At 65.3% G+C, this 228,436-nt stretch carries 213 protein-coding genes and 5 pseudogenes (1 of these 218 only partly in view); 110 read left to right on the top strand and 108 right to left on the bottom strand.

Features of this window, described 5'->3' with window-relative positions:
- The 5 genes from HAV18_RS12095 to HAV18_RS12075 form a co-directional block, all read left to right on the top strand.
- A protein-coding gene (locus HAV18_RS12095; RefSeq protein ID WP_166955830.1) for a beta-galactosidase crosses the window boundary here: on the top strand, positions 1–730 show its 3' portion. 1,256 nt of this gene lie to the left of the window's left edge; the window shows 730 of its 1,986 coding nt (coding positions 1,257–1,986); its start codon lies beyond the left edge, outside the window; the stop codon is at positions 728–730.
- Between the two features lie 67 nt (positions 731–797).
- The gene (locus HAV18_RS12090; protein WP_166955828.1) at positions 798–2,057 is read left to right on the top strand and encodes an ABC transporter substrate-binding protein; all 1,260 of its coding nucleotides are present in this window, start codon (positions 798–800) and stop codon (positions 2,055–2,057) included.
- A gap of 70 nt (positions 2,058–2,127) precedes the next feature.
- The gene (locus tag HAV18_RS12085) at positions 2,128–3,087 is read left to right on the top strand and encodes a carbohydrate ABC transporter permease (protein WP_166955826.1); all 960 of its coding nucleotides are present in this window, start codon (positions 2,128–2,130) and stop codon (positions 3,085–3,087) included.
- A gap of 26 nt (positions 3,088–3,113) precedes the next feature.
- A complete protein-coding gene (locus HAV18_RS12080) occupies positions 3,114–3,965 on the top strand; it encodes a carbohydrate ABC transporter permease (protein ID WP_166955825.1) in 852 nt (283 codons plus the stop codon).
- A 327-nt stretch (positions 3,966–4,292) separates the two neighbouring features.
- Entirely contained in the window at positions 4,293–4,928 is a 636-nt protein-coding gene (locus tag HAV18_RS12075; RefSeq protein ID WP_166955823.1) for an HNH endonuclease, read from the top strand.
- Between the two features lie 42 nt (positions 4,929–4,970).
- On the opposite strand, the gene HAV18_RS12070 is transcribed toward HAV18_RS12075, so the two are convergent.
- From HAV18_RS12070 to glcC, 3 genes and pseudogenes are all read right to left on the bottom strand, one after another.
- Positions 4,971–5,351: a nucleotide pyrophosphohydrolase gene (locus tag HAV18_RS12070; protein ID WP_166955822.1), complete on the bottom strand. Its 381-nt coding sequence runs from the start codon at positions 5,349–5,351 to the stop codon at positions 4,971–4,973.
- 343 nt (positions 5,352–5,694) lie between these two features.
- Positions 5,695–6,144 (bottom strand): annotated as a pseudogene (locus tag HAV18_RS12065) (DUF6306 domain-containing protein); the annotation flags it as partial.
- A 272-nt stretch (positions 6,145–6,416) separates the two neighbouring features.
- On the bottom strand, positions 6,417–7,187 hold the full coding sequence (glcC, locus tag HAV18_RS12060) for a transcriptional regulator GlcC (protein WP_166955819.1): 771 nt from the start codon (positions 7,185–7,187) through the stop codon (positions 6,417–6,419).
- A 219-nt stretch (positions 7,188–7,406) separates the two neighbouring features.
- Between glcC and glcD the strand changes: the two genes are divergently transcribed.
- The 8 genes from glcD to HAV18_RS12020 all read left to right on the top strand — a co-directional run bounded on the left by glcD (position 7,407) and on the right by HAV18_RS12020 (position 18,229).
- Entirely contained in the window at positions 7,407–8,906 is a 1,500-nt protein-coding gene (gene glcD, locus HAV18_RS12055; protein WP_166955818.1) for a glycolate oxidase subunit GlcD, read from the top strand.
- On the top strand, positions 8,906–9,982 hold the full coding sequence (gene glcE / locus HAV18_RS12050; protein WP_166955817.1) for a glycolate oxidase subunit GlcE: 1,077 nt from the start codon (positions 8,906–8,908) through the stop codon (positions 9,980–9,982). The genes glcD and glcE overlap by 1 nt, the downstream gene beginning before the upstream one ends.
- Before the next feature lie 24 nt (positions 9,983–10,006).
- Entirely contained in the window at positions 10,007–11,227 is a 1,221-nt protein-coding gene (glcF, locus tag HAV18_RS12045) for a glycolate oxidase subunit GlcF (RefSeq protein WP_166955816.1), read from the top strand.
- Positions 11,228–11,247: 20 nt separating this feature from the next.
- Positions 11,248–11,652 carry a heme-binding protein gene (locus HAV18_RS12040; RefSeq protein ID WP_166955815.1) on the top strand — a complete coding sequence of 135 codons (405 nt, stop codon included), beginning with the start codon at positions 11,248–11,250 and terminating at the stop codon, positions 11,650–11,652.
- Positions 11,653–11,696: 44 nt separating this feature from the next.
- Entirely contained in the window at positions 11,697–13,871 is a 2,175-nt protein-coding gene (locus HAV18_RS12035; RefSeq protein ID WP_166955814.1) for a malate synthase G, read from the top strand.
- Positions 13,872–14,463: 592 nt separating this feature from the next.
- Positions 14,464–16,026, top strand: coding sequence for a sensor domain-containing diguanylate cyclase (locus HAV18_RS12030; protein WP_166955813.1), 1,563 nt, complete (start codon positions 14,464–14,466; stop codon positions 16,024–16,026).
- A gap of 147 nt (positions 16,027–16,173) precedes the next feature.
- Complete coding sequence (locus HAV18_RS12025) at positions 16,174–17,556, top strand: cache domain-containing protein (protein WP_166955812.1); 1,383 nt, start codon at positions 16,174–16,176, stop codon at positions 17,554–17,556.
- Between the two features lie 28 nt (positions 17,557–17,584).
- Positions 17,585–18,229, top strand: coding sequence for a response regulator transcription factor (locus HAV18_RS12020; RefSeq protein ID WP_166955811.1), 645 nt, complete (start codon positions 17,585–17,587; stop codon positions 18,227–18,229).
- A gap of 54 nt (positions 18,230–18,283) precedes the next feature.
- On the opposite strand, the gene HAV18_RS12015 is transcribed toward HAV18_RS12020, so the two are convergent.
- Positions 18,284–19,804 carry an MFS transporter gene (locus tag HAV18_RS12015; protein ID WP_166955810.1) on the bottom strand — a complete coding sequence of 507 codons (1,521 nt, stop codon included), beginning with the start codon at positions 19,802–19,804 and terminating at the stop codon, positions 18,284–18,286.
- A 144-nt stretch (positions 19,805–19,948) separates the two neighbouring features.
- Here HAV18_RS12015 and HAV18_RS12010 point away from each other — a divergent pair, with 144 nt between their 5' ends.
- Positions 19,949–20,590 carry a TetR/AcrR family transcriptional regulator gene (locus tag HAV18_RS12010; protein WP_166955809.1) on the top strand — a complete coding sequence of 214 codons (642 nt, stop codon included), beginning with the start codon at positions 19,949–19,951 and terminating at the stop codon, positions 20,588–20,590.
- A gap of 96 nt (positions 20,591–20,686) precedes the next feature.
- Here the strand turns inward: HAV18_RS12010 and HAV18_RS12005 are convergent, their stop codons facing one another.
- Positions 20,687–21,283 carry a phospholipid-binding protein MlaC gene (locus tag HAV18_RS12005; protein ID WP_166955807.1) on the bottom strand — a complete coding sequence of 199 codons (597 nt, stop codon included), beginning with the start codon at positions 21,281–21,283 and terminating at the stop codon, positions 20,687–20,689.
- Between the two features lie 323 nt (positions 21,284–21,606).
- On the opposite strand from HAV18_RS12005, the gene HAV18_RS12000 reads away from it, so the two are divergent.
- Both HAV18_RS12000 and HAV18_RS11995 read left to right on the top strand, forming a co-directional pair.
- Positions 21,607–24,240 (top strand): MMPL family transporter, encoded by a 2,634-nt coding sequence (locus HAV18_RS12000; RefSeq protein ID WP_166955806.1) that lies wholly within the window; start codon positions 21,607–21,609, stop codon positions 24,238–24,240.
- Complete coding sequence (locus HAV18_RS11995) at positions 24,233–25,222, top strand: VacJ family lipoprotein (protein ID WP_166955804.1); 990 nt, start codon at positions 24,233–24,235, stop codon at positions 25,220–25,222. The genes HAV18_RS12000 and HAV18_RS11995 overlap by 8 nt, the downstream gene beginning before the upstream one ends.
- Positions 25,223–25,336: 114 nt before the next feature.
- Here the strand turns inward: HAV18_RS11995 and HAV18_RS11990 are convergent, their stop codons facing one another.
- The 5 genes from HAV18_RS11990 to HAV18_RS11970 all read right to left on the bottom strand — a co-directional run bounded on the left by HAV18_RS11990 (position 25,337) and on the right by HAV18_RS11970 (position 30,737).
- Positions 25,337–25,993, bottom strand: a complete 657-nt coding sequence (locus tag HAV18_RS11990) for a phosphorylase (RefSeq protein ID WP_208101943.1) — start codon at positions 25,991–25,993, stop codon at positions 25,337–25,339.
- Between the two features lie 51 nt (positions 25,994–26,044).
- The gene (gene shc / locus HAV18_RS11985) at positions 26,045–28,018 is read right to left on the bottom strand and encodes a squalene--hopene cyclase (protein ID WP_166955801.1); all 1,974 of its coding nucleotides are present in this window, start codon (positions 28,016–28,018) and stop codon (positions 26,045–26,047) included.
- An 11-nt stretch (positions 28,019–28,029) separates the two neighbouring features.
- Complete coding sequence (hpnE, locus tag HAV18_RS11980; protein WP_166955800.1) at positions 28,030–29,283, bottom strand: hydroxysqualene dehydroxylase HpnE; 1,254 nt, start codon at positions 29,281–29,283, stop codon at positions 28,030–28,032.
- A gap of 13 nt (positions 29,284–29,296) precedes the next feature.
- On the bottom strand, positions 29,297–30,145 hold the full coding sequence (gene hpnD, locus HAV18_RS11975) for a presqualene diphosphate synthase HpnD (RefSeq protein WP_166955799.1): 849 nt from the start codon (positions 30,143–30,145) through the stop codon (positions 29,297–29,299).
- A gap of 259 nt (positions 30,146–30,404) precedes the next feature.
- The gene (locus HAV18_RS11970) at positions 30,405–30,737 is read right to left on the bottom strand and encodes a hypothetical protein (protein ID WP_027790205.1); all 333 of its coding nucleotides are present in this window, start codon (positions 30,735–30,737) and stop codon (positions 30,405–30,407) included.
- A gap of 175 nt (positions 30,738–30,912) precedes the next feature.
- Here HAV18_RS11970 and HAV18_RS11965 point away from each other — a divergent pair, with 175 nt between their 5' ends.
- The gene (locus tag HAV18_RS11965; protein WP_166955797.1) at positions 30,913–31,797 is read left to right on the top strand and encodes an alpha/beta fold hydrolase; all 885 of its coding nucleotides are present in this window, start codon (positions 30,913–30,915) and stop codon (positions 31,795–31,797) included.
- A gap of 51 nt (positions 31,798–31,848) precedes the next feature.
- On the opposite strand, the gene HAV18_RS11960 is transcribed toward HAV18_RS11965, so the two are convergent.
- The 3 genes from HAV18_RS11960 to HAV18_RS11950 are packed head-to-tail and all read right to left on the bottom strand — an operon-like array spanning position 31,849 to position 33,771.
- Positions 31,849–32,787, bottom strand: coding sequence for a GGDEF domain-containing protein (locus tag HAV18_RS11960; protein WP_166955795.1), 939 nt, complete (start codon positions 32,785–32,787; stop codon positions 31,849–31,851).
- Positions 32,784–33,410 carry a chemotaxis protein CheC gene (locus HAV18_RS11955; RefSeq protein ID WP_166955784.1) on the bottom strand — a complete coding sequence of 209 codons (627 nt, stop codon included), beginning with the start codon at positions 33,408–33,410 and terminating at the stop codon, positions 32,784–32,786. Before HAV18_RS11955 ends, HAV18_RS11960 begins: the two co-directional genes overlap by 4 nt.
- A complete protein-coding gene (locus tag HAV18_RS11950) occupies positions 33,403–33,771 on the bottom strand; it encodes a response regulator (protein ID WP_021161390.1) in 369 nt (122 codons plus the stop codon). The genes HAV18_RS11955 and HAV18_RS11950 overlap by 8 nt, the downstream gene beginning before the upstream one ends.
- 470 nt (positions 33,772–34,241) lie before the next feature.
- Here HAV18_RS11950 and HAV18_RS11945 point away from each other — a divergent pair, with 470 nt between their 5' ends.
- Entirely contained in the window at positions 34,242–36,500 is a 2,259-nt protein-coding gene (locus HAV18_RS11945) for a hybrid sensor histidine kinase/response regulator (protein ID WP_166955782.1), read from the top strand.
- A 45-nt stretch (positions 36,501–36,545) separates the two neighbouring features.
- Here HAV18_RS11945 and HAV18_RS11940 read toward each other — a convergent pair whose 3' ends face one another.
- Entirely contained in the window at positions 36,546–37,100 is a 555-nt protein-coding gene (locus HAV18_RS11940) for an NADPH-dependent FMN reductase (RefSeq protein ID WP_011353625.1), read from the bottom strand.
- A 367-nt stretch (positions 37,101–37,467) separates the two neighbouring features.
- Between HAV18_RS11940 and HAV18_RS11935 the strand changes: the two genes are divergently transcribed.
- Both HAV18_RS11935 and HAV18_RS11930 read left to right on the top strand, forming a co-directional pair.
- Positions 37,468–38,067 (top strand): RNA polymerase factor sigma-70, encoded by a 600-nt coding sequence (locus tag HAV18_RS11935; protein ID WP_166955779.1) that lies wholly within the window; start codon positions 37,468–37,470, stop codon positions 38,065–38,067.
- On the top strand, positions 38,045–38,260 hold the full coding sequence (locus HAV18_RS11930) for a zf-HC2 domain-containing protein (RefSeq protein WP_166955777.1): 216 nt from the start codon (positions 38,045–38,047) through the stop codon (positions 38,258–38,260). Before HAV18_RS11935 ends, HAV18_RS11930 begins: the two co-directional genes overlap by 23 nt.
- A 136-nt stretch (positions 38,261–38,396) precedes the next feature.
- Here the strand turns inward: HAV18_RS11930 and arsC are convergent, their stop codons facing one another.
- Both arsC and HAV18_RS39635 read right to left on the bottom strand, forming a co-directional pair.
- The gene (gene arsC / locus HAV18_RS11925; protein ID WP_166956772.1) at positions 38,397–38,753 is read right to left on the bottom strand and encodes an arsenate reductase (glutaredoxin); all 357 of its coding nucleotides are present in this window, start codon (positions 38,751–38,753) and stop codon (positions 38,397–38,399) included.
- Between the two features lie 303 nt (positions 38,754–39,056).
- A pseudogene (locus tag HAV18_RS39635) lies at positions 39,057–39,284 on the bottom strand (hypothetical protein); the annotation flags it as partial.
- A 533-nt stretch (positions 39,285–39,817) separates the two neighbouring features.
- On the opposite strand from HAV18_RS39635, the gene parA reads away from it, so the two are divergent.
- Positions 39,818–40,480, top strand: coding sequence for a ParA family partition ATPase (parA, locus tag HAV18_RS11915; RefSeq protein ID WP_166955774.1), 663 nt, complete (start codon positions 39,818–39,820; stop codon positions 40,478–40,480).
- Positions 40,481–40,503: 23 nt separating this feature from the next.
- Complete coding sequence (locus HAV18_RS11910) at positions 40,504–41,565, top strand: ParB/RepB/Spo0J family partition protein (protein ID WP_166955771.1); 1,062 nt, start codon at positions 40,504–40,506, stop codon at positions 41,563–41,565.
- A gap of 90 nt (positions 41,566–41,655) precedes the next feature.
- Here the strand turns inward: HAV18_RS11910 and HAV18_RS11905 are convergent, their stop codons facing one another.
- Positions 41,656–43,023 carry a replication initiation protein gene (locus HAV18_RS11905; protein ID WP_166955768.1) on the bottom strand — a complete coding sequence of 456 codons (1,368 nt, stop codon included), beginning with the start codon at positions 43,021–43,023 and terminating at the stop codon, positions 41,656–41,658.
- Between the two features lie 1,821 nt (positions 43,024–44,844).
- Between HAV18_RS11905 and HAV18_RS11900 the strand changes: the two genes are divergently transcribed.
- Complete coding sequence (locus tag HAV18_RS11900; RefSeq protein ID WP_166955767.1) at positions 44,845–46,026, top strand: DNA-binding protein; 1,182 nt, start codon at positions 44,845–44,847, stop codon at positions 46,024–46,026.
- A gap of 136 nt (positions 46,027–46,162) precedes the next feature.
- Here the strand turns inward: HAV18_RS11900 and HAV18_RS11895 are convergent, their stop codons facing one another.
- The 3 genes from HAV18_RS11895 to HAV18_RS11885 form a co-directional block, all read right to left on the bottom strand.
- Positions 46,163–47,188 (bottom strand): tyrosine-type recombinase/integrase, encoded by a 1,026-nt coding sequence (locus tag HAV18_RS11895; RefSeq protein ID WP_166955766.1) that lies wholly within the window; start codon positions 47,186–47,188, stop codon positions 46,163–46,165.
- A 102-nt stretch (positions 47,189–47,290) separates the two neighbouring features.
- The gene (locus tag HAV18_RS11890) at positions 47,291–47,668 is read right to left on the bottom strand and encodes a DUF2471 family protein (protein ID WP_166955765.1); all 378 of its coding nucleotides are present in this window, start codon (positions 47,666–47,668) and stop codon (positions 47,291–47,293) included.
- Positions 47,669–47,808: 140 nt separating this feature from the next.
- Positions 47,809–48,420: a helix-turn-helix domain-containing protein gene (locus tag HAV18_RS11885; RefSeq protein WP_021163719.1), complete on the bottom strand. Its 612-nt coding sequence runs from the start codon at positions 48,418–48,420 to the stop codon at positions 47,809–47,811.
- Positions 48,421–48,581: 161 nt separating this feature from the next.
- Between HAV18_RS11885 and HAV18_RS11880 the strand changes: the two genes are divergently transcribed.
- Both HAV18_RS11880 and tdh read left to right on the top strand, forming a co-directional pair.
- Positions 48,582–49,781, top strand: a complete 1,200-nt coding sequence (locus HAV18_RS11880; protein WP_166955764.1) for a glycine C-acetyltransferase — start codon at positions 48,582–48,584, stop codon at positions 49,779–49,781.
- A 13-nt stretch (positions 49,782–49,794) separates the two neighbouring features.
- Complete coding sequence (gene tdh / locus HAV18_RS11875) at positions 49,795–50,823, top strand: L-threonine 3-dehydrogenase (protein ID WP_047902093.1); 1,029 nt, start codon at positions 49,795–49,797, stop codon at positions 50,821–50,823.
- 427 nt (positions 50,824–51,250) lie between these two features.
- Here the strand turns inward: tdh and HAV18_RS11870 are convergent, their stop codons facing one another.
- Together HAV18_RS11870 and HAV18_RS11865 are read right to left on the bottom strand one after the other, a co-directional pair.
- Entirely contained in the window at positions 51,251–51,667 is a 417-nt protein-coding gene (locus HAV18_RS11870) for a hypothetical protein (protein WP_347814749.1), read from the bottom strand.
- Entirely contained in the window at positions 51,664–52,302 is a 639-nt protein-coding gene (locus HAV18_RS11865; protein WP_166955763.1) for a GNAT family N-acetyltransferase, read from the bottom strand. The genes HAV18_RS11870 and HAV18_RS11865 overlap by 4 nt, the downstream gene beginning before the upstream one ends.
- Positions 52,303–52,483: 181 nt before the next feature.
- Between HAV18_RS11865 and HAV18_RS11860 the strand changes: the two genes are divergently transcribed.
- Positions 52,484–53,089 (top strand): TetR/AcrR family transcriptional regulator, encoded by a 606-nt coding sequence (locus tag HAV18_RS11860; RefSeq protein ID WP_166955761.1) that lies wholly within the window; start codon positions 52,484–52,486, stop codon positions 53,087–53,089.
- Positions 53,090–53,152: 63 nt separating this feature from the next.
- Positions 53,153–53,632 carry a nuclear transport factor 2 family protein gene (locus tag HAV18_RS11855; protein ID WP_166955760.1) on the top strand — a complete coding sequence of 160 codons (480 nt, stop codon included), beginning with the start codon at positions 53,153–53,155 and terminating at the stop codon, positions 53,630–53,632.
- Between the two features lie 491 nt (positions 53,633–54,123).
- Here HAV18_RS11855 and HAV18_RS11850 read toward each other — a convergent pair whose 3' ends face one another.
- A complete protein-coding gene (locus HAV18_RS11850; protein ID WP_166955759.1) occupies positions 54,124–55,209 on the bottom strand; it encodes a tartrate dehydrogenase in 1,086 nt (361 codons plus the stop codon).
- A gap of 117 nt (positions 55,210–55,326) precedes the next feature.
- Between HAV18_RS11850 and HAV18_RS11845 the strand changes: the two genes are divergently transcribed.
- Positions 55,327–56,250: a LysR substrate-binding domain-containing protein gene (locus HAV18_RS11845; protein WP_166955758.1), complete on the top strand. Its 924-nt coding sequence runs from the start codon at positions 55,327–55,329 to the stop codon at positions 56,248–56,250.
- A gap of 160 nt (positions 56,251–56,410) precedes the next feature.
- Here the strand turns inward: HAV18_RS11845 and argC are convergent, their stop codons facing one another.
- Complete coding sequence (gene argC, locus HAV18_RS11840) at positions 56,411–57,349, bottom strand: N-acetyl-gamma-glutamyl-phosphate reductase (protein WP_166955757.1); 939 nt, start codon at positions 57,347–57,349, stop codon at positions 56,411–56,413.
- 120 nt (positions 57,350–57,469) lie between these two features.
- Here argC and HAV18_RS11835 point away from each other — a divergent pair, with 120 nt between their 5' ends.
- Positions 57,470–58,354 carry a LysR family transcriptional regulator gene (locus tag HAV18_RS11835; RefSeq protein ID WP_166955756.1) on the top strand — a complete coding sequence of 295 codons (885 nt, stop codon included), beginning with the start codon at positions 57,470–57,472 and terminating at the stop codon, positions 58,352–58,354.
- Positions 58,355–58,429: 75 nt separating this feature from the next.
- On the opposite strand, the gene HAV18_RS11830 is transcribed toward HAV18_RS11835, so the two are convergent.
- From HAV18_RS11830 to HAV18_RS11815, 4 genes are read right to left on the bottom strand one after another with little or no spacing between them, the layout of a single operon-like run.
- Positions 58,430–58,894 carry a hypothetical protein gene (locus tag HAV18_RS11830; protein ID WP_069250367.1) on the bottom strand — a complete coding sequence of 155 codons (465 nt, stop codon included), beginning with the start codon at positions 58,892–58,894 and terminating at the stop codon, positions 58,430–58,432.
- Positions 58,895–58,954: 60 nt separating this feature from the next.
- A complete protein-coding gene (locus HAV18_RS11825) occupies positions 58,955–60,172 on the bottom strand; it encodes a patatin-like phospholipase family protein (protein WP_166955755.1) in 1,218 nt (405 codons plus the stop codon).
- On the bottom strand, positions 60,169–60,954 hold the full coding sequence (locus tag HAV18_RS11820; protein ID WP_166955754.1) for a 3-hydroxybutyrate dehydrogenase: 786 nt from the start codon (positions 60,952–60,954) through the stop codon (positions 60,169–60,171). Before HAV18_RS11820 ends, HAV18_RS11825 begins: the two co-directional genes overlap by 4 nt.
- 52 nt (positions 60,955–61,006) lie before the next feature.
- Positions 61,007–61,747, bottom strand: coding sequence for an acetoacetate decarboxylase (locus tag HAV18_RS11815; protein WP_166955753.1), 741 nt, complete (start codon positions 61,745–61,747; stop codon positions 61,007–61,009).
- A 445-nt stretch (positions 61,748–62,192) separates the two neighbouring features.
- Between HAV18_RS11815 and HAV18_RS11810 the strand changes: the two genes are divergently transcribed.
- Positions 62,193–62,774, top strand: a complete 582-nt coding sequence (locus HAV18_RS11810) for an undecaprenyl-diphosphatase (RefSeq protein ID WP_166955751.1) — start codon at positions 62,193–62,195, stop codon at positions 62,772–62,774.
- Positions 62,775–62,800: 26 nt separating this feature from the next.
- On the opposite strand, the gene HAV18_RS11805 is transcribed toward HAV18_RS11810, so the two are convergent.
- From HAV18_RS11805 to HAV18_RS11780, 6 genes are all read right to left on the bottom strand, one after another.
- A complete protein-coding gene (locus tag HAV18_RS11805; RefSeq protein ID WP_166955750.1) occupies positions 62,801–63,025 on the bottom strand; it encodes a hypothetical protein in 225 nt (74 codons plus the stop codon).
- A 167-nt stretch (positions 63,026–63,192) separates the two neighbouring features.
- Positions 63,193–64,014: a siderophore-interacting protein gene (locus tag HAV18_RS11800; protein ID WP_166955749.1), complete on the bottom strand. Its 822-nt coding sequence runs from the start codon at positions 64,012–64,014 to the stop codon at positions 63,193–63,195.
- Positions 64,015–64,052: 38 nt separating this feature from the next.
- The gene (locus tag HAV18_RS11795; RefSeq protein ID WP_166955747.1) at positions 64,053–64,766 is read right to left on the bottom strand and encodes a PadR family transcriptional regulator; all 714 of its coding nucleotides are present in this window, start codon (positions 64,764–64,766) and stop codon (positions 64,053–64,055) included.
- A gap of 515 nt (positions 64,767–65,281) precedes the next feature.
- Entirely contained in the window at positions 65,282–65,932 is a 651-nt protein-coding gene (locus tag HAV18_RS11790; RefSeq protein WP_166955745.1) for an alpha-ketoglutarate-dependent dioxygenase AlkB, read from the bottom strand.
- Between the two features lie 68 nt (positions 65,933–66,000).
- Positions 66,001–67,512, bottom strand: coding sequence for a DNA-3-methyladenine glycosylase 2 family protein (locus HAV18_RS11785; RefSeq protein ID WP_166955743.1), 1,512 nt, complete (start codon positions 67,510–67,512; stop codon positions 66,001–66,003).
- A 198-nt stretch (positions 67,513–67,710) separates the two neighbouring features.
- Positions 67,711–68,160 carry an ester cyclase gene (locus HAV18_RS11780; RefSeq protein ID WP_166955741.1) on the bottom strand — a complete coding sequence of 150 codons (450 nt, stop codon included), beginning with the start codon at positions 68,158–68,160 and terminating at the stop codon, positions 67,711–67,713.
- Between the two features lie 303 nt (positions 68,161–68,463).
- Between HAV18_RS11780 and HAV18_RS11775 the strand changes: the two genes are divergently transcribed.
- The 16 genes from HAV18_RS11775 (at position 68,464) to HAV18_RS11705 (ending at position 84,489) form a co-directional block, all read left to right on the top strand.
- Positions 68,464–68,952, top strand: coding sequence for an adenylyltransferase/cytidyltransferase family protein (locus tag HAV18_RS11775; protein WP_166955739.1), 489 nt, complete (start codon positions 68,464–68,466; stop codon positions 68,950–68,952).
- A 95-nt stretch (positions 68,953–69,047) separates the two neighbouring features.
- Positions 69,048–69,623 carry a hypothetical protein gene (locus tag HAV18_RS11770; protein ID WP_166955737.1) on the top strand — a complete coding sequence of 192 codons (576 nt, stop codon included), beginning with the start codon at positions 69,048–69,050 and terminating at the stop codon, positions 69,621–69,623.
- 617 nt (positions 69,624–70,240) lie between these two features.
- On the top strand, positions 70,241–70,474 hold the full coding sequence (locus tag HAV18_RS11765; RefSeq protein WP_166955735.1) for a hypothetical protein: 234 nt from the start codon (positions 70,241–70,243) through the stop codon (positions 70,472–70,474).
- A gap of 38 nt (positions 70,475–70,512) precedes the next feature.
- Complete coding sequence (locus HAV18_RS11760) at positions 70,513–71,148, top strand: DNA-3-methyladenine glycosylase (protein WP_166955733.1); 636 nt, start codon at positions 70,513–70,515, stop codon at positions 71,146–71,148.
- 94 nt (positions 71,149–71,242) lie between these two features.
- Positions 71,243–72,307, top strand: coding sequence for a bifunctional DNA-binding transcriptional regulator/O6-methylguanine-DNA methyltransferase Ada (ada, locus tag HAV18_RS11755; RefSeq protein ID WP_166955731.1), 1,065 nt, complete (start codon positions 71,243–71,245; stop codon positions 72,305–72,307).
- A gap of 35 nt (positions 72,308–72,342) precedes the next feature.
- Positions 72,343–73,050: a 2OG-Fe(II) oxygenase gene (locus HAV18_RS11750; RefSeq protein WP_166955729.1), complete on the top strand. Its 708-nt coding sequence runs from the start codon at positions 72,343–72,345 to the stop codon at positions 73,048–73,050.
- Positions 73,051–73,070: 20 nt separating this feature from the next.
- Complete coding sequence (locus HAV18_RS11745) at positions 73,071–73,376, top strand: Ada metal-binding domain-containing protein (protein ID WP_166955727.1); 306 nt, start codon at positions 73,071–73,073, stop codon at positions 73,374–73,376.
- Complete coding sequence (locus HAV18_RS11740; protein ID WP_166955725.1) at positions 73,373–74,146, top strand: 2OG-Fe(II) oxygenase; 774 nt, start codon at positions 73,373–73,375, stop codon at positions 74,144–74,146. Before HAV18_RS11745 ends, HAV18_RS11740 begins: the two co-directional genes overlap by 4 nt.
- A gap of 40 nt (positions 74,147–74,186) precedes the next feature.
- Positions 74,187–74,432 (top strand): adenylyltransferase/cytidyltransferase family protein, encoded by a 246-nt coding sequence (locus tag HAV18_RS11735; RefSeq protein ID WP_166955722.1) that lies wholly within the window; start codon positions 74,187–74,189, stop codon positions 74,430–74,432.
- A gap of 80 nt (positions 74,433–74,512) precedes the next feature.
- A complete protein-coding gene (locus HAV18_RS11730; protein WP_166955720.1) occupies positions 74,513–75,064 on the top strand; it encodes a methylated-DNA--[protein]-cysteine S-methyltransferase in 552 nt (183 codons plus the stop codon).
- A 545-nt stretch (positions 75,065–75,609) separates the two neighbouring features.
- Positions 75,610–75,849: a hypothetical protein gene (locus HAV18_RS39630; RefSeq protein ID WP_208101907.1), complete on the top strand. Its 240-nt coding sequence runs from the start codon at positions 75,610–75,612 to the stop codon at positions 75,847–75,849.
- 513 nt (positions 75,850–76,362) lie between these two features.
- Entirely contained in the window at positions 76,363–77,364 is a 1,002-nt protein-coding gene (locus HAV18_RS11725) for an FHA domain-containing protein (RefSeq protein WP_166955717.1), read from the top strand.
- Positions 77,361–81,404 (top strand): TOMM system kinase/cyclase fusion protein, encoded by a 4,044-nt coding sequence (locus HAV18_RS11720; protein WP_166955714.1) that lies wholly within the window; start codon positions 77,361–77,363, stop codon positions 81,402–81,404. The genes HAV18_RS11725 and HAV18_RS11720 overlap by 4 nt, the downstream gene beginning before the upstream one ends.
- A gap of 33 nt (positions 81,405–81,437) precedes the next feature.
- On the top strand, positions 81,438–81,782 hold the full coding sequence (locus tag HAV18_RS11715) for a BMA_0021/BMA_0022 family TOMM bacteriocin (protein WP_166955705.1): 345 nt from the start codon (positions 81,438–81,440) through the stop codon (positions 81,780–81,782).
- 15 nt (positions 81,783–81,797) lie between these two features.
- Complete coding sequence (locus HAV18_RS11710; protein WP_166955702.1) at positions 81,798–82,160, top strand: BMA_0021/BMA_0022 family TOMM bacteriocin; 363 nt, start codon at positions 81,798–81,800, stop codon at positions 82,158–82,160.
- A gap of 91 nt (positions 82,161–82,251) precedes the next feature.
- Positions 82,252–84,489: a TOMM precursor leader peptide-binding protein gene (locus HAV18_RS11705; protein ID WP_166955699.1), complete on the top strand. Its 2,238-nt coding sequence runs from the start codon at positions 82,252–82,254 to the stop codon at positions 84,487–84,489.
- A 40-nt stretch (positions 84,490–84,529) separates the two neighbouring features.
- Here the strand turns inward: HAV18_RS11705 and HAV18_RS11700 are convergent, their stop codons facing one another.
- Together HAV18_RS11700 and HAV18_RS11695 are read right to left on the bottom strand one after the other, a co-directional pair.
- Complete coding sequence (locus tag HAV18_RS11700) at positions 84,530–85,069, bottom strand: cytochrome b (protein ID WP_166955696.1); 540 nt, start codon at positions 85,067–85,069, stop codon at positions 84,530–84,532.
- A gap of 190 nt (positions 85,070–85,259) precedes the next feature.
- Entirely contained in the window at positions 85,260–86,210 is a 951-nt protein-coding gene (locus HAV18_RS11695) for a helix-turn-helix domain-containing protein (protein WP_166955694.1), read from the bottom strand.
- A gap of 427 nt (positions 86,211–86,637) precedes the next feature.
- Between HAV18_RS11695 and HAV18_RS11690 the strand changes: the two genes are divergently transcribed.
- A complete protein-coding gene (locus tag HAV18_RS11690) occupies positions 86,638–88,236 on the top strand; it encodes a GMC family oxidoreductase (protein WP_166955693.1) in 1,599 nt (532 codons plus the stop codon).
- 38 nt (positions 88,237–88,274) lie between these two features.
- Positions 88,275–89,765: an aldehyde dehydrogenase family protein gene (locus tag HAV18_RS11685; protein WP_166955691.1), complete on the top strand. Its 1,491-nt coding sequence runs from the start codon at positions 88,275–88,277 to the stop codon at positions 89,763–89,765.
- Between the two features lie 110 nt (positions 89,766–89,875).
- Here HAV18_RS11685 and HAV18_RS11680 read toward each other — a convergent pair whose 3' ends face one another.
- The 5 genes from HAV18_RS11680 to HAV18_RS11660 form a co-directional block, all read right to left on the bottom strand.
- Positions 89,876–90,967 carry a porin gene (locus HAV18_RS11680; RefSeq protein WP_166955689.1) on the bottom strand — a complete coding sequence of 364 codons (1,092 nt, stop codon included), beginning with the start codon at positions 90,965–90,967 and terminating at the stop codon, positions 89,876–89,878.
- A gap of 177 nt (positions 90,968–91,144) precedes the next feature.
- Positions 91,145–91,867, bottom strand: coding sequence for an SDR family NAD(P)-dependent oxidoreductase (locus HAV18_RS11675; protein ID WP_166955687.1), 723 nt, complete (start codon positions 91,865–91,867; stop codon positions 91,145–91,147).
- The gene (locus tag HAV18_RS11670; RefSeq protein ID WP_166955685.1) at positions 91,845–92,966 is read right to left on the bottom strand and encodes a 2,3-butanediol dehydrogenase; all 1,122 of its coding nucleotides are present in this window, start codon (positions 92,964–92,966) and stop codon (positions 91,845–91,847) included. The genes HAV18_RS11675 and HAV18_RS11670 overlap by 23 nt, the downstream gene beginning before the upstream one ends.
- 1 nt (position 92,967) lies before the next feature.
- Positions 92,968–94,272 (bottom strand): MFS transporter, encoded by a 1,305-nt coding sequence (locus HAV18_RS11665; protein ID WP_166955683.1) that lies wholly within the window; start codon positions 94,270–94,272, stop codon positions 92,968–92,970.
- An 18-nt stretch (positions 94,273–94,290) separates the two neighbouring features.
- Positions 94,291–94,824 carry a 2,4'-dihydroxyacetophenone dioxygenase family protein gene (locus HAV18_RS11660; RefSeq protein WP_166955681.1) on the bottom strand — a complete coding sequence of 178 codons (534 nt, stop codon included), beginning with the start codon at positions 94,822–94,824 and terminating at the stop codon, positions 94,291–94,293.
- A 184-nt stretch (positions 94,825–95,008) separates the two neighbouring features.
- Between HAV18_RS11660 and HAV18_RS11655 the strand changes: the two genes are divergently transcribed.
- The gene (locus tag HAV18_RS11655; protein ID WP_166955680.1) at positions 95,009–95,989 is read left to right on the top strand and encodes a helix-turn-helix domain-containing protein; all 981 of its coding nucleotides are present in this window, start codon (positions 95,009–95,011) and stop codon (positions 95,987–95,989) included.
- 95 nt (positions 95,990–96,084) lie between these two features.
- On the opposite strand, the gene HAV18_RS11650 is transcribed toward HAV18_RS11655, so the two are convergent.
- From HAV18_RS11650 to HAV18_RS11630, 5 genes are all read right to left on the bottom strand, one after another.
- Complete coding sequence (locus HAV18_RS11650; RefSeq protein ID WP_166955679.1) at positions 96,085–97,650, bottom strand: GMC family oxidoreductase; 1,566 nt, start codon at positions 97,648–97,650, stop codon at positions 96,085–96,087.
- 145 nt (positions 97,651–97,795) lie between these two features.
- Complete coding sequence (locus HAV18_RS11645; RefSeq protein WP_166955678.1) at positions 97,796–98,776, bottom strand: helix-turn-helix domain-containing protein; 981 nt, start codon at positions 98,774–98,776, stop codon at positions 97,796–97,798.
- A gap of 234 nt (positions 98,777–99,010) precedes the next feature.
- Positions 99,011–99,799: a hypothetical protein gene (locus HAV18_RS11640; protein ID WP_166955677.1), complete on the bottom strand. Its 789-nt coding sequence runs from the start codon at positions 99,797–99,799 to the stop codon at positions 99,011–99,013.
- A gap of 220 nt (positions 99,800–100,019) precedes the next feature.
- On the bottom strand, positions 100,020–100,967 hold the full coding sequence (locus tag HAV18_RS11635) for an aldo/keto reductase (RefSeq protein ID WP_166955676.1): 948 nt from the start codon (positions 100,965–100,967) through the stop codon (positions 100,020–100,022).
- A 385-nt stretch (positions 100,968–101,352) separates the two neighbouring features.
- On the bottom strand, positions 101,353–101,973 hold the full coding sequence (locus HAV18_RS11630; RefSeq protein WP_166955675.1) for a LysE/ArgO family amino acid transporter: 621 nt from the start codon (positions 101,971–101,973) through the stop codon (positions 101,353–101,355).
- 110 nt (positions 101,974–102,083) lie between these two features.
- Between HAV18_RS11630 and HAV18_RS11625 the strand changes: the two genes are divergently transcribed.
- Positions 102,084–102,977: a LysR family transcriptional regulator ArgP gene (locus HAV18_RS11625; RefSeq protein WP_166955674.1), complete on the top strand. Its 894-nt coding sequence runs from the start codon at positions 102,084–102,086 to the stop codon at positions 102,975–102,977.
- A gap of 51 nt (positions 102,978–103,028) precedes the next feature.
- On the opposite strand, the gene fnr is transcribed toward HAV18_RS11625, so the two are convergent.
- Both fnr and HAV18_RS11615 read right to left on the bottom strand, forming a co-directional pair.
- Complete coding sequence (gene fnr / locus HAV18_RS11620) at positions 103,029–103,775, bottom strand: fumarate/nitrate reduction transcriptional regulator Fnr (protein WP_166955673.1); 747 nt, start codon at positions 103,773–103,775, stop codon at positions 103,029–103,031.
- A gap of 104 nt (positions 103,776–103,879) precedes the next feature.
- The gene (locus HAV18_RS11615) at positions 103,880–104,347 is read right to left on the bottom strand and encodes a universal stress protein (protein WP_166955672.1); all 468 of its coding nucleotides are present in this window, start codon (positions 104,345–104,347) and stop codon (positions 103,880–103,882) included.
- A gap of 294 nt (positions 104,348–104,641) precedes the next feature.
- Between HAV18_RS11615 and HAV18_RS11610 the strand changes: the two genes are divergently transcribed.
- Complete coding sequence (locus HAV18_RS11610) at positions 104,642–104,950, top strand: hypothetical protein (RefSeq protein ID WP_166955671.1); 309 nt, start codon at positions 104,642–104,644, stop codon at positions 104,948–104,950.
- 156 nt (positions 104,951–105,106) lie between these two features.
- Here HAV18_RS11610 and HAV18_RS11605 read toward each other — a convergent pair whose 3' ends face one another.
- Complete coding sequence (locus tag HAV18_RS11605) at positions 105,107–105,517, bottom strand: DUF3005 domain-containing protein (RefSeq protein ID WP_166955670.1); 411 nt, start codon at positions 105,515–105,517, stop codon at positions 105,107–105,109.
- A gap of 279 nt (positions 105,518–105,796) precedes the next feature.
- Here HAV18_RS11605 and HAV18_RS11600 point away from each other — a divergent pair, with 279 nt between their 5' ends.
- Entirely contained in the window at positions 105,797–106,030 is a 234-nt protein-coding gene (locus tag HAV18_RS11600) for a hypothetical protein (RefSeq protein WP_011356723.1), read from the top strand.
- A gap of 137 nt (positions 106,031–106,167) precedes the next feature.
- A complete protein-coding gene (gene epsC, locus HAV18_RS11595) occupies positions 106,168–107,088 on the top strand; it encodes a serine O-acetyltransferase EpsC (RefSeq protein WP_166955669.1) in 921 nt (306 codons plus the stop codon).
- 38 nt (positions 107,089–107,126) lie between these two features.
- Here epsC and HAV18_RS11590 read toward each other — a convergent pair whose 3' ends face one another.
- The 3 genes from HAV18_RS11590 to HAV18_RS11580 form a co-directional block, all read right to left on the bottom strand.
- Positions 107,127–107,930, bottom strand: a complete 804-nt coding sequence (locus HAV18_RS11590) for an SDR family oxidoreductase (protein ID WP_166955668.1) — start codon at positions 107,928–107,930, stop codon at positions 107,127–107,129.
- Positions 107,930–108,562: a GTP cyclohydrolase I FolE gene (gene folE, locus HAV18_RS11585; RefSeq protein WP_059523505.1), complete on the bottom strand. Its 633-nt coding sequence runs from the start codon at positions 108,560–108,562 to the stop codon at positions 107,930–107,932. Before folE ends, HAV18_RS11590 begins: the two co-directional genes overlap by 1 nt.
- Positions 108,563–108,651: 89 nt before the next feature.
- Complete coding sequence (locus tag HAV18_RS11580) at positions 108,652–109,578, bottom strand: LysR family transcriptional regulator (protein WP_048250695.1); 927 nt, start codon at positions 109,576–109,578, stop codon at positions 108,652–108,654.
- Positions 109,579–109,694: 116 nt separating this feature from the next.
- Here HAV18_RS11580 and pobA point away from each other — a divergent pair, with 116 nt between their 5' ends.
- The 7 genes from pobA to HAV18_RS11545 all read left to right on the top strand — a co-directional run bounded on the left by pobA (position 109,695) and on the right by HAV18_RS11545 (position 116,793).
- The gene (gene pobA / locus HAV18_RS11575) at positions 109,695–110,927 is read left to right on the top strand and encodes a 4-hydroxybenzoate 3-monooxygenase (protein WP_166955667.1); all 1,233 of its coding nucleotides are present in this window, start codon (positions 109,695–109,697) and stop codon (positions 110,925–110,927) included.
- Between the two features lie 142 nt (positions 110,928–111,069).
- The gene (locus HAV18_RS11570; protein WP_166955666.1) at positions 111,070–111,786 is read left to right on the top strand and encodes a 3-oxoacid CoA-transferase subunit A; all 717 of its coding nucleotides are present in this window, start codon (positions 111,070–111,072) and stop codon (positions 111,784–111,786) included.
- 15 nt (positions 111,787–111,801) lie between these two features.
- Positions 111,802–112,458 (top strand): CoA transferase subunit B, encoded by a 657-nt coding sequence (locus HAV18_RS11565; RefSeq protein WP_124456744.1) that lies wholly within the window; start codon positions 111,802–111,804, stop codon positions 112,456–112,458.
- Between the two features lie 88 nt (positions 112,459–112,546).
- A complete protein-coding gene (locus HAV18_RS11560; RefSeq protein WP_166955665.1) occupies positions 112,547–113,905 on the top strand; it encodes a 3-carboxy-cis,cis-muconate cycloisomerase in 1,359 nt (452 codons plus the stop codon).
- A gap of 14 nt (positions 113,906–113,919) precedes the next feature.
- Positions 113,920–114,705 (top strand): 3-oxoadipate enol-lactonase, encoded by a 786-nt coding sequence (gene pcaD, locus HAV18_RS11555; protein ID WP_166955663.1) that lies wholly within the window; start codon positions 113,920–113,922, stop codon positions 114,703–114,705.
- 10 nt (positions 114,706–114,715) lie between these two features.
- On the top strand, positions 114,716–115,102 hold the full coding sequence (gene pcaC, locus HAV18_RS11550) for a 4-carboxymuconolactone decarboxylase (RefSeq protein WP_166955661.1): 387 nt from the start codon (positions 114,716–114,718) through the stop codon (positions 115,100–115,102).
- 332 nt (positions 115,103–115,434) lie between these two features.
- Entirely contained in the window at positions 115,435–116,793 is a 1,359-nt protein-coding gene (locus HAV18_RS11545) for an MFS transporter (RefSeq protein WP_166955659.1), read from the top strand.
- 60 nt (positions 116,794–116,853) lie between these two features.
- Here HAV18_RS11545 and HAV18_RS11540 read toward each other — a convergent pair whose 3' ends face one another.
- Positions 116,854–117,102, bottom strand: a complete 249-nt coding sequence (locus HAV18_RS11540) for a hypothetical protein (protein ID WP_166955657.1) — start codon at positions 117,100–117,102, stop codon at positions 116,854–116,856.
- Between the two features lie 107 nt (positions 117,103–117,209).
- The gene (locus tag HAV18_RS11535) at positions 117,210–117,827 is read right to left on the bottom strand and encodes a LysE family translocator (RefSeq protein WP_166955655.1); all 618 of its coding nucleotides are present in this window, start codon (positions 117,825–117,827) and stop codon (positions 117,210–117,212) included.
- A 269-nt stretch (positions 117,828–118,096) separates the two neighbouring features.
- On the opposite strand from HAV18_RS11535, the gene HAV18_RS11530 reads away from it, so the two are divergent.
- The 7 genes and pseudogenes from HAV18_RS11530 (at position 118,097) to HAV18_RS11505 (ending at position 122,069) form a co-directional block, all read left to right on the top strand.
- A complete protein-coding gene (locus HAV18_RS11530; protein ID WP_166955653.1) occupies positions 118,097–118,273 on the top strand; it encodes a hypothetical protein in 177 nt (58 codons plus the stop codon).
- 363 nt (positions 118,274–118,636) lie between these two features.
- Positions 118,637–118,822 (top strand): hypothetical protein, encoded by a 186-nt coding sequence (locus tag HAV18_RS11525; RefSeq protein ID WP_166955651.1) that lies wholly within the window; start codon positions 118,637–118,639, stop codon positions 118,820–118,822.
- Positions 118,823–119,089 carry a DUF1488 domain-containing protein gene (locus HAV18_RS11520; protein WP_166955649.1) on the top strand — a complete coding sequence of 89 codons (267 nt, stop codon included), beginning with the start codon at positions 118,823–118,825 and terminating at the stop codon, positions 119,087–119,089.
- An 89-nt stretch (positions 119,090–119,178) separates the two neighbouring features.
- Positions 119,179–120,780: a SagB/ThcOx family dehydrogenase gene (locus tag HAV18_RS11515; protein WP_166955647.1), complete on the top strand. Its 1,602-nt coding sequence runs from the start codon at positions 119,179–119,181 to the stop codon at positions 120,778–120,780.
- A 414-nt stretch (positions 120,781–121,194) separates the two neighbouring features.
- Positions 121,195–121,398 carry a hypothetical protein gene (locus HAV18_RS40370; protein ID WP_407062425.1) on the top strand — a complete coding sequence of 68 codons (204 nt, stop codon included), beginning with the start codon at positions 121,195–121,197 and terminating at the stop codon, positions 121,396–121,398.
- Positions 121,301–121,606: pseudogene (locus HAV18_RS11510) on the top strand (Crp/Fnr family transcriptional regulator); the annotation flags it as partial. The gene HAV18_RS40370 and the pseudogene HAV18_RS11510, both read left to right, overlap by 98 nt.
- 259 nt (positions 121,607–121,865) lie before the next feature.
- A complete protein-coding gene (locus HAV18_RS11505) occupies positions 121,866–122,069 on the top strand; it encodes a hypothetical protein (protein WP_166955645.1) in 204 nt (67 codons plus the stop codon).
- Positions 122,070–122,264: 195 nt separating this feature from the next.
- Here HAV18_RS11505 and HAV18_RS11500 read toward each other — a convergent pair whose 3' ends face one another.
- Positions 122,265–122,687 carry a type II toxin-antitoxin system HicB family antitoxin gene (locus HAV18_RS11500; RefSeq protein WP_166955643.1) on the bottom strand — a complete coding sequence of 141 codons (423 nt, stop codon included), beginning with the start codon at positions 122,685–122,687 and terminating at the stop codon, positions 122,265–122,267.
- 271 nt (positions 122,688–122,958) lie between these two features.
- Between HAV18_RS11500 and HAV18_RS11495 the strand changes: the two genes are divergently transcribed.
- On the top strand, positions 122,959–123,831 hold the full coding sequence (locus tag HAV18_RS11495; protein WP_166955641.1) for a slipin family protein: 873 nt from the start codon (positions 122,959–122,961) through the stop codon (positions 123,829–123,831).
- Positions 123,832–123,889: 58 nt separating this feature from the next.
- A pseudogene (locus HAV18_RS39855) lies at positions 123,890–124,078 on the top strand (acyl-CoA desaturase); the annotation flags it as partial.
- 280 nt (positions 124,079–124,358) lie between these two features.
- On the opposite strand, the gene HAV18_RS11485 reads toward HAV18_RS39855, so the two are convergent.
- From HAV18_RS11485 to HAV18_RS11455, 8 genes and pseudogenes are all read right to left on the bottom strand, one after another.
- Positions 124,359–124,538 (bottom strand): hypothetical protein, encoded by a 180-nt coding sequence (locus HAV18_RS11485; protein WP_166955639.1) that lies wholly within the window; start codon positions 124,536–124,538, stop codon positions 124,359–124,361.
- Positions 124,539–125,149: 611 nt separating this feature from the next.
- Positions 125,150–125,434, bottom strand: coding sequence for a hypothetical protein (locus tag HAV18_RS40260; protein ID WP_347814748.1), 285 nt, complete (start codon positions 125,432–125,434; stop codon positions 125,150–125,152).
- Positions 125,435–125,643: 209 nt separating this feature from the next.
- Entirely contained in the window at positions 125,644–125,931 is a 288-nt protein-coding gene (locus HAV18_RS11480) for a hypothetical protein (protein ID WP_166955636.1), read from the bottom strand.
- Between the two features lie 48 nt (positions 125,932–125,979).
- Positions 125,980–126,156, bottom strand: a complete 177-nt coding sequence (locus tag HAV18_RS39850; RefSeq protein WP_243771606.1) for a hypothetical protein — start codon at positions 126,154–126,156, stop codon at positions 125,980–125,982.
- A 159-nt stretch (positions 126,157–126,315) separates the two neighbouring features.
- Positions 126,316–126,513, bottom strand: coding sequence for a hypothetical protein (locus tag HAV18_RS11470; protein WP_166955631.1), 198 nt, complete (start codon positions 126,511–126,513; stop codon positions 126,316–126,318).
- A gap of 360 nt (positions 126,514–126,873) precedes the next feature.
- Positions 126,874–127,150: pseudogene (locus tag HAV18_RS11465) on the bottom strand (IS30 family transposase); the annotation flags it as partial.
- A 46-nt stretch (positions 127,151–127,196) separates the two neighbouring features.
- A complete protein-coding gene (locus HAV18_RS11460) occupies positions 127,197–127,436 on the bottom strand; it encodes a hypothetical protein (RefSeq protein ID WP_166955629.1) in 240 nt (79 codons plus the stop codon).
- Positions 127,437–127,504: 68 nt separating this feature from the next.
- Positions 127,505–127,744 (bottom strand): hypothetical protein, encoded by a 240-nt coding sequence (locus HAV18_RS11455; RefSeq protein WP_166955626.1) that lies wholly within the window; start codon positions 127,742–127,744, stop codon positions 127,505–127,507.
- 727 nt (positions 127,745–128,471) lie between these two features.
- Between HAV18_RS11455 and HAV18_RS11450 the strand changes: the two genes are divergently transcribed.
- The 3 genes from HAV18_RS11450 (at position 128,472) to HAV18_RS11440 (ending at position 129,868) form a co-directional block, all read left to right on the top strand.
- On the top strand, positions 128,472–128,675 hold the full coding sequence (locus HAV18_RS11450; RefSeq protein ID WP_166955623.1) for a cold-shock protein: 204 nt from the start codon (positions 128,472–128,474) through the stop codon (positions 128,673–128,675).
- 569 nt (positions 128,676–129,244) lie between these two features.
- The gene (gene infA, locus HAV18_RS11445; RefSeq protein ID WP_166955621.1) at positions 129,245–129,511 is read left to right on the top strand and encodes a translation initiation factor IF-1; all 267 of its coding nucleotides are present in this window, start codon (positions 129,245–129,247) and stop codon (positions 129,509–129,511) included.
- 72 nt (positions 129,512–129,583) lie between these two features.
- A complete protein-coding gene (locus HAV18_RS11440) occupies positions 129,584–129,868 on the top strand; it encodes a hypothetical protein (protein WP_166955618.1) in 285 nt (94 codons plus the stop codon).
- Between the two features lie 260 nt (positions 129,869–130,128).
- Here HAV18_RS11440 and HAV18_RS11435 read toward each other — a convergent pair whose 3' ends face one another.
- The 5 genes from HAV18_RS11435 to HAV18_RS11415 form a co-directional block, all read right to left on the bottom strand.
- The gene (locus HAV18_RS11435) at positions 130,129–130,377 is read right to left on the bottom strand and encodes a hypothetical protein (protein ID WP_243771605.1); all 249 of its coding nucleotides are present in this window, start codon (positions 130,375–130,377) and stop codon (positions 130,129–130,131) included.
- 128 nt (positions 130,378–130,505) lie between these two features.
- Positions 130,506–130,661, bottom strand: coding sequence for a hypothetical protein (locus HAV18_RS11430; RefSeq protein WP_166955615.1), 156 nt, complete (start codon positions 130,659–130,661; stop codon positions 130,506–130,508).
- A gap of 658 nt (positions 130,662–131,319) precedes the next feature.
- Positions 131,320–131,718: a hypothetical protein gene (locus HAV18_RS11425; protein WP_166955612.1), complete on the bottom strand. Its 399-nt coding sequence runs from the start codon at positions 131,716–131,718 to the stop codon at positions 131,320–131,322.
- 100 nt (positions 131,719–131,818) lie between these two features.
- Positions 131,819–132,607, bottom strand: coding sequence for a lysozyme inhibitor LprI family protein (locus HAV18_RS11420; protein WP_166955610.1), 789 nt, complete (start codon positions 132,605–132,607; stop codon positions 131,819–131,821).
- Between the two features lie 127 nt (positions 132,608–132,734).
- Positions 132,735–133,196, bottom strand: coding sequence for a nuclear transport factor 2 family protein (locus tag HAV18_RS11415; RefSeq protein WP_166955608.1), 462 nt, complete (start codon positions 133,194–133,196; stop codon positions 132,735–132,737).
- Between the two features lie 144 nt (positions 133,197–133,340).
- Here HAV18_RS11415 and HAV18_RS11410 point away from each other — a divergent pair, with 144 nt between their 5' ends.
- From HAV18_RS11410 to HAV18_RS11360, 11 genes are all read left to right on the top strand, one after another.
- Positions 133,341–133,883: a MarR family transcriptional regulator gene (locus HAV18_RS11410; protein WP_347814747.1), complete on the top strand. Its 543-nt coding sequence runs from the start codon at positions 133,341–133,343 to the stop codon at positions 133,881–133,883.
- A 347-nt stretch (positions 133,884–134,230) separates the two neighbouring features.
- Positions 134,231–135,403, top strand: a complete 1,173-nt coding sequence (locus HAV18_RS11405) for an MFS transporter (protein WP_166955606.1) — start codon at positions 134,231–134,233, stop codon at positions 135,401–135,403.
- Positions 135,404–135,431: 28 nt separating this feature from the next.
- Complete coding sequence (locus HAV18_RS11400) at positions 135,432–136,016, top strand: hypothetical protein (protein ID WP_208101905.1); 585 nt, start codon at positions 135,432–135,434, stop codon at positions 136,014–136,016.
- 52 nt (positions 136,017–136,068) lie between these two features.
- Positions 136,069–136,890 carry an AfsA-related hotdog domain-containing protein gene (locus HAV18_RS11395; RefSeq protein WP_166955604.1) on the top strand — a complete coding sequence of 274 codons (822 nt, stop codon included), beginning with the start codon at positions 136,069–136,071 and terminating at the stop codon, positions 136,888–136,890.
- A 59-nt stretch (positions 136,891–136,949) separates the two neighbouring features.
- Positions 136,950–137,624 carry an HAD family phosphatase gene (locus HAV18_RS11390; RefSeq protein ID WP_166955602.1) on the top strand — a complete coding sequence of 225 codons (675 nt, stop codon included), beginning with the start codon at positions 136,950–136,952 and terminating at the stop codon, positions 137,622–137,624.
- Between the two features lie 11 nt (positions 137,625–137,635).
- On the top strand, positions 137,636–138,154 hold the full coding sequence (locus tag HAV18_RS11385) for a DUF2165 family protein (protein ID WP_166955600.1): 519 nt from the start codon (positions 137,636–137,638) through the stop codon (positions 138,152–138,154).
- Between the two features lie 10 nt (positions 138,155–138,164).
- Positions 138,165–138,641 (top strand): MarR family winged helix-turn-helix transcriptional regulator, encoded by a 477-nt coding sequence (locus HAV18_RS11380; protein WP_166955598.1) that lies wholly within the window; start codon positions 138,165–138,167, stop codon positions 138,639–138,641.
- A 61-nt stretch (positions 138,642–138,702) separates the two neighbouring features.
- Positions 138,703–140,154 (top strand): efflux transporter outer membrane subunit, encoded by a 1,452-nt coding sequence (locus HAV18_RS11375; protein ID WP_166955596.1) that lies wholly within the window; start codon positions 138,703–138,705, stop codon positions 140,152–140,154.
- A gap of 42 nt (positions 140,155–140,196) precedes the next feature.
- Positions 140,197–141,372 (top strand): HlyD family efflux transporter periplasmic adaptor subunit, encoded by a 1,176-nt coding sequence (locus HAV18_RS11370; RefSeq protein ID WP_166955594.1) that lies wholly within the window; start codon positions 140,197–140,199, stop codon positions 141,370–141,372.
- Between the two features lie 17 nt (positions 141,373–141,389).
- Positions 141,390–142,943 (top strand): DHA2 family efflux MFS transporter permease subunit, encoded by a 1,554-nt coding sequence (locus HAV18_RS11365; RefSeq protein ID WP_166955592.1) that lies wholly within the window; start codon positions 141,390–141,392, stop codon positions 142,941–142,943.
- A 68-nt stretch (positions 142,944–143,011) separates the two neighbouring features.
- Positions 143,012–144,100: a hypothetical protein gene (locus HAV18_RS11360; protein WP_166955591.1), complete on the top strand. Its 1,089-nt coding sequence runs from the start codon at positions 143,012–143,014 to the stop codon at positions 144,098–144,100.
- A 102-nt stretch (positions 144,101–144,202) separates the two neighbouring features.
- On the opposite strand, the gene HAV18_RS11355 is transcribed toward HAV18_RS11360, so the two are convergent.
- A complete protein-coding gene (locus HAV18_RS11355; protein WP_166955589.1) occupies positions 144,203–144,700 on the bottom strand; it encodes a hypothetical protein in 498 nt (165 codons plus the stop codon).
- 133 nt (positions 144,701–144,833) lie between these two features.
- Positions 144,834–145,439 carry a TetR/AcrR family transcriptional regulator gene (locus HAV18_RS11350; RefSeq protein ID WP_166955588.1) on the bottom strand — a complete coding sequence of 202 codons (606 nt, stop codon included), beginning with the start codon at positions 145,437–145,439 and terminating at the stop codon, positions 144,834–144,836.
- Positions 145,440–145,549: 110 nt separating this feature from the next.
- Between HAV18_RS11350 and HAV18_RS11345 the strand changes: the two genes are divergently transcribed.
- The 4 genes from HAV18_RS11345 to HAV18_RS11330 all read left to right on the top strand — a co-directional run bounded on the left by HAV18_RS11345 (position 145,550) and on the right by HAV18_RS11330 (position 150,063).
- On the top strand, positions 145,550–146,605 hold the full coding sequence (locus tag HAV18_RS11345; RefSeq protein WP_166955587.1) for a sugar phosphate isomerase/epimerase: 1,056 nt from the start codon (positions 145,550–145,552) through the stop codon (positions 146,603–146,605).
- A gap of 32 nt (positions 146,606–146,637) precedes the next feature.
- On the top strand, positions 146,638–147,522 hold the full coding sequence (locus HAV18_RS11340) for an alpha/beta fold hydrolase (protein WP_166955586.1): 885 nt from the start codon (positions 146,638–146,640) through the stop codon (positions 147,520–147,522).
- Between the two features lie 2 nt (positions 147,523–147,524).
- Positions 147,525–148,463 carry an alpha/beta hydrolase gene (locus HAV18_RS11335; RefSeq protein WP_166955585.1) on the top strand — a complete coding sequence of 313 codons (939 nt, stop codon included), beginning with the start codon at positions 147,525–147,527 and terminating at the stop codon, positions 148,461–148,463.
- A gap of 343 nt (positions 148,464–148,806) precedes the next feature.
- A complete protein-coding gene (locus HAV18_RS11330) occupies positions 148,807–150,063 on the top strand; it encodes an MFS transporter (RefSeq protein WP_166955584.1) in 1,257 nt (418 codons plus the stop codon).
- Positions 150,064–150,090: 27 nt separating this feature from the next.
- Here the strand turns inward: HAV18_RS11330 and HAV18_RS11325 are convergent, their stop codons facing one another.
- From HAV18_RS11325 to HAV18_RS11315, 3 genes are read right to left on the bottom strand one after another with little or no spacing between them, the layout of a single operon-like run.
- Entirely contained in the window at positions 150,091–150,825 is a 735-nt protein-coding gene (locus HAV18_RS11325) for a polysaccharide deacetylase family protein (protein ID WP_166955583.1), read from the bottom strand.
- Between the two features lie 23 nt (positions 150,826–150,848).
- On the bottom strand, positions 150,849–151,415 hold the full coding sequence (locus HAV18_RS11320; RefSeq protein ID WP_243771604.1) for a hypothetical protein: 567 nt from the start codon (positions 151,413–151,415) through the stop codon (positions 150,849–150,851).
- A complete protein-coding gene (locus HAV18_RS11315) occupies positions 151,415–152,560 on the bottom strand; it encodes a glycosyltransferase family 4 protein (RefSeq protein ID WP_166956760.1) in 1,146 nt (381 codons plus the stop codon). Before HAV18_RS11315 ends, HAV18_RS11320 begins: the two co-directional genes overlap by 1 nt.
- Before the next feature lie 721 nt (positions 152,561–153,281).
- On the opposite strand from HAV18_RS11315, the gene HAV18_RS11310 reads away from it, so the two are divergent.
- The 3 genes from HAV18_RS11310 (at position 153,282) to HAV18_RS11300 (ending at position 158,248) form a co-directional block, all read left to right on the top strand.
- Positions 153,282–154,592, top strand: coding sequence for a dicarboxylate/amino acid:cation symporter (locus HAV18_RS11310; RefSeq protein ID WP_166955582.1), 1,311 nt, complete (start codon positions 153,282–153,284; stop codon positions 154,590–154,592).
- 539 nt (positions 154,593–155,131) lie between these two features.
- Positions 155,132–157,066, top strand: coding sequence for an SMP-30/gluconolactonase/LRE family protein (locus HAV18_RS11305; protein WP_166955581.1), 1,935 nt, complete (start codon positions 155,132–155,134; stop codon positions 157,064–157,066).
- 345 nt (positions 157,067–157,411) lie between these two features.
- A complete protein-coding gene (locus tag HAV18_RS11300) occupies positions 157,412–158,248 on the top strand; it encodes a peptidyl-prolyl cis-trans isomerase (RefSeq protein WP_166955580.1) in 837 nt (278 codons plus the stop codon).
- 25 nt (positions 158,249–158,273) lie between these two features.
- Here HAV18_RS11300 and HAV18_RS11295 read toward each other — a convergent pair whose 3' ends face one another.
- Positions 158,274–158,711 (bottom strand): N-acetyltransferase, encoded by a 438-nt coding sequence (locus tag HAV18_RS11295; RefSeq protein WP_166955579.1) that lies wholly within the window; start codon positions 158,709–158,711, stop codon positions 158,274–158,276.
- A 121-nt stretch (positions 158,712–158,832) separates the two neighbouring features.
- Entirely contained in the window at positions 158,833–159,738 is a 906-nt protein-coding gene (locus HAV18_RS11290) for a LysR substrate-binding domain-containing protein (protein WP_166955577.1), read from the bottom strand.
- Positions 159,739–159,897: 159 nt separating this feature from the next.
- On the opposite strand from HAV18_RS11290, the gene HAV18_RS11285 reads away from it, so the two are divergent.
- From HAV18_RS11285 to HAV18_RS11270, 4 genes are all read left to right on the top strand, one after another.
- Entirely contained in the window at positions 159,898–160,398 is a 501-nt protein-coding gene (locus HAV18_RS11285) for a lipocalin-like domain-containing protein (RefSeq protein ID WP_166955576.1), read from the top strand.
- Positions 160,399–160,684: 286 nt separating this feature from the next.
- A complete protein-coding gene (locus HAV18_RS11280) occupies positions 160,685–161,977 on the top strand; it encodes an MASE1 domain-containing protein (protein WP_166955575.1) in 1,293 nt (430 codons plus the stop codon).
- Between the two features lie 13 nt (positions 161,978–161,990).
- The gene (locus HAV18_RS11275) at positions 161,991–162,806 is read left to right on the top strand and encodes a carboxylesterase (RefSeq protein WP_166955573.1); all 816 of its coding nucleotides are present in this window, start codon (positions 161,991–161,993) and stop codon (positions 162,804–162,806) included.
- A gap of 63 nt (positions 162,807–162,869) precedes the next feature.
- Positions 162,870–163,184, top strand: a complete 315-nt coding sequence (locus tag HAV18_RS11270; RefSeq protein WP_166955572.1) for a hypothetical protein — start codon at positions 162,870–162,872, stop codon at positions 163,182–163,184.
- A 47-nt stretch (positions 163,185–163,231) separates the two neighbouring features.
- On the opposite strand, the gene HAV18_RS11265 is transcribed toward HAV18_RS11270, so the two are convergent.
- The 8 genes from HAV18_RS11265 to HAV18_RS11230 form a co-directional block, all read right to left on the bottom strand.
- Positions 163,232–163,519 carry a barstar family protein gene (locus tag HAV18_RS11265; RefSeq protein WP_166955571.1) on the bottom strand — a complete coding sequence of 96 codons (288 nt, stop codon included), beginning with the start codon at positions 163,517–163,519 and terminating at the stop codon, positions 163,232–163,234.
- Positions 163,519–164,601, bottom strand: coding sequence for a MerR family transcriptional regulator (locus HAV18_RS11260; RefSeq protein ID WP_166955569.1), 1,083 nt, complete (start codon positions 164,599–164,601; stop codon positions 163,519–163,521). Before HAV18_RS11260 ends, HAV18_RS11265 begins: the two co-directional genes overlap by 1 nt.
- Positions 164,602–164,965: 364 nt before the next feature.
- The gene (locus HAV18_RS11255; protein ID WP_166955555.1) at positions 164,966–165,925 is read right to left on the bottom strand and encodes an amidohydrolase; all 960 of its coding nucleotides are present in this window, start codon (positions 165,923–165,925) and stop codon (positions 164,966–164,968) included.
- A gap of 1 nt (position 165,926) precedes the next feature.
- Positions 165,927–166,874 carry a YncE family protein gene (locus HAV18_RS11250; RefSeq protein ID WP_166955554.1) on the bottom strand — a complete coding sequence of 316 codons (948 nt, stop codon included), beginning with the start codon at positions 166,872–166,874 and terminating at the stop codon, positions 165,927–165,929.
- A gap of 43 nt (positions 166,875–166,917) precedes the next feature.
- Positions 166,918–168,210, bottom strand: coding sequence for an MFS transporter (locus tag HAV18_RS11245; RefSeq protein ID WP_166955552.1), 1,293 nt, complete (start codon positions 168,208–168,210; stop codon positions 166,918–166,920).
- A gap of 137 nt (positions 168,211–168,347) precedes the next feature.
- Positions 168,348–169,265 carry a dihydrodipicolinate synthase family protein gene (locus tag HAV18_RS11240; protein ID WP_166955550.1) on the bottom strand — a complete coding sequence of 306 codons (918 nt, stop codon included), beginning with the start codon at positions 169,263–169,265 and terminating at the stop codon, positions 168,348–168,350.
- A gap of 8 nt (positions 169,266–169,273) precedes the next feature.
- Complete coding sequence (locus HAV18_RS11235) at positions 169,274–170,446, bottom strand: L-rhamnonate dehydratase (protein ID WP_166955548.1); 1,173 nt, start codon at positions 170,444–170,446, stop codon at positions 169,274–169,276.
- 76 nt (positions 170,447–170,522) lie between these two features.
- A complete protein-coding gene (locus HAV18_RS11230; protein WP_166955546.1) occupies positions 170,523–171,578 on the bottom strand; it encodes a 4-hydroxythreonine-4-phosphate dehydrogenase PdxA in 1,056 nt (351 codons plus the stop codon).
- Positions 171,579–171,693: 115 nt separating this feature from the next.
- On the opposite strand from HAV18_RS11230, the gene HAV18_RS11225 reads away from it, so the two are divergent.
- Together HAV18_RS11225 and HAV18_RS11220 are read left to right on the top strand one after the other, a co-directional pair.
- On the top strand, positions 171,694–172,641 hold the full coding sequence (locus HAV18_RS11225) for a LysR family transcriptional regulator (RefSeq protein ID WP_166955544.1): 948 nt from the start codon (positions 171,694–171,696) through the stop codon (positions 172,639–172,641).
- Positions 172,625–172,855 carry a hypothetical protein gene (locus tag HAV18_RS11220; protein ID WP_166955542.1) on the top strand — a complete coding sequence of 77 codons (231 nt, stop codon included), beginning with the start codon at positions 172,625–172,627 and terminating at the stop codon, positions 172,853–172,855. The genes HAV18_RS11225 and HAV18_RS11220 overlap by 17 nt, the downstream gene beginning before the upstream one ends.
- Positions 172,856–172,956: 101 nt before the next feature.
- Here the strand turns inward: HAV18_RS11220 and HAV18_RS11215 are convergent, their stop codons facing one another.
- On the bottom strand, positions 172,957–174,234 hold the full coding sequence (locus HAV18_RS11215; protein ID WP_166955540.1) for an MFS transporter: 1,278 nt from the start codon (positions 174,232–174,234) through the stop codon (positions 172,957–172,959).
- A 193-nt stretch (positions 174,235–174,427) separates the two neighbouring features.
- Here HAV18_RS11215 and HAV18_RS11210 point away from each other — a divergent pair, with 193 nt between their 5' ends.
- Complete coding sequence (locus HAV18_RS11210) at positions 174,428–175,114, top strand: hypothetical protein (RefSeq protein WP_166955538.1); 687 nt, start codon at positions 174,428–174,430, stop codon at positions 175,112–175,114.
- A gap of 30 nt (positions 175,115–175,144) precedes the next feature.
- Here HAV18_RS11210 and HAV18_RS11205 read toward each other — a convergent pair whose 3' ends face one another.
- From HAV18_RS11205 to HAV18_RS11195, 3 genes are all read right to left on the bottom strand, one after another.
- Positions 175,145–176,230 carry an ATP-binding protein gene (locus HAV18_RS11205; protein ID WP_166955536.1) on the bottom strand — a complete coding sequence of 362 codons (1,086 nt, stop codon included), beginning with the start codon at positions 176,228–176,230 and terminating at the stop codon, positions 175,145–175,147.
- A gap of 2 nt (positions 176,231–176,232) precedes the next feature.
- Positions 176,233–176,970 carry a response regulator gene (locus HAV18_RS11200; protein WP_407062418.1) on the bottom strand — a complete coding sequence of 246 codons (738 nt, stop codon included), beginning with the start codon at positions 176,968–176,970 and terminating at the stop codon, positions 176,233–176,235.
- Positions 176,971–177,149: 179 nt separating this feature from the next.
- Complete coding sequence (locus HAV18_RS11195; RefSeq protein ID WP_166955535.1) at positions 177,150–177,596, bottom strand: PaaI family thioesterase; 447 nt, start codon at positions 177,594–177,596, stop codon at positions 177,150–177,152.
- Positions 177,597–177,724: 128 nt separating this feature from the next.
- Between HAV18_RS11195 and HAV18_RS11190 the strand changes: the two genes are divergently transcribed.
- The 7 genes from HAV18_RS11190 to HAV18_RS11160 all read left to right on the top strand — a co-directional run bounded on the left by HAV18_RS11190 (position 177,725) and on the right by HAV18_RS11160 (position 183,919).
- Positions 177,725–178,225 (top strand): GNAT family N-acetyltransferase, encoded by a 501-nt coding sequence (locus tag HAV18_RS11190; RefSeq protein WP_166955533.1) that lies wholly within the window; start codon positions 177,725–177,727, stop codon positions 178,223–178,225.
- Positions 178,226–178,358: 133 nt separating this feature from the next.
- Positions 178,359–179,033, top strand: coding sequence for a histidine phosphatase family protein (locus HAV18_RS11185; protein WP_166955531.1), 675 nt, complete (start codon positions 178,359–178,361; stop codon positions 179,031–179,033).
- Between the two features lie 20 nt (positions 179,034–179,053).
- Positions 179,054–180,085: a phosphotransferase gene (locus tag HAV18_RS11180; RefSeq protein ID WP_166955529.1), complete on the top strand. Its 1,032-nt coding sequence runs from the start codon at positions 179,054–179,056 to the stop codon at positions 180,083–180,085.
- Positions 180,086–180,128: 43 nt separating this feature from the next.
- The gene (locus HAV18_RS11175; RefSeq protein ID WP_166955526.1) at positions 180,129–180,893 is read left to right on the top strand and encodes an SDR family oxidoreductase; all 765 of its coding nucleotides are present in this window, start codon (positions 180,129–180,131) and stop codon (positions 180,891–180,893) included.
- Positions 180,894–180,900: 7 nt separating this feature from the next.
- Entirely contained in the window at positions 180,901–181,659 is a 759-nt protein-coding gene (locus HAV18_RS11170; RefSeq protein WP_166955524.1) for an SDR family NAD(P)-dependent oxidoreductase, read from the top strand.
- Between the two features lie 33 nt (positions 181,660–181,692).
- A complete protein-coding gene (locus HAV18_RS11165; protein ID WP_166955522.1) occupies positions 181,693–182,937 on the top strand; it encodes an acyl-CoA dehydrogenase family protein in 1,245 nt (414 codons plus the stop codon).
- A gap of 76 nt (positions 182,938–183,013) precedes the next feature.
- Positions 183,014–183,919 carry a LysR family transcriptional regulator gene (locus HAV18_RS11160; RefSeq protein ID WP_166955520.1) on the top strand — a complete coding sequence of 302 codons (906 nt, stop codon included), beginning with the start codon at positions 183,014–183,016 and terminating at the stop codon, positions 183,917–183,919.
- A gap of 330 nt (positions 183,920–184,249) precedes the next feature.
- On the opposite strand, the gene HAV18_RS11155 is transcribed toward HAV18_RS11160, so the two are convergent.
- A complete protein-coding gene (locus HAV18_RS11155; protein ID WP_166955518.1) occupies positions 184,250–191,989 on the bottom strand; it encodes a CHC2 zinc finger domain-containing protein in 7,740 nt (2,579 codons plus the stop codon).
- Between the two features lie 768 nt (positions 191,990–192,757).
- Here HAV18_RS11155 and HAV18_RS11150 point away from each other — a divergent pair.
- Positions 192,758–193,450, top strand: coding sequence for a hypothetical protein (locus HAV18_RS11150; protein ID WP_166955516.1), 693 nt, complete (start codon positions 192,758–192,760; stop codon positions 193,448–193,450).
- Positions 193,451–193,914: 464 nt separating this feature from the next.
- Here the strand turns inward: HAV18_RS11150 and HAV18_RS11145 are convergent, their stop codons facing one another.
- The 4 genes from HAV18_RS11145 to HAV18_RS11130 all read right to left on the bottom strand — a co-directional run bounded on the left by HAV18_RS11145 (position 193,915) and on the right by HAV18_RS11130 (position 200,509).
- On the bottom strand, positions 193,915–196,962 hold the full coding sequence (locus tag HAV18_RS11145) for an FAD-binding and (Fe-S)-binding domain-containing protein (RefSeq protein ID WP_166955514.1): 3,048 nt from the start codon (positions 196,960–196,962) through the stop codon (positions 193,915–193,917).
- A 40-nt stretch (positions 196,963–197,002) separates the two neighbouring features.
- On the bottom strand, positions 197,003–197,764 hold the full coding sequence (locus HAV18_RS11140) for a 2-keto-4-pentenoate hydratase (RefSeq protein ID WP_166955512.1): 762 nt from the start codon (positions 197,762–197,764) through the stop codon (positions 197,003–197,005).
- A 51-nt stretch (positions 197,765–197,815) separates the two neighbouring features.
- Positions 197,816–199,090 carry an MFS transporter gene (locus HAV18_RS11135; protein ID WP_166955510.1) on the bottom strand — a complete coding sequence of 425 codons (1,275 nt, stop codon included), beginning with the start codon at positions 199,088–199,090 and terminating at the stop codon, positions 197,816–197,818.
- A gap of 198 nt (positions 199,091–199,288) precedes the next feature.
- Entirely contained in the window at positions 199,289–200,509 is a 1,221-nt protein-coding gene (locus HAV18_RS11130) for an alanine--glyoxylate aminotransferase family protein (protein ID WP_166955508.1), read from the bottom strand.
- 183 nt (positions 200,510–200,692) lie between these two features.
- On the opposite strand from HAV18_RS11130, the gene HAV18_RS11125 reads away from it, so the two are divergent.
- Positions 200,693–201,397, top strand: a complete 705-nt coding sequence (locus HAV18_RS11125; RefSeq protein ID WP_166955506.1) for a GntR family transcriptional regulator — start codon at positions 200,693–200,695, stop codon at positions 201,395–201,397.
- Between the two features lie 264 nt (positions 201,398–201,661).
- On the opposite strand, the gene HAV18_RS11120 is transcribed toward HAV18_RS11125, so the two are convergent.
- From HAV18_RS11120 to HAV18_RS11090, 7 genes are all read right to left on the bottom strand, one after another.
- Positions 201,662–202,759, bottom strand: a complete 1,098-nt coding sequence (locus HAV18_RS11120; RefSeq protein ID WP_166955504.1) for a porin — start codon at positions 202,757–202,759, stop codon at positions 201,662–201,664.
- Positions 202,760–202,872: 113 nt separating this feature from the next.
- On the bottom strand, positions 202,873–203,973 hold the full coding sequence (locus HAV18_RS11115; RefSeq protein ID WP_166955502.1) for a porin: 1,101 nt from the start codon (positions 203,971–203,973) through the stop codon (positions 202,873–202,875).
- A gap of 189 nt (positions 203,974–204,162) precedes the next feature.
- Positions 204,163–205,797, bottom strand: coding sequence for a histidine ammonia-lyase (hutH, locus tag HAV18_RS11110; RefSeq protein WP_166955500.1), 1,635 nt, complete (start codon positions 205,795–205,797; stop codon positions 204,163–204,165).
- 17 nt (positions 205,798–205,814) lie between these two features.
- Positions 205,815–207,137: an MFS transporter gene (locus HAV18_RS11105; protein ID WP_166955498.1), complete on the bottom strand. Its 1,323-nt coding sequence runs from the start codon at positions 207,135–207,137 to the stop codon at positions 205,815–205,817.
- 36 nt (positions 207,138–207,173) lie between these two features.
- Positions 207,174–208,814 (bottom strand): urocanate hydratase, encoded by a 1,641-nt coding sequence (locus tag HAV18_RS11100; RefSeq protein WP_166955496.1) that lies wholly within the window; start codon positions 208,812–208,814, stop codon positions 207,174–207,176.
- Positions 208,815–208,829: 15 nt separating this feature from the next.
- Positions 208,830–209,921, bottom strand: a complete 1,092-nt coding sequence (locus HAV18_RS11095) for a DUF917 domain-containing protein (RefSeq protein WP_166955494.1) — start codon at positions 209,919–209,921, stop codon at positions 208,830–208,832.
- A gap of 260 nt (positions 209,922–210,181) precedes the next feature.
- Positions 210,182–211,072 carry a LysR family transcriptional regulator gene (locus tag HAV18_RS11090; RefSeq protein ID WP_166955492.1) on the bottom strand — a complete coding sequence of 297 codons (891 nt, stop codon included), beginning with the start codon at positions 211,070–211,072 and terminating at the stop codon, positions 210,182–210,184.
- 99 nt (positions 211,073–211,171) lie between these two features.
- Between HAV18_RS11090 and HAV18_RS11085 the strand changes: the two genes are divergently transcribed.
- On the top strand, positions 211,172–212,557 hold the full coding sequence (locus HAV18_RS11085) for a dihydroorotase family protein (RefSeq protein WP_166955490.1): 1,386 nt from the start codon (positions 211,172–211,174) through the stop codon (positions 212,555–212,557).
- A complete protein-coding gene (locus tag HAV18_RS11080; protein WP_166955488.1) occupies positions 212,554–213,831 on the top strand; it encodes a Zn-dependent hydrolase in 1,278 nt (425 codons plus the stop codon). Before HAV18_RS11085 ends, HAV18_RS11080 begins: the two co-directional genes overlap by 4 nt.
- Positions 213,832–213,863: 32 nt before the next feature.
- Here HAV18_RS11080 and HAV18_RS11075 read toward each other — a convergent pair whose 3' ends face one another.
- The 5 genes from HAV18_RS11075 to HAV18_RS11055 all read right to left on the bottom strand — a co-directional run bounded on the left by HAV18_RS11075 (position 213,864) and on the right by HAV18_RS11055 (position 220,206).
- Positions 213,864–214,886, bottom strand: a complete 1,023-nt coding sequence (locus tag HAV18_RS11075; protein ID WP_166955486.1) for an AraC family transcriptional regulator — start codon at positions 214,884–214,886, stop codon at positions 213,864–213,866.
- A gap of 100 nt (positions 214,887–214,986) precedes the next feature.
- Positions 214,987–216,183, bottom strand: coding sequence for a porin (locus HAV18_RS11070; protein ID WP_166955484.1), 1,197 nt, complete (start codon positions 216,181–216,183; stop codon positions 214,987–214,989).
- Between the two features lie 144 nt (positions 216,184–216,327).
- Positions 216,328–217,512, bottom strand: coding sequence for an MFS transporter (locus HAV18_RS11065; RefSeq protein WP_166955482.1), 1,185 nt, complete (start codon positions 217,510–217,512; stop codon positions 216,328–216,330).
- Entirely contained in the window at positions 217,509–218,915 is a 1,407-nt protein-coding gene (locus tag HAV18_RS11060) for a D-arabinono-1,4-lactone oxidase (protein ID WP_166955480.1), read from the bottom strand. The genes HAV18_RS11065 and HAV18_RS11060 overlap by 4 nt, the downstream gene beginning before the upstream one ends.
- 64 nt (positions 218,916–218,979) lie before the next feature.
- Positions 218,980–220,206 (bottom strand): amino acid deaminase/aldolase, encoded by a 1,227-nt coding sequence (locus tag HAV18_RS11055; protein WP_166955478.1) that lies wholly within the window; start codon positions 220,204–220,206, stop codon positions 218,980–218,982.
- Between the two features lie 430 nt (positions 220,207–220,636).
- Here HAV18_RS11055 and plcR point away from each other — a divergent pair, with 430 nt between their 5' ends.
- On the top strand, positions 220,637–221,350 hold the full coding sequence (plcR, locus tag HAV18_RS11050) for a phospholipase C accessory protein PlcR (protein ID WP_166955476.1): 714 nt from the start codon (positions 220,637–220,639) through the stop codon (positions 221,348–221,350).
- A 66-nt stretch (positions 221,351–221,416) separates the two neighbouring features.
- Positions 221,417–222,793, top strand: a complete 1,377-nt coding sequence (locus tag HAV18_RS11045; protein WP_166955474.1) for a pectin acetylesterase-family hydrolase — start codon at positions 221,417–221,419, stop codon at positions 222,791–222,793.
- A 108-nt stretch (positions 222,794–222,901) separates the two neighbouring features.
- Here HAV18_RS11045 and HAV18_RS11040 read toward each other — a convergent pair whose 3' ends face one another.
- From HAV18_RS11040 to HAV18_RS11025, 4 genes are all read right to left on the bottom strand, one after another.
- Entirely contained in the window at positions 222,902–223,225 is a 324-nt protein-coding gene (locus HAV18_RS11040) for a DUF4148 domain-containing protein (RefSeq protein ID WP_166955472.1), read from the bottom strand.
- Between the two features lie 275 nt (positions 223,226–223,500).
- A complete protein-coding gene (locus HAV18_RS11035; protein ID WP_166955470.1) occupies positions 223,501–224,604 on the bottom strand; it encodes a J domain-containing protein in 1,104 nt (367 codons plus the stop codon).
- A gap of 87 nt (positions 224,605–224,691) precedes the next feature.
- Positions 224,692–227,076: a DNA polymerase II gene (locus HAV18_RS11030; protein ID WP_166955468.1), complete on the bottom strand. Its 2,385-nt coding sequence runs from the start codon at positions 227,074–227,076 to the stop codon at positions 224,692–224,694.
- 335 nt (positions 227,077–227,411) lie between these two features.
- The gene (locus tag HAV18_RS11025) at positions 227,412–228,392 is read right to left on the bottom strand and encodes a LysR family transcriptional regulator (RefSeq protein ID WP_166955466.1); all 981 of its coding nucleotides are present in this window, start codon (positions 228,390–228,392) and stop codon (positions 227,412–227,414) included.
- Positions 228,393–228,436: the final 44 nt, after the last annotated feature.

The raw sequence follows: 228,436 nt of genomic DNA, 5'->3' as shown, positions 1-228,436 counted from the left end.
AGTGCAGCCGCAGGGCGCCGATTTCCACTATCCGCGCTTCGCATTCGAGTACTACTCGGCGCTGCGCTCGCTCGGCCTCGACGTCGACATCGTTTCAGCGCACGCGCCGCTCGACGGCTACCGTCTCGTCGTCGTGCCGCCATTGCCGATCGTGCCGGACGATTTCGCGGCACGGCTCGCCGCATCGGGCGCGCATGCCGTGTTCGGGCCGCGCACCGGCTCGAAGACCGTCGACCTGCAGATCCCGCCGACGCTGCCACCCGGCCCGCTCGTATCGATCCTGCCGGTGCGCGTGTGGCGCGTCGAATCGCTGCGGCCGAACGTGACCGAGCGGATCAACGGCACGCTGCACGATGGCGCGCCGCTCGCGGGCGATGCGCGCCATTGGCGCGACTTCGTCGAGTTGCACGACGACACGCACAGCGTCGTGCGTGCGCGCTTCGCCGACGGTCACCCTGCCTGCGTCTCGCACGGCACGCTGCACTACTGGGCCGCGCTGTTCGACGACGCGACCACTGCGCAACTGTTCGCCGAGGTCGCGGCCGAAGCGGGCCTCGCGCCAACGCCGCTCGGCGACGGCGTGCGCGTGAGCCGGCGCGGCGGCCTGACCTACGTATTCAACTATGGCGACACACCGTACACGATCGACGCAGTACCGCCGTCCGCGTTCGTGCTCGGTAGTGCGCAAGTCGGGCCGCAAGACGTGGCCGTGTATCGAAGCCGTTCGTAGCAACCGCCACCGGCGCCCCGACGCGCCGGTCACGCACAACGACAATCAGCACAGGACTGGAGACGCCATGACACTTCGCCCCCTTCGTGCCGCCACGCGGCTCGCTGCAGCCACCGCCGTCGCGCTCGCGTCGCTCGGCATGACCGCGCCCGCCGACGCCGGCACGCTGACGATCAACATCGCGTTCAAGGGCGCGAGCCAGCGCGCGGTCTGGCAATCGACGCTCGATGCATTCCACAAGGCCCATCCCGACATCGACGTGAAGGCGACCTTTGTCGACGAGGAAGCGTACAAGGTGCAGCTCCCCGCGTGGCTGACGACCGTCGCGCCGGACGTCGTGAACTGGCACGCCGGGGAACGGATGGCCTACTACGCGAAGCGCGGGCTGTTCGAGGACCTGAGCGGCGACTGGGCGAAGAACGGCTGGGGCGCGATGTATGCGTCGACGCGCGACGCATCGTCGTACAACGGCAAACAGTACGCGGCGCCGACCGTCTACTACTCGTGGGGGCTGTTCTACCGCAAGGACCTGTTCCGCAAGGTCGGCATCGCAGACGAGCCGAAGACCTGGGACCAGTTTCTCGACGCGTGCAAGAAGCTGAAGGCGGCCGGCATCACGCCGGTCGCGATCGGCGGCCGCGACGCGTGGACGCTCGCGGGCTGGTTCGACTATCTCGACCTGCGCCTGAACGGCAACGCGTTCCACCAGCAACTGATGGCCGGCGACGTGCCGTACACCGACCCGCGCGTGAAGAGGGTCTACACGACATGGAAATCGCTGATCGACGCGGGCTACTTCATCGACAACGCGCTGTCCTACGATCTCGACGGCGCACAGCCGTTCCTGTTCCAGGGCAAGGCGGCAATGATGCTGATGGGCACCTTCATCGCGGCGGGTTTCCCGCCGAACGTGAAGCAGGAAATGGGCTACTACCGCTTCCCGATCATCGACCCGAAGGTGCCGACCGCCGAGGATGGCCCGGTCGAATCGCTGCATATCCCGACGAAGGCGAAGAACAAGGCCGACGCGCACACGTTCCTCGCGTTCGTCGAAACACCCGAGATGGGCGCGAAGCTCGCGGAAGGCCTCGGTTCGCTGTCGGCCAACAGCAAATCGCCCGAGCCGGCCGATCCGGTCTCGCGCATCGGCTTCCGGATCCTCGCCGACACGAAGGGCGGCGTCGCGCAGTTCTATGACCGCGACATGACGAAGGAAATGGCCGACGAGGGGATGAAGGGCATGCAGCAGTTCGTCGCGAATCCCGCGCAGCTCGATGCGGTGCTCGCGCAACTCGAACAGACCCGCAAGCGGATCTACAAGAAGTAACGCCGTGACCCGCGCGGCGGTTCTCCGCCGCTGCGGCTGTCCCATCGTTCGCTCGTTCAGGAGCCTTGCCGTGTCCAGTCCGATTTTGTCCCGACATCTCGAACCGCCCGCCGGGCCTCCGGGATCGCCGCCCCCTCTGACGCCCGCCGCTGTCGCATTGCCCGCGCGCCGCCCGTCGCCCGCCGTGCGGCGGCAACGGCGTGCCGCGGGGCTCTTTCTCGCGCCGGCCTGCGCAATGGTTGCCGTCTATGTGATCTGGCCGATCCTGTCGACGCTGTGGCTGAGCCTGTACAACTGGGACGGGATGACCGAGCGCACGTTTGTCGGTCTCGCGAACTATGCGGAGCTGCTGCATGCGCCGACGTTCTACACCGCGCTGCGCAACAACGTGACCTGGCTCGCGCTCTTCATGCTCGCGCCGCCGCTCGGGCTCGCGCTCGCGCTGTACCTGAACCAGGCGGTCGGCGGCATCCGGCTCGTGAAGTCGCTGTTCTTCGCGCCGTTCGTGCTGTCCGGCGTCGTCGTCGGCCTGATCTTCTCGTGGTTCTACGATCCGACGTTCGGGCTGCTCGCGCTGATTGCCGGGCACGGCATCCCGGTGCTCGGCGACGCGCGCTATGCGACGTTCGGCATCGTGTTCGCCGCGCTGTGGCCGCAAACCGCGTACTGCATGATCCTGTACCTCACCGGCCTCACGTCGCTCAACCCGGAGCAGATCGAAGCCGCACGCATGGAAGGCGCGCGCGGCTTCGCACTGCTGTGGCACGTGGTGCTGCCGCAACTGCGGCCGACCACCTTCATGGCGATCGTCGTCACGGTGATCGGTGCGCTGCGCAGCTTCGACCTGATCTCGGTGATGACGAGCGGCGGCCCGTTCGAGAGCTCGACCGTGCTTGCGTATTACATGTACGACCAGGCGATCAAGTACTACCGGCTCGGCTACTCCGCGTCGATTGCGGTCGTGCTGTTCGCGATCATGCTCGTCTACATCGTGTTCCAGTTGCGCCGCCTGCTGCGCAACGAGCAGTGACCTGACCTTCCGGGGATGCCTTCATCATGTTTCCGACACCCGTTACCCAATGGAAGCCGGTATCGCGCCGGCTGTACAAGCTGTCGTTGCCCGTCGCGCTCGTGATCTGGCTGCTGCCGATGATCGCCGTATTCGTCACGTCGGTGCGCTCGACCGAGGAACTGGTCGAAGGCCACTACTGGAGCTGGCCGCGGCACTTCTCGATGATCGAGAACTATCGCGACGCGCTGACGACGTCGCCGATGCTGCATTACTTCTGGAACAGCGTGCAGATCACGGTGCCGTCTGTTGTCGGTTCGATCGCGTTGGCGGCGATGGCCGGCTTCGCGCTCGCGACCTACAAGTTTCGCGGTAGTACGGCGCTGTTCGGAACGTTCGTCGCGGGTAATTTCGTGCCGGTGCAGGTGTTGATGATTCCGGTGCGGGACTTGTCGCTCAGGCTCGGCGTGTTCAATACCGTCGAGGCGTTGATCCTGTTTCATGTCGCGTTCCAGACGGGGTTCTGCACGCTGTTCCTGCGCAACTTCATCAAGCAGTTGCCGTTCGAGCTGATCGAGGCGGCTCGGATCGAAGGGGCGGGGGAATGGACGGTGTTCTGGCGGATCGTGTTGCCGTTGATCCGGCCGGCGTTGGCGGCTCTGGCGATTCTTGTTTTTACGTTCGTGTGGAACGACTACTTCTGGGCGCTGTGTCTCACGCAAGGGGATGAAACGGCACCGATCACGGCGGGCGTTGCCGCGTTGAAGGGGCAATGGACGACGTCGTGGAATCTCGTGTCGGCGGGGTCGATTCTTGCCGCGCTACCGTCTGTCGCGATGTTCTTCGCGATGCAGAAGCATTTCGTGGCGGGGCTGACGTTTGGTGCGACCAAGGGCTGAACGCGCGCCCTCGCGTATTCGTATCTCCCCCTCCGCATCGTGAGGTTGCCCGCTTCGGCGGGCTTTTTTTTGGGGGGCTGTCGAATTCGGATCACCTAAGAAGTGCAGAACAATTCCGGTGTCTTGCGTTAGAGGTTCAAGCTGGGTCGACCGTGGTCGACGACGATAGACAAAAAATCGGTCAAGTGCACGCGCCCTCGAGCTAGATTGACATCGCCAATCTCGAGAAACGTGGCTGGACGTGGACAAGGGATATAAAACGACAAATAACGTGTGCCATGTTAAATTGCAGCCCATCCATAACAAATTAACAGGTTTAAAAATTAAATGGCAACGTGGCCCGAGGACATAGCACTCGCACTAGAACAACTTGGCGGCATTGCCCCACTTGCCGAAATCTACGAGCAGGTTGCGACTATACGACCCAAGCCACATCCGGCGGATCTTGGAGCCTCCGTTCGAGGGGCTATTGAGCGAAACTCCTCTGATTCAACGGTTTTTTCTGGAAATGACTTATTCTTTTCCGTTCACGGAATCGGCGGTGGGGTGTGGGGACTACGGTCTTTTGAAAAACCCACACCACTGGCGTCCGACATCGATTCGCTTGGGAACGAGACACCTCAAAGACAGCACCAAAAAACATATCGCATCCTTCGAGATACCGCACTAGCTCGCCAGATAAAGCTTCTGCATAAGAACAAGTGCCAGATATGCGGGGAATCCATCAAACTTCCCAATGGCGAGTTTTACTCCGAAGCCCACCACATACAACCCCTCGGAAATCCACACAAGGGACCAGATACATCAGAAAATATTCTTGTTCTTTGCCCCAATCACCACGTAATGCTTGATTATGGCGTCATCGCAATTGATTCATCAAAATTAACCCTTCATCGCAAACACAAGATTGGAGCAACCTACATCACCTATCACAATGAAGTAATTATGAAACCCACCAATTAACCATAAAAATAAATACCCAGACGACTCGATCCACATACAAAATCACTTTTCGCGATCTTTATATTCAGAGTATTTTCGCGAGTCGCCTCGTACTTTTTCAGCAGGATATTTTTCTCGATTGAGCTTCATCTTTTCGAGCACAGCCTGAAAAAGATCGACATCCATCTTGTCCGCGAGACGAACCAGGTATACCAATACGTCAGCCATCTCGTGACGAATTGCTGTCAGGTTAGCCTCACTCAGTTCGGCTTTTTCGCCCGAAACCAGCCATTGAAATGGTTCTAGCAACTCACTTGCCTCTATGCTGAGAGCCGTCGCCAGATTCTTTGGGGTGTGAAATTTGTCCCAATCACGCTCATCGACAAACTGACGAACGAGTTCACGCAACTCCGCCAGATCACTCCGCAACTCGGATTTTTCCATATAACCGATCCCTCCTGCACATCCAGAATTACTGATGCCACCGATGGCATATAGACACAAGGCATTCGACTCGCACCAATCTTCCTTGGAATCTGAAATCACATATTAATAAAAATCCTATATGAATTGAATACCCTTACCGGGGATCAATTGAATCAACGAAAATCCAATCTTGTCCAGGCACCCAGAATCATACGAATGTTTACCCGTCAGAAAGGTGATCGCAACAACCGTTGCACGATCCGAAGCTGTCGCTACCGGCAAATCTGGCGAGATAGCAACGTGCGGGCAAGAGGCGACATCGACGGAAATCCACGATGGACGTTTCTCGAGATCACCGTCGCTACGCCGCTCCCGACTCGGCACCACCGCCCTTGATCCGCAACTGCACGTCCACCGCCCCGATATTCTTCTCATGCGACACGAGCATCTGCGTAAGCGCGTGATGCATATCCGGCTGCGCAAGCGTCGGCAGCAATGCCTGCAGCTTGCGCACGACCCAGTGCTGGCCACGATTCAAGAACGCGAGCCGCTCCGCCAGATCGTCGATCGCCATCGCCTTTTCGTAGAACGCACCCGTCGCATGCGTCGGCGTCGCACCAAGCGAACGAATCGCATCGACCAGCACCGCACACCAGTGCGCCTCATCCTGCCGAATACCGGCCACGAGCCGATGAAGTTCGGGATCGTCGATTTCCGCCGCCGTCTCCGACGCCACCCGCGCGCCGGCACGCTCGGCTTCCAGCAGTTCGTTCAGCAACGCGAGCAGCGCATCGCGTTGCGCATCGGCGGGATCGTCCGCCGCTTTGACGGGGCGGGCGGAGTGCCCGTCGTCGTGGGTCCGGTTCGACATGCGATGTCCTCCGTTTCGGGAAGGGTGGCGCACCGGTTCGTCCGGCGTGGTTCCGTCAGGCACCGCTCACGCGACAGCGCCACGCATCATGTCGAACGACAGCGGGCCACACGAAGAATGGCTCACAGTCTGACATAGCCATGTGACATGCGTTGCCAGACGGCCCACCGCGTGTGACACGCGTCAACACATGCAGCAACGCGCAGCCGCGATCACGTCCACCCTTCAAGCCGCAACGTCGACCGCACGAGCCGCTGCTCCTCCTGCTCGATCTCCCTCAGATATTCGACGCACTGGCGAATATGCTCGCTCGCCGCCTTGCGCGCCTGCTCGGGCAGCCGCCCCGTCACCGCGTTATAAAGCCGCGCATGCTGACGATCGATCTGCTTCTTCAACGGCTCGCGGTGATAGAGGTTGTTCACCGACGCGAACACCGAACTCAGCAGCAGATCCGTCAGCGACTGCAACGTATTCACGAGCACGGGGTTGTGCGACGCCTCGCAAATCGCGAGATGAAATGCGTGATCGAGCTTCGCGCGCGCAGCCGGGTCGAGATCCTGCGCATCGGCCGCGGTCATCTCGTCATAGCGCCGCTTGATCAGGATGAAATCAGCCGGCGTACCGCGCAGCGCCGCGAGCCGCGCGGCCTCCGTCTCGAGCATCCCGCGCACCTCGAACAGGTCGTACAGCGTGCGCGGCTGCGAGCCGAGCAGATGCATCATCGGCGAGACTTCGCGCTGCGGGGTCAGGCTCGCGACGAACGAACCCTTGCCGTGCGTCGTCTCGATGATCCCGCGCGCACGCAGCAACTTCATCCCTTCGCGCACGGCGGTGCGCGACACGCCGAGCTTCTCGGTCAGCCGCCGTTCGGACGGCAATGCCTGGCCCGCCTTCAGCACGCCGTCGACGATCAGCTGCTCGATGCGCTCGGCGACGACGTCGGCCACGTTCCGCGCCGAGCCCGCCTGTTCGTGCATTTCCATACTGGTATGACCACTTCGGGAGAATATCGGCGATTTTCCCACAAACCCTTGTCACCATTCAGTTTTACGGCAATCGAGACAGCCACCTTCTGGCGTCCCGACAAAAACTGGTATGACCACATTCGCCACGTCTGGACACGCGCGCGCCGCCCGCCAAGAATCCATCCCTTCCGGCGTGCCGCGCCTCGCGCAGCCGCCTGCATGGTGGAGACAACCCCGATGAGTTTCACCTACGACGAACGGATCGACGGCCCGCTGGCGACCGTCGGCCGCGACACACTCGTCGCCGCACTGCACGCGGCGACGCCCGGCCTCGACGTGCTGCACGAACCCGAGGCACTCAAGCCGTTCGAATGCGACGGCCTCGCCGCGTACCGCACGGTGCCGCTCGCGGTCGTGCTGCCCGACACGGTCGAGCAGGTGCGTGCGGTGCTGCGCGTCGCCGCCGCGCTCGGCGTGCCGGTGGTCGCGCGCGGCGCGGGCACGGGGCTGTCGGGCGGCGCGATGCCGCTCGAAAAGGGCCTCCTGCTCGTGATGGCGAAGTTCAACCGGATTCTCGACATCGACCCCGATGCCGGCATCGCGCGCGTGCAGCCCGGCGTGCGCAACCTCGCGATCTCGCAGGCCGCTGCACCCTACGGCCTCTACTACGCACCCGATCCGTCGTCGCAGATCGCATGCTCGATCGGAGGCAACGTCGCCGAAAACGCGGGCGGCGTGCACTGCCTCAAATACGGGCTCACGGTGCACAACATCCTGAAGGTCGAGATCCTGACGATCGACGGCGATACGCTCACGCTCGGCGCCGACGCGCTCGACGCACCCGGCTTCGACCTGCTCGCGTTGTTCACCGGCTCGGAAGGGATGCTCGGCATCGTCACGGAAGTGACCGTGAAGCTGCTGCCGAAGCCGCCGAGCGTGAAGGTGCTGATGGCGAGCTTCGACGACGTCGCCGAAGCCGGTGCCGCCGTCGCGCGGATCATCGGCGCGGGCGTGATCCCCGGCGGCCTCGAGATGATGGACAACCTCGCGATCCGCGCGGCCGAGGATTTCATCCACGCGGGCTATCCGGTCGACGCACAGGCGATCCTGCTGTGCGAACTCGACGGCTCGCCGACCGATGTCGACGAGGATGCCGAACGCGTCGCCGCATTGCTGCGCGACGCGGGCGCAACCGAGATCCGCGTCGCGCGCGACGAAGCCGAGCGCCAGCGTTTCTGGGCCGGCCGCAAGAACGCGTTCCCCGCGGTCGGCCGCATGTCGCCCGACTACTACTGCATGGACGGCACGATCCCGCGCCGCGAGCTGCCGCGCGTGCTCGAAGGCATCGCCGCGCTGTCCGCCCAATACGGGCTGCCGGTTGCGAACGTGTTCCACGCGGGCGACGGCAACATGCACCCGCTGATCCTGTTCGACGCGAACCGGCCCGGCGAACTCGACCGCGCGGAAGCGCTGGGCGGAAAGATCCTCGAGCTGTGCGTCGCGGCGGGCGGCAGCATCACCGGCGAGCACGGCGTCGGGCGCGAGAAGATCAACCAGATGTGCGTGCAGTTCAACGCCGACGAAATCACGTTCTTCCACGCGGTGAAGGCCGCGTTCGATCCGCAGGGCCTGCTCAATCCCGGCAAGAACATCCCGACGCTGCATCGCTGCGCCGAATTCGGCGCGATGCACGTCCATCACGGCAAGCTGCCGTTTCCCGAACTGGAGCGCTTCTGATGCGACGCGACATCGAATCGATCGACGACAGCGCGGCGCTCGTCGCCCAGGTCGACGCGGCCATCCACGACCGCCAGCCGCTGCACATCCGCGGCGCCGGCACGAAGGCATTCCTCGGTCGCCCCGTCGAAGGCCGCACGCTCGACGTGCGCACGCATCGCGGCGTCGTGTCGTACGACCCGACCGAACTCGTCGTCACCGCGCGCGCGGGCACGCCGCTCGCCGATCTCGAAGCGATGCTCAATGCGGCCGGCCAGATGCTGCCGTGCGAGCCGCCGTCGTTCGGCGGCGCGGCCACGGTCGGCGGGATGTTCGCGGCGGCGCTGTCGGGCCCGCGCCGCCCGTGGGCCGGCGCGGTGCGCGACTTCGTGCTCGGCTGCCGCGTGATCACCGGCCACGCGAAACACCTGCGCTTCGGTGGCGAGGTGATGAAGAACGTCGCGGGCTACGACGTGTCGCGGTTGCTCGCGGGCAGCTTCGGCTGTCTCGGCGTCGTGACCGAGGTATCGCTGAAGGTGCTGCCGAAGCCGCGTGCGACGTGCGATCTCGCGTTGCCGCTCGCCGCGGACGAAGCCGTGCAGCGTGTCGCCACTTGGCGGCGCGCGGGGCTGCCGCTCGCGGGCGCATGCCACGCGGACGGCGTGCTGCGCGTGCGGATCGAAGGCGGCGAGGGCTCGGTGAAGGCCGCGCGCGACACGATCGGCGGCGAGCGCATGGACGATCGCGACGACGCGTTCTGGGCACGGCTGCGCGACCTTGCGCTGCCATTCTTCGACGACCCGCGCCCGCTGTGGCGCGTGTCGGTGCCGGCCGCCGCGCCGCTCGACGCACTGCCCGGCGCGCTGCTTGCCGACTGGGGCGGCGCACAGCGCTGGCTGAAGAGCGACGCCGCGCCGGCAGACGTGCAGCGGTTCGCCGCGCAATGGGGCGGCCACGCGACCTGCTTCACGCCGGGCACGACGCGCGAGCCGTTCCAGCCGCTGCCGCCTGCGCTGTTGCGCGTGCACCGACAGCTCAAGGCGCAGCTCGACCCGCATGCGATTTTCAATCCCGGCCGGCTCTACGCCGATTTCTGACGCGAACCCGATCCCGACCCGCCGATGCAAACCAATCTCAGCGAAGCAAGCAAGGCCCTCGCCCGGGCCGACGAAGCGGAAGCGATCCTGCGCGCGTGCGTGCACTGCGGCTTCTGCAATGCGACCTGCCCGACCTACCAGGTGCTCGGCAACGAGCTCGACGGGCCGCGCGGCCGCATCTACCTGATCAAGCAACTGCTCGAAGGCGAGCCGTGCGGCGAACGCACGCAGCGGCATCTCGACCGCTGCCTGACGTGCCGCAACTGCGAGACGACCTGCCCGTCCGGCGTGCGCTATCACACGCTGCTCGACATCGGCCGCGTGGAAGCCGAGAAGCGGGCACAACGGCCCGCGCGCGAACGCCTGCTGCGCGCGGGGCTGCGTCACGTCGTGCCGCGCCCGGCGACGTTCGCCGCGTTGCTGAAGGCCGGCCGCACACTGCGCCCGCTGCTGCCCGGCGCACTGCGGGACAAGATCCCGGCCGCCGCCCCCGCGGCCGCACCGCGCCCAGCTGTGCGCCACGCGCGACGCGTGCTGATGCTCGAGGGCTGCGTGCAGCCGTCGTTGTCGCCGAACACCAATGCCGCCGCCGCGCGGGTGCTCGACCGGCTCGGCATCAGCGTGAGCCCGGCGCGCGAAGCCGGCTGCTGCGGCGCGACCGAGTATCACCTGAACGCACAGGATGCCGGCCTCGCCCGCGCACGCCGCAACATCGACGCATGGTGGCCCGCGATCGAGGCCGGTGCGGAAGCGATCGTGCTGACGGCGAGCGGCTGCGGCGCGTTCGTCAAGGAATACGGCGACCTGCTGCGCTCCGACCCCGTCTACGCGGAGAAAGCGCGGCGCGTCAGCGCGCTCGCGCGTGATCTCGCCGAGGTGCTCGCGGCCGAGCCGCTCGACGCGCTGGCCGGTTCGACGCCACGCCGCGTCGCGGTGCATTGCCCGTGCACGCTGCAGCACGCGCAGCGCCTCGGCGGTGCGGTCGAACGCATCCTGACGCGGCTCGGCTTCGATCTGACGAATGTCGCCGACGGCCACCTGTGCTGCGGCTCGGCCGGCACGTATTCGCTGACGCAGCCCGAACTCGCGACGACACTGCGCGACAACAAACTCGACGCGCTCGAAGCCGAGCGGCCGGACCTGATTGTCACGGCCAACGTCGGCTGCCAGACTCACCTGAACGGCGCGGGCCGCACGGCCGTGCGCCACTGGATCGAGCTCGTCGACAACCATCTCGTGAACTGACCTGATTCCGGAGAAATGCCATGCAGACGAAACCCGAACTCGAACTCGCCGATGCCGACCGCATGCTCGCCGCCGCCCGCGCGGAAGCGGAGCGCCACGGCTGGGCCGTATCGATCGCCGTCGTCGATGACGGCGGCCACCTGCTCGCGTTTGCACGCCTGGACGGCGCATCGCCGGCCAGCGCGACCATCTCGCAGGACAAGGCGCGCGCGGCGGCGCTCGGCCGGCGCGAGACGAAGGCGTATGAGGATATGATCAACGGTGGCCGCACCGCGTTTCTCAGCGTGCCGCTGACGGGGTTGCTCGAAGGCGGCGTGCCGGTCACGGTCGGCGGCCGGATCGCGGGCGCGATCGGCGTGTCTGGCGTAAAGTCCGAGCAGGACGCGCAGATCGCCCGCGCCGGCACACAAAGCGTCGTGGCATAGCCAGCCAAGCCGCGCGCGCGCATTTTTCCCCGGGAGGATTAACGATGATCGACCAAGCAGGACTGCAAGTCGCGCCAGCGCTGAGCCAGTTCATTGAAAACGAAGCGTTGCCGGGCACCGGCATCGACAAGGCCGCGTTCTGGAGCGGTTTCTCGGCCCTGGTGCACGACCTGGCGCCGCGCAACCGCGAGCTGCTCGCGGAACGCGACCGCCTGCAGCAGGAACTCGACACCTGGCACCGCGCGCACCCCGGCCCCGTGCGCGACCACGCCGCGTACCGCGCGTTCCTCGAACAAATCGGCTACCTCGTACCGGTCCCGTCGAACGTCGCGGCAGCCACCGCGAACGTCGACAGCGAGATCGCCACGCAGGCCGGCCCGCAGCTCGTCGTGCCGCTGTCGAACGCACGCTATGCGCTGAACGCCGCGAATGCCCGCTGGGGCAGCCTGTACGACGCGCTGTACGGCACCGATGCATTGCCCGAAGACGGCGGCGCCGAACGCACCGCGACCTACAACCCGACGCGCGGCCAGCGCGTGATCGACTACGCGCGCAACGTGCTCGACAACGCCGCGCCGCTCGCGAGCGGCTCGCACCGCGACGCGCTGCGCTACCGCGTGCAGGACGGCCAGCTCGCCATCGAAACCGCGAAGGGGATCGTGGGCCTCGCGCAACCGGCACTGTTCGTCGGCTACCAGGGCGCGGCCGACGCGCCGTCCGCGATCCTGCTCAAGCACAACGGCCTGCACCTCGAGATCCAGATCGACGCATCGACGCCGATCGGCCGCGCCGATCTCGCGAACGTGAAGGACGTCGTGCTCGAAGCCGCGGTCAGCACGATCATCGACTGCGAGGATTCGGTCGCGGCGGTGGACGCCGACGACAAGGTCCAGCTCTACCGCAACTGGCTCGGCCTGATGCAGGGCACGCTGGTCGAGGAAGTCGCGAAGGGCGGCAAGACCTTCACGCGCCGCCTGAACGCCGACCGCGAGTACACCACGCCCGACGGCGGCACGCTGTCGCTGCACGGCCGCTCGCTGCTGTTCGTGCGCAACGTCGGCCACCTGATGACCAACGGCGCGGTGCTCGACCGCGACGGCAACGAGATTCCGGAAGGGATCCTCGACGGCGTCGTCACGGTGCTGTGCTCGCTGCACGACCTGAAGGCGAAGCGCAACTCGCGCACGGGCTCGATCTACATCGTGAAGCCGAAGATGCACGGCCCGGTCGAAGTCGCGTTCGCCGATACGCTGTTCGCGCGCATCGAGGATCTGTACAACCTGCCGCGCAACACGCTGAAGATGGGCATCATGGACGAGGAGCGCCGCACCAGCGTGAACCTCGCCGCGTGTATCGCCGCAGCCGCCGCGCGCGTCGCGTTCATCAACACCGGCTTCCTCGACCGCACCGGCGACGAGATGCACACCGCGATGGAAGCGGGCCCGATGATCCGCAAGGGCGACATGAAATCGTCGGCGTGGATCCAGTCGTACGAGCGCAACAACGTGCTCGCGGGCCTGTCGGCCGGCCTGCGCGGCCGCGCGCAGATCGGCAAGGGCATGTGGGCGATGCCGGACCTGATGCACGCGATGCTCGAGCAGAAGATCGCGCATCCGCGCGCCGGTGCGAACACCGCCTGGGTGCCGTCGCCGACCGCCGCGACGCTGCATGCGCTGCACTACCACCTCGTCGACGTGCAGGCCGTCCAGCAGGCACTCGAGAAGACGCCGTACGCGAGCGAACGCGACACGCTGCTCGAAGGCCTGCTGACGGTGCCGGTCGTCGAGCGCGCCGAGTGGAGCGAGGCCGAGATCCTGAGCGAAGTCGAGAACAACGCGCAGGGCATCCTCGGCTACGTCGTGCGCTGGGTCGAACAGGGCGTAGGCTGCTCGAAGGTACCCGACATCCACGACGTCGGCCTGATGGAAGACCGCGCGACGCTGCGCATTTCGAGCCAGCACATTGCGAACTGGCTGCGCCACGGCGTGATCACCGAGGCGTTCGTGCTCGACGTGTTCAAGCGGATGGCGCGCGTCGTCGACCAGCAGAACGCCGGCGACCCGAACTATCGCCCGATGGCGCCCGGCTACGACCAGTCGACCGCGTTCAAGGCCGCGTGCGCGCTCGCGCTGCAGGGCACGTCGCAGCCGAGCGGCTATACCGAGCCGCTGCTGCACCGGTTCCGGCTCGCGTTCAAGGCGCAACAGCACGGCGGATAAGCAGGGGCGTGCTGCGGGTTTCCGGCATGCCGGAAGCCCGTATGCCGGGAGCCCGTATGCCGGAAGCCCGTACGCCTGCTTCACGAAACGGGCGGCCGCAACGGCCGCCCGTTTTCATTTTCGCGTTCGTCCGGTTGTTGAAACGAATAATCGGCACATATCGCATGCCTTCATTTTTTTCGCTCGCCGACCGTTAACCCGATGGAACCGGCAGCCGCGCGCCACGGTTTCGCCGTTCATGCCGCAAAGCCTTGCGCTATAACGCTCTGCCCGATATTCGCAAGCCCGGGAATTCACTGTAATTTGATCGGGATCAACAGACCGCAACATTTTCCGCGCGCGTGGACGCGCGCGTTATACTCCGTTGAATTCGCGCTGCCCGATTCGTCAGATCGTCGAATCGGCGCAGATGTCACCAGTGAATGCTTGATTTACTGGTATATCTGTCCGCGATTGCCGAAAATCGGCGCCCATTTTCTCCGCCGGAGCAGGAAGGCGTCGGAATGGCCGCGTGACGGATCGCCGCCGGCACGCCATACGAACAATCGCATCGGCCCGCCGCCCGGCGGCAATGCCCATCGATCCACGGACCATGGCAGAAACCGACTACGCAATGCCCAGCGAATCCGGCCTGACGAGCCGTGTCGCCGCTCATCTGCGCCGGTTCCTGCTGCCGCACCTGATCTTCTATACCGGGCTGCTGATCGCGCTGCTGCTGCTGTCCCTGTGCGCAATCGTGCTGTACGAAGGCCGCATCGACGCGCGCGACCGCTCCGCCGCGATGCAGCAAAATCTCGCGCTGATGGCGTCGTGGGACATCGAGCGCAACATCGAGATCTATTCGCTGTCGCTGCAGGCCGTCGTCGAAGGCGAGAACGACTCCGAGGTCGTCAGGCTGCCGATGCCGCTGCGCCGCCAGGTGCTGTTCGACCGTGCGACGACGGCCAAGTACCTCGGCGGCATCTACGTGCTCGACGCGAAGGGCGACATCGCGGTCGACGGCAAGAGCGACGTGCCGCGCAAGGCCAATTTCGGCAACGAGCCGTACTTCACGGTGCACCGCGACCACCCCGACATCGGCCTGTACGTCAGCCCCCCGTATCATTCGCGGTTGCGCGGCGGCTCGCCGAGCATCGCGCTCAGCCGGCGCATCACGAAACCCGACGGCTCGTTCGGCGGCGTCGCCGTGATGTCGATCCGGCTCGAATATTTCCAGAACCTGTTCTCGCGGCTGTCGCTCGGCGATCGCGGCTCGATCGCGTTGATCAACACGGATGGCAAGATGCTCGCGCGCGAGCCGTACGACCCGAAGATCGTCGGCCGCGACATCAGCCGGGCCAGCACGTTCCGGCGGTTCATGACCGCCAGCGAAGGCAGCTTCGCCGATACCGCGTCGATCGACGGCGTGCGGCGCCTGTACGTGTTCCGCCACCTCGAGCAACTGCCGCTCATCATCATGGTCGCACGCTCGGAAGCGGATACCTACGCCGCGTGGTACGACCGTGCGATTCCGATCGGCTCCGCGATGGCCGCGCTCGCGATCGGCTTCGTCGGCCTGTCGCTGCTGCTCGACGTGCAGCTGCGCAAGCGCCACCGCGCGGAAACCGAACTGCAGGCGCTCGCGCGCACCGACGGCCTCACGGGCCTCGACAACCGCCGCATGCTCGACGTCACGCTCGCGCGCGAATGGCGCCGGGCCGCGCGCTCGCAGCACGCGCTGTCGCTGCTGTTCATCGACGTCGATTACTTCAAGCGCTACAACGACACGCAAGGGCACCAGGCCGGCGACGACGCGCTCGCCGCGGTCGGCCACTGCATCGCCGGCTGCCTGCGCCGCCCGGCCGATTACGCGGCGCGCTACGGCGGCGAGGAATTCGTCGTCGTGCTGCCCGACGTCAGCACGGACGGCGCGGTGTTGATCGCCGAGACGATCCGCACCGGTATCCTCGATCTCGGCATCCGGCACGACGCCGGCACGTCGGGCCGCCTGACGGTGAGCATCGGCGTGACGACGAGCTATCCCGAACACGACGACGACATGCAGGCCGCGCTGAAGCTGGCCGACGACGCGCTGTATCGCGCGAAGGAAGGCGGGCGCAACCGCATCGTCGTGCACGCGGCCGCCTCCGGCGGCCTCGCGGCGCGGCAGGCCTGAACGGGCAGCCGCCGGGCGACGGCAGGGCGGCCGCCGGGCCGCCGTCGCCGCCCATGCGCAAAATCGCCGACAATGTCGCCTCGACACGCCGCCGCACGGCTGCTTCGCCCGGCCGCCCGCGCGGGCACGCGGCCGCTTCGCACCACCATGAGACTCAAGGCAAAGATCTTCCTTCTGGCCATCGTGCCGTTCCTGCTCGCGATCGCCGGCATCGGCTTCGGCGTGCGCCAGCAGGCGACGTCCCTCGCGCGCACGCAGCACGCGACGATCCAGGCCGCGTACCTGTCGAGCAAGGAAGTCGAGCTGAAGCACTACGTCGAGCTCGCGACGAGCGCGATCATGCCGCTCTACGACGCGAGCGGCCGCAACGCGCGCGACGACGCGCTGCTGCGCACGCAGGCGCTTGCGATGCTGCAGAAGATGGACTTCGGCCCCGACGGGTATTTCTTCGTGTACGACCTGCACGGCAATTCGCTGATGCATCCGCGCGAGCCCGAGCGTGTCGGCCACAACTACTGGTCGATGCGTGACCCGCAGGGCGCGCTGACGATCCAGAAGCTGATCGGCGCGGCGTCGAGCGGCGGCGGCTACGTGCGCTACGCATGGCAGCGGCCGTCGACGGGCCGCGTCGCGCCGAAGCTAGGCTACGTCATCGCGCTCGAACGCTGGGGCTGGATGGTCGGCACCGGCATCTATCTCGACGATGTCGACACCGCGCTGCAGCGCATCGACGCGCGCGCGTCCGCGAACATCGAGCGCACGATGAGCTGGCTCACCGCGATCGCGCTCACGGGGGCGGCCGCCATCGCCGTGTGCGCGCTGGTGCTGAACGTCAGCGAGTCGCGCAGTGCCGACGCGAAGCTCAAGCTGCTCGCGCAGCGCGTCGTCGAATCGCAGGAGCAGGAACGAGCGCGGCTGTCACGCGAGCTGCACGATGGGATCAGCCAGATGATGGTGTCCGCGAAGCTGATGCTCGAATCCGCGCTCGCGCGCTTCGAACGCGGTACCGCGCGCATGCCCGAGGCCGAGCAGGCGCTGACGTCGGGCGTCGTGCGGCTCGGCGACACGCTGCGTGAAGTGCGGCGCATCTCGCATGCGCTGCGTCCCGCGATGCTCGACGATCTCGGCCTCGCGGCGGCACTCGAGCAGCTGGTGCGCGAGCTCGGCGCCGAAAGCGGCATCGACATCGGTTATACGCAGGTTGCGCATAGCGGCACCCGGCCGCTGCCCGCGGCGGTCAACACCGCGCTGTTCCGGATCGCACAGGAAGCGCTCAGCAACATCGTGCATCATGCGCAGGCATCGCGCGCGGCCGTCACGCTCGACGTCGGCGGGCACTCCGTCACGCTGACCATCGCCGACAACGGCTGCGGCTTCGACGCCGAACGCTCGCAGGCCGACGCGCGCCGCGGCATCGGCCTGCGCAACATGCGCGAGCGCCTCGACGCGCTCGGCGGCATGCTGACGATCACGTCGCAGGTCGGCCACACGATCGTCGCCGCGCGTGTGCCGCTGCCCGGCGCCGCCTGACGCCCCCATCACCGGAGACCTTTTGCCCATGAGCGCCCCCGACACCGCCCGGCCCGTCGCCCGACTGCTGCTCGTCGACGATCACCCGCTCGTGCGCGACGGCTTGCGGATGCGGCTCGAAGCGGCCGACCTGTCCGTGGTCGGCGAAGCCGGCAACGCCGACGAGGCGCTCGCGCTCGCCGCGTCGCTCGAACCCGATCTCGCGCTGATGGACATCGGAATGAACGGAATGAACGGCATCACGCTCGCAGGCGTGTTCCACGAACGCTTTCCGGGCATCCGCGTGCTGATGCTGTCGATGCACGACAACGTCGAATACGTGACGCAGGCCGTGCGGGCCGGCGCGAGCGGCTACCTGCTGAAGGATTCGCCCGCGAGCGAGATCGTGCGCGCGATCGGCACGGTGCTGGCCGGCCAGACGTTCTTCAGCGAAGGGCTCGCCGCGCGGATGATCCACGCGAGCGCGAACACGTCGCCGCTCGACCGGCTCACGCCGCGCGAACGCGACATCCTCGACACACTGGCGCAAGGGCTGTCGAGCAAGCAGATCGCGCAGCAGACGGGGCTATCGGTGCGTACGGTGGAAACGCATCGGCTCAACCTGAAACGCAAGCTCGAGATCGAAGGGCAGGCCGAGCTGATCAAGTTCGCGGTCGAGCATCGGCGAAGGTAGGCACACCCGACGCAGCAATTCGCTGCGAAAGGCGCGGCCGGCCCGCACGCCACGTCATTCCGGCTGTGAAGACGTCACGCACGCCGCCGCGCGTTCCGATCGCTTCTTCGTTTCACGCTGCATCATCAGCATTGCCGCGACCCAGATACATAGGATTCCAGAACACGAAACCGCGATCGAAAACCCGTACGCCATCGCATCCCGATACGCGCCGAGCAGCGCCGGCTGCCCCGCCGCGAATACATGCTCCATCACCGCCTGCCGTGCCAGCTTATCCGCCTGCGGGCTGCCAGCCGCTTGCATCGCGGCCGTCATCCGGTGTACCGCCCCGACGCTCATCATGCTGCCGAGCACGGCGATGCCCATGCTCATCCCGGTCTGGCGCAACGCGTTCATCGTCGCCGACGCCATGCCCGCGCGTTCGGCCGGCGCCATTTCCATCACGCTCATGCCGGTCGCGGGCACCGCGAGCCCCATGCCGACCCCGAGCACCGCCAGCGCGATGCCGACCGGCACATACGGCGTTCCCGCACCGAAGCCTGCCATGACCGCGAGCATCCCGCCGATCAGACCGTAGCCGGCCACCATCAGCGCGTGCAACGGAATGCGCGCCGCGATGCGCCCGAACAGCGTCGACGTGAGCGCCGTCATCACGAACTGCGGCATCAGTTGCCAGCCGGCCGCGGCAGGCGTGCGCCCCTGCGCCTGCTGCAGGAACAGCGACAGGAAGAACAGGCTGCTGTACCCCGAGAACCCGAGCACGAACGACGCGAGATTGGCGCGCACCAGCCGCCGGTCGCGAAACAGCCAGACCGGCAGCAGCGGCCGCTCGACGCGCGCTTCGACCCGCACGAACACGACGAACGCCACCGCGGCGCCCACCAGCGGCGCGAACACCTTCACGTTCGCCACGCCGGCTTCGCCGATGCCGATCAGCCCGTACGTGAGCAACCCCAGCCAGACCACGCTCAGCGCCTGTCCGAGCGGATCGAACGCCGCATGCTGCGGATGCCGACGCTCCGGAATGCCCCACGCGCCGAGCAGCACGGTCACGATGCCGATCGGCACGTTGACGAGGAAGATGTTCTGCCATCCGCCATGCTCGACGAGCAGGCCGCCCACCAGCGGCCCGAGGATCAGCGCGAGCGCGCTGAACGCGGACCATCCGCCGATCGCGCGGGCGCGCTCGCGCGCATCGGGAAACGCATGTGTGAGGATCGGCATCGCGCCCGGTATCAGCAATGCGCCGGCGAGCCCCTGGATCGCGCGCCCGACGAGCAGCGGCCCGAGCCGGCTCGCGCATGCGCAGACCACCGATCCGGCCGTGAACAGGATCACGCTGGCGAGCCAGACGCGCTTGTGCCCGTAGCGATCGCCGAGCGGCCCGGCCGACAGCATGAACGCGGACAGCGCGAGCGCATACGCGTTGACGACCCACTGAAGGCCGCCGATGTCGGTATCGAGCGCCGTCTGCAGCGTCGGCAACGCGACGTTGACGATGCTGATGTCGAGCGTGGCGAGAAAGGTGCCGAGACAGGCGGCCAGGACAAGTGCGGCGCGACGGTAGCGAGGCATGGCGGTCGGCCCTTCACGGGCACAAAGATGAGAATGGTTCTCATCATATATATCGACTGACCGTCGGTCAATGAATTGCGTTGGCCGTGAACGGAGCGCTGGCCTAAACTGCGGGCTTTGCACGAACGGGCGTCGAGCCGCGCGATGACGGACAGGACAAAAGCAGGGACCACGACAGTGAAAGACGACGCGCCGGCGGGCAAGTTGCCGCGCACGAAGCCGGCGGAAGTACGACTCGAGGAACTGATGGCCGCGGCCGAGACGCTGTTCCTCGCGCAGGGCGTGGAAGCGACGACCATCAGCGAGATCGTCGAGCACGCGCAGGTCGCGAAAGGCACGTTCTATCACTACTTCGAATCGAAATCCGACATGCTCGCCGCGCTCGCGCAGCGCTACACGGCGTCGTTCCTCGACCGGCTGCAGCACGCGGTGGACGCGTGCGACGCCGACGACTGGCTCGCGCGCCTGCGCGCGTGGATCCGCACCAGCATCGAAACCTACGCCGCGACCTTCCGCACGCACGATATCGTCTACGCGAATCACCATCACCACGATCGCACGAATGCCGACAAGAACGCGATCCTCGAGCAGCTCGGCGCGATTCTCGACGGCGGCGCACGGGCCGGCACGTGGCGGCTCGCACACCCGCAGGTCACCGCGCTGCTGATCTATGCGGGCGTGCACGGCGCGACCGATCACATCATCGCGGCGCCGGAAACGGATCGCGCCGCGTTCGTCGATGCGGTGGTCGACGATTGCCTGCGGATGCTCGGCGTCGGCGCATGAAGCATCGCAGGTGGGCGCCGCACGCGCGGCCCGCAACAAAAAAGGGCGCCCGAGGGCGCCCTTCATGCATCCGGATTCCGAACCGCGCAGCGGCCGTCAATTCGTCCGCGAATTGTGCTTCTGCAGATACGCGATCAGGCCATCGATCCCGCCCGATGCGAGCTGGCTCTTGAACTGGCCCTGGTAGACCTGGATCAGCCACGCGCCCGACATGTCGATGTCGTAGATCTTCCAGTCGTTGCCGACCTTGCCGAGACGATAGCCGACCGACTGGCTGTCGCCCGGCGTCGAGACCGTCGACTGCACGAGCGCGTCGGCACCCGACGCGCCGCCGGCCTTGAACGAGAACTTCGCGTCCTGGCTGCCGAGCTGCGCGAGCGACGCGGCGTAGGTGCGCGTCATCAGCAGCTTGAACTGCTTGTACAGCTCCTGCTGCTGTTGCGGCGTGGCCTGCTTCCACGCATCGCCGACCGCGATGCGGGTCGTGCGCTCGAAGTTGGTCGCGGGCAGGAAGCGCTGCTCGACGACCTGCGTGACCTTCGCCATATCACCGCCGCGTGCGGCCGGATCGGCCTTCATCGCGGTGACGGTGCCCTCGACCGCATTGCGGACGATATCGACCGGCGCACTCTGCGCGAAAGCGGAAACCGACACGGCGGCCGCCGCGACGAAAGCAAACAGATGACGTTTCATACGAATATCGCTCGATGAGAAAAAACGACCGGTTCATTGCACCGGCCGACGATGCAAAGTATACCGGGCCTGACGCCTCGGTGTGCCGCCGTGACCGACTGTTACCTTTCAGGTTCCTTTGTCACAGGCGTGCAGCGGCGCGAAAAAGCAGCGCGGCGCCGATTATGTAAATATCCCCTTACCAACCGGCTGGCCATCGATATCGATTCCGCCGTCGCGAACAAATCTCCTTCCCTCCCTGAAACCCCCAACGTCACGACCGCCGCCACGCTGCGCCGGTATACTTGACTACTTTGCCCTTGCCAGCCGCTCCCCACCGCCACATGGTGACATCTCTCATCGTCCGACTCGTTGCATGGTCGGTGCGCCGCCCCGTCTGGGTCGTCGTCCTGTCGCTCGTCATCGCCGCGCTCAGCGGCGTCTACGTTGCGCAACATTTCAAGATCAACACCGACATCAGCAAGCTCGTCGATGCGGAACCGCAATGGGCGGCGCTCGGCCAGGCCGTCGACAACGCGTTCCCGCAACGCAACGGCACGATCCTCGCGGTCGTCGAGGCGCCTGCGCCCGAGTTCGCGAACGCCGCCGCGCATGCGCTGACCGAAGCGCTGCAGAAGGATGCCGAAGCCGGCCGCATCGGCCAGGTCGCCGAGCCCGGCGGCGGGCCGTTCTTCGAGCACAACGGGCTGCTGTTCCTGTCGCCGCAGGAGGTCACGGATACCACGTCGCAGCTCGCGAGCGCACGCCCGCTCGTCAACGAACTCGCGAAGAATCCGAGCCTCACCGGGCTCGCGACCACACTCTCCACCACGCTCGGCCAGCCGCTCCTGACCGGCCAGGTGAAACTGCCCACGATGGCGAAGCTGCTCGCACGCAGCGCCGCGACGGTCGACGACGTGCTGGCCGGCAAGCCGGCCGCATTCTCGTGGCGCGCGCTGGTCGACAGCGATGCCGCGCGGCAGCCCGCGCGCGCGTTCGTCACCGTGCAGCCCGTGGTCAACTACGGCGCACTGAAGGCCGGCGCGGAAACCAGCCAGGTGATCCGCGACGCGGCTCGTTCGATCGATCTCGAGAAGCGCTACGGCGCGGCCGTACGCCTGACCGGTGAGCAGCCGCTCGCCGACGACGAATTCGCGTCGGTCGAAGACGGCGCGGCGCTCAACGGCGTCTTCACGCTGCTCGCCGTGCTCGTCATCCTGTGGCTGGCGCTGCGCTCGAAGCGGATGATCGGCTCGGTGCTCGTCACGCTGTTCGTCGGCCTCGTCGTGACCGCCGCGCTCGGCCTCGCGATGGTCGGCTCGCTGAACATGATCTCGGTCGCGTTCATGGTGCTGTTCGTCGGCCTCGGCGTCGACTTCTCGATCCAGTACGGCGTGAAGTACCGCGAGGAGCGCTTCCGCGATCCGCGCATCGATCACGCGCTGATCGGCGCCGCGCACTCGATGGGCATGCCGCTCGCGCTGGCCACCGCGGCCGTCGCGGCGAGCTTCTTCTCGTTCATTCCCACCGCCTATCGCGGCGTGTCCGAACTCGGACTCATCGCGGGCGTCGGGATGTTCGTCGCGCTGCTCACGACGCTCACGCTGCTGCCGGCGCTGCTGCGCCTGTTCGCGCCGCCGGGCGAATCGAAGACGCCGGGCTTCCCGTGGCTCGCGCCGGTCGACGACTACCTCGATCGCCATCGCAAGCCGATCCTGATCGGCACGCTCGTGGTCGTGGTCGGCGCGCTGCCGCTGCTCGCGTTCCTGCGCTTCGACTTCAACCCGCTGCACCTGAAGGATCCGAACAGCGAATCGATGGCGACCCTGCTCGCGCTGAAGGATTCCCCCGAAGCCGCCGTCAACGACGTCACGCTGCTCGCGCCGTCGCTCGCGGAGGCCGACGCGGCCGCGAAGCGCCTCGACGCGCTGCCTGAAGTCGGCCGCACGACCACGCTGTCGACCTTCATCCCTGCCGACCAGCCGGCCAAGCGCGCAGCGATCGCCGCGGCCGCGAGCGAACTGCTGCCCGCGCTGACGCAACCGGCCGCGCCGCCCGCGACCGACGCGCAGCGCGTCGCCGCGCTCAAGCGGCTGTCGGACCTGCTGAGCTACGCGGCCGAAGATCACCCGGGCCCGGGCGCGGCCGCCGCGCAGCACCTGTCCGCGTCGCTCGCGAAGCTCGCCGCAGCAGACGCCGCGACGCGCGACCGCGCCGAGCGTGCGTTCTCCGATACGCTGCGCATCGCGCTCAACCAGCTCGCGTCGCTGCTGCAGCCGCAGGACATCACGCGCGAATCGCTGCCGCCGCAGCTCGTGCGCGACTGGGTCGCGCCGGACGGCCATGCGCTCGTGCAGATTTCGCCGAAGGTGCCGAAGGGCGTCGACCCGAACGACGACACGATGCTGCGCCGCTTCGCGAAGACCGTGAAGGCCGCGGAGCCGGGCACGACCGGCGGGCCGATCTCGATCCTGCATTCGGCCGACACGATCATCAACGCGTTCCTGCATGCGGCACTGTGGTCGATCATCTCGATCACGATCCTGCTGTGGGTCACGCTGCGCCGCTTCGGCGACGTGCTGCGCACGCTGGTGCCGCTGCTCGTGTCGGGCGTCGTGACGCTCGAACTGTGCGTCGTGCTCGGCATGCCGCTCAACTTCGCGAACATCATCGCGCTGCCGCTGATGCTCGGCGTCGGCGTCGCGTTCAAGGTGTATTTCGTGATGGCGTGGCGCGCGGGGCAAACCGGGTTGCTGCACTCGAGCCTCACGCATGCCGTCCTGTTCAGCGCCGCGACGACGGCGACCGCATTCGGCAGCCTGTGGCTGTCGCACCACCCGGGCACGTCGAGCATGGGCAAGCTGCTCGCACTGGCCCTGACCTGCACGCTGATCGGCGCCGTGGTGTTCCAGCCCGTCCTGATGGGCAAACCGCGCGTCAAACGCGCCAAGAACCAATCGCAAGGAATCAATGAATAAGGTGCGAATCATTGCGGCGACCGTTGCCGCCAGCGCAGTGCTGGCCGGCTGCGCGACGGGACCGAACCGCAACCCCAACGACCCGCTCGAGCCGATGAACCGGACGATGTACAAGATCAACGACGCCGTCGATTCGAACATCGCCCAGCCGATCGCGAAGGGTTACCAGAAGATCACGCCGACACCGGTACGCACCGCGATCAGCAACTTCTTCTCGAACCTCGGCGATCTCGGCAACATGGCGAACAACCTGCTGCAGTTGCGCATCACCGATGCGACGCAGGATCTGATGCGCGTGACGATGAACTCGCTGTTCGGCGTCGCCGGCCTGATCGACATCGCGACGCCGGCCGGGCTACCGAAGCATCACCAGGATTTCGGCCTGACGCTCGCACGCTGGGGCGTGCCGTCCGGCCCGTATCTCGTGCTGCCGGTGTTCGGGCCGAGCACGTTCCGCGACGGCGTCGGCCGCGCGGTGGACGTGCGCTTCAACCTGCTGAACTACATCGAGCCGGCCGCGCGCAACCCGATGTACATCGCGCAGTTCATCAGCGCGCGTTCGGATCTGCTCGGCGCGACCGACCTGCTGAAGCAGGCCGCGCTCGATCCGTATTCGTTCGTGCGCGACGCGTACCTGCAGCAGCGCAAGTCGCTGACGTATCGCAGCCAGTCGGCGACGCTGCCGACTTACAACGAACCGGGTGAATCGGGCGCTGTGCCGGCCGCGACGCCTGCCGTGCCGGGGTTGCCGAACTACGAGGACCCGGGTGAATCGGGCGGCGCATCGGGTACCGCCCCGAACAACGCACCGGCCGCGCCGGGGTTGCCGCAGTACGACGATCCGGGTGCGGAGAACGCGATGCCGGCGAGCGCGCCTGCTGCTGCACCGGCTGCGGCATCGGCCGCAATGCCGGCGTCGTCCGGTTCGGCGACCGTGCCGGCCACACCGGCGGCACCTGCAAGCAGTCCGGCCGCGCAGTAACGCCGCAACGGCGGCCGCGCAAAGACGAAGAGCGCTGCATCATGCAGCGCTCTTTTTTTGTCCGTACGAAACGGGGAAACCGAGAAGAGGGGAGAAAGTCGCGGCGAACGCCGCTCAAACGATCCGCATCGCGCCCGCACGCTCGAACGCGTGCCGTGCCTGGATCAGCGTCGTGCGCGCCGCGCGCGCGTCGCTTGCAACCTGCAGCAGCGGGCCGAGCTGAGACGGCTGCTTCAGCAGTTCACGCAGGATCGGCAGGATCGCCGTGCTGCCGTCGTCGCGCAGGCCGGCCGTCGCCGCGCGCGGCAGCGTGCGCCACGCCGGATCGACGATCGCGCGGCACACCGCGAACGGCACACCGCGCGCGGCCGCGAAAGCCGCCGCGATATGCGACTCCATGTCGACGGCGAGCGCGCCCTTCGCGCGATGCAGCGACGTCTTTTCCTGTTCGCTGACGACCGGTGCGCTCACGGCTACGATCGTGCCGCGCGTGACGCGCGCCCACACCGGCGTGTCGTGCAGCGCGGCGACGAGCCGCGTGCTCCAGCGCGTATCGGTCTCGACGCGGCCGAACGGCCCGTCGATCGCGTTCGCGATCACGAGCGCGCCGGGCGCCAGGTCGGGCGCGAGCCCGCCCGCCGTGCCGAAGCTCACGATGCCCGCGCAACCGCGCGCGGTCGCCTCGGTCAGCGCGCGTTCGAGCCGGTCGGCCCGCGCGGCAAAGACGGCTTCGACGCCGTCGCCGCGCGCGATGCGCGCCTCGAACGCCATCCCCGTCACGGCGATGACGGGCAGCGTGCCGGTGGATTGGGACGCCACGCGTTACAGCCCGACCGTGACGCGCGTCGTGTTGTCGCGCTTCAGGTTGCGATAGCGCGCGAGCGCCCATAGCGGGAAGAACTTGCGATAGCCGTGGTAGCGCAGGTAGAACACGCGCGGGAAGCCCGTCGCCGTGAAGCGCGTCTCGTCCCACAAACCTTCTTCGTTCTGGTTGGCGATCAGGTAGTCGACACCGCGCGCGACCGCCGGGTTGTTCACCTCGCCGGCCGCCATCAGGCCAAGCAGCGCCCAGGCCGTCTGCGACGCCGTGCTCGGTGCCTGTTCGAAGCCGCGATAGTTCAGCTTGTAGCTGTCGCCGTCCTCGCCCCAGCCGCCGTCCTTGTTCTGGATCGACAGCAGCCACTGCGCGCCGCGCTTCACGCGCGGATCGTCCGGCGTCAGGCCGGCCGCGTTCAGCGAGCACAGTGCCGTCCACGTGCCGTACACGTAGTTCATCCCCCAGCGGCCATACCAGCTGCCGTCCGGTTCCTGCTCCTTGAGGATGTAGTCGAGCGCGCGGCGCGCCGGCTCGCTGTTCAGCGGCGTCTCGCCAAGCTGCGCCAGCATCGACAGGCAGCGGCCCGACACGTCGGCCGTCGGCGGATCGAGCAGCGCGCCGTGATCCGAGAACGGGATGTTGTTCAGGTAGTACTGCGTGTTTTCCGGTTCGAACGCGCCCCAGCCGCCGTCGCTGCTCTGCATCCCGACAACCCACTCGCGCGCCCGCGCGATCGAATCGCGATACGCGTCGTTCTGCCTGAGTGTCTGCGCGCGAGCCATCGCCACCGCAACCACCGCCGTATCGTCGACGTCCGGGTAGTGCGCGTTCGCGTACTGGAATGCCCAGCCGCCGGGCCGAACGTGCGGGCGGCGCGAGATCCAGTCGCCGCGCACGTCGAGGATCTGCAGCGGGCGCAGCCATTCGAGGCCGCGCAGCACGGCTTCCTCGGCACGTGCGTCGCCCGTTTCGAGCAGCGCATTCGCGGCGAGCGACGTGTCCCACACCGGCGACAGGCACGGCTGGCAATACGCTTCGTCGTCGTGCACCACGAGCAGCTTCTCGATCGACTTGCGCGCGATCGCGCGGTTCGGATGATCTTCCGCGTAGCCGAGCACGTCGTACATCATCACCGCGTTGGCCATCGCCGGATAGATCGCGCCGAGGCCGTCTTCGCCATTCAGGCGCTCGTCGACGAACGAGACGGCCTGGCGGATCGCGCGTTCGCGCGTGTAGTTCGGGAACAGGCCGTCGACCGCGCGCAGCGCATGGTCGACCACGCGGAAGAACGCGAACCAGCCGGCGCTCTGGTGGCCCTGGCGCGGCAGCAGCCCGGCGTTGACGGGCGGATCGATGAACAGCTCGTCGATGCGCACGCCGCGCGGGTTCTTCGCGATCGGGCGCTTCGCGTTCAGCACGAGCAGCGGCACGATCACGGTGCGCGCCCAGTACGACACCTTCGACAGGTGGAACGGGAACCACTGCGGCAGCAGCATGATCTCGACCGGCATCATCGGCACCGCGCGCCACGGAATCGCGCCGTACAGCGCGAGCTGGATGCGCGTGAACACGTTCGACATCTCCGCGCCGCCCATCGCGTGGATGGCACGGCGCGCACGCTGCATGTGCTCGGCGTTCTCGTCGTCGCCGATCACCTTCAGCGCGAAATACGCCTTCACGCTCGCGCTGACGTTCGGCGCGCCGTCGGTGAACAGCGGCCAGCCGCCGTCGGCCTGCTGGATGCGGCGCAGATACTTGCCGATCTTCTGTTCGAGCTCGAGGTTCGGCGTCTCGCCGAGATAGTGGACGAGCAGCACGTATTCGGCGGGAATCGTCGAATCGGCTTCGAGTTCGTAGACCCAGTGTCCGTCCGCTTGCTGTGCGGCCAGCAGCGCGTCGGTCGCACGCGCGACGGCCGCGTCGACGCCGGCCGGCACGGTGCCGGCGGACAAGGTAGCCATTTCGGTGAGATCGTTCATCGGTCCCTCTCTTATTGTGTCTGGAGCACGTCCGCGGCCAGCTGGCCGGAGCGGATCGCGCCCTCGATCGTGGCGGGCAAGCCGGTGGCAATCCAGTCGCCCGCCAGTACAAGATTGGTCCAGCGCGTACGCACGGCCGGACGCTTCATTTCCTGCGACGGCACCGCCGCAAAGCCCGCGCGCGGCTCGACGACGAGCTGCCACGCGGGGATGGTTTCCGGGTTCGCGCCGGTCACGCGCGCGACGTCTTCCCAGATGCGCCGCGCGAGCGTGTCGCGCGGTGTGTCGAGCCAGCGCCCCGCGTCGCGGATCGTCGCCGCGAGCTGGCCGCCGCCGGTGCGCACCGCATCGACGACACCGTTCACGACGGCCGTCTGCAGCGGCGTACCGGCCGGCGTCTCGACCGCGAAATACGCGGTCACGACCGCGCTGAACGTGTCGGGCGCGGTGAGCTCGGGCACGAGCGGCTGCGCGACTTCGGGCGGCACGGCCAGCACGACGGCGTCGCCCGGTGCGAGATCGATCCGCTCGCCGCCGACCGAGACCGCATCGACCGCATTGCCGTGCGCGCCGAATTCGAACGCGTCAAGCCGCGAATTCAGCCGGATCTGCGCGCCGCCGTGCTGCAGCATCCGCAGCGCCGGTTCGACGAATGCGCTGCCGAGGCCATGACGCGCGACGAGCGGACGGCAGCCGGGGCCGCCCGCGGCAAACGTGCCGTACAGCGCCGCGCGCGCGAGTTCGGCGCTCGCATGGCGCGGCTCGACGTTCAGCACACCGAGGAAATATGGCCGCAGCCAACGTTCCCACAGCATGCCGTCGCATCGCATCGTCTGTGCGAGTGAGCGGCCCATGCGCGCGAACACGAGCGGGGCGAGCGCGAGGTAGTCGAGCGGCGTCGTGCCCGGCGCACGCGACGCGGCATCGAACAGCCACGACGGCCAGCGCCCGTCGCCGAAGCGCAGCGTCCAGCGCTGCTGCGACGCGACGTCGACGGCCGGGAATTCAGGCAGCGCGGGCCCCGCGAGCTGGTCGGCCGCACCGATCGCGCGCAGGTAGCGCTGCGTCGCGGGCTGTCCCGCAAACACCGTATGCAGCCCGCTGTCGAGCGTCGTGTTCAGCGTCCCGTCGAACCAGGAGCGGCAGCGGCCGCCCGCATGCGCGTGCGCGTCGTGCAGCACGATGCGTCGCCCGCGGCGTTGCAGCTCGACCGCGGCCGACAGGCCGGCAAGGCCGGCGCCGATCACGTGGACGGTCCTGGGCATCGACTCGGTCGACTCAGAACAGCGCGTAGCGCGCGGCGATCATCAGCATGCGCGCTTTCGGCTTGCGCAGCGGCGCGCGCGGGAAGGCAAAGCCACGTGCGATCGCGGCTTCGAGAATGCAGCGATACGCGCCCGACATGATGCGCGGCGCCTTCACCTGCGCACGCGGACAGGTATCCATCACCGCGTCGGCCTGGCGGAAATGCTCGAGCGCGCGCTCGACGAGCGTCGCGCACACGCGCGGCAGCGCCGGATCGCGAACGATCGTCGCCGGGTCGGCGATCGCGATGCCTTCGCGCGCGAGCAGCTCGCGCGGCAGGTAGCATCGGTTGATCGCCGCATCGTCGTCGATGTCGCGCAGGATGTTGGTCAGTTGCAGCGCGCGGCCGAGGTGATGCGACAGCTTGATCCCTTCGGCTTCAGGCATCCCGAAAATCCTCACCGACAGCCGGCCGGCCGCGCTCGCCACGCGATCGCAGAAGAGGTCGAGCGTCGGTTCGTCGGGCGCGCAGATGTCTTCGACCGCATCCATCGCCATCCCGTCGATCATCGCGTGGAAATCGTCGCGCTGCAGGTTGAATGCGCGAATCTCGCGGTCGAGCGCGGCCAGGTGGCGCGGCGGGCGGCCGGCGAAGCACGCGTCGATGTCGGCGCGCCAGCGATCGAGGCCCTCGGTGCGCTCGGCGCGCGGCAGGTCGCTGTCGGCGATGTCGTCGACCGCACGGCAGAACGCGTAGACCTGGAACATCGCGTCGCGCTGCGTCGCCGGCAGGATGCGCATCGCGAGATAGAAAGAACTGCCCGATGTGACGGCAGCGGCGTCGGTTTCTTGTTCGTCCACGACGGAATGGGAAACGGCCAAGACGAGCTCCACGGAGACACCCACGCGGGGCGATTGAAGAAGCCATGCCCGGCTGGGATGGTCAGGGTGTCAAATGCGTGCGAGATATGCGAACGATCGACGCAGACAGGCACAAGTTACCGGCCGGAAGCCGGAATTGGGCGAAAGTATAGCAATCTTTGAAGTTCGATGGCGGACACGCGCCGCGTGCGGCGGCATGCCGGAAGCCGTTGGCCGGCAAGCGCGGCCGGCCCGCGCGGGAACCGGCGCCGACGGTGCGTCAGCCGTAGACGATGTCGCGCTGCAGGTCGAGCGCGATGAGCCCCATTTCGCGGGTGAGCTGCAGCATCGAGCGGCGTTCGAGGCGCGAGCCCATGAAGCTCGTCACGTGGCCGTCAGGCTCCGCGGTAAACTGGAAGACCGCGCCGCCCGTGCCGAACCACGCACCCGGCACATCGGGCGATTCCTGCCAGTCGATCTGCGCGAACACGCGCGCGATGCCCGCGCGTATCAGGTCGCCCGGGCCGATCGGCGGCGCGATGTCGCCCAGGTCGTCGAGCGAATAGGGGCCGGGTTTGTTCGGCTTCCGGTAGAAGAGATAGTCGACGTTCATGGGGCGCAACCGCGAGCAAAGCAACAAATTAGCGTGCTTCGGGATAAATTCAAATCAGATCCGGACGAAATGTGGCCTGTACGAGACAAGAGGGACAGATCGAATCCGGCGCGTCTGGGCGCACGCGGGTTCGTCTAAGATGACACCTTTCTCAAAATCTGAAGACCCGGACACCATGGAGACGAACGCAAGCGCCACCCCGCAGTCCGATCATCCCGTTTTCGTGCTCGTGCACGGCGCCTGGCACGGTGCGTGGTGCTACGCGCACGTCGCGGCCGCGCTGGCCGCGCGCGGCCATCTGTCGATCGCGCGTGACCTGCCCGCGCACGGCATCAATGCCCGCTTTCCCGCATCCTACTTCGCCCGCCCGCTCGACAAGGATGCGTTCGGCGCCGAGCCGTCGCCAGTCGCGAACACGACGCTCGACGATTACGCGACGCAGGTCATGCAGGCGGTCGACGACGCGTACGCGCTCGGCCACGGCAAAGTCGTGCTCGTCGGGCACAGCATGGGCGGCCTCGCGATCACGGCGGCCGCCGAACGCGCGCCGGACAAGATCGCGAAGATCGTCTATCTCGCGGCCTTCATGCCCGCGTCGGGTGTGCCGGGCCTCGACTACGTGCGCGCGCCGGAGAACAAGGGGGAAATGCTCGGCCCGCTGATGCTGGCGAGTCCGCGCGTCGCCGGTGCGCTGCGCATCGATCCGCGCAGCGGTGACGCTGCGTATCGCGAGCTCGCGAAGCGCGCGCTGTACGACGACGTGCCGCAGGCCGACTTCGAGGCCGTCGCGAACCTGATGACCTGCGACGTGCCGGCCGCGCCGTTCGCGACCGCGATCCCGACGACGCCCGCGCGCTGGGGCGCGATCGACCGCCACTACATCAAGTGCCTGCAGGATCGCGTGATCCTGCCCGCGCTGCAGCAGCGCTTCATCGACGAAGCCGACGCGTTCGCGCCAGGCAACCCGACCCACGTGCACCAGCTCGACAGCAGCCATTCGCCGTTCATGTCGCAGCCGGCCGTACTGGCCGGCGTGCTGGCCGACATCGCGAAAAGCTGAGCGCGGCACGCGCCGGGCGCATCCGCGCCGCGCGCAGCGGGGCAGGTGCGCCTACGTGTAGGCGACCGAGCGGTCGCGCCCGAGCCGCTTCGCGCGGTAGAGCGCGGCATCGGCCTCGTTGACGAGCACGTCGCAAGTCGGCGCGCCCGTCTTCGCACACGCGCCGCCGACGCTCGCCGTCACCGGCACACTGACGCCCTCGGCATCGACCGGCACGCTGCCGATCGCGTCGCGCACCTTGTCGGCCACGAGCATCGCCTCGTCGAGATCCGTGCACGGCAGCAGCAGCGCGAATTCCTCGCCACCGAAGCGACCGAACGTATCCTGCGCGCGCACGATCGACGCGACGCGGCGCGCCGTCTCGCGCAGCACGGCGTCGCCGGCCGCATGGCCGAAGCGGTCGTTGATCGTCTTGAAGTGGTCGAGGTCGAACAGCAGCACCGACATGTCGCCGCCGTAGCGCTGCCAGCGCGCGAATTCGTCGCCGAGCCGCGCCTCGAAGAAGCGCCGGTTCGCAATGCCGGTCAGGCCGTCGCGATTCGCATGTTCGCGCAGCTTCGCGACCGCTTCCTCGCGCTCACGCTGCATCACGCTCACGTGCGTGACGTCCGAGATCGTCACGCACACGGCTTCGACGTCACGGCCGCGCGTGAGCGGCATGAACGTGCAGTCCTGCTGCATGTAGTCGACGCCGCCCGTGATCGGCCGGTCGTGCTCGAAGCGGAACAGATAGGGCCGCTGCTCCCACGAGCTGAACGCGAAGCTGCCGAGCTGGAACACGCTCTCGAGCTTGCGCGACAGCCACGCGCGCGGCAGGTCCGGAAAGCAGTCGAACAGGTTGCGGCCGATCACGTCCGCGGCCGGGATGCCGCTGTGGTCCTGCATGAAGCGATTCCACATCAGCACGGTCATCGCGCGGTCGAGCACGAACAGGCCGAAGCCCACCCGCTCGATCACGAGATCGCTCAGCGACGGGGTGGCGGCCGTCATAGCGCGGACAGCAACGCGTCGAGCGCGTCGCCCATCAGCCGGATCGAATCCTCGGCCATCAGCATCACGAAGTGGGCCCGGAACGCGTGGTCCTCGAGCCCGAAGTTCACCTCGAGCAGCAATGCCACGCTCCATGCCAGCTCGGTCGGCTGGAATACGTCGTCGAACGACACGTTCGCGCCGAGCAGTCCCGGCGGAAAGAACACGGGCTTGCGGCCGAGCTCGTCGAGGATCGATGCGACGCAGGCACCCATCAGCACGTTCGCGACGTCGAACACGACTTCGTCGGGTGTCGCCATCCCGCCGTACACGCCGTCGCCGAACGTGCGGTCGACGACCGACATGAGCCGCGCGATGCCCGCCGTACGGCACAGCACGATCGCCTCGCCCTTGATGTCGGAACGAAAGCCCTGGCGCACGGCGGTCACGTTGTCGTGGATGCCCGTCATCTCGCGCAGCGCGTCGCCCGCGTCGGACGCTTTCACGACCCGCACGCGCGGCACCGACAGTTCGATGAAGCGCCCGAGCAACAACGCGAGCCGAGCGGCGGCGCGGCCCATTGCGAGGTTGGCGATCTCCTGCAACGCGTCGCGTTGCTCCGCCGTGAACACCGAGTCAGGCATACAACCCATACTCCTTGAGAATGGGCAGCAATGCCTCCGACGTCACGGGCTTGGCAACGAATGCGATCGCGCCCAATTCGCGCACGCGTGCTTGCGCCTGCGGCTGGATATCGGCGGATACCACGATCACGAACGTGTTCAGGTCTTCGTGGCGCAGTGTCTCCAGGACCTGATATCCGCTCATGTCGGGCATCGTCAGGTCCAGAAACATTACGGAAGCTTTGCCGTCACGATAGAGCGCCAAGGCCTCTCGACCATTCGCGGCATACGCGACATCGACGTCCCAGCCTCCCGGCAGCGCCTTTGTCAGAAGTTTGCGAGCGAGCAGCGAATCGTCGGCAATTACAATCGGCAAAGGCATGGGCGAAGCGGTATACGGAATGGTCTCTCTCGCGTTAACGACCGCGCGGCGCGCTTCTTGAGGCGCCAATGCGTTCGGGCGCGGGCAACCGCCTTGCAACCGCGCGCGGGCGCCGCGACGCGGGTGCGCGCGACGCACCGCGCGGCGAATGCCGGCGGGCGCAGATATCTGTCATAGGGAAAGCAAGGCGCGATTCTCGGAGTAAACCGGAGGCGATGCAACTCGCCATATTCACCATTTCGGACAGAATCGATCCGAACACGCGCCATTCTGAAAACAGGCGCGACCATTTTCGAGATAAGCACGCAAAATTTTTCCTTGTGTACGTTTGCGCTGCCGGATTCGTCGCGTTTTCAATCTGACAATTTCCCCCTGTCGGAATCGACAGGATTGCGTGCGTCCGGGGCCGCGCGGCGGGCCGTCGCAACTCGTTTATGATGGCAGGCACCTCTGCCTCACCCGCTTCCTCGATGACGTCCGACCGGCCCGCCGATTCCCACGCTCCCGCCTCCCCACCCGCCGACGACTGGCAGGACGACGGCAACTACGCGTCCGGTGCGCCCGAGCACGATTTCGCGGTGCGCCGCGTGACGCTGATCGTGCTGCTCGTCGCGGCGATCGTGCTGCCCTGCATCTACGTCGTGGTGATGGCATACAACGACCTGAAGACGCGCGAGGCCGGCGCGAGCGACGTGACGATGCGCACCGTGCGGGTTGCCGAGGAGCACGCGCTCAAGGTGTTCGACCTGAGCGAGACGCTCGATGCGCGCATCGTCGATCTCGTGCAGGACATGGACGACGCGACCGTGCGCAACCGGGAGTCCGACATCCATGAAGCGCTGAACACGATCGGCGGCGGCTATCCGCAGGTGGCTGCCGTGTCGATCTTCGGCGCGAGCGGGATGCTGCTCGCGAACAGCCTCTACTATCCGGCGCCCTATGCGTCGATCGCGAACCGCGACGACTTCGCCGGCATTCGCGACGGCAAGGTGATCGAACACATCTCGCGGCTGATGATGGGGCCGCTCAAGCTCGAGAACATTCCGGTGTTCAACACGGGCGTTGCACGACGCCATAGCGACGGTTCGTTCGCCGGGATGGTGTCGATCGCGCTGAAGTCGTCGTATTTCAACGCGTTCTACCGCGACCTGCTCGGCGGCGCCAGCACGCCGATGACGATGGCGCTCGCGCGCTCGGACGGCGCGGTGATCGCGTCGTATCCGCCGCCGCCGGCACTCGCGCATACCGATCGCGCCGTCACGTTCGGCGACGCGCGCAACGATCCGCGCGCCGGTGTCGTGCGGGTGCGCCACGACGGCGCAAGCAGCGAGATCGTCGCGTATCGCCAGGTCGGCAGCTATCCCGTCTATGTGACGTGTGCGTACCGCACGTCGGCGATCTGGCATGAATGGTACGAACACCTGAGCGTGCTGTTCCTCTCGATGTTCGCGCCGTCGGTCGCGCTGTGGTCCGTGATCTGGCTGTCACTCAAGCGGCTGAAGGCGGAAGAGGAGGCGTGGGACCGCTGGCAGGCCGAAGCGTCGATGCGGCGCTCGATCGAATCGGCGTACCGGCAGTCGCGCAAGATGCAGGCGCTCGGCAATCTCGTCGGCAGCGTCGCGCACGACTTCAACAACCTGCTGATGATCATCTCGAGCAACGTGCAGATCGTACGGCGGCGCGGGGTCCAGCATCTCGACAAGGAGCTCGGCGCAATCGAGCGCGCACTGAAGAACGGGCAGTCGCTCACGCGCCAGCTGCTCGGTGTCGCACGCAAGCAGCCGCTGCACAACGAGACGATCGACGTCGGGCAGTGGGTCGGCACGTGCCGCGAACTGCTGAAGACGTCGCTCGGTTCGAAATCGTCGCTGGTCGTCGCGATCGAGCCCGGTGTGTGGCCGATCCGCGTCGACGTCGCGGAGCTCGAGCTCGCGGTGATCAACCTCGCGGTCAACGCGCGCGACGCGATGGCGGCCGGCGGCCGCTTCACGGTCGGCGCGCGCAACGTGACGCTGCGTCGCGAGGACGGCTTTCCGCTGACCGGCGATTTCGTGCAGATCTCGCTCGACGATACCGGTTCGGGCATGGCGCCCGACGTGCTCGCACGCGCGTTCGAGCCGCTGTTCACGACGAAGGCGCAGGGGATGGGGACAGGGCTCGGCCTGCCGCAGGTATTCGCGTTCTGCGAACGCTCGGGCGGCCTCGCGACGATCGACAGCGCGGTCGGCGCCGGCACGTCGGTGCGCCTCTACCTGCCGCGCGCGAGCGCCGAGGATGTCGTCGCGCGGCCGCCGGCGATCGCGCTCGACACGGGTACGAGCGCGCTCGCCGGCCTGCACGTGCTGCTCGTCGAGGACAACGGCGAAGTCGCGGCCGGCACCGAAGCGCTGCTGTCGCTGCTCGGGCACCGCGTGACCTACGCGCCCACCGCCGACGACGCGTTGCGCCTGATCGAAGGCGCAGCCGCGAACGACGCGTTCGACCTCGTGATTTCGGATATCCACATGCCGGGCCACCTGAACGGCATCGACCTCGCCGAAGCAGTCGAGAAGCGGCCGGAGAAGCTGCCCGTGATTCTCGTCACGGGTTACGCGGAGGAGCTCGACCGCACGCGCACCGTCAATGTCCGCGTGCTGTCGAAGCCGTTCGACATTGCGCTGCTCGACGAGATCCTGCTGGGCATCCGCGAAGCGCGCGACGCACGGCACGCGCGACACGCCGGCACGTGACCCGCTGCGTGCGGGCCGGCGCCGGCGGCATGAACGGGGCGGCGCTCAGGCCGACTTCAGCAAGCGCACCCAGCCCGTGTAGCGATCGACGAAGCCCTGCAGGAACTTGCGGGTATCTTCGCTCACGATCTGGCCCTGATCGTCGATGCGCGCCGGATCGTGCTTGATGAACATCTCGGGCTGCCCGAGCGTCTTCACGTCGAGGTACGCGAGCACGTTGCGCAGGTGCTGCTGCGCGAGCGCGGTGCCCGTCGCGCCCGGCGACGTACCGAGCACCGCGCCCGGCTTGCCCGACCACGAGTTGGAACCCCACGGCCGCGAGCCCCAGTCGAGCGCATTCTTTAGCACGCCCGGAATCGAGCGGTTGTACTCGGGCGTGAAGAACAGCAGCGCATCGGCGGCTTCGATCGACTGCTTGAAGCGCTTCGCGACTTCCGGGAAATCCGCGTCGTAGTCCTGGCTGTACAGCGGCAGTTCGCCGATCTCGACGAACTCGAACGAGAAATCGGCGGGCGCGAGCGAGATCACGGCGTGCGCGAGCGCACGGTTCCACGAAGCGCGACGCAGGCTGCCGACGACCACAGCGATGCGATAGGACATGGCATTCTCCTTCCGGTGAGTGAGGAATCGGATCGATTGCTTCCGAACAAGCGACAAAGGTCTGTTTATAGGCAAGCCAGCCCGCGAACCGCCCCACGGGGCCGTCCGGCCGACTTTCCACAAGGTTTTCCACAGAAATTGTGGATAACTCGGCCGTTATGTTCTGACGTTACAAACTGCCCGCCGCGTGTCGTGGTCGACACGCGACACAGGGTTCGGCAAGCATAGCGCAGCGTGTCGACCGGTTTCGTGAATTCGCGACGGAACATGCATTGCGGGCCGGCACCGCGCCCAGTAAGCTGCTCGCACCGCGACGTGCCCGCTCGGTGGCGCACGCGCAATTGACTCGAGACACCGCAACCCAGACATGCCGTCCGCATACGACGACCCCGCCTATCTCGCGCAACTGCGGCGCGACCTGCTGCGCTTCGCGCGACTCCAGCTCCGCGACGCCGACGCGGCCGAAGACGCCGTGCAGGAAGCGCTCGCCGCCGCGTGGTCGCATGCAGGCGATTTCGCCGGGCTGTCGGCCCACAAGACCTGGGTGTTCGGTATCCTGCGCAACAAGCTGATCGACGTGCTGCGCGCGCGGCAGCGCACGGTGAGCCTGTCGGCGCTCGATGCCGAGCTCGACGGCGAATCGGTGCTCGATCGCGAGCTGTTCAAGGAAAACGGGCACTGGGCCGCGCATGCGAAGCCGCGACCGTGGCCGCGCCCCGAAACGCTGTTGCAACAGCAGCAGTTCTGGGCGCTGTTCCAGGCCTGCCTCGATCACCTGCCCGAGCAGATCGGGCGCGTGTTCATGATGCGCGAATTCCTCGACGTCGAAATTACGGACATCTGCAGCGAATTGACGCTGACGACGAATCATTGCAGCGTGCTGCTGTATCGGGCGCGCACGCGCCTGCGAACCTGCCTGAGCGAAAAAGGACTGACGACCGAAGATGCTGCCGGGGAAATGTACTGACGTGACGCGACTGCTGTCGGATGCGCTCGACCGGCATCTGACCCTGCACGAGCGCCTGCAGGTGCGCATACACCTGCCGACCTGCAGTGGCTGCAGGACCTATCGCAGCCAGATTGCGCTGCTGCGGACGGCCGCGAAAGCAGCGGCGGGGAGGGGGCCGGACGACGACGGGGCGTCGTCCGGGGAAGGCTAGGCCCGGCTCGCGTGAGTGCGATCGCACTCACGTTACGCAACGGGCGTTGGCGGCATGCTGCCCGGCGATCGTGCAGGCGTCGATTGCCCGTGCTTGTGCCGGGCTGATGCAGTCAGAAAAATACGGCGGGCAAGAATTATTCGAACAGCGCCTGCACCGATTCGGGTGGCCGGCCGATGGCTGCCTTGCCGCGATAAACGACGATGGGCCGCTGCAGCAGAATCGGATGAGCGGCAATCGCCGCGTAAGCCTCCGCATCGGTCAGATCGGCGCGGGCCAGATCCAGCGTCTTGTACGGTTCCTCACCATCGCGCAGCATGTCTCGAACCGAGCGGCCAAGCTGCCGGTGCAGCGTTTCCAGCTCCTCGGCCGTCGGCGGCGTCTTCAGGTACTCGACCACATTCAACGGCGTGCCGGTGGTATTCAGCGACTCGACCAACGCAAGCGTCTCGCGCGACTTCGAGCATCGGGGGTTGTGGTAGATCGTGATCATCATTCAAGCCTGGTGGGTAGAGCCCTGTATTGTAGCCAGTCGGCATCGGGTGTCTGGGGGTGGTTGGCGCGGGATCGCGAGCGGGTTGGCCGCTTCACCGAGGCAGGTGGGTGAGGCAGTGCGATGGACCGTGAGAGGGGAGTGCTGTTCGGGATGCGCTTCAAGGAGTTGATGTGTTTATGCGCATAAAGGCGAGCGGCTTTCTGTCGCGGGATGGCGAATAAAGGGGCCGCGCGCCAGATCGATACGATGAGGGTTTTGGGCCGCAAGGGATGCGGGCAGGTACATCGTAGGTCGGTTGGTTTATGCGCATAAAGCGCGATTGCCAGGTGAGGTAGCTCTCGATTCGCGACGCGGCAATTGCGGACACGCCCTCACGTGGATGCGATTGCTGCGTCGATATGCTCGCTGCTCGATCGCCGCGCACTGGATTCCGGAGCAGTCGGGACGTGATCCTTCGCCGCTCGCCGCTCGCCGCTCGCCATCGCCATCGCCATCGCCATCGCCATCGCCATCGCCATCGCCATCGCCATCGCCATCGCCATCGCCATCGCCATCGCCATCGCCATCGCCATCGCCATCGCCATCGGCCGCAGTTTATGCGTATAAACATGGCGCCCAGGCAGCGCGTTGCGTCGACGTACACGGGGTCAGTGGCACGCCTCAACGCAGCATTCCCGGCCACGACTTACCGCTCATAACCCACTCAGAAGTGCCGGCCTCCCGTCGCACGATCGACCGCCTCGGTTTCCGCGGAGTTTATGCGCACAAACTCCCCGGCGCTCAGGCAAGACTGCCTCATCGAACGAAAGGGCAGCGCACCACGATCCGACGGCAACTCGCTATTCACACCGACGATGCCACACCCGATAACTCCCCCCGAGTCGCTCATCGACGTTGCAGGCATCCGCTACACCATCCCGGTCGAGCCACCAGCCATCGCTGGTTCGTTTATGCGCATAAACCGATAGCCCGAATGGCTAATGCGTAGTTGTCGAACGACAATTTCATTGAAATTCAAATATCGTCCTGTAGAATTCCAACGACCAAAATAGGAGTGAAAATTGGCCGCGGAAATCATTGCAGTCACTCAACAAAAAGGTGGCGTCGGCAAAAGCACGATTGCCATGCACCTCGGTGCCGCGTTCCATGAAAAAGGGAAGCGCGTCCTCGTCGTCGACGCAGATCGTCAAAACACGCTGGTTCACTGGTCGAGCGCATCCGGCGACAGCGACACCGGCATTCCGTTTCCGGTCGTCAACCTGGCCGAAGCCGACGGCCAGATCCATCGCGAGATCAAGAAGTTCATCAACGACTACGACATCATCGTCGTGGACTGCCCGCCGTCGATCACCGAGAAGGTATCCGGCGTCGTCCTGCTGGCCGCATCGATTGCCGTGATTCCGACGTCGTCGTCGCCAGCCGATTATTGGTCGAGCGTCGGGCTGGTCAAACTGATCCAGCAGGCGCAGGTCATGAACGAAGACCTCCGCGCAGTCTTCCTGCTGAACAAGACCGAAGAGAAGCGCATGCTGACCCGCGAGCTCAAGCGCGCGCTCGAGGAACTCGGCTTCCCGTTGCTGAAAACGCAGATCCCGACCCGGGAGGCGTACAAGCAGGCGATGGCGCTCGGTCAGACCGTACTGCAGATGAACGATCGTGGCGGCAAGCTGGCTGCCGCAGAAATTCGCGCATGCGCCGACGAAATCGTCGCCATGCTGCCCTGACTTTATGCGCACAAAGGAGTCACATGAAACCCTCCCAATTTGCCAAAGGATTCCAAGCGCGCCCGGATATCACGACGAGCGAGAAGCGCACGGCACTCGATCGACTCAATGCGATCGACGGCATCGTCAAGTCCGAGACGCCCACTCCGGCGCCGACCAAATCCGCGAAGAAAGACATCGCGCCGCCGCCCGCTCCCGAGCTCACGCTCGATCCGTCGATCGATGAATCTGCGCAATATCGTGCGTGGCGTCTCGAGAACCGCTATGCACCGGGGCAGGTGATCGAGCTGTCGCTGAAGGCGATCAAGCATAGCCCGTTCAATCCGCGGCACTTCTATCTGAAATCGTCGATTGCCGAGCTCGCGGTCAACCTCGCGAAGCAAGGGCAGCAGCAGGCGATCCACGTGATTCCGGATTACGACAACCCGGGCACGTATTTCGTCAGCGACGGCGGCCGCCGCGTGCGGGCACTGAAGGAAGCCAACAAGGAATCGGTCAAGTCGATCGTGATCGACATTCCGATCGGCATCCAGAGCTACAAGCTCGGCTACGATCTCAACGTCCAGCGCGATTCGCAGACGGTGTTCGACAACGCCGTCGTGTGGCGCCGCTTCCTCGACGACAAGCATTTCCAGAGCCAGAAGGAGCTCTCCGAGCACCTTGGCCTCGACGAATCGACGGTGGCCGTCGCGCTGTCGATCGGCAAGCTGCCGGAAGCGATCATGCACGAAATGGTCGCGCGCCCCGATCGCTTCGGTTCGAACATGGCGTATCAGGTCGGCCGCTATCACAACGCTCGCGGCACTGAGGCCACGCTGCGGCTGATCAACAAGATCGTGTCGGACGATCTCAGCACTCGCCAGGTGTCGGACATAGTCAAGGGCCGCGTCGCGGCGCAGGAAACGCCGAAGGCTGCAGGTCGTCAGCGCTATGCGCAGCGTCTCGAGATCAAGCTCGGCGGCAAGTCGGTCGGCGACCTGAAATCGTATGGCGAAGATCGCATCGAATTGCGCCTGCGCGGTCTCCCGAAGGACAAGCGCGACGCGATCCTCGAGCAACTCGAGCGGATGCTGTTGTCGGAGTGACGGAAACGGCCGGCAGGGCCTGGTGAGGACACCGGGCCCGCCAACTGAGGGCGGGGCCGGCGGCGGCCCGTCAGCGGGCCTGAGCGGGCCTCAGGCGGCCCGCGATTGATTCAGCGTGAACGACAGCAGGTCGCCGTCCGTCGGCTCGCCCCAGGTCTTCTGGGCCAGCCAGTCGAAAAAGGCGGTCTCGGCCAGCTTGGAATCGAGGCCGCGCTTGCGCCAGTCATCGCGCAGATGGGTGCCCATCGTCGGCAGCGCCTCCGACTCGAACGACTCGCGCGCCACGTCGCGCTCGGCGTCACCCTGCTCTTCGTACAGCACCTTCGCTTCCTTGCGGCGAAACGCTGCGAACTCGCTCAGCAGGCGTGCCTTCAGGTCGTCCGGTTGGGCCGCTGCAAGCTTCGCAGTCGGCGTGCCGGCAGGCAGCGCGTCGACCGACTCGACCGGCGGCGCATAACCCTTCTTCAGCGCATCCTTGAACAACGCCGGCGCGCTGCGCACCGGCGGCAGCGTCGTGCTGCGCATCCGCTGCTCGGTCATCTGCAGCGCAGCACGAATGCGATTCTCTTCGCTGTCCGCATAGAGCGTCTGCGCTTCCTTCAGCGGGATCCCGAGCTTCACCATCCGGTCGACCAGCGTGCTGTCGAACACGTTCGGGTGTTCGTCGAGCGCCAGCATCGGCTGCTTGCGCTCGGTCACGCGGAACTGGATCTCCGCAACCCGGCGCCCTTCACGGTGTTCGATCAGCTCGACGAAGATGTTGGTGACCGCGTTGACTTCCGCGATCGCGGGACGCAGATAGTCGCGCTTGAAGTACTTGTACTCGCGCTTCGCTTCGTCGCCGGCTTCCGTGTCGGGCGTGCCCGACAGGATCGGCCGCCACCATTCCCACGGCTCACGCATCGTCAGGTGGCTCGGGTTCGTCAGGTAGCGCACGCAGATCTCGTACAGCGCGAGACCGGCGCTGCTACGCAGCTGGCTCTGGAACTGCAGGCTCAGGCGCGCGTACTGGACCGGGTCGAGCAGCTTTTTCTTGATCTTCGGCGCGAACGAGAATTCGACCCACACACGGCGGGTCGCCGGATCCTCGAGAATTTCGGCGTCGGCGATCAGCGTCGAGATCCCCCACTTGCGGCCCGGCTTCTGGCTCGACGTCCCCGTGCTCCATTCGACCTGCACCGACACCATGCGGCGCAGGTGTTCCTTCACCAGCGCGGTGTCGTTCGAATCGAAGGCGGAGTTGGCGACGATGTCCGACAGCAGCGCACGATACGTATCGCCCGAGTCGTCGGCCTGCTGCGCCACGGCCAGCAGGACATTGAACAGCTTGCGAGTGAGGAGCGTGATCTTGCCGCTCTTCGGCTGAATTGCGATCGCCTCGACGGCCTTGCGCAATTCGGCTGAACTGGCACTCACCACATCCACATCGGTTTTCTTGGCGCGCTTCGTCGTGGCCATACGTCGGGTCGGAGGAGAAGTTTTCCGGAAGGATAGCGCCTGCGGTGATGTGCGTCCAGAACGACATGCTCACCATAGCGGGTGAAGTGCGCGTGCAAAACGGCACTCACCCCAGGCGCTCCCGAAAACCCTCACCAGTCCGGATTTGCAGCGTTCCGGACTCGTCCAGACGTGCTGCGGGATGCGCCGATTCACAGAATTTCACCTGTGCGCGACACGTGCGAAGTGTGCTCCCGTATCGGCTCACCTTTCGATTTGTCGTAATTTTACGACTGCGCCGCCGTGAGTTCGGCACAGGGTTGCGATCCCACCTCACCGCGCTTCCCGATCGGCCCGCTTCGGCCTGTATGCATGTACAGGCGGGACTCACCGGGTGATCGTGATCGGCTCCGCCATCCCGGAAGGCGCCAGCGAAACCGGCCCGCACGACCCGATCGAGCGAGCTTTGTCGGCCCGGGCGCGCATTGTACAGCGCACAAACCGTATCGGGTCCCGAAAATACTCACCTTGAGCACAGCGTCTCTATTCGCCCGGATGCCGACGAATCCCCGGCTCACGCGGGATTTGCTACCCAAGCCTCCCGAAAACGCTCACCTTACCGAAAAATCGCTGTGCCTCCACTGCCACGGAAATGGCTCCCGAAAAACCTCACCGTAACTGCCGCGGTATCAAAAACCCCAATGCCTTCCGATACTTATGCGCAGAAGGCATCTGGCTGTGCGCCGCTGACATCCCCCGAAAAACCTCACCTTTCGACCGAAAACCTTCATACGACAACCCTATGTCACCCCCCGAAAAATCTCACCTGTGCCAAAAAGTGGCACAGCAAAAACGAGATTTCTTCCAGTCCTGGCGGGCTTTTCGGCGAATTCGGCTGCTCACAGGTCCCGCAAAACCTCACCTTTGACCATTTTTCGGGCAAATTCCATTCCCGGAAAGGCTCACCTGTGGCCGGAATCACCGCCTGTGATTCATGCCCCGAAAAAGCTCACCTCAGCGGGATCCGGGCAGGAAAACCCGCATTTCCCTCCCGAAAAACCTCACCTTTAGGGCATCACAGGCCCCCGAGAGCACTTTTGCTGTGCAAAATGGCGTCCGCTTCCCGGAAATCCTCACACCAAACTCCCGCGGAGTCCCGTGAAACCTCACCTTTCACAAAAACTGCCTAAAAGATGGGCAGAATCGGGGCACAAAGAAGGTCCCGCAAGTTCTCACCTATGTCTGCACAGGCAGAAAACTGTGCAGTCAGGCACAGCGCGGGTTCTGTGGCTGTGAGGCCCCGAAAAACCTCACCTTTGGGAAATCTCGTGTTTCACTGTGATCCCGAATCCGCTCACGACCTTTCCTGCAACGGCTCACGCAGCTCCCTGAACCCCATCACTTCAGCTCCCGCAGAAGATCACCTTGGCTCCCGTAAAACTTCACCTTGTCGGCCGGAAAGCCTTGCAGCATAAGGCTGTGCCGTGGCGTTAACGTTTTTAACTAAGGGTTCAAGGGTGTTTACTTCTAATACTCTCAAGACATGGGCCGAAGAGTTTTCCACAGACACCCCAACCCCTGAACACCCACAGGCAATCGGATCCACCGTCATGTGAAACAAATGCCGAAATTCTGGATCTGCTGGAAAACGCTTGTACGACAAGGACTTGGCTGACTTTCTTCGCTTTGTTTCACGGAATCCTGAACCACAGTCGTCCAGATTCGCTCACAGGCCCGATTTCTGTGCAAAGCGACGTAAATTCACAACGTTGAGCGGAAGAAGGTATTAATAAGTACGTATTTCGTTATGATCGCAACACTTCAATGTCTGTGAGCACAGCGATGACCCTCGACGAAATACGCCAAGCCATTCGGGACGAACTGGAATCGCTGCGCGCAAACGGTGCCCGACGGCAGGAATTGTCGCTGCATGCGTGCAAACGGCTGTTCTTCGATCTCGGCATCCGGCCGTCGGCTGCCAACGTCCGCGATCTCACCCAGACCGGCAGCGCAAGCGACATCCCGAAAGACATCGATCATTTCTGGGAGCGCATTCGCTCCGCTTCCAAGGTGAGGCTCGACGGTGCAGCAATCCCGAAAGCCGTCGAGGAAAAAGCCGGTGCGTTGTTGGGGGCACTGTATGAAGAAGCGTTGAAAGCCGCGCGAGACAGTCTCGACGGCGATCGCGAACAGGTTCGCGCCGGCGTTGCGGACGCAGAACAGCGGTTGCGCGACGCAACCGTCCGCCAGGAAACGCTCGAAGGCGCGCTCGCGCGTGGCGAAGCGAAAAACGAGCAATTGCAGGCTCGCGTGACCGAACTGGAAGTCCAGCTTGCGTCGCAAACGACGCATGGTTCGGCAAGCGAAGCGACGTTACTCACCACAGTCGCTCGACTGGAGAAGGAACTGGCTGCGGCAGCCGGCCGTGTCGAAGCCGAGCAGGCGCAGAACGCCACGCTGCGCGACCGTATCGATGCACTGCAAGCCGAACTGCAGCAGCGCACCGAGCACTACGCGCAGCAAATCAAGGACGCGGTGGCCGAAGCCGAACGCCGCGTCAAGCCCATGCTGGTCGAGCTGGATGCGCTCCGCAGCACGGCGTCGACCTATCAGAGCGGTTTGCGCGACGTCCAGCGCAAGGAATTCGATTTCCTGCAGCAGTTGAGTTCGGCCAAGGCGCGCGCCGACCGGCTCGAGGAACAGTTGCGCAGCCAGGGCGATGAACTGGAACGTGCGACGCGCGATGTGAGTTCGCTGCGCGCGAGCCGCGGAATGGATCCGGAAATCGCCGCGCTGATCCGCCGCCTGGCCGATGCCGGACAACTCGATGCGGAGGCGTTTGCCGCGATCGGCACCTCACTGGATCAAGAGATTCCGGTGCCGGCCCATTGCCCGCATTGCGACGGCGAGCCCGAACTGTCGCACGGAAAAGAGGGTTTCGAAGTGGCCTGCCCCGAGTGCGAGCATGCTTCGGGCCCATGGCCATCCCGATTCGAAGCCGTCGCCCGCTTTGCGCACACGTGACGCAAGGATCGGTCGCACCGCACAGGTGAGACGATCCGGGGAGCTTGAGGTGAGGTTTTTCGGGAGCTGTGAAACGGTGAGGCAACGCCACACAAGGCTGCTCACGGATCGCGTCGCGTGAGCAGCCGTTTGGGGATCAGTGAGTTTCGTCGATGCCGGATGCGTCACCGTCACCGTTGCTGTCGGCCAGACCGTCGCGCCAGTTTTTCCATGCGCGATGCAGGCGATTCGACGAGATGGGCCGCATGAAGCCCAGCCATTTGCCGACCCGTTCGGGCGGCACATCGTGTTCGAACAGCTCGGCCGCGTAGGTATTGCGCAGTGTTTGCGGGCTCGCGCGCGCAGTGCGTGACGACGTGAGCCCGGCGGATTCGACGATCGCGTCGATGGCGCGCAGCATCGTCGCCTTGTGCATCGGCCGCCCGGCGTGGGATGCGGGGAACACGAGTTCACCCGGAATGTCCTGACGCTTGCGTTCGGTGAGCCACGCTTCGAGCAGCGCGATCGCGAACGATGCCAGGTGGGTTTCGCGTGCGAAATCAGGATGTGTCGATTCGATCTGCAGCGATGTTCCAGCCGTATTGATGCAACTAATCGTGAGTACGCGAGCTTCACCGGTCTTGATGCCGGCACCGAGAAACACGGCGACGAGCGCACGGTCGCGCCGTTCTTTCCAATAAGCGGAACCGGATACACCAATCGGCGAAAACAGGTACGCGAGCAACGTTGCTCGCTCGGTTGGCGTGAGGAAACCGGTAGGTTCGTTGTCGCGCGCCTTGCGCCAGTTCGCTTCGCCATCCTGAGCAATGAACCGGGCCGGGTTGGTCGATGCGTATTCGGTACGCCGGATGTGGTCGAGCACGCGCTCGATCAGCCGCAGATAGCGCATCCGCTGGGTTTTCCGGATCGGGAGCTCGCCGACGAAATTCGCGATGGCTGCGGTATCGACCGTTGCCAGATTCTTCTGGTGCGTACGCAGCCAAGTGAGAAACGCGCCCCATTGCGCGCGATAGACGTCGGCCGATGAACGGCGATAGTCCTGCATGGCGAGCCACGCATCGAATGCGGCTTCGGGCGAGACGATCCAGTCGGACGCGCCGCGGTCGAACAGATCCGTTTCCTCCGGGCGTGCTGGGGTGTCGGGAGAGGCGGGAAGGGACATGTGATTTATTCCGTTAGTTGCGTATATCGTAGCCCTTTCCGCAACGTCTCGGGCAGCAAGAGGCGGGACAAGGCCGCCACGCGCGGTGGCCGGGGCGGGCAGTCAGTCGCCCCACGCCTTGGACGGGCGAAGAGCACGTTCGCGAGGCGCGGTGTCGTTCGAGGTTGACGCCGCTTCGTATGCGAGAACCGCGAACGAAAATACGGCGGGCAGCGCGTTCGAGCGCCCGAAGTCGATCGGATCGTCCGTTTCGGGAAACGTCATGTCCGACGGCCGTTCGAACAATTGACGCATGCCGGCCTCGTGCCGGCTGGCAAAGCCGAGATCGGCGAGCGCCTCGGCTTCGATGGCGTGCAGCAGGCGCCACGTCAGCGGGACGCGCTGGCGGATATAGCGCCCGGCAATATGGCGAACGATCAGCTCGAGGTCGTGCGCGGCAGCCTTGAAGCTGAGCGCGGCCAAATCTTGTTCTTCTGTCATTGCAGGCTCCTGTCGACCGGGCGGGCGCCTCGGTGCGCCGGCTCCGGCCCATGCATGGCGGAATGTCCGTATACTGTACAAACATACAGTGTTTTCCGCAACTGGCCTGCAATCGGCCCTTTGGCCAGCTATCCGCGCCGTCAGCGGTGTATCACGATGAGCAGTGCCCGCGCCTCGGCCTTGCCGGGATTGCGGATCGCGTGCGGCTCGTCGGCCGGGTAGCGCGCGGTGTCGCCTACCTTCAGGCGCCGGCTTGCCGCCGCGGCTTCGATTTCCATCGCGCCCTGCAGCACGGTGAGGTGCTCGCGCGTGCCGGGCTCGTGGGCGTTCGATATCAGCGCGCCGCCGCCCGGCAGCGTCAGCTCGTACCACTCGAACTTGCCGGCGAGGTCGATCGGGCCCCACACGCGCAACTGGTACCGGCCGTCGTGACCGGCGAGCGTCGGAATGTCGTGCGGGCCGTCGACGCGGATGGTCTCGGGCGCTTTCGGCTGCGAGAACAGCTCGTCGAGCGTGATGCCGAGCGCGTTCGTCAGCCGCCACGCCACGGCGATCGTCGGGTTGGCCTTGTCGCGTTCGATCTCGGAGAGCATCGATTTCGATACGCCGGCCGCGCGCGACAGGTCGTCGAGTGTCAGCTTGCGTTCGTTGCGCAGCCGCTGGATCTGCTCGCCGACACGCGGCGGCGTGGCGGCCGGCGGTTGCGGTGCGGCGCTGGCAGGCGTGCGCCGCGAACCGGAGGAACTTGCCATTTGGATTCCGTTCGCTTAGAGTTGTTCGGTATTTCGAATTCTAGTTCGGAATATCGGATAAATGCGGTCAACCGAACGACCGACTATAACAGTAGCAGGCCGTTGCGCCGCCGCCACGAGCGGTGCGTTGCGGAATGCGAAACCCTGTCAGGAGCTTTGCGATGCGTGATGCCTTTCTCGCCCAGGTGCGCGGGACGCTGGACCAGATTCGCGCGGACGGTTTTTACAAGACCGAGCGCGAGATCGCGAGTCCCCAGGCGGCGGCCGTGCGGCTCGCCGGCGGTGCCGGCGTGCTCAATTTCTGCGCGAACAACTATCTGGGCCTGGCGAACGATCCGCGCCTGATCGATGCGGCGAAGGCCGGCCTCGGCGAGGACGGCTTCGGCATGGCATCGGTGCGCTTCATCTGCGGCACGCAAACCGTGCACAAGCAACTGGAAAGCGCGGTGGCCGCGTTTCTCGGCACCGAGGACAGCATCCTCTATTCGAGCTGCTTCGACGCGAACGGCGGGCTGTTCGAGACGCTGCTCGACGAAAACGACGCGATAATCAGCGACGAGCTGAACCACGCGAGCATCATCGACGGCATCCGCCTCTGCAAGGCGAAGCGTTTCCGCTACAAGAACAACGACCTGGCCGACCTCGAGGCGAAGCTGAAGGAAGCCGACGCAGCGGGCGCGCGCCACAAGCTGATCGCGACCGACGGCGTGTTCTCGATGGACGGCATCATCGCCGACCTGAAAGGCATCTGCGATCTCGCCGATCGCTACGGCGCGCTCGTGATGGTCGACGATTCGCATGCGGTCGGCTTCATCGGCACGCACGGCCGCGGCACGCCCGAGCACTGCGGCGTCGAAGGCCGCGTCGACATCATCACGGGTACGCTCGGCAAGGCGCTCGGCGGCGCATCGGGCGGCTATGTTGCCGCGCGTCGCGAAGTCGTCGAGCTGCTGCGCCAGCGCTCGCGCCCGTATCTCTTCTCGAACACGCTTACGCCGAGCATCGCCGCGGCATCGCTGAAGGTGCTGGAACTGCTCGGCAGCGACGAAGGCGCGAAGCTGCGCGAGCGCGTGCGCGAGAACGGCGCGCGGTTCCGCAAGCAGATGACCGAAGCCGGCTTCACGCTCGTGCCGGGCGCGCACCCGATCATCCCGGTGATGCTCGGCGATGCGCAGCTCGCGACGAACATGGCCGACAAGCTGCTCGACGAAGGCGTCTACGTGATCGGCTTCTCGTTCCCCGTCGTGCCGCGCGGCCGCGCGCGCATCCGCACGCAGATGAGCGCCGCGCATACGCCTGAACAGATCGACCAGACGGTCGCCGCGTTCGTACGCGTCGGCAAGTCGCTCGGCGTGATCTGACGGAGGCGCGACCATGAAAGCACTGGCAAAACTCGAACGCGGCCCCGGCCTCACGCTCACGCGCGTGAAGCGTCCAGAAGTCGGCCACAACGACGTGCTGATCAAGATCCGCCGCACGGCGATCTGCGGCACCGACATCCATATCTGGAAGTGGGACGACTGGGCGCAGAAGACGATTCCCGTACCGATGCACGTCGGTCACGAATATGTCGGCGAGATCGTCGAGATGGGGCAGGAAGTGCGCGGCTTCGCGATCGGCGATCGCGTGTCCGGCGAAGGCCATATCACGTGCGGTTTCTGCCGCAACTGTCGCGCGGGGCGCCGGCATCTGTGCCGCAACACGGTTGGCGTTGGCGTGAACCGCGAAGGCGCGTTCGCCGAGTATCTGGCGATTCCGGCATTCAACGCGTTCAAGATCCCGCCCGAGATCTCCGACGATCTCGCGTCGATCTTCGATCCGTTCGGCAACGCGACGCACACGGCGCTGTCGTTCAACCTCGTCGGCGAGGACGTCCTGATCACCGGCGCGGGCCCGATCGGCATCATGGCCGTCGCGATCGCGAAGCACGTCGGCGCGCGCAACGTCGTGATCACCGACATCAACGACTACCGGCTGGAACTCGCGCGCAAGATGGGCGCGACGCGTGCGGTCAACGTCGCACGCGAATCGCTGCGCGACGTGATGGCCGACCTGCACATGACTGAAGGCTTCGACGTCGGCCTCGAAATGTCGGGCGTGCCGAGCGCGTTCACGAGCATGCTCGAGGCAATGAACCACGGCGGCAAGGTCGCGCTGCTCGGCATTCCGCCGGCGCAGACGGCGATCGACTGGAACCAGGTGATCTTCAAGGGGCTCGAGATCAAGGGCATCTACGGCCGCGAGATGTTCGAGACCTGGTACAAGATGGTCGCGATGCTGCAGAGCGGCCTCGACCTGTCGCCGATCATCACGCATCGCTTCGCGGCCGACGATTACGAGAAAGGCTTCGCTGCGATGCTGTCAGGCGAGAGCGGCAAGGTGATTCTCGACTGGACGGCCTGAGTGCCGCGGGGCAGTGCGGCGTGTTCGCCGCCTGCCCCGCTTTCGTTTACGTCTGCGTTTTCGAGGCCGAAACGCGCGAATCCGGGCTCAAGGTGAGATTATTCGGGAGCTGTGTTTGCGTGCCGAATCGCGACACGATCGCACATCGGTGACCTGCAATCGCACGTTCACTTCACCTGTCGGCAGTCGCCTCGGTTCCCGTCGTCCCGCCATCACGCCGTCCCACCGTCTTGCCATCCCGCCGCCTGACACCTGCTCCTCCTCTTCCAGGCACTTCCCTGCTTACATTGCCACGTGATCATTCGCGATGCGCCCCATGCGATGCCGTGCCGAACCGTGGCATCAACCGTGAGCCCACGCGCCTCGTTGCGACTCACCCATGCGTGAAGCGATCGACATCATTCGACGTCGCTCGGTGCGCAGACGGCTACTTGATCCGCTCACCGTTCAACCCTCGTGGGTCGAGTTGAAGACTCAACACGACGAGCCAGCGCTTCGGACACTGCGGCGCAACGTCGACCGGGCCGCCGTGCGAACCGGGCGCGATGACGAACCCGTGTTGCGCCGCGTATTGATACGCGCGCAACGCATCCGCTTGCAGCCAGAAGCTGACGAGCGCGCAGGTCACGAAACGGAACAGCAGCACTGCTGCGGCGTCCGGCGCGAAGCCGGCCACGACCAGCAGGCTTTCGAACGCGAATGCCAACGCGTGCGCGATCGCGATCGTGAGGACCGTCAGCTTCAACACGCCGCGCAGCCGCAGCGCCGCGCGCACGCGTGCCTGCCGGACGGCGAGCCGGGTGTGATCGTCGCCGCCTTCGCGTTTCGGCATATCGTGTTTCACGAGGCGGCACCGGCATGTCGAGCAACGTCGATCTGCGTCGAATCGCCGGCAACGATGCGGCCGTTCATGACGCTGACGGATTTGCACAGGATCGTGCTGTCGTAGTTGTGTCCCGGAAAGCGCATCACGTCGACCGGTTGAAATCCCTCGCGACGATAGAAATCGATGAGCCGGACCGCCGCGTACGGTGCGTCGAGCGCCAGGTGTGTCGCGCCGCACGCGGCGGCCCGCCGTTGCGCGAATGCGAGCAGCGAACGGCCGATGCCGCGATCCTGCCAGACGGGATCGACGGCCAGCTGGCCGAGCGTCGCGACGTGCCGGCTGCGATAAGGATCGCAGCGGGAATCGGGATCGTGCGAACGCATCGTCATCGTCGCGACCAGGTGCGCGTTGCCGAGCGCAACGAAGCACTCGCCGGTGAGCACGCGTTCGCGTGTCGCCGAAGCTGGCTGATCGACGCACGGGCAGTTGAAGCCCAGTGCGCCGAGCGGTGCGAAGGCGCGATGCAGCAGCGCGGTCAACGTGTCGTACGAATCGTTGCGCGGGTCGAAGCGCCGCACCACGACGCGGCCATCGAGCCGCTTGGCATAAGCCGCATAGGCGCGCGCGGGGCGCGCGGTTTCCGGTCGCTGCATGATGTCCTTTCGCCCAGACAGGGTGCCCGAAGTGTAGTGAGCGTCGCGCGTCCGCTTCAAGAAAAAATGTCGTAAACGCGGCGGCCGCGTCCCGCGGCCAGGTCGCGATTCAGCCCTCTCGTCGACAGGGCTTTTTCATGCAGGTGTTGACGATGGAGAACGATCGTTCTACCGTAAACCCATGAACACACATCACGACCCTTCCGGCGAACCGGGCGTTCGCGACCGGCTGCTCGATGCAGCCGAAGCGCTGATCTACTCGGGCGGCATCCATGCAACCGGTGTCGATGCGATCGTCAAGCGATCCGGCGCGGCGCGAAAGAGCTTTTATTCGCATTTCGAATCGAAAGAGGCGCTGGTGGTGGCCGCGCTCGAACGTCGCGACGAGCGCTGGATGCGCTGGTTCGTCGACGCCACGCTGGCGCGCGGCAAGGCACCGCGCGTGCAGTTGCTCGGCATGTTCGAGGTGCTGCGCGACTGGTTCGGGCAGCCCGACTTTCACGGCTGCGCGTTCCTGAACGCATCGGGCGAGATTCCCGATGCCGACGATCCCGTGCGCGTCGTCGCACGCGCGCACAAGGCGCGCTTGCTGGCGTTCGTGCGTGAGCGGTTCGATGCGTATGCCGATGAAACCGGCATTGAGCGCCGCGGGCTCGCACGCATCGCGCGTCAGTGGCTCGTGCTGATCGACGGCGCAATCGGCGTGGCGCTCGTCAGCGGCGATGCAAACGCCGCGCGCGATGCGCGCGCGACGGCCGAACTGCTGCTCGACGCGGTATCACGATAGTCGACGCAGCGAATCCGAACCGGCCGCGGTCGTCCGTGGCCAGAACCTGAACAGGAGCAATCCATGTCCGCATCCCCCGAAGTCCGTCCGCCCGTTCCGCCCTTCACGCTCGAAACGGCGCGCCAGAAGGTGCGCGCCGCCGAGGACGGGTGGAACACGCGCGACCCGCAGCGCGTGTCGCTCGCCTATACGCCGCAAAGCCGATGGCGCAACCGTGCGGAATTCGTGACCGGCCGCGACGCAATCGTCGGGCTGCTGCAGCGCAAGTGGACGCGCGAGCTCGACTACCGGCTGATCAAGGAGTTGTGGGCGTTCGACGGCAATCGCATTGCGGTGCGCTTTGCATACGAATGGCACGACGACGCCGGCAACTGGTTCCGTTCGTACGGCAACGAAAACTGGGAGTTCGACGAAAACGGCCTGATGGCGCATCGTCACGCGAGCATCAACGACCTGCCGATTCGCGAGCAGGACCGTCTCTATCACTGGCCGCTCGGTCGTCGTCCGGACGATCATCCCGGGCTGTCCGATCTCGGGCTGTGACGCGCACGTCGACTCGATGGATCGTCGAACGCATTGCCGGGCTTCAACGGTGAGGAAATTCGGGAGTCGATGCGCTGAAGGTGAGATTTTTCGGGACCAGGTGAAATGTCGCGTCGGACTGTGTGCTTCGAGCCGTTCGACGCGGCATCGTACCGGGCAACGCGGACGCGCCATACGCATCGGGATCTCGTGATGCGCGTATCGGTATGCAACGGTGTGCTTCACCGCGTGATGCATCTCACCGATCGATCGGGGCCGGCGGTGGGTTGACGATCGGTGTGCTCGCGCGTGACGTGCAACTCACCGATCGTGTCGACGTCGACGACGGATCGCGCGAGCCGTGCGCGTTGCGATGCGGCGTTGCTCACCGCTCGATTTCACCAGGCACGCGCAGGAATTCGCACGCGTGCGCCAACGCATGGCGTGCTGCACACCGCACCCCGATTCGTGCCGACACTGCCCGGCGCGTGCGATTGCGCCGGGCGTGATCGTCAGCCCGCGATTCGCGCGGCGATCGCCTCGCCCACTTCCTGCGTCCCCGCGTTGCCGCCGAGATCGCGCGTATACGGCCCCGTGCGCAGCACGTCCTCGATCGCGGCGACGATCGCATCGTGCGCTTCGCGTTCGCGGCCTGCGCCGTTGCCGAGGAAGTCGAGCATCAAGGCCGCCGACCAGATCATCGCGACCGGATTCGCGATGTATTGCCCCGCGATGTCGGGCGCGGAGCCGTGCACGGGCTCGAACAGCGACGGAAACGTGCGGTCGGGGTTCAGGTTGGCCGATGGCGCGATGCCGATCGTGCCCGTACAGGCGGGCCCGAGATCCGACAGGATGTCGCCGAACAGGTTCGACGCAACGACGACGTCGAAGCGGTCCGGCTGCAGCACGAAACGCGCGCACAGGATGTCGATGTGCTGCTTGTCGACGGCGATGTCGGGATAGCGTTCGGCCATCTCGGCCGCGCGCGCGTCCCACCACGGCATGCTGATCGCGATGCCGTTGCTCTTCGTCGCGACGGTGAGGCGCTTCGCGCGCCGCTGCGCGAGGTCGAACGCGAATTTCAGCACGCGCTCGGTGCCGTGACGCGTGAAGATCGACTGCTGCATGACGATCTCGCGATCGGTGCCTTCGAACATCGTGCCGCCGACCGACGAATACTCGCCCTCGGTGTTCTCGCGCACGATCATGAAGTCGATGTCGCCCGCGCGGCGGCCGGCGAGCGGCGACGGCACACCGTCGAACAGGCGCGCGGGCCGCAGGTTGATGTACTGGTCGAACTCGCGGCGGAATTTCAGCAGCGAGCCCCACAGCGAAATGTGATCGGGCACCGTCGCGGGCCAGCCGACCGCGCCGAACAGGATCGCGTCCATGCCCGACAACTGCGCCTTCCAGTCGTCCGGCATCATCTTGCCGTGCTGCGTGTAGTAGTCGCAGCTCGCCCAGTCGATCTGGACGAAGTCGAAGCGGATCCCGAAGCGCGCGGTCACGGCATCGAGTGCGCGCAGGCCCTCGGGCATCACTTCACGGCCGATGCCGTCGCCGGGGATCACGGCAATTCTGTAGGTCCTGTCGGTCATGCAAAGCTCCTTGGCTGGTGGGCCGGCCGCGGGGAGAGGCAGCGGCGCGTCACGTCATTCTATTTATTTCCATCCGGATTAAAATCGCGCGAAAGGTAAATCGACTTTCCACGAATCGTGAACAAATCGCCGAATCTCGACGACCTGCGCGTGTTCAGCCTGGTCGTCCGCCTGACCAGCTTCAGCGCGGCCGCCGAGCAGCTCGCGGTGTCGCCCGCCTATGTCAGCAAGCGCATCGCGTTGCTCGAGGCGCAGCTCGGCACGCGCCTGCTGCATCGCTCGACACGCCGCGTGACGGTCACGGAAGCCGGCGAACGCGTGTTCGCGCGCGCCGAGAAGATCCTCGACGACGTCGATCATCTCGTCGAGGACGTCTCGACCACGCGCACGGTGCCGCGCGGCACGCTGCGCATTTCGAGCAGCTTCGGCTTCGGCCGGCACATCGTCGCGCCGGCGCTGCTCGACTTCACCGCGCGCTATCCGCAACTGAACGTGCGGCTCGATCTGTTCGACCGGCTCGTCGACGTCGTGGGCGAAGGCTACGACCTCGACGTGCGCATTGGCGACGAGATCGCCGATCACCTGATCGCGCGCCGCCTCGCCGCGAATTACCGCGTGCTGTGTGCATCGCCCGACTATCTCGCACGGCGCGGGTCACCGCGCTCGCTCGCGGATCTCGCGTCGCACGACTGTCTTGCCATCAAGGAGCGCGATCACCCGTTCGGCGTGTGGCGGCTGAACGTGCGCGGCGAAACGGCCACGGTGAAGGTCGGCGGCGCGCTGTCGACGAACCATGGCGAGGTGGCCGTGCAATGGGCGCTGGCCGGGCGCGGCATCGTGTTGCGTTCGATCTGGGAAGCCGCGCCGCTGATCGAACGCGGTGCGCTGTGTCGCGTGCTGCCGGACGCGATCCAGCCCGCGAACATCTGGGCCGTGTATCCGGAACGCGTCGCGGCGTCGGCGAAAGTGCGCGTATGCGTGGATTTTCTGGTGGAAGCGCTGGCCGGTTTGAATGCCGCAGCGGGCGACGAGACGGCCTGAAACCGGCTAAAGGTGAGCTTTTACGGGGGGGCATGTGCGCAACATCGGCAGGCCCCGTTTCCGGCTCGCAACCGCGTCGCGAGCCGGTCGCGTCGAACAGGCACCAACGCATCGCGGTCGCGATGTGCCGGGCCGGCCGACGCTGGTGCCCGCACGCGGCTTACGCCGCTTTTGCCGCGCCGAGCATCAGGTCGAGATTCTGCACCGCTGCGCCGGATGCCCCTTTGCCGAGATTATCGAACACGGCGGACAGCAGCACCTGGTCGTTGTCGGCATTGACGAACACGCCGAGCCGCATGTCATTGGTGCCGTTCAGCGCTTGCGGATCGAGATGCGTGATCGTTTGCGTCTCGGCGAGCGGGGTGACGTCGACGTGACGTGCGCCGGCGTAATGGTGCGCGAGACACGCATGCAGCTGCTCACCGGTCACGCCGGCAGGGAGCAGGCGCAACTCGATCGGCACGGTGAGCACGATGCCTTGCCGATAGGCACCGTACGCTGGCACGAACATTGGGCGGTGCGCAAGACCGGCATGCAGCTGGATCTCGGGCGGATGCTTGTGCGCGAGGGCGAGGCCGTAGATCTGCAGCGGTTTCGCGTGTGAAGCACCGTCCGACTCGAATGCGTCGACGGCAGCCCGCCCGCCGCCCGAGTAGCCGGAGACGGCATGAATGCTCACCGGGTAGTCGCGCGGCAGCAGGCCGGCCTGTTGCAGCGGCCGCAGCAGCCCGATCGCGCCGGTCGGGTAGCAGCCCGGATTGGTGACACGCCGTGCGTGCGCAATCACCTGTGCGTGCCCGTCGGCCATCTCCGGAAAGCCGTAGACCCATTCCGGCTGCGTGCGATGGGCCGAACTCGCGTCGATCACGCGTACCGCCGGATTCCGGATGAAGCCGACCGCTTCGCGCGCGGCCGCGTCGGGCAGGCACAGGATCGCGATGTCGGCTGCGTTGATCGCTTCGGCGCGCCGCACGGGATCCTTGCGCTCGGCCTCCGGCAGCGTGACGAGCTGCAGGTCGTCACGCCCGCGCAGGCGTTCGTGGATCAGCAATCCGGTCGTGCCTTGATCGCCGTCGATGTAGACAGTGGGCTGGCTCATGGTGGTCGCGTTCCTTCGATTCGGTCGTCGGGAAAGCCGTATCGTCCGCCGAACGCCTAGAATAGGAAAAGTTGAATTTACTGACCGCCAGATTCAGTTTTCTTGAACGAGAGGTAGGGAATGCGTGAGATCAGCCTGGACCGCCTGCGCACGCTGGTCGCAATCGCGGACCAAGGGTCCTTTGTCGCCGCAGCGCAACTGCTTCACCTTGCGCCACCGACCGTCAGCCTTCACGTTGCCGAGCTGGAAAGCCGCATCGGCGCGCCGCTGCTGTCCCGTACGCGCGGAAACGTGCGGCCGTCGCCCATCGGTGAGGTGCTGGTCGAGCGGGCGCGCCGCCTGCTGGCCGAGGTCGAGTCCACGTTGGACGATGTGCAGCGCCAGGTGCAGGGGTTGACCGGACGCGTACGCCTCGGTGCATCGACCGGGGCGATCGCGCACCTGTTGCCGCAGGCGGTGGCCCGGTTGCGCGAGCAGCATCCGGACATCGACGTGCAGATCGCGGTGCTCACGTCGCACGACACGCTGGCGCGCATTGCGCAGGGCACGCTCGATATCGGACTGGTGGCGCTGCCGCAGACAGCGGTTGCAGGACTATCGATCCGCGCGTGGCGGCGTGATCCGGTGATGGCGTTTCTGCCGGCCGACTGGCCGCTTCCGGCGCGCGTCACGCCCGGCTATCTGGCCGCCCGCCCGCTGATTCTCAACGATGCAACCACCCGCCTGTCACGGCTCACGACGGAATGGTTCGCGCTCGGCGGCCACCGGCCGGAGCCGCGGATCGAACTCAACTACAACGATGCGATCAAGAGCCTGGTCGCCGCGGGTTACGGCGCGACGCTGCTGCCGCACGAGGCGGGTGCCCCGCTACCCGATGCACGCATCGTCATGCGGGCGTTGCGCCCGGCGTTGTGGCGTGAACTGGGTATCGCCCATCGGGCGGGGCCGGTCGAGCGGGCGACACAGCACGTGCTCGATGCGTTGTGGGCGCTGAAGGCGCGATAGTGCGCCGGCATGCGGGAACGTCGGTGCGACCGGTCGTTCGTGCCGGCCGCATCTGCACATCCGCCGCATGGCGCTTTAAAGCCGGTTGTCCTTCGCGAGCGTCAGCACGCGCGCCCAGCGTTGCGCATCGCGCTTGTCCATCATCGGCAGCTTCCATTCGCTGCGCACGGCATCGCGCACGCGCACGACGAGATGCCAGCGGCCGCCGATCGGCGCGGCCTGGCAGCCGTCGAGCTGCGACAGCGTATAGCGGCCGTCCGCGCCGTCGTGCGACAGCCACAGCAGCCCCTGCGTCGCGGACACGCGCAGCTCGCCCCACGCGCGATGCACGACGTGGGTCCAGCCTTCTTCCTTTGTATTCGGCGCGATGTCGCGGCGGCGCTTGATCCACCAGGCGACCAGCGCGATCAGGATCGCGGCGGCGAGCACGGCGGCCGCGATCGCGACCGGCTGGCCGAACTGCGCGGCGATGACGTGAAACAGGTGAACCGCGCCCCATCCGGCAGCGATGAGCGCGAACAGTGCAATGAAAATCGGCATGTCTGATCGGAGAAGAGGACGGACCGGCGCATGCATCGCGCCGATCCGTCGCGCACGGCATTACCGTTTGCGGTGAATGTCGTGCGTCACGAAGCCCGAGTCGTTGTTGGGCAGCGCAAGGCCGTCCTTGACTGCGAGCGTCTTGCGGATGTCGTCGAGACCCGCGGACCAGTGGTCACGCATCGTCGACAGACCGAACTGATAGTCCTTGTAGTGATGCTCGTACGCCTTCTGCTGGTAGATCAGGTGCTGGATGTTGTACTTCTTGCTGGACGACATCGCATCGGCCTCGACGCACCAGGGATCCGCCTTGCGCTGTTCTTCCGGCACCTGCTCGAGCACGTGGCGCAGCACGTTGCGATAGCGCTGTTCGCGCTGCAGCGTGTCGGTCACGAAACGTGTACGGCTCGAATACTGCACGTCCTTCGTGCGCTCGGCGACGTCGGCCATCGTCCGCGGCAGCGGCCCGCGCGCGCTCCACAGGTCGACCTGGAACGCGAGCGTGTCGCGGCGCGGCCGTGCGCGGAGCACCTCCATCAGCGGCGTGTTCGACACGACACCGCCGTCCCAGTAGTACTCGCCGTCGATTTCGACCGGCGGGAACGCGGGCGGCAGCGCGCCGGACGCCATGAAATGCTCGGGCGCGAGACGGATGCGCGAGTTGTCGAAGTACACGAAGTTGCCGGTGCCGACGTTGACCGCGCCGACCGACACGCGCGTTTCGCCCGAATTGATCCGGTCGAAATCGCACAGCTTCAGCAGCGTCGCGCGCAATTGCGACGTGTCGTACCAGCTGATTTTCTCCGGGTGATCCGACACGCCCGGCAGCGGCGGCGGGAAACGCGGCACGAAGAAGCCCTGCTGGCCCTGCATCATCGCGCTCGCGGCCTGCGACGCGGTGAAGAACGTGCGGACCTGGTCGATGCTGTTGAACAGCGCGAACTCGAATGCGGCCGGAACCGTCGGGAAGAACGCCGGCTTGCAGATCGTTTCCCAGAACTCGCGCAGCCGCTCGACGCGATGCTCGGGCGCATTGCCCGCGATCAGCGCGGTGTTGAGCGCGCCGATCGAGATGCCCGCGATCCAGTCGAGCGGAACGCCCGCTTCGTGCAGCCCTTCGAACACGCCGGCCTGATACGCGCCGAGCGCGCCCCCGCCTTGCAGGACGAGCGCGATCGTTTCGTACGGCAGCGTGCGCGCGGGGGCCGGTGCGCCGGCTTCGTGATGCAGGTCCGCCGCATCGACGGCCTGCTTTTCGGTGCGGGCGTGCGGCTTCATTGCATGAACCAGCCGTGGCTGACGATGAACGACTGGCCCGTGAGCGCGGCGCTCGGGAATGCTGACAGGAACAGCACCGTCTGCGCGACGTCCTGAACGGTCGTGAACACACCGTCGACCGTATTGCCGAGCATCACCTTCTTCACGACTTCGTCTTCGCTGATCCCGAGCTCCTTCGCCTGCTCCGGAATCTGCTTGTCCACCAGCGGCGTGCGCACGAAACCCGGACACACGACGTGCGAGCGCACGTTGTGCTTCGCGCCTTCCTTCGCCAGCACGCGCGCCAGGCCGAGCAGCCCGTGCTTGGCCGTCACGTATGCCGACTTCAGCGGCGACGCTTCGTGCGAATGCACCGAACCCATGTAGATCACCACACCGCCGCGATCGTCCTTGTACATGTGCTTGAGCGCGGCCTTGGTCGTCAGGAACGCGCCGTCGACGTGGATCGCCTGCATCTTCTTCCAGTCGGAGAACGAGTAGTTCTCGATCGGGTTGACGATCTGGATGCCCGCGTTCGACACGAGGATGTCGACCGAGCCGAACGTTTCGGCCACCTTGTCGATGCCGCTGTTCACGGCTTCCTCGTTCGTCACGTCCATTGCGACGCCGATCGCCTTGCCACCCGCCTTGACGATCTCGTCGGCAACGGCGTTCGCGCCGTCCTGGTTCAGGTCGGCGATCGCGACGGCCGCGCCCGCCTTCGCGAGCTCGAGTGCGATTTCCTTGCCGATGCCGCTCGCAGCGCCCGTGACGACTGCGGTCTTGCCATTCAGGTTGCTCATGTTCGAATTCCCGTGGTGAAAGGATTGACAGGGAGAAAGGACTGCGGACGTGTTACTGAGCCAGGTAATCGTAGACGACTTCGCCGAGGCCCAGTGTCAAATCTGCGACCAGGTGGCGGGCTTCGACGATTTCGAGCACGGGCAAATCGGCTACCGGCGCGAGTGCGTGCGGCGCCAGCTCGAGCGATGCGGGGCCCGTCCACGCGCCCTTCATCTTGATGTCCTGCATGTAGTAGCGCACCAGTTCGCACACGCGCGCGGTGCCGTCGACGTGCGGGATGATCTTCAGCAGGAAATTGGGACCGGCGAGACGCTTCGTCTGCTCGTCGATGTCGAGTTCCTTGTGCTTGTAGCCCATCGTGCCGGTCGCGACGCGCACCTTGCCGTAGTCGAGCGTGCCGAGCAGGTGGTCGGTGTTCACGTGCAGCGTGGGCGACGCGAGCTTCTTCGGGAAGCCCCACAGTTCGCGGCCGCCGGCGATCGGCGGGTGATCGTCGAGATACATCGCGAGCGTATAGCCGCCCGGCTGGCCGTCGTATTCGACGGGAATCACCTGGCCGCTTTCGGTGTAATCGCCGAAGCCGGTCGAATCGGCCATGCGAATGAATTCGTAATGAACGAGCGGCTCGGTAACCTGCAGCGGCTCGGGGACGATTTCGCGGAGACGGTCCGGATCGGTGCGATACGTGATGATCAGGAACTCACGATCGACGAAACGGTAAGGGCCCATCGGGAAGGCAGGGCTGGTCAACGGCATCGCAAACGCTTTCGATCGGACATCGCTGGGTTTCATGCGGACTCCTTGTTGTTGATCGCTTCGTGGGTGAGTGCTCGTAAGCTCGTAATCCTATGCCTGTGCGTTGCCGTTGTGCGATGCCGCATTTGGAATTAATTGTTGCCGATTTCGTAGAATTCGCGGCGTAAATATTGAGATGAATGACGCAAACGGTCTGGACGGCACCCGGCGTCCCGATGTTCGCACGCGTCGATGACGTCACGATGTGAAAAAGGTGAGTCTTTACGGGACGTCAGGTGAGCCTTTCCGGGAAACGGTCGCGCGGGAATATGACAATTGTGTGAACTTGTGCTGCGGTGCAGGCTCCAAGTGCGTTCGCCGCGGCGGCCTTCGCCGCGTGCGGCCGCCGCATTAAGCATCGCTTAAGCGGCTGCGCCCTAGCATCGTTCGTATCAGGCCGGGCAACCGGCCGACTTTTTTTACGCCCCACGCAACCGGATTCATGCAGACCCTCAATCTCACCCTCTTTTCCGCCATCAACGCCGGGGTTGCGCCGCAGCCGGGCGTCGCCCGCCTCGCCATCTTCGCCGCCGACTGGCTCGTCTATGCGTTGCCCGCGATGCTGCTGCTGACCTGGATCTTCGGTGCGCGCCCGACGCGGCGCCAGGCGATCGAAGCCGGCGTCGGCGTGTGCGTGGCGCTCGCGCTCGCGCAGGTCATCGGACATTTCTGGTTCTCGCCGCGCCCGTTCATGGCCGGCGTCGGCACGCAACTGATTCCGCACGCGCCGGACAGCTCGTTTCCGAGCGATCACATGACATTCGCGTGGAGCATGGCAGCCGGGCTGATGCTCGGCGGCACGACCCGGCTCACCGGGGGCGTGATGGCCGCGATGGCCGCGGCGATTGCATGGGGACGTATCTATGCGGGCGTGCACTGGCCGTTCGACATGGCGGGCGGCGTGCTGGTCGGCACGGCCGGCGCGCTGGCCGCGCACCTGTACGGACAACGCGTGATCGCGCTGCTCGAACGGCTCGGCGATTCGGTGCATGCAGTCGTGATGGGGCGCCGGCACGCGCCGTGAGCGGCAGGAGATCGGGCAGGACGCCGTCAGCCGGGTGTCTTGGCCGATTCAGCCGATGCGGACGGCCCACCGCCCGCGTCGTGCAGTTCGGGGGTATCGGCCGGGTGTTGCGCGGCGTCGCGGTCGAGTGCGCTTTCCTTCAGGATCGCGCACATCGCGACGAACAGCGCGAGTACCACCGCGGCCAGGCCGCAATAGCCGGCGATCTTCAGGTTGCGAACGAAAGGCGAAGCGTGGCTTTCTTTTGTCATGACCGGGCGCTCCTGGGCGGGCTGCGGCGGCTGTCGCCCGACAGCGGCGTCGCACCCACAGATATATACCAGCCGCGATAGCGGTGCCAAGCCCGCTGGTGCGCCGACGCCACGATTGTGTCGGCCGCCGGTCAACCGGGTACCCCTTGGCCGGGTACCCGCCTCCTTCAGTCTTCCAGCGTTTCGTGCACGGCCGCCGCGCCGCGCTTCCAGTAGGCCGCCGCGCGGATGCGCGATTTGTCGACGCCGCGCTCGCCGGTCAGGTGCTGGCGTACCGCGCGCATCGACAGCGCTTCGCCCGCCGCCCACACGTAGCCGTCGCCTGACGGCGGCAGCGGCAGGTCGCGCACGGCATTCAGCAGCAGGTCGCCGTCCGCCGCGTCGGCTTCGGCGCGGAAGCGCCAGATTTCATGCACGTCGGCGTGCGTGTCGAACGCGATCTGTGCGGTGCGATCCGCGACTTCCAGCACGACGGCCACGCGCGCACCGGCCGGCAATTCCTCTAGACGCCGCGCGACCGCCGGCAGCGCCGTATCGTCGCCGATCAGCAGGTGCCAGTCGAAACCGGTCGGGATGACGAACGAACCGCGCGGGCCGCCGATGCCGAGCCATTGGCCGACGCGTGCCTGTGCGGCCCACTGCGACGCAGGGCCCGGGTGGTTCAGCACGAATTCCAGATCGAGCTCGCGGGCGGCGCGGTCGAAGCGGCGCGGCGTGAAGTCGCGCGCGACCGGCTTCGGTTCGCCTTCCGGAAACTCGGGACCGTTCGCGCCGAGCGTCGGCATCGCGGGCCGTTCTGCGCCGGGCGGCGGGAAAAATACCTTCACGTGATCGTCGAACGACGCGGATTCGAAATCCGCGAGATCGGGGCCGCCGAGCGTGACGCGCAGCAGGTGCGGCGTCACGGCGTGCACGCGCAGGACCTGCAGCAAGCGGAACTTGAGGGTGTGGCGCACGCGGGTGACGGTGCGCTCGGATGTGTTCTGCATCAATCCGTTCTCCTGGGGTTTTGACGGGGCGGCGCGGATTACGCGCCGGTGACGCCTTCGATTTCGGCCGTCGCGCGGCGCATGATGGCCGCGATGCGGCGCTGTTCGTCGGGGCCGGCGGCGCTCTTGTGCAGCAGCGCGCGCTTGAGCGCGACGCGTGCCTCGACGAACTCCGGCAGCCAGCCTGCTTGCGCTTCGTCCTGCGTTTCGTTGCCTGCCGATTCCCCGGCGAACGCACGGCGCATGAACTCCATCTTGCGTGCGAGGTGCGTGAGGCGTGCGAACAGCGTGTCGACCCGTTCGCGTTGGGCGTCGAGATGCGCGCGGCCGGCGTCGGTCAGTGCATAGCGCTTGCGGTTGCCTTCCGCCTGCGACGCGACGAAGCCGACTTCTTCGAGATACGTGAGCGCCGGATACACCATGCCGGGGCTCGGGCTGTAGAAACCGTTCGAACGCGTGTCGAGCGCCTTGATCAGCTCGTAGCCGTGGCTCGGCTGCTCGGCGACGAGCGCCAGCAACAGGAGTTGGAGATCGTCGGAGCTGAACTGGCGGCCGCGGGGCATGCCGTCGTCACCGAAATCGCCAAAGCCGCCGCGCCCGCCACGGCCACCGAACGGGCCGCCGCCACCAAACGGATCGTGGCCGCGACGGTGACGGCCGATCGCGTACCAGAGGCCGGCGAACCAGTCAGGGCGGGCATGCGCACCATGACCGTCGCATCGGGCATGGCCGCGGGAAGGGTTGTGTCGCATGATCGTGTCCTATATGTCGAAAAACATATCTAAAGATATATATCGAAAGATAGGTCGTCAAGGGGATTTATTGGGGTTGGATGATGGGTGGGGGTGGGGGAGGCTGGCAAAAAAGTGACCTCTTTTGCGTCACTTGATAGGGTCTATTGAGTCGCGCGGTTCAATAGCAATGCGGCTTCAGCTTGAAATCTCCGTCGCAGATGGTCGGGCTAGAAGTACGACGATTCCTGCCGGTCGAATTTGCAACTAGCGGGCAGCGCGCGATCGATGATCCGCCGATTTACGCAAGTGCGAGGTGCTGCCCAGCATGATTAAGAGAACGGATCAATCGCTACCACGCTTGCAGGGATCTATAAGAGCTTGTCGTTATTATTGAAAAGTAAGGATGTCGAAATTTGAGGAGATGAATATCGATACGGATGGTATTCATGTCGAGACGTCGTGATCGACGGCCTGCCAGATGCGTCATACCTCCCGATCGCGCCAGTGTCGCCAGGTCTCGACAACTTCGTCTGCTAATCCCGCACGCCCTGCGCGGAGCTCATGAAGTTGACGCTGATCCGTGCACCCTCGATTTCCGGTTCCTTGGGCACACAGTGCACCCAGTCCTGCTGGGCGCGCCCGCCCATCACCACCAAGTCTCCGGACGACGGTTTAAAGGCGACGGAGCGGCCGCCCTTGATCGGCTTGATCAAAAACCGGCGGGTCGTGCCGAGCGTCAGGACGGGGACGATGCAGTTCAGCTTCCGGCAGGAGCCGTGGTCGCGGTGCCAGCCTGTACTGTCTTGCCCGTTGCGATAGAGGTTCATCCACAGGCCGTCGTATTCCACACCGTAGTGACGCGATAGCGCACGGACGGCCTGCAACACGCGCGCGTCGGGCACATCGGCAACATGCTTGTAGACCGCCGTCATGCGTGGTTCGCGGAACACCTTGTTGAACATGCGTCGATCGTGCTCGAGCCACGGGACGCTGTTGCGCAACTGCTCGTAGAGCAGCGAAGCCCCCGATATCCATCCGGGCACGATCTCGATCCAGGAATGCGCGTCGAGATCGAAACGCCTTGCCGATCGAAAAGACTCGTCCATCGAGAATTCGGCGTCACTGCTTCCGAACAGGTCGCTCTGAGCAGGTACCGTGCCCAGGATCCGTGTGATTGAATTCATCGTGCAAATTGATCGCTTCCGGTGGTGACGAGTCACGCGACGCGGAAAGGTGTTGATACGAGTCGCATTCAGGCCGAAGCACTGTGATTCATCGCATGCCAGGCACGTAGCACGGAATAGCCGCGCCACGGTCGCCATTTCTCGGCGGCTTGTGCTGCGGCACGGGCGCTACCCACACCCAGGGCCTTTTGCAACGCGACGTCGCCGGCAGGAAAGGCGTCGGGCCAACGCAGCGCGCGCATGGCGATGTACTGCGCCGTCCAGTCGCCGATACCCGGCAGTGCGCACAATTCAGCGCAAGTCGCCGCGACGTCTACGCCAGGATGCAAAGCGATGCGCCCCTCCAGCACGGCGCGCGCCAGCGCATGCAGCGCGGTCTGACGTTGTCGCGTGATGCCCAGCTGGCCGAGCTCGTCGCCAGTGGCAGCGGCCAGGGCAGCAGGCGTGGGAAAGAGACGATCCAGGCCAGCGACAGGCGTTTCGACCGGATCGCCAAAGGCGGCAACCAGACGCGCGCCCAGGGTACGTGCAGCAGCTACGGTGACCTGCTGACCCAACACGGCGCGCACCGCCAGCTCGAAGCCGTCCAGTGTGCCCGGCACGCGCAAGCCTTCGCCCAACGGGAAGGCGGCGTGCAGCGCCGCGTGGATGGCGATCGGGTCGGCGTCCAGATCGAACGCGGCGCGCACACGGTTGATCAGCGCCGGCAGGGCGGCGGCCAATGAATCGCTGATCGTCAGCACGGCCTGCGCGCGATCTTCGTCGAAGCGAGCGCGCAACCAGCCGCTGCGAGCCTGCGGGCCTTGCGAAAGCCGTAACGTTCGTGTGTACTCCAGGCCCGCGACCTGCTCCACGCCAGGCAACGCACGCAGGCGCAAAAAGCCCACCATCGCCTCCACGTCATAGGGAGGCCGCCAGCCCAATCGCACGCTCACGCCTTGCCCATCCGATGCGGATTTGGCCCGGCGCAAGGCGCTGGGATTCAGGCCGTAGTGGCGCGAGAATGCATCGTTGAAGCGTCGCACGCTGGAAAAGCCGCTGGACGCCGCGACCTGGCTCATCGGCAATCGGGTATCGGCAATCAGCTGCTTGGCCGCCAACAGCCGGCGTGTTTGAAGATACTGGAGCGGCGAGACACCAAAATGTGCGTCGAAAATGCGGCGCAAATGGCGGTCGCTCACGCCCAACCTCTGCGCAATGCGCGGCATCAAACCGCCGCTCGACTGCCCGAAGGTCGGGAGTGCGGAGTTCATGTGCCGCCATGCGTCGGGTTCATCCATCAACCTTGCCGCCTGCAGCGCCAGGATGCGCGAAGCGTCCTCCGTGCTCCAGGAGGCCGCACGCGGGGCCAATTCGGGGCGGCAACGCAAGCAAGGCCTGAAACCGGCCGCTTCGGCTTCTGCCGCATGACGGTAGAAGCGGAGGTTCTCGCGACGCGGTGTCTTCACACGACATACCGGACGACAGTAGATGCCGGTGCTGGTGACGGCCGCAAAAAAAGAGCCGTCGAAGCGCGCGTCGTGCGCCTTCAGCGCCAGGTAGCAGGCGTCGCTGTCGGGGGTGTCGATGGGGGTAGGCATGGGTGACATCGTATATCCTGGGCGCCCACGAAGTGCGCCATTTTCGGACATGTGGTCTGTTGGCTCCGCGCCAACAAGCACCCAGCATCTCAAGCTTCCGGGATTTGCGCCGGAAGAAAAACGGACCGGCCTCAGCCGATCCGTGTTCAGGTCTTGTCGCCGACGGGCGATCCGTGATGGTTCGGACCGTGCGTTCACTTACGCTTTCTTGATCAGCTCGAGTTGCGTCAGCGCCGCCACGCCGTCGTCGAGGCCGAGTTCTTCGACGATCAGACCGTCCTTCAGGCGAAGAACCGTGGTCCCGGTGAAGTGCATACGACGGCCGGTCGCTGCAGGCAGGGACCCGATCAGGAAGTCGCTGAAAGCCGGGCCGGTATGCGTGCCGCCACCTTCCCACTGACCGACCACGTAGTCGCCTTCGGCGATCAGGTCCGTGACACCCCAGAAATTGAGATCCGGGAAGGCGGCACGGAAGTCGGTCATGAATGCCTTGATGTCTTCGCGGCCGCGACGCGGTTCATGCAACGAGTACTTCAGCAGCATGTCCGGCGCAGCGATCTCGTCGACGATACCGAGGTCGCATTTCTCGCCCCAGAAATTCGTGAACCAGCGGCCGACGACTGCCTTGTTATCGTCTTCCTTCGACATGTTCGACTCCTTGATGATCCTGGTTGATGGAGAGACGGAGGTGCTCCGCTCGGAACGAACAATAGCGATCCGGCCTGCGCGCTTCTACTCGTTTCTTGTGGTGAAATTCAAGAAGTCCTCATCTTTTTACAGACCCTGATCCGTGCGAATCTGAAAGCAAGAAACGGAGCGAAGAAACGATCGAAAAGAGATATCGTTTTCGTCGATGAGACAAATCGCGCGAATGGCGGACGTAGCTGTCAAGCGTCCGATGGGCGCCAGGGGACTGCCCTGAATGATCGTCTCGCGCGCGGTGAGGACGAGATGAAAATAGTCGGGTATCTCGCAGACGTATTCGATCTGTTTCACGTTGGGCATCTCAACGTGCTCGGTTACGCACGCGACCGTTGTGACTATCTGAACGTCCGTTTAGCGACAGACGACTCATTTCGTCAAAGCACCGGCATCAAGCCGGTGATTCTGTTTGCGGAACGAATCGAGATCGTGCGCAGCATTCGCTTTGTCGATCGAGCCGTTGCGGATACCGGAGCCGCCAGTCTTGATACCTGGCGCAATCTGCACTTCAGACGCCTGTTCATCGGCCATGACTCGTCCAGTTCGTTGGCGACGGCGACGCAAACCTTGAAGCTTCCGCTCGACAAGTATGGTGTCGACGTGTTCTGTCTGCCGCCACGCTCCTGCACGACAAGCGCCGGGTTGCGAGACACGATCGAAAACATCAATCGGCTCGCGGGCGATCACGCTTTCGATATCGATCCACAGTCGTTGCGAATCCGCCGGGCGCTTCAATAGAGCGCGGCATCAATGGTGAACAGTGCGCCCTTTGTCAGATTCGTCAGGTGGATTGGCAGTGGCTACTCATTTGTAAGGACCACAAACAAAACGCGATGGAAATTGATGCTCGATTCGCCACCGGCTGCGATGGTGCTGTCTGCGACCCCGATATGGTCCTGCGCGTGCTGTACGCGCGGGCTCAGATTTCGACGCCGAGGAATGAAGTTCGAATGGACAGGCTGGTAGCGGGATCGCTGGACCTGGACGACCATGAAACTCTCTTGCTGGAAGCGTTGGCCGGCGGAACGTGTGTTCGAACGATGAGAACGCCGGCGCACTTTTTCACCGTCTTGAAGCAGGCGATCAGCGAGCTGAGACTGTCGCGACTGTTCTGTTCCAGCAGCCAGGGGGAATTCCATCGGAGTATTTGCCCTGCCGCCTATGACGAGCGATCCGGGGAACATCACCCGGCAGAAATGGCCGAGTGGCGGGCCGCTTTTCGCGCAATGGCGCCGGAACAACAAATGATGGCGGCAACGATCGTGTGGATGTACCGGTCCGGAGCAGATTCCATTTGGTTACGGCGGGTGCCATGCACGTGGCTGGCGCAGGAAGCGTTGCGCTATATGCGCGACGCCGGTTGCCTGGCGATCTGGATCAGGTTGATCGCGAGATTTCCCGGCTGGTGAACCGGGGCGCCTTGCGCGAGTTCTACAGCAAGAAATGGAGTTCGGCTCGGGGCCGTCATCGGTAAATTCAGTGCATTCCGTTTCCGGACAAGCGCCATGAAAACGCGTCCGATCGTCACGTTCAAATACAACTTCCGCGCGCCCGGGATTCGAATCGATCGGGTTTTGGTCGCCAACGGTCGACACGGGATCTGCGCGATTTTCCGAGACGTTCGTGGAAGCGGCAATGCGAATACAGGCTGAGAAGATAGAGGCGGATTGAGGAAAGCCGTGTCTTGGAGTAACCGCCATGCTGGTCAACATCATCGGAGCGGGCGCTTGCGCAGAAGGATCGCTTCTGCCATCACCGCGGCATCCGGCCTCAATTGCCCCGCGCGTGGCGTGCACACGGAGGTTGTGATGCCCATGAGTGACGGAAACTCGCGAGTCGATTCTCTGGAGACGTCCAGTGTTGACGAGCTGGCCCTGCAGCGCGCAGTTGAATCGCATTGTCAGTCGCTCGTTGACGCTGGAATGGCATTCTGGCGAATCAACAGCGACGGACAGACGGAGTTGCAGATGGCCAGTGGCGAAGCCTACCTGTTTGGGGATGGCGGTGTCACCCGCTGCAGATGATCGTGTCGAACGAACCCGACAACCCGGGCCGGTACCGAAACGCTCGTGCTTCGCGCTTTAAGGGCATTCATGCGATCGTACGTTTCTTTCTGAATCGGGTCGAAGATCCGATGGCTGAAATGTCGCTCGTCACGGCCATACGCCTCGCCCGGCGCATGCGCAGCCTCATCGAACGCGTCGATTGCTCAAACACGAAGATGGCCGTCTCTGCGGCCGCAAATACGCTCCGATCGTAACGGAACCTTGCAAGTAACGAACTCCGAAGAACACAGAAATGACAACCTCCTCTCCTTCATCGAAGGTCTATGAAGAAGCTGTGCGATTCTTGTCGGAAGTCGATGCCGACTGGGCACGCCATATCGCCGACATCGGTCCATGCCGACATGAACCCAAACCGGCACGTGAGCCCTACGAAGCACTGGTGCGCGCGATCGCCTATCAGCAACTGCATGCGAAGGCGGGAGACGCAATTCTGGCCCGGCTGCTGGCTCTTTACCCCGAAAGTACCTTTCCGACGCCCGAACAACTGCTCGATACCGATCCCGCTAAGCAGCGCGCCTGCGGGTTCTCCGCTACCAAGCTGGAAACCATTCGTGGCATCGCGCAGGCAAGGATCGACGGCGTGGTACCCACCAGAAATGAGGCACAGGACCTTTCCGACGACGAAATCGTCGACCGCTTGATCACGTTGCGCGGTGTCGGGAAGTGGACTGTCGAGATGTTCCTGATCTACACGATGTCTCGACTGGACATCCTGCCCGTGAATGATTTTGGCGTGCGCGAAGGCTACCGGCGCCTGAAGGGGCTGGAAAAGACCCCGACGCCTCGCGAAATGGACGCGGTCGGTCAGACGTTGCGCCCATGGCGAACGGTTGCCGCGTGGTACTTGTGGCGCTTGCCTGCCCGATAAAGTTTGTCCGCAAGAATCGGAGTTCTTGCGATTGAATTCGCGCCTATCCTTGGATCGTGAACAAATTTTCCGGGCAACTGCAATGGAATCGACCATGTCGACGATGGACGCTTACACGACGGATGACGAACGTTGGGAAGCGGTGCGTACACGAGATCGTCGCGCTGACGAATGTTTCGTGTATGCGGTGAAAACAACCGGTGTCTATTGCCGGCCGAGCTCGTCGGCTCGCCTTCCCAAACGCACCAACGTCGAGTTTTTCGCGACGGCATCGGCGGCCGAAGCGGCGGGGTACCGGTTGAGTCTCCGGGCCCGCAGCGATCAGTCCAGCGCGGAAGCTGCACGTATCGACGCAGTGGCGAAGGTTTGCAGGTTGATCGACGAAGCCGAGACGCCACCGAAGCTCGAGGAACTGGCCGCGCACGTGGGCATGAGCCCGTTCCATATCCATCGCCTTTTCAAGGCGGAAACCGGATTGACGCCCAAAGCCTATGCGTCGGCCTCAAGGGCTCGAAAGCTGCGTTCGAAATTGAACGGATCCGGGGCGTCGGTGACGAGCGCGATCTATGACGCAGGCTTCAACTCGAACAGCCGCTTCTATGAGCATTCCGACCAGCTGCTCGGCATGCGCGCTCGCGACTTTCGAGCGGGGGGCACCGGTACGGTCATTCGGTTCGCTGTCGGCCAATGCACCCTCGGTGCGATCCTCGTTGCCCAAAGCGAGCGGGGTATCTGCGCGATCCTGCTTGGCGATGATCCTGACGCGCTCGTGCGGAATCTCCAGGACCAGTTTCCGAAAGCGCAGTTCGTCGGTGGCGATGCCGGGTTCGAGGCGTTGATCGCACAGGTCGTCGGGTTCATAGAGGCCCCGTCCATCGGCCTGAACTTGCCGCTGGACGTTCGTGGCACGGCCTTTCAGGAGCGCGTGTGGCAGGCGCTGCGCGACATTCCGCCGGGAGTCACCGTGAGCTATGCGGAGATCGCTCAGCGTATCGGGGCGCCGAAGGCGACACGTGCCGTCGCGCAGGCCTGTGGCGCAAACCATATCGCTGTCGCGATCCCGTGCCACCGCGTCGTACGACAGGACGGCGATATCTCCGGATACCGATGGGGCGTCGATCGCAAACGCGAACTCCTGCGACGCGAAGCCAAGTCGTGAGCGCGCCGAATCCAACCCGCAACGTGACTTTCGACATGACTGAATCTTCCATCGGATGCGACGCTCCGGACTGGGTCGGCATCGGCGCTCAACTCGATGCCGAGGGATACGCACTGCTACCCGGCGCGTTTGACCGGGCCGAGGCCCGTGCGCTTGCACGCCAGATCATGGCGGACGGTGCAGGACCCTGGGTGTCGCTCGATTCGCTCGAACTCGGGCGCGGCGAGATTGTTCGCTTCGGTGGGCAACTGCCAGAGCCGCTGGCGTCCTGGCGTGCGTCGTTGTATCGAGACCTCGCACCCATCGCCAATCGCTGGAACGAGACGCTGGATGTCGAGTATCGATATCCGTTGGAACTGGACGCTTTCCTGCAACGCAACCGTGACGCGGGGCAAAGCCAACCGCTGTCCCATCTGAGCCGGTACAGGGCCGGCGATTATCTGGCCCTGCATCAGAGCAGCGATGGCGCGCACGTCTTTCCGATGCAGGTTGTCGTGCTGCTCAGTGAAGCCGGCGAAGACTTCACGGGCGGCGAGTTTGTGCTCACCGAGCAGCGTCCTCGGATGCAGTCTCGCCCGATGGTTTTGCCGCTCGCGCCAGGCGATGCCGCGATCATCAGTACGGCACAGCGGCCCTTCAGGGGAAGCAGGGGCTACTACCGCGTCAATCTCAAGCATGCGATCAGTCGCGTTCGCGACGGTGAGCGGCTCGGCATCGAGCTGTCGTTTCACAACGCCCCGTGACTGCATGGAAGACATCGACCATGACGCAACCACGGCACTTCAAACTTGTCGGCCGGGACGGCAGACCGTATGACAGCGTCGCGCCGGGCACGCTTGGCGGGCATCGACGCAATCGCATCTACGGCCGGCTCGATTGCCGGTCCGCGCTGCAGGCGATCGCGCGCGGGGGATACGTCAAGCACCGTGTGTTCTTTCAAGACGAGGACACCGCTGTCGCGGCCGGTTATCGTCCGTGCGCAGTCTGTCTGCCCGGAAAATACGCGGCATGGAAGGTGGCCGCGGCGTTACGTTCGAACAGCACACACACCAAGGAGCTGCGCTCATGACCAGACAGGCGACGCTGTTGTTCGACACCGATCGTGCGGAGGTCGACGGGGAACCGGTAGACGCCTCGGTCGAAGCGAGAATCGCAGCGATCGATTGGGCGGCATTCGAGCGCGACTTGACGCGCGATGGCTACGCGGTACTTCCGAAATTGCTCGCACCCTCGCTCTGCGGCGAGGTAGCGGCCTACTATCCCCAGGACGAACGCTTTCGCAGCCGGATTGTGATGGAGCGATACGCGTTCGGTCGAGGCGAGTACAAGTATTTCGCACGACCGCTGCCGGATATCGTCGGGCAACTACGTGAATCGCTTTATTCACGCCTCGCGCCCATTGCAAACCGCTGGCATGGCTTGATGCGGATTGACTTCAGGTTTCCTGCCACGCTTTCGGCATTCCACGCCGTGTGCCGTAACGCGGGGCAGACCCGGCCGACGCCGCTGCTTCTGCGGTATCGAGAGAACGACTATTGCTGCCTGCACCAGGATTTGTACGGCGAGTTCGTGTTCCCGTTGCAGGCGATCTTCCTGCTCGACGAGCCTGGGCGCGATTTCGACGGCGGTGAGCTCGTGTTGACCGAAAGCGATCCGAAGAAGCCGGGCCGGGCCGAGGTTGTGCCGCTTCGGCAGGGCGACGCGGTCGTGCTTGCAGTGAACCATCGGCCGGTAAAGTCGTCACGGGGATTCTATCGAGCGGGGCTCCGACACGGCGTGAGCCGGCTGCGCCGCGGCGAGCGGCGTACGCTCGGCGTCATTTTCCACGACGCGAAGTAGCGTCGGATGGCGGTGGTTCCTTCCTTGCGGGGCTCGGATCATGTATCGCATCGGCTACACGCCTGGCGCGTTCGATCTCTTCCATATCGGTTATCTCGATCTGTTGCGAAAGGCCCGGGAGCAATACGAACTCCTGATTGCGGGGGGCACCGCCGACGAGGCATTGATCGAGCATAAAGGCGTGACACCGACGATGCCGCTTGCCGAGCGCCTGGACAGTGGTTCGGATTTGACGGGTGATACACCATTCATAACGTACCGGGGAATCCTGGAGCAGGGGATTTGAGCGCAAGAGACGGAGTGCGATCGCGGCGTGTCGCATCTACAGTAGATACACCGTTTCCTACTTTCCGCCCGGAGCGAATCATGCAGCTTTTTCAGAGTCGTCTCGAGACCCCGATGGGTGCCATGTTGCTTGTCACGGATCGACAGGACACGATTCACGCGCTCGAATTTACGAGCCACGTTGCGCACCTGTATCGCGGTTTGAGCGAGCGTTATGGCGTGTCGGAACTTGCGAGCCGTTCGGTCCCGGAATCGATCTCCAGTGCCTTCGAAGAATATTTTGCAGGCGAGCTTTCAGCGATCAACGCGTTATCGACCGCAACTGCCGGGACTGATCTGCAGCAGCGCGTGTGGCACGCACTGAGGTCCGTCCCGCCGGGCACGACAACGACGTACGGGAAGCTCGCGAAGGCGCTGGGCTTTGATGATCCCCGTGCGGCGATCGACGTCGGAGCAGCCAATGCAGCCAATCCTGTCGCGATCGTGGTGCCGTGCCATCGCGTGATTGCGAGCAACGGCGACCTGAAGGGTTATGCGTGGGGCGTCCACCGGAAGCGCTGGCTTCTCGGGCACGAGAAGGTTACGGCATTCGCCGGTCGGGTTCCGTATGCGATGTCGCTTCCCGGGTTCTGAGATTATTCGGATTGCGTAACACCATGGACACGCTGGATTGAACTGAAGGACGTGAATGGCGAGCCTCTGGGCTTCGCGTTCACCTTCACCATCGATACGTCCGCGCCTCAGTACGCAGGCGATCTCGACCAGCAGGCCGTGGCCCACCGATTGGCCAAGCGTCCGGAGGATTGGGTCGTTCAAGCGACTATCTGTTCCGGACATGCCAGGGCTTGCGTTCCAATGGCCTTCGCGATGCAGCGCTCGAACATCTGGCGTCGCTGGTACGGATTGCGCATGAAGACGACGGCGCAGCGGGCTCGCGTTTGCCGGCGTATCGAGGATCGGCGACACACTCGCGCCGTTGTCGGTCGCGCCGATTCGATCCGCAGGCGGCGATGCGATTACGGGGCTCAATCCAGTGCAAGCCTTTGAGCTTTATGAAGGTGTGGAGCGCCTTCCGTTCAAAGATCAATTTTTATGCGAATTCTGTAGGGAAAAGTCACCTTTTCTGCTGATTCTTTGAGGGAAGGTTCGCAGAGAAGATGATCGGGTGATTGATTTGCATGGATCGTAGCAGCCCCGTTTTTTTTAACCGGCAGCTTGCGGCGGCGATTGCGGTCGACGCGTTCCGTCGACCTCGCTGCGGGCCGATCGAGACGATCGTATGGCTGGATGGTCGGTGCCTTGCCGGCTTCCGCAACCGTTGCCGGCAATCGATCGCGACGCAGCGGCGTGCCGGTACCTACCCGCTTGCCGATGACCCCCGCGAGACATTGGCAGTGACCCCCTTAATTCCGCAGTAATTCATGTAATGCAATCTACCAAAACATCGAAGTTCATTATTTAAATATTCGAAACTATTTAAATAATTTTCTTTTAATCAAACAAAACTTCCGCGCTGGCAAAGGTATTTAAATCCGTGCTGTCATCCAATGTGACTGTTTCTTCCTGACGCAAGCCTGTCAGGGCTCACGAGGCGATTAAGATTTTCGACCCTTTATATGAAAACTGAAAATTCTCCGAAAATGTAAAGCATTGCAATATCAAAGCGGGAGTTGAGCATTTCGATTGCGATGAGTGATTTTATTTGGCAGGATTTTCATCAAGTTGCTCGATTTAAAGAAAACAATACAGTCGGCCATTCAATTGGCCGAAATAACAAGTGCCGGATGAGCAACGATTCGAAAGGAAGCTGACGAAGAAACTGGTAACGAGGCGGCGAACGGGCAACATCGTTCGCGATCATCGACGCAATCGTTTGCCCGGGCGTCGATGCGTCACTCGAGCGATCCGGGCCAATCCGATACGGGGCAGCCATGGCGATACTCAAGAACGATTCATCCGGCGAAGCGTGCCTGCTCCGCGCGTATCACGTGTTCGGCCGCGATGCCGCGCGCTGCGATACGGTCGTCCCGGATGCGTCGGTGTCCCGTGTTCATGCCCATATCCGCTGGATCGGCGGGCTGTGGGAGCTCCACGATCACAGCAGCAACGGCACGTCGCTTTCCGGCGTGCCGTTACGCCACGGCGAGCACGCGGTGCTGCAGCCAGGCGACGTGATCCGGTTCGGCAGGGCAGGCATCGCGCCGTGGCGCGTCGATGCGCTCGACGATCCGGCCGATACGCTGTGGCCGATACGAGGCGCCGCGCATCCGATCGTGCTCGCGCCGCGCCAGATCCTGGCCGCACGTGCCGCGCAGTCGGTCACGATCGTCCGGTCGCCGGCCGGCGAATGGCTGTGCGACGACACGTTGCCGCCGCGCGCGCTCCATGACGGCGATGAAGTATCGACCGGCGACGTCACGTGGCGCCTGGCACTCGCGCGCAATGGTTCGACGATGATGCTCGCCGCGCCCGCCGATCCGGCCGTGCCGGCACAACTGCTCGAATTCCTCGTCAGTCGGGACGAAGAGCACGTGCGCATGCTGCTGCATGTTCGCGGGGGCGTGGTCGACCTCGGCGAGCGCGCCCACCACTACAGTCTCGTCACACTCGCCCGTGCGCGCGCGGCCGGCATGCAGGCCGGCTACGACGCCGCCACGCAAGGCTGGATCGAACTCGATCGGCTGGCGCGCATGCTCGGCATCGATACGTCCCATGTCAACGTGCAGATTCACCGCGCCCGCAGCCAGTTCGCGGCCTTGCCGGGGCTCGGTGCGAGCCAGCTCGTCGAGCGCCGGCGCGGCAGCGTCAGGTTCGGCGATTTCCCGTTCCGCGTCATACGCGGCGAGCATCTCGAATGCCAGTCGGTGCCGCCAGCCCAGCCGCGTATCGGCATGCGTCGTCCGGCGCCGGACCCGGTAGTCCATTGCTCGTGAGCACGCGAGAGCCGGCCGTGTTGCCGACCGTGCCCCGCGCGCCCGTCGTGCCGGAAGCGCTTGAACCTCGGCAGCCCGCCGCACCGTTTGCGGAACTTGCCGGCAAGTGGCATTACCGGCTCGGCTCGTTGCTCGGCGAAGGCGGCAATGGCGTGGTGTTTCGCGCGACCTGCGACGAAACGGGACAAGCCGTCGCGATCAAGCTGATGCGCGATGACGCCGCGCGCACCGCGCTGGAGCGCGCGCGCCGGCGTGCGCGCTTTCAGCGCGAGACGAGCCTGTGCGAGGCACTGCGGCACCCGAACATCGTGGCCTTGCTGGACAAGGGGGAAGCGCCCGACGGCCGGCTGTTCGCGGTATTCGAGCTGGTGCAGGGCCGGACCTTGCGTGACCGGCTCGTAGCGGAGGGGCCGCTGTCGGCCGTCGACACGGGCCGGTTGATGACGGAGGTGCTCGACGCGCTCGCGGCCGCGCATCGGCGGGGCATCGTGCATCGGGACCTGAAGCCGCAGAACATCGTGATCACGATGGCCGATGACGGGCCGCACGCGAAGCTCCTCGATTTCGGCATCGGTGTGTTCCTGCCCGGCGCGGAAGACGTCGGTCGCCAGACCTTGACGCTGGCGACCGAGGTGCTTGGCTCGGCGTCCTATTGCGCGCCCGAACAATTGCGCAACGAGCCGCCGACGCCCAGAAGCGATCTGTATGCGTGGGGCCTGGTCGTGCTCGAATGCCTGACGGGCGATGTCGTCATGCGCGGCGCGAGCGTGGCCGACATTCTCTATCAGCAGCTCAGCCCGGTGAATGTCGCGTTCCCGCCGTCGATCGCGTCGCATCCGCTCGGCGCGGTATTGCGGCGCGCGCTGAGCAAGAATCCGGAGCAGCGCGCCGCGTCGGCCGACGAACTCGCTGAGCCGTTCCGCGCGCTCAACTTCGCGGCGCTCGTCGGCCAGTTCGATGCCGGCCGCGCAAGCGGGCAGACGCGTCCGAGCCCGTTCGCGCCCTACATCGAGACGATCGCAACGGTCGGCGGGTACCGTCAGATCACCACGCTGTGCTGTTGTGTGACGATCACCGGAGAGGGGCGGCGACGCCACGCCGGAATCGATCACGACGACTTGCTCGACGGCTACGAGGAGCAATGGCAGACGAAGTGTGCGGACCTCGCCGTCGGTTATGGCGCACAGGTCGACGCACGGCTCGGCGACACGCTGCTGTTCCATTTCGGCCTGCAAGGCGACATCGACCGGCCGGCAAGGCGCGCGGCGCGCGCGGCACTCGACATGGTGCGGATGGCCGAGCGCGCACGGCTGCCGGTGCCGGCGGCGGCCGGCGGCGACGCCGGTGACGCAAGCTGGCGCGTCGAAGTGGCCGCCGCGATACACGTCGGGCAGGTGCTCGCACGTGCGTCGCGCATGTCGGGCGTATCGACGCCCGCCGCGGCTGCGCGGCTGCTGCGGCTTGCCGGGCCCGGGCAGATTCTGATCAGTGACGATGCGCGGCTTGCGCTCGAACGGCATGCGGACTATCGGCCGACCTCGTTGCGGCTCGCGCGGGCGGGCCTCGAGCCGCGGCCGGTTCACGAATTGCTCGGCGAGCGGCGCGCCGATACGCCGTTCGATTCGCTCGACGCCGGCATGCGGGCACCGATGGTCGGCCGCGCGCGCGAACTCGACGCGCTCTTGCGCGCGTGGCAGGAGACGCTCGCACGGCATCGCCGCGCAATGCGCGGCGCGCCTGCGCCGCACGGTATGGCGCGGCTCGTGGTCGGCGGCGCGGGAATCGGCAAGTCGCGCCTCGTGCACGAGTTGTGCGAGGCTGTCCGGATCCAGGGTTACGCCTGCGCGTATTGCGGGTGCCTGCCCGAGCGGGAGAATCACGCGCTGTTTCCGATCCTGCGATTCATCGCCGCGCGCTGGCATATCGACGCCGACAGCCCGGCCGGTCTCGCGCTCGCGGCGATCGACACCATGATCGCGCCGCTCGAATGCGATCACACGGCGGCCCGTGCCGCACTCGCGGCCTGGCTGGGGGTGCCCTGCGACGGGCGGGGGCTCCTGTGGTCGAGTGCACGCGAACAACACGCGTTGTTCGACGTCCTCGAGCAACTGATCGTGTCGCTCGGCAATGGCGCTCCGGTGCTGATCGTCGTCGAGGACGTCCAGTGGATCGATCGCTCGACCGAGGACTTTCTTGCGTACCTGCAGCGCTCGCCGCGCGCAGCGGCGCTCGGCATCGTGTTCACGTCGCGCCCCGACAAGCTCGGGCGCTGGCGCGGTGCAACCGAACGCCTGGCGCTGCGCCGCCTGCCGCGCGACGACGCGCAGCGCCTGATGTCGGCGTGTCTGGGACAGGGCGAGCTCGATCCGGCCTGGCTCGACCAGCTCGCCCGGCGCACGGCGGGCATCCCGCTGTTCATCGAAGCCGTCGCGCGCGAGCTGACGATGAACGGCGCGGACGGCTCGCTTGCCGAGCTGCGGGCAACGGACCCTTATCCGCTTCCGCTCAGCCTGGGCGGCATGCTCGGACTCGCGTTCGACCGGATCGACGACGCGCGCGACACCGTGCAGCTTGCCGCGACCATCGGGCTCGACGTGGATGCGCAATTGCTCGCCGACGCATCGCCGCACGATCGGGCCACGCTCGACGTGCATCTGCGGCTGCTGCTCGAAGAGCGCATCGTGTACGCGCAACATCGGCGCGATCGCGTGTTCTATTCGTTCCGCCACGCGTTGGTTCGCGATGCGGCGTATGAGTCGATGCCGCCCGCCGTGCGGCGCGGCAACCACGCACGCGTTGGCCGCGCGCTGGCCGCGCAAGCCGATCGCGGCGCCGGTGCGCATGCGTTCGGGGTCGCGGAGCACTTCGCGCGCGCGGGTGCCGTTGCCGACGCGATCGCCCACGGCATCGACGCGGCGCGTCGCGCACTCGAACGTTCCCGGTACGACGACGCGATCCGCTACGGGCAGTCGGTGTTCGACTGGCTCGGCGACGCCGACTACGCGCAACGCGAGCACGACCGCGCGCGCATCCGCGCCACGTTGACGCACGCGATGATGGCACGGTTCGGCTGGGCGGATCCGCAGGTGCGCGAGCAGGCGGAGCAGCTGTTGCGGCAGATGCAGACGCTCGACGACCCGGAGCTCGAGATCAGCGCGCTATGGACGCTGTCGACCTACTACCACGTCGCTGGCGATCGTCCCACCGTGCGCGGGATCGGCACGCGGCTCGACGCGCTCGCGACCGAGCGCGGCGATGCCGGCGTTCAGGTCGCGGCGGACGCGATGCGCGGCATGAGCCTGTGGGTCGACGGCGACTATGCGCGCGCCCGCACCGCATTCGACGCAGCGCTGGCCGGCTACGACGTGCGGCGCGACGCGGGCCATCGGCGCATCCTGGGGCTCGATACGCGCGCGTGGACGATGGCGTCGCTCGCGAGCGTGCGCTGGTGCATGGACGACGATCCGCAGGCCTCGCTCGCATTGGCGCGCGAGGCTGTGTATTGCGCGACCTGCCTCGATCATTTGCCCACGCTCGGCGTCACGATGATGTACCTCGCTCGCACGCACCAGCTGGCGGGCGAGCGCGACGCGGCCCGCACGCTGTCGGAAGCGATTCTCCGTCTGTCGGAGGGGCATCGGCTGCGCGCGGTCGAGCACTACGCCGCAATCATTCATGCGTGGGCGCAAGGGGATCGCGCGGGCGTCGTCGCGCATCTCGAGGCGCAGCGACAGTCGGGCGGCCTGCTCGGCCTGACCTACTACGCGTCGCTGCTGGCCGAGCTGGATGCCGGGCGAGGCGACTACCCCGCCGCGCTTGCGCAGATCGAGCAGTGCCTCGCGTGGTGCGAGTCGACCGGAGAGCGGTATTACGAAGCACAGCTGCTGCTGAAGAAGTGCGAGTACTTGCGCCAGGCCGATCCGCGATGCGGCGGCGTGGCCGCGCTGGCCGCGTGCCGGCGCGCTTGCGAAGTTGCAACGGCGGCGGGCATGGGCCGCATTGCCAGGCTAGCCGGAGTGATGTTGCAGTCGTTGCCGTAAGTCGTTTCATTCATCAATCAGGAGAACATAGCGATGAGCAAGGATCTTCGATTACCGACGTACGAACAGTTTCTCGAGTATCGGGAAACCGTCATCCGGGCGATCTCCCTCGCGTGGCATTCCCCGGCGTTTCTCGACGAGCTGGAGGCCAATCCGGTCCACGCGTTGCGCGAGCATTTCGATTATCACTTTCCGTTCAATCTCGACCTGAAGGTGCAGACCAAGTCGTCGGCCTGGACGCCGGGTGTCAACGGTGACTGGGCGTCCGGCCCGAAAAACAAGCTCACCCTGTTCTTGCCGCCCGCGCCGGCGGACGAGACGCAATTCGAGCAGGCGCTGGCCGCGTACAACGCGAACCACATCACCATCACGGAATGACACGGGGAACCCGACATGGCAAAGGACAACGCTAATCCGACGCTCGAATCGATGCTGGAGTTTCAGAAGGTCTATCTGAAAGCGATCGCGCTTTCCTGGCGGAACCCGCAGTTCAAGGATGAACTGCTGGAGAAGCCACTGGAGACGCTGGCGAAATACTTCGGTTACCAGTGCCCGTGGATCATCGACATCGAGATCGTCAAGACGGACGGCGATCATGGCTGGACGAACCACGGAAACGGCAGCGGAAGCTGGAACCTGCCGCGCAACGTGATCACCGTCGGCATACCGGAGCAACCGACTGATCCGGACGAAGAGGCCGTCGCGCTCGCGGCCTACTGCGACGCAGGGTCGAGCTACCAGTTCACCTGCTGCTGACCCGGCGCGGCCGAGCCGCACCCCGTCGCGTGGCCCGGGCCGGTTGCCCCGGCCGCGCGATGTTTGTTGACCCACCGCACGGACCCCGACGATGCTCGATGACCTTTCGCGCGTGTTGCGCTTCAAACCGCATTTGCTCGTGCTCGATGCGGGCCCCGAGACGCTGTTCGTCGTCGACGAATTCAAACGCGCGATGCTGTCCGGCGCGATCTTCGTGCGGATTGCCGCCTGCTTGCGGGCACGGATGACGATCGCCGAAATCGTGACGTCGCTTGCCGGCACGTTCGGCGAATGGGATGTGCTTGCGCGGCTCGATCACCTGGTGCGTCGCGGGTACGTGCGCGCCGACTCGCCGCACGACGACGATGCGGCGCGTGGCTTCTTCGAGCGCGCCGGCCTCGACGGCGATGCCGCTTGTGCGCGCGTCGTCCGACTGCGCGTCGCGGTCGAGGCGTTCGGCGCCGACGATGCGGCGCTCAGGCGCGCGCTCGACACGGCCGGCATCGAAGTCGTGCCGGACGCCGAATTGACCGTCGCGATTACCGATACGCACGACCGCGACGATCTCGCCGCGTGCGCCGCCCGCGTGGCGGCGCGCGGCGGGGCATTGCTCGTCGTGGCGGCCGGCGGCGTGCAGACGCTGATCGGGCCGTTGCTGGCCGGCGGCGGTGCGCTGGCTGACGCGCCGTGCATCGCATGCGTGCGTTACTGGATTCGCCTCAACCGGCCGGTCGAGGCGCTGCTTGCGCGCCATCACGGCAGCGACTCGACGCGTCTGCCGCCGGCAGCCTCGCGCGCCGGGGCGGCTGCAGCGGCGGCGCTCGTGGCGGCGACGGTCGAGCAGATAGCCGTCAACCGCACGGCATCGGAACGGTTGCAAACCCATATCGTGGCGCAGCGCATCGATACGTTGGCCGCCGAACGGCACCGCGTGCTGAAGCGTCCGCAATGCCCGTGCTGCGGCAATCCGGCGTGGATGCGCGAACAGGCGGCGCGGGCGCCGCGGCTCGCCGAACATGCGCCGTTGGCACGCGCCGACGGCGGCTACCGTACCGCCGACCCGCAACAGGTGTTCGAGCGTTATGCCCATCTGATCTCGCCGGTCAGCGGCGCGATCGCGTACCTGCACCCGACGCCGAAGCGACACGCGGGCCTGCGCAAGGTCTATGCATCGGGCTTTCTCGTATGCCCGGCCGCCGTACCGGGCAGCAACCGGTTCGACAGGATCTGCTCCGGCAAGGGCCGCACCGACGAACAAGCCCGCGTGAGCGCGCTATGCGAGGCGCTCGAACGATTCAGCAGCGTGTATCAAGGCGACGAGGCGACGCTGACCGGAAGCATGGCAAGCCTGCTTGCCGATCCGGCATGCGACGCCGTCCCGATTCACGTGAACGATCTTCAGCAGTTCAGCGAACGGCAATTCGACGCGCGTGATGCGATCAACGCATTGACCCGCGATGTTCGAAAGCAGGTGCCGCCGCGTTTCACGACGCGCGACGTCATCGACTGGACGCCGGCCTGGTCGCTCGTGACCGGCAGGCGCCATCTCGTACCGCTGAGCTATTGCTACGCGGAAACGCCGGACAGTGCGCAGGCGCACGCCGCATGCGTACACAATCCCAACGGCTGCGCGGCGGGATCGAGCGTCGACGAGGCGATTTTGCAGGGGATGCTCGAATTGATCGAGCGCGATGCGGTCGCGATCTGGTGGTACAACCGGATCGCGCGCCCCGGCATCGATCTCGCGAGTTTCGACGATCCGTATTTCGATGCGCTCGTGCACGAATACACGACGTTGGGGTGGCGTTTGTGGGCGCTCGACATCACCACCGATCTCGGCGTGCCGACCGTGGCCGCGCTGGCGGAAAATCCACAGGACGGGCGCTTTTCGATCGGCTTTGGCTCCCATCCGTTCGGCCGGATCGCGGTGCAGCGCGCGCTGACTGAAGTCAACCAGTTGCTCGATGTCGCGGCTCAGGCGCCGCACCCGTGGGATCGCGACAAGCTTTCGGCGACCGTATTCCTGTATCCGGCGAACGGCGTGCGCTGCACGACGCGCTCGACGTGGCAGCCGATCGACACCGCGTCGTTGCCGGCGGCGCTCGCGCATTGCGTCGGGCGCATCGCGGCGGCCGGCATCGACGTGCTCGTCGTCGACAAGACGCGGCCCGACATCGGCTTGTCCGTGGTGCAAGTCATCGCGCCGGGGCTGTGTCATTTTTGGCCGCGTTTTGGCGCGCGACGGCTTTATTCGGTTCCGGTGGAACTCGGGTGGTGCGCTCAGCCGTGCGGCGAACCGGAGTTGAATCCGGCACTGCTGTTTCTGTGACCCGGCCGGTTGACCGCCGGCTCGATTCCGGCGCGCCCGCTCAAATACCCATCCGCCCGGCAACACCGTCGCGATCGACGAACTTGTGTTTCAGCGCGGCCGCGACATGCATGGCCAGCAGCAAGCCGAGTGTCAGCACCAGCGCACGATGCAGCGCGTCGGTCAGGAGCCGCAACGGTTCGTCGCGGCCGACGAGCATCGGCAGGTTCGCGATGCCGAAGAAACTGACCGGATGCGCACCGGCGAGGCGGTGCACGTAGCCGGTCGCCGGCACGAGAAACAGCAGCAGGTACAGCACGCCGTGCAGTGCGCCGGCGAGCCGCGCCTGCCATGCCGGAACGCTGTCCGGCAGCGGCGGCGGCGTGTGCGTCGCGCGCCACACGAGGCGCGGCACGGTCAGCATGAAGATGAGGCTGCCGATCGACGCGTGATAGAACAGGATGCCGTTGAACTGCGACGAGTTGTGCGGGAACGTATCCATGTAGAGCCCGATCGACAGGTTCGACAGGATCAGGATCGCGATTGACCAGTGCATGGCGATCGCGAAGCGTGCGTAGGCGGTGTGGTTGGGCTGTGACATGAGCGGTCTCGCTGTTTCGGGTGGGGTGTCGCACGCCCGCACGTCCGGCGCGGCGAAGGCGTGGCGACCCCCGATATACCGGAGCCGGGGCGGATTTATTCCCGTTACATGCTTCGATCGCCGCTGTCTTGTTGTTGCTCCGCATTTATTACGGCATCCGGAAGGGTGTGCGGCCGCCGGAAACAGCGTTTCAAGACCCCGGAATATTTCGATGCGCGAGCCGGTAAGCCCCGGGGCTGCATCCGAACCGTGCCTTGAACGCCCGCCCGAAATGCGTGATGTCCGAGAAGCCGCACGCGATCGCCAGCTCCAGCAGGTTCCGGTTGGTATCCGCCGGATCCTCCAGCGCGCGCCGGCTCGCCTGCAGCCGGTATTCCTGGATCAGGCTCTGCGGCGTCTGGTTGGTCGTGGCGAGTGCGCTGTAGAGCGTGCGCCTCGACACGTTCAATGCGCTTGCCAGCCGGTCCGGCGACAGGTCGGGGTCGTGGTAGTGATGCGCGAGATGGATTTCGGCATTCATGCGCAAGGCCGCGCTGCGCGCGTCGGCGCCGGTCAGCGAATCGCCGGCTTCGCGGCGGATCACCGAATCGAGCAGCATCAGCGTCGACTGCTCGAAGCCGAACAGGCTTTCCGGATCGTTCGGCACCTGCCCGTCCATCAGGAAGTGGATGGACTGAAGCGCCAGCCGCGCATTGCCGACGGTCTGGCGAACCTGGACGCCCGCCCGCTCCACGAACCACCGCCACATCGTGCTGCTGCGCGGCGGCGTCAGCGCGGCGACGAAGCGCGACGCGTTCGCGGATTCGATCCGGTACGGCTGGGTCGCGTCGTAGATCACCCATTCCCCCGGATTGACGGTCGACGTCGTGTTGCGCTGCGTGATGCGGCTTTGCCCGGCGATCTGGAACAGGATCTTGTAGCAGTCGCTTTCCGCGCGAGCAGCGAGTGCGCGATCGCGGTCCACCCGGACGGCCGTGGTGTCCACCTCCGCCATGCGCAGCCCGCCCACTGACGCAACGCGCACCGACATCCGGAAAAGAGGGCCGGTGTCGTGGAAAACCAGCGGCAGGAAACTCTCCGCGACGAGTTCACGCAGATTGGCGCTGCCGTTGCTGGCGCTGACGACGAGTTCATGTGCCATGGCCGGGAGAGGGAAGATCCTGGAACGTACCAAGGTTAATGCAAATGCCCGAGGCGGGTAGGCAGGCCACGCCTGCCGAGGGTCGGCGGCGGGCGCGGATCGCGTCGATACCCCCATCCTGACCGAAATTGCGCCCCGCCGGTCGTGTGCCGCGCGGTTCTGCACGCTGAGGCCAAAAGTGTGCACGGAGCGCCGATTTGCGCGGGCGGCGCGCTCCTAGAATCGGCAAACGGACGACACATCGTCCGCCCGGGGCGTGCCTTCGCCAACGCGATGCCCGCCGCGTCGCGGCGCACCGCACGGGCCGGCTTGCGCCATTCAGAACAACCACCGATTTCAAGGAGACGCCGCCGAAGGCGGACGACGGACGCAGGCCGCGGCAGCGCGGGCCGGCGCAGGTCGCCGGGCGACGGCGGATGCATATCAGATGTCCGATAGAACCTTCGATTACATCGTCATTGGCGCCGGGTCGGCGGGCTGCACCCTTGCGACCCGTCTCGTGGAGCGCCGCAAGGGCACCGTCCTGCTGCTGGAAGCGGGCGGGCACGACAAGGACCTGTTCATCCACATGCCGGGCGGGATCGCCAAGGCGATTCCGCGCCACACGTGGCCGTATGCGGCCGAGCCGTCGGACGACGTGAAGGGCCGCTCGATCGCGGTGCCGCAAGGGCGCGTGCTCGGCGGCTCGAGTTCGGTCAACGGGATGCTTTACGTGCGCGGGCACCGCAACGATTACGACCGTTGGGAGAACGAATTCGGCTGCACGGGCTGGGGCGCGGACGACATGCTGCGCTACTTCGCGAAGGCGGAGAACAACGAGTCGCTGACTGCACCTCATCACGGCAACGACGGACATCTGCAAGTCACCGAGATCCGCTATCGCCATCCGCTGTCGCAGGCGTTCGTGCGGGCCGGCCAGCAGATGGGCCTCGATTACCTGATCGACTACAACGGCGAGCGGCAGGAGGGTGTCGGGTTCTATCAGGCGACGATCTTCAACGGCGAGCGTGGCTCGACGGCCGCGACCTATCTGAAGTCGGTCAGGCACCGCCAGGAACTGCAACTCGAAGTCGATGCGCTGGTGGAGCGGATCGAAATCGAAGGCGGCCGTGCAACCGGCGTCACGTATCGGCAGGGCGGCCGCAAGGTGACGGCCCGTGCCCGTGCGGAAGTCATCCTGACGGCCGGCGCGATCGGCTCGCCGAAGATCCTGCAGCTTTCCGGCATCGGGCCGCGCGGCGTGCTCGACGACGCGGGGGTGGCGGTCAGGCACGTGCTGCCGGTCGGCGAAAATTTCCACGATCACCTGCACATGTCGGTCAACGCGACCATCAACGCGCCGATCTCGCTCTACGGCGAGGATCGCGGCTGGCGCGCGCTCAAGCACGGCATCCAGTGGAAGTGCTTCCGCTCGGGCGTCCTGACGTCGCCGGTGCTCGAAGGGTTCGCGTTCGTCGACACCTGCGGCCAGGGGCAACCGGATGTCCAGTTTCATTTCCTGCCGACGATCGACTCGTTCGACGATCCGGTCGGCGTCACGCGGGGTCGCACGCACGGCATCACCATCAAGACGGGGCATCTGCAGCCGCGTTCGCGCGGCCGCGTGACGATCCGCTCGTCGAACCCGGACGACTTGCCGCGCATCGATGGCCGCTACTTGTCCGACCGCCGGGACGTGGACGGCCAGATCCGCGCGGCGAAGCTCGCGCTGAAGCTGCTGCGCCAGCCCGCGCTCGCCGCACTCGTCGACGAAGTCTTCTCGCCGGACTGCCCGCCCGACGACGAAGCCGCGATCGAGGACTGGGTGCGCGGCGCCGCGAAGACGGTCTATCACCCGGTGGGCACGTGCCGGATGGGCACGGACGCGGCGTCGTCCGTCGTCGATCCGCAACTGCGCGTGCACGGCATCGCGGGGCTGCGGGTGGCCGACAGCTCGACGATGCCGAGTATCCCGAGCGGCAACACGAACGCGCCGACGATCGCGCTCGCCGAAAAGGCGTCGGACCTGATCGCGAACGCGGCCTGACCGATTTTTCATCCCAATCGATTTCCGGAGGTCAACAGATGGCGTTGGTACAGATGCTGGACGAAGTCAAAGCGTTTCTCGCGCGCGAGCAGGGTCAGTACATCGACGGGCGGGCGGTGGCCGGCCGCGGTGGCGAACGGATCGAGGTCGTGAACCCGGCAACGCGAGCGGTGATCGGCTCCGTCGCGCAGGCGACCGACGACGAGATCGAGGCCGCGATCGCGTCGTCCGATCGCGCGTTTCGCGGCGAGTGGGCACGCATGACACCGGCCGATCGCGAGCGCATCCTGTTGCGGTTCGCCGATCTGATCGACGCGCACGGCGAGGAGATCGCACAGATCGAAACCGCGCAGTCGGGCAAGCTGATCGGCGTGTCGCGCATGATCGAGGTGGCGTGGTCGGCGCGCTGGCTGCGCTACTACGCGGGCTGGGCGACCAAGATCGCGGGCGAAACGCTGGCGCCGTCGTTTCCGAGCATGAATGGCGAGCGGTACACGTCGTTTACGCTGCGCGAGCCGCTCGGCGTTGTCTTCGGCATTATCCCGTGGAACTTCCCGGTGATGATTCCCGTCTGGAAATTCGGTGCGGCGCTCGCGACCGGCAACACGGTGCTGATCAAGTCGTCGGAATTCACGCCGCTGACGATGCTGCGTATCGCCGAGCTCGGCACCGAAGCCGGCCTGCCGCCGGGGACGCTGAACGTCATCAACGGTGCGGGCAAGGTCGGGGCAAAGGTTATTCGGGATCCTCGCGTGGCGAAGGTCTCGTTCACGGGCTCGGTGCCGACCGGCCGCATCATCGGCGAAGAAGCCGTCAACGCGAACCTCACGCGCTTCACGCTCGAACTGGGCGGCAAGAACGCGGCCGCGTTCCTGCCGGATACGCCGGTCGAGAAAATTCTCGACGGCGTGGTCGAGGCCGGGTTCCTGCACAGCGGGCAGATCTGCGCGTCGGCGGAGCGCTTCTTCGTGCATCGTTCGCAGTTCGATGAAGTCGTCGGAAAACTGAAGGCGCGCCTCGACAGCTTCGAGCCGTCCGATCCGATGGACGACGCGGGCATGATCGGCCCGGTCTGCAACGAGCCGCAGTTCCGCAAGTGCCTCGATGCATTCGCGCAGGCGAAGGCGGAGGGCGACGACATCGTCGCGGGCGGCAGCGCATATGCACGCGACGGGTTCTACGTGAAGCCGACGCTCGTCGTGCCGAAGTCGCTGCAGTCGAGCGTGTACCGCAACGAAATCTTCGGGCCGGTCGGCGCGTTCGTGCCGTTCGACGACGAGGACGAACTGATCGCGATGATGAACGACACGCCGTTCGGGCTGACCGCCAGCCTCTGGACGAACGATCTGTCGAAGGCGCTTCGTCATGTGCCGCGCATCGCGGCGGGCACCGTGTGGGTGAACATGCATACGCTGGTGGATCCGGCCGTGCCGTTCGGTGGCGCGAAAGGGTCCGGGGTCGGCCGCGAATACGGGTCGGCGTTCATCGACGCTTATACGGAACCGAAATCCGTGACGATCCGCTTTTGAGTGCAGGACAGGCGCGTTGCCGCATGAAGGCCCGGTAACGCGCCGGTTCGACCCGAACCGATCGGTTGCATCGGCCCGACGATGCGGGCGACGCAACCGATCCCGCTCCGTCAGAACCGCGTACTGAACCCGACTCGGGCGATCGATTGCAGCGCGCCGCTCGACGCGCCGTTCGCATCCATCACGCCGTTGATCTGCGCGTTGCTGCCGTGATTTGCGCGCTGATGCACACCCGCCACGTACACCATCGTGCGCTTCGACAACCAGTACTGGACGGCGGCGAGAAACTGGTGCGCATGTGCGTTGTCGAGCGTGTCGTTGCCTTTCATGTACGTGTAGCTCGCGCCGACCACCCAGGCGGGCGATGGATGCCACGACGCGCCGGCCTCGGCCGACCAGACGCCCGCGCCGTTCGCGGCGTTGCGCACGGTCGTCACGAGCGCCTTCCCCGTGACCGTGCCGAGCGTGTAATGCACGCCCGCGCCCCAGTTGCGCACGCTGGTGGCCGGCAGCCCGGCCGCCGCGCCGTATTTCTCGTTCGTATAGGCCGCGCCCGCGCCGAACGGGCCGTTGTCGTAGCTCGCGCCGACGCTGACCGTGTTGTTCGCGCCGACCGACCCCGCGACGTTGCCGAAACCGTATAGCGCGCCGAAGGTCAGGCCCGACAGCGACGGGCTCGTGTACTTGACGGAGTTCGCGACACGATTGCTGCCCGCGACACGATCCCAGTCGAACGCGCCGGTCGGGTTGTTCGGTAGCGCGAGCTTGTCGAACGGCCCGTTGCGAAAGCCGTACAGGCCGACGAGATCCTGCGCGATCTCGTTGCCGCTGCCGGCGAGCGCATCGACCATGAACTCGTACTGGTTGCCGAGCGTGAGCTTGCCGTAGCGGTCGTTTTCCAGCCCGACGTAGGCCTGCCGCGCGAACAGCCCGCCGCCGATGATCGAGCCGTTGCCGAGCGAATACTGGTTCACGAGCCGGAAGATCGCGCGCGTGCCCGCGCCGAGATCCTCCTTGCCTTCGAAACCGAGCAGGTTCGGGAAGAAGATGTTGTCGTCGAACTTCGCGTTGCCGTGGCCGCCTTCGTTGCTGACATAGCTGATGCCGGCATCCATCAGCCCGAACATCGTCACGCTGCTTTGCGCGAACGACGCGGCGGGAATGGCGCATGCCGCGAGCGCCAGAAGGGTCTTTTTCGTCATCTCCAATGTGCTCCTCACATGTTTCCGATCGGGTCGGATATTTTTGATTGGACTACTGATTGATATGAAGAAACCTGAGCCGGAACGATCCCGGATCAGGTGCAACCGAACGGGGCGCGTCGCGCACGGGGCATCGGGGAGCGGCTGCCTGCCCGCCGACACGCCGTGCGCCGCGCGCTAGACCGTCGAATACCCGCCATCCACCGGCACGACCGCGCCGGTCACGAACGATGCACCGGGCGAACACAGAAACAGGATCACGTCCGCAACTTCGTCGGCCGTGCCCCAGCGCCCGAGCGGCGTGCGCTCGAGGATGCGGCGCGACGCCTGCGTGTCGGCCATCAGGCCGCTGCTGAGCGGCGTGTCGATCCAGCCGGGGGCGACCGCGTTCACGCGAATGCCGCGATCGGCCCACGCCTGCGCGAGCGAGCGCGTGAGCTGCGCGATGCCGCCCTTGCTCGCGCTGTACGCGGGGCGGTCCTTGCTGCCGAAGTACGTGTACATCGACGCGATATTGACGATGCTGCCGCCGTGTGCGGACAGCGCCGGCAACGCGGCGTCGGACGCGCGCATCACCGACGTCAGGTTCACGTTCAGCACGAGCTCGAACTGGTCCATCCGGTATTCGTCCGCGTGCCGGCTGATGCCGACGCCGTTGACGAGCACGTCGAGCCGCGGCAAGGCGGCGATCGTGCGTGTCAGGGCGTCGCTGTCGGTCACGTCCAGCTCCATGCACCGGACGCGCGGATGCACCGGCGCATGCGGGCCGGTAGCGTCGAGCCCGAGCGCCACGACCGATGCGCCGGCTTCCGCGAAACGCCACGCAGTGCTCGCGCCGATGCCTGACGTGCCACCCGTTATGGCGACGGTCTTGCCCTCAAATAACCACTGGCGACTCATGTTCGACACTCTCGACGGTGTGGGTGGAGCGCGCGTGCCGCTGCGCGGGGGAAACCAGGATCTTGATCTGCGTACGATCGGCGAGCAGCGCGTCGAAGCCGTCGGCGACGGCGTCCTCCAGCGACACGGTGCGCGTGACGATCGACGTGAGATCCAGCGCGCCCGATGCGACGATGCGCAGCAGGTCCTCGTACGCATGCCGGTAGCCGACGCTCGCCGTGAAGGTCAGTTCGTCGTTGACCGCGCGGAACGCGTCGAAGCCCGCCTGGGGCATCAGGCCGACCATCACGACGCGGCCGCCCTTGCGCAGTGCCTGCATCGCTGCCTCGAACGTGGCCGGCAAGCCGGCCGCCTCGAAGCTCGCATCGACACCGAGCCCGCCCGACGCCTCGTGGATCGCGTCGCGCAGCACGGACGCGTCGAGCGTGCGTGCATTGAACGTGTGTGTTGCGCCGAAGCGTGCGGCGGCTGCGAGGCGCTCGGGCGACACGTCGACCGCGACGATGGTCGTCGCACCCTGCAGCTTCGCGAGCTGGATCAGCAGGAGGCCGATCGGCCCGAGCCCGAACACCGCGCACGTATCGCCGAGCCGGAGTTCGGCGCGGCGCAGCGCGTGCAGCGCGACGGCGGCCGGTTCCATCACGGCGGCCTGTTCGAGACTCACGCCGTCGGGCAGCCGGTACAGCATGTAGGCGGGCACGACCGCGAAGTCGGCCATCCCGCCGTCGCCCATCAGCCCGGCGAAGCCCATCGACACGCACAGGTTGTACGACCCCGAACGGCAGTACGCGCATTGGTGGCAGCGATATTCGGGCTCGACGGCGACACAATCGCCGGGGTTCAGCGTCGTTACGCCTTCGCCGACTTCGACGACGGTGCCGCAGAACTCGTGGCCGAGCGTCAGCGGCGCGGTACGGCCGGACAACGCATGCGGCGTGTCGACCGGAATCGCGTGCGGGCCGTCCGCGTATTCGTGCAGGTCGCTGCCGCAGATGCCGCAATACGCGACCGCGATGCGTACCTCGCCCGGCCCGGCGCGCGGCGTATCGATTTCCACGAGACGGACGTCGCGCGGGCCATGCCATTGAAGTGCACGCATGTCAGCGTCCTCCGAGGTTCTGTGTATCGAGACGGTTCGCGGCCGTGCCGGCGAGCGCGCGCTTGCGCAGCACGGCGGGCGCGGTTTCGACGAGGCCGAACGACAGCACGCACGCGAGGATCGCGCCGGTCGCCGACGTCCACATCGCGAACTGCAGGCCGTACTTGTCGGCGGCGAAGCCGGCGACGGTCGGCGCGACGAAGCCGCCGATCAGCTCGCCGGCGCCCATGATCAGCCCGAGTGCGCTGGCGATCGAGCGGGGCGCGACGGTTTCGGCCGGGATCGTCGCCATGAACAGCGTGAAACAGCCGAGGCCCGTGTAGGTCGCGAGCACGAGCGCGCAGAGCGCCCCCAGCGAATTCGCGTGAATCATCGCGACGGGGCACGCGGCGGCGATTAGCGCGAACACGATCATCGTCGGCTTGCGGCCGATCCGGTCGGAGATCGCGGGCACCGCGAAACCCCAGAACACCCACGCGGCGCCGAGGCAGGTCATCACGACGCCCATGTCGGCAGGGGACAGGTGGCGGCTCTCGACGAGGAACACCGGCGCGAACGAGATGATCACGATGAACCACGTGAGGAAGAAGCAACTGATCAGCATGCAAAGCAGGATGTTGCGTTCCTTCAGCAGCGCCCAGCGGCTGATCGCTGCACCGCCCGCGGCCGGCGCGCCGACGGTGTCGGCCTGCGCATGCCGTGCACCGCCGGGCGGCACTTCGCGGACCCAGCGCCAGATGCAGAACGCGATCAGGAAGCCGGGGATGCACGATACGAAGAACGCGTGGCGCCAGCCGTACGCGGTCGCGATGCCGATCACGACCGGCGGGCCGATCATCGCGCCAAGCAGGCCGGCGGCGGAGCCCTGCAGCAGGCCCATGTTCAGCCCGCGGCGGCTCGGCGTCGAGCTCTCGACCATCAGCGATTGCGACAGCGGCAGCACGGGGCCTTCGGCGATGCCCATCAGTGCGCGGAACGCGATCAGGCTCGCGAAGCCGCCGACGAGCCCCGACAGCGCCGAGAACACGGAAAAGCCGATCACGGCGGCGATCAGCAGCGGCTTGCGGGTGCCGCGCGCGTCGGACCACGCGCCGGTCGCGGCGCCCGACAGCGCCCACGTGAGCGCGAGCGCGGACGACACCATGCCGAGCTGCGCATTCGTCAGGTGCAGCTCGGCGGACATGAACGGGAACAGGAACGACAGCGCGAGGCGGTCGAAGAACACGAAACCGAACGTCATGAACAGGATCAGCAGCAGCCTGTTCTCGTACGTCCATGCGGGCCTGGAGGAGGAAGGGGATGTCATGGTGAGCCTCGCCGCGGGTCAGCGGAACAGCTTCTCGATCGCTTGCGCGCCGAGGCCGACCTTCTCGTAGTGCGCCTTGCACATCGCGATGTACGAGTGCACGTCGAAGTAGCCGTCGGGATTGCCTTCGTCGTCGAGCCAGATCAGCGGCCCCTTGACGATGAAGAACGCGCGCATCGGCTCGGGGTGATCGAATGCGACGAGCGTGTGGCCCTCGCCCGGCGTCTCGTACACGAAATCGCCGCGCGTCGCGGTCCATTCGTGTTCCAGGTAGCCCCACTTGCCCGACAGCGTGTACGCGAACACCTCGTGCGGGTGATAGTGCCGGTTCACGAGCCCCGCTTGTTTCGCCATCAGGATGTCGCACCATTTGTTCTGCGACGGCGAGATCCACAGCGGTCGCGACGAAACCGTTTCGGTGAACGGAACGTAATAGCGCTCGTCGTCGGTGGCCGCGTTCGCGATGTACGCTTCGGGCAGCGCATCGGGCTTGAACGGATTGGCAATCGGCGGGATGTTTTGCCAGAATTCGGCTACGGCTTTGTCGACCACGGTTCGTCTCCTTGTGTTTGGGTGTCGTGGGCTCGACTTTAGCCAGCAGGTGCGCGCCGCTCTTGACTGGGCTGGACGAATTGCTTGATCGGGCCGGACATCGCACCGCACGACGTTTAAACGATCCATCCCCCAATTCCGCAATGCATGCCGCTCCGTACGACGGGCGCCAGCAGGAGGCGACGTGACGAATTCGACCGTTTTTTCCCGCACGCGAGGCTCGACCGCCGACGTGCCGGCGCGCGACCGGATGGCGTACTGGGACGCGTTCAACGCGGCGACGCTGGTCGGCCTGCGCTGCTCGTCGCTATCGCCGGCCGGGCTCGAGGTCGAGAAGACCGATATCGCGCTGCCGGGCCTTGGCCTCGCCGACATCAGCGGCCAGGATCACGTGATCGAACGCAGCCCCGCGCTGGTGCGCCAGTTGCCGAAGGAGTCGCTGTTCGCGTGCCAGATCCTGAGCGGCCGCGCGTATTTCATCCAGCGCGACCGGTGCCTGCTCGCGGAAGCCGGGGATGTCGTCGTCTACGACACGCGCGTGCCTTATCTGTTCGGATTCCTCACGCCGATGCGGCAGCTGCTGATCGATATCCCGATCACCACGTTCGACGCACGGCTCGATGCGGAACTGGCGGCGCTGCCGCTGCGGATCGCGCCGAAGCCCGGTGCGGGCGCGATGCTCGGCGCGACGTTGCGCGCGAGTGTCGAGCGGTTCATGAAGGATCCGGTCGAGCGCGACGCCGCGCAGTTTGCCGAACACACGCGCACGCTGATCGCGGAGCTCATCGATGCGGAGGTGAACGGTGCAGGCGCATCGCGCGCGTCGCTGTCGTATCTGCTGACCGCGAAGCAGTACATTGCAACGCACCTGGGTGACCCGGAGCTCGGGCCGCAGGCCGTCGCCGACGCGGTCGGGTTGTCGCTGCGGCATCTGAGCCGGCTCTTTGCGGCCGAAGGCGAGTCGATCACGCAGCACATCTGGTCGGAACGGCTGTCGCATGCGCATCGCGAGCTGACCGATGCGCGGCTGCGCAAGGCGCGTGTCGGCGAAATCGCGTTTCGCTGGGGCTTCTCGAGCCAGGCGCACTTCAGCCGTGCGATTCGCGAGCGCTATGGTGCGTCGCCGATGGCGCTGCGCGAGGCGGCACGTACGGCCGGGGGCTGATTCCGGCAGTCGATGCGGATGGAGCGGCGGCGCGTGTCTCACGCGCCGTTTTTTTAGTGCAGTGAACGAGCGCACATGCGATGCGCTGCGTCGCGTCATTCGGCGAGCATGAACTCGGCGCAGCGCTCCGCGATCATGATCGTCGGCGCGTTCGTGTTGCCGGATACGATGCGCGGCATCACCGACGCATCGCAGATCCGCAAGCCGTCGACGCCCTGCACCGAGAGGCGCGGCGTCACGACCGCGTGCTCGTCGTTGCCCATGCGGCAGGTGCCGGCCGGGTGATAGACGGTTTTCGCGCGACGCCGCACGTAGTCGGCGAGTGCCGTATCGGTCAGCGTCTCGGCTTCGCGCACGATGCGGGCGAGCGACGGCGCGCGGATGATCCGCCGCGCGAGCGCGACGCCGCGCACGAGGCCATCGACATCGGCCGGGTCGGACAGCGCGCCGCTGTCGAACAGGATCGGCGCGGCCGGATCGTTGCCGCGCAGTTGCACCGAGCCGCGCGAGCGCGGCCTGAGCAGGCACGGGTTGATCGACAGCCCGTGGCCGGGCAGCGGCTCGCGATCGACGTCGCCGACGAGCGTCGGCAGCACGTGGAACTGGATGTCCGGGCGGCCGCTGCCGGTCGTGTCGACGAACGCGCCGGATTCGACGACGTTCGACGTCAGCAGGCCCGTGCGGCACAGCATCCACTGCAGCCCGTGCCGCAACGCCTTCAGCCCGCGATCCTCGCCCAGCAGGCTGACGGGCGCGTGGCTGCGGCCGTAGATCGAGACTTCGAGATGATCCTGGTAATGCGCGCCGACGTCGCGGCTGTCGTGCAGCACGTCGATGCCGTGCGCGTGCAGGTGCGCGCCGGGCCCGATGCCCGACAGCATCAGCAGCTTCGGCGTGCTCAGCGCGCCGGCCGCGAGCACGACGTCGGCGCGCGCGGCGGCCGAACCCGTTGCGCCGCTTGCCGTCCGCCATTCGACGCCGGTCGCGCGCCGGCCGTCGAACAGGATGCGCGTGACGCGGCAGCCGGTCAGCACGCGCAGGTTCGGGTGGCCGATCGCGGCGGCGAGATAGGTGGCCGCGGTGCTGCCGCGCTGCCCGTCGAAGATCGTCGTGTGGTAGAAGCCTGCGCCATGTTGCGCGGCGCCGTTGAAATCGTCGTTGTAGGCGATGCCGGTTTCCTGCGCGGCTTTCACGAACGCGAGGCTCAACGGATGCCGGAAGCGCGTGTCGCCGACTTTCAGCGGCCCGTCGACGCCGTGAAACGGCTCGGAGAGCCGCAGGTGCGATTCGGCGCGCTTGAACACGGGCAGCACGTCGTCCCAGCCCCAGCCCGTGCAGCCGAGTGCGGCCCAGTCGTCGTAATCGTCGCGCGTGCCGCGCACGTACAGCATCGCGTTGACCGAACTGCCGCCACCGAGCGTACGGCCCTGCGGTACGTAGGTCTTGCGTCCCGCCGCACCGGGTTGCGGCTCGCTCTCGAACGTGACCGTGCGCGGCGTGCCGAGCACGCGGATGAACGTCGCCGGAATCCGGATGAACAGGCTGTCGTCCTTCGGGCCGTCCTCGAGCAGCAGCACGCGCCTGCCTGCCTTCACCAGCCGGTGCGCGACCGTGCAGCCGGCCGAGCCGCCGCCGACGACGATATGGTCGTACGTCTCCATCCCGCTTCTTCTCCTTGCTGTTCGGCGGCGAAACGAGTGCCGCCACGCAGGAAGCCAGCTTAGCGGCCGCTATGCGGCCCCATTTGACCGGGACGGACGCCGTGCTTGCCTCGCAGGGACACGGCGGTGGGGGGACGGTGGCGGACTATCGCGCGTCGGCCGGCGCCGGTGCCGGCGCGCGCGACTCGCTCGGCGTCTCGCCGAAGCGCGCGCGATAACTGCGGCTGAAGTGCGCGCTGTTGTTGAAGCCCCAGCGGAACGCGATTTCGCTGACCGTCAGGTGCTTCAGCGACCGGTCGCGCAAGTCGGCGCGGCAGCGCTCGAGCCGCCGCGCCAGGATGTAGCGGGTGAGCGGCATCCCTTCGATCTCGAATACGCGTGCGAGCTGGCGCGGCGACAGGTTGATCGCTCGGCTCACCGACTGGCTGTCGAGGTCGTCGTCGGCGAGATGGCTGTCGATGAACGCCTTCGCGCGCGACAGCGTGTGGACGGTCGACTTGGTCGGGGACGCGTCGCCGTCGCGCAGCCGCAGCGTCGACTGCACGAGATCGAGTATCGCGGCGGCGCGCCGTTCGCGCGCATCGGGCGTCGGCTCCTGAGGCGCGGCGAGCAGCGCATAGACTTGCCGCACGGCCCACGACGCGACGCCGTCGCCGCGATCGATCTTGACGAGGCTGCGATAGCGCCACGGGCCGACGCGTGCCTCGAACACGTCGCGCGGCACGTCGAGCACGGTCATCGCCATGTCGGCGGGAAAGCCGTGACCGTACGGCATCGACGTGTCGTAGAGGACGAGGTCGCCGGGCCCGTGCTGCATGCAGTCGACGTCCTGGAACGTATAGCCTTGCCCCGCGTGCATCAGGCAGATGAACACGGCGTCGCGCTGGTCCGCATGGATGTTGTGCGACGTGCGCACGACCGCATGCCGGTTCGCGACGATGTCGCAGGCACCGAACAGCCCGAGATCGCGCCTGCGTAGCGTCGCGTCAATGCCTTCGGACGACTTGCCGCTGCATTCGATCCGCACGAGCGTGCGCGCGACATGGTCGACCCAGAAGTCGACGCGTTCGTGGCCGCGTACGGCGCGCGTCGAGACCGTGACGATCTCCGTGCTGGTGTCCGGCATGACGTTCTCCCAATGACCGCTCGAGCGGCGCAGTCTCGGGCACGTGGAACCGCGCGGTCAATCCGTGAAAGACCCGGGGCAGGCGTGTGACCCGCTGCAGCGGGGCGTTGCGGGCGGCGGCGCGATCGATGTCCGGCTGAGTCAACACAAGCGGCCGTTTCGGTCAAAACGCGATGTCGGTTTTCAGCTATGTGGCGTGCATTTCGCTACGCACGGGAGACAGGTGCCGCCGGCCTACCTTGACGAAGACGACGTCAGCCCGAGCGACACGTCCTGCTCGTAACCCGTCTTGCCGCCGCGGTACTCGACGCTGACGTAGCCGGCCCGCCGCGCGTCGGCGACGTTCGCGTAGATCGACGTCATCACCATTCCCGCGTCGCAGTCGAGCGGGATCGTGCGGTCGATGCGGCCCGTCGCGATGTTTACGGCCCGCAGCGACTGCATGGCAATGCCGCACTTGTCGGAAAGCGCGTAGACGCCGACCAGCATGTGCGTCTTCGTGCGATACCACATGGGAATATCGACGGTGCCGTCGAGCTGGAGGTGATCCTGATCGTTGTCGTTCAGTCGACCGACTTCGTTCAGCGTGATCGGGAATGTCTTGCGACCGTCGTCCCAGGTGCCGGTTGCCGTTCTACCGGCGACGTTCAACGCGATCGGGCAGGGCTTCGGCCGCGACGGGGAGGCGGCCGGTACGACCGGCGACTCGGCGTTCGATGCGGGCAGCGATGCTTCGCAGAGCGTCACGCGGCCGTCGGGCTCGCGGTGGCCCTGCAACGGGATCGGCTTGCGGTGTGCATCGTAGTAGTAGCTGCCGTCGACGCGCCAGCGGCCCGCGTCGTTGCGGTTGATTGCATCGTAGGTCTGCAGCGATACGTGGACGGGCGCATTGCCGATCGCGCCGGTGTAGTTCGCGACTTCGTACCAGCCTGCGTAAGACGCGACCGGCGCGCACGCGAACAGCACGGCAAGCATGGCGGCGAACGGGGAGGCGTAGCGGGTGCGACGGGTGTTCCGGGGCATGGGCGGTCCGTGTGCGTGGTGTTGGTCCGGCCGTCACGGATATCGGTCCGGCCATGTCGGGCCGTGCGGCGGGCCGCCCGGACGCACGCCATTGTATCCATCCGCCACTTACGAATTACCGGCCCCGCGAGTGCGGCGACAAGGTCGTGCACATGACACGGGCCGGTCGCGGAACCGCGCAGACCGCGCGATCCGATCGACCGGCCCGCTACCGACGACCTCAGGCCGCGCTGGCCTCGTCGATTCGTCGAATGTCGTCCTGATCGAGCTGAACGCGGATCGCTTCGCCGAGCGATTCCAGCTGTGCCAGCGACGTCGCGCTCGCGATCGGCGCGGTGATCGTCGGCCGCGCGATCTGCCATGCGAGCGCGATCGCGGCCGGCTGCGTGCCGTGCTTCGCCGCCACCGCATCGAGCGCCGCAAGGATGCGCAGCCCGCGTTCATTCAGATAGCCGGCGACGCGATCGCCGCGCACGCTCTTCTTCAGGTCGGCCTCGCTGCGGTACTTGCCCGACAGGAAGCCGCTCGCGAGCGCGTAGTAGTTGACGACGCCGAGCTTCAGGTCGCGCACGACCGGTTCGAGATCGCGCTCGTAGTCGGCGCGGTCGAGCTGGTTGTATTCGGGCTGGATGACCTGGTACGCGGGCAGGCCGTCGCGCTGGCTGACGTCGGCGGCTTCGCGCAGCCGCGCGCCGCTGTAGTTCGACGCGCCGATGATCCGCACCTTGCCCGCGTCGATCAGTGTTTGGTACGCGCCGAGCGTTTCCTCGAGCGGGGCCGTATCGGCGAGATCGCTATGCGAGAAATACAGGTCGATGTAGTCGGTCTGCAGGCGGCGCAGCGAATCGTCGGCGGCTTTCAGGATGTTGTCTTTCGTCAGGCCCGCGCGTGTCGCGAGCAGGCCGACCTTGGTCGAGATCACGACCTGTTCGCGCTTGCCGGAGCGCTTGAGCCACTTGCCGATGATCGTTTCCGACTCGCCGCCGCTGTTGCCGGGGGCCCAGGCCGAATAGACGTCGGCTGTGTCGATGAAGTTGATGCCGGTGTCGGCGAGTGCGTCGAGCAGCGCGAACGATGTGTTCTCGTCGACGGTCCAGCCGAAGACGTTGCCGCCGAATGCGAGCGGTGAAACCTGGATGTTCGACGTGCCGAGGGTGCGGTGTGCCATGTTCTGCTCCGATTTCTGCGGGTGACGGAAGGGAACTGCGGGATGGGCCGAGGCGATCACGGCGAGACGACGGGGTACGTGGTGCGGTCACGCCGTTGTCGCGGGACGCCGGACATTCTCGCCGATCGCTCCGAATCGTGCAGGCGGCGCACCGTCGCGATGGCGGACGGCTTGACGCACATGGCGGACACCGCGTCCGTTGTGTGAGCGCTTCTTGTGGCTGCGTTCGATCGGGAACCGATTTTTGTTGACGCTGGCGCAGCGGGACGCGGAACGGCGCGTGGGTGGAAGCAGGCGGGAGGGCGGGAAAGTGCATGCTCCGGCGTTGCGCCGGAGCATCCGGAACGACGGGCGGCAAGCGGCCGCCCGTGCGACGGTGAACCGGTCAGCGCAACTGCACGGCCGCGAGAAACAGCACCATGCTGCCGATCGCGCCGTCCAGCACGCGCCACGCCACGGCCTTGCGGAACCACGGCGCGAGCAGTCGCGCACCATAGCCAAGCCCGAGGAACCACACGACGCTGACCGTCATCGCGCCGATCGCGAACGCGAGCCGTGCGCCTTCCGGCTCGCGTGCGCCGGCCGTGCCGATCAACAGGAACGTGTCGAGATACACGTGCGGGTTGAGCCACGTGAACGCGAGCGTCATCAGCACGATGGCGAGCCCGCTCTGCGGCGGCGGGGCGACCGCATCGCCGCGCACGTCGAGCGTTTCGTGGCCCGGCTTGAACGCGCGGCGCAGCGCGTTGATGCCGAACCACGCGAGATACGCGAGGCCGACGTACAGCACCGCGTGGACGAAGGTCGGATAGCGTTCGACGAGCACCGATGCGCCGCCGACGCCCGTGCCGATCAGGATCATGTCGGACAGTGCGCACAGCAGCACGATCTTGCCGACGTGCGAGCGCATGATGCCCTGCCGCAGCACGAATGCGTTCTGCGCGCCGATGGTGACGATGAGCGACCCGCAGAGTGCGGCGCCGTGGGAAAAAGCGAGCCAGTTCATGATGGATGACAGCAGTGGAAGCGGTAGACGGATGAATCGGGTAGCGCTAGTCTGCGGTCAGCATGAAAATAAGAGAAGCTAATTCACCTAATGCAGATTAAGGAAATCTAATGCTCGACTACGCGTTGCTCGATGCCCTCGCGGCCGTGATCCGGCACGGTTCGTTCGAGCGTGCGGCCAAGGAGCTGAATGTCACGCCGTCGGCCGTGTCGCAGCGTGTGAAATTGCTGGAGGAGCGGGTCGGCAGCGTGCTCGTCAAGCGCGGGCAGCCGTGTGTCGCGACCACATCCGGTGCGCTGCTGTGCCGGCACACCGAGCGCGTGCAACTGCTCGAAGCCGAGCTGGGCGGCCGGATGCCGGCGTTGCCGGGCCAGATCGCGAGCGCGTGGCCGACGTTGCGTGTGGCCGTCAACGACGACAGCGTCGCGACGTGGTTCATCGACGCGGTCGGGCCCTTCTGCACGGAGCGCGAGACGTTGCTCGACCTCGTGATCGACGACCAGGATTACACGGCCTCGCGCATTCGCGACGGCAGCGTACAGGGCGCCGTGACCGCACAGGCCGAACCTATCCAGGGATGCCGGTCGGAGCGGCTCGGGCGGATCCGTTATCGCGCGGTGTGCTCGCCGGCGTTTTACGAACGCTACTTCAGCGCGGGCATTACGCGCGATGCGCTGCGCCGGGCACCGTGCGTGATGTTCAATCCGAAGGACGGGCTGCAGGCACGTTTCATCCGGCGCGTGACGCGCGCGGATCTCGATCCGCCACAGCACTGGATACCGCACGTCGCGGGCTATCTGCGCGCATGCGAGACGGGATTGGGATGGGGGATGTGTCCGGACCGGATGGTCGATCGCCAACTGGCGGCGGGTGAACTGGTCGACATGTCGCGCGGGCGAACGATCGACATCGACCTTTACTGGCAGAGCTGGCGTTTGTCGATCGGCTGGCTCGACGATTTCAGTGCGGCGCTGAAGGCGCGTGCCGCGCTGTTCCTCGATTGATCGATCGGGTGACGCAGGCGGCGCGCGAGATGCGCGCCGCGCGGCATCGCATCAGACTTGATGCAGGCCGTCGAAATCGACGATCTGGACGTGGCGGCCCTGCATTTCGATCAGGCCGCGCTTCTGGAATTTCGACAGCGTGCGGCTGACCGTTTCGAGCGTCATGCCGAGGTAGCTGCCGATGTCTTCGCGCGTCATCCGCAGGTTGAATTCCGACGGCGAGTAACCGCGCTTCAGGTAGCGCGACGATACGTCGAGCAGGAACGCGGCGACGCGCTCTTCGGCATTCAGCGAACCGAGCAGCATCGTTTGCGACGTTTCGCGCACGATCTGTTCGCTCATCAGCTTGTGCATGCGCAACTGCATCGAACCGGCTTCCGAGCACAGCGCCTTGAGCGCGCTATACGGAATCACGCAGACGGAGCTGTCTTCCAGTGCGACCGCGGTGCGCGGATGCGTGTCGTCGCAGATGCCGTCGAGGCCGAGCGCTTCGCCCGCCAGATGCAGGCCGGTGACCTGCTCGCGGCCGTCGTGGCGCGTCGCGACGGTTTTCAGCGAACCCGAGCGCACCGCGTACAGGTTGTCGAATGCGTCGCCTTCGCGGAACAGCGCTTCGCCGCGCTTGACGGGGCGCGCCGCGCAGATGACCGACTCGAGGCGGCTGAGCGCTTCGGGCGCCAGGCCCTGCGGCATGCACAGGTGCCGCATCGCGCACGTCGAGCAGTGCGCAGCCTGGCGAGGGGCCCAGCTACCGGCATGAGGCGTGGCGGCGGGACGTGTGGCGACGGGCGTCAGCATGATCGTTTACTCCGGCGTTGAATCGACGGAATCATTGTCCCACCGCAACTTGCCGCTGTCGGGTGACAAAACGTCGCGACCGGCCGGCGCATGCCGAACGCCGTTTACGCGGCCGGTTCGTCGACGTTGGCCGCCGCCGGGATCAGCAGCACGGGCAGCGTCGCGTGGCGCACGCATTGCTCGGCGATGCTGCCGAGCACGAGACGGCGGAACCCGCGGCGGCCGTGCGTGCCGAGCACGAGCAGATCGGCGCCGAACGCTTTCGCACCGTCGAGGATCAGCGACGCTACGTCGTTGAGCGACGTCGCTTCACTCAATCGCGTCTCGCCCTTCACGCCCGCTGCCTGCATCAGCGTCGTGAAATCCTTCGCGAGTGCGTTGCCTTGCGCGACGAGCTGGTCGCGCAGCACGGACGGATCGTAGCCGGGCACGTTGTAGTAGATCGCGGCGTTCTCGACGACGTAGAACGGTTGCAGCTCGGCGCCGTGCGATTTCGCGAGCGCCAGCGCCGCATCGAACGCATGGCGGGACGTGTCGCTGCCGTCGACGGCAACCAGAATACGCTTGTACATAGTGTCTCCGAGTGGCGGGTTGAAACGAAGTCGGCCGGATGGCCGATCAGGCTGGGCAATGCGCAATGCTGCGAGGCAGAGTAAACCAATGGCGGGGACTTTGCAGTGAGGTGCCGGTCGTGCCGCGCGGCAGTGCCGCTTCAGTTTCTACGGTGTACGCCATACACATGGCGCATGCTGGGACGCACGACGCACGACGCACGACGCACGACGCACGACGCACGGCGTGCGCCGTGGTCGCCGCCGTTGTCCGCATCGTCGGCGGAAAGGCATGCGCGAGCGCCTGAGTCGCGTTTGGCACACGCATACGCACTTACCGCCCACGCCGCCCACGCCGCCCACGCCGCCCACGCCGAACACGCCGAACACGCCGAACACGCCGAACACGCCGAACACGCCGAACACGCCGAACACGCCGAACACGCCGAACACGCCGAACACGCCGAACACGCCGAACACGCCGAACACGCCGAACACGCCGATCGCATCGACACGGCGCGACAGTCACGCGGATGCCTCACCCGCATCGCCATTCAATCTCAATCGCGCCGTTTCGACATGACCTCGATCAACGCATGTGCGTCGGTGCGATTCACGGCATGAATGACACCGCCGGTGTCGCCGCGCGGAATCGTTCGCTCCTGCATCGCGCGGTTGCCGGCACACGTCCGGCACACTGTCGCGTACGCCGATCCTCAGCCATCGGCCGTCGGCCGATGCCGGTCCGCAAACGAACGATCGATTCAAACGCCGCTCCGGCTACCGCGGTACGGCCGTCAGCTCGAACACGCGCTCCGGCCGCCGCTGGTGGCCGGGCCAGTACGTGCTGCCGTACATCCGGTGAACGGGGCCGAACAGCGCATCGCTCATGGGCTGCGGCGCGTCGAAGCCTTTCTCGATCACCATGTATCCGGCGCGCAGCGCGAACGCCGGATGATTGCCGCCGGGGCGGCTGTCGAAACCGGCGAAACCGTCGCCGGCTTCGGGCATCGCATTGACGAGCGACGCGTTGCTGCCCGTGATCTGGTCGGGCGAGATCGGCCCGCCGCCGGCGAGAAGCCACGCCTCGCGGTTCTTGCCATCGGTATCGACCGTGCTGTCGTGGGTTTCGTCGTTGTCGATCTCGACGCTGTGCGGATGCGAACGTTCGGTTTGACCGGATGATTCCATCGCGGCTCTCCTGGCGGCGAAGCGTTCCGGATCGAAGCAAATCCCGTTCCGGCTGTGACGGGAAAAGGCGCGCGGGCGATCGCCGCGGTCGCGCGACGCGCATTGATTTGTCGTGATTTATTTCAGCTAGAAGACGCGTTTTCTACAGAGTATGATTCTTTTCCTGCGAAGCGGCGACAGGGGATTCGGTCGCGCCGCCTCTGCCCGCGCCGGGGGCGCCGCAGCACCCTTAAAGACGGGTAGTGAACAACAAAGCAAGGGACTAGAGGTGGCGGATTCATGCAAGCGACTACTGCCTTCACGCACCGCGGTTATCTGTTGAATTGCGCGCCCGCGCGCGCCAGTGACGGTTCGTTCAAGCCCTATGTCGTGATCTCCCGATCGAGCGACGGGGAGCTCGTGGCGAACCGTTTTTTCCCGATCGAGCTCCAGTTCAACGACGAAGGCGACGCGATTGCGCACGCGCGCGACTGGGCCGTGCGATGGATCGACGCCAGCAGCATCACGATCTGACGCCGCCGCGATTCGGCACCATCGGCCGTCCGGCCGATCCCCTGCGTGCCGCCCCGCGGCAAAAAACGCGGTAATCTTGCGGAACCCGTCACTTTATTAGCGGCCGTGCGACCGAGCGCGGCCGCCTGCATTGGCATATGTCGACATCACCCGCCCGTCAGTGGGGCCTTGAAGAAATCGTCGCCGGCTTGCGCGAGTCGCGCGAGGAACTCCATCGCACGCGCCATCCGCGCGGCATCCGCGAATTGCCGTCGCGCGATGCAATCTGCAAGATTGTGACCGGCCTGCGCGCGTCGATGTTTCCGACGCATTACGGCGCACCGGATCTGACCGACGAAAGCGTCGACTTCTACGTCGGCCACACGCTCGAAAGCACGCTGCGCATTCTGTCCGAACAGATCCGCCGTGCGCTGCCGTTCCTGCCCGAGCATGCGGATACGCCGTTCGCCGAGCTCGACGAACGCGCGTTCGAAATCGCGCGCGAATTCGGCCGGCAGCTGCCGGCGGTCCGCGCGCTGCTCGTCAGCGATATCCAGGCCGCTTATGCGGGCGATCCGGCCGCGCAGCACATCACCGAGATCCTGCTGTGCTACCCCGGCGTGCTGGCGATGATGCACCACCGGCTCGCGCATGCGCTGCACCAGCTTGGCGTACCGCTGCTTGCGCGATTCATCAATGAAATCGCCCACTCGGCCACCGGCATCGACATCCACCCGGGTGCGCGGATCGGCCCGAGCTTCTTCATCGACCACGGCACGGGCGTCGTGATCGGCGAGACGGCGATCATCGGCGAGCGCGTGCGCGTGTACCAGGCCGTCACGCTCGGCGCGAAAAGCTTCCCGGCCGATGGCGAAGGTGCGCTGGTCAAGGGCAACGCACGGCACCCTATCGTCGAGGACGACGTGGTGATCTACGCGGGCGCGACGATTCTCGGCCGCGTGACGATCGGGCGCGGCTCGGTGATCGGCGGCAATGTGTGGCTCACGCACAGCGTGCCGCCCGGCACGAGCGTCGCGCAGGGCAAGGTTCGCGAAGGCGGGAGCGCAGATAAGCCGTAACGCGGCGCGCGGCCACTGGCCGCCGCCGCACGCGTCGGTCAGTGCTTGCCGTCGGGCGCGCGGTGCTTGTACAGCACGTCCTGGTCGACGCGGATCAGGTTCTGCCCTGCATCGACGACGAAATCCACGCCGTTGTACGCGTTGCCCGTCAGCATCAGGATCGCGCTCGCGACATCGTCGGGGCCCGCGATGCGCGCGAGCGGCGTCGATGCGCGGCTCGCGTGCTCGAAGTCGGCCGGCGTCTGGTCGTCGCTCGGCAGCATCAGCCCGGGGAACACCGCGTTCACGCGAAGTACCGGCGCGGATGACAGCGCGAGCATCTGCGTGAGGTTGCCGAGCGCGGCTTTCGCGACCGTATAGCTGAAATGGTCGCGGTGAAAGTTTTCCTTGATCTTCTGGTCGACCACATTCACGACGACACCCTGCGTACCGGCCGCGCGGGCCCGTTCGTAGAACGCGCGCGTGAGCAGGATCGGCGCACGGCAGTTGACCGCCCACGCCTGGTCGAACGCCGCGAGGTCGAAGCTCGGGAAATGGTCCTGCCAGAATACCGACGCATTGTTGACGAGCACGTCGAGGCGCCCGAAGCGCGCATACACCTGGTCGATCAGCGCGGTGATCTGTTCGGCGTCGGACAGGTCGGCCTGCAACGCAACCGAATCGTGCCCGCGTTCGGCGATCGCGCGGGCCGCCGCCTGCGCCGCATCGGCCGAACGGTCGTAGTGCACCGCGGTGCGATAGCCGTGCGCGGCGAAATACTCGGCGAACGCGCGCCCGGCCCGGCGCGCGGCGCCGGTCACGAGCACGACGGGCGCGTGCGCCGCTTGCTTCGTCGACTCCATTACGTATTCGTCAGGTTGACTGAAGAAGGATTCGCGACGATCGACAGGAATTCACGCCGCGTCGACGGGTCGGTGCGGAACGTGCCGAGCATGCGCGACGTCACCATCTCGACGCCCGGCTTGTGCACGCCGCGAGTCGAGATGCACTGGTGCGCGGCTTCGAGGATCACGCCGACGCCCTTCGGCTGCAGCACATCGAACAGCGTATCGGCGATCTGCACGGTCATCTTTTCCTGGATCTGCAGGCGCTTCGCGAACGCGTCGACGAGGCGCGCGAGCTTCGAGATGCCGACCACGCGATGGTTCGGCAGATACGCGACGTGTGCGCGGCCGATGATCGGCACCATGTGGTGCTCGCAATAGCTCTCGAAGCGGATGTCCTTCAGCACGATCATTTCGTCGTAGCCGTCGACTTCGCTGAACGTGCGCGCGAGGATGTCGCGCGGCTCCAGCGCATAACCGGCGAAGAACTGCTCATAGGCGCGGACGACGCGTGCGGGCGTGTCGAGCAGGCCTTCGCGTGCGGGATCGTCGCCGGCCCAGCGCAACAGCACGCGAACGGCGTCTTCCGCTTCTTCACGGCTCGGGCGGGATGCGGCCGGCTCGGGCCGCGCGGACTTCTTTTTAGCCATCTATCTGCTCCATCGAATGCTGCCGCCGGGGCGGCGCGGAATCCGGGCATTGTTTCATGCTTTCGCAGGGCGCGTGCGCGGCCTGGCGCTCACTTCGGCCATTCGTCCTGCTCGTCGTTGAACAGCGACGCGACGACGCCACGCAGCCACGCGGTGCGCGGATCGTTGTGGTACTTGCGATGCCAGTGCTGCTTCAGGTCGAAGCGCGGCAGCGTGAGCGGCGGCTCGACGGGCACGATGAACGCGTGCTCGGCCGCATACGCATAGCCGATCGCATGCGGCACCGTCGCAATCAGGTCGGTGCGGCTCAGGATGAACGGCAGGCTCATGAAGTGCGGCGTCTCGAGCACCGCGCGGCGCTGCATGCGCTGCTTGGCGAGATACTTCTCGAGCACCTCCTGGCTGCGGCCTTCGGCACGCACCACCGCGTGCCCGCACGTGAGGAACTGTTCGACCGTAAACGGCGGCGCCTGTTCGAACGGATGGCCGCGCCGCATCAGGCAGACGAACCGGTGCGTGAACAACCGCTGCTGGAAGAAGTTGTTGCCGTCGAGGTCGGGGAAGTAGCCGACCGCGAGATCGATCGACCCGGCTTCGAGGCCACGCCCGACTTCGTCGTGTGCGAGCGAGACCGAGCGCAGGTTCGCATGCGGCGCGCGCGTCGCGAATGCCTGCAGCAGCTTCGGCAGGAACACGATCTCGCCGACGTCCGACAGTGCGATCGAGAAGGTATGCGTGCTCGCGGCCGGGTCGAAGTCGTGCGGCGCGACGAGGCCGCGCTCGATCTGCGCGAGCGCGTCTCGGGCGGCCGGCAGCAGCGCGAGCGCGCGTGGCGTCGGTTCCATCCCGCGCGACGTGCGCACGAACAGCGGATCGCCGAAATATTCGCGCAGCCGGCCGAGCGCGGTGCTCACGCGTGGCTGGCTCACGCCGAGCAGGTCGCCCGCGCGGCTCACGTTGCGCGTGTCGTCGAGTGCGACGAGGTAGGGAATCAGGTTCAGATCGAGCGTGTCCATCGCCAGGCCGGTATCTTCAAAACGTATACAACATATCTCCTGAATCGCGTTGCCGCATAGTCGGGAAAGCGCTCAAATGTGTTCCAACATTCGAATTAATGTTCAGGAGACGAACAATGCGCACCCAGGTCGCCATCATTGGCGCCGGCCCGTCCGGCCTTTTGCTTTCCCATCTGCTGCGCCTGCAAGGCGTCGATTCCATCCTCGTCGAAGCGCGTTCGCGCGAATACTGCGAGAACCGCATCCGCGCCGGCGTGCTGGAGCAGGGCACGGTCGACACGCTGAACGAAGCCGGTCTCGGCGAGCGGATGCGTCGCGAAGGGCTCGAACACCACGGCATCGAGCTGCTGTTCTCGGGCCAGCGCCATCGCATCGACCTGTCCGCGCTCACCGGCGGGCGCGCGATCACCGTCTACAGCCAGCACGAAGTGGTGCGCGACCTGATCGCAGCCGGCGTCGAGCACGGCCACGCGATGCATTTCGAAGTGAGCGACGTCGCGCTGCACGACGTCGAAGGCGAGCACCCGTTCGTCACGTTCAAGCATGCCGACGGCCGCGAAGACCGCATCGACTGTGACTACATCGCCGGCTGCGACGGCTTCCACGGCATCGCGCGCCAGACGATTCCGGCCGAGCGGCTGAATACGTTCGAGCGCGTCTACCCGTTCGCGTGGCTCGGCATTCTCGCCGACGCGGCGCCGTCGCTCGACGAACTCGTCTACGCGCATCACGACAACGGCTTCGCGCTGTTCTCGATGCGCTCGCCGACGGTCACGCGCCTGTACCTGCAGTGCAAGCCCGACGAAGACCTCACCGAATGGTCCGACACGCGGATCTGGGACGAACTGCACACGCGCTTCTCGAACGACACGGGCTGGACGCCGACCGAGGGCCGGATCACGCAGAAAAGCGTCACGCCGATGCGCAGTTTCGTGTCGGAGACGATGCAGCACGGGCGCCTCTTCCTTGCCGGCGACGCCGCGCACATCGTGCCGCCGACCGGCGCGAAGGGGATGAACCTGGCGGTGGCCGACGTCCGCGCGCTGTCCCGTGCGCTCGGTGCGCGCTATCGCAACGGCGACACGACGCCGCTCGACACGTATTCCGCGACCTGCCTCGAACGCGTGTGGCGTGCCGAGCACTTCTCGTACTTCATGACGAACATGCTGCATTCGTCGCCGGAGGATTCGCCGTTCGTCAATCGCCTGAAGTTTGCCGAACTGAAGTACGTGACGCGCTCGCGGGCCGCCGCGCAGGCGCTTGCCGAAAACTACGTCGGGCTGCCGTTCGACGACGCGACGGCCCCCGAGGGAACCCGCCTTGACAACGCGCTGTGCGCGACTCTATGATCGGCCCATCGTTCGCTAATCGAATCTAGGTTCGAATAGCGAACAAAACCGGGATCGATATCGGCCCCGGCGCGGCACGCGGCACGCGCGTGTCCCCTCGACAGGCCGCGCATCGAGCCGCGGGTTCGTATCAGGAAGAGACATGGTCAACAAGATTTTCGAATCGCTTCAGTCGGCGGTGGCCGACATCCACGACGGAGCGACAATCATGATCGGCGGCTTCGGCACGGCCGGCATGCCGTCCGAGCTGATCGACGCGCTGATCGAACAGGGCGCGCGCGACCTGACGATCGTCAACAACAACGCGGGCAACGGCGAGACGGGCCTTGCGGCGCTGCTGAAGGCGAAGCAGGTGCGCAAGATCATTTGCTCGTTCCCGCGCCAGAGCGACTCGCAGGTGTTCGACGGGCTGTATCGCGCCGGCGAGATCGAGCTGGAGCTCGTGCCGCAGGGCAACCTCGCGGAGCGCATCCGCGCGGCGGGCGCCGGCATCGGCGGCTTCTTCACGCCGACGGGTTTTGGCACCAAGCTCGCGGAAGGCAAGGAAACGCGCGTGATCGACGGCAAGCAGTACGTGTTCGAGACGCCGATCCACGCCGATTTCGCGCTCGTGAAAGCGTACAAGGGCGATCGCTGGGGCAATCTCGTGTATCGCAAGACCGCGCGCAACTTCGGGCCGATCATGGCCAGCGCCGCGAAGGTCGCGATCGTGCAGGTGTCGGAAGTCGTGCCGCTCGGCGCGCTGAACCCGGAACACATCGTGACGCCGGGCATTTTCGTCCAGCGCATCGTCGAGGTGCCGCAGGCCGCGCATGCGGCCGAGCTGGCCGCCGAACACGCTGCATCGCAAGCTGCCTGACCGAGGAGACCCGACATGAAACGACTGACCCGCGATGAAATGGCCAAGCGCGTCGCCCAGGACATCCCCGAAGGCGCGTACGTGAACCTCGGCATCGGCGTGCCGACGCTGGTGGCGAATCACCTCGACCCGAGCAAGGAAATTTTCCTGCACAGCGAGAACGGGCTGCTCGGCATGGGCCCCGCGCCCGCGCCCGGCGAGGAAGACGACGAACTGATCAACGCCGGCAAGCAGCACGTGACGCTGCTCACCGGCGGCGCGTATTTCCACCATTCGGATTCGTTCGCGATGATGCGCGGCGGCCACCTCGACTACTGCGTGCTCGGCGCTTTCCAGGTGTCCGCGACCGGCGACCTCGCGAACTGGCACACGGGCGCACCCGATGCGATTCCGGCCGTCGGCGGCGCGATGGATCTCGCGATCGGCGCGAAGCAGGTGTTCGTGATGATGGAGCACCTGACGAAGCAGGGCGAAAGCAAGATCGTCGCGCAGTGTTCGTATCCGGTCACCGGCGTGCAATGCGTGAGCCGCATCTATACGGATCTCGCCGTGCTCGACGTGACGGCCGATGGCCTGGCCGTGAGCGAGATCTTCACCGACCTGTCGTTCGACGAACTGCAGAAGCTGACCGGCGTGCCGCTGATCGACGCGACGCAAAAGGCCGCTGCCTGAACCGTAGGTGTGCCGGCGCGTGCGCTTGCGCGCAGGCCGGCACGCTTGGGTGGACAATAGGCGCACGCCGTTTCCCCAATCTGATGCCATGCTCGAAGACAGCGCCCGCCTGACCTCCCTCATCTACGGCACCGAGCCGCTCAACCGGATCTGGTCGCCCCGCGCGACGATCCAGCGGATGCTCGACGTCGAGGCCGCGCTCGCGCGCGCGCTCGCCGCGCAGCAGGTGATTCCCGCCGCCGCCGTCGCGCCGATCGAGCGCGCGTGCGACGCCGGCCGGCTCGACGCCGACGCGCTCGCCCACGGCGCGGCGCTCGGCGGCAATCTCGCGATTCCGCTCGTCAAGCAGCTCACCGCGCAAGTGAAGGCCGACGACCCCGAGGCCGCGAAGTTCGTGCACTGGGGGGCAACGAGCCAGGACATCATCGATACCGCCACCGTGCTGCAGCTGCGCGACACGCTCGACGTGCTCGAGCCGATGCTCGACGAAGCGTGTGCGTCGCTCGCAGCGCTCGCACGCACGCATCGCGCAACGCCGATGATCGGCCGCACGTGGCTGCAGCAGGCGCTGCCGATCACGCTCGGCCTGAAATTCGCCCAATGGCTCGATGCGCTGCTGCGCCATCGCACGCGTTTCGCCGAATTGCGTGCGCGCGTGCTCGTGCTGCAGTTCGGCGGCGCGGCCGGCACGCTCGCGAGCCTGCGCGAGCAGGCGACCGGTGTCACGGCCGCGCTGGCCGCGGACCTGAAGCTCACGGCACCGGCCGTGCCGTGGCACACGCAGCGCGACCGCATTGCGGAAGCCGCGTCCTGCTTCGGGATGCTGACGGGTACGCTCGGCAAGATCGCGCGCGACGTGTCGCTGCAGATGCAGACCGAAGTCGGCGAACTTGGCGAACCGGCCGCTGCCGGCAAGGGCGGCTCGTCGACGATGCCGCACAAGCGCAACCCGGTCGGTTGCGCGGCCGTGCTCACCGCTGCGGTGCGCGCGCCGAACCTCGTCGCGACGGTGTTCGCGGGAATGGTCCAGGAACATGAACGCGCACTCGGCGGCTGGCAAGCCGAATGGGATGCGCTGCCCGATCTCGCGCGCCTGACCGGCGGCGCGCTGGCACAGATCGCGCAGATCGTCGCGGGCCTCGACGTGAACACCGAACGCCTGGCCGCGAACCTCGACCTGACGCGCGGGCTGATTCTCGGCGAAGCGGTGATGCTCGCGCTCGGCGACAAGATCGGCCGGCTCGACGCGCATCACGTCGTCGAGCATGCGTCGAAGGAAGCCGTGCGCACGAGCGCAACGCTATTCGATGTGCTCGCCGCCGATGCGATCGTGTCGGCGCACCTGTCGCGCGACGCGCTCGCGCGGCTGCTCGATCCCGCTCATTACGTCGGCGAGGCCCAGGCCTACGTCGACGCCGTGCTCGCGTTGCACGCGGGCGCGCAATAACCAGGAGAACCTCGATGCCTTTCGCCACTGTCAACGGCGTGAAACTGCATTACCGGATCGACCGTGCCGCGCGCGACGACGCGCCGTGGCTCGTCTTCTCGAATTCGCTCGGCGCCGACCTGCAGATGTGGGCACCGCAGATCCGTCCGCTCACGCAGCACTTCAACATCCTGCGCTACGACACACGCGGCCACGGCCATTCCGATGCACCGGCCGGTTCGTACACGATCGAGCAGCTCGCCGGCGACGTCATCGGCCTGCTCGACCACGTCGGCATCGAACGCGCGCATTTCTGCGGGATCTCGATGGGCGGGCTGACGGGTGCGGCGCTGGCCGCACGCTTCCCGTCGCGTATCGTTCGTGCGGTGCTGTCGAACACCGCCGCGAAGATAGGTTCGCCGGAAGTGTGGGCGCCGCGCGCGCAGAAGGCACGCACCGAAGGGATGGCCGCGCTCGCCGACGCCGTGCTGCCGCGCTGGTTCACGGACGCGTTCGTCGAGCGTGAGCCGCGCCTGTTCGATGCGATCCGCGACACCTTCGTGCACACCGACAAGGACGGCTACGCGGCGAACTGCGACGCGCTGAATGCGGCCGACCTGCGTGAAGAGGTGAAAGGCATCGCGTTGCCGGTGCTCGTCGTGACCGGCGCGAAGGACATGTCGACGCCGCCCGACCAGGGCCGCGCGCTCGCCGCCGCGATTCCGGGTTCGCAGCACGTCGAATTCGACGCTGCGCATATTTCGAATATCGAGTGCACCGACGGCTTCAACCGCGCGCTGCTCGATTTCCTGACCGCGTGAGGCAAATGCGATGGACGACCAGGAACGTTACGAAGCAGGGATGAAGGTGCGTCGCGCGGTGCTCGGCGATGCACACGTCGATCGCTCGATCGAGAACCGTACCGAGGTGACCGACGAGTTCCAGAACCTGATCACGCGCTATGCATGGGGCGAGATCTGGACGCGCGACGGCCTGCCGCGCCATACGCGCAGCCTGCTGACCATCGCGATGATGGTGGCGCTCAACCGTGGCGAGGAACTGGCGCTGCACCTGCGCGCCGCGCGCAACAACGGCGTGACGCGCGACGAGATCAAGGAAGTGCTGCTGCAGACCGCGATCTATTGCGGCGTGCCGGCCGCGAATTCCGCGTTCCATCTCGCGGACAGGATTTTCAAGGAACAGGACGGGGCCGCCTAGGTGGCGGCCGTGTAGTGCGATCTTGAATCGAGGCCCGCTGACCTGATGGTTGGCGGGCCGTCGACGATGAATGAACGCGCCGGCAGAGCATCGGCGCGCGGCGCACCGGATGACCGGTGCGCGAACAAAGGCAAGACGCGGTTCCGAGGCCGCGTCGCTTATAAACATATCAGTGCTGCGTGGGGCCAGAGTAAGCGCTGAAACGCAAACTCAGGTCGACCGCGAAGCATGGGACCGGAATAAGCGCTAAAGCGCAAACTCCGGTCGACCGCGCAGCATGGGATCCAAGTAAGCGCTGAAGCGCAAACTTGGATCGACACAGGAGACTAGCGATGAATCGCACACCCGTGGTCGATGTCCAGACCTTCATCAACGAGCAGCCGTTCGGCGGTTTTCAATGGCTCGTGTTCCTCATGTGTTTCGTGATCGTGCTGCTCGACGGCTTCGATACGGCCGCGATCGGCTTCATCGCGCCGTCGCTGCTCGGCGAATGGAACCTCACCAAGCCCGATCTCGCACCGGTGCTGAGCGCCGCGCTGTTCGGCCTCGCGTGCGGTGCGCTCGTGTCGGGCCCGCTGTCCGACCGGCTCGGGCGCCGCTCGCTGCTGCTCGGCTCGGTATTCCTGTTCGGCGTCGCATGCCTGATGTCCGCATTCTCGACGACCATCGGGCACCTGACGATCCTGCGTTTCATCACCGGCGTCGGGCTGGGCGCGGCGATGCCGAACGCGGTCACGATGATGGGTGAGTTCTGCCCGGACAAGCGCCGCGCGACCGTGATCAACCTGATGTTCTGCGGCTTCCCGCTCGGCGCCGCGTTCGGCGGTTTCCTGGCCGCGTGGATGATTCCGCATTTCGGCTGGCGCAGCGTGCTGATCCTCGGCGGCGTGACGCCGCTCCTGCTCGGTGTGCTGTTGCTGCTGAAGATGCCGGAATCGGTGCGCTTCATGGTCGCCAACGGCCATGCTGTCGACAAGATCCGCGAAACGCTCGCGCGCATCTCGCGCGATGCGCTGAACGCCAGCTCGTTCGCGATGACCGAAGCCGCGCCGCAGACCGGCAGCAAGGGCCTCGGCGTCGTGCTGTCGCGCTCGTACATCGTCGGCTCGGTGATGCTGTGGATCGCGTACTTCATGGGGCTCGTGATCTTCTACGCGTCGATCAACTGGATGCCGATCCTGCTGAAGGATGCGGGGCTGACGCCGAAGAGCGCGACGCTGATCTCCGCGCTGTTCCCGCTCGGCGGCGTGGGCGCGGTGCTGTGCGGCGTGCTGATGGACCGCTTCAACGCGAACCGCGTGATCGCCGTGTGCTACGCGCTGACGGCGGTGAGCGTCTATGCGATCGGGCAGGCGGCCGGCAACGTCGGGCTGCTCGTGCTGGTCGTGTTCGTGGCCGGCGTGCTGATGAACACCGCGCAATCGTCGATGCCGGCGCTCGCCGCCGCGTTCTATCCGACCGAGGGGCGCGGCACGGGTGTCGCGTGGATGCTCGGCGTCGGCCGCTTCGGCGGGATTGCGGGATCGTTCCTCGTCGCCGAGCTGACGCGCCGGCATTTCTCGTTCGCGGGCGTGTTCGCGACGATCGCCGTCGCGGGCTTGCTCGCGTGTATCGCGCTGCTGATCAAGCAGATGGCGCGGCCGCATGGCGTGACGCAGCAGGCAGGCAAGATCGAATCGCTCGGGCATTGAGCGAAGCGCGGGCCGGTGCGATGCGCCGGCCCGCCGATACGGCGGCCATCGGGCCGCCGGCTATTCTTCCGCGTCGTGTTGCTTCACGAAGTTGCGCAGATACGCGTGCAGCGCGGCCTCCCGGCTGCGATGATCGGCGAGGTTCGCGGCGCCCATGTCTTCCTCCTCGCCGAACATCGTCGGCGGCGCGCAGTAGGTGCCGATCTCGATGTCTTCGCGCAGCACGCGAATCTCGTGCGTGAGCGGGTGATACTCGGCGATCCAGTGCATTCCCTCGATGTGGTCGCCCACCCTCAGCAGTGGTTTCATCGGCACTCTCCCGGCAGCAGCGGCGCAACCGGCGAAGCGGTTGCGCGCGCCCGTACCGAAAGGGTACGCCTGCATCGCATGAATCTCAACGGGCGCGCCGTGAGCGCTCACTGCGACAGCAAGTGCGCGATGAGGGGGTACAGCGACAGGATCAGCAGCACGGCCATCGTCACGTTGAAGATGCGCAGCGCGCGGCGATTCGACAGGAAGCGGCGCAGGCCGAGCCCGAACGCGGCCCACAGGCTGATGCACGGGAAGCCGATCAGGATGAACACGACGGCCATCCACGCGGCGTTCATCCCGTAGTCGGCGGACAGGCGGATCGTCGTCGCGGCGGTCAGCACCATCATCCATGCCTTCGGATTGATCCACTGAAAAGCGGCGGCTTCGATGAACGTCATCGGCCGCGGCTTGCCGCCGTGCGCCTTCACTTCTCCCGACGTGCCGATGCGCCACGCGAGGTACAGCAGGTACGCGACGCTCGCGGCTTCGAGGAGCGTGTAGAGCAGCGGCAGGCGCTTGAATACCTCGCCGAGGCCGAAGCCGACGCAAAGCATCAGGATCGCGACGCCGATGCTGATGCCGAACAGGTGCGGCATGGTGCGGCGGAACCCGAAATTGACGCCGGATGCGAGCAGCATCGTGTTGTTCGGGCCGGGCGTGATCGTTGTGACGAGCGCAAACAGCATGCCGGCGGGCAGCGCGCTCAGGGTGAGGAATTCCATCGCGGATTCTCCATTCTGTTCTGGACTGGGATGGAGGTCAGTTTAGCGAGGGTTTTCTGTACAGTACCGGTACAGTTTGATTGACGATTGCCGGTACGGGGATGCGGGGCGGGATGGTTGCTGCGGGGCTAGTTGTTGGTTCTCACAAAAGATGTCCGCAGTCTCGATATGTTGTCTTTGAATAAAAGGCGACATTTCAGGGGTTGTGTCCCCCTGCACTCCGCGTTTGGCACGATGACAGTGTAGAGACCGTTCCAGAGTGAACCGCAATGAAAAGGCGATTCAACGAAGAACAAATCATCGGCATCTTGAAGGAAGCCGAGGCTGCGCGCCCCGCTGAACAGGCCGCGGCGCGCACTACGCGTCGCCTGGTCGTGGGATGGGACCGAGAAAAAGCGCTGACTGGCGGCGGCCACGCCCAAGTTGATGACGGTAGTGTTGCTTGAGGGGATCGTGCCGATCATGGCCCTGATGTGAGATAGCGCTTGCATGGCCGTGGTATAGGGCGCATTCTCGTGAGGTTCGATGTGCGCGACCGATGGTTTTGCTTCGACTCCATACGCTTCCCCTTGTCCGCACAGCTAAGCCGAAAGCTCACCACGACGATCCCGCGCGCGAACGCCGAAGCGGCGAACTTCGCGCGTCAACCGAGCCTCCCTTTGAGGTTCGATCCTGCAGTTCCGTGCGCGAGAGATGCCGTCTGCGGCAAGCCCGCGGGTCGTCGTCCGGTTCTCGTATAGGGCGAGCGACGACGAAATTCAGTCAACGCGACGGTCCTGAAACTTGAAATTTTTTTTTGGGGAACCGGCATGCCTAAGCAAACTGACCTGAAGCCAGCCACGCCCGCCGCGCACAGCGATTACGTTGACATGAAAAAGGCGCGCGCGTCGGCACTGAAGCGCGCGGACAGTGAGCGTGCCGAGAAGCGGCGCGAAAATGACGCCCGCATCAATGTCAACGCGAGCAAGTGGCGTTATATCTGTCAGGAGGGTTAGATGGGGAATAGCGCCATGACACTCAACTTTCCCAATCCCAGTCGCACCTACGACGCTTCCAGGCACTGTGTATGCTTCTGGGGCTACGACAATTCTCGCGAGATTACCTTTCTGGTCGACGATGCGATGCTGGCGAAACTGAACGCCGACATGGGTTCTGGCGAGCCCGCCTTGCTTGCGGCCTTCGACCGTAATCGCGACCGGATTCTGGGGCTTGCCAGGGACCTTTACAAGGGTGGCCCCCAGAACCGGTACACGATCTCGTGAAAGTGGCCCTCGTTTGCGCACGCACCCCACGTGCGCCTTCTTCCTGACCTGCACTGGCCACGTGTGCGGGTATTCCGGGCTGAGGGGGCATGGATCGGTCAAAGCGTGCGCTGCTTGATTATCACGAACGCAGCAAGCACCGTCTCAACTTCTATGCTCCTGGCCCTGGGGGGCTCGACTGGACAACCCAGCCGGATCCGTTCCGGGTATTTCACGGGGCGCCGCGCGTTGCTCTGCCGTTAGCCGCAGACACCCTGGCCACGCGCTACAACGCGTTACGCCGCGGCACCCTGCCGCCCGCGCAGAGATTCGATCTATCCAATCTGGCAATCCTGTTCGAACTCTCGCTCGGCTTGTCGGCGTGGAAATCCAGTGGCGCCAAGCGGTGGGCACTGCGCTGCAACCCTTCGAGCGGAAATCTGCATCCGACAGAGGGATATCTTCTCTGTCCGGCTCTGCCCGGCTTGTCCGCAGGCGTCTACCACTACCTGAGCCGGGATCATGCGCTTGAACATCGCGCTGCGGTGGACGAGCCACAATGGACCGAGGCGTTTTCGGCAAGTGGTGTCCTGGTCGGCATAAGCTCGATCCATTGGCGCGAGGCGTGGAAATACGGCATGCGCGCCTGGCGCTACTGCCAGCAGGATTGCGGCCATGTCATCGCTGCGATGAGTTACGCAGCCGCAGCGCTCGGCTGGCAGACGCGGTTGATGGAGTCTGCTGCGGATGATGCAGTGGCCGGCTTGCTTGGAGTGGACCGCCGCGAGGATTTCAAGGATGCCGAAATGGAGTCGCCGGATCTTTTGCTCTGGATCGGGAATCCCGACACGCGGCCCGATCTCGAGCGCATGCTGATCGCTTTGGACAGGGCACAGTGGCACGGACGCGCCAATCAACTCAGTTCGGGGCATGTGATGTGGCCGGACATCGATTCGATTCATTGCGCCACACACAAGACCCATACTCGCGAACCACCCTCGCCGCCGGACCCTGGGCAGTGTTCAGCGCCGGCGACGCCAGGCCTCGATCTCAGCTTCGCCCGAATCGCCAGACAGCGTCGCAGCGCTGTCAATTTCGATGGCACGACGCGCATCAGCGACGGGGCTTTTCTCGGCATGCTGGCGTGCCTGCTGGCACATCCCGATACGCCGCCTTGGAATGCGTTGATGTCTCCTGCCGCAGTGCATGCGGCGCTATTGGTGCACCGCGTCGACGGCCTGGAGCCGGGCCTCTATATGCTCGTACGAACGCCAGGCGCACTGCCGGATCTCAAGCGATCTCTGCGTCCAGAATGGCTGTGGCTAAAGACCGGGCCGGACGATCTGCCGCTCTATCTTCTACTGCCTTACGATTTGCGCGCGGCGGCAAAGTTGATTTGCTGCCACCAGGATATCGGGGCTGATTCCTGCTTTGCGCTTGGGATGATCGCGAGATTCGAAATCGCGTTGAAGCAACCATGGCGTTATCGACATCTGTTCTGGGAATGCGGCATGCTTGGCCAGGCGCTCTATCTCGAAGCAGAAGCCGCCGGTGTGCGCGCGACGGGGATCGGCTGTTTTTTCGATGATGAAATGCACGCATTGCTCGGCGTGAAGGATCATGTCTGGCAATCCCTGTATCACTTCACCGTCGGTGGCGCGGTGGACGATCCACGCCTGTCGGCATTTCCGCCGTACGAGATTCAGCCATGATGGGAAAGCCCACGCATCGATCCTGGCGGGAGAATATCCGCAAGGATTGCTCGCTGCCCGGACATCGAACGTCATTTCGATGAAGTGAACGCCATGACGCGTGCACAGTGAGCGGCGGGCATAGTGGTCCGATGTCGCCATCGTCCTTGCCAGCTTCCTGGTCGACCTGTGCGGATTTGACCGGTTCCGTTCGATTTCACGCAGAGTACCAGGATGATTGAACACGCGCAGAAAGTCATCCTGGACGACTTCACATCGAGAGCAGTACGGTCTCGCGCTCTAAGGCGCCAAGATCCTCGCGCAACGTCTGCTTCGCGAGGTCGAGTCGTAAGCCGATGACTCTTCGCGTCATCGGGTCGTCTTGGGTAGACGCCGCAGCCACGGGAGGCGTGACATATGTCGGGTCAGCCGTCCATGATCGAGAATCATCTGCCAGCAGCATTACCGGCAGAAGATCTGGCGCATGTTTCGAAGCAGCTTGCGTTGGTTGACATGCCGTTGGGAAAGGTGCTGTACGAGTCGGATGGCGCAAACAGCCGTATGCAATTGGTATCACTCGATCGATCAACCACTCTGCCGATGGCTCCTGCCCAGCCTCGATCGCCTGCCATCGAGTGAGCTGAAAATGACGCAGGAGCTGATCGCCAATATGCTCGGTGTCCGACGGTCGGGCGTGACGGAAGCTGCGCTGACACATCAGGATGCCGGACTGATCCGGTACAACTATGGGCACATCGAGGTATCGGATCGCTCCGGGCTCGAGAGGCGTGTGTGCGAATGCTACGGCTTGGTCCGGCGAGAATTCGACCGCCTGCTCCGTGATTTGAACGCCTTTAGAAGCGGCACGGATGCCAGCCCAGCATCCATGCCATCCCGTCCGTACGGCAACGTACCGACTTCAGACGCTCGCACGCGCAGGCTGACACATGACGCACAGACTGCGGATCGGCCGCAGCCGTCATCGAGATGGAAACGCCGTGATTGAAGTGGGCTGTCGCGATCCGTATCGCGTGCGCAGTTTTATCTCGACTCGAGCAGCGCGAGCCAATCAATGACGAAACCGGGGTTGTGGAAGGAGCATGTTGATGAACGATTACCCGACGCGGGAAAAAAATGCGAAGGACGGGCAACAAGAACAGGCGGAGGCACGCGCGACCGACGACGGAATGCCCGTGGTTCAGCCTGAGCGGCAGAGAGGCCATGCTCATTCATGGAAAGCCGTTACATCCAAGAAACGTATTTCCGATGCAAGGAAACGTCTGGGCATGGGCCTTCTGCCGAACCTATAACGTAGGCGTAGCAAAACTCCTCGCTCTCAAACAGAACGTGGAGCCGCCCCAGCAAGGCGGAACTCGAAGCCGGCCAAGCGCCGGCTTTTTACTTTGGCGGGTCGTTCGTTGCGATAAACGGCGCATGCATCACTTTCCCGCACCGGTGAAGCGACGCAACCCGGGAAGATGAATCCGCTGAGTCGCGTTCCGTAGCTACGCCAAGACAAGTTCGCGGCAGGAGGACTGCAACGCTGGTACGCCAATTCCTTCCGTACACTCGGCCACCAACGCTTCGCGGCTCATATGGCGCGATTTCGCCACTGCATCGATCTTTTCGACGAGCTGCTTAGGAAGGCATAGCAAGACCGCCACCGAACACGACGTCGGCCGAGCAATATCGATGAACCTCCAGATTCCCTCGCCGTCGTCGATGAACGACGCCTGCAATGCCGCCATGTCCGTTGTAGGAAACGGAATGAGGCGCGCGCATTGGTCATACAGTTCATTGACCCGGTCGTTTGCGGTGTTTGCCAATTCGCTGTATGTGTTGCCCTCCACATGCGCGCCGGGAAAATCCGGCAGCCATCCGCGATAGCCTGGGCCTTCCTGTCGGGTGATAAAAATGGGGTATTCCACGATCAGCTCCGGGATTCCTGTGTGACGTCAATCATTGTTCTTCCCCGGGGCTGGGCGTGTCAGTACGCTAGAGAACGATCTCGAGGGATCTGACCTCATGCGGCAGGTTCGGATCCGGGTACGTCACCGTACAGATTTGCATCGCAATCCGGCGCATGTTCTGGGTGGGCGCCCAATCGCAGATGCCAAGGCGCCAGAGAGCAACCGGGCGAATATGTGTCGTGCTTCGTGACGCTTGCCGGAAGTCGGCATCACTGAATGGAGCTCCATCATGAACCCCGTCACACTATTTCTTTCCGCCGCTTTTCTGTTTGCCGCGCTAGCCGTCGGCGCCTTGGTCAATCCGTACCTCGCGTTACCCTTCTTCATCGTCGCCGTCCTTATCGCACTCTCCGTGAAAGTGGCCAATGTCTGGGAGAAGTTCGTAATCCTGCGCGTCGGGAAACTGCAGAGCGTCAAGGGTGCCGGTTTTTTTATGATTATCCCGATACTGGACAACGTTGTCGCGGTGATCGACGAACGGATTCAAACGACTGCGTTCAACGCACAGGAGGCGCTTACCAGGGATACAGTGCCGGTCAACGTCGACGCCATCATTTTCTGGCACGTACACGACGCTCGGAAAGCGGCACTCGCCATCACTGATTACCGGCAGGCCATCGATCGCGTCGCGCAAACCTCGCTGCGGGAGATGATCGGTTCATCGATGCTGGCCACGCTGCTCTCTGATCGGAAAGCTGCCGATGCACACCTCGCGGACGAGATCGGCAGGAAAACCGCAGATTGGGGTATCACGGTACGATCCGTGGAAACCCGAGACGTGGCGATCCCTGTCGCGCTGCAGGATTCGATGTCACGGCAGGCGCAAGCCGAACGCGAGAAGCAGGCGCGCGTGATACTCGGTTCCGCGGAGGCCGAAGTGGCGGAGAAATTCGTCGAAGCTTCGCGAGTCTATGAAAATCACCCGGCCGCACTTCAATTGCGGGCAATGAACATCATCTATGAAACGACGAAAGAGCGCGGGGCCACGATCCTGATTCCGAGTTCGATGGTGGACAGCTTGAACCCGGTGCTGGCGTTGGCCATTGCCGGGCATGACGTGACGGAGTCGACATCGCCGCCGACGCTCAAGACAGCGGCATAGCCACGCAGACAGCGCGTGTCGCGTGCCATTCGATGCGAATCGGCAGGCCCGCTCGCCCCGCGGCGAAGCGCGGAACGAGGAAACGCTGCGCAGATATGGGTCTGGTACGCCGGACGACTGGCTCGAACGCCGCGTCTATGCTCGCTTTGCGAATCTCGGCGTCGGGCTGCTGGCCGTGATCGACGTCAGACTGTTCGGGCTGCCCGGCGTGTCGGCGTGGGCGATCCAGATGATGTGGATCCCGTTCCAATGCCAACCGGTGAATACGCGTGTACGTGGATAGGTATGAGGCTTTGCTCGATCTATGAGCGTGGTCACACGCATCGCGCGAGCAATTGCTGGTCCAGTTGCAAAATGGGTGCCGCGATGCGGAGCAAAGCGATGTCACCGCGATTGCCGATTTTTCGATACGCCTGCGCCGATATACCTGATCCCGGAACGCAGGTGACGCGCCATGCGGATTCGGCGCGCTACAACGCGAGTGGCGAGCGTGACCCTCTGGCGGTATCGGGAGCAACGCTGCACCACTACTTCACCTGACGATCGGAATCGGAATAGCGCCACTTGCTCGCATTGGAATCGATGCCGGCATAGTCGCGGGTACGCTTTTCAGCCCGTTCGATATCGGCTCGGGCCAGATTGTCGCGCTCCTTTTCTCGGGTTGCCTGATCGTGTCGATCAGGCAATGTGCTTGGATAAGATTTCATAGACCACTCCGAAGTGAGGTGTGCTCGCGTAGCGAGGAGCCGCATCGAGTCAGATCGCCCGAACAGGATCGCGGTCAGATGCACGGGTGTTGAGCACAGGATGGGCGAGAGGGGAGGGGAAGTCGGTACGTTGCCGTGCAGTGGCTGCTGGAGCCGTTTCGGTCAGTCAAGCGGTGATGTGCTCAAAGGCTGCTTCCAGATGTCGGGCGGCCACCCAAAAGCGCGCTGCGCTACGACGCATAGATGACGCTCGGACTGGAGCCCGAAGCAGGAGCCCGCGATCAACCTGCGGGTCATGAGCGCCGGATCAGCCGATGGCCAACCCATCGGGCGGTAGAACGGCGCGAGATGGCAGCGCTGATCACGCGGGTCCAGAAAGTGATCGGTGCTTCTCGGCAGGTGTTCACGAGGCGCGTGGCAATAACGGTTGATTTTCCACTCGGCATGAAGCTGCCATATCCACGCCCGCCCAGGTTGATCGATCGAAGATGTACGTACCTCCAGCCACGCCGCAATCGACGATCTTTCGGACTGGATGCCTTCGAAAACCGACCTCGTTTCGAATAAGCTGCCGAGCTCGCCGTCCACAAGGAATGCGCACGTTGGTGCGGTCAGAGAGCGGCCAGTAACCGGAGTTGATGTTCGCTTTCGGCCCCGCGAACCAGTGCGTAGGCCCGTATCTCCATGCGCTCGAGGAGCGAAATGGATTCAGAGCCGGAGAAGTCGCTCCATGCGTCGTCAGCGATGGAGGTCGGCGCGCCGCCGGCTCTCGCGAACGCTCGCAGGAGAGGACTTGCGTTGCGGCGCAGGACATGGCGGTCAGCGTTCAGCACATACGGCGGACAGTCCGCGCGTAAGACGAGGTAGTACGGAATCGCATTGCGATCACTTTGCATGGTGGCGATACCCGTGAGGAAGAATGCGTGCGTTCAGCTTCTCGCGTCGCCGTGGCCGACCGCTGCGTTTGACCGAACGAAGAAATACGCTGAAGGGTACGCTCCGCCTGTGACCATTTTTCAGAAACAACGACGGTCAAATTGGCCATCGACGAGGGCGCAACGCGCAGCCCGAACCAATCAGTCAATGCCAGACGCCAGCAGCTTTTTCACATGTCGATGACCGAAGCTCCGCTCACCTTTCCGTCGATGATGTCCTTTCCCTGCTGCCCGGCGGCACGCCTTGCCATACCGAAGTCGGAATATGCATGCGGTCGGTCCAGCCTGAAAATACGGCTCGCGGCGGAGGTCGCGATCGCGCCCGGGCGGCATATCCGTACCGCGATGTCATACCCTTCGGCGTAACGGGAATGCCCGTCAAAGCGACTGAATGTGCGGGCGAAGACGAGGGGATGAAGTTCGTACCCCTTGTAGAGAAGAAGCGGGTGTGTCGACATGTTGGCCACTCCACAGGGGGCGACTCGCTATACGTTCGAGCGAGCTTTTCATTTCCGCCGCCGCAGCCGGCTCAGCAGCTCAAGCGCCACCGTGTCAACGTCGTTGCTGATCATTTCCGCTCGCAACAGCAGGCCGCCAACACGGGCGGCTGCGTCCCAACTATCTTCTGTCATTGCCTGATGGTTGCGTGCAAGCTGCTCGGCAAGAGTCAGGAGTGCCGCCATCCTTGGTGACTCGCCGGAAGTCCGGCGCTCCTCCCTCCCGGCGATGAGCCGGAACAGACCCAAGACCGACTCGGCAGTAACGGAGGGGATAGTCATTCGGACTTTATACGCCCTTTCGGTCCGCCACGGCGATATATTCGCGCTGGCCCCCGAACCTGCCTAGTACCGCCTCGCATACCCCTCGCGATACAGCGAGGCGCCGATCGACGTCAGCAGGGCGATCTCGTCCTCACTCAATCGACTCCATGCCTCCGCCAGCCAGCCAGCGAACTCGGCACACGCATGGTCCAGATCGATAGCCGCCTTTCCATCTGCGTTCACCCGCTCGAAGATCGTCATCACGTCATGCGGCGCCATGGTCGGCTCCTTGTGAGCTTCCAGCAAAATTGATCGGTTAAGGCGCTACGTGCGCCATACCATTGCTCGTATTGCCGAGCATCCCGTGAACCGCATTGACCGGTTGCTGCCGAGGACCGTCTCGGATCAGCCTTGCTCACAATATCGTGTGAGTGATTCGCCATATCAGTTCGTAATCCTTGAGGAACCGCTGGGTATGACTGGCGACATCGGATATCTGTGACGGCTGCCAATCTGTTACTGGTTCGCATGTAGGTCGTGAACGCAGTGGGCAACCTGGGACAGGAGAGCTGCCTGCGGCGCCCAGGGACGTACTCGCAGACTGAAGGGCGGACGGAATGCCTTTTAACCGATGCGGATTCAACCTGTCGATACGACGAATTGATGAAATCGCCCAGCCGGTGTATCGAAGTCTGGTGTCTTTCGCGGACGCTCATTTAGCCGCCTGGCTACGGCGTTGAGCTTGGCCTGCGAATTGGCCGGGAGATCGATCCCCTTGGGGGAATACCGTCTCAGGAGCCCATTTGTGTTCTCGTTCGAGCCACGTTGCCGCGGACTCTGCGGATCGCAAAAGTAGCCCCTTATGTCAGTGGCCACGGTGAAGCGCATGTGATCATGCCATCTCTTTGCCTCGATCCCGGCGACGCCCTGATTGCTCGGGCGGCTGGCGTGCCACCCGAAGTTCAATTCATCGGCACCGGGAGATCATCGACCAAATGCACGTCGAGCCATTCGAGCGCCCAGCTTTTCGCAAAGGCAATCGCATCCTCGCGCACGTCGAAGCCCGCCAGATCTCCGCTCAGTTGAACGTCGCACTCACTGCCGTCTGCACGATTGATGCTGATCCGCGCGTGTGCCATGTATTCCCCGTCGGCCCTGCGCGGTGTCGGGTCGATATGGAGTCGGGTTGAGTCGAGCTGCATTTTCCTTCCTCCTTCAGTCGTTGCGGGGCCCGTGGCCACCGCAAAGTATTTCGTCGCGACCAGAACCGTCAAAGCTTGAGGAGCGCCATGATCTGGCCTGCTTCCTGGTCCGATTCGCAGCTCGCCATTCCGCCTTTGCGCAACAGCGCGCGGATCGAGAAAAACATCAGGAACGCATCCTCATCGATTTCATGACGCCGATCGAGAATGACGCCGTCCAATTCGGCACGAGCGTCAAACGGCAGGAGTTGCTCGATGACGCCAGCACCATCGTGTCGAATCCATTTCAACAGGTCTTTCCTGTTCATATCCAGCCTCCCGACGTTGCCGGCGCGCCATGCGCCAGGCGGGGTTGAGTCTGTGGCGGCGCCGCGGACGCAGAAGCAGAAGCAGGATGGACCGAGGAAGAGATCAGGACGCGTTATCCAACACGCTCATGTCCTGTAGACAGGCATCGATCAGGCGCTTCGCTACGCAGTCGATCCGCGGCGCGTTCGCCCGCATTGCGCGGTATCGATGAGAGGCCCGATCACGTTCGGAGGGGGGGCGCCTTGAGTGGCGCGGGAATCGGTAGCGAGTCAGTCAACGAACCCATCCTACGCCCATTGGCGAACTTGTACAGTGAAAGTTCTGCGCGAACCGCCGCATGGCATGCGGCCCCGATTGGGTGCGGGACGCATCGGTTCAGCCACGTGTGAACAATCGCCGATACACGGGGAGAGGGTGCCTTGATGGTATCGTCGAAATTTCAATTAGAAATTCGAAGCAACTCAAAACCATGGAGCCAGGACGTGCAACCGGGGCGAGCCTCGTCGATCGCGGCGGCTTCTTGCGTTGCCACCCTTAACGTTCCGACCGAAACGGCTTGACAGGGTGTTTGGCCCCGCGTAGGGTGGGTCTCTGAAGCCTTCAAGAAGCGCGATTGCTGTTCATCACTGACCGCGGAACGCGGTATTCGTTGTCCTCTCCCTCCTTGATCCTTTTTCGTGCCCCCTATCGGGGTGCATACGTTTGTCCAATATCAGGAGAATTTCCATGGATACCGGTACCGTCAAGTGGTTCAACGACAGCAAGGGTTTTGGCTTCATCACGCCTGACAGTGGCGGCGATGATCTGTTCGCGCACTTCTCGGAGATTCGCGGCGATGGCTTCAAGACGCTGGCCGAAGGTCAAAAGGTCAGCTACGAGACAAAGCGCGGGCCAAAGGGGCTGCAGGCCTCGAACATCATTCCTCAGTAATCCACATTATTCGGTGGTCGTGCGTTCTGGATCGGCCACGCAGTCATCGGTCGAGGATCTTTCGCATCCGTCGCAGGCGCCCCCAGTCCTGCTGAGGCTACCGTTTCGCGTCGAAACGACCCGCATGGATATGCGCGAGCGAATCCCACGAGGAAATACGTGGGGGAAGCCGCGCATCCGGTGGCGAACGATCGGACGGCTCATTCATCGTGAGTTCGCGATCGACGCACACGGAGGTAACTTTGACCAAGAGTCAGTTGCGCAACAAAAGACCACTCGCAAGACCACGGCGCTCCAAGGATTTGCCGGTGCTCGGCGTGGCGCTGAACTGGGTGCCACCAGCGGCACCCCCGGCACCGGCCAAATCGAGCGGGAAGAAGCGCACCACCGAGACGCGATAACGAGGCGCGCGAGCGCCCGGACGATGTGCGGCCCGCGTGTCGCGTTGGTACGCGCCCCCCCACGCATGGGCATTTTTCGAAATTTGCACTGAAACTGCGCTCTATCGGGGAGCGGAAGTCCACACACCGCTGCGATTGCCGCGCGTCACATTGATTGGAGAAAATGATTTGGCAAAGGAAGAATTGCTGGAATTGGACGGCGTAGTGAATGAGGTGCTCCCGGACAGCAGGTTTCGCGTGACCTTGGAAAACGGTGCGGTCGTTGCGGCATACGCGTCGGGCCGCATGCGCAAGCACCGTATTCGTATTCTCGCTGGCGATCGGGTCAGGCTGGAGTTGTCGGTCTATGACCTGACCAAAGGGCGGATCAATTTCCGGCACAAAGACGAACGGGCTTCGCCCAGTGCGCCTCGAAACCGATTTGCTCGACGCTAAACGTATAGCGCCGAGGCAGGATTGATTGCGCTCGTCTACACAATGCGTAGCCACAATCATCAGGAGTTCATCATGAGTATGCGTACCTATCGCGGATTCGAAATATATCCGCTGATTTACCCTCACTTTCACGCAGGCGCCGGCCGTACTCACAACTACGAAGCCGGTTTTGACGCAGCGGTCAAGGTTTGCCGGCGCGGCACTGACACCACGCTGACCCGGAGCCTGACCTTCAAGCTTGTCGACGGTTCGCCGTTTGCCAGCGCCGGTGACGCACGCCGGGCTTCGCAACGTTACGCAGAATCCATCATCGACCGGAACCGGGGCGAACATTGGATGCTCGACGCAGTTCTTTGATACGGATCTCTGTTGTGCAGCAATGCATGGGAGCGCGCGTCAATTGGCGATGCGCGTCCAGATCTGAAATAACGCGAGTCGACGCCATGCTGCCGGTCATCGGAAAACTCGCGTCGAAACACCGGCATTCCTTTCCGTCCCGTGCTCTCGAAGCAGATCAACGGACGAGCGGCCGCATGTGCGACTGGCGCGCTACGCGCTGATGGACGTCGCGTTGCCGCCGAGCGACGCTGCGTAGCGACCAACCCGCCGACGCAGATTCAATCGATTCCTTGCGCCTTTTCGTGCGTCTGGATTTGCTCTTCGAGCAAACCGTGCGCGAGCGCTCGAGCGGCGTCACGCGCCTCCACGTCCGTCGCAAAATCCCCTTCGGTCTGGTGTTGCTCAGAGGTGCCGGAATCCTCTCCGATGCGGTGCAGGTTGACGATTCCGCGATAGCGGCCAGACGTGGTCTGCATCACGCGAAGGCGTGCCACGTGCGTATGGGTCGTGCACACTTCATCATCCATGATGCCGTCCTTGCCAAGAACCTTGGCGCGACAACGACAAAGCAGACTTCACCCGCCCGCCTGCTTCCGTGTGTTTGGCTCCCGGTAAACTTCGGCAAGGCGGGGTTATTGCCGCCAGCGTGGAGAGATCAATGTTTGCGGTGCATCCACCCCAGGTGATGGGAGTCCAACCACTGAACGACGTCCATACTTGAATGTTCGCTCTGGTAACGGCGCGCCAACGCGATTGCGACCACCGCGACCACCGCAAAACCAACCACCCAACCAATCATCGACTGAGTCATGACAGCCTCCTTGTGGAATGCAGCCATGACTGAATTCTAGGCGCTTTGGGAGAATGATTCCTGAGCCGTGCGCCACGCCGAGCGGACGAACCGCCCTCCACATACACGATCCTTGGGAAGGTGCTCTCGACCTGCACCTGTTCGGTAGCGCCCCATATCCGAAGATCGGGTTCGCAAGCGATTAAGCAGGTCATAGGCTGGAAATAGTCGCGTCGGAGCGCGAACCTCTGCTGTTTCGGCACCAGGATGCCGGCAAACGCACGCTCGTGCGTCTTGCGACAGGCGGCGGTTGAGCCGCCGCCGGGCCAACAGGCGCCGTCGGATCGCTTGGACGCCACCGGCACCCAGACAGATCGCTTTCCTCAGATTGCCGGGCGATAGGGGCGCATGCTCGGTCGAATCCGAGATATCTGTCGCCATGCGTCAGGCGTCGACGCGGAAATCCTGTCGACGTATGAGCCGCGGTGAGGCCTGACCGTCACGCGGCCCACACATCAAATGATCATGGAACTGTACTCGATGCGTGAAGCGCTCGAAGCCGAGGTGGCGAGCCCGGCAACGCAGCATACATACCTGATACAGCCGCCGTTCGCGATGCCGTCCCAATTGTGCGCGATACCCGATGTCGAGGTCCGCAATCCATGGACGCACGGCGACCTCAACTTCGCTTCTGTCGTATAAATGCGCGAACCCAGCCTGCAATCGCAACAAACGTCAGACCGGGGGACAATATCAGCGCAAGCAGTAGGTCGACGACTTTAGAAAGCTCGGCCTCGTCGGTCCCAAATGTCCAGCGGCTGATAGCCCGGGTCGCGGCGTACCATACGACTGCGCCACCTACTGAATACAATCCGATCAAGCGCCAGGGTTTCGTTTCCGGCCCAACCTTGCGCCACATAAAAATCGCACTCACAGCCCAGGCGGCGCAGATCGGAACCCACAGAGATGGAGGAATTTCAGACGCCGGAACGAAAGCCGACAGGATCGCCACAAGGATCACTAAAACAAACAAACCTATGACATCCGGGAAGTGTCGGTTCTTGTGCATGGCGATCATTGGCGTCGACCTCTCACTCCTTGAATGCTGAATCGCAATATCGGCAAGCTTGCCGAAACGAAAGAAATCCGGGACCTGCCTCTCGAAAAATTGCCTTGACTCAGCCTTTCTCGGGATTCGGATACGACGGATAACTATCGATCACTTTCCCCCTGATGTAATCGATTCGCGAAGCATAAACCTTCGTCAGGCAATCGGCTGTCGTACATTTGTTTCTGACCGTCGAGATCCACTTGATCTGTTCCATCTTGACGGGATCCTGATAGGAAATCTCCTTTGAATACCTCCTTTGCATCAGGACAAAACCATAGCTCACGTCAGCATCCATCTTCTTGAGCTGGGGATCGCCGCAAATCAGGTGTTCCACGTTAGTTTTGGCCAGCGCGCAATCAAACCCCTTGCTCACATCCCGGAAGTGGCTCCGTTCGATCTTGAACAGATACAGGAACGATTCATCGAGCAGCGCGATCTCGTCGTTCGATGCATAGATCTTCGCGAACCTTAGCGCCGTGCAACTGGATGACGCGGCATCGCCGAGCAGATATATCCGGTTCCAGTCGTTCGCGTTGGTGTGAAATTTGTCCTCGAGAAATTTATTCAGTTTCTGAGCGGTGCCAAGCGGGGCCGAGTCGAACGAGAATGGCATCTTCTTCTTTATCGGTACGCCGCATTCGTTCGGAGTCGATCCATCGTAGTTCAGGTAAAACGAGTCATTCTTGAGCGTCAGAACGGAGGAATAGGCGGGGTTTGCCGGTAGCTCCAGGTTCGGTCGAGATGATCCGATGCTGTATACCCGGGCCGCACCAACCAGACGATAGGAATCCTCAGCGAAAGCCGATGTGCAAAAGGTGAGTGCCAGCACGAGCGTCACCATCAGCTTGCTTGTCATTAAAAATCCTCTCATTGCTCAATGACTTGCGCCATAAGTGCCATTGCAGAACATGTCATGTTCCCGTTGCCTGCGTTTTGGAATGTCCATATCGAGAAACGCTGCTCACGTGCCGGCGTAGTCGAAACTATTGACGTTCTGGCACGCTTTCAGGGAATCCACCGCGCGGCTGCGGCGAAGTCTGTCGACAGCCGCAGATCGCCGCCTCGAGCGCCGCCGTGTCCTCGTAGAAGTGGTACAGCATCAGTTTGCCTTCCCGTACGCGGCAAATCAGGGCCCAGTCGCTGGCGAATTCTAGCCCTGTAGCCCGGCCGCGATGACGCAGCGCGCCATACATCGCCACATGTTCACCGTCGGAGAAGCGGGCATCGACGTCGAATTGCCCGGGTTCCAGGAGTTCGTCGAAGCGCTGAAACAGTTCCGCCGCTCCGGCGGGGCCGACATGCACGCCATAGAGCGCCGTCGCGTCGTCAGGCTGCGGCCGGCTGGCGATCAGGCGGCAGTCTTCGTCGATCAGCGCGAGGGCATCTGTCCGGCGTCCGGAGAACAGGTGGTCGAGAAAGGTCTGTACGGTTTCGATCGGTGTCATCGGCTTCCCTGATGGCCAAACGGGCAGGTGCCCGCAGAGGACTGTCATGTGTGCCCGCGCCGGGTTGGCAACCGCCGTCACGCGCGACCGGTTCATTGACAGAATATAGTTAGCATACTACTCTTTAGCAGGTTACGAAGCTCCGTGGAGGAGACCAACATGTTTGATCTGAAAGACATGCCGAACTCGGACACGCTGTCCGAGTTCGCTCTGAAGTACAAGAATCCGGATGTTGCCGGTTTGCAGTCGTGGCTGTACATGGCAAGGACCTGCAGCGACATGATGGCGGCATTCGAGGCGAATCTGTCCCGGCACGGGCTGTCGCAGACGAAATTTTTCGTGCTGCTGCTGCTCAAGCGCCACCCGGACGGCCTGGGTGTCGGGCGGTTGGCGGAAGGCACCGGCGTGTCGTCGCCCACGATGACCGGAATCGTCGATCGGCTCGAACAGGCGGGTTTGTGCCAGCGCGTCGCGGACGCCGACGACCGCCGCGCATGGGTGATCCGCTTGTTGCCGGGTGGAGATCAGTTGCTGGGGGATGCGCTCCCGGATCACTATCGTTGGGTTGCCGAACTGATGAGCCATTTCGGCGAAGACGAGCGTGTGCAGTTGAGCGCGCTGATGCTGAAATTGAACCGTGCGCTTGACGGCATGGACACCGCCAGGAAAGGTGTGTTTCTCAAGTGAATATTTAGCTTGCTATATATTTAAAACCTTCCTATGATGGGGTCAATGCAGCGCGGAGTGGTCGAGTGGGTGCCGGGTCGAACGGAGCCGGCCGCAACCCTGGCCGGGTTCCGCAAAGCCCCGCACCACGGGCCTGACAGAAGTATCAGGCCGGGCGACACATGAAGGTCGAGTTGACGTAGTAGCCTGGCGCGTCCGTCTGGGCGCGTGATGATAAGCAAGCCGGCATGCCGGCTTTTTCTTGGTCGATATAAATAGCATGCTACATAGTAAGGTGCTATTAAGTTGGCTCTGAATAAGTGACTACCGTAACGATGCCGCTGTTCGCAAGGAAAAAGGATCCAGCGATGAAACATCCGTATGCCGTCATTGCGTTGCTCTCGGTCAGCGGCCTGGCCGTGGTTTCGCAGCTTTACCTGCCGTTGCCGCTGCTCGGGCTGATCGGCCAGCGCTTCGGGCTGGGCGCCGCCGGCGCAGGCGCCGCGATGGGCGCGTTCAGCTTCGCTTATGCGTGCGGCTTTCTCGTTTTCGGGCCGCTGTCGGACCGGATCGGCCGCAAGCCGGTGATGGTCGCGGGGCTGCTGCTGCTGGCGGCAATCACGCTGCTGCTCGGCGGCGCGAGCACCCCGGGCGAACTGATCGCGGGTCGCGCGCTGCAGGGGCTGGCGACCGCGTCGTTTCCGCCGGCCGCGCTGGCCTATCTCGCGGAAGCCTTGCCGGCCCGCGCCCGTCTGTGGGGCCTGGCGTCGCTGAGCACCGCCTTCCTGCTCGCCGGCCTGATCGGCCAGATCTACGGTGGACTGGTCGGCCGTGCGTACGGGCTGGGTTGGGCGTTCGCGCTGCCGTGCCCGCTGTATCTGGCGGCCGCCGTGCTGCTGGCTCGTCAGCCGGCCGAGAACCGGGCCGCGTCGCGTGGCGGCCCGTCGATCCTCGGCAGCTTCGTCGCCGTGCTGCGTCATCGCGAACTGCGCAGCGTGTACGGCCCCGCGTTGCTGCTGCTGATGTGCTTCGTCGCGTTCTACATCGGCCTCGATCGCTACCTGGGTGTGCAACTGCGCGAGGCTGGCCTCGATCCGCTGACGACGCGCGCCATTGCGATGCCCGGATTCCTGATGCCGCTCGCGGTGCCCGTCCTGATGCCGCGCCTCGGCGCACAGCGGATGGTGACGCTCGGTCTCGTCGTCGCACTGGCCGGCCTGCTGTGCTCGGCACTCGCCGACGGCGTGGTGTCCGCGTTGATCGCCAGCGTGATCTTCGTCGCCGGGATCGGCATCGGCGTACCGAGCCTGATCGCCCGCACGAACCTGCTCGCCGCGGCCGAGTGGCGCGGCCAGGCAGTCGCCGTCTACAGCTTCGTGCTGTTCAGCGGCGCGAGCTTCGGCCCCTGGCTCGCGAGTGTCGCGTCGCCGTTGAGCGCCCCCGCTTTCTTTGTCTGTCTTGCAGTTCTGATGGCGTGTGCCATCACGCTGAGCCTGCCATCGAGCCGGCCGGCACCGGTAGTCGTATCCAGCAACCACTGACCTAAACGATTTACTTCGGAGAACGATCATGCAAAGCCTGCTGTATCACGCCCTGCCTGCCGATGTCTGCGATCGGCTCGATCCGCCTGCTTCCTATACCCGCTTCGCGGATGCGCAGATGGTGCGCGTCGACGGCGTCGCCGCGTGGCGCGTACGTTACGAGCGCAACGACGGCATGAACGTCGGCATCGGCGGCGAGCACTTCAGCCTCGTCGTCACCGAACAAGGGCGCCTGCTCGGCACCACATGGTTCAACCAGACGCTGGTGGCAGGCGAGCTGCCGGACGAGGACGACGCGTACCGAATCGCGCTCGAGTATCTCGGGCAGCACGCACCCGACCTGCTCCCCGGCCTGTCGTTGCAATGGATCCAGCCTCACGACGAATCGTTCGTGATCGGCAACGCGCAGGGCGGCAAGCGTGCCTGCACGCTGACCGGCATGAAAGTGAAGTGCCGCAACCGTACCGACGGCCGCTACTTCTGGGTGATCGTCGGCGCCGGCGGACAGGTCATCACGTTCGAGCGCGATGTCGTCTGGGATACGCCGCGCGCACGACGGCAGACGGAGAAATGGCTGCACGACGAGTGGCTCGCCACCCGCCGCGCCGCCTGATGAATCGATAACGAGAGACGTGCCCCCGATACGAACCTGAGAGAAAACCAACATGAAACTGCATCTGATTGTCGCCGACGAGTTCCGCCACTTCGCCAGCAAGCCGGGCGTGATGCCTTACAGCGTGCTGCTGGAGAACCTGCGCCATGGTCGCCTCGACACGTTGCGCGGCGCCACGCTTGTGGCCGGACAGGGTCTCGGCGAAATGGAGATCGACCACGCGTACTGCCTGGGCATGAGCCTGGGCCTGCTTCCCGAGTTCGAATGCTGGCGCACGTGGCACAACCAGGGGCGCGCCGACTACGCGCTGTCGCACAAGCACCGCACCGAGAACGTGCTGATCTCGCGGCCGCGGCGCCTTGCCGACGACCGCTTTGAAGCGGACCTGCTGATCAATGCGCGCAATGAACTGATGCTCGATCACCTCACCGGCATGCACGTGCAGGGGATGGTGCTGACCGAGGCATGCCGGCAGATGTTCATCGCGACGACGGAAGCGCATTGCCTCTCCGCCGATGCGCCGCCGAAGCGCTACTTCGTGATCAACGAAATGAACATGCGCTTCCTCGAATTCGCGTTCCCGCTGCCGGCGACGATTCGCTACCAGCTGCTCGAGCGTCGCCAGCCGCGCGCGAACCGCGTGCAGATCACCGCCGACATGGCGGTGTGGCAGAACGGCCGCGAGGTCGCGGGCATGGCGGTCAAGTTCGGCGTGTTCGACGGTGCGCAACTCGCGCCGCGCGAGACGCAGCTCGCGGATGCGGCGCTCGCGCAGTGCCTCGACGACACCGTCGCGCATTTCGCGTCGATGGGGCGGGTGGTCGAACTGCCGGTTCCGCAGCCGGCGTCGCAGCCGGTGGCCGCGATGGCCTGAGCGCCTTTCTCCGAGACCAGCCGGGTCGCGTCACCGCGATCCGGCCAACGGATACAGCCATGGACAACATTCGCTTTGCATTCTTCGACGTCGATGAAACGCTCATCAACCTGAAGAGCATGTTCAGTTTTCGGGCGTTCTATTACCGGCAGCGGTTCGGCACGCTGGGCGGCCGAGTCGCCGATCGCGTCGCGCATCGCCGGCTGCTCGCGAGCGGCCGCGACCGGGCCCAGGTGAACCGCGCGTTCTACCGCGCGTTCCGCGGGCACTCGCAGGCCGCTTTCGCCGAATGTGCGCGGCGCTGGTTCGCCGAGGTGTCGGCGCAGCCGTCGCTCTACATCACGCCGGTGCTCGATGCGCTGCGACGGCATCGTGCGGACGGTGTCGAGCCCGTGTTCGTGTCGGGCTCGTCGATCGAGATCCTGCAGCCGCTCGCCGATGCGCTCGAGGTTCGCCACGTGCTCGCCAACCGGCTCGAGGTGTCGCGTGGCCGCTTCACCGGCGAACTGCTGTCGCCGCAGACGATCGGCGACGGCAAGCGCGCGGCGGTCGACGCGTTTCTTGCCCGGCACCACGCGAACGCGGTTCGCTGTTACGGCTACGGCGACCACCTGTCCGACCTGCCGCTGCTCGAAGCGGTCGGCCTGCCGACCGTCGTCGTGCGCGATCCGGCGCTCGTCGAGATCGCGCAGGCGCGCGGCTGGCCGGTCCTGAATCCCGATTGCACCTTCTGAGGAGTTCGATCATGTCGATTCGCATTGCTGCACTCAGCCGCACGCTGTTGCTGGCCGGCCTCGCGACCTGGCTCACGATCGCGGTATTCAACAACATCACCGATTCCGGGACCAACCGGGTGCTGCTCGGACACATGCTGTCGATGGATCTGCTGCGGGCAGATCCGCAGCTCGGCGCCGGCCTCGTGTGGCGGGCGTGGCCGCTCACGCACGTCACCGCGCTGCTCGACGCGGTGATCGCCGCGCAACTGACGGTTGCCGGTGCCCTGTGGAGCGCGGCCGCGCTGTTCGCATTCGCGGCCTGGCACGCGGACTCGCAGCGGTTCGTCCGCGCACGAGGACGCGCGATCGTCGCGTTGTCTGGCTTCCTGGTGCTGTGGATCTGGTTCGCATGCGGTGGCCTGTGGTTCGGCTACTGGATCAAGCAGGGTGCCGTGCAATCGGTGCACATGACGCTGATCCTGATCGCGATGTCCGCATTGCTCTACGTGCAGGGCCTGCCGTTCGCCGATTCGGCGAACGCAGCCTGAGGAGGCCGCCATGGATGCCACCCTTTCCGTGCCGTGCAGCTTCCGGCCGTACAGCACCGATAACTATCGCGTCGACGAGAGTCTCGGACACCTGATCGTCGTCGCACATGGCCTGCTGCTGCGCCATATCGACCAGCGCATGGAGCCGTTCGACATCACGTCCGCGCAGTGGAAGGTGTTGATCCGCGTGCTCGTCGGCGACGTACGCAGCTCGTCGGCCCTGTGTCGCGAGCTCGGCTGCGACACAGGCGCGATGACACGCATGCTCGATCGCCTGGAGGAAAAAGGCTTCGTGCGCCGCGAGCGCAGCCACGAGGACCGGCGGCTCGTGCTCGTCACGCCGACCGAGTCGAGCCGCGTGATGCAGCGCCCGCTGGTATCCGCGGCGGTCAACGCGCTCAACGATGCGTTGTCCGATTTCTCGGTCACGGAGTTCGCGTTGCTCAAGCGCCTGCTCGGACGGCTGATTGCCAACCTCAATCCGTGATTTTTTTTGCGCCGATTGCTGCCATGTCAGTCGACGACATGGCAGCCATAAGGAGATGACCATGAAACGGTCTTGCTTGATTCTCGCGCTGATCGCCGGCCTGCAATTGGCGGGATGTGCCAACGACGGCGGACTGACGTCGCACGGCCGCATGCTGGATCCCGCTGCGATCAGGCTCGGGCGTGCGGCCGAGGGTGCCGGGGCCGCCACGGCCAATGCCGCCGAATGGCCCACGCCGAACTGGTGGCGCAGCTTCCGCGACCCGCAGCTCGACGCGCTGATCGATCGCGCGTATGCCGGTTCGCCGACGCTCGAACAGGCGCGCGCACGCATCGGCCGGGCGAGCGCGATGCTGTCCGCGCAACGCGCGGCCGGCGGCGCCTATCTGGGTGGCGACGGCGCCGTCGAACGGCAGCGCTTCAGCAACAACGGGCTGTACCCGGCGCCGCTCGCGGGCAGCGTGCACACGTCGGCGGATCTTGCGTTGAACTTCCGCTACGAATTCGATTTCTGGGGGCTCAACCGGAATCGCGTGCAGGCGCAGTTGTCGCGCGTCGCGGCCGAACGTCTCGAAGCGCGCGCGGTCGAGCTCACGCTCGCAAGTGCGGTATGCCAGAGCTACGTCGACCTCGCGCGCACCGAGCGGCAGCTCGTGCTTGCGCAGCGCAACGTTGCGTTGCGGGAACGCCAGGTGGCGCTGCTGCGCGCGCGCATCGGCGAAGGGCTCGACACGACCGTCGCGCAGAAGGAAGCGTCGGCTACGGTGCCGATGGCGCGCGCCGACGTCGAGGCGCTGCGCAACCAGGCCACGCTGCTTCGCCATCAGCTCGCGGTGCTGGCCGGCGAGGATCCGGCCGCAAGCGAGCGGATCACGGTGCCGACGCTGCGGCTCGACAGCGCGCTGGCACTGCCGCCGCGGCTCGATGCCGACCTGGTTGCGCACCGGCCCGAAATCGCCGCGCAGCGCATGCGCGTCGAAGCCGCGAGCCGCGATATCGATGCGGCCCATGCGGAGTTCTATCCGAACATCGATCTCGTTGCGTCAGGCGGCCTCGATGCGCTCGACGCGAGCAACCTGTTCCAGGCGGGCAGCAAGATCTTCGGCTTTGGCGTCGCGGTGCATTTGCCGATCTTCGATGCAGGCCGGCTGAGGGCCGGTCTGGCGATCAGCAACGCCGACTACGACGCGGAAGTCGCGCTGTACAACAAGCTCGTGCTGGACGCGTTCCGCGACGTCGCCGATCAGGTCTCGACGTGGCGCTCGCTGGATGCCCGGCAGGCCGAGCATGCCCTCGCGCTGCGCGAGCTCGAGGACACCGTCAAGGTCGCGAGCGCGCGGCATCGCGAAGGGCTGACCAATCGTCTCGTCGTGCTGACCGTCGAGGATCGGCTGCTCGCGCAGCAGCGCGCGGACGTCGATCTCGACGCACGCCGGCTGCAGACGGCGATTCAGCTCTACCGCGCGCTCGGCGGCGGCATCGATCTGTCCGCCGCGGCGAACAGCGCTTCCTGAACCCCGCGCTTTCATCCGAATTCAGAAAAACGGAGTATCCAAATGAGCACGCAAACCAGAGTTGAAGCGGCACCGGTCGCAGACGAACAACAACCGCGTCGCAAGCGCATGGTGCTGGCCTTTTCGGCGGCACTCGCCGTCGCCGCGCTCGGCTACGGCGCGTACTGGCTGACGGTCGCACGTTTCGTCGAAAGCACCGACGATGCGTATGTCGGTGGCAACGTGATTCAGCTTGCGCCGCAGACGCCGGGCACCGTGGTGTCGATTCGTGCCGACGACACGAATTTCGTCAAGGCCGGTACGGTGATGGTGCAGCTCGACCAGACCGACGCGCGCCTCGCGCTCGAGCAGGCGACGGCGCAGCTCGCGCAGGTGATCCGCCGCACGCGGACGCTGTACCAGAGCCAGTCGGCGCAGGCCGCCAACGTCGCGGGCCGCGAGGCGGATCTCGCGAAAGCACGCGCCGACCTCGCGCACCGGCGCGCGCTGGCCGGCAGCGGCGCGGTATCGGAGGAGGAAATCCGCCACGCGCAGGACAGCGTCAATCTCGCGAGCGCATCGCTCGATGCGGCGCGCGAGCAATGGTCGAGCAGCCGCACGCTGGCCGGTGCCAGCCCGCTCGACGAGCACCCGGAAGTCGCGCAGGCCGTCGCGCGCGTGAAGGAGGCGCAGCTTGCGCTCGAACGCACGTCGGTCGTCGCGCCGGAGAACGGTTTCGTCGCACGCCGCAGCGTTCAGGTCGGGCAGCGGGTGGCGGTCGGCACGTCGCTGCTGTCGGTGGTGCCGCTCGATCAGCTCTGGGTCGACGCGAACTTCAAGGAAAGCCAGTTGCGCCACATGCGCATTGGTCAGTCCGTGACGCTGACGACCGACCTGTTCGGCAAGGGTGTCGTGTATCACGGCAAGGTGGCGGGGCTCGGCGCGGGCACCGGCAGTGCATTCTCGCTGCTGCCGCCGCAGAACGCCACCGGCAACTGGATCAAGGTCGTGCAGCGGCTGCCGGTGCGCGTCACGCTCGATCCGGCGGAGGTGCGCGCGCATCCGCTGCGGGTCGGGCTGTCGGTCGTGGCCGACGTGGACATCAAGGAACGGGGCGGCGCGCAACTGGCCACGACCGAGCCGGATCGTCCGATCGCGCAGACCGCGGTCTATGACGCACAGGCGCAGGCCGTCGATTCGGCGGTGGAGCGTCTCGTGGCCGCCGATACGCGTCACTGAGCGCCAGGGAGACCATCATGACAACTCCGAATGCGGCGCCGCTGCCGCCGCTTGCCGGTGCGAAACTGGTGCTCGCGTCGATTGCGCTCGCGCTTGCGACGTTCATGAACGTGCTCGACATCACGATCGCGAACGTGTCGATTCCATCGATCGCCGGCGATATCGGCGTGAGCGCGAGCCAGGGGACGTGGGTCATCACGTCGTTCGCGGTCGCGAACGCGATCGCCGTGCCGCTGACGGGCTGGCTGACCCAGCGCTACGGCCAGGTGCGCCTGTTCGTCTCGGCGGTGTTGCTGTTCGTCGTCGCGTCACTGCTTTGCGGGCTCGCCACGAACCTCGGCACGCTGATCCTGTTCCGGATCCTGCAGGGCGCGGCAGCGGGGCCGATGATTCCGCTGTCGCAGGCGCTGCTGCTGCAGAGCTATCCAAAGCACAAGTCGGGTACCGCGCTGTCGATGTGGGCGATGACGACGATGATCGCGCCGGTGCTGGGCCCGATCCTCGGCGGCTGGATCTCCGACAACATCTCGTGGCCGTGGATCTTCTACATCAACATCCCGACCGGCCTCTTCGCTGCGTGGCTGACCTGGCTGCTGCTGCGCGACCGCGAATCGCCGCGCGTGAAGAAGCCGATCGATCGCATGGGGCTCGCGCTGCTCGTGATCTGGGTCGGCTGCCTTCAGGTGATGCTCGACAAGGGGCGGGAGCTTGACTGGTTCAGCTCGGACATCATCGTCGCGCTGGCCGTGATCGCCTTCGTCGCGTTCGTGCTGTTCGTGATCTGGGAGACGACGCAGTCGCACCCGGTCGTCGATCTGTCGCTGTTCGCGAGACGAAATTTCGCGATCGGCACGACGGCGATTTCGCTCGGCTACGGCGTGTTCTTCGCGAACCTCGTCCTGCTGCCGTTGTGGCTGCAGCAGTTCGCCGGCTACACGGCCACGTGGGCGGGCATCGTCAGCGCGCCGGTCGGGCTGCTCGCGCTGCTGTTGTCGCCGATGGTCGGCAAGAACGTGGGACGGGTCGACGTGCGCTGGCTGGCCAGCCTTTCGTTCTTCGTGTTCGCGGTGGTCTGCCTGATGCGCTCGCGCTTCAACATGCAGGCCGACATGTGGACGATCATGGCGCCGCAATTCGTGCAGGGCGCGGCGATGGCGACGTTCTTCGTTCCGCTGACGGCGCTCGCGTTGTCGGGGCTGCCCCAGTCGCGGCTGCCCGCCGCGTCCGGATTGTCCAACTTCGTGCGGATCACGGCCGGTGCGTTCGGCGCGTCGGCGGTCGGGACCCTGTGGGAGTCGCGCGCGGACGTGCACCATGTGCGGCTTGCCGAAATGGTCACGCCCGATTCGACGATGACGCGCGCCGCACTCGACAATCTCGCGCACCTCGGTTATTCGCTGGCTCAGTCATATCAATTCCTTGAACACCAGATCAATACGCAGGCGTACATGCTGGCGGCCAACGAACTGTTCTGGGGATCGGCCGTGCTGTTCCTGTTGCTGATCGGGGTGGTCTGGCTGGCGCGTCCGGTGCGGGCGCAAGGGAGTGTGGATGCCGGGGGCGCGCATTGAGATGATCTCGGCGAACAGGACCGCCCATTGACGCGACGGATGCACGAGTATCAATAACAGGAGGAGTTATGCAGTATTGGATTGATGCGGCACGTAGGGCATTACGGCGTCCAGGGGGCCGGCTTGCAGTCAGCTTTGCCGGGTTGATGATTGCGATGAAAATCGTCACCTATGGCTGGGGAGTCAGGCTCGTTGGAGCGGCCCTGTTTGGTTTCATCTTGTGGGAGTTGTATACGGAGTGGCGGCGATTCCTGCCGGCCTTTCGCCGGATGATGGTGAGGCGAACGATGCGCATCATGAAAGCGCTACGGCCGCTGCGTCAGCTTCCGCCTGACGTTCCGGTCATCTACGGTGCTGTCATGATGTACATGATCATCCGCCTGATCCTGATTGCGCTGCAATTGACACCGCCGCTGAACACCTTGTCCGAAATGCTCTTCGTCGGCGTGGCGATATCGATCGGTGCGCTTCGACATGCGCATTTGATAGTCGCCCGGATCGCGAAGTGGTCTTGGGGCAAGATCCTTGGAAAGGCTCTCTACGCGGTCTCGACTGCGGTATGTGTGGCAGTGGGCGCTGCACAGGCAATACGTATGACACGGCTCTTGACGCACGCGGATGCGAAATATTTTCCAAGTTTTCTCGGACTTCTGTCGTCGTGGTATGTCGCTTTAAATTTTGTACGTTGCGTCGCGATCTTTCTTGCCGTCTGTGGCCTGGTACTTTTTCTGATCAACCTGCCGTCACTCTTTCTTCGCTCCATGCGAGCCTGGTTTGCGTTCATCCCGCAGAACAGGGCGAACAGGGTGTTCATTTGGTGGAGAAGGGTACGCTTCGGCCGCAGCGGCGACCCCGCCATTATGCAAGGTCGCTATTTGCGCGATGTCGTCGAGCTGTTCACGCCGATAGCGTTATTGGGTGTCGCCGCGGCGATCGTTTCTGCACCCGAGTCGATCGCAAAAGCACCGGCTACGGACGCGATTCTCAACCAAACGTTGTTTGCGATGGAGTACACCGCTGATGGTGGCTGTCCAGCGGTTCAAGGGAATCTGCCAACTGTTCACCTCGATCGAGACTTTGTGTCGACGGGAATGCTGGTAGGCAATCGGCTGGTTACCATGCGGCAAGAATGTCATGCTTCGCAGATTGCCAAATGACAGGTCGTGTTTGATGTTTTCATGTAGTGGAGGTGTCTGCCTCCACTGCATTTCAACCGATCCATGACAACATTGGGGCGTGCAATAGCCCTCATGTAGCAGCTACTTCGTCCGGTGTTTTTTGACCAGCTCCAAGGTTGCGCACGCTCGGAGAATCGTGTCTTCAGGGAATGGAGAGAGAGGGTGTTCGTTGAGCCACAAAATCCACTCGATCACGGCATCGCACTCGATGTCGGTCAGTTCGGGCCAGCGCTGCAGAAAATGGTCATCCCAGTATTCGGCAACCGGAGACCTGTCCAGCGACCCCATCAAACTTTCGATGACCGTGAGTAAAACCTGATTCTCTTCGACCGAAACGCGCATGATGCCGGGTAGAAAGTAGCCGAATGCCTCGGGCGTAAATCTGTAGATGGCATCCGGGTATTTTGTCCAGTCGTGAGCAGTCGTCTCATTCCAGAGCAGGTTTGAGAAGTGCAATGCGTCGTCGTAGTCGTTCGTGTTGGATGAGACAGCTGGAACGACTGACGTCGGCCTGATGCGTTCGGAGAAGGCCGTTCGCGTTTGTTTCATCACTCGACGCCCGTCGTCAGCTGTTTGCATTTTCCGGTCATTCCTTGAATGCTGAATGGCAACATGTGTCGGCGTGCTCAAACCCGAGCGTGACGGCGAGACCGCGTTCCCGGACGGCTTCCGAGTGACTACAAGAACGCCGTATCCCGCGCGTCGCGCTGCGTCACGCGCTGTCACGCACCGCCATCGCGAGCGGCATCATCGCCGGCCCGATGGATGCGAGCAGGCGCTCTTTCGATACCCCGTCGCGGGATTGAACGGAAATGCCGTGCAGTTGCGTCGCATAGAAATCGGCCAGCGCCTTGATGTCGGTGCCTCGCGCGAGCTGCCCCTGCTCGGCTGCGAGCTGCAAGCGCTCGGCGATCGATTGCGTGCGTGCGCGCCGATGGGCGGCCAGCCATTCCATGACCCCTTCGTTTTCGGCGGAGTAGTTGGTCGCGGCGGTAACCACCATGCATCCGTGCGGCTGGCCGCGTTTGGTATAGGCGGCGACGGCATCGCGCAGCATCCGTTCGACGGCCGCGCGGACATCGGTTTCCTCGCCGAGCGCACGATCGGCGAAGCCGCCTTCGTTTTGCTCGTAGAGCCCCACGGCCTCATGGAACAGGGTTTCCTTGCTGCCGAAGGCGGCATAGATGCGCGCTGACGCGATGCCCATCGCTTCGACCAGATCGGCCATCGACGTGCCTTCGTAGCCGCGTCGCCAGAACGCCAGCATCGCGCGTTTCAGCGCCATGTCGCGATCAAATTCTCTCGGTCGTCCCGCCATATTCATGTCGTCCGTCGTCACATCGTGCGCCGATTTTATCGCGCGCCGTGTTGACACGCGCCGTTCCCGCATTCTATTCTTTGTCAATCGACAAACAATTGGAGTTGATCATGCGTACCCTCAAGGGCCCCAGTCTCCATCTCGCGCAGTTCGCCGACGATGCGGCGCCGTTCAACAGCTTGCCGAATATCGCGCAATGGGCGGCCGGCGTCGGCTTCAAGGCGCTGCAGATTCCCGCGTGGGACGGCCGGCTGTTCGACGTGGAGACCGCCGCGGAAAGCCAGGCCTATTGCGACGACGTGAAGGGCATGCTGGCCGAACATGGGCTGGAGATCAGCGAACTGACCACGCACATCTTCGGGCAACTGGTCGCCGTGCATCCGGCGTACGACGCCATGTGCGACAGCTTTGCGCCCGAGGCCGTGCGCGGCAACCCGGCCGCGCGCACGGCATGGGCGCTGGACCGGCTCGAGCTGGCGGCACGGGCTTCACGCCGCCTGGGGCTGACCGACATGGGCACCTTTTCGGGCTCGTTCGCGTGGCCTTACCTGTTTCCGTTCCCGCAACGGCCCGCCGGCCTGATCGAGACGGCCTTCGACGAGCTGGCGCGCCGCTGGCGGCCGATTCTCGACGTCTGCGACGAAAACGGCGTCAACCTCTGCTATGAGATCCATCCCAGCGAAGACCTGCACGACGGCGTGAGTTTCGAGCGCTTCCATGCGCTGGTCGGCCAGCACGCGCGCTGCAAGATGCTGTTCGATCCCAGCCATTTCGTGCTGCAACAGCTGGACTATCTGGCGTATATCGACATCTATCGCGACCACATCCGCATGTTCCATGTGAAGGATGCCGAATTTCTGCCTTCTGGGCGCCAGGGCATCTATGGCGGCTACAGTTCATGGCTGGAGCGGGCCGGCCGTTTCCGTTCGCTCGGCGACGGTCAGGTCGACTTCAAGGCGATTTTTTCGAAATTTGCTCAGTACGACTACGCAGGATGGGCCACCCTCGAGTGGGAATGCTGCCTCAAGGATCAGGAGGACGGTGCGCGTGAAGGCGTCGCGTTCATCAACGACCACATCATCCGGGTGACGGAGCGCGTCTTCGACGACTTCGCCGGTGCTGCGGTCGATCAACGGCAAATCCACGACATGCTCGGCATTGCCTGAGCCGTTTCCCCTCACTGTCAGGAATATTCGATATGTCCGCTCAACTTAAGCCGTCGTCGGCCGACGCCCAAGGCTTTGCTCATCAATACGTACGCATCGACGGCGAGCGCATCCATTGCGTCACGGCCGGCGCGGGTACCCCTGTCCTGTTGATTCCGGGATGGCCGCAAACCTGGTACGCATGGCGTCATGTGATGCAGGCGCTCGCCGCGCGCGGCTTCATGGCCGTCGCGGTCGATCCGCCCGGTACCGGCTACTCCGATCGGCCGCATGCGGGTTACGACACGGGGCACACGGCGGCGACGTTGCATCGCGTGATGGTGCAGCTCGGCTTCGACGTGTACCAGGTGGCCGGCCACGACGTCGGCATGTGGGTGGCCTACGCGCTGGCGAGCGATCGGCCCGAGGCGGTGAAGTCGCTGGCGCTCACGGAAGCGGTGATCCCCGGGCTGGCACCCGCGCCGTCGATCTTCGCTCCGCCGGAGGAGAACATCTTTCTGTGGCATTTCATGTTCAACCAGCTGGCCGACCTGCCCGAGACGCTGATTGCGGGGCGTGAGCGGGCGTATCTGGAGTTCATGTTCAACCGCTGGTCGTTCCGGCGCGATTGCGTGGCGGTCGACGTGTATATCGACGCCTATGCGGCCCCGGGCGGCTTGCGCGGCGGCTTCTCCTATTACCGCGCGATTCCGGAGACGATCCGGCAGAACCAGGAGCGGGCGCAGCGCAAACTGACGATGCCCGTGCTCGCCATTGGTGCCGAACATGCCACCGGCGATGCGCCGCTGGTCACGATGCGCGACAACGCGACCGATCTGCAGGGCGCGGTCGTCCCGGCTTGCGGACACTTCATCATGGAAGAGGCACCCGACGCATTCATCGGCCACCTGCTGCCGTTCCTGGAGCGGAGCCGCTGAACATGCCGATCGACATCAACATCGCGTCATTGCTGGAGCAACTGGCCGTGGCCGAGGCGCCTGCGTCGCTGGACGCGTTGCGGCAGGCGACTGATACGGCACTGCGGGGCTGGCATGGACCGCTGGAAACGGTCGACCGTACGGAAACCTTTGAGGTGCCCACGCGCGACGGGCAGCAGATTCGCGTGCGGGCTTACTGGCCATCGGTCACGTCGGCGGGCGCGGCACGCCAGCCGGCGATCGTTTATGCACACGGCGGCGGGTGGTGCCTCGGCACACTCGAGCTCTACGACAATCCTTGCCGCGCGCTGGCCAACGCGACGCAATGCGTCGTGCTGTCGGTCGACTACCGGCTTGCGCCGGAGCACCGGTTTCCGGTGCCGCTGGAGGATTTCTGCGATGCGCTGGACTGGGTATGCCACGAGGCGGCTGGCCTGGGGCTGGACCCGGCGCGCATCGCCGTCGGCGGCGACAGTGCCGGAGGAAACCTGGCGGCGGCTGCCTGTCTGGTCGCACGGGAGCGGGGCGGCCCGCCGATCGCGCATCAGCTGTTGCTGTACCCGCCGCTGGATGCGTCGATGAGCTCGACGTCCTATCGGACTTGCGGGCAGGGATACTACCTGACGCAAGAGATCATGCGGTATTGCTTCGACATGTACCTGACCGATCCGGCCGACGGCGGGTCGCCCTGCGTGTCGCCGCTGCGGGCGGCTTCGCTCGAGGGATTGCCACCGGCCACGTTGCTGGCGTGCGAGTACGATCCGGTGCGCGACGACGCGCACGCGTATGCGCAGCAATTGCGGGCGGCCGGTGTGGCGGTCGATTACGTCGTGCTGCCGGGGATGATCCATGCGTGCATCCATATGGCCGGCGTGACGTCGGCGGCCCGCCAGGTGTTCGACGTAGCCGGCGCGCAGATGCGCAGGGCTTTCCAGCGGTGAGTGCATTGCCGAAAAGGGGAGGCGCGACCTGCGTGGACGGCTGTACGGTTCGGCGGTCGCGCGATATCGGGAAGAACGGCGCGTTTTCCATGATTTCGACGGACTGCCTGTTTGACCGGCCACGCAATCGGCGTATTGACGGCCGACAGCAGGTTGACTAGATTCTTCACATGAACGCACTTTTCGTCACGACTACGACCACCACCACGACCGCCAATGGCGGGCCGGGAGGAGGTTGCGCGTCGTAAGTCGGTGTGTCGAACCCACCCCAAGCCCCGCCGGAAACGGACGGGGCTTTTTTCATGCTCCGTTTGGCCGGCATCGAACGTCAGCGGAGAACATGATGGATGATTGCGATCGCCGAGCATCCGGCGACAGAGTCGACCCGTTTCACCAGAAGGACCACAAACCGGCCGCATGGCTCACCGGAATCGTGGAAGGCGTGCCGGTGTCGACGCGGGTCCTGCTGGTCTTCCAGTTCCTCGTGAATCTGTCGGTGTTCGGGTCGCTGCCGCTGCTTGCGGCGTTCCTGGACATGGAGCGCCATCTGGACGCGGGCAGCGTCGCCAGCGTGCTGACCGCGAATCTGCTGGCGAGCCGGCTGTTGCCGCTGGTGCTGGGTGCGTCGGCGGATCGTTTCAGCAGTCGTGTGCTGACCACACTCGGCCTGCTTTGCCGTGCGGCCGGGTTTGCCGGATTCGCATTTGCGCGATCGCTGCCGGGCCTGTTGATGTGGGCGTGTGTGTCCGGGCTCGGGGCCGCGCTTTACGAAACGACCGCGTATTCGATCTTCGGCTCGCTCGATGGCGCCGTGCGTCCCAAGGTGTTCGCGCTGAACAACCTGGCGCTCAATCTCGGGGCGTTGATCGGCCCTGCGCTGCTGATCGTCGTGCCGAACACGAACGGGGCGCTGCCGTTTCTGGTGAGCGGTGCGGTCTTCACGGCGCTCGCGCTGATCGCCCCGTGGATCGCGGGGCGAAGACGGCACAACGCAGTCGACGCGCACCCGCTGCGCGGTGTGCTGGTCGCGTTTGGCGACAGGCGGTTTCGCCGGCTCTGTTGGGCGCTTGTGCCGTTCTGGACCGTGTATACGCAGATTTACGTATTCATCCCGTTGACCTTTTCGCATGGCGCACACGGCTATTACGGCGTGAGACCGTTCTACATCACGAATGCGCTGATGGGAATCGCCACCGCCTGGCTTGGCATGGGCTGGTTTCAGCGTACGCGCTGGCGATCGATGATGGTGATCGGGCATGCCGCGTTGTGCGGCTGTTTTGCGATTGCGGCACTGCTCGTCGCCCGCGATCGGGGCGCAGATGCGTCGCTCGCGATCCTGATCGTGATCGCGATCGTCTTCACGTTGGGCGAAAGCCTGATTCTTCCCGCGTCGAACATCGCGCTCGCCGACCTGACGACGGACGGCAACGCCGGCAGCTATTTCGGTGCGTCGGCGATTTCGTGGGCGATCGGCGGGATGCTCGGCAACTTCATCGGCAGCGCGGCCGCAGGCTGGACGACACTCGCGCCGGGATGGGTCATGTTCCTGGTGATCGCGCTGACCGGCCTGCTCGCATTCCGCAGCCGGCGGCCGGAATAAGCATGGATGCGGTCGATGCAGCGCGCGCTACCTGCGCGTGCGAGCCCGCGCCTTCGCACACTTGAACCAAAGCCGCATCGCACCGACCCCGCCCGCCACCGGAATCCGCGGCAACAGGAACGCATCGTCGGACGCATCGGCGCAACCGCGCCGGGTCGTCGTCGCGTTGCGGTAGCCGGCGGCGGCGACCTGATCGCGCACGCGTGGGTCCAGGTCGCCGTACGGGTAGCAGAACGATTCGACGGGCTGGCCGCTGTATGCTTCGAGCCGTCGCTTCGATTCGGTGATCTGAACCGCCGACACGTGGGCCGGCACGTGCGACAGTGCGACGTGATCGAGCGTATGCGAGCCGATCTCATGGCCGTGATCGCGCCAGGCGAGCATGTGCGCGCACGTCATGAGCGACGAACGTGCCGTATCGGCACCCGCATCCCAGTCGTTCTCGCCGCCGAACCGGCCGGCGACGAAGTAGCAGGTCGCGGTGAAGCCGAGCGCGTCCAGCACGGGCATCGCATGCGTCAGCACGTTGAGAAAGCCGTCGTCGAACGAAATGCCGAAGACCTTCCCGCTGCGCTCGCCGCGCAGGTACGGCTGCAGTTCGCGCACGCTCAGGCCGCGGTAGCCGAGCCGCCGGAACAGCGTCATCTGGCGGCGGAACGCGTCGGGCGCGACGCTCAGGCCGCGCAGGCGGTCGGACGGCGGCGGCAGCGTGCGGATCTGGTGATACATCAGGATCGGGTAGCGCGTGGCGGACAGCAGCATGAGCGGGTCGCGAGATCAGGGAATTACGCGGCCTTGCGGAAAATCCGCAAGGTCTTGAAATCGCCGGTTTCGACGAAATCGGCATTCGCCGCCCATTGCTCGATGATCGGCTCGGCCTTCCGGTACGCCGACGAGCCCTTGTAGAACAACAGGTGGCCGTCGCGCGCGGTATGGCGTGCAAACAGGTCGAGCACTTCCGCATCGGTCTTCGCACCGTAGCGGCTGTTCGTTTCGTCGCGGAACTCGCACAGATGGAAGAGGGTGACGACGTCGAACGCTGGCAGCAGGTCCGTATTGCTCGTATAGATGTCGCCGAAATAGGCCAGATAGGTCTTGCTCACCTCCGGTTGCCGCGTGACGAGATCGACGTACGACTTGTATTCCTTCGGCGACGCCGTCACGCCGAAGACGGTGTTGTTCAGGTGCGGCCGCGCGCATTCCGTGCCGACATGGTGGTGGCCGCCGGTGCCGAAGTGATAGATGCGGATGCCGTTGAGGCGAACGGCTTCCAGCCATTCGACGAAGTGCACGTCGCACGGGCACTCCTGCGTGCGCAGGTCCCAGTACTTCTTCCAGATGTTCATTGCCATTAAACGGACCTCATGGATGTCACCCAACGATAGGGGTTGTGTCGAATCGATTTCTGATAGACGGACAACGTCGCATCGACGAACCGTTCGAACGAGAACTCGCGCTTGCCCTTCAGCCGCGCGCTGCGTCCCATCGCGCGCACGCGCGCGGGCTCGCGCACGATTGCACGCAGGATGGCCTCGATCGCTTCGGGCTCGCGCGGCGGGACGACCCAGCCGTCCACGCCCGGCTCGACGTTCTCGGGCAGCCCGCCCACGCGCGTCACGATCGCGGGGCAGCCGAGCGACATCGCTTCGCGGCACGCATACGACAGGCTCTCGTGGTACGACAGCACGAACGACACGTCGATGATCGAGAACGGCGTGCGCACATCGTCGAGGCGCCCGGTGAATGCGGTGCGCGACGCCATGTGGTGCCGCGCGATCTGCTCGCGTTGCTCGCCGGACGGCTCCGCGCCGACCAGCAGCACGCGAAACCGCTCGCGCTCGTGTTCGGGCAGGCGGCCCAGCGCTGCGACGAGGTCCATCCAGCCTTTTTCCGGGGCGGTGCCGGCGCTGCTGCCCAGCACGATCGCGTCCGCGCCGGACGGCCCGAACAGCGCGATCTTGCGGCGGCGGATTTCGTCGCCGGCCAGTCGTTCCGCGGCCTGCCGGCGCACGCCGTGCTTGACGACCGTGACGTTGCCATACGGCGACCGGAGCGCGAGCATGCCCGCCACGTAGTCGCTGACCGCGATGGTGTGGTCGGTTGCCAGCCGGGCGCGCAGCACGTTGCCGAAGCTGTCGGCGCGATAGGTGTTGTGCTTGGTGAGCACGACCGCGGGCCGATACCGGCAGCCGAGCAGTGCGAGCATCACCTGCCGGTGATCGGCGGACCCGTTGACGTGGATGATGTCGAAGCGCTCGGCGACGATGCGCTGGCGCAGCCGGACGATTTCCTGGCACAGCCGGTTCCAGCGCGGCTTGAATTCCATGTCGAAGATGGTCACGTCGGGACTGTCCTCCAACAGTCGCGACAGGCGGCTGCCTTCCGGCGACGCGACGGTCACGCGATGATGCCGGCTCATCGCGGCGGCGAGGTCGCGGACGTAGGTGTCCTGGCCGCCGCCGTAGTCGCCGTGGAAGTTGGTATACAGAATGTTCATCACGATGCCGCCTTTCCTCGATCATTCATTTGACAGGACTGCTGAGAAAATGAATGCCTCAACCTGTTGAAAGCCATGACGCGATCCCGGTTACGCGTTGCCGAGGCGTGATTGCGCAACGACGCCCGGGCGGGGCGTCGTTGCGAATCGTTTCAAAATATTACAGACGCATTACGTGCCGTAGTGTCAAGGTCTGCGCATCTTTGTGTGAATGTGTCGCGATCGCTTGCGGTGTTGTCACACCGCGCGATGCCGCCGGGGAGGAGGGGCCGGTGACGTGTTTTTCTGTCGCCGGCGTGTGAGCTGTTGCGATTCCGGCGTGAACGGTGGTGCGCCCGATTACCCCGGCCGACCGGGCGGGAACGGGTCGGAAGCAGGCCCGAAGCAGGCCCGAAGCAGGCCCGAAGCAGGCAGGAAGCGGTCAAGAAGCGGTCAAGAAGCGGTCAGGAAGCGGTCAGGAAGCGGTCAGGAAGCGGTCAGGAAGCGGGCCGGATCGCGACAAAACCTGATTTTTCGATGACATCCGGACGCAAATCAACCCGTCCATCTTTCAGATTTGAAAGCCGAGGGGCCATTTGCGTTAGAATGCCCCCCCCTTGTCCGCCATGGCGACCGCCAAAGGCGGACTTGTCGCACCCAGAGAGACGTGGGTTTCGATTCGTAGCCGGGCGCGAAAGTTAGCCAGCCGTTAGCAATATACGCTTTGTGATTTGGATTACTAATGAAGAAGAAGCACAACATCACCAAGTACATCGTTGTCGCGATGATTCTTGGTATCGCCGTGGGTTACGGCTGTCATAGCGCGTTTCCCGACCCGGCCATGGCGAAGGAAGTCGCCGGCTACGTGTCGTTGCTGTCCGACGTGTTCCTGCGCCTGATCAAGATGATCATCGCGCCGCTGGTATTTGCGACGCTGACCGTCGGCATTGCGCAGATGGGCGACGGCAGCGCCGTGGGCCGCGTCGGCGTCAAGGCGTTCGGCTGGTTCTTCATCGCATCGTTTACGTCGTTGCTGCTCGGCTTGCTGACCGCAACGATCCTGCAACCGGGCAGCCACCTGAGCCTGCCGCTGCCGGCGTCCGATGCGGCCCTCAACCTGAAGACGGGCGCCTTCACGCTGAAGGACTTCGTGGTCCACCTGGTGCCGAAGTCGATCGCGGAAGCGATGGCGAACAACGAAATCCTGCAGATCGTCGTTTTCTCGATCTTCTTCGGCACCGCGCTGTCGGCGCTCGGCGAATCGGGCAAGCGCCTGACCGGCGTGATCGACGATCTCGCGCAGGTGATGCTGAAGGTGACGGGCGCGGTGATGTGGTTCGCGCCGGTCGCGGTGTTCGCGGCGCTGGCGTCGACGATCACCACCCAGGGGCTCGGCATCCTGCTCACGTTCGCGAAGTTCATGGCGAGCTTCTACCTGGCACTGGCGCTGCTGTGGGGCGTGCTGACGCTCGCCGGCGTGACGTTCCTCGGCAAGCGCGCGTTCACGCTGATCCGGCTGATCCGCGAGCCGTTCCTGCTGTCGTTCGCGACGGCGAGCTCCGAGGCCGCCTATCCGAAGCTGCTGGATGCGCTCGACCGCTTCGGCGTGAACCGCAAGATCTCGAGCTTCGTGCTGCCGATCGGTTATTCGTTCAACCTCGACGGCTCGATGATGTACTGCACGTTCGCGGTGCTGTTCATCGCGCAGGTGTACGGCATCCATCTGCCGCTGGGCACGCAGATCACGATGCTGCTGATGCTGATGGTCACGTCGAAGGGGATGGCGGGCGTGCCGCGCGCGTCGCTGGTCGTGATCGCGGCGACGCTCAACCAGTTCAACATGCCCGAAGCCGGGTTGCTGCTGATCATGGGCGTCGACATGTTCCTCGACATGGGGCGCTCGGCCACCAACGCCGTCGGCAACTCGATCGCGGCGGCCGTGGTCGCGAAGTGGGAAGGGCAGCTCGACGACCCGCGCGACGACAACGATCCGGACAACGGGCGCGTCATGAAGGTGAAGGTGCCGGAGACCTCGGCATCGGCATCGGCATGACGCACGGCAGTGCGGCAGCGCAGCGATAGCGGTGCGTTGCCCGCCCCGCGGTATTGAATGATCGCCGGCCTGGATTCGCAACGGATTCAGGCCGGCGATTTGTTTTGCGCAACGATTCCGCGTTGAATGCGGCGCTTTTCCGAGATTCGCTGAAACAGGCACTCGCCGTTTCAATCGTTCGTCGTTGAACAGGCGGCGATATTCCCGCAGGCACAAGCCTGATTTTCCCGATCCCCGATCCCCGATTCGACGCGTAAGTGACCATTCACTGTCGCGCAGTCGCGTTCCCCGCCAACGGGCATGGGCGTCACGGGCGATGCGCTCGAAGCCGAACCCGTGAAAAGCACAACGGTGCGAGCGATCCGCAATTTTTTTCGATTTATATAACGCTATTCTCGCGCTGCGCATGATCGAACGCATGCTGCACGTAATACCGACTGCGCCGGATGCTTCAGCGGAAGAATTGACGTATTGCGCCTTTCAAGCCATCCGGCCGGCCCTTCATGTGAATGTTCGCACCATTCAGGAGAGCATCCGTCATGGTCGCCAGACAACGGTTTCAGGCTGTGCTGCTCGCCGCGGCGATCGCCGCGATTACCCCTTCCATTCAGGCACGCAACACCACCGACTGGCTGGCGAACACGTACGGCACGCTGGCGGCCCACGTCGGCAACGTCGCGCGCGCGATGTGGGTTGCGCCCGAAGGCGTGATCTATACGGCCTCGATGTGGGACGAGGATGAAGGCGGTGTCGCGATCTACCAGAACGGCAAGAGCGCCGGCTCGATCGGCACGCACTCGGAGTTCCAGGGCAGCGCGATCACGGGCAACGCGACCTCGCTGTTCGTCGCGCTGCAGCCCGGCAAGACATACGGCAGCGGCGCGGTGGGGCGCTACAACCGCGCGACGAAGTATCGCGACCGCGTCATCCAGGTCAGCGCGGCCACCAACCAGCCGCGTATCGACGTCGTCACCGGGCTCGCGACGGCCGGCTCGCTGCTCTATGCCAGCGACTTCTACGGCAATCGTGTGCGCGTGTTCACCACCGACGGCGTGTGGCAGCGGGATATCGGCGTATCGGAGCCGGGCGCGCTTGCGGTGGACGCAGCGGGCAACGTGTGGGTGGCGCAGAAGCGCGCGGGCTCGATCGTCGGCTTCAGCCCGGCCGGTGCGCTGCTCAACACGATCCGGATGCCGGCCGGGTCGCAGCCGTCGGCGCTGTATTTCGATGCGGCGGCCGGGCAGCTGCTGGCGGGCGACGAAGGCCCCGACCAGAACATCAAGCGCTATACGGTGTCGGGCCGGCCCGCGCTGGCCGGTACGTTCGGCGTGCGCGGCGGCTATCTCGACACGACGACGGGCATCAAGGGGCAGGTCGGGGCGCAGCGCTTCACGCGCATCGTCGGGATCGGCAAGGACACCGGCGGCAATCTCTACGTGCTCAACAATCCGTGGGGCGGCAGCTGGGATCTCGGCCGCAACGGCGCGACCGACATCCATGCGTATAGCAGCACCGGCAGCCTGCGGTGGACGCTGCAGTCGCTGAACTTCGAAGGCATCGCCGCGCCGGACCCGGTCACGGACGGCGCGCTGTTCTACGGCGCCACGCACGTGTACGGCGGCAGCGCGGGCGGCACGTTCGTCGCGAACACGGTCGATCCGTTCACGTATCCGGCCGATCCGCGCATCGACATGAACGACACGCAGCGCGACGAGCATTTCGGGCTGCTCACGTCGGTGGGCGCGAACCGGATTCTCGTCGCGGCTGGCCAGAACCCGCCGGTCTTCTACTTCTTCCACTTCAACGCGGCGAACGGCTATGTCGCGATTCCGGACGGCTCGATCCCGGGCCCCGCGTTCAACACGACGCGGCGCGTGACGGGCGGCTTCAGCGTCGACAGCAAGGGCGGCGTGTGGGCCGGCCTCGACAAGACCGGCGCGATCACCCACTACCCGCTGACCGGCTTCGACGCGAGCGGCAAGCCGTCATGGGGGCCGGGCGTCGCGACCCGCGTGCCCGACAGCATCCAGCCGCTCACCCGCATCGTCTATCTCGCGGACAGCGACACGATGGTGCTCGCGCAAGGCGCCATCGGCACCAACGACTGGACGTCGATCGGCACGCGCATCGAGGTGTATCACGGCTGGAGCGCGGGCAATACGACGAAGCCGGACCCGGTGATCACGCTGCCGCACAGCGGCGCGAAATCGATCGACGCGGTGGGCAACCATCTGTTCGTCGGCTACTGGTTCAGCAGCAGCGGGCCGCTGTGGCCGAACGTCGACGCGTTCAACCTCACGACCGGCAATCTCGACACCACGCTGGTCAACGCGAGCCCCGCGACCGTGGATACCAGCAGCGCGATCGATGCGATGTACAGCATCCGCGCCTACCGCCGCTCGAACGGCGAGTACGTGGTGATGAAGAACAACGTGAAAGGCAACAGCATCACCGTGTACCGGTGGACGCCTTGACTTGATGAACGCGCGGCCGCCTCGACCGGCGGCCGCGCCCGCGCAGCAATCACCGCATTCGTCGCGATTTCGCAGGATTTCCACCGCGCATCCACGCAATTTCCACATCACGCGTTCGTAATGAGCGGCGTGCGCAACGCGCGCCTCACCGCCCGCCGGGCGGCGGTGCCCAACCTCACGACGCGGAAAACCGCTTCCGGGCACAATGACAGCGGCACCGGCAGGCACTGCGGGTGCCCACGACGATGAACCGGATCGACTGACTGGTTGCGCCGGCGCATTGCAGCGCTGGTGAACTCGCGCGGCTACCCCATGCCGCGTTTTTTATGCCGAAGTGACGAAACGATGAAGATGAAAACGACACCGAACCGCCTGTTTCTGATCGCCGCGCTGGCCGGCGCGTTGAGCGGCCCCGTCCACGCAGAGACGGCTACCGCGGCGACCGTTGCGACGGTCAACGGCACGCCGATCACGCAGGCCGACGTCGATACGTTGCTGCGCGCATCCGGGCAACCCGACTCGCCGCAGGTCCGCCAGGCGATCAAGAATCAGCTGATTACGCGCGTGCTGGTTCAGCAGGCCGCCGAGAAGGCGAACTATGCCGACAAGCCCGAGGTCAAGGCGGCGGTACAGCAGGCGAAAGCGAATGCGGAAGTGCAGCTTTACCTGCGCGACAACGTGAAACCCGAGCCGGTGACCGACGAGCAGGTCAAGGCGCGCTACGACGAGCTCGTGGCCGCGCTGGGCAAGAACGAGTACAAGCCGCGCCTGATCATCGTCCAGGATCCGGTGACGGCCGCGACGGTGCTGAGCGAGCTGAAGGCGGGCAAGTCGTTCGAAGGGCTGGCGCGCCAGTACAGCATGGCGCCGAGCCGCGATACCGGCGGCGAGCTGCCGTGGGTGAGCTTCCACACGCCGGCGACGGAAGGCAAGACGTCCGGCTTGCCGCTGCCGGTCGCGCAGGCGCTCGAGAAACTGACGGTCGGCGCCGCGACGAAGGATTCGATCCCGGTCGATGGCGTGCGGGCGATCGTGAAGCTGGATGCGAAGCGGCCGACGCAGGTGCCGGGCTTCGCGACCGCGAAGCCGGCGCTGCAGCAGCAACTGCAGGCGGCCGCCGTGGAGAAGGCGAGTGCGCAGATGATCGGCAACCTGCTGAAGGACGCGAAGATCACGCAGTAATGCGGCGGCGTGGAAACGCCGGGCGTCACGCGCGCCAGATCATGCTCGCGCTCGTGTCGGTTTGCGACTCGACGCGAAAGCCGAGCCGTTCGTAGAGCCGCCGCGCCGGGTTGCCGCGCAGCACGCTGAGCGACACCGGCACGCGCTTGCGTGCCGCGTCGGTCAGCAAGGCGTTCAGCACGGCTTCGCCGATGCCCCGGCCCTGGTGATCGGGGAGGATCTGGATCTGGTGCACGTGCCACTCATCGGTGGCGCGCGTGACCTTCAGCAAGCCGATTGCTTCATCGTCCTTGCAGACGATCATTGCATCGTCGAAATTCGCGCGAATGCGCTGATCGTGCGCTGCGTCGTCGGACGGCACGCCGGCGCGTTGCAGGTGCTCGGTCATCGTGAGCTGGCGAAGCGTCAGCAGGAACGGCAGGTCGGCGGCAGACGCCGGGCGCAGGCGGAATGCGTGTGTCATCGGGCGGACTCGTTCGTTCGGGAAGGCCGACGGGAAGGTCGAACCCCGCAGCGAATCATTCCCGATGACGGGAAGCCGGTCAAAGGGCACGGCGCCGAATCCGGCGCGCCTCCGTGGCCGATCATGCGGCGTGCCGGCCGGACGCCTTGTGCACATCGGCAAGATTGGCGATCAGCGTGTCGACCACGACGCGTTTCAGGCTCGCGAGCGCGGATGGCGCATCGCCTCCGCCCGCATGGAGGCACACGTCGACCGACGGCAGCGGCGGCAGGCCGTCGCGCTCGCCGAGCTGCCGCAGTGCCGGCGGCACACCGACCATCGTTCTCGCCGTGATGCCCAGTCCGCCCGCGACGCCGGCCCACAGGCTTTGCAGGCTGCCGGTTGTGTAAGCGAGCCGCCACGGGATGCCGGCCTTGTCGAGCGCATCGGTGCCGGCCTTGCGGAACAGGCACGGCGGCTTGTACAGCGCGAGATCCAGCGGCGCGCCGTCGCGCGGATGCACGTCGATGCCTTGCGGCCCGATCCACGCCATCGGCAGCGTGACCAGGTGTTCGGCGTCGGCGCGATGCCCGCGGCCCATCGCCAGCACGATGTCGAGTTCGCCGCCATCGAGCCGGTCGAGCAACGCGCCGTTGCCGTCGACGACGATGTCGACGCGCACGCCCGGGTGCGTGCGCTTGAACTGGCCGAGCGCGACAGGCAGCCACGATTCGGCGAAGTCGCCGGGCAGCCCGAATCGCACGGCGCCCTCGATCGCCGCGCCACGGATGGCGCCGACCGCCTCGTCGTTCAGGTCGAGAATGCGGCGCGCATAGGACAGCATCAGTTCGCCGGCTTCGGTCGGCACGAGGCCGCGCCCCTGGCGCCGAAACAGCGGCTGGCCGATCTGCGTTTCAAGCTTGCGCATCTGCTGGCTGACCGCCGATTGCGAGCGGCCGATCCGGTCGGCGGCGCGGTTGAGGCTGCCGAGCCGATCCGCGGCGATCAGCGTGCGCAGCGCATCCATGTCGAGATTCGGGAGTGTCATGATTCTGTTTTTCTTATAAGTCGATTTCGAATTATCGTATTTATTGCACATTCTCGTCGCTACCATCAAGTGAACCGGTCGTTCCGGTTCACGGGGACGCGCGCGATACGCGGCGGATATCCGTGAGGTTGCTTCCCTTCTTTCCGACGAGGACTGTGAATGAAAATGGGCTCGATATTCCGCCAAGGCTTTCCCGGCATGCTGCTGGCCGCATCGATGGTTCCCGGCGACGCGTCGGCCGCGCCGTCGCTCGCGGGGACGTGGACACTGGTTGCGGCGGACGTACAACATCCCGACGGCACGATCGGCCGCGACTATGGTGCCGATCCGAAGGGGCTGCTGCTGATCGACACGCACGGGAACTACTCGCTGCAGATCTTCAAGTCGGAGCGCCCGCGCTTCGCGTCGAACGACAAGGCGACCGGCACGCCGGATGAATTCCGTGAAGCCGTGCTCGGCTCGAGTACCCACTACGGCACGCTGACCGTCGATCCGGCGCGCCACAAGCTGGCGTTTCACATCAGCAATGCGTCGTATCCGAACTGGATCGGGCAAACGCAGACGCGAAGCTATCAATTGAAGGACGGCGAACTGAGCTACCGCGTGCCGCCGCGTGCCAACGGCGACATACCGATCTCGGTGTGGCGGCGAAAGGATTGAACTGGGAGGTCGTTCGATACGTGCCGCATGCGGCTGCGATCGCGGCCGTTCCGGGAGGTGCCGGGTATAGCCGGTGCGACACGCCATGTCCGGTGGCCCGCGCGGGCCGCCGCCGGCCTTGCGAGCCGGGCTGCAGGCCGCGGCCGCTCGTGCCGCCACCATCGGTATTCCCCCGCCTACCCCATCCGCATATCATTCGCACATCGCGCACCTGCCGGCCGCAGGCGCCGCCGCTTCCGACGCGGCGGTGCGTTTGCCTGCACGGCGCAGCACACAGGGATTCTCGATGGACACCAAACGATCGCGGCCAGGCCTCGTCGCCGCGCTGCTCTGGGCAGCGCTGTATCTCGCGACCGGCTACATCTCGCACCAGTTCAACGGCCCCGTCCGGCTGACCGGCTACATCTGGCTGCCGGCCGGCGTGACGGTCGGCGCGTTCATGCTGCGGCCGACGCGCGAATGGCTGACGCTGGCCGGCGCATTCCTGGTCGGGCAGCTCGCGCTGTCAGGCATCGAACACGGCAGCCTGGTCAACGCGGTGCTGTTCACGGTCGACGAGGTCGGCGCGGCCGCGCTCGCGGTGTGGCTCGTCCAGCGCGTGCGCTTCTCGCTCGAAGGGCTGTATTTCCTGCGCTCGGTGATTCTCGCCGGCCTGATCGCGGGCGTGGTCGGCGCGATCGGCGGCGCGGCGTGGTACACGGCGGTCAAGGGCGCGCCGTTCTTCGACGTGTGGTCGGTGTGGGCCGCGTCCGATTTCGTCGGCGTGCTGCTGGTCACGCCGGTGCTCGCGTCATGGTCGCGCTTTCGCGCGCATCGCTCGGGTGATCACGAGCGCTTCGACCTGGTGCTCGGCATGGTCTCGTTCGCGCTGGTCGTGGGCGTCGCGCTCGTGATCTTCGACGGCGACACGTCGCAGAAATTCGGCACCGGCGCCGGCTTCGCACTGACGTATATCCCGCTGTTCCTCACCGTCTCGGTGACGCTGCTGCTCGGCGGCCGCGCGGGTTCGTCGTCGGTGCTGGTGCTCGCGCTGATCGTGATCGAGCAGACCGCGCAAGGCGATGGCCCGTTCTCGTCGTTTCACGAGCACTACGGCAGCGCGCTGCTCGAGGCGCAGCTTTACCTGGCGGTCGCGTCGCTGCTGGTGCTGACGGTGAGCACGCTGAAGACGACGCGCGAACGCGTGCACGAGCATGCGGCGGTCCTGCAGAACAACATGGAGCTCGCGCTCGCGAGCGCCGGCCAGATCGCGTACGTGCTCGATCCGGAATCGGGGCGGATCGAGTGGAGCGGCGACGTCGAGCGCGTGTTCGGGGTCGGCGTCGATGCGGCACAGATCGCGAGCGTGCCGCTCGTGCTCGACCGTGTGCAGCCGGGCGACCGCGATGCGCTGCGCGACTACTGGAATGCGGAGATCGCGGGCGAGGATCGCGCATCGTTGTCGCTGCGTATCGTGCAGCGCGACGGCGGCACGCAGACGATCACCGATCACGGCGCGCCGCTGCTCGATTCGAATGTCGATGTGACGGTGGTGGCGGGCGTCTGGCAGCTCGAGCGCGTGTGGCCGGCGGAAGAATGAGCCGGGACGCGTCATGACGGGCCGCACGGGCGTCCTGCTGATCCACGGGCTCGGCGGCACGCAATACGATCTCGGGTCGCTGCACAAGGCGGTGCGGCGCGCGGGCGGCGATACGCACATGATCACGCTGCCGGGGCACGGCACGCGCCCCGAGGATCTGGTCGGTGTGCGCGCGGAGGCGTGGCTCGATGCGGTGACCGAGCAGTATCGCGCGCTGGAAAACGAGTACGACACGCTGCATGTCGCGGGCATGTGCATGGGCGCGCTGGTCGCGCTGCTGCTGTGCCATCGCGTGCAGCATGCGCGCGGCCGGCTGGCGTTGCTGGCCACGCCGGTGTTCATCGATGGCTGGTCGACGCCGTGGTACCGCGCGTTGCGGCATGTGCTGTACCGCGTGCCGGGTGTCGCGGAGCGGATGCGGGTCGAGGAAGGCGATCCGTTCGGCATCAAGAACGCGACGATCCGCGCGATCGTGAAGAAGAAGTTCGAGCGCGAGGACAGTTTCCACTATGCGTGGGTGCCGCTCGCGTGCGTGCGCCAGGTCGACCGGATGCGTGACTGGGCGCTCGAGGCCGCGGCCGGCACGCCGTCCCCGACGCTCGTGCTGCATGCGCGCGAGGACGAACTCACGAGCCTGCGCTCGGCCGATTTCCTGCTCGCGAAGATGCCCGATGCGCGCGGGATCGTGCTGGAGAACAGCTACCACATGATCTGCGCGGACAACGATCGCGACGACGTCGCACGCCACGTGCTCGAATTCTTCGGGTTCGATCCCGTGCATGCGGTCAGCCCGGCGATGGCGCGCAGGATGGGGCGGATGGAATCGTGACGTCGGGGCTGCTGTCACAGTGGCGTCAATCCGAGTGCGAATTCATGTCAGGTTGCTGCGGCCATGAATCAGTTTGAAGCGCTGTCTGTGCAGATCAAGGCAATGCAACGCCAATTGAACGGCGAGCGGTTTCTCGCGCTTCGCATCTACCGGCGGGATGCATACATCTATCAGTTATCGAGCACGGTGAATCATTCGATCGCTTGCTGGCTGAGCGAAAACCATGCGCCGTTACGCACATTCATTGATAGAGGCCGGCGCTTCATGCAGGAGGCTCCCCTTGGCCCGGGCAGATCCGACTGGGAGCCTTACTATGAGTTGGTGAACGCCTATTTCGATACGATGGAAATGGCGCTGAACGTGCGGGAAAAAGACTAGTGCGGAAGGAAGGGACGCGCGATCTTTCGGTTCGCGGTGGCGTTCGATCAGTCGTACTCGATACGGGATGCGAAGGCCGGGTACTGCCGGGCCATGTCCCGCAGGCAGTCGCTCATCAGCTTTGCGTCGCGGGGAAAACGGCGTTCAAATTCCGACCAACCTTTCAGCCGGAGAATGAGCGGCATATCCACCAGCGCGGTGATGGCGTCCCAGAACGCATTCCAGTTTCTTCCATACCAGTCCGGGAAACCCAACTTCTTCATCAGCCGCACATGCAACTGTTCGGTTGATTCAATGTCGTCCAGTTCGATTTCTACCCGCTTGTCGCGTGCCATCATGTTCTCCGACGGACAGGTCGCGAAATATTCATTTCCCGCTCCGTACAAGGCATGATAGCGCGCGCATCCGGCCGCCGCGCAATCCGCTCGCGGATCTCCGGCGACGCCAGGCAGGTCGCTACGGCTTCGTAGCCGGGCGCACCGGGGTAAGGCGCCACGCGCGAAGGCGGGCTGTGATTGGCCGGGCACAACAGGATGGTTTCGTCGGGGCCGACTGCGGACAGATCGAGGATCGCCGACGAGCGCGTGAGCAGGAACAGCGGTCGCATGCCGGCGGCCGCGCATTCACGCAGATGCGCGATCAACGCCAGTTGCGTGGGCCGGTCGAGATCCTGTTCGATCATGTCGACGACCCGCGCGCGTGGGCCGTCCGCTTCGAGACTGGCGAGCAGCGCGGTCAGCGCTGTCGACGGCGTTGCGCCTCTGTCGGTGAGCGAGGTCAATGTGCGGTCGACGCGCGACTTCAGCGCAGGATCGGCGCGCAATACCGCGTGTGCCGCCGCGCAATCGCTTTCCAGCCGATCGAGCCCCACGAACACGGCGCCGGGCAGCGCGTCGGCCAGCCGAAGCGCGAGCCGCGTCTTGCCGCTTCCCAGCGAGCCGATGATGTAGTTCAGCGGCCGGATATCACGACACTCGAACCACTCGCCGCCCCATGGCCACGGCAGGTTGAACGCGACACCCGCACCGGTATCGTCGACGAGCCGCGTCAGCTCACCCTCGGCCGGCATCCGGCCGCGCGCGAGGCCGGCGCGGATCGCGCGCACCCGGTCGATCTTGCGCACGAGATCCTGAATGCCGTGGTCCAGCGCGGCTTCGTGAGCGGCCAGCGCGTCGTCCAGGCTGCGCGCGTCGCCGTCGAGCACGCTCGCCACCTGCGCGAGACTGAGGCCGAGTGCGCGCAGCGCGGCGATGTCGGCCGCGCGGGCGAGATCGTCCGGGCCGTACGCACGGTATCCGGCCGGCGTGCGTTCCGGCGTGACGAGGCCGTGCCGCTCGTACAGCCGCAGCGCCTTGATCGAGACGCCGAGCCGCGCGGCGGCGGCCGACGCGTTCAAACGGGGCGTGGACGTGCCCATCCGTCACCTCTCTTTGCTGTCGATTCGTTGCGCTCAGCATAAAGGCGATCCCAAGGGCCGGGTCAAGCGCGATCGAGCGCGAATCGACGACGACGCGGCTGTTACGCCCGGCAGACACGCGCCGAGCAGCTCGCCCGCTGCGACGATTCGCATCTTGTTGACCCGTGTCTTCTTGATTCCGCTTGTTCGAGTGCCGTCGTTGATGGCAGAACCCGTGGTGTGACGGCGGCGATGCGTGCACCGCATCAAAAGAAAATGCCAACCGATACTTTTTGCCTGGATCGGGTCGTGCGATGCCCGAAAAGGGGGGGGGCTGCGGCGCGCCGCCCGATCGACACGAGGGGGAATGGAAGGGAAGGCGGCGCTATCCGCGAACCGGCCGCGGCAGCGCGTCGAGCGCGATCCGGTAGACGCGCAGCGCGTTGTCATGCCAGATCGCACGGCGTGCGGTGTCGTCGAGATGCGTCATCGCGCGCGCGAACGTGCGCAGCAGCGCCGGATAGGTCACGCGCAGGCCGGCCACCGGGAAATTGCTGGCGAACAGGCAGCGCTCCCAGCCGAAGATCGCGATCGTGTCGCGGATGATCCGCGCGTTGTCCGCGTCGTTCCACGCCGCGTCGCGCAAGCCGAGTTCGGAGATCTTCACGGCGACGCGCGGCAACGCGGCGAGCGCTTCCATGCCGCTGCGCCAGCGCGCGAGCCCGGCTGCCGAGCGGTCCCACGGCAGGCCCGCGTGTTCGAGCACGACGTCGACGCCGGGTGCATCGGCGAGCAGCGCGGCCGCTTCGCCGAGATGCCAGAACGGCACGCGCAGATCCCAGCTCAGGCCGTGCGCGGCGAGGCGTGCGAGCGCGGCCGGCCAGCGCGGATCGTGCAACGTGCCGGGCCCGTCGACGGCGGCATCCGGCGCGGCCGCGGTGCGCGGCTTGAAGCGCACGCCGCGCACGAGCGGACACGCGGCCTGCTCGGCAAGCCGTTCGTCCGCGTCGCCGGCGAGCAGGTCGACCCACGCGACGACGGCCGACGGCAGCCCGTGCGTTTCAGCGACCTCGTGCAGCCAGCGCGTTTCCGCCAGCGCTTCGTCGTGCGCGCGTTCGGCTTCGACGTGCACGCTGGCGACGATCGGCGCACCTTGCGCCGCGTGCCGGAGATCGTCCACCCCGAAATCGCGGCACAGTGCCGCGTAGTCGCCGAACATGAAGCGCGCCGGATCGTAGTGCGCCTGCAGCCACGGGTAGTGAGCACCCGCATCGAGCCGCCACAGGTGGTGATGCGCATCGACGAGCGCATCCGGCATGCCGTCCGGCGGCGTCCCTACGCGCATGTCAGCGTGCTCCGGCGAGCACGTACGACGCATCGGGCTCGCGCAGCGTCGCCAATGCGCCGACGAACCGCCAGCTATCGAGATCGAGCTCGCGCACGTAGTCGTCCTGGAACGACACGTACGCGACGCGCCGCGACGGATGGAACGATAGCGCGGTCGGGTTCGCGGGCAGCGCGATGCGTTCGATCTCCTCGAGCTGCCGTGCATCGAACACCGAGATCGACCGCTCGCCCGAATTAGTCAACAGCAGCAGGTCGCGGCCGTCCGGCGTGCTCGTCCGGTAGATGCGGTTCGGATCGCTGCGCGTCTTCACGCGGCGGCCGCAGGTCATCGTTTCGGTATCGATCTCGACCAGCGTGTCGTCGCCGCGATTCGCGACGAACAGCGTGCGCTCGTCGCTCGACAGCGCATTGCCTTCGGGGCGCGGGCCGGGCATCACCGCGCGCGGCGCGACCGTTGCGTCGCGCGGATGGAACTGCGTGACCGTGTTCGACAGCAGGTGCACGCCGTAGGCGCGGCTCGCGTCGCGCGTGAGCGTCACGAGGTGCGTCTTCACGCCGCCGGACGGCACGGCCATGTTCGGCACGGGCTGCCGGGTCGGCTCGTCGAACACGAGCAGCATGTCGTGCGCCTCGCTCATCGCGTACAGCCGGCCGTCGCGGTCGCTCGCCATCCCGTGCGGCCGGTAGTAAGGCCACAGGTCGAGCATGCGCGTATGCGTGCGTGCGACGAGATCGATCTCGGCGATCCGGTGATCGCCTTCATGGCCGCGCGACCACGCGGTCTCGATCCCGAAGATGCCGACGTAGGCGTAGCGCTCGTTCACGTCGACGGTGAACTCGTGCGGGAAGTTCGGCAGCACGACGTGCTTGAGCGCGGTTTTCGTGTCGAGGTCGTAGAAGCTGAAGGTATGGGCGCATTTCTGCACCAGCAACAGGATGTCGTTCATGGTGAGTCTCCGTTAGATCGTTCGCTGTCCCGCGTATCCGGTATCAGTCCTCGCAGCGTTTCGGCAGCGTCATCGCGAGCACGCCGGCCACCGCGAGCGTGACCGCGAGGCTGTACACGCCGGCCGCCGCGCTCACGTGCTGGGTCAGCACGCCGACTGCATACGGGCCGCAGAAGCCGCCGAGATTGCCGAGCGCGTTGATCAGGCCGCGCGCGCTGCCGGCCGTCTCGACGCTGCAGAGCTTCGGCGGAATCGCCCAGAACACGCCGGCGGCCGCCTGCAGGAAGAAGCCGCAGCCGATCAGGAACGCGAACGACACGGCCATCGACGCATGCGTGAGCACCGACAGCGCGAGGCACGCGGCGAAGCCGGCGAGCGGCAGCAGCACGAACAGGCGGCGCTTGCCGGTTCGGTCAGACCAATACGACGTGACGAACATCCCGATCACCATCGCGACATAGGGCAGCATCGCGAGCAGGCCGATCTTGCCCATCCCGCTGTGCGTGAGGTTTTTCAGCAGGGTCGGCAACCACATCGTATAGCCGTAGATGCCGACCTGATAGCAGAAGTTGATCGCGATGAGCAGCCAGATCGTCGGGTTGCGCAGCAGCTCGCGGAAAGAGGTGGCCGCCGTCGTACCGGCCGCGCGCTTGCGCTCCTGCTCGTCGCGCAGCGCGTCGAGGATGTACGCCTTCTCGCGCGGCGACACCCAGCGCGCGGTTTCCGGGCCGTCGTCGGCGAACAGCAGCCACACGACCAGGCACAGCAGCGACAGCGCGCCCGCGCTGAAGAACAGGTGATGCCAGTCGTACGCGGCGAGGATGAAGCCGGACAGCGGTGCGGTGATCATCCCGGCGAGCGGCACGAACATGATGACCATCGCATTCGCGCGGCCGCGTTCGCGGTCGGGAAACCAGTGGCTGACCATCGTCAGCACGACGGGCAGCATCCCGCCTTCCGCCACGCCGAGCAGGAAGCGCAGTGTCAAAAGTTGCCATGTATGGGTGACGAGCCCGGTCAGCATCGACAGCACGGCCCAGCTCACGAGGGACCACGCGATGAACGTCTTGCCGCTGCCGAGCGCCGCGCGCCGGCCGCCGGGAATCTGCAGGAACAGGTAGCCGAAGAAGAAGATGCCGCCGGCGAGGCCGGCCATCGTCGCGTCCATGCCGAGATCGGCGTTCATCCCGCCGGGCATCGCGAACGCGATGTTCACGCGGTCCATGTAGGAAATGATGCAGGCGAGCAGCAGCGGCGGAATCACGCGCAGCCAGCGGCGGCGCGGAATGGCTTCGCCGGCTTCGTAGGCCGGGGTGGCCGGGGTCAACAGGGTCATGGTGTCTCCAATCTTGGTGGTGGGCGGCGGCGGTCTTCTGATGGACCGCTGTCACGCCGTGACGCGCCGGTGTCGCACCGGCCGCCGATGCGCAACGCCCTGCGGCGTTGCACGTGTGTACCGATGTGAACCGTTGTCTAGCGTCCCCAGCGCAGCACGAGCGGGTCGAGCCGCCGCGCGACGTCGAGCAGGCCCGCGCGCACCTGCGGATGCAGCTCGGGCCACGGCGCGCGCGGGTTATCGCACGCGATCACGCCGCCTTCGCGCATCAGCGCCTTCGCGGTCAGGAAGCCCGACTGGCGGTTCTCGTAGTTGATGAGCGGCAGCCAGCGCGCGTACTGCTCGACCGCTTCGTCGCGGCGTCCGGCGAAATACGCGTCGGTGATCCGGCGAATCCCGTCGGGATAGCCGCCGCCCGTCATCGCGCCGGTCGCGCCGGCATCGAGATCGGCGAGCAGCGTGATGCCTTCCTCGCCGTCCCACGGCCCTTCGATCGCGTCGCCTCCGAGCGCGATCAGCTCGCGCAGCTTCGACGCGGCGCCGGCCGTCTCGATCTTGAAGTACGACACGGCGCCGATCTCGCGGGCGAGCGACGCGAGGAACGGCGCCGGCAGCGCGACGCCGCTCGCGGGCGCGTCCTGGATCATCAGCGGAATGTCGAGGCCGTCGGCGGCCTCGCGGAAGAACGCGCGCACCTGCGCTTCAGGCACGCGGAACGTCGCGCCGTGATACGGCGGCATCACCATCACCATCGCCGCGCCCATCGCCTGAGCGCGCCGGTTGCGTTCCGCGCAGATCCGCGCGCTGAAGTGCGACGTCGTGACGATCACCGGCACGCGGCCCGCGACGTGTTCGAGCGTGGTGCGCGTGATCAGGTCGCGTTCGTCGTCGCCGAGCGCGAATTGCTCCGAATAATTCGCATGGATGCAGATGCCGTGCGAACCGGCATCGATCATGAAGTCGAGGCAGCGGCGCTGGCCGTCGAGATCGAGCGCGCCGTGCGCATCGAAGATCGTCGGCGCGACCGGAAAGACGCCCTGGTAGCGTGCGTTCATGGCGGGCCTCACTCGACGATGTCGAACTGGTCGAGGAACTCGGTCTTCAGCGTGAGGCCGAGGCCCGGCACGTCGTCGCGCAATTGCACGAAGCCGTTCTCGGCCACCGGCTCGCCGTCGAAGATGTAATAGAACAGCTCGTTGCCGACCTCGACGTCGAACATCGGGAAGTATTCGCTCATCGGGGACGCGAGCGTGCTCATCGTCAGGTGGTAGTTGTGCATCTGGCCCGCATGCGGGATCACCGGCACGCTGTACGCCTCGCACAGCGCGTTGATCTTGTGCGCCATCGTGATCCCGCCGACGCGGTTCGTGTCGTACTGGACGACCGACACGGCCTTGCGGTCGAGCAGCTGCTTGAAGCCGTACAGCGAGAACTCGTGTTCGCCGCCGGAGATCGGAATGCGTGTCAGCTGGTTCAGCTCCGCGTAGCCGTCGATATCGTCGGCGATCACCGGCTCCTCGAGCCAGCGCGGCTGGTATTTCTCGAGCTTCGGCAGGATGCGCTTCGCGTACTCGAGGTTCCAGCCCATGTAGCACTCGAGCATCAGGTCGTTGTCGTAGCCGATCACCTCGCGGATCGCCGCGACCGACTTCAGGTTCTCGGTCACGCCTTGCTGCCCGTGCGCGGGCCCGTAGCCGAAGCGCATCTTGAATGCACGAAAGCCTTCCTTCATGTAGCGCTGCGCCTCGTCCTGCATCTCTCTCAGGTCGGTGCGGTAGAGCTTCGAGTAATAGCAGGGGATCTTTTCCTTGGTGCGGCCGCCGAGCAGCTTGAACACGGGCTTGCCGACGCTCTTGCCGAGGATGTCCCAGATCGCGATGTCGACCGCCGAGATCGCCGCCATGCCGATGCCCTTGCGGCCCCACGCATGGGTCGCGCGATACATCCGCTGGTTCAGGTATTCGTAGTCCCACGGGTCCTGGCCGATCACGAGCGGCGCGAGGTACTGGTCGATGATCACCTTCGCGACGTGCGGCGCGAGCGCGACGTTGCCGAGGCCGACGATGCCGTCGTCGGTCTCGACCTCGACGACCGTCCACGAATGGAAGCGGAACGTGCTCATCGTTTCCTGCGGCGCGTACAGCAGGTCCATCGCGTTCGAGCAGAAGTTGCCTTGCGGCGGAACGGTCTTGCCTTTCCACTGGAATACGCGTGCGCGTACGGAACGGATCTTCATGATGGTGTCTCCGGGATTCGGTGTTGTCGTGTGTAAAGGGTGTGCAAGCGGGGTGTGCGAGCGGGGCGTGCGGGCGTCACGCCGAAACGGTGGGGGTGCGGCGCGCGGCGCCCATCCGGCAAGCGATCTGCAGTGCCTGCCAGGTCGCGCCGACGTCGGCGGTGCCGCGGCCCGCGATGTCGTACGCGGTGCCGTGCGCGGGCGTCGTGATCGGCACGGGCAGCCCGCCCTGCACGGTCACGCCGCGCGAGAAGCCGAGCAGCTTGATCGCGATCTGCCCCTGGTCGTGGTACATCGTGACGATCGCCTGGTAGTCGCCGGCCTGCGCCTTCAGGAAGATCGTGTCGGCCGGGAACGGGCCGTGGAACGGCGCGTCGGTCGGCCAGTCGCGCGACTGCAGCTTGCGCACCGCCGGCTCGATGATGTCGACTTCCTCGCGGCCGCAGCTTCCGCCGTCGCCGCCGTGCGGGTTGAACGCTGCGATCGCGACCTTCGGCGTCACGACACCGTTCGCGAGCAGCGATCGGTAGATCAGTTCGGATGCCTGTTCGATCCGCTCGATGCTCAGGTAGCCCGGCGCATCCTTCAGCGGAATGTGCGACGAGATGCGCGCGGTCCACAGCTCGCCGAGCGTGTTGAATTCGCAGAAGTAGCCGGTCACGCCGAGCGCCTCGGCGAAGTGGTGCAGCTCGTCCTCGTGCTTCAGCCCGCCGAGCTTCATCGCGTACTTGTTCAGCGGCGCGAAGCAGATCGCGTCGATGTCGCCGGCGAGCGCGGCGTCGAGGCACAGGTCGAGTACGGTCAGCGTCGAGCGGCCGCCGGCCGCGCCGGGCTGGCCGACCGTGACGTCGGCCGGATCGATCGTGTCGATGGCGACGAACGCGGCACGTGCGGTCGACGGCCGGCTGCGCACGGCGGCGAGCGACGCGACGGGCTCGACGTCGACGGTCACGCCCGCGACGCGCTGGCCGGCTTCCCACAGCCAGCGATCGCCGATCAGCACGAGATTCGCGCGGGCGGTCGCGTCGGGGCGGGCGAGCAGTTTCGCGATCAGTTCGGCGCCGATGCCGGCGGGGTCGCCGAGCGTCAGCGCGACGACGGGAAGGGGGGCGGCGGTCGATGGGGTGTGCATGCTGTGTCTCCGGTGGCGGCGCGTGGCCGTTCGTGTATGGGGTTGATGCTAGGTAGACGGAATGAGTCGGTAAATTGAAAACTCTTGATGAATCGATAACCTGGAGTAATCAAAGATGGGCTCGATCGACCGACGAGACTCGACCCCGCAGCTGCTGAACCGGCTGCGCATGCGGCAGATCGCGCTGCTGCTGGCCGTGGACGAATGCTCGACGCTGCGCGCGGCGGCCGAGCAGATGGGCCTCACGCAGCCGGCCGCGACGAAGATGCTGGCCGAACTGGAGAGCGCGCTCGGCCAGCGGCTGTTCGATCGGGTCGGGCGCGGGCTCGTGCTGAACCCGGCCGGCGAGCGCGTGCTCGGCTATTTCCGCGGGATCCGCGGCAGCATGGAGGCGCTGAACCGCGAGCTCGGCGAGCTGCAGCTCGGCAGCGCGGGGCGGCTCGCGATCGGCAGCATCATGGCGGCGTCACCGGGGCGGCTCACCGAGGCGCTGGTGCAGCTGAAGGCGCGTTACCCGCTGCTGGCGATCGACATCGCGGTGGATACGAGCGACCGGCTGATGCCGCAGCTGCGCGAAGGTGTGCTCGAAGTGGTGATCGGGCGCCACGTCGGGACCGATTGCGACTTCCGCGTGGTCGACGACGAGGCGCTCGCGATCATCGCGGGCCGCGACCATCCGCTCGCGGGCGCGGGGCCGGTGGCATTCGACGCGCTGCTCGATTACGCGTGGATCCTGCAGCCGGCCGGCAGCCCGGCGCGCGAGGTGGTCGAGCGCGAGTTCAGCGCGCGGCACCAGCCGATGCCGCGCGGGCTGGTCGAAACGGGCTCGATCCTGACCACGATGAACCTCGTCGATCGTTCGCCGATGCTCGGCGTGATTCCGCTGACGGTGGCGCAGCGCAATGCGGAGCACGGGCTCGTCGCGATCATCGATTACACGCTCGAACAGAAGCTGCCGTCGTACGGCAGCCTCGTGCGGCGCGACCGGCCGCTGAGCATCCCTGCGCAGCAATTTCTCGCGCTGTTTCATCGGGACGGGGCGGGGGATGACGGCGATGCGTAATGGCGCGGTTTGCCAGCCGAGGCGGCCGAGCCAGCCGCGCCAACCGCGCTGGCCGAGCAGGCCCACCAAGCCCATTAATCCGATCAAGCCGATCAAGCCGATCAAGCCGATCAAGCCGAACCAGCCGAACCAGCCGAACCAGCCGAACCAGCCGAACCAGCCGAACCAGCCGATCAAGCCGATCAAGCCGATCAAGCCGAACCAACCGAACTAGCCAAGCAAGCCAAGCCAAGCCACCACCATCGCGGAACGCGGTGAAGCGTGATGGCGACGCCGGCGAGGCGGCTGCGGCAGGCGAACCCGAAGCGAACGGCTTCAGTGCGCCGACGGCGCAGCGGGCGCGTCTCCGAGCGTCGGCATCGATTCCGACAGCGTACGTTCCGGGCGGATCCGCAGCGCGGCGACGATACCGATCAGCAACATCGCGACCGAGCCGATGAACGGCACCGTCCAGCTTCCCGTGCGATCGACGAGATAGCCGAACAGGATCGGCGACAGGATCCCCGAGATCGCGGAGCCCGCGTTCATCATCCCGCTCGCGATGCCGGCGTGAGTCGGCGCGATGTCGCTCGGCACGGCCCAGATCGGCCCGATCGTCAGTTCGAGGCACAGGAACGACCCCGACAGGCACAGCGCGACGCCGGCCGTCGAGTGCACGAACGCGAGCGGCAGCAGGCAGGTGAGCGCGCCGGCGAAGCTCGCGACGATCACGCTCTGGCGCGACAGCGCGAGGTTGCCGGTCTTCCGGTAGATCCGGTCGCAGAGCCAGCCGCCGAGCGTATCGCCGACCACGCCCGCGAAGAACACGCCGGACGCGAACAGCGCGGTCGACTTCAGGTTCAGGCCCTGGCCGTTCAGGAAGAAGGTCGGCAGCCACGTGAAGAACAGCCACGCGGTCCAGCCGTAGCAGAAGTAGACGAAGATGGTCGGCGCCATCCGGCGGAACAGCGGCCCCCACGGCGTCGGGCCGGACGGTGCGGCAGCGCGGGCGGCGCGCGCGTGGCCGGTACCCGCTTCGTCGCCGAGCGGATGTTCGCGGAAGCCGACGATCCACCACGCGAGCCACACGAGCGTCACCGCGCCGATCACGAAGAACGCGGCGCGCCACGACAGCCAGGTCATCAGCGCGGCGACGAGCGGCGGCGTGACCGCGTTGCCGAGCCGCGAGAACGAATGCGTGAAGCCCTGCACGACGCCGCGCCGCTCGCGCGGGAACCAGTGGGTGATCGCGCGGGCCTGGGCGGGCAGGGTCGCGCCTTCGCCGATGCCGAGCAGCAGGCGCGCGGCGAACAGCAGCCCGAGGCTGTGCACGAGGCCCGTCGTGAAGGTGGACACGACCCAGATCAGCCCGCAGCCGATCAGCGTGACGCGGGCGCCGAACCGGTCGGCGATCCAGCCGCCGCCGATCTGGCAGATTGCATACGAATACGCGAACGCGGAAAATGCGACGCCGAGTTCGGTATTCGACAGGCCGAGCTCGGCCTTGATCGCGCCGGCCGCGGTCGCGAGGTTGACGCGGTCGACGTAGAGGATGAACGAAAGCGCGCACAGCAGCCACAGGGTGTGGCGCCGTTGACGTTGGTCGTTGGGCATGTGTCTCACTCCATTCTCGTGCGCGGCGTGGCAATGACGCCGCGTTCACTGGCCGGGCCAGCATCGCGCGGCGGCGGAGACACTGTCTAATGAATCTTTGGGATCAATCGATAACCCCAGGTATTCATTCCCGTTTCAGCCGTAGCAGCCGCGGCAGCCGTACCCGACGCAACGAAGCACCACAGGTGAAGAATTGACCGACAACGAAGAACTTTCGCTCCATCAGGAGAGCCGCTTCTGGCAGCTTGCGCCGGTGAAATGGTGGATCCGCGGGCAGGGCCGCGACGGCTATTCGTTCCGGCTGCTGCTGTGGCCGCCGGTGATCGTGTTCGTGCTCGAATTCATCTGCATGCTGTTCGATGCGCTGTACCCCAGCATCGGCATCAGCGCGGTCGCGACGCTGTTCCTCGGCTTCGCCGGATACCACGGCGCGCAGCGCGAATGGCTGGTGCCGTCCGCGACCACCCGCGCGCTCGTGAAGGCACGCATGAAGAAGGCGGCCGAGCGGTTCTCGTCGCTCGGCGTGGGCGCGACCGTGCTCGCGATCTTCGTCGCCGCGACGTCGCTGTCGCTCGTGATGTCGGGTCAGCCGGTGCTGGACAGCGTATCGAAGGACGCCGTGTCGATCTTCATCGCGCTGGTGTTCCTGCCGGTGTACGTGTCCGGCGCGGTGCGCAAGCTGGCGATCGCGCGGATCGAGGAGCTGGAGGCGCTGCGCAATGCCACCGTCGGCACCCGCCTGAAATTCGACCGGGCCGGCGCCGTGCGCGCGGTCGTCGTGCAGGGCGCGGCCGGGAAAGGGACGGTGTCCGTGCTCGAGTACACGGTGCTCGGGTTCAACCCGCCGCTCGAACAGGTCGGGCGCGAGCCGCGCGCGTGAGCGCGCAACGTCGGACGTAAAGTCGGCGTTTCAGGCCGGAAAGCGCTCGTGTTCCGGTGCCGGTACGAGGTTGTCGGGCCACTGCACTTCGAACAGCGTGCCGCCGGTGCGGCTCGGCACGCAGACGGCTTCGCCGTGATGCGCATGCGCGATCGCCGCGACGACGGCGAGCCCGAGGCCGCTGCCGCCGGGCTGCGTGTCGTCGGCGCGCCTGAATGCCTTGAACACGTGCTGTGCGAAATCGGCCGGGATGCCGGGACCGTCGTCCTCGACGCGCAACCGGCACATCCCGTCTTCGATGCACGTCTGGATGCGGATCGTGCCGGGCACCGCATGGCGGCGCGCATTTTCCAGCAGCGCCAGCAGCGCCTGGCGGATGCGCACCGGGTCGCAGCGCATGCGCCGCGTGTCGAGATCGAGCACCGGATGCTGGCCGGCGGCCTGCAGCGCAGGCTCGAACATGTCGACCACCGCACGCGCATCCGACGCGAGATCGGCGTCGCGGATCTCGATGCTCAGGTGGCCGCTGTCCGCGAGGCTGACCACGCGCAGATCCTCGATCAGCCGCGTCAGCCCCTCGACCTGCCCGAGCAGGCTGCGGAACTGTGCTTCGTCGGGGGTGAACACGCCTTCGGCGAGCCCCTGCAGGCGCCCGCGCAGCACCGTGACGGGCGTGCGCAGCTCGTGCGCGATCGCCGCGTTCCAGATCGCCTGCTCGTTGGTCACGCGCTGCAGCTCACTGGCGAGCGCGTTGAAGTTGTCGGCGAGCAGCGCGGCTTCATGCAGCGAGCGGTCGCCCGCGACGGCGCGCGCGTCGAGATCGCCGCGCGCGACGCGGCGAATGCTGTCCGTGACCGAGTTCAGCGGCACGAGGATGCGACGCGCGAGATTGACCGCGACCGCGACCGACAGCGCGAGGCCGACCGACGTGGTCGAGACCAGCCACACCCATTCCGGCGCGGTCGGCATCAAGTTCTTCGTGTCGAAATGTGCAGGCCAGTAATTGAACGCGAAGTAGTAGAAGGTGTACGCGGTGAGCACCATCAGCAGTGTCACGCCGAATGCCATCCCGGCCATCGTCAACGCGATCTGCCGGCTCAGGCCATCGAGCTTCATGTTCAGCTCCAGAGCTTGTAGCCGACGCCGCGCACGCTGACCGGCACGCCCTGCACGCCGAGGTCGTCCAGCTTCTTGCGCAGCTTGCTGACGTGGCTGTCCACCGTGCGTTCCAGTGCGTCGCCTTCCGGCAGGCAGGTGGCCATCAGCTCGGCGCGGCTGAACACGCGCCGCGGCGCGCGCGCGAGCTGCGCGAGCAGCTTGAACTCGGTGAGCGTCAGGACGAGTGTGTGCCGTTCGCTGCCCACTTCGAGCGTGGCTTCGTGGTGTTCGAGATCGATCTCGAACGGCGCGACCCGCAGCACGCGCTGTTCTTCCTGGCGCGAGCCGGCCATCGAGCGGCGCAGTACCGCTTGCGCGCGCGCCACGACTTCGGCGGGATTGAACGGCTTCACCACGTAGTCGTCGGCGCCGATGCGCAGGCCGGTGAGCTTGTCGATGTCCTGGTCGAGCGCGGTCAGCATGATGACGGGCGTGTCGCCGCGATGACGGATTTCGGCGAGCACCTTCCAGCCGTCGACGTGCGGCATCTGCACGTCGAGCAGCACGAGGTCGGGCTTGAGCTGCAGGTGCAGTTCCAGTGCGCGGCGGCCGTCGGCGGCGTGCACGGTGCGCAGGCCGCCGCGCGCGAGATAGGCGGTCAGGATCTCTGCGATCTCGGGTTCGTCCTCGGCGATGAGGACGAGCGCCTGGGCGTCCTGGCCGGCGCTGGAAAGGGTCGGGAGATCAGGCAGGGCCATTCGTGTGAGTCCATCGGGGTTTCCATCGAGCCGCCATACTACCGCATGGGAAATGCCGCCGAACAAAGGCCGGGCGGCGGCGCGCGGCGCACGGCATCAGCGGATTGCTTCGAAGGCGGGGCCTTGCCGAAACCTTTCGGCCGGCTCGCGATTCAACGGGGTTGCATGCCGGCGCCGCGTTACGCGCGGTCGCGCTTGCCGTGCATCACCATGATGGTTTGCTGCATGACCGCGCACAGCGTTTCCTCGTCGCCGCTGACGGCGAAGACTTCCGCCTTGGTGACGATCAGCGTGCGGCCCGGCCGGATCACCTCGCCACGGGCGATCAGCTTGTCGCCCGCGGCAGGTGCGACGAGATTGACCTTGTACTCGACGGTCAGGACCGACGCATCGGCAGCCACCGTGGTCATCGCCGCGTAGCCCGCGGCCGAATCGGCGATCATGCCGACCACACCTCCGTGGACGAAGCCGTGCTGCTGCTCGATGCCCTGCCAGTGCGGCACGTGGATTTCGGTTCGTCCGACGTCGATCAGCGGCATGCTGGCCTGGATCAGGCGCATCGCGTGCTGCTTGTCGAAACTGGCGGCGACGGATTCGATGAAGTTCGGGTTGAGGACGTCGGTCATGGCGTGTCGAGCGCGGTGGGCAGGGGCGGAGGCGGGTCGCAAACGGCTGGCGGGGCGTTCCGGGAGCGTAACGCAAAAGGTATTCCGTTCGCCTTAGAATCGGCTTTCTCGTCTTCGGCGCCTATCCGATGCTGATGCTCACCGTCCACCCGCTTTCCGCCGAGTCGGCCAGCGACCGCGCCGACGTCCGGCGCGTCTTCGCCGAAGCGCCTTCGTACACGCAACGCGTCGAAGGCCGTTTGCCGACCGAGGCAGACGTCGACGATTTTTTCGCCGGCAAGCCGGCCGCCAAGGACGCGGCTGACAAATCGGTGTTCGGCGTGTTCGTCGACCGGCAGATGATCGGCTGCGCGGATGTCATCCGCGCCTATCCGAGCGACGACTGCATGTGGATCGGCCTGCTGTTGCTCTCGGAAGCGCATCAACGGCGTGGTTACGGGAAGACTTCGCTGGGGTTGCTCCTCGACATGGCGCGTGAATGGGGCTTTCGCACGGTGCAACTGGCGGTGATCTCGACCAATCCTCGCGCCCAGGCATTCTGGCAGCGCGAAGGCTTCGTGGAGATTCGGCGCACGGTGAATCCGAGATTTACCGGCGACGTCATCGTCATGCAGCGCCCGATCCGTTAGCGCTCACTTCCCGATCCACGGAAACGGTGGCCCACCACAATTCACCCAATGAATACCCCCGGATTCAGAAAATAAAGTTTGAAAATGTACCCCCGCCGCCTATGCTGAATCCCTCTGATCTGGCGGGCATGCGATGGCTGAACTTTTTCTGGTACGGCACGGGCAGGCGTCTTTCGGCACGGACGACTACGACCGTCTATCCCCGGCGGGCGAGCAGCAGAGCGTCTGGCTCGGCGAATACTTCGCACGGCAAGAGCTGACGTTCGACCGCGTGATCTGCGGCACGCTGAACCGCCACGCGCAGACGGTCGACGCGATCCTGCGCGGGATGGGCCGCGAGGGCGTGCAGGTCGACCGCCATCCCGGCCTGAACGAATACGACTTCCACGGCCTGTTCGCCGCCGCCGCGCACGACTACCCCGAAATCGCCCGCCTCGCGGCCGGCTCGATGAAAGAGCATTTCCGCGCGCTCCGGCAGGTGCTGCAGCTCTGGTCGGAAGACAAGCTCGGCGATTCGGCCCCCGAGACCTGGGCACATTTCCAGCAGCGCGTGTCCGATGCCCGCGCGGCCATCCGCCACGGCGGCGGCCAGCGCGTGCTGGCGGTGAGCTCCGGCGGCCCGATCGCGGTCACCGTGCAGCAGGTGCTGGCCGCCCCGCCGTCGAGCGCGATCGCGCTGAACCTGCAGATCCGCAACAGCAGCCTTTCGCAGTTTTTCTTCAACGCCGATGCATTCCATCTCGCGTCGTTCAACGGCATCCCGCATCTGGAGGATCCCGAACGACACGCGCTGCGAACCTACGGCTGACCCACGAACGACACGCGACGATGACGAACCCTACCCAGCAACTCGACGTAGCCCGCCTCACGCGCTATCTGGAAGCGCACGTGCCGGGCTTCGAAGGCCCGGTCGACATGGAGAAGTTTGCCGGCGGCCAGTCGAATCCGACTTTCCTGCTGCATGCGAAGAGCGGCCGCTACGTGCTGCGCCGCCAGCCGCCGGGCGAACTGCTGAAGTCCGCGCACGCGGTCGACCGCGAATTCCGCGTGCTGAGCGCGCTGTCGGGCACCGCGGTGCCGGTCGCGCGCCCGTATCACCTCTGCGAAGACCGTGACGTGATCGGCAGCATGTTCTACGTGATGAGCTTCGAGGACGGCCGGATCTTCTGGGATCCCGCGCTGCCGGAACTGCCGAAGGCCGATCGCGCGGCGTGCTACGACGCATTGCTGCAGACGATGGCCGCGTTGCACGACGTCGATGTCGACGCAGTCGGCCTCGCCGACTACGGCCGCCCCGGCAACTACTTCGAGCGTCAGATCGGCGTGTGGACGAAGCAGTACCGCGCGGCGGAAACGGAGCGCCTCGACGCGATGGAGACGCTGATCGACTGGCTGCCGAAGGCGTGCCCCGAGGACACGGGCCGGCCGACGCTGGTGCATGGCGACTTCCGGATCGACAACCTGATGTTCGCGCGCGACAGCTACCGCGTGCAGGCCGTGCTCGACTGGGAACTGTCGACGCTCGGCAATCCGCTCGCCGATCTCGCGTATCTCTGCATGTGCCTGCGGTTGCCGTCCGGTGGCCAGGTGCGCGGGCTCGCGGGCCAGGATCGCGCCGAACTCGGCGTGCCGGACGAAGCGGCGATCGTCGCGCGCTATTGCGAACTGCGCGGCATCGAGCCGATCCGCGACTGGCACTTCTACCTCGCATTCAGTTTCTTCCGGCTCGCGGCGATCGCGCAGGGCGTGAAGGCGCGCGCGCTGCAGGGCAATGCATCGAGCGAACAGGCGCTGCGCGTCGGCGCGATGGCCGGGCGGCTGGCCGAGATGGCCGTCGGCGTGATCGACGCGCATCGCTGAGCGGCGGCGGCACGACAACCCAACAATGGAGGAGCACAGCAACATGGCAACGAATCTGTTCGACCTGACGGGCAAGATTGCACTGGTGACGGGCGCGAGCCGCGGCATCGGCGAGGAAATCGCGAAACTGCTCGCGCAGCAGGGCGCGCACGTGATCGTGTCGAGCCGCAAGCTCGACGACTGCCAGGCCGTGGCCGACGAAATCGTCGCGGCAGGCGGCCGCGCCGAGGCGCTGGCCTGCCACGTCGGGCGCCTGGAAGATATCGCCGCGACGTTCGAGCATATCCGCGGCAAGCATGGTCGCCTCGACATTCTCGTGAACAACGCGGCCGCGAACCCGTATTTCGGGCACATCCTCGATACCGATCTCGCCGCTTACGACAAGACGGTCGATGTGAACATCCGCGGCTACTTCTTCATGTCGGTCGAGGCCGGCAAGCTGATGAAGGAACACGGCGGCGGCGCGATCGTCAACACGGCGTCGGTGAATGCGCTGCAGCCGGGCGATCGGCAGGGCATCTACTCGATCACGAAGGCGGCCGTCGTCAACATGACGAAGGCGTTCGCGAAGGAGTGCGGGCCGCTCGGCATCCGTGTGAACGCGCTGCTGCCGGGGCTCACGAAGACGAAATTCGCGGGCGCGCTGTTCGCCGACAAGGAGATCTACGAGACGTGGAAGGCGAAGATCCCGCTGCGCCGCCACGCGGAACCGCGCGAAATGGCCGGCACCGTGCTGTACCTCGTGTCGGACGCGGCGAGCTACACGAACGGCGAATGCATCGTCGTCGACGGCGGCCTGACGATCTGAGCGCGCGATGAAGATCGACAGCTATGCCGGGCAGGCCGTGATGATCACCGGCGCCGCGAGCGGCTTCGGCGCGTTGCTCGCGAGCGAACTCGCCGCGATGGGCGCGCGGCTGGCGCTCGGCGACCTGAACGGCGAAGCGCTCGAACGCGTGGCTGCGCCGCTGCGCGCGGCCGGTGCCGACGTGATTGCGCGGCGCTGCGACGTGCGTGTGGAAGCGGAGGTTGCCGCGCTGGTGCATGACGCTGCCGGGCGTTTCGGCCGGCTCGACGTCGGCATCAACAACGCGGGCATCGCGCCGCCGATGAAGGCGCTGATCGACACTGACGAAGCCGATCTCGACCTGAGCTTCGCGGTGAACGCGAAGGGCGTGTTCTTCGGGATGAAGCACCAGATCCGCCAGATGCTCGCGCAGCGCGAAGGCGTGATCCTGAACGTCGCGTCGATGGCCGGGCTCGGCGGCGCGCCGAAGCTGGCGGCCTACGCGGCGTCGAAGCATGCGGTGGTCGGGCTCACGAAGACGGCGGCCATCGAATACGCGCGCCACGGTATTCGCGTGAATGCGGTGTGCCCGTTCTACAGCACCACGCCGATGGTCACCGACAGCGATCTCGGCGACCGCCAGGACTTTCTCGCGCAGGGCTCGCCGATGAAGCGGCTCGGCCGGCCCGAGGAAGTCGTCGCGACGATGCTGACGCTGTGCGCGAAGGAAAACACGTATCTGACCGGGCAGGCCGTCGCCGTCGACGGCGGTGTCTCGGCCTTCTGACGAAACCGAACGAACGGAATCGAGGAGTCGATCATGGACTTTGGCTATACCCCGAAAGTGGAAGAACTGCGTAGCCGCGTGCGCGCATTCATGGACGCGCACATCGTGCCGCGCATCCGCCAGTGGAACGAGGAAGTGCACGCGGGCCAGTATCCCGTGTCGTTCATGGAGGAACTGAAGGAGCGCGCGAAGGCGGAAGGGCTGTGGAACCTGTTCCTGCCGCACCTGAAGGACGACGAGCCCGGCACGGGCCTGACGAACCTCGAATACGCGCCGCTCGCCGAGATCATGGGGCGCGTGAGCTGGGCGTCGGAGGTGTTCAACTGCAACGCGCCGGACACCGGCAACATGGAGCTGCTGCACATGTTCGCGTCGCCCGAGCAGCGTGAGCAGTGGCTGAAGCCGCTGCTGCGCGGCGAGATCCGTTCGGCGTTCGCGATGACGGAGCCTGATGTGGCGTCGTCGGATGCGACGAACATCACGACGCGTATCGAGCGCGTCGGCAACGAGTACGTGATCAACGGCCGCAAGTGGTTCATCACGAACGCCGCGCATCCGAACTGCAAGATCTTCATCGTGATGGGCAAGACCGATCCCGAGGCCGCGTCGCACCAGCAGCAGAGCATGATTCTCGTGCCGCGCGACACGCCGGGCGTGACGATCGTGCGCAACATCACGGTGGTCAATCACTACGCGCCGGAAGGGCACTGCGAGATCACGTTCGACAACGTGCGCGTGCCGGCGAGCAACCTGCTCGGCGAGGAAGGCAGCGGCTTCGCGCTCGCACAGGCCCGCCTCGGGCCGGGCCGCATCCACCATTGCATGCGTTCGATCGGCGCGGCCGAGCTCGCGCTGGAGCTGATGGTCGACCGCGCGCAGTCGCGCGTCGCGTTCGGCAAGCCGCTGAACCGGCACGGCACGGTCGGCGAATGGATCGCGCGCTCGCGCATCGAGATCGAGCAGGCGCGCCTGCTCGTGCTGAAGGCCGCGTGGATGATCGACAAGGTCGGCGCGAAGGCCGCGCGCAAGGAAATCGCGATGATCAAGGCGCTGGTGCCGACCGTGTACACGGACGTGTGCGACCGCGCGATGCAGGTGTTCGGCGCGGCGGGGTTGAGCCCCGATACGCCGCTCGCCGACCTCTGGACCTGGGGCCGCGCGCTGCGCTTCGCCGACGGCCCGGACGAGGTGCACCTGCAGGCGATCGCGCGGATGGAAATCAAGGACGGCGAGCCGGGTTCGACGGCCCCGTACCTGACGCCGCCGCTGCGCGCCTGAGCGTCGCGCCGGGATGCGCAGGGCCGTGGACGAACGGGCGGCGCACGCCGTAAGATGCCGGCAAGGAGATCCGGCGATGCGCCTTTCGAAGATTGACCTGAACCTGTTCGTCGTATTCGACGCGATCTACACCAAGCGCAACCTGACGCGGGCGGCCGAAGTGCTGAATCTCACGCAGCCGGCCGTCAGCAACGCGCTGGCGCGGCTGCGCAAGACCCTGAACGATCCGCTGTTCGTCAGCACGCCGGCCGGGATGATGCCGACACCGCTGGCCGAGAACATCGTCGGCCGTGTGCGCGAGGCGATGCAACTGCTCGATTCGAGCGCGCACGAAGGCGACGTGTTCGATCCGGCGTCGTCGACGCGCGTGTTCCGGATGAGCATGAGCGACCTGACCGAAGCGCTGCTGCTGCCCGCGCTCGGCGAACTGCTGCAGACGCATGCGCCCGGCATGCACGTGCGCAGCTACACGATGGACCGCCGTGAAGTCGCGACCGCGCTCGCGAACGGCTCCGTCGACATCGCGATCGACGCGCCGCTGATCGGCGATCCGCACCTGCACCAGGCGCTGCTCGTGCGCGACCGCTATGCGTGCATGATCCGCGACGATCATCCGTTCAAGGGCGACACGCTCACCATGGACGACTACCTTGCGATGGGGCACATCCACGTGTCGAGCCGCCGCAAGGGCAGCGGGCACGTCGACGCGGAACTGACGCGCCTCGGCCTGCGCCGCACCATCCAGATGCGCGTGCAGCACTACATGGTCGCGCCGCTGATCGCGATGCGCGGCGATCTCGCGCTGACGGCACCGCTGCGGCTGCTGCAGCGCTATCCGGCGCGCATTCTCGAACTGCCGTTCGAGATGCCGGCCCTCGAGTATTTCTGCTACTGGCATCGCAGCGCGGATCAGGATCAGGGCAGCCGGTGGCTGCGCGAGCAGCTGATGATGCTGATGGGCGGGATCGGCGAGCCGCAATGATGCGCACGCGGCGGCCGGGCGTTACTTCGACGTGGCGCGGGGAAATGGAATTTGTGAGACCCCGGCATTTTCTGTGAGATTGAAAACGCGGAGTTGATGAGATTGCCGCGACCCAGGCAACGGGTCGCATCGCGCTGTAGCGGCCAACCACCAAAAGGGGCGAGTGAAGCAAATACGAGCGCGCGAGGCGGATAGCGAGGAACGGCGCGTGAGAACTACAGGCGCTCACTCCCCGCACTATACAAGGGCATTGCGCTGACATAATGCATTGCAAACTTGTCAGCCCCTGCGCTCGAAAACTGCGGACAGGAATTTCCGATTAGATTTCGATTAAGACTTGGTATTTGGCGCTAACGATGAATCATCCGAGTATCCAAGGACAAATATCTCGGCACCCGATGAGCCCGGATTCGCAGAAGAGCTTTCGACCCATATCCAATCTACAAGAACTGGTGGCATTCCAACAGTTGAATTTACATTCCAGTAATTTTCCCAATGAGTAAATCGCTCATTGAACGGAGCTGCTCGGCTTTTTTCTGGAATCTTTGTTATGTCTTTCATTGCAAGTCCGTTTGAAATGTGCTCCTTTAATTCTTTGATGCCTTGCGCGGCGGGGCTAACGATATTTCCACGAACAATTGGCGAGGGAATTGAATCCAACATTCGACGTAGGTCAGATTCAAATTTTGGCGCATCTTTACCCTCCATCTCGACAATCGGTAGGTAGGCAACCAGTTGCAACGGATTGGCGAGTGCCTGCGGTCTTGGTTTTCCCTCCTGCATAAACGACGGGTCAATGTCGGCAATTACCATCGCCTGTTCCGTCTCGCCAAGAGCATCGGAGCGACGATTATAGTAAATCCCTTTAGACCAACCGGCATACGGGGTAACGTTGGCATCGTGGTGAACGGCTTGCCCTCCGCCGTTCCAGCTATTGCGCCCGATAAAACAGCTTCCCCCTACCGAGGACTTATCTACGGCGTTGCAGAAGACGGTAGTTGCACCACCGGCCAACAAGGCGGCCTGACCAAAAATCCAATAATCCGCTGATCGTGTGGTCATTGCCGGCACGACAAGTATTGAGCGACGCTTCATCTCCCCCGACGGATCGAAGATGCCGAGATATTTAGAAACGCTCTCGATGTCCTCCCTAACATAACCCATCGCGGTCGTATCGTCCAAGTTCGAGCCAAAGCGGCGTCCCAATTTGAGCAGTTCGGCGGCAAGCGTGTGATGATTGGCGAGACTCATCGGAAGAAAGAGTTCCGAGCAAACAAATTCCGCAATACATTCGAGATGTCGCAGCTTACTGCCGTAATGAAGGATTTGCTGCGCAGATACCGGCTCTTGAGCGGCCACACGAAGACCGCCCTTTGATCGATTATTCAATTCCTCCAAGAGCAGTGAAGTTGAATAAAGCGGTTGCAGTGGCTCGAATGGCGGATTAAAGATCTCTGCAGCTGCAAGAGAAGGGTACTTCTTACGCCTCGAAAATGTGCAGACTACACGCTCATCTCTATCCAAATCCAATGGAGACAGAAGAGTTAGCATGGAACTTTGCTCTCCTGAGATATAACTTCCCCTGCTTGCTTTACCAGCTAGTGACGATGGTTCAAAAATTTTCCTATACTCTGTCAAACCGAGGATATCGCGATACGCGCGATCGAAGTTCACGTCTGCCGCGCTGCCATGCAACTTGTAAGTGCCGGCAAGAACCGAAAGAGAGCGGGTCCGTCGTAGTAACTGAGTTTTTAGCCATCCGACGGTGTCAGGTCTAACTGAGTATTCGGGGAGAACAAGAAGATCGACACCGAAGCTTTCGCACGCGGTCAAAGCCTCGGTGAGAAACTGCCGACGGCGATATTCGATCCTGCTATCCTCAACAGCGGATAGCGGTTGAGAGGGCAAGGTGTGCCCGCTCCCACTGAGCTTTCTTCCAGGAGGCCATTGCTTGTTCCACCTATCTGCGTCGATTGCCGGGTGATGATAAGTCTCATTCAGGTCCCACTGCATTAAGGCAATACGCACATGCCCCGGTGATTTAGCGCGTCTCAACTGCCAAGCATTCCGTTGCAAATCGCCCCATTGTTCCCGCCCACGGGTGACCGAGACCCTCGAGACCGTGGTTGAATCACGAGATTGCATCGGGCCTTGTGCCACTTCTTCACGGTTGTCACGAACATTCTCCGAAGCAGGGAGTTCGTGATTGTCGTCATTGATCTGCTTCTGTGCCGCAGGGGAATGATAGGCTGTACCACTCTCGGTCATCACGCCATTGGTTCGATCACTCACGTCATTACGCGAATGTGTATCGGTAATTGCTTCCTGCGGAAGCTCATTTGAGGTTTGAACAGCATCACTAAGTAGCTTGCCTAACCTCGCATCACGCGCGCTGACAATTAGTAGATTCCCTTCCGCATCGCGTGTTTCGTCCCAGATGCTGAGTAGCCGTTTGCCAACCGTAACTCTTTCGGGCTTGGTGCCGCCACTTAGGCGAATCTGCCATGACGCAATTACCCACCTCACACCGTTTGCATCAGTGAAGGCCCGATCTAAAGGCTCTAGTTTCCATGGCGCAACAACTCGAGCAACGTGACGCAATCCAAGATTAGCCTCGATATCGGTAATGACGGTCGCGGCGCCCGCGAACGAAGGCGCGAGCCAATGAGCAATCATAGTGGGACGCTCAAATTCGAAAGGCCAGTTGGGGTCAACATTTCCATCGTCGGCACTTCTGCAAAATTTGGCACTTGAGAGACTGATCGCTAGATCCCTTGCGCGCTCGATCTCGCTAGCCTCCCATTCGCGGATCAATGGCCTCTTTGTTAACCCGCCGAGCAAACCGATTCGACCGGCCAATAGGACCAGCCATCCTAGCGGGGTGATGTTCGCAAACGCTTTCTCCGACGCTCCGTCCCTAACCTTCTCACGGAAAAATTCAGTCAGCAAACTTATCGATGCGTCAGGTCGGTCGAGTAAAAAATCACCTTCCTCTAGTTGCCAAGCCTCAGCAAGATCGCCGTCGTCAGGGAAGGGCCACTCTTCTTTGGTTGGCAACGCTTCTACCGCGAGCAGAATCTCTCGTAGCCACGCCGTTATGGCGGCAATCCGAAGGCCAGCAATCAGGACCGTGAAACTTCGCTCCTGATCTTCGATATGCTCCGTTGCAGGGCGCAATGAAGCAAATCTGTTCGCAAGAACCCAATATGATTCCGGGATGACTCTCGACGTCGATAAAGTATCGACATCGTTTGAATTATCGAGTCGCCCAGCCCAACCGAGGGGAACTCGACTAATTACCTTTGTTGCAACTTGTTCAAGAAACGCGGCGACCATACCTGGGCGCTCCAAAGGGAGATCGCGCATAAGGCGCGCATGCATCCCCGCCGTTTCTGTTTCACTAGATAGTACGTATGCGATTGCTGCTCGAGCCTCACCGTCACGAGGGTACTTTCTCAGCAATTCAAGCGACCGCGCGATCGTAGCGGGTAGGTGCTCTTGGCCTGGTTGCGATTGCAACGCATGCCCATTAGCGTATGTTCCGCGGAGCTTACGTAGCACGTTCCGCAGCAAATGCGTTGCTGGGTCGAGACTTTCCGCCGCATCTTGGTCGCTTACAGTGCTCGGTCCTAGCGCTGCATATTGGTCTAGATCTCGCCGAAACCCAAATAGATCTGACAGAAGAACACCGGTGCGCCAATGGTGGCCATAAAGCTCCGGTACGTCGTACGTCCTCAACCCACGTACGCCATTGCGTATAAAAGCAAGTCCGTCAAGAGACGAGCGCTGGTATCGCGGAGATAGTAGTGTCAGCCGTAATCCAGTCCCGTCAAAATCGTTCGGGCGAACATTGACTGTTAGATAGGGCCAGGCCGCAACGAACTCCGTTTCACCGGCCTCCCTGTCGGTGCTGTCGTGGTGATTCAATCTCGCTATCGACTCATATGCGTCTGCCACCCACGCGAGAGTTTGAGCGGTCGCAGGTAATGCCGGCGGCTGCAGCAGGGCATTGATGGTTGGCACGGGAGGATCCCATGAGGCTCTGAAAGTCTGAAGTCCACTTGCCCCTTGCATCTGTTGCCAATCCAAAACTAACTCTTGTACATCACCGTCCGCGGACGCGAGCCTGAAGCCCGGCAGCCGACTGTCTTCACCATCGGATTCGGGAAGAGTCATCCACCACACGGCTGATATTTTGGTCCATTGGGCGTCCGTTGCTGCGTGGGAAACAAGCAGTAAGCCTCGTGCAGGAACGCCCGGAAGGGGCGGAAGAGGTAGTTTCTGTTCACCATCCTGCAGCAAATGCCCGCGTTTCGATAGTAGATGTGCAAGCTGTTGTCTCGGAGCAATTGCTGCCAACGCTTGAAGAGACAGCAGGACTATCTCGCCGTCTACCATGCCATTCTCTGCCACTCCAAATGGGTCGACTTCCTGCGGTAAGAGACCTTGCAAAACTGGCAGAAACTTATCTGCTTTCACGGAAAAATGTGGAGCACTATCGTCGTGGAGACGCCGCTTCATCCGTTCCAAATCGCCTGCAAACGACGACAATGGGTCGACATCTGAGTCGTCCGATGCGGTGCCAAGCTCAACTATCGCACGATGTAACCATTGAAAACTTTCGCTTAGTATGTTCCATTCGGATGCGCCGCCTGCAGTGACGACTGCGCCCGTGGTACTTCGCCCCCATGTTTCGGCATCCGTGATGAGCGATCGCCGTAACGAAGCTTGCAACGCAATTCCAAGCGGTCGCATTAGAGGGTGGGTGGATTCGTCGGCAGCACTGGCTAATTGGCCGTCATCAGTCAGCCGTACCGCCTTCCAACGCATACATATGACGCGTTGGAAGAACATGCGGCGCAACCGCTGGATTCCGTAGCCCCAGCCGGGCGGCGCCCCGTCTTGATCGACTTTATCAAAGAGCTGTACAAACTCCTTCGAACGTACTACACGCGCTAGTTTCGCGATGCAACGGATGCGCTCGGCCTCTTCCTCTGGGGTGAGACCAAATTCGACGCGGTTCGCCCTTTCCAAGAGATTTTCTAGGCCCTCGAGCGCATGGAATGCCGGGTCGTCCCAAGACACTTGAGTATCGAGAATGAAGGGGGAATCGAAGCATACCGCTCCCCAAATCTTCCAGTAGCTTGAAACGACATCTTGTGCGTTGTATTCCTCGCGTCCTAATGATTGGGCAGCTTGATACCATAGCCAACGCGAAGCTTTCGCTAGTTCCGCCGGCCTAAGGTCTTCCGCCCGTAAAGCCGTAAAGACCTGATTTTGGATTGTGTCGGCTGGCAATGTATACAGACGAGAGTCTCGAAGTAACTCCAGCGAGGTTTGTCGCCGAGGACTTTCCGTTTGCCACATATCCCAGCCTGCATCGCCATCACCGGATTCAAGCAAAACAGCCTCTTCTCGCGGTCCAGAAGCAGGCAATGCGCGACCGGAAGTCAGGTGTTGAAGAAACTCTGCTGTTGACATCGGCGCGAAGCTTTCTTTCGATACCAATTCGAGTTGAAGCATGCGAGTGACGCCCTCAGCCGCAGCCCTCAAGAAATCGAGTACCCCCTGACTATCCGCCAAGAGCACCACATCGTCGACATATCTTGCATAGCCGGCTCGAGTCACTCCGTCACGATTGAGCTCATTGCGCTTCGCTCGCATCACTTCATCGAGCCGAAAGAGAATGACATTTCCTAACCAGGCCGACAGAACTGGTCCCTGCGGAATTCCCTTTTCCGAATCGGACCGAACGGAATTTCCAGTATTCGGATGGTAATAATCGAACCCGAAGCTTTGGTCGAGTAAGAAATCGATAATTGCGCGTTGACGCTCCCCCTGTAGCGCACCAGGCTGAAAGAGGGGGGCGAACGAATCACACCCGTCGCCAAGGCTTTCGTATCCTGATTCGATGCATCGGGTCAAAACATCCTTGGCAACGAGCCGTTTTATGTTGTCGTAATACCTCTTCAGATCGAGTCGGACCATATGGACGTGACTCATCTCTCCACCCTGCCTCAACAACGAGGAGATGAATTCCTTCCAGCACTCAAAATACGGTCGGAACATCCCCCCTTCACCCGGGGGCTTACGACCTTCTACAGCGTCCATGTCGACTTGGTAAGCGAAGCTTATCGTCTCACTTTGCTCAACTCCTTCTGTTTCCCCTGTGGTGCGAGTGTGATTGAGCGATCGGTAATAGCGGACTGCTGGAATATAATTGCTGAATTTGGTTGCGGTCCCATAATCCAGTCGTTCTGTCAACAATTCGTTCATTACGTACTGTTGAACGACAAGATCTTCGGGGCAAGGCATCGCCTTCAACCGGGCCTCGTCTTTACCAAAGCCTCTGGACACGAAAACAGCGTCGAATGGCTCTATTGGCTGGAACTGGGCCTGCCGGAGACGACTTGCAAAGCCTTGGTTGAAGGCAGTCGCTGCCAGCGATATGCGTCGCCACGCCGCGATGTCCGAAAGTACCTCGCCCTTATTGGCTCCCGATTGAGCAAGTTCCCGTGCGATATTCAACCGAAGAGCTGCCTCTTCTGGCGACCGGAGAGCCGCATACCCCCGCGACGGGACCGGATTCCTCAGATACCTCAATAAATCTTGGCGCCATTTTTCCTCTGGTGCGGGCTGTGACACCCCGACAGTTAACACGCGATCTACCAAGCCACCAGCGATGCTCTCAAGAAGAACAGCCAAACGATACTTTGCCCCGAGCGGAATGGCTTCCCACCGATTTTCCACCAGGATATCTAACGGAGGTACATTGAGGCGTTCTGCTAGGAATGCCACGGCAACAGGGTGAGTCGAGTGATCGAGGAAGGCGAGTGCAGAATCTCGGTCTTCAAATTGCCTCAGAATCTCATCTGGGTCCTTGGGTGACGAGGTCTCGCCAGCCTGAATGTCCAAAGGCCAGATAAACCCCATTTCCAGATGGACGTCCTTATCGAGTTTGAGTATTAAGTCGATAGATGCGGCAGCACCCTTCAGACCAGCACCATCCTTGTCAAGGAAGAATCGTACTTGCAGCGGATTCAGATCCGGCAACGTAGCAGCGAACTCGACAATCAGTCGAGCTTGCGCGTCTGATAGTCTCGCGCCAAGAAGGGCGACAGCAGGTAATCCAAGGCTTTCAAGCCTGAGCGCATCCACGAGCCCTTCGCAGACGTACAATATAGGCTTCTTGCCGTCCGCTAGATCGACCTTGACCCTCGAAAATGCAACGTTCGCTCGGTAGAGTACGTGGGATTTAGGCAACCCTGGAGAGTACAGATACTTCGGCGCGGTAGACTCTTTTACTCTGCGCCCCGCAAATCCAAGGAGGCGCCCAGAGACGTCTCTTATTGGGAAAATTACACGACCGTCGTTGAAGAAATCCCTGTACTGACTCCCGAGATCAAGGTGGGTTTCCGCCGCAATGGTCTCTACCTTCTTTCTTTCGAGCCGAACGAGGCCCGCGCTTTCGAAACTGCCCAGCAACTCTCGGAACGAACCGAAGTCTTGCTGACGCGCGCCGAGGTATTTGATGAGGGTCGCTGAATCGGCAAATCCCAACTCTGCAGTAACCCCAGTGTCCTTCGAAAGTTCACGTGACTCTATCCAGTCCTCCAGTGCTATCGGATTAGTCTGTCTGTATATAACAAGCGCACGCTCGAAGGCAGAGGTGCTTGCAAGCGTCGACTCCACCTTACGCTCTTCTTTCGATGACTGAGAGTCCTTAGATACAGCCAACCTGGTCACCGTCGCTGGAGCAAGACCGTAAGCAGAGGCCAGCCAGCGGACAGCGCTCGAAAAATCAACCCCTTTTGCTTGCTTGACAAGTTCGAAAATGTCCCCGTGCGCGTCGCAAACGAAACAGTGAAAGTGTGGCTTGTCGCGTGCCGTCCCCCGATACAGCACCATCGAAGGATCAGTATCGTTATGGAATAGGCACTGCGCAGACACTCGGCCGTTCACTCGCTTGACAGGAATGCCTAGCCGTTCTGCGAGTTCGTCAATCTGAACTGTGTCAGCAAGTTGATCGATCAATCGACGAAAATGACTTCCCGGTTTGGATGGACTCATAGTTGGTATCAAAAATCAAGATTTCTCGACTTTATCACTCTCGCCGTATTAGACGTGCGTGCAATGAGTCACCTGTTTGTTTGTCGTAACAAGGCCGCTCTTGAAGGTTTAATTGTCAGATGTTAAATGTATCGACATCGACTGTGGCCTCTGAGCAACTCACTACGCGCGACGCGCCCTACCTGCTTTGCCTTTCCGAGGGCAATGGGTTCTCATCATTGCTCGATCTCGACCTTCTTGCGTCGCTCGAGAGTGGTATTGATAGTCTCGCCGAGATCGGCTCAATGCTGCCAGGGATAGCGGAGCGGAATCGTTGATTGTCGACTGAGGCTCGACGTTAACACGGATGGATTTCCATCACGTCGGCGGCGAAGCTACTGGGAGTCAAACGCAGTACTGTTTCAGCGTTGATCGAGTAAGGTAAACAGGAGGGCCAGATGCATAAGAGTGCATCTGGCCGGACATCGGGTACGGTAAGCAAGTGCTGCGTCGACTCGTGCCGTAACGATAAAGCACCGCTGATATCTCAGGCTGAGGTGCGAAAATTCCTGAAGATTTCGCGTAGGCGAGCTTATGATCTGCTCCGTTCAAACAAGCACGGAGCCGATCAGACGACCGTCCGTTGAAAATTCGTCGGTATAGACGTTTTCTTCGCCAGAGGTGAGATCGTTGATCGCACCAGCATTAGCGGAAACGTCGACCGGCGCGCGTCGTTCAGTCAGTATGGGCAATTAACTAGAGCGCAGGCGGGAGATGGGAGAAAAGGCCTTGAATGCTCTGCATCCATGCGAGTTGCTGAGGACAATCGACTCGCTTTGTGAGCCCGACGTCCGGAATGGATATTTTTCTCGGTTCGATAGCATCATTGGGAATTTCCGGCCAGGAACTGCAGCCGAACATCTAGAGGACGTAGCATTATTCACACTCAGCATCGACGTGCCCGAGTCTATTCGAATCCATTTCGAGACGGCAAAAAATCTCTATGCATACGCGTGGTTCGTCTATCGCTTCTATCCTGTAGCAGAACAACAAGCCCTGACATCGTTGGAGTTCGCGTTGCGCGAGTGGCTAGCTGTCCGAGTCGGGCAATCGTTGCTGGTCAGGGCGAAACCGCCTCGTGGTTTGAGCAAATTGCTGCAAGAAGCACTGAAGCGAGGGGCGATATCGAACGATAGATTTTCGTGGTCAAGGGAACGAGCACTGCAACGTGCCAGACATCGAGCCGAACTCCAACAACTCCAAGAGATACAGCGCCTCGGATTGACGACGATCCAGGTCGACTACTCGAATGTGGAGCCGTCACCTGAGGACTTTGACGACTGGATCGGTATATTCATTGACACGCTGCCCAAGATTCGCAACGAGTACGCTCATGGCTCGCATGTCCTTCACAACACGGTCTCGCGCACATTCGAGATTGTCAGTGAGTTGATTAACCAGTTATTCGTTCCAGCACAATAGCGAGGTCGATTGACTGCTGGCAGCGCGCATCAGTGGGGCCATCAAAAGCTGCCGAGCCATCACGTTCCGATCCTTTTCCCAAGAGACCACGGCTACGCTTGTCTTTCTTGACACCGAGCATACTGGGCCTGGTCAACCGATCCCGAAGCTAATCAGGCTGGGAATGGTAGAGGAAGACGGGCGCGTTGAGTTCCATTTCGAGATCGAACGTACGTTGAAGCCAGAGGACTGCTCTGACTTTGTTCAACGCGAAGTGTTGCCGTTGCTTAGTGGGGCGGCTACGTCTCTGTTGCAAGCCCGCCAAAGGCTGCTCGAATGGTTCACCGCGGTTCCATGTGTGGTGCGGACCGCCTGCGATTCGATGGAGAACGGCATCGGTAATGCAATGGGTGGTCGATCCACTCGGCGACCGAGAACGGATGCGCGCCGAGCCGATTTCCCGACTGCCGCGGTGCCGCTGTCAATCAACCGCGCAATGCCTGCTCCAGTACTTTCGCCACATGCACGGCCTGCGCTTGCGCGCCGTCCTGAATCTGATGCCGGCAACTCGTGCCGTCCGCGACGACGATCGCGCCTTCGGCCCGTGCCCGTACGGCCGGCAGCAGCGACAGCTCGGCCATCGCCTGCGACGCGGCGTAGTGCTCGGCTTCATAGCCAAAGCTGCCGGCCATTCCGCAGCACGACGATTCGACCGGCGACACCTTCAATCCCGGAATCCAGCGCAGCACCGTCTGCACCGGCGTGAACGCGCCGAATGCCTTCTGATGGCAGTGGCCGTGCACGAGCGCTTCCTTCGCATCGATCGCGTGCAGCGGCAGAGATAACCGGCCGGCCTCCTGTTCGCGCACGAGAAACTCCTCGAACAGGAACGCGTGGCTCGCGAGTCGTGCGGCTTCGTCGCCATAGCCATAAGCAAGAAACTCGTCGCGCATCGACAACAGGCACGAAGGCTCCAGCCCGACGATCGCGACGCCGCGTTCGAGGTACGGCCGCAACGTGTCGAGCGTGCGTTTCGCCTCGGCCTTCGCTTCGTCGACGAGCCCGGCCGCGAGGAACGTGCGGCCGCAGCACAGTGGCCGTTCGCCTTCGCGCACGTTGAAATGCACGGTGTAGCCCGCCGCTTCGAGCACGGCCTGCGCGGCGCGCGCGTTGTCCGGTTCCTGGTAGTTGCTGAACGTATCGACGAAGAGCAGCACTTCGCGGGTTGTCGAGCCGGTATCTTGCGAAGACGCACCCGCACCCGCACCCACGTCCACGTCCACATCCGCCAGGAACGGCCGCGCAAACCCGGGCAGCGCACGCTGTGGCGCGAGCCCGATCCATCGCTTCATCCACGACGCGACGACCGGCACACCGTTTGCAAACGCGATCGCGCCGCGCATGCGCGCGGCCCACGGCGCATAACGCGGCAGATACGCGACGAGCCGTTCGCGCAGCGTCGTGCCGTGCTTGCGGTTCCACGCATGTCGCGCCTCGATCTTGAAGCGCGCCATGTCGACGCCCGTCGGGCAATCGCGCTTGCAGCCCTTGCACGAAACGCACAGGTCGAGCGCGGCCTTCACGTCGTCGCCGGCGAGGCCATCGTCGCCGAGCTGGCCCGTCACCGCGAGCCGCAGCGTGTTCGCACGGCCGCGCGTCACGTGCTGCTCGTCGCGCGTCACGCGGTAGCTCGGGCACATCGTGCCCGCGTCGAACTTGCGGCAGTGGCCGTTGTTGTTGCACATCTCGACGGCCGACGCGAGCCCGTGCGTGATGTCGGTGCCGGAACCGGGCGCGGTTTCTTCACCGGTCAGCGGGTTGCGCGTGACGTTCCAGGCCGACCAGTCGAGTGCGGGTCGCAACGGCAGCGCCGCATAGCCGGGCGCGAAACGGAAATGTTCGCGCGCATCCATCTTCGGCGGATTGACGATCTTGTCCGGGTTGAAGCGGTTGTCGGGGTCGAACAGCGCCTTGATCTCCGCGAACGCCGCGTTCAGGCGCGGGCCGTACTGCCACGCGACCCATTCGCCGCGACACAGCCCGTCACCATGTTCGCCCGAATACGCGCCCTTGTACTCGCGCACGAGTGCCGCCGCTTCCTCGGCGATCTCGCGCATGCGCGTCGCGCCGTCGCGCCGCATGTCGAGGATCGGCCGCACGTGCAGCGTGCCGACGCTCGCGTGCGCGTACCACGTGCCTTCGGTTTCATGCTTGTGGAATACGTCGGTCAGGCGGCGCGTGTATTCGGCGAGATGTTCGAGCGGCACCGCGCAATCCTCGATGAACGACACCGGTTTGCCGTCGCCCTTCATGCTCATCATGATGTTCAACCCGGCCTTGCGCACGTCCCACAGCGCCTTCTGCGCGCCGGCATCGGTCATCTTCACGACGCTGTCGGGCAGGCCGAGATCGGCCATCAACTCGGCGAGCCGGTCGAGCTGCGCCATCTGTGCATCGCGCGATTCGCCCGCGAACTCGACGAGCAGGATCGCCTGCGGCTGCCCGACCAGCGCCTGTTCGATCACCGGGCGGAACGCCGGGTTCTCCATCGACAGGTCGATCATCGTGCGATCGACGAGCTCGACGGCCACCGGCTTCAGCTTCACGATGTGCTGCGCGGTGTCCATCGCCTGATAGAAGGTCGGGAAGTTCACGACGCCCAGCGTCTTGTGTGCAGGCAGCGGCGCGAGCTTCAGCGTGATCTGCCGGCTGTAGGCCAGCGTGCCTTCCGAACCGACTAACAGGTGCGCCAGATTCGCGTGGCCGTCGTCGGTGTACGCACGTGGGTTCTGGCAGTCGAACAGGTCGAGGTTGTAGCCGGCCACGCGGCGCAGCACCTTCGGCACGCGCTCGACGAGTTCGTCGCGCTCGCGCCTCGCGATGCGTTCGACGCCGTGCAGCAGGTCGAGCGTGCGGCGATCGGTGACGGGCTGCGCGAGCGAACTGAACCGGCATTCGCTGCCGTCGGCGAGGATCGCGTCGATCGCGAGCACGTTGTGCACCATGTTGCCGTACTCGATCGAGCGCGAGCCGCACGAGTTGTTGCCGGCCATCCCGCCGATCGTGCATTGCGCGCCGGTCGACACGTCGACCGGAAACCACAGCCCGTGCGGCTTCAGCCACGCGTTCAGGTGATCGAGCACGATGCCGGGCTCGACGGTGACGGTGCGAGCCTGCGCATCGAATTCGACGATCCGGTTCAGCCATTTGCTGTTGTCGACGACGAGCGCTTCGCCGACCGTCTGCCCGCACTGGCTCGTGCCGGCACCGCGTGCGAGCACGGGAATCTTGCGGTCGCGCGCGATGTCGAGCGCGATCCGCAGGTCGTCCTGGTCGCGCGGCACGACCACGCCGAGCGGCATGATCTGGTAGATCGACGCGTCGGTCGCATAGCGGCCGCGGCTCGCGCGATCGGCGTGGACGTCGCCGCGCATTTCGCGGCGCAGCCGCTCGAACAGCGGCGACAGCGCGGCGCCTTGCGACGGCACGAGATGGACGGGGCGAACCAGCGAAGGCGAGACGGCGGATGTCATGGTGACGGTCGGTATCGGGTGGGAACGGATCGGGCGAGGCTCAGGCAAGCGTGACGCTGACGGGCGGCAGCCCCGCGATGCGGCCGACGGCCGTGCCTGCGGCCTGCGGGAAATGCATGCCCGTGTACGAGCCGGTCGTGACGACGGTGCCGGCCGGCAGCGCGATGCCGCGCCGCGAGGCGTGATTCACGAGCCACGGCAGCAGGCGGCGCGGGTCGCCGGCCGGGTTGGTGCCCGGTGCGGTGCCGGCGATGTCGTGCCCGTCGAACGTGAACGCGGGGGCCGGCGCGAGGAACGGGAAATCGCCGCGATAGCCGGTCATCTCGCCGAGCACGAGCGCGCCGTGGTTCTGCAGGTCGGCGAGCTGCGCGGCGGGCGCGACGTCCGGCCATTCACGGAAACGGCTCGCGACGATCTCGATCGATGCGCCCATCTGCGCGATCCCGTCGAACACTTCATCGTCGGCATAGGCGGCCGCACGCGGCGCGAAGTCGCGGCCGAAGCGGAATGCGATCTCCAGTTCGAGGCCGAGCGGCCGGAACGCGCCGCGCGGCAGCGTGACGCCGCTCGCATGGCGGCAGTCGTCCGGCAGCGGCGCGCCCTGGATCGGCCCGTCGGGTTGCTTCGCGCCGACTTTCCATGCGCCGATCGCGGCATTGCGTGCGCGCAGGATTTGCGCCTGTACCGCGTAAGCGGCGTCGGCGCTGGCGGGAACGAGTTCGGGCGGCAGTTCGGCGAACGCGATGCCGTGTTGCCAGCCGGCGGCGAGCCGGGCGGCGAGGTCGTGAGTGGCTTGAGTCATCGTGAGTGGTGAAGAGGTGAGGAACCGGGGCGGCGCGCCGCCCCGTCGGCATCAGGCCGGCGAGCGATTGGCGGCCGGTTGTTCGGCGGGTGCGTCGGCGAAGCGGCTTTCCGGCTGCATGCGGAACGCGAGCAGCACGCCCACGCCCATCAGCACCATGCTGCCGATGAACGGCAGCTCCCAGCTGCCGAAGCGGTCGATCACGAAGCCGGAGATCACGGGCGACAGGATCGCCGCGAGCGCGGAGCCGGAATTCATCATCCCGCTCGCGGTGCCCGAGTATTCCGGCGCGATGTCCATCGGTACGGCCCACATCGGCCCGATCGTCATTTCGGCGAAGAAGAAGCCGGCCGCGAGGCACGCCATCGACACGTACAGGTCGTGCATGAACAGCAGCGGCAACAGCGACAGCAGCGTGAGCAGCATGCAGATCGACACCATCCAGCTGCGTGCCCGCTTGAGGTTGCCGGTGCGCGCGAGGATGCGGTCGGTGACGATGCCGCCGAGCGTGTCACCGATCACGCCCGCGAAGAACACCGCGGACGCGAACACGGCCGATTTCTTCAGGTCGAGGTCGTAGCTGTGCAGGAAATACTGCGGAATCCAGCTCAGGAACAGCCACAGCGTCCAGCCGTAGCAGAAGTAGACGATCGTGACCGGCATCATCCGGCGGAACAGCGGGCCCCACGGCACGGCGGCGGGTTTCGGCTTCGGTTGCGGCAGCGCATCGAGTTCGGCCTGCGTGATGCGCGGGTGATCCTTCGGGTGTTCGGTATAGACGAGCGCCCACACCACGACCCACACGATGCTGATCACGCCGCAGATGTAGAACGATTCGCGCCACCCGTACACGGCCATCACCGCGACGACGGCGGCCGGCGCGACCGCGTTGCCGACGCGCGAGAACGCGTGCGTGATGCCCTGTGCGAAGCCGCGTTTCTCGCGCGGCACCCAGCGCGACATCGCCGACGTCGCCGCCGGGAACGTCGCGCCTTCGCCGAGCCCGAGCAGCAGGCGCGCGGCGAGCAGCGACGCGAGGCCGCCGGCCATCCCGGTGAGCAGTGTCGCCACGGCCCACAGCAGCCCGCACGCGAGCAGCGTGCGGCGTGCGCCGAAGCGGTCGCTGACCCAGCCGCCGATGATCTGGAACACGAGATACGGATACGCGAACGCGGAAAACACGAGGCCGATCTCCGTCTTGTTCAGCCCGAATTCCTTGCCGAACCCGGCGGCGGCCGTGCTCACGTTCACGCGATCGAGGTACGTGATGAAGTACATCACGCATAGCATCACCAGCACGATGCCGGTCGCTCGGAACAGCTTCATGTTTCGTCTCCTGGATGTTGTCTGGATTGCTGCCCGTGCCGGCGTTGAGGCCGGCATCGAGGCGGGTCGTGCTGATGAAGCGGGGCGGGCACGCGTCGGCGGCGGACGGTGCGTGTCGTGACGACTTCGTGCAGCCGCCCGTGAAGGGGAGAGGGCGCGTCAGGCAGCGCGCGGGAAGCGCGCGCCGCCGGCCGGCGCTCAGGCCGCCGCGCGCAGCGCGGGTGCGTGCGTGTTCGAGGCGAGGGTGTCCATCGCCGCGACCACGCCGCTCGCGGCAACCGGCACGCCGGCGAGTTTCAGCCCCATCTCGCAGCCGGCGAGCGTGGCCATCAGCGTGAGGTCGTTGCAGTCGCCGAGGTGGCCGATGCGGAACATCTTGCCGCGCATCTTGCCGAGCGCCTGCCCGAGCGACATGTCGAAGCGTTCGTAGATCAGCTTGCGCACGGCGTCCGCGTCGACGCCGTCCGGCATCATCACGCCGGTCAGCACGGGGCTGTAGACGGCCAGGTCCGCGCACTGGATCTCGAGGCCCCATGCGCGCACCGCACGGCGCGTGGCTTCCGCGAGCCGCTGGTGGCGCGCGAACACGTTATCGAGCCCTTCGCCGAGGATCATGTCGAGCGCTTCGGCCAGCCCGTACAGCAGGTTGGTGTTCGGCGTGTACGGCCAGTAGCCGTTCTTGTTCGCCTCGATGATTTCTTGCCAGCCCCAGAACGCGCGCGGCAGCTTTGCGTGCTCGCTCGCCGCGAGCGCCTTCGGCGACACCGCGTTGAAGCTGATGCCGGGCGGCAGCATCAGCCCTTTCTGCGAACCCGACACCGTCACGTCGACGCCCCATTCGTCATGGCGGTAGTCGGCGGACGCGAGCCCCGAGATCGTGTCGACCATCAGCAGCGCCGGGTGGCCGGCCGCGTCGATCGCGCGGCGCACCGCGGCGATGTCGGACGTGACGCCGGTGGACGTTTCGTTGTGCACCACGCACACGGCCTTGATGTCGTGCGCGGTGTCGGCGCGCAGGCGCGCCTCGATCATGTCGGGCTGCACGCCGCGGCGCCAGCCTTCGATGCCCGGCAGCCCGAGGAATTCGGGTTTCAGGCCGAGCGCTTCGGCCATCTTCTTCCACAGCGTCGCGAAGTGGCCGGTCTCGTACATCAGCACGGTGTCGCCGGCGCTCAGCGTGTTGGTCAGCGCGGCTTCCCATGCGCCGGTACCCGACGCCGGATAGATGATCACCGGCTGCGTGGTCTTGAAGATCTTCTTGATGCCGGCCAGCACCTTGAGGCCGAGCGCGCCGAATTCGGGGCCACGGTGGTCGATGGTCGGATAGCTCATCGCCCGCAGGATGCGGTCGGGCACCGGGCTCGGCCCTGGAATCTGCAGGAAATGGCGGCCGGACGGGTGAAAGTCGAGTTGCAGCATGGTCGTTCTGTCTCCTTGGTTGCATTTTGAATTTTGCATGCAAAATACTTTAGCAGAGCGATCACGGCAAAACCAAGCGCTGATTTCACCGAAAATGCCGGTGTTTACCCGACATTGGCGGGGAGATATTCGGGTCGGGCGAGTTGAAGTAGAATCGCGTGAAGCAAGAAGGAAGGACTTTGCATGCAAGATTTGAATGATCTGGAGCATGCCGGCGGCGCGCCGGCACTGCCGAAACTGGAGCGGCAGCGGCTGCACGACACGGTCGTCGAGCACCTGCGCAAATTCATCGTCGAAGGCGTGCTCACGCCGGGCATGCGGCTGAACGAGCGCGAACTGTGCGAGACGCTCGGCATCTCGCGCACGCCGTTGCGCGAAGCGTTCAAGGTGCTGGCGGCGGAGGGGCTGCTGGTGCTGTCGCCGAATCGCGGCGCGAGCGTGTACCGGATGAGCGAATCGGAGATCCGCGAGACGTTCGAGCTGATGTCGGGGCTGGAGGCGTTTTCAGGCGAGCTGGCCTGCGAGCGCATCACGCCCGCGGAGCTCGCGGAGATCAAGGCGCTGCATTACTCGATGCTCGCGTGCCGGATGCAGAACGACCTGCCCGGCTACTACAGCCGCAACCAGGAAATCCACGACCGCATCAACGAGGCCGCGCGCAACTCGGCGCTGCGTGCCACGTACCAGTCGATCAATCGCCGGATCATGTCGATGCGGTTCCGCTCGAACCAGCACGTCGAGAAATGGGATCGCGCGGTGCACGATCACGAGGAGATGATCAAGGCGCTGGAAGCGCGCGACGGCAAGGCGCTCTCGGCGATCCTGCGGCGGCATCTGCTGGAGAAGCGCGACGCGGTGTTGTTGCTGCACGCGGAAGTGGACGCGTAGTCGTCGCGCGCCGCGCGCGAAGCGTTGCATCGTTGCCGCGCCGCGGCGCCGCGCCGTACCGCAGCGCACGGCAGCGCACGGCACCGCACCGCATCGCACCGCACGGCATCGCACCGCACCGCACCGCACCGCACCGACACCGACACCGGCACCGGCACCGGCACCGGCACCGACACCGACACCGACACCGACACCGACACGGCAATGCACGGCACGGTACGGCAACGCATCGGCACCACACCCACCGCGCTGTCGCTCGCGGGCTCAGAACGCGGTGCGCAGGCCGAGCCCGGCCGAATCGCCGTTCCCGTAGCCGCTCGCACGGTCGCGCATAAACGCGACGTAGACGTCGGTGCGTTTCGACAGCCGGTAGTCGTAGCCGAGCGCCCAGGTCGTTCTCGACGGGCGGTCGCGCCCGTGGCTCTTCGCGGCCATCACCGACGCGAGCACCGTGCCGAAGCCGATGGGCACCGCTGCGCCCACCTGCCCGCTGTGCGTGCCGAGCCCGCCGCTGTCGATCGCGTCGTGCACGTACTGGTAGAACGCGGTGAACTTCACGAACTTCAGGTCGTAGCCGACGCCGGCCAGCACGGCCTCCTGCTGCGTGAAGCCGGCGATCGACGCATTCAGGTCGCCCGGTGTCCGGTCGTACTTCGCCTGCTGGAACGCGAGCGTCGCGCTGAACGCGCGGTGCCCGTCGTAGGTGACGTTGCCGCCCCACTGGTTCGCGCCGGTGTGGCCCGGCTCGTTGCCGGTCGCATAGATCAGGCTCGCCTGCAGCGCGTGCTCGCCGGGTGTCGAGACCAGCACCGAGTTGCTCCAGCTGTTGTCGCCGACGAGCCCTTGCCCCGCCACGCCCTTGTACATCTGGTTCAGCGCCGGTGAAAAGCCGAACGACGTCGAGAACGGATTGAAGCGTACGGCGGAGATGTAGTACGGCGTTGTGTTGCGTCCGGCGCGCAGCACGCCGTACGGTGTCGCGACGCCGACATACGCATTGCGCCCGAAGAACGTATCGCCGCCAAAGCGGCCTGCACCGCCGTTCGACGGGCGCATGAACGCTTCGAGCGCGAACTGCAGCGCGTAGCCGCCGCCGAGATCCTCGCGGCCGCCGATCCCCCAGAAGCTCGTCGTGAAGCCGCCCGAATTCATGGCGTACGCGCGCGGCTTGCCGAGACTCTTTTGCGTGCCGACGTACACGTCGGCCAGCCCGTACAGCGACACGGACGACTGGGCCGCGGCGTCGTCGACGATCGTGCAGGCGATCAGCGATGCGCCGACGGCCGACAGCAGCCGGCGGCTGGCTGCCGGTGCGAACCGGTGGCGTCGCCCGCTTTTATTTCGGGTTGAATGAGTAGGCATACTGATCGAATCGTCTGGAGGAAGCGGATGAAAGCGGCGCACGCCGATGCGTCGCGGCGTGTGCCGAACGGCTGACGGCAGGCATCACGCCTGACCGTCAGCCATCACGAACGTCAGAATGCGTGGCGGATACCCGCGCGGCCCACCGCCTGCTTCTGGTTGCCCGACGGGTTGAAGCCCGCGATCTGCGCGACCGGCGCGTCGCCCGCCGCCTTCTGGAACGCACCCATCACGTAGACGCTCGTGCGCTTGGACAGCGCGTATTCGACGCTCAGGTTGAACTGGTGATACTTCGGCTCCGCGTTCGTCGCGTGGTCGCGTCCCGTCGTGTACGTATAGCCCGCGCCGATCGTCACGGCCGGCGTCGGCGTGATCAGGGTCGACAGCTCGTAGTTCTGGAACGTCGCGTCGTGCCCCGCGCTGCCCTGCTGGAAGTTCGTGTTCGTGAAGTCGGCCAGCAGCTTGAGCCATTGCACGACCTGGTACGACGCGCCCACGCCGAACACCTTCTGCGCACGTGCCGCATCGAGGTAGTTGCCGTAGATCGCGTTCGTGAAGCCCGGATAGTTCTGGTAGCCCTGCGTCGACACGCCCGGGTTGTTGATCCGCAGATAGCCGACGCCGAAGCCGAGCGGGCCCGCAGCGTAGCTCGCGCCGACGCTGAACGTCGCGTTGTCCGAGAAGCGGCCGGGTTGTCCGCCGAATGCGTAGAGGCCGCCGAACGTGATGCCCGCGATCGTCGGGCTGCGGTACTTCACCGCGTTCGAGATCGGGAAGCCGTTGTCGGTGTTGTCCATGTCGTTCGGGTGCGCGAAGTAGTAGCCGCCGATGTTGCCGTTCAGCGTGAACGGCTCGACGTAATCGACGATCGAATCCCACTGGCGGCCGAGCGTGAGCGTGCCGAGCTTCGCGTCGTTCAGGCCGACGTAGGCGTTGCGCGAGAACGCGAGCCCGCTGCCGAGGCGCCCGGAGTTGAGATCGAAGCCGCTTTCGAGCCGGAAGATCGCGCTCAGGCCGCCGCCGAGATCCTCGGTGCCGCGCACGCCCCAGCGGCTGCCGGCCGTCACGCCCGACGCGAGCTGCACGAGATGCTTGCCCTGCACGTTCGACACGTAGTCGACGCCGTCCTCGACGATGCCGTACAGCGTGACGCTGCTTTGCGCGTGAGCGGTAGCGGCCGCGGCGAGCGGCAGCGCGAACAGGATTTTTTTCATGATGGTATTCCGGTGCGGGGTGGTTGAAAGGCGGCGAGCGGTGGTTCGATGCGGTTGCGCGCGAACTGGCGAAATGACGAACGTACGGACATGCGAACGTACGGACGTGCCCCGCGCCGCGATCGAACGACGATCGCGGCGGCGGGTGCGGCGGCTAAAGCGTGAAACGAAGGAAGGGCGGTGTGTCGCTCAGTCGCGATACGCGCGCAGCAGCGTATCGGCGGCGCGGAAGTCGGGGGTGAGCGGGCGGTCGCGCTGGAGGAACGCGACCTTGGTGCGCAGTGCGCGGTACAGCGGCTGCGTGGCCGGCGCGAGCGTGAACGACGGCTGCTTGCGCTGGCGCAGGTCGATCGCCTGCGATGCCTCGATCAGTTCGAGGCCGAGCAGCGTGTAGCTTGCGTCGATCTGCTTCTGCACGCGCTGCACGACGTCGGGCGCGTTCGTCGCGATATCCTCGATGCCGCCGGCGACCGGCAGGTAGTCGAGCGACACGGGCATCGCGAGCGACTTCACCGTCATCGCGAGCGCGGTCGGCGGCTTTTCCATCGCGCCGAACGCGTGCACGGTGTCCTCGGTGCCGAGGAAGCGCGACAGGCCGGTGAGGTGCGGGTCGTTCAGCTTGACGATGCGCTGCGCGGACGCGAGCGCGTTGTGGCCGAGTGCAAGCCCGAGCTGTTCGAACGCGAGCACCCACGGCAGCGGCTCGAAGTTCGCGCTCGGCAGCACCGCGCCGCCGCCGTCGACGTAACCGGCCGCATCCTGCGCGCGGTTCGACTTCGGCGTGACGCCGACCGCGACGCCCGGATTGTCGTCGCTCGAATTCAACTGCACCTGCAGCAGCGCGCGCGCTTCGTCGTAGGTGCGATCCTCTTCGCCGAGCAGGTAGACGCCGGAGCGGAAGCTGAGCGGATCCTGCAGCGGCCGGTCGGGATCGCGGTTCCACAGGCTGCTGCCCGCGAGCAGCGTGCGCAGTGCCGCACCGGCGCGCAGCGTGGCCGGGAACGGCCGTAGCGCGAGCGTGTCCTCGCGGAACGGCGACACGTTGCCGTTCAGCCCCTGCAGGCTCAGCGCGAACACGACCTTCGACACCTGCGCGAGCCGCGCCATGTCGGTGAGCGCCAGCGCGCCCATGCCGGCCGAATACGCGTTGGAGCTGAGGATCGCGAGCGCGTCCTTGCCGTACGGGCGAATCGTCGTGATGCCGGCCGACTTCAGCGCGTCGGCGGCCGCGACCTTGTGGCCCTGGTAGTACACGTCGCCTTCGCCGAGCATCGCGAGGCCGACATGGCTCAGGATCGTGATGTCGGCTTCGCCGATCGAGCCGTCCGCCGGCATCGCGGGCGTGACGCCGCGATTGAGGAACTGCGCGTACGCGTCGACGATCGCCGGCTGCACGCCGGCGCCGCCGTCGAGCATCGCGTTCAGGCGGGCGGCCATCGCGGCGCGCGCCACGCGCACGCTCATGTCGGGGCCCACGCTGCCCGAGTGTGCGTGGATCAGTCCGATGTTGAAGCGCGTCGACGCGTCGATGACTTCCTGCGACAGCTTGCCGTGCGCATCGACCATCTCACGGTCTTTATTGAGGCCGACGCCGACCGTCAGCCCGTAGATCTGCTGGCCGGCCGCGGCGGCCTTCAGCAGCACGTCGTGCGCGGCAACGACCCGCTGGCGCGCGGCCGGTGCGATCGACACGGCTTCGCCGTCGGCGATGCGTGCGATCGATTCGGGCGTGACGGACCGGCCGTCGAGCGTGACGTCCGCGAAGGCCGGGACGGCGGTGAAAAGCGCGAGCGCGAGCGCGCTCCGCATGAGGAAGCGTTGCATGAAGCGGTTCTCCGATTTCAGGCGTGACGTGAGGTGGAAGACAGCGCGGCGATCGATACGAGCGCGATGACGCTCGCGGCCATCACATACCAGGCGGGCGCGAACGGATTGCCGGACCGTTGCGTGAGCCACGCGAGGATCGCGGGTGCGAAGCCGCCGAAGATCGTCGTGGCGATGTTGTAGGACAGCGACATACCGGTCGCGCGTACCTGCGTCGGGAACAGTTCCGACAGCGCGGCGGGCGCGACGCCCGTGAAGATCGCGACCATCACGCAGAACGCGCTTTGCACCGTGACCAGCGCGGCGAGCGTGTGCACGTCGGCGAGCCAGTGCAGCAGCGGATACACCGACACGAGCATCAGCACGGCGCCGGCCGTCAGCACCTTGCGCCGCCCGAAGCGATCCGACCAGCTTCCGGCGCACACGCAGGTGACGGCCATCAGGCAGTTGCCGACCAGCGACGCGATGAACGCGTCGCGCCCGTCGAAGTGCAGCGCGCGCTGCACGTGCGTCGGCATGTAGATCACCAGTGCATACACGCACACGGCCCACAGCACCGAGAACCCGGTACCGACCACGAGGGCGCGCGGATAGTCGCGCACGACCTGCAGCAGCGGCGCCTTGCGTTCGGCCGGTGCATGTGCGGCACGCGCCATCTCCGCGCGGAAATGCGGCGTTTCGTCGAGCGTCTTGCGCAGCCACAGGCCGACCGGCGCGATCGCGAGACCGAGGATGAACGGGATCCGCCAGCCCCAGTCGCCGATCTGTTCGCGCGACAGCGTGAGCGTCACGGCCGTGGCGACCAGCGCGCCGAGGATGTTCGACGCGGCCATGCTCGCCTGCAGCCACGAGGCGTAGCGGCCCTTCTTGTCCGCCGGCGCGTGCTCGATCAGGAACGCCGCCGCGCCGCCCACTTCGCCGCCGGCCGAGAAGCCCTGCAACAGGCGGCCGCACAGGATCAGCAGCGGCGCGCCGATGCCGATCGCGGTGTACGGCGGCGCGAACGCGATGATGCCGGTGCCGACCGCCATCACGAGGATGGTCAGCGTCAGTGCGGCCTTGCGGCCGGCGCGATCGCCGTACACGCCGATCGCGAGTGCGCCGAGCGGCCGTGCGATGAAGCCGATCCCGAACGCCATGAACGCCTCGACCAGCTCGGTGCCGGTGTTGCCGCGATGGAAGAAGTTCTGCGCGATGTACACGGCAAAGAACGCGTAGACGGAAAAGTCGTACCACTCCAGCGCGTTGCCGATCGAGGCCGCGGCGATCGCGCGCCCGGCACGCGAGGTGGGGGGCGACACGGCCGTGGCCGTGTCGAGGGGAACCGCGGTTTGCTTCACTTCGATCTCCTGTCCTGTCGTCGTGCGAGCCGGCCGTTACAGCCGGATGTGCGGAATCTGCTTGCGTTGCGCTTCGTCGAGCGCTTCTTCGTAGCCGGCGTCTGCGTAGCGGATCACGCCGAGCGCGGTGTCGTTGGTCATCGACAGCGTGAGCCGCTCGTTCGCCGCCGCGCTGCCGTCGGCGACAACGGTGATGCCCGCGCTCGTCATGTAGCCGCTGTAGCCGCCGCCGCCCGAATGGATCGCGACGAGGTCGGCCATCGACGAACAGCTCATCATCGCGTTCAGCAGCGGCCAGTCGGCCACCGCGTCGGAGCCGTCGCGCAGGTTCTCGGTCATGATGTTCGGGTGTGCCATCGCGCCGGCGTCGAGGTGGTCGCGTGTGAACGCGACCGGCCCGGCCAGCACGCCGTCGCGCACCATCGCGTTGACCGCGAGCGCGAGCCGCGTGCGCTCGCCGTGGCCGAGCCAAGCGATGCGCGCCGGCAGCCCTTCGAACGGCACGCATTCGCGGGCGCGCTGGATCCAGTTCGTGACGATCCGGTTGTCCGGGAAGTGTTCGAGCAGGTAGTCGTCGATGAGGCGGATGTCGTTCGGGTCGTTCGACAGCGCGATCCAGCGGAACGGGCCGATCGCGCGGCAGAACAGCGGGCGCAGGAATGCCTCGGTGAACACCGGGATCTCGAACGCGCGCGCGACACCACCGTCCTTCGCATGCGTGCGGATCAGGTTGCCGTTGTCGAACACGATCGCGCCGCGATCCTTGAACCCGAGCATCGCTTCGACGTGCCGCACGATCGACGCGCGGCTCGCGTCCATCAGCTTCGTGCGGTCGTGCTCGCGCAGTGCGCGCACCTCGTCGAGCGTGAAGCCGGACGGCACGTACCCGTACACGAGATCGTGCGCGGCCGTCTGGTCGGTGACAATGTCGGGCACGACGCCGCGCGCGAGGATCGCCGGGAACACGTCGGCCGCATTGCCGAGCAGGCCGACCGAGATCGGCTCGCGCCGGGCCTGCGCGTCGCGGATCAGCGCGAGCGCCTCGTCGAGATCGCGCGCCTGCCGTTCGAGGAAGCCGATCTGCAGCCGCTTGTTGATGCGCGTCTGGTCGATCTCGACGACGAGTGTCGCCGCGTTCGCCATCCGGCCCGCGAGCGGTTGCGCACCGCCCATTCCGCCGAGGCCGGCGGTCAGGATGAAGCGGCCGCGCAGGTCGTTGTCGAAATGGCGCTCGGCGATCCGCGAGAAGATCTCGTAGGTGCCCTGGATCACGCCCTGCGAGCCGATGTACTGCCAGTCGCCGGCCGTGAGGCCGCCCCAGCAGATCAGGTTGCGGCGTTCCAGTTCGTAGAAGTGCTCGGCCTTCGCCCACTGGCCGATCAGGTTGCAGTTCGCCATCACGACGAGCGGCGCGCTCGCATGCGTGCGCAGCAGCGCGACGGGCTTGCCGGACTGCACGACGAGCGTCTCGTTCTCGTCCATCGTCTTCAGTGTGTGCACGATCGCGTCGTGCGACGGCCAGTCGCGTGCCGCGCGGCCGAGCGCCGCGTAGACGATCAATTGTTCGGGGTCCTCGCCGACGGCGAGCACGTTCTCGAGCAGGCGCAGCAGTGCTTCCTGGCGCCAGCCCTTGCAGCGCAGCGTATTGCCGGACGTGACTTCGAAGGTGCGGGTCATGGTGTCGCCCTCCGTTCAGCGCGCGAGCGCATAGCCGGCGATCGAGATGCCGAGCGCGGCTTCGACCGGCGGATACACGGCCGGATCGAATACCGACGACGACAGCGGAATGTGCGCCTTTGCCACGCGCAGCACGTGGATCTCCATCCCTTCCTTCAACTGTCCGGCGCTGACGGGGCGGCCTTCGGCATCGAGCGTCGTGATCACGTCGGGGTAGGTCGCGATCCGTTCGCCGTGCGCGTCGTCCACCGCCATGTGTTCGTTCATCACGTGAATGACCGCGCGCTGCGCGCCGCTGCCGAGGTAGACGAGGCCGACGTCGAACGCTTCGCGCGTGTATTCGAGCGTGTTGCGTTCGACCTTGCCGCTCGCGATGATCTCGCCGTGCGTGGCCGCGCAGATCGCGTCGATCACCGCGCTGCCGCCGCGTCGCTCGGCGTCGATGATCGCTTCGCCGAGTGCGAGCGCGCGGCTGATGCCGCCGAGCGCCGCGTGCTGGCGCACGTACGATGCCCGAATCGGGTTGCGGCAGCTCGCGATGAAGCCGCCGGCCATGTCGGCCGCCTTGCGCAGCACCGGCGACACTTTCGCGGTCGCGCCGCGCACGACCACTTCCATGTACGCGTGCTGGGCGCGGTTGCCGCCGGCCGCTGCCTGGATCATCGGCGCCGTGCTCGACGCGAGGCCGAGCGAGCCCATGTCGCCGGTCGGATGGGCGCGGATGTCGCCCACCGCGTCGACCACCTTGGTGCCGAGCAGCGCGGACGGCAGCCACGCGTTCAGCGTGCTCGACATCCCGTTCTGCCCGATGATGAGCCCCGCGAGCGGCTCGCCGAGCGCGTCCTGCACGAGCTGCGCGGCCTTCACGTAGTCGGCGCCGAGCATCTGCCAGTCGGTGAGGCCGCCCGGCGCGCCGATTGCGGCGGCCGTGGCGATCCATGCGTCGTCCGGCAACTCGTCGATGCTCACCAGCTCGGGGCGGCCGATCGTGACCGCGAGCGTGCCGAGTTCACGGCCGTGGTCGGCCCAGCCGCCGCCGCCGCATGCGAAAACCGAACCGCCCTTGACGGCGGCTTCGACGTCCTTCGAAGACAGAATGCGTCCCATGTGTCGTTTGTCCTGAGAGGGAAAAAGGGCTGTACGCGCCGGCCGGAAAGCCTTGTGTGGCGGTACTGTCCAAACGATTCTAGGGACGCCGAATATTGAGCGTTATTGCTATTTTATGGAGACTTCATAACGCGATGTTAAGCGTAGGGTAATCCCGGTGACGCTTGAACGACGGAGGGCGAACGCGGTGATCCGCCGCCGTCGTTGCGACGGTGAAACGCAGGCTGGACAACGGTTTCAGCCTGTTCAGGCAACGAAATTCACGCGGGCGCGGAGAGCGCGTGCAGCGTGTCGATGAACTCGTGCGCGAGCCGCGACAGCGGTGCGAGTACGGGATGCAGCACGCTGACCGGCGCGGAAATGGTCGGCACGATCGGCTTCACGACGATCTGCGGCCACACGGGCCCCGCGACCGTCAGTTCGTCGATCAGCGCGATGCCGGTGCCGGCCTGCGCGAGCGCGCATGCTACGTGCGCCTGCTGCACCTCGATCTTGACCTGCGGCACGAGCCCTTCGTCGCTGAACAGCCGCCGCACCAGCTGCCCGAGCGGGATGTCGCTGCCATAGCCGATCAGCGGCTGGTTCGCGAGATCGCGCACGGCCAGCGTCTTGCGGCGCGCGAACGGGTGCGATGCGGGCACGGCCGCGACCATCCGGTTTTCATAGAGGCGCTGGCTTTCGACGTTCGGGTGCGTGTCCTGCAGGAACGCGATGCCGAGCTCGACCTGCTGCGTGAGCACCGCCTGCAGCAGCACGCTCGGGATCATCGTGTGCAGGATGATGCGCACGTCGGGAAAGCGTTCGTAGAACGCGGCAATCGCGCGCGGCAGCAGCGATTGCCCGAGATTGGGGCTGCATGCGATGCGCAGGTGGCCCATCCGGTTCTCGATCAGGTCTTCCGCGATTTCGTTGACGCGCTGCACGCCCTGGTACACCGCGTTCACTTCGACGAACAGCCGCTGCGCTTCCGGGGTCGGGTAGAGCCGCCCCTTGATGCGCTCGAACAGCGCGAGGCCGAGCCGCTGTTCGGCATACGAAATGAGCCGCGAGACGGCCGGTTGCGAGACGTGCAGCAGCTTTGCGGCGCCGCTGATCGAGCCGGTCAGCATGATGGCGCGAAACACCTCGATCTGGCGCAGGTTCAGACGCACAGCCTTAACTCCATGTTATGTGGGGGTGATAAATCGGCATGAGACATTCTGGCAGAGCGCTGCCTAAACTGCTCGTGATCAAAAAAGCAGGAGGCGCAGATGAGCGAATTCGAACAGGTGGTGCGAGGCCGGTTGGTCGATGCGCGCGAGGTGGTCGACGACGGCTGGCTCGCGATCAGGAACGGGCGGATCGCCGCGCGCGGCGCGGGCGCGCCGCCGGCGGCACGCGACACGATCGATGCGCGCGGGCAGTGGGTGCTGCCGGGCGTCGTCGACGGGCAGGTGCATGCGGCCAGCCAGGCGAACCAGGAGGGGCTCGGTCACGCGTCGCGTGCGGCTGCCGCCGGCGGCGTGACGGTGATGGTCGACATGCCGTACGACGATCCGGAGCCGGTCGCGTCGCGCGCACAGCTCGATCGCAAGATCGCTGAGGCCGAGCGCGATTGCCACGTCGACGTCGCGCTGTACGGCACGCTCAACGCGAAGCACGGCCTCGAAGCGGCGGCCGGGCTGATCGACGGCGGCGTGTGCGCGTTCAAGTTCTCGACGTTCGAGGCGACGCCCGGCCGGTTTCCGCGTGTCGAGGAGGACGTGCTGTACGACGCGTTCAGGCTGATCGCGCCGTCGGGCCTCGCGTGCGGCGTGCACAACCAGATGCAGGACATGACGCGCAAGAATGTCGCGCGGATGATCGAAGCGGGCGACACGGGCTGGGATGCGTTCCTGCGCGCGCATCCGCCGCTGATCGAGAACCTCGCAACCGCGCTGATCTACGAGATCGGCGCGGAGACGGGCGCCCGCGCGCATGCGGTGCACGTGTCGACGTCGCGCGGCTTCGCGCTGTGCAACATGTTCCGGCAGGCCGGCCATCGCGCGAGCATCGAGACCTGCGTGCAGTACCTGATGCTCGATCACGAAACGCATACGAAACGCTTCGGCGCGAAGACGAAACACTACCCGCCGATTCGCCCGCGCGCCGAGCAGGACTTGCTGTGGACGCATATCGCGCGCGGCGAGTGCACGTTCGTGTCGTCGGATCACGTGAGCTGGGGGCTCGAACGCAAGGGCGACCCGAACGTGTTCCGCAATGCATCGGGCGGCCCGGGGCTCGAAACGCTGCTGCCGGCGTTCTGGACCGGCTGCGAACAGCACGGTATCGCGCCGACGCGTGTGGCCGAACTGCTCGCGACGAATCCTGCACGGCACTTCCTGCTCGATGACCGCAAGGGCTCGCTCGACGTCGGCGCCGATGCGGATTTCGTGATCCTCACGCCGGAACGTTATGCGTTCGACCCGTCGCGCAGCCTGTCGGCCGTGCAGTGGAGCGCGTTCGAAGGGATGGAATTCACGGTGCGGATCGCCGCCACCTATTGTCGCGGCGCGCTCGTGTACGACGGCGAGCGCATCGTCAACGCGGCAGGCTCGGGCCGCTTCCTGAAACCGCACGGCAGCCGGTCGATCGCCACGCAACAGGAGCAAGCATGAATCCGACGACTTTCTCTTTCCCGCCGCTGAACGCCGAACGCCTGAACGCACGTGTCGAGCAACTGGCGCGCTTCACGCGGCCCGACGTTCCGTGGACGCGCCGCGCGTTCTCGCCGCTCTTCACGGAGGCGCGCGCATGGCTCGCCGCGCAGTTCGCCGAAGCCGGGTTCGCGGTGTCGATGGACGCGGGCGGCAACCTGATCGGCCGCCGCGAAGGCAGCGGCCGCTGCACGAAGCCGCTCGTCACGGGGTCGCATTGCGACACGGTGGTCGGCGGCGGCCGCTTCGACGGCATCATCGGTGTGCTCGCGGGCATCGAGGTCGCGCATACGCTGAACGAGCAGGGCATCGTGCTCGACCATCCGTTCGAGGTGATCGACTTCCTGTCCGAGGAGCCGAGCGATTACGGCATCTCGTGCGTCGGCAGCCGCGCACTGTCGGGCGTGCTCGACGCGGGCATGCTGCGCGCGACGAATGCCGAAGGCGAAACGCTCGCCGAAGCGCTGCGCCGCATCGGCGGCAATCCGGACGCACTGCGCGAACCGCTGCGCGCACCGGGCAGCACGGCCGCGTTCGTCGAGCTGCATATCGAACAAGGCCCGGTACTCGAGACGCGCGGCTTGCCGATCGGCGTCGTGACCAACATCGTCGGCATCCGGCGCGTGCTGATCACCGTGACCGGGCAGCCCGACCATGCGGGCACGACGCCGATGGACATCCGTCGCGACGCGCTCGTCGGCGCGGCGCACCTGATCGAGGCCGCGCATGCGCGCGCGTCGGCGCTGTCGGGCAATCCGCATTACGTGGTGGCGACGATCGGGCGGATCGCGATGACGCCGAACGTGCCGAACGCGGTGCCGGGGCAGGTCGAGCTGATGCTGGAAGTGCGCAGCGACAGCGACGCGGTGCTCGACGCTTTCCCCGAGGCGCTGCTGGCCGGTGCGGCCACGCGGCTCGACACGTTGCGGTTGAGTGCGCGCGCGGAGCACGTGAGCCGTGCACGGCCGACCGATTGCCAGCCGCTCGTGATGGATGCGGTCGAACAGGCGGCCACGCAGCTCGGCTATCCGAGCATGCGGCTGCCGAGCGGCGCGGGGCACGACGCCGTGTACGTGGCGCCGACCGGGCCGATCGGGATGATCTTCATTCCGTGCCTGGGCGGCCGCAGCCATTGCCCGGAAGAATGGATCGAGCCGCAGCAGCTGCTCGACGGCACGCGCGTGCTGTATCAAACGCTCGTCGCGCTCGATCGTTCACTGGCCGGCGAGGCGTAAGCGCGACGTTGGCGCGACGGCGGGCGGTGCCGTTACAACGCCGCCCGCTGCCCCTCTCTCGGCCCGTGCCCGGTCCACCGCTTGAACGCGCGGCGGAAGTTGTGCGCGTCGCTGAACCCGACTTCGTGCGCAACATCCTCAATCGACAGCCTCGGATTGCTCAGCAGCGTGAATGCACGCTTGCGGCGGATCGTGTCGATCACCGTCTGGTACGACACGCCCTGGTCGGCGAGCCGCCGCCGCAGCGTGCGCTCGCTCATGCACAACTGCGCGGCGATCTCGGCGAGCGATGGCGTATGCCGCAGGTCGCGCCGCATGATCCGTTCGATCGATTCGAGAAATTCGGTGCCTTCGGGTTCGGGCGGCAGCGCGTCCTGCAGGAATTCGAGCACCTGGCGATGCGCGAGCGGATCGTGGGTCGCGATCGGGCGGTTGCCGAGCGCGGCGTCGCATGACAGCAGGTTCTGCTCCTGCTCGAAGCGCACCGGGCACGAGAACACGCGCGCGTACTGCTCTGCGTAGGGTGGCGGCGGGTAGCTGAGGTCGATGCCCTTCGGCTGGAACGCCGGGCCGACGAGCGAGCGCCCGACTTTCATGAAGCTGCCGAACGCTTCCTCGACGAGGAACGCCTCGATATCCGGTTCGAGAAAGACGTTGGTCGCGCGGATCGACAGCGTGCGCGTGTCCGATACGAGGTCGAAGCGCATCAGCGGCCCCGTGTGGCGCTGCAACTCGAGGCCGACCGTGATCGCGTCCTTCAGCGTGGGGCTCGTCAGCATCGCATAGCCGACCAGCCCGATCGACGCGATCGTCTCGCTCGTGCCGAGTTCGAGGCCGAGCGCCCGCCCCGGCGCCATTTCTAGCGCGCGGCGGATCATCGTGCTCGCCTGGCGCAATGAAATCCGGCACGACGGATTCGACAGGTCCGCGACGTCGAAGCCGAGCCCGAGGCACAGCCGCGTGGGGTCGATGCCCAGCTCCTTGCTTGTCTCCGCGAGGCACCGCAACAGATGGACCGGCAGATTCGCCGTCGTATAACGGTCGGTATCGTCCATGGATGCTCCGTATTTTTTTCCATGGATTGTACTCGTCCCGCCCGGCCGGAGACCCGGTGCCTCCCCGGCCACGATCGCCCACATCCCGCGCGGTCCCGCTTCAGAAGTAGTGACGCAGGCCGACCGTCGCGCCGAGCTGGGTGGTGCTGGTGCTCGGCGCCTGCCCGTTCACGCCGACCAGCTGCGCGCCGACCAGCCCGCCGCGGTAGATCGCGTAGTCGACTTCCGCATAGAGCATGCTGCGCTTCGACAGGCTGTAGCCGGCGATCACCTGGAACTGGCGCGCGCGGCCGTCGAAATCCGCCGTGTAGCCGGACTGCTGGGTCCACCACGCGTTGACGGCCGCCGTGAACGCCGACGTGAAGCGGTAGGTCAGCCCCGCGAGCGCCATCTTGCGGCGGCGGAACCCGCCGGGCACCGTCGGGTCGACCACCTGCGCGGGCGAGATGATGCCGAGCCCCGCCAGGTCGGTCGGGCTGAACGGGCCGTTCTCGAACGACGTGAAGTCGTTGTCGCGCGCGTTCTCGATATAGCCGGCGTTGACGGTCGCGTCGCCGATCGTCACCGAGCCGCCGCCCGTGTAGATATCGAATTTCCCGTGCGTGACGTCGTCCCAGCTGCGCATGAACGATGCGCCGACCGTGAACGGCCCCTTGTCCGGTGCATAAGCGGCGGCCGCGCCGAGCTGGCCGCCGCGCACGCCACTGCCCGCGTGGCCGCCCGGCGCGTATTGCGCGAGCAGGTAGAAGCTGCCGAGCTGCGCGCCGTACTGGATCATGTTGCTGGTGCGCGCGCCCGCGAGCATCGTCTGCTCCGGCTTGAACAGGTTGAAGTACGGGTCCTGCGGGCCGGCCCACAGGTTCGAGCCGAAGGTCAGCGACACCATCTCGAACGGCACGTTGTACTGGCGCCCGAGCGAGAGCTGGCCGAGCGACGTCGACGTGAGCCCCACGTACGCGACCTGGAAGAAATTCGGCGAGCCGGCCGGCACGATGGCGCCGCTGTTCGGGCCGAAGTGGCTTTCCACGTTGAACTGCGCGGACAGCCCGCCGCCCAGGTCCTCATTGCCCTTGAGGCCCCAGTAGCTTTCGGTGAGGCCGCCGCCGTCGGCCATCGAGATCTTGCGGCCGGTCGACACCGGCGTGCCGTCGGCGCCGTAGGACACGCCGTGCGTTTCGTAGCGGATGCCCGCATCGATCACGCCGTACAGCGTCACGTTGCTTTGCGCGTATGCGCCGGTACAGGCCAGGACCATCATCGCGCAGCACGCCGCGCGAATGCTATCGGGACGATTCATTCGGGACTCCGCATCTCTGCATGGAACAGGGGGACAGGCGGCATCGCACCGCCGGAAACGAATGTAGAAAGCCAAATTTGCACGGGCCAAGGCTGCGGCGGCCAATCTCGTGGTGCGTCGCGGCCACGCGATGGCGCAGTGCGGTCAGGGCGACGCGCGCGCCACGGCGGCGGGTTCGGCGCGGCGCAGCGCGAGCCGCACGAACGGCGCGGCGGCCAGCACGGCCACGCACAGCACGTGCGCGACGTGCGTGCCGCCGAAGCGGCCGAGCAGCGCGCCGGACAGCGCGGTGCCGATGCCGGCCGCGAAGAACGTGACGACGAGCGTGCGCGCGACGAGCGAGCCGTCCGGGTCGACGTCGGACAGCATGCCGGTGAGGAACGGCACGATCACGAAGAACGCACTGTTCAGCACGAACTGGCTCAGGAAGTACGCGGCGCCGCTGCGCGCGCTGAAGAACCACTCGATCGACCCGATCATCGCGAGCTGCGCGGCCCAGATCAGCACGAGGCGGTGCTTGTGGCTGGCCGGATGTGACGGAATCGCCGCACCGACGAAGCCGAGCAGCGACGACACCGACAGCAGCACGCCGATCGTCGTCGGCGACAGCCCGGCGCGCTCGCCGACGAAGCCGGCGATTGCCCACTGCGACGCCTGCACGCCGTAGACGAGCGCGGTCACGACCCAGATCGCGACGACCGGCCGCCACGGCAGCGTGCCGGCGCGCACGCGGGCCTGCGCGGGGGCGCTCGCGAACGCGTCGATGCCGCGGATCGCGGGCGCCAGCACGGCGACGACGGCGGCCAGCAGCGCGAACACCCAGCGCCCGAGCCAGGCGGCCGGCAACGCGGAGATCAGTACGAGGATGCCGCCGTTGATGCCCCCCGCGAGGAGGTTGATTTGCCCCCACAGGCGGTCGGTCGACGCGCGCTGCGACACACCGGACGCGACGACGACGAACAGCATCCCTTCGAACAGCCCCGTCATCCCGCGCGCGAGCGCTGCGGACACGATGCCGGGCGCGACCGCGCCGAGTGCCTGGCCGGCGATCGTGCCGGCCAGGCCGGCCAGCGTGAACGGCCGCGCGGCGCGCGCGATCCGGTGCGACAGCAGCGCGCAACTGATCGCGATGCCGAGGATCTCGGCGCTGACGAGCGCGGTCGCGGTGCCTTCGTCGAGCCGGAAGCGCGTCATCACCGCCGCGACGAGGAACGGCGACAGGATCAGGCCGTTGGTGGCCGCCGCGAACGCGAGCGCAAGGCGGACGACGGCGCCGGTCGACGGGTCGGGACGCGACTGCGCCGCCGCGTGCAGGGTGGCAGTGCTCATGAGGCCTCCTGGTTGGATCGCGGCCGATCTTGCGCGACGTCGGCCGTTTCGTGCATCGGGTGTGTCCCTCGGCGGGCCGGCGTGGCGCGAGCGGTGGCGCTTGCGCCCGCGTGTTGCGGCAGGCCGAACAGCGTGCGCAGGTACGGCGTCAGGAAGCGGCCGTGCGGGTCCATCCGTTCGCGCAGCGCGAGGAAATCGTCCCAGTGCGGGTAGCACGCGGCCAGCTCGGCGGCCTTCATCGCATGCACCTTGCCCCAGTGCGGCCGCCCGCCGTGATTGCGGCAGATGGCCTGCACGCCCGAGAAGTACGCGTCGAACGGCATCCCGCGATACTGGTGCGCCGAGATGCGCACGCTGTCGCGCCCGTAGTCGGGGCTCAGCCAGATGTCATCGCCGCGCACCCAGCGGTATTCGAGCGGGAACATCAGCGGGAAGCTGCGGCGCGCGATGAACGCGCGGATTTCGCGCAGCGCGTCGGCGCCGCGCTCGGCCGGCACCGACCATTCCATTTCGTTGAAGCGCACGCGGCGCACCGTCGACAGCATCGCGTAGCTCGCATCCACGTGCCGGCCGGCCGACACGGTCGATGCGCACAGCCGGCTCAGCGCCGGGCACAGCGACGGCATGCGCCGGCCGAGCCCGCACAGCGCGCCGAACACCGTGTTCTCGAGGAACGACTCGGACGCGCGGCTCGCCCAGTGCACCGCGTCGGCCGGTTCGTCGGTCATGTCCCACGCCTTGGTCAGCACGGTGTCCGTATGCGGGAACCAGTAGAACTCGAACGAGCGATGCTTCGCGATCAGCGCGTCCGCCTGCGCGAGGCAGTCGTCGAGCTGCATGCCGCCGCGCTCGAGGCGCAGCTTGAACGCGGGCACGAGGCGCAGGTCGATCTCGGTCAGCACGCCGAGCGCGCCGAGCCCGATCCGGCCCCCGGCGAACAGGTCGGGATGCGTGTCGGCGCTCGCGCGGATCTCGCTGCCGTCCGCGCACATGAAGGTCAGGCTGTCGATCTGCGTCGCCAGGTTGCCGAGCGTGATGCCGGTGCCGTGCGTGCCGGTGCTGGTCGCGCCGGCGATCGACTGCACGTTGATGTCGCCGAGGTTCTCCATCGCGAGGCCGTGCGCGGCGAGCGCCGGGCCCAGCGCCCACAGCCGCGTGCCGGCATGCACGCGGGCGACGCGCCGGTCGCGGTCGACGTCGATCACGCCCTGCATCGCGTCGAGCGACAGGATCACGTCGTCGGTCTGCACGAGCGGCGAGAACGAATGACCGGCGCCGGCCGCGCGCACGGTGGCGCCGGCCGCCGCCGCGTCGCGCAGCACCGCCGCGAGCCCGGCGTGCGACGCAGGCGTCGATACGGTTGCATCAGGACTGCAGACATATCCCGACCAGTTACGCCACATGGCATTGTCTCCGTGATTGTCGTTTGAACGAGTTGAATGGCCTGGACGACGGGCGCGCGGCCCGCTAGAAAAAGCTCTTGCCTTCGCCGCGATAGGTGGGCGCCTCGCCGACCACGCGGCCGCCGCGGATCAGCAGCAGCGTGTTGAAGCGTTCGCACAGTTCGCCGGCCTTCGCGTGGCGGAACAGAATCGGATCGCCGATCGCCGGTGCGACGCCGTGCGGCACGCGCACGGGCGTCTGCACCTCGCCCGCGCCTTCGTTGTCGATCAGCGTGCAGCCGGCCGGCAGCCACGGGCGGGGCAGGCGGCTCTTGCCGGCCGGGCCCGACGCGATATAGCCGCCGCCCGAGCAGGTCACGATGCCCGGCTGCGGAATCCGCACGACCGGCAACGCGAAGCCGGCGGCCGGTTGGGCGTGAAACGCCGCGTAGTGATCGAACAGCGCCGGCGCGTAGAGGCCGGAGCCGGCGGCGAGCTCGGTGACCGACGCATCGCCGAGCGTGCTTTCGAAGCTGCCGGTGCCGCCGCCGTTCACGAAGCGCAATGGGTGGCCCGCCGCCGCGAGCGCCTGCACGGCCGCCTGGCGGCGCGCGTTGATCTCACGCGCCGAGCGGCGCTTCAGGTGGCGCACCAGCGCGTTGCGCGCGCCGTTGCCCGGCTCGGTGTCGGCCACGCCGGCGATCTGCCCTTCGTAGCCCATCAGCCCGTCGAGCCGCACTTGCTGCCGCTCGCCGATGCGGTGTGCGAGCGCGAGTACGCCGGCCACGTCGCGCACCGGCGAGCGGTACATGCCGAAATACAGGCCCGGATACGCGGACGACATGTCGAGATCGATCGCGAGCGGGATCGTCACGCGTTCCGCGGCTGCGAGGCGGTCGATCGCGTCGACCTGGGCGGCGTCGTCGACCATCAGCGTGATCGAGCGGCCCAGCCGGAGCTGCGCGGCCACCGCGCGAAGGTCGTCGGGCTCGACGGTCGGATACGCGACGACGATGTCGTCGAAGCCGCCGTCCGCAAGCCACGCGGCTTCCGCGGCCGAATAGCACAGCAGCCCCTGCATGAACGGGCCGGCGGCGAGCACCGCGCCGATCAGGTCGCGCGCGCGCACCGATTTCGTCGCGAGCCGGATCGGCAGGCCGCGTGCGCGGCGCTTCAGGTCGGCGAGGTTCGCGTCGAGGCAGTCGAGATCGACGAATGCGGCGGGAAGGCGGCGGCCCGCGAGTGCGTCGCGATAGGTCGGGTAGTCGTGGACGGCGGCGGGTGCGCGATGCGGAAGGTCTGCACGGCTCATGGAACGGGCTCGGCTGGTTGGGGTGTGTGCCGCGCCGATCGTTCGGCGCGTGTCGGAAACCAGCATAGGGCTGGCCAAAATGACGACCAAGCGCTCAGCGGGTCGTTCGATGGGTCTTATTCGGCCATCCGTATCGGCCATGCGGATGCGCGAACGTCGTGCGCCGCGTGGCTGGATCGCTGCTTGCTTGGTGTCGCGGCGCACATGGCGCGCGTCGGCCCGAACCGCCGCCGGACGGGCGCGCGGCTCGACATCACACGCTTGCCGAAGCGGCGACGAAATGCGTTTCAAACGTTTTGCCGGACATCGTCGGTGTGCGCAGGTTTAGTGCCTGCGTTCTAGTGCCGCTTTTGACTGCATGCCGGATTCGACCTAGAACCTACTCGCGGATGCACCGGCGAAGAACGGCATGACGTGACGAGGAGGCGACGTGAAGAAGAACAGGGCACTCTGGCGGCGCACGGGCGCGATCGCGGCGATCGGCGTGGCCGTCGTTGCGATCTGGCGATATGAAGCGGCGACACCGGCGCAAGCCGCGTCGTCCGGCACACCGGCTGTGACGGCGAGCGCGCAGCCGGGTACAGCCGATGCGTTCGGCAGCGGCGCCGCGACACCCGGCCCCGAGGAGCGGCGGCTCGACGTCGACGCGCTGCGCCGCAGTCTTGCGGGGCGCCCCGACGCGGAAGCGGAAGTGCAGCGCATCGTCGCGTTCGCGCGCTTTCGCGACGAGGTCGCCGCGTACGGCGATCGCCGCAACAGCCTGCCGCAAGCCGAGCGCGCCGCGCTCGCGCGCCGGATTCTCGACGAACTCCCCGACCATGTCGCGCGCAACGAGATCGTGCCCGTGCAGGCCGAAGCGCTGAGCGCGGCGCTGCTGACCGATACCGAAGCCGACCCTGCGACGCGCAGCGCGGCGATCCGGTCGATGCGCGCGCAATGGGACACCTATGCGCAGCAGACGGTCGGCCCGTCGCCGGCGCAGGACCCGCGCTACCTCTCGTACGAACAGCAGAGCCGCGACGTCGTCCGGCAGGTTCAGGCGAGCGTTCCCGATCCCGACCAGCAACAAGCCGTCATCGCGCAGCGCCTGCAGGCGCTGCGCGTTCAGCTGTTCGACGGCGCTTCACCGTCCGGCGTGCACTGAGCGCCGAATCCGCGCCGCCGGAGCGGAGCCCGGCGGCCGCGTCATGTCCATCGACAAGGAGGGGAGATGTCCACAGCACGATGCCTGCTGCGCGCGGCCGTTGCCACGCTGCTCGGTTGCGCGGCACTGAACGGCCACGCGGCCGATACGACGATGCCGGATCCGTCGATTCCATATTATTCGTGGTACGAAGTGACGTTGCCGGAGAGCACGGGTGCATCGTGCGGCAACGGCACGCCGATGCGCTTCTACATCAATCGCGCGCAGTCGGACAACCTGCTGTACATGATGGAGCCGGGCGGCGCGTGCTGGGACTACGGCACCTGCACGCAGACGTCGACCGGCGCCGAGGCCGGCCTCGGCGGCTTCAACCCGGACGGCATCCCGCACAACTACATGAACGGCACCGCGAACGAGAGCCTGCTGTCGTCGTTCCTGTCGCCGCTGCTGACGCGGATGGATCTCGCGCACATTCTCGTCGGCGAACCGAAGGTCGAGACGCAGCAATGGACACAGGTTTTCGTGCCCTATTGCACCGGAGATATCCACATGGGCAGCGCGGTGCGCAACTACACGTCGCCGTCCGGCGACTGGCGCCTGCAGCACTACAGCGGGCTGAAGAACATCCAGGCCGTCGCGCAGTGGCTGACGTCGCACGGCTTCGGCAAGCCGAACCGGCTGCTCGTGTACGGGATGAGCGCGGGCGGCTACGGCACGCTCGCGAACTATGCGACGCTGCGCAACACGCTGCAGCCGCAGGCGCATAGTTCGCTGCTCGACGACGCCGGCACGGTGTTCAACACGCCGTTCGATGCGGACGCGGCCACGCATCCGTCGGTCGGCCTGTACGACCGGGTGCGCACCGAATGGGGGATGACGGGCCCCGACGGGATGATCACCGTGAACAGCAGGCTGACCAGTCATTTCGATCCGGGCAACATGGGGAGCGCGTACGCCGCGCTGTCGGCGACGTATCCGCACGACCGCTTCGGCTTCTCGAGCTACCAGCGCGACAAGATCATCGCCGCGTATCACTATCGCGCGTTCGTGCCGGCCGTGATCGCGGCGCCCGACGACGCGACGAAGGATGCGCTGTCGCTCACGATGTTCGACCAGGAGCTGGACGGGCTGAAGCAGACGCTGAACCCGCTGCCGAACTTCGGCTATTTCATGCCGTGGGCACGCAACGACTTCATCGACAACCACCAGGTGACGGCGGTCAGTTTCACCGGGTCGGGGATCCACGAGAACGGCATCGACGCGGATATCGGCACGTTCGTCGACAACCTGCTGAACCAGCAGGACCCGGCCGATACGCCGGTGATGAAGGCGTTCCGCACGCAGCAGTGGTCGGATTTCACGTTCTCGACGTTTCTCGCGTGGATCGACAGCGTGTTCAACCTGACCGGCGAAGCGGGGCCGATCTCGGGGCACCGGGCGTGAAGTGGTGGCCGGCGTGAACGGGTGACGGCGGCGCGGTGCGGCGGCCGGGTGTCGTGGCCGCCTGCCTGCATCGATGCGTGGCCGTCCGTCGCGTGACTGCGTCCGGCGTTACGGCTTCACCACCGCAACCGCCGGCGCACCTGAATCCGTGCCGGGCGCACCGGCCGGGCCGTAGGCCGCTTCGGCGCTCTTGCGTTCGGCGAGGCGCTTGGCGGCCAGGCGTTCCTGCGCGGCGACGATGTCGCCCGGGTAGTTGTCGCCGTCGCCGGCGACCGGCTCGTAACCGACCGACTCGAGGTCGAGCAGCTCCTGGCGCACCTGCGCACGTGTGAGCGTCGAGTGCGACGACTGCGCGTACGACGCGGCCGGTGCGGCGAGGAGAGCGGTGGCGGTAGCGGCGACGGTGGCGATGGTGACGATGATGGATTTCACGGTTTCCTCAGACGGTTTCGTTGCGGTTCGGCGCGATTGCGGCTGGCTGAACCGACGAGACAAGTTTAGGAACCCGGATCGGCCGGATAAATGCCGAATCCTGGCCAGCTGTGTTCCTGAATCCGTGACAGTGGGTGACGTGCGGCGTCCGGGATGGCCGGTTTTGACTTGTATGGGGCGTGCGGAATGCCGATCGATGCGGGGTGCGCAGCCGTTCCGTCAGACCGGCCACGCATTCGATGCTCGGCGGGTAGATGCAGGCCCGCCCGGCACGGCTAGTCGTCGAAGCGCGGGAATGCCCGCTGGCGCTTCATGTCCTTCAGCCATTCCTTGACGTTCGCTGGATCGTCGAACTCGCGCAGCGTCAGGTTCAGATCGTGGATGCTGCGCTGAGTGCCCGCGATGTCGCGCGTGAGCATGCGGACGACGGTATCGGGCGCGACCTTGACCGACGGCGCAATTCCGTAAGTCCGCCGGAATCCGGTCTCGACGTCCTGAATCTCCTGATCCAGCTCGCGAAGCTGATCTTCCAGGATGCCGTTGTAGCGCGCGAGCCGATCTTCGCCGAGGCCGTTGATCGCGTGCCGGTCGATCTGCTCGATCTCCAGTTGCAGCTCCAGCAGTTGCAGGAGCTTGCCGTTCGCATAAGCGTGGTTGACCCGCTGCATCAGCACGGTCTTGCGTTCCTGTTCCAGGGGATCGGTTTCGCGATCGGGGTGCAGCGCGCTCGCCAGCTTGCGATAGACCTCGCGGATCGACCGGCTCGCTTCGGCCTGCTCGGCTTCGCGTTTCGCCAGCGCGGCCGATTGCCGGGGCGTTTTCTTGCGCTTGGCGCGCTGTGCCTCGCGGGCCGCGTGCTCGGCCATGTCCCGCTCGAACTGCTCGTCCAGTTCGGCCTGCATGCGCGCCATGAGTTCTTCGGGCGATAGCGCGTCGAGATCGTCCGCCGCTGTCACGCCGGGCGTCGATTCCGGTTCCGGCTCGGCTGCCGCGTTGCTGCCGTGATCGGCCGCGCTGTGCCGGTCGTGGATGGCTTTCAATTGCGCATCGTCGCTGAAGTCGAGCAAGTCGCGCGCCATGTTGGCGATCATCCCGGAAAGGGTGCGCTGCTCGGCCTTGCTCAATCCTTTTTGCAGATACGCGTCGTCGAGCTGATTGAGCAACCGGATCCGCAACGCGGTCGACGTCTGTTCGAGCGGCAACAGCTCGTCGACGAATTTCTTCTGGAAGACCGGCATCACGGCTTCCCACGCGCCGAGACGCTCGCGCCGTTTCTCGATCTGCTGGACGAGCGTATTGAATGCTTTCTGGGCGTTCGACAGGCTGGCTGTCTCGTGGCCGGGCGCGATGGCGACCGCTGTTCCGCGACGTGCGGTCATGATGAATCTCCTTCGGCTGCGGCAGGACGCGCAGCAGCGCGGTATTTTAACCGGCCCGGCGCGTCTGCCAGGCCCGACATGGCACCGCTATTCCTGAAACAACTGCCCCTGCCCGGAGATCACGCGTTCGAAATCGTCGCGCAGGAACGGCAGGATCGCGTCGGCCACGGGCTGCAACTGGCGGCTCAGGTAGAACGCGTAGTCGATCGGCGAGCGCATCGTTTCGAGCGGCTCGGGGCCGGCCGTCGTCATCACGTAGCTGATCCAGCCGCCGCGCTGATACTGCAGCGGCCGGCCCTGCGCGTGGTTGAATTCGTCGGCGATCCGGGCCGCGCGCACGTGCGGCGGCACGTTGCGCTCGTATTCGCGCAGCGGCCGGCGCACGCGCTTGCGGTAGACGAGCTGGTCGTCGAATTCGCCGGCCAGCGTGCGCCGCACGGTGTCGCGTATGAAATCCTGGTACGGCTCGCGGTTGAACACGCGCCGATACAGCTCGCGCTGGAACCGCTGCGCGAGCGGCGTCCAGTCGGTGCGCACCGTTTCGAGCCCCTTGAACACGAGATCCTCGCCGCCGTCTGCCGCTGCCGCGAGGCCTGCGTAACGCTTCTTGCTGCCTTCTTCCGCGCCGCGCACGGTCGGCATCAGGAAGCGGCGGTAGTGCCGCTCGTACTGCAGCTCCAGCGCGCTCTCGAGCCCGAAGTGGTCGCGCAGGTGCGCGTGCCACCAGCGGTTCACGTGCTCGACGAGCGCGCGGCCCTTGGCGCCGGCTGCGTCGTCGTCGTGCGCGCGGCCGAGCCACACGAAGGTCGAATCGGTATCGCCATAGATCACTTCGTAGCCCTGCGCTTCGATCAGCTCGCGTGTGCGGTGCATGATCTCGTGCCCGCGCATCGTGATCGACGACGCGAGGCGCGGGTCGAAGAAGCGGCAGCCCGTCGAGCCGAGCACGCCGTAGAACGAATTCATGATGATCTTCAGCGCCTGCGACAGCGGCGCGTTGCGCTGCCGTTTCGCGTCGTCGCGGCCTTCCGATACGCGGCGCACGATATCGGGCAGGCAGTGCGCGGTACGCGAGAAGCGCGCGCCGAGAAAGCCGGGCACCGATGCGTCGTCGCCGGGATTCGCGAGCCCTTCGATCAGCCCGACCGGATCGATCAGGAACGTGCGGATGATCGACGGATAGAGGCTCTTGTAGTCGAACACGAGCACCGAGTCGTACAGCCCGGGGCGCGAATCCATCACGAAGCCGCCGGGGCTGTTTTGCCCCGTCACGTCGCCGAGGTTCGGCGCGACATAGCCGAGCCGATGCATGCGGGGCAGGTACAGGTGCGTGAAGGCCGCGACCGACCCGCCGGTGCGATCGGCCGCGAGGCCCGTCACGCTCGCGCGTTCGAGCGCGAAGGACAGCAGGTCCGCCTTGTCGAAGATGCGCGTGACGAGCTCGCAGTCCTTCAGGTTGTAACGCGCGAGCGCCGGCTTGTCGTGATCGAAGCGGCGCTGGATCTCGTCCATCCGCTGATACGGATTGTCGATCGACTTGCCTTCGCCAAGCAGCGCCTGCGACACGTATTCGAGGCTGAACGACGGGAACGTCCACGTCGCGGATTTCAGCATGTCGATGCCGTCGAGGATCAGCCGGCCGGCCGCGCCAGCAAAGAAGTGATCGGGCTGCTGGCCGTGCGCGCGCCAGTCGAGCACGCTGCCGCCGCGCCCGAGCTTCAGCGGGATGCCGTATTGCTCCGAATGCGCATGCAGGATGCGCAGGTCGAACTGCACGAGATTCCAGCCGATCACGGCGTCGGGGTCGTGTTCGTCGAACCATTCGTTGAGCCGCGCGAGCATCGCGGGCCGGCTGTCGCAGTAGTCGAGGCGGAAGTCGGCGGCGCCCGCTTCATCGCTGTCTGCCCCGTTCGGCGGGCCGAGCATGTAGACCTGCCGCTGCCCGCAGCCTTCGAGCGCGATCGAATACAGCTCGCCGTGAACGCTGGTTTCGATGTCGAGCGACACGCAGCGCAGCGCCGGGCGATAGCCGTCTGCGGTTTTCAGCTCGGCGCCGGTGAGCGTGCCGTCGCGGCCGGGCTGGCCGCGAAACTGCACGCACGCGGTGATGAAGCGCTCCATCGCGTAGCGATCGGGCGGCTGCACGTCGGCTTCGTAGACGTCGACGCCGGCCGCGGCGAGGCGCTTCTGCAGCCCGGACAGGTGGCGGTAGCGCTTGCAATAGAGGCCGACGACGGGGCGCTGCCGGAAGTCGCGTAGCGCGAGCGGGCGCAACTCGGCATCGTGCTCGCCGGCCAGCGTGCGTTCGGCGAGCGCCTGCTGTTCGGCCGGGAGGAACGCGACGGCTTCCTGCGGGCGCAACCGTACGCGGCGCGGACCGTGTTCGGTTGCCAGCCAGAACTCGATCTCGATGCCGGATGCGGTGTCCCGCCAGTGGCGGGTGAGGATGAAACCCTGCTCGAACGCCGTCAAAACGCTTGCTCGTCGTGAATGCCCAGGCCGCGGATTTTAGCGCTTGAATGGAGGCCGTGCCGATGGGGGAGCGCGTGGCAACAGGTGGCAGGAAGCCATCGGGCGATGCGCGATCTTCCGCGTGCCGGCTGGCGTCCCGGTTTCTCGAGGCTGTCGACGGCAGGTGCGCCAGCTCCGGGGGCAGGCGAAGGAGGGCGCCGTTTCGGTTCCGACCGGGGACGTGTCGATGAGAAGATGAAGCGACCGTCGTATGTTGGCCGCGCAACGCAATGGAAGCGAGGACATGGCGATGACGGTCAAGTCGGTAGATCAGGCGCGCGACGGAAAGAAGGAGACTACTCGCGACGCAGCGTTTCGAGCACGGCTGACGGCTGCTGCTGGCAGGCGACATGGCCATTCGACCGTAGCCTGGGCATCATCCCGACGACGAAGTCGATGAACGCCCTTACCTTGGCCGGAACGTGGTTCCGACTGGGGTAGTAGACGTAAAGCGGGAACGTCTCGTCGCACCAGTCCGTCAGAACCGGCTCCAGTGTGCCCGCACGCAGGTGCGTGTCGATTCCGAGGTCGATCACCTGAGCGATCCCGAAGCCTGCAACGCAGGCGCCGATCTTGGTGCCCGCATCCGTGACGGTCAGGTTCCCGCTCGCGGCCACTTTCAGTTTTTCGCCGTCACGCCAGAACTCCCAGTCGAAGGGTCTGCCGGTAGCCGGGTCGATGGCCAGGATGCATTCATGGCCATCGTCGACCAGATCCTGCGGCGACCTCGGCCGACCGCGTTGCTCCAGGTAGGACGGCGCGGCGACAGTCAGCACCCGCGGGCTGTATAGCCTTCGACAGACCAAGGTTGAAACGGATGGGGGGCCAAACCGGATGGCGAGATCGAAGCCGTCGCTGACCAGGTCCGAGAGATCGTTCCTGGTCTCCAGCTTCAGGTGAAGCGCGGGGTGATCCTTCATGAACTGGGCCAGCTCCGGCGCCAGCACGAGGCGGGCGAATACGGCATCGCACGCCACACGGAGCGTGCCGTTGACGACCGAGGTCTGGTTGGAAGCGCCGACGGTCGCCTCTTCGATCCCCTGGAGCAACGGCAGCACCTTCGACAACAGCGCATGGCCTGCGTCCGTCACTTCGACGTGGCGGCTGGTGCGATGCACGAGCTTCGCGCGCAGGCGATCCTCCAGTCGCTGGATCGCGCGACTGACCGCAGGCTGGGTCTTGCCCAGACGGGAGGCGGCACGACCGAAGCTCCCCGATTCGGCCAGGGCTGCAAGGACGAGCAAGCCGCTTACCAGTCCTCCATCGAGGTCTTCCATGATCCATGTTTTCCTGTAATGGCAGCGATAACCGGGTCGCCGTA

This window comes from Burkholderia sp. D-99, from assembly GCF_011605345.1.
Taxonomy (GTDB): domain Bacteria; phylum Pseudomonadota; class Gammaproteobacteria; order Burkholderiales; family Burkholderiaceae; genus Burkholderia.
The sequence above is the reverse complement of the archived record's forward strand: the minus strand, read 5'-3'. Positions and strand labels throughout refer to the sequence as shown.

Coding starts and splice junctions, on each gene's coding strand:
- HAV18_RS12090 (WP_166955828.1), top strand. CDS start 798: ATGACACTTCGCCCCCTTCGTGCCGCCACGCGGCTCGCTGCAGCCACC.
- HAV18_RS12080 (WP_166955825.1), top strand. CDS start 3,114: ATGTTTCCGACACCCGTTACCCAATGGAAGCCGGTATCGCGCCGGCTG.
- HAV18_RS12075 (WP_166955823.1), top strand. CDS start 4,293: ATGGCAACGTGGCCCGAGGACATAGCACTCGCACTAGAACAACTTGGC.
- HAV18_RS12070 (WP_166955822.1), bottom strand. CDS start 5,351: ATGGAAAAATCCGAGTTGCGGAGTGATCTGGCGGAGTTGCGTGAACTC.
- glcC (WP_166955819.1), bottom strand. CDS start 7,187: ATGGAAATGCACGAACAGGCGGGCTCGGCGCGGAACGTGGCCGACGTC.
- glcD (WP_166955818.1), top strand. CDS start 7,407: ATGAGTTTCACCTACGACGAACGGATCGACGGCCCGCTGGCGACCGTC.
- glcE (WP_166955817.1), top strand. CDS start 8,906: ATGCGACGCGACATCGAATCGATCGACGACAGCGCGGCGCTCGTCGCC.
- glcF (WP_166955816.1), top strand. CDS start 10,007: ATGCAAACCAATCTCAGCGAAGCAAGCAAGGCCCTCGCCCGGGCCGAC.
- HAV18_RS12040 (WP_166955815.1), top strand. CDS start 11,248: ATGCAGACGAAACCCGAACTCGAACTCGCCGATGCCGACCGCATGCTC.
- HAV18_RS12035 (WP_166955814.1), top strand. CDS start 11,697: ATGATCGACCAAGCAGGACTGCAAGTCGCGCCAGCGCTGAGCCAGTTC.
- HAV18_RS12030 (WP_166955813.1), top strand. CDS start 14,464: ATGGCAGAAACCGACTACGCAATGCCCAGCGAATCCGGCCTGACGAGC.
- HAV18_RS12025 (WP_166955812.1), top strand. CDS start 16,174: ATGAGACTCAAGGCAAAGATCTTCCTTCTGGCCATCGTGCCGTTCCTG.
- HAV18_RS12020 (WP_166955811.1), top strand. CDS start 17,585: ATGAGCGCCCCCGACACCGCCCGGCCCGTCGCCCGACTGCTGCTCGTC.
- HAV18_RS12015 (WP_166955810.1), bottom strand. CDS start 19,804: ATGCCTCGCTACCGTCGCGCCGCACTTGTCCTGGCCGCCTGTCTCGGC.
- HAV18_RS12010 (WP_166955809.1), top strand. CDS start 19,949: ATGACGGACAGGACAAAAGCAGGGACCACGACAGTGAAAGACGACGCG.
- HAV18_RS12005 (WP_166955807.1), bottom strand. CDS start 21,283: ATGAAACGTCATCTGTTTGCTTTCGTCGCGGCGGCCGCCGTGTCGGTT.
- HAV18_RS12000 (WP_166955806.1), top strand. CDS start 21,607: ATGGTGACATCTCTCATCGTCCGACTCGTTGCATGGTCGGTGCGCCGC.
- HAV18_RS11995 (WP_166955804.1), top strand. CDS start 24,233: ATGAATAAGGTGCGAATCATTGCGGCGACCGTTGCCGCCAGCGCAGTG.
- HAV18_RS11990 (WP_208101943.1), bottom strand. CDS start 25,993: ATGGCGTTCGAGGCGCGCATCGCGCGCGGCGACGGCGTCGAAGCCGTC.
- shc (WP_166955801.1), bottom strand. CDS start 28,018: ATGAACGATCTCACCGAAATGGCTACCTTGTCCGCCGGCACCGTGCCG.
- hpnE (WP_166955800.1), bottom strand. CDS start 29,283: ATGCCCAGGACCGTCCACGTGATCGGCGCCGGCCTTGCCGGCCTGTCG.
- HAV18_RS11970 (WP_027790205.1), bottom strand. CDS start 30,737: ATGAACGTCGACTATCTCTTCTACCGGAAGCCGAACAAACCCGGCCCC.
- HAV18_RS11965 (WP_166955797.1), top strand. CDS start 30,913: ATGGAGACGAACGCAAGCGCCACCCCGCAGTCCGATCATCCCGTTTTC.
- HAV18_RS11960 (WP_166955795.1), bottom strand. CDS start 32,787: ATGACGGCCGCCACCCCGTCGCTGAGCGATCTCGTGATCGAGCGGGTG.
- HAV18_RS11955 (WP_166955784.1), bottom strand. CDS start 33,410: ATGCCTGACTCGGTGTTCACGGCGGAGCAACGCGACGCGTTGCAGGAG.
- HAV18_RS11950 (WP_021161390.1), bottom strand. CDS start 33,771: ATGCCTTTGCCGATTGTAATTGCCGACGATTCGCTGCTCGCTCGCAAA.
- HAV18_RS11945 (WP_166955782.1), top strand. CDS start 34,242: ATGACGTCCGACCGGCCCGCCGATTCCCACGCTCCCGCCTCCCCACCC.
- HAV18_RS11940 (WP_011353625.1), bottom strand. CDS start 37,100: ATGTCCTATCGCATCGCTGTGGTCGTCGGCAGCCTGCGTCGCGCTTCG.
- HAV18_RS11935 (WP_166955779.1), top strand. CDS start 37,468: ATGCCGTCCGCATACGACGACCCCGCCTATCTCGCGCAACTGCGGCGC.
- HAV18_RS11930 (WP_166955777.1), top strand. CDS start 38,045: ATGCTGCCGGGGAAATGTACTGACGTGACGCGACTGCTGTCGGATGCG.
- arsC (WP_166956772.1), bottom strand. CDS start 38,753: ATGATCACGATCTACCACAACCCCCGATGCTCGAAGTCGCGCGAGACG.
- HAV18_RS11910 (WP_166955771.1), top strand. CDS start 40,504: ATGAAACCCTCCCAATTTGCCAAAGGATTCCAAGCGCGCCCGGATATC.
- HAV18_RS11905 (WP_166955768.1), bottom strand. CDS start 43,023: ATGGCCACGACGAAGCGCGCCAAGAAAACCGATGTGGATGTGGTGAGT.
- HAV18_RS11900 (WP_166955767.1), top strand. CDS start 44,845: ATGACCCTCGACGAAATACGCCAAGCCATTCGGGACGAACTGGAATCG.
- HAV18_RS11895 (WP_166955766.1), bottom strand. CDS start 47,188: ATGTCCCTTCCCGCCTCTCCCGACACCCCAGCACGCCCGGAGGAAACG.
- HAV18_RS11890 (WP_166955765.1), bottom strand. CDS start 47,668: ATGACAGAAGAACAAGATTTGGCCGCGCTCAGCTTCAAGGCTGCCGCG.
- HAV18_RS11885 (WP_021163719.1), bottom strand. CDS start 48,420: ATGGCAAGTTCCTCCGGTTCGCGGCGCACGCCTGCCAGCGCCGCACCG.
- HAV18_RS11880 (WP_166955764.1), top strand. CDS start 48,582: ATGCGTGATGCCTTTCTCGCCCAGGTGCGCGGGACGCTGGACCAGATT.
- tdh (WP_047902093.1), top strand. CDS start 49,795: ATGAAAGCACTGGCAAAACTCGAACGCGGCCCCGGCCTCACGCTCACG.
- HAV18_RS11865 (WP_166955763.1), bottom strand. CDS start 52,302: ATGCAGCGACCGGAAACCGCGCGCCCCGCGCGCGCCTATGCGGCTTAT.
- HAV18_RS11860 (WP_166955761.1), top strand. CDS start 52,484: ATGAACACACATCACGACCCTTCCGGCGAACCGGGCGTTCGCGACCGG.
- HAV18_RS11855 (WP_166955760.1), top strand. CDS start 53,153: ATGTCCGCATCCCCCGAAGTCCGTCCGCCCGTTCCGCCCTTCACGCTC.
- HAV18_RS11850 (WP_166955759.1), bottom strand. CDS start 55,209: ATGACCGACAGGACCTACAGAATTGCCGTGATCCCCGGCGACGGCATC.
- argC (WP_166955757.1), bottom strand. CDS start 57,349: ATGAGCCAGCCCACTGTCTACATCGACGGCGATCAAGGCACGACCGGA.
- HAV18_RS11835 (WP_166955756.1), top strand. CDS start 57,470: ATGCGTGAGATCAGCCTGGACCGCCTGCGCACGCTGGTCGCAATCGCG.
- HAV18_RS11830 (WP_069250367.1), bottom strand. CDS start 58,894: ATGCCGATTTTCATTGCACTGTTCGCGCTCATCGCTGCCGGATGGGGC.
- HAV18_RS11825 (WP_166955755.1), bottom strand. CDS start 60,172: ATGAAGCCGCACGCCCGCACCGAAAAGCAGGCCGTCGATGCGGCGGAC.
- HAV18_RS11820 (WP_166955754.1), bottom strand. CDS start 60,954: ATGAGCAACCTGAATGGCAAGACCGCAGTCGTCACGGGCGCTGCGAGC.
- HAV18_RS11815 (WP_166955753.1), bottom strand. CDS start 61,747: ATGAAACCCAGCGATGTCCGATCGAAAGCGTTTGCGATGCCGTTGACC.
- HAV18_RS11810 (WP_166955751.1), top strand. CDS start 62,193: ATGCAGACCCTCAATCTCACCCTCTTTTCCGCCATCAACGCCGGGGTT.
- HAV18_RS11805 (WP_166955750.1), bottom strand. CDS start 63,025: ATGACAAAAGAAAGCCACGCTTCGCCTTTCGTTCGCAACCTGAAGATC.
- HAV18_RS11800 (WP_166955749.1), bottom strand. CDS start 64,014: ATGCAGAACACATCCGAGCGCACCGTCACCCGCGTGCGCCACACCCTC.
- HAV18_RS11795 (WP_166955747.1), bottom strand. CDS start 64,766: ATGCGACACAACCCTTCCCGCGGCCATGCCCGATGCGACGGTCATGGT.
- HAV18_RS11790 (WP_166955745.1), bottom strand. CDS start 65,932: ATGAATTCAATCACACGGATCCTGGGCACGGTACCTGCTCAGAGCGAC.
- HAV18_RS11785 (WP_166955743.1), bottom strand. CDS start 67,512: ATGCCTACCCCCATCGACACCCCCGACAGCGACGCCTGCTACCTGGCG.
- HAV18_RS11780 (WP_166955741.1), bottom strand. CDS start 68,160: ATGTCGAAGGAAGACGATAACAAGGCAGTCGTCGGCCGCTGGTTCACG.
- HAV18_RS11775 (WP_166955739.1), top strand. CDS start 68,464: ATGAAAATAGTCGGGTATCTCGCAGACGTATTCGATCTGTTTCACGTT.
- HAV18_RS11770 (WP_166955737.1), top strand. CDS start 69,048: ATGGAAATTGATGCTCGATTCGCCACCGGCTGCGATGGTGCTGTCTGC.
- HAV18_RS11760 (WP_166955733.1), top strand. CDS start 70,513: ATGACAACCTCCTCTCCTTCATCGAAGGTCTATGAAGAAGCTGTGCGA.
- ada (WP_166955731.1), top strand. CDS start 71,243: ATGTCGACGATGGACGCTTACACGACGGATGACGAACGTTGGGAAGCG.
- HAV18_RS11750 (WP_166955729.1), top strand. CDS start 72,343: ATGACTGAATCTTCCATCGGATGCGACGCTCCGGACTGGGTCGGCATC.
- HAV18_RS11745 (WP_166955727.1), top strand. CDS start 73,071: ATGACGCAACCACGGCACTTCAAACTTGTCGGCCGGGACGGCAGACCG.
- HAV18_RS11740 (WP_166955725.1), top strand. CDS start 73,373: ATGACCAGACAGGCGACGCTGTTGTTCGACACCGATCGTGCGGAGGTC.
- HAV18_RS11735 (WP_166955722.1), top strand. CDS start 74,187: ATGTATCGCATCGGCTACACGCCTGGCGCGTTCGATCTCTTCCATATC.
- HAV18_RS11730 (WP_166955720.1), top strand. CDS start 74,513: ATGCAGCTTTTTCAGAGTCGTCTCGAGACCCCGATGGGTGCCATGTTG.
- HAV18_RS39630 (WP_208101907.1), top strand. CDS start 75,610: ATGGATCGTAGCAGCCCCGTTTTTTTTAACCGGCAGCTTGCGGCGGCG.
- HAV18_RS11725 (WP_166955717.1), top strand. CDS start 76,363: ATGGCGATACTCAAGAACGATTCATCCGGCGAAGCGTGCCTGCTCCGC.
- HAV18_RS11715 (WP_166955705.1), top strand. CDS start 81,438: ATGAGCAAGGATCTTCGATTACCGACGTACGAACAGTTTCTCGAGTAT.
- HAV18_RS11710 (WP_166955702.1), top strand. CDS start 81,798: ATGGCAAAGGACAACGCTAATCCGACGCTCGAATCGATGCTGGAGTTT.
- HAV18_RS11705 (WP_166955699.1), top strand. CDS start 82,252: ATGCTCGATGACCTTTCGCGCGTGTTGCGCTTCAAACCGCATTTGCTC.
- HAV18_RS11700 (WP_166955696.1), bottom strand. CDS start 85,069: ATGTCACAGCCCAACCACACCGCCTACGCACGCTTCGCGATCGCCATG.
- HAV18_RS11695 (WP_166955694.1), bottom strand. CDS start 86,210: ATGGCACATGAACTCGTCGTCAGCGCCAGCAACGGCAGCGCCAATCTG.
- HAV18_RS11690 (WP_166955693.1), top strand. CDS start 86,638: ATGTCCGATAGAACCTTCGATTACATCGTCATTGGCGCCGGGTCGGCG.
- HAV18_RS11685 (WP_166955691.1), top strand. CDS start 88,275: ATGGCGTTGGTACAGATGCTGGACGAAGTCAAAGCGTTTCTCGCGCGC.
- HAV18_RS11680 (WP_166955689.1), bottom strand. CDS start 90,967: ATGACGAAAAAGACCCTTCTGGCGCTCGCGGCATGCGCCATTCCCGCC.
- HAV18_RS11675 (WP_166955687.1), bottom strand. CDS start 91,867: ATGAGTCGCCAGTGGTTATTTGAGGGCAAGACCGTCGCCATAACGGGT.
- HAV18_RS11670 (WP_166955685.1), bottom strand. CDS start 92,966: ATGCGTGCACTTCAATGGCATGGCCCGCGCGACGTCCGTCTCGTGGAA.
- HAV18_RS11665 (WP_166955683.1), bottom strand. CDS start 94,272: ATGACATCCCCTTCCTCCTCCAGGCCCGCATGGACGTACGAGAACAGG.
- HAV18_RS11650 (WP_166955679.1), bottom strand. CDS start 97,650: ATGGAGACGTACGACCATATCGTCGTCGGCGGCGGCTCGGCCGGCTGC.
- HAV18_RS11645 (WP_166955678.1), bottom strand. CDS start 98,776: ATGCCGGACACCAGCACGGAGATCGTCACGGTCTCGACGCGCGCCGTA.
- HAV18_RS11640 (WP_166955677.1), bottom strand. CDS start 99,799: ATGCCCCGGAACACCCGTCGCACCCGCTACGCCTCCCCGTTCGCCGCC.
- HAV18_RS11635 (WP_166955676.1), bottom strand. CDS start 100,967: ATGGCACACCGCACCCTCGGCACGTCGAACATCCAGGTTTCACCGCTC.
- HAV18_RS11630 (WP_166955675.1), bottom strand. CDS start 101,973: ATGAACTGGCTCGCTTTTTCCCACGGCGCCGCACTCTGCGGGTCGCTC.
- HAV18_RS11625 (WP_166955674.1), top strand. CDS start 102,084: ATGCTCGACTACGCGTTGCTCGATGCCCTCGCGGCCGTGATCCGGCAC.
- fnr (WP_166955673.1), bottom strand. CDS start 103,775: ATGCTGACGCCCGTCGCCACACGTCCCGCCGCCACGCCTCATGCCGGT.
- HAV18_RS11615 (WP_166955672.1), bottom strand. CDS start 104,347: ATGTACAAGCGTATTCTGGTTGCCGTCGACGGCAGCGACACGTCCCGC.
- HAV18_RS11605 (WP_166955670.1), bottom strand. CDS start 105,517: ATGGAATCATCCGGTCAAACCGAACGTTCGCATCCGCACAGCGTCGAG.
- HAV18_RS11600 (WP_011356723.1), top strand. CDS start 105,797: ATGCAAGCGACTACTGCCTTCACGCACCGCGGTTATCTGTTGAATTGC.
- epsC (WP_166955669.1), top strand. CDS start 106,168: ATGTCGACATCACCCGCCCGTCAGTGGGGCCTTGAAGAAATCGTCGCC.
- HAV18_RS11590 (WP_166955668.1), bottom strand. CDS start 107,930: ATGGAGTCGACGAAGCAAGCGGCGCACGCGCCCGTCGTGCTCGTGACC.
- folE (WP_059523505.1), bottom strand. CDS start 108,562: ATGGCTAAAAAGAAGTCCGCGCGGCCCGAGCCGGCCGCATCCCGCCCG.
- HAV18_RS11580 (WP_048250695.1), bottom strand. CDS start 109,578: ATGGACACGCTCGATCTGAACCTGATTCCCTACCTCGTCGCACTCGAC.
- pobA (WP_166955667.1), top strand. CDS start 109,695: ATGCGCACCCAGGTCGCCATCATTGGCGCCGGCCCGTCCGGCCTTTTG.
- HAV18_RS11570 (WP_166955666.1), top strand. CDS start 111,070: ATGGTCAACAAGATTTTCGAATCGCTTCAGTCGGCGGTGGCCGACATC.
- HAV18_RS11565 (WP_124456744.1), top strand. CDS start 111,802: ATGAAACGACTGACCCGCGATGAAATGGCCAAGCGCGTCGCCCAGGAC.
- HAV18_RS11560 (WP_166955665.1), top strand. CDS start 112,547: ATGCTCGAAGACAGCGCCCGCCTGACCTCCCTCATCTACGGCACCGAG.
- pcaD (WP_166955663.1), top strand. CDS start 113,920: ATGCCTTTCGCCACTGTCAACGGCGTGAAACTGCATTACCGGATCGAC.
- pcaC (WP_166955661.1), top strand. CDS start 114,716: ATGGACGACCAGGAACGTTACGAAGCAGGGATGAAGGTGCGTCGCGCG.
- HAV18_RS11545 (WP_166955659.1), top strand. CDS start 115,435: ATGAATCGCACACCCGTGGTCGATGTCCAGACCTTCATCAACGAGCAG.
- HAV18_RS11540 (WP_166955657.1), bottom strand. CDS start 117,102: ATGAAACCACTGCTGAGGGTGGGCGACCACATCGAGGGAATGCACTGG.
- HAV18_RS11535 (WP_166955655.1), bottom strand. CDS start 117,827: ATGGAATTCCTCACCCTGAGCGCGCTGCCCGCCGGCATGCTGTTTGCG.
- HAV18_RS11530 (WP_166955653.1), top strand. CDS start 118,097: ATGAAAAGGCGATTCAACGAAGAACAAATCATCGGCATCTTGAAGGAA.
- HAV18_RS11525 (WP_166955651.1), top strand. CDS start 118,637: ATGCCTAAGCAAACTGACCTGAAGCCAGCCACGCCCGCCGCGCACAGC.
- HAV18_RS11520 (WP_166955649.1), top strand. CDS start 118,823: ATGGGGAATAGCGCCATGACACTCAACTTTCCCAATCCCAGTCGCACC.
- HAV18_RS11515 (WP_166955647.1), top strand. CDS start 119,179: ATGGATCGGTCAAAGCGTGCGCTGCTTGATTATCACGAACGCAGCAAG.
- HAV18_RS40370 (WP_407062425.1), top strand. CDS start 121,195: ATGATCGAGAATCATCTGCCAGCAGCATTACCGGCAGAAGATCTGGCG.
- HAV18_RS11505 (WP_166955645.1), top strand. CDS start 121,866: ATGAACGATTACCCGACGCGGGAAAAAAATGCGAAGGACGGGCAACAA.
- HAV18_RS11495 (WP_166955641.1), top strand. CDS start 122,959: ATGAACCCCGTCACACTATTTCTTTCCGCCGCTTTTCTGTTTGCCGCG.
- HAV18_RS11485 (WP_166955639.1), bottom strand. CDS start 124,538: ATGAAATCTTATCCAAGCACATTGCCTGATCGACACGATCAGGCAACC.
- HAV18_RS40260 (WP_347814748.1), bottom strand. CDS start 125,434: ATGCAAAGTGATCGCAATGCGATTCCGTACTACCTCGTCTTACGCGCG.
- HAV18_RS11480 (WP_166955636.1), bottom strand. CDS start 125,931: ATGTCGACACACCCGCTTCTTCTCTACAAGGGGTACGAACTTCATCCC.
- HAV18_RS39850 (WP_243771606.1), bottom strand. CDS start 126,156: ATGGCGGCACTCCTGACTCTTGCCGAGCAGCTTGCACGCAACCATCAG.
- HAV18_RS11470 (WP_166955631.1), bottom strand. CDS start 126,513: ATGGCGCCGCATGACGTGATGACGATCTTCGAGCGGGTGAACGCAGAT.
- HAV18_RS11460 (WP_166955629.1), bottom strand. CDS start 127,436: ATGCAGCTCGACTCAACCCGACTCCATATCGACCCGACACCGCGCAGG.
- HAV18_RS11455 (WP_166955626.1), bottom strand. CDS start 127,744: ATGAACAGGAAAGACCTGTTGAAATGGATTCGACACGATGGTGCTGGC.
- HAV18_RS11450 (WP_166955623.1), top strand. CDS start 128,472: ATGGATACCGGTACCGTCAAGTGGTTCAACGACAGCAAGGGTTTTGGC.
- HAV18_RS11440 (WP_166955618.1), top strand. CDS start 129,584: ATGAGTATGCGTACCTATCGCGGATTCGAAATATATCCGCTGATTTAC.
- HAV18_RS11435 (WP_243771605.1), bottom strand. CDS start 130,377: ATGGATGATGAAGTGTGCACGACCCATACGCACGTGGCACGCCTTCGC.
- HAV18_RS11430 (WP_166955615.1), bottom strand. CDS start 130,661: ATGACTCAGTCGATGATTGGTTGGGTGGTTGGTTTTGCGGTGGTCGCG.
- HAV18_RS11425 (WP_166955612.1), bottom strand. CDS start 131,718: ATGATCGCCATGCACAAGAACCGACACTTCCCGGATGTCATAGGTTTG.
- HAV18_RS11420 (WP_166955610.1), bottom strand. CDS start 132,607: ATGACAAGCAAGCTGATGGTGACGCTCGTGCTGGCACTCACCTTTTGC.
- HAV18_RS11415 (WP_166955608.1), bottom strand. CDS start 133,196: ATGACACCGATCGAAACCGTACAGACCTTTCTCGACCACCTGTTCTCC.
- HAV18_RS11405 (WP_166955606.1), top strand. CDS start 134,231: ATGAAACATCCGTATGCCGTCATTGCGTTGCTCTCGGTCAGCGGCCTG.
- HAV18_RS11400 (WP_208101905.1), top strand. CDS start 135,432: ATGCAAAGCCTGCTGTATCACGCCCTGCCTGCCGATGTCTGCGATCGG.
- HAV18_RS11395 (WP_166955604.1), top strand. CDS start 136,069: ATGAAACTGCATCTGATTGTCGCCGACGAGTTCCGCCACTTCGCCAGC.
- HAV18_RS11390 (WP_166955602.1), top strand. CDS start 136,950: ATGGACAACATTCGCTTTGCATTCTTCGACGTCGATGAAACGCTCATC.
- HAV18_RS11385 (WP_166955600.1), top strand. CDS start 137,636: ATGTCGATTCGCATTGCTGCACTCAGCCGCACGCTGTTGCTGGCCGGC.
- HAV18_RS11380 (WP_166955598.1), top strand. CDS start 138,165: ATGGATGCCACCCTTTCCGTGCCGTGCAGCTTCCGGCCGTACAGCACC.
- HAV18_RS11375 (WP_166955596.1), top strand. CDS start 138,703: ATGAAACGGTCTTGCTTGATTCTCGCGCTGATCGCCGGCCTGCAATTG.
- HAV18_RS11370 (WP_166955594.1), top strand. CDS start 140,197: ATGAGCACGCAAACCAGAGTTGAAGCGGCACCGGTCGCAGACGAACAA.
- HAV18_RS11365 (WP_166955592.1), top strand. CDS start 141,390: ATGACAACTCCGAATGCGGCGCCGCTGCCGCCGCTTGCCGGTGCGAAA.
- HAV18_RS11360 (WP_166955591.1), top strand. CDS start 143,012: ATGCAGTATTGGATTGATGCGGCACGTAGGGCATTACGGCGTCCAGGG.
- HAV18_RS11355 (WP_166955589.1), bottom strand. CDS start 144,700: ATGCAAACAGCTGACGACGGGCGTCGAGTGATGAAACAAACGCGAACG.
- HAV18_RS11350 (WP_166955588.1), bottom strand. CDS start 145,439: ATGGCGGGACGACCGAGAGAATTTGATCGCGACATGGCGCTGAAACGC.
- HAV18_RS11345 (WP_166955587.1), top strand. CDS start 145,550: ATGCGTACCCTCAAGGGCCCCAGTCTCCATCTCGCGCAGTTCGCCGAC.
- HAV18_RS11340 (WP_166955586.1), top strand. CDS start 146,638: ATGTCCGCTCAACTTAAGCCGTCGTCGGCCGACGCCCAAGGCTTTGCT.
- HAV18_RS11335 (WP_166955585.1), top strand. CDS start 147,525: ATGCCGATCGACATCAACATCGCGTCATTGCTGGAGCAACTGGCCGTG.
- HAV18_RS11330 (WP_166955584.1), top strand. CDS start 148,807: ATGGATGATTGCGATCGCCGAGCATCCGGCGACAGAGTCGACCCGTTT.
- HAV18_RS11325 (WP_166955583.1), bottom strand. CDS start 150,825: ATGCTGCTGTCCGCCACGCGCTACCCGATCCTGATGTATCACCAGATC.
- HAV18_RS11320 (WP_243771604.1), bottom strand. CDS start 151,415: ATGGCAATGAACATCTGGAAGAAGTACTGGGACCTGCGCACGCAGGAG.
- HAV18_RS11315 (WP_166956760.1), bottom strand. CDS start 152,560: ATGAACATTCTGTATACCAACTTCCACGGCGACTACGGCGGCGGCCAG.
- HAV18_RS11310 (WP_166955582.1), top strand. CDS start 153,282: ATGAAGAAGAAGCACAACATCACCAAGTACATCGTTGTCGCGATGATT.
- HAV18_RS11305 (WP_166955581.1), top strand. CDS start 155,132: ATGGTCGCCAGACAACGGTTTCAGGCTGTGCTGCTCGCCGCGGCGATC.
- HAV18_RS11300 (WP_166955580.1), top strand. CDS start 157,412: ATGAAGATGAAAACGACACCGAACCGCCTGTTTCTGATCGCCGCGCTG.
- HAV18_RS11295 (WP_166955579.1), bottom strand. CDS start 158,711: ATGACACACGCATTCCGCCTGCGCCCGGCGTCTGCCGCCGACCTGCCG.
- HAV18_RS11290 (WP_166955577.1), bottom strand. CDS start 159,738: ATGACACTCCCGAATCTCGACATGGATGCGCTGCGCACGCTGATCGCC.
- HAV18_RS11285 (WP_166955576.1), top strand. CDS start 159,898: ATGAAAATGGGCTCGATATTCCGCCAAGGCTTTCCCGGCATGCTGCTG.
- HAV18_RS11280 (WP_166955575.1), top strand. CDS start 160,685: ATGGACACCAAACGATCGCGGCCAGGCCTCGTCGCCGCGCTGCTCTGG.
- HAV18_RS11275 (WP_166955573.1), top strand. CDS start 161,991: ATGACGGGCCGCACGGGCGTCCTGCTGATCCACGGGCTCGGCGGCACG.
- HAV18_RS11270 (WP_166955572.1), top strand. CDS start 162,870: ATGAATCAGTTTGAAGCGCTGTCTGTGCAGATCAAGGCAATGCAACGC.
- HAV18_RS11265 (WP_166955571.1), bottom strand. CDS start 163,519: ATGGCACGCGACAAGCGGGTAGAAATCGAACTGGACGACATTGAATCA.
- HAV18_RS11260 (WP_166955569.1), bottom strand. CDS start 164,601: ATGGGCACGTCCACGCCCCGTTTGAACGCGTCGGCCGCCGCCGCGCGG.
- HAV18_RS11255 (WP_166955555.1), bottom strand. CDS start 165,925: ATGCGCGTAGGGACGCCGCCGGACGGCATGCCGGATGCGCTCGTCGAT.
- HAV18_RS11250 (WP_166955554.1), bottom strand. CDS start 166,874: ATGAACGACATCCTGTTGCTGGTGCAGAAATGCGCCCATACCTTCAGC.
- HAV18_RS11245 (WP_166955552.1), bottom strand. CDS start 168,210: ATGACCCTGTTGACCCCGGCCACCCCGGCCTACGAAGCCGGCGAAGCC.
- HAV18_RS11240 (WP_166955550.1), bottom strand. CDS start 169,265: ATGAACGCACGCTACCAGGGCGTCTTTCCGGTCGCGCCGACGATCTTC.
- HAV18_RS11235 (WP_166955548.1), bottom strand. CDS start 170,446: ATGAAGATCCGTTCCGTACGCGCACGCGTATTCCAGTGGAAAGGCAAG.
- HAV18_RS11230 (WP_166955546.1), bottom strand. CDS start 171,578: ATGCACACCCCATCGACCGCCGCCCCCCTTCCCGTCGTCGCGCTGACG.
- HAV18_RS11225 (WP_166955544.1), top strand. CDS start 171,694: ATGGGCTCGATCGACCGACGAGACTCGACCCCGCAGCTGCTGAACCGG.
- HAV18_RS11220 (WP_166955542.1), top strand. CDS start 172,625: ATGACGGCGATGCGTAATGGCGCGGTTTGCCAGCCGAGGCGGCCGAGC.
- HAV18_RS11215 (WP_166955540.1), bottom strand. CDS start 174,234: ATGCCCAACGACCAACGTCAACGGCGCCACACCCTGTGGCTGCTGTGC.
- HAV18_RS11205 (WP_166955536.1), bottom strand. CDS start 176,230: ATGAAGCTCGATGGCCTGAGCCGGCAGATCGCGTTGACGATGGCCGGG.
- HAV18_RS11200 (WP_407062418.1), bottom strand. CDS start 176,970: ATGGCCCTGCCTGATCTCCCGACCCTTTCCAGCGCCGGCCAGGACGCC.
- HAV18_RS11195 (WP_166955535.1), bottom strand. CDS start 177,596: ATGACCGACGTCCTCAACCCGAACTTCATCGAATCCGTCGCCGCCAGT.
- HAV18_RS11190 (WP_166955533.1), top strand. CDS start 177,725: ATGCTGATGCTCACCGTCCACCCGCTTTCCGCCGAGTCGGCCAGCGAC.
- HAV18_RS11185 (WP_166955531.1), top strand. CDS start 178,359: ATGGCTGAACTTTTTCTGGTACGGCACGGGCAGGCGTCTTTCGGCACG.
- HAV18_RS11180 (WP_166955529.1), top strand. CDS start 179,054: ATGACGAACCCTACCCAGCAACTCGACGTAGCCCGCCTCACGCGCTAT.
- HAV18_RS11175 (WP_166955526.1), top strand. CDS start 180,129: ATGGCAACGAATCTGTTCGACCTGACGGGCAAGATTGCACTGGTGACG.
- HAV18_RS11170 (WP_166955524.1), top strand. CDS start 180,901: ATGAAGATCGACAGCTATGCCGGGCAGGCCGTGATGATCACCGGCGCC.
- HAV18_RS11165 (WP_166955522.1), top strand. CDS start 181,693: ATGGACTTTGGCTATACCCCGAAAGTGGAAGAACTGCGTAGCCGCGTG.
- HAV18_RS11160 (WP_166955520.1), top strand. CDS start 183,014: ATGCGCCTTTCGAAGATTGACCTGAACCTGTTCGTCGTATTCGACGCG.
- HAV18_RS11155 (WP_166955518.1), bottom strand. CDS start 191,989: ATGAGTCCATCCAAACCGGGAAGTCATTTTCGTCGATTGATCGATCAA.
- HAV18_RS11145 (WP_166955514.1), bottom strand. CDS start 196,962: ATGACATCCGCCGTCTCGCCTTCGCTGGTTCGCCCCGTCCATCTCGTG.
- HAV18_RS11140 (WP_166955512.1), bottom strand. CDS start 197,764: ATGACTCAAGCCACTCACGACCTCGCCGCCCGGCTCGCCGCCGGCTGG.
- HAV18_RS11135 (WP_166955510.1), bottom strand. CDS start 199,090: ATGAAGCTGTTCCGAGCGACCGGCATCGTGCTGGTGATGCTATGCGTG.
- HAV18_RS11130 (WP_166955508.1), bottom strand. CDS start 200,509: ATGCTGCAACTCGACTTTCACCCGTCCGGCCGCCATTTCCTGCAGATT.
- HAV18_RS11125 (WP_166955506.1), top strand. CDS start 200,693: ATGCAAGATTTGAATGATCTGGAGCATGCCGGCGGCGCGCCGGCACTG.
- HAV18_RS11120 (WP_166955504.1), bottom strand. CDS start 202,759: ATGCCTACTCATTCAACCCGAAATAAAAGCGGGCGACGCCACCGGTTC.
- HAV18_RS11115 (WP_166955502.1), bottom strand. CDS start 203,973: ATGAAAAAAATCCTGTTCGCGCTGCCGCTCGCCGCGGCCGCTACCGCT.
- hutH (WP_166955500.1), bottom strand. CDS start 205,797: ATGCAACGCTTCCTCATGCGGAGCGCGCTCGCGCTCGCGCTTTTCACC.
- HAV18_RS11100 (WP_166955496.1), bottom strand. CDS start 208,814: ATGACCCGCACCTTCGAAGTCACGTCCGGCAATACGCTGCGCTGCAAG.
- HAV18_RS11095 (WP_166955494.1), bottom strand. CDS start 209,921: ATGGGACGCATTCTGTCTTCGAAGGACGTCGAAGCCGCCGTCAAGGGC.
- HAV18_RS11085 (WP_166955490.1), top strand. CDS start 211,172: ATGAGCGAATTCGAACAGGTGGTGCGAGGCCGGTTGGTCGATGCGCGC.
- HAV18_RS11080 (WP_166955488.1), top strand. CDS start 212,554: ATGAATCCGACGACTTTCTCTTTCCCGCCGCTGAACGCCGAACGCCTG.
- HAV18_RS11075 (WP_166955486.1), bottom strand. CDS start 214,886: ATGGACGATACCGACCGTTATACGACGGCGAATCTGCCGGTCCATCTG.
- HAV18_RS11070 (WP_166955484.1), bottom strand. CDS start 216,183: ATGAATCGTCCCGATAGCATTCGCGCGGCGTGCTGCGCGATGATGGTC.
- HAV18_RS11065 (WP_166955482.1), bottom strand. CDS start 217,512: ATGAGCACTGCCACCCTGCACGCGGCGGCGCAGTCGCGTCCCGACCCG.
- HAV18_RS11060 (WP_166955480.1), bottom strand. CDS start 218,915: ATGTGGCGTAACTGGTCGGGATATGTCTGCAGTCCTGATGCAACCGTA.
- HAV18_RS11055 (WP_166955478.1), bottom strand. CDS start 220,206: ATGAGCCGTGCAGACCTTCCGCATCGCGCACCCGCCGCCGTCCACGAC.
- HAV18_RS11045 (WP_166955474.1), top strand. CDS start 221,417: ATGTCCACAGCACGATGCCTGCTGCGCGCGGCCGTTGCCACGCTGCTC.
- HAV18_RS11035 (WP_166955470.1), bottom strand. CDS start 224,604: ATGACCGCACGTCGCGGAACAGCGGTCGCCATCGCGCCCGGCCACGAG.
- HAV18_RS11025 (WP_166955466.1), bottom strand. CDS start 228,392: ATGGAAGACCTCGATGGAGGACTGGTAAGCGGCTTGCTCGTCCTTGCA.